Origin of the sequence: Brevibacterium linens ATCC 9172, assembly GCF_900169165.1 — a bacterium.
Lineage (GTDB): Bacteria > Actinomycetota > Actinomycetes > Actinomycetales > Brevibacteriaceae > Brevibacterium > Brevibacterium linens.
Window position 1 is genome coordinate 114775 of the sequence record NZ_FXYY01000002.1, and the last position, 221442, is coordinate 336216.

The window sequence follows — 221442 nt, forward strand, 5'->3', positions numbered from 1 at the left end:
TGGCAGAGCTCCGATCGCCGCCCGGATCGTGTCCTCCCGGCCCAGCGCGTCGACGGTCACGGCCGCCCCGTCGGGATCGGTCGACGCGAACTGCGCGACCACCTCGGCGCTCAGTTCCTCCGGACTGAGATCGCGAGCGTTGACGGTCCGTGCGGCACCGAACTCACGGGCGGACTCCAAGGCCGCATCGCTGACGTCGACGGCCACGACCCTCGCCCCGAGGGCACGGGCGATCATGATCGCAGACAGTCCCACTCCGCCGCAGCCGAACACGGCGACCGTCTCGTCCGCGGCAAGGCGAGCCCGCACGCGCAGACCATGGAAGGCCGTGGCGAATCGGCACCCGAGACCGACCACCGCCGCGGCCGGCAGATCCTCGGGTACGGCCACGAGGTTCGCATCGGCATTGTGGATGACGACTCGATCCGCCCACGACCCGAAATGCGTGAATCCCGGCTGCGTCTGATCGGGGCACACCTGTGCATTGCCCGAAATGCACCACCGGCAGCTTCCGCACCCGCACACAAAAGGAACGGTGACACGTTGGCCGGCGCGGAAATGCTCCACGCCGACCCCCGCCGAGGCGACCCGACCCACCAGCTCATGCCCGGGTACGTGGGGGAGAGTGATCGTCGAATCGTGGCCGGCCCACGCGTGATGATCGCTGCGGCACACCCCGGTGGCTTCGACGTCGATGACGACGCCCGCATCGGGGGCCGTGGGCGCGGGAATGTCCGTGAGATTGGGACGGACAGAGAACTGATCGAAGACGATGGCACGCATACCGCCGATCATAGGCTCGCCGGTGCCGCGACCGCGAAGACGTCCACGAAACGGCGCGGCCGCAGCGACTGGTCAGCGCAGCAGGCTCGGCGCAGCCGCAGCGTCTAGCCAGCGCAGCCCCCAGGCGACTCAGCGCGGATGAACTCCGGCGACCGCCAGAGCATCGAGCAGCCGAGCCCGCAGCTGCTGAGCCCTGGCTGAAAACGCGCGTTGCCGCTCCATGTACTCGGCCTTGCCCGCGGCGGTCTCGATCGCGACGACCCCGTAGCCCCATCCGCGCAGGTCATAGGGGGAGGCCTCCATGTCCAGAGTGCGGATATCGAGAGCCAGATCGAAGCAGTCGACGACGAGGTCCGAATCAGCGACCGGTGAGATCTTCATCGCCCACTTGTACAGATCCATCCCCGCGTGCAGACACCCGGGCTGCTCGTTGCTGACCATGCCCTCACGGCTCGGCTGCAGGGTATTGAGCGGCCGGGCCGGTGCGGTGAAGAAGCGGAACGCATCATGATGCGAACACTGGATGCGATGGCCTTCGACCACGGCATCGGTCTCAGGTGGGCTGAGCCGCAGCGGCACCTGCTGATGACGACGCTGCTCCTCGCTGAGACGGTAGACCATCGCCCATTCGTGGATGCCGAAACACCCGAAATTCGCCTCCCGATTCAGCGTCGACGACAGCAGGGAGGCGATGAACTTCGCCCCATCCCCACGATCGGCCCGCCAGGACTCGAGGTCCACCTCGGCGAGATTCCGATCCTCGTCGATGAGGTACCAACGCCGGTCGAAATACCGGCGATCGGCCGCCTCGGCGAGTTCGACGCGCACCCCCGGTCCGGGATGCCACTTCTTCAGCTGCCCGACCTTGAACGGGTAATAGGTGAAGAGGAAATCCTCGACCGGATGGGACTCCTGCCGCATCCGCCTCTCGATATGGGCATCCGTGCGCTCGGCGATCCGATGTTCGTGCTCATCACGCAGCCCGCGCCAGATCTCGGCAGGAACGACACCGTCACCGAGGCGGCCCGCCGGTTCGTCGGTGCGCTCGGTCACCGCCGCGATCGGGGCCACCGCCGACGAGGCGGTCGCCGCCGCGATCGGGCTGGCAGTCATGGTCGTTGGCGCGGAAGTCACCGCACCATTGTCCCAGACGACGGTCGGGCCTGCATGCGCGTCGGGCCCGGCGATGAGTCGGTCAGCGGCCCGAGCGCTTCGTGCCCTTCGCCGCCGGAGCGTTCAGCGGGTCCTCCGGCCACGGGTGCTTCGGGTAGCGACCCCGGTTCTCGGCTCTGACATGGGCATACGCGTTCGCCCAGAACGATGCGAGATCGGTCGTCACGGCCAAGGGCCTGCGCGCCGGGGAGAGCAGATGCATGGTGACCGGCACCCTTCCGTCGCAGATGCGCGGCACTTCGGTCCAGCCGAAGCATTCCTGGAGCTTGACCGCGAGGATCGGGCTCGGGATCTCAGTGCGCTGGGATGCGGCCGCAGACTCGCCGTCCGCTCGGGATCCGTCGTCCGCACCGGAGACGGCCTCCGGCTCGATGAGATCGGGGTCCGGGTACTCGAGGCGGATCGCAGACCCGCTGGGCACTGTGATGTGGGTCGGGGCCAACTCATCGAGCCGGGCCGCCTCGGGCCACGGCAGCAGACCGCGCAGCGCGGAGACAAGATCGACCCGTGCAGGGTCGGAGCCCTTCGCGATCCGGTCGAGCACATCCGGACACCACTGATCGAGCGTGGCAGACAGGTGCCCCCACCTCACCTCCGGCCAGGGATCCCCGACGACCGCGCGGAGCAGACCGAGCCTGGCCCGCAGGTTCTCGAACGCCTCGGACGGCCGCGCGACCTCGCGGGCTCCTCGTTCGCGCACCGATGCGGCGATGGCACGGCGGGCCAGTTCCGGGCCGGCCTGGATAGGGGTGGACGTCAGTTCGATCCCGCCGAGGCGGCTGCGCCGAACCGCGCGGACCCTCCCGGACTCGAATGTCGCGGTTTCCTCCGTGTGCAGCAATCCGGCGCCGGCGAGTTCCGCGGTGTCGACGTCGATGGGCACGGCAGATCGGATGATCGCCCGCGAACCGGCCAGACCCACCTCGGCGATGGCCAGCCACTGACTGCCCTGCAGTGAGGAGTCACGCGGCAGGCTCGCCGCCGTGCCCGAAGCCAGCAGATAGTCGGAATCCGAAGCGCTGCGCAGCCGTGCGATCTGCAGCGGATGCGACAGCGCCGTGACGAGCCCGAGATCCTCGGGTGTCAAGGATGTGCCGGAATTGCCGCCGCCGTCTCCCGTGTCGCCGCCATCGCCGTCCGAGGCGAATCCGCGGGCGATCGACGCGAACCGTCTGCGGTCCTGAGCGAATCGGGCATCTCGGCTGCGCCGCAGTTGACGCATCAGAGCGGAGAGATCGGCGCCGGGAGCCCGCTGATCGGACTCGATGACGGCGATCGCCTCGGCCGCACGAACGGGATCGAGCAGCGCAGCCCCGTCGAGCAGACCGCGTGCCGCCCACACCGAGGCGGGAACCGCCGCGATCGCCTGCCCCGTCTCAGTCACGTGCAGAGCGCTCTCATCTGCCTCAACGGCACCCAAAGCCACAAGATTGTCGACCGCCTGCCGCTTGGGGCCGGCCGGCAGCGGATCAGGCAACAGGGCCTCGTCGCCGCCCCACGTGGCTAGGGCCAACACCGCGGAGGTGAGATCGGAGGTCGCGATTTCGGGTGGAGTGTGCTCGGGCAGGCTCGCCCAATCGGACTCTGACATGCAGCGATACGCAGCACCCGGTCCCTGCCGAGCGGCACGGCCGGAACGCTGCGTGCCCGAGGCCTTCGACTCGCGCATCGTCACCAGCCCGGACATGCGCCGCCGCGTATCCCAGCGCGGCCCCCGGGAGAGCCCGGAATCGACGACGATGCGCACTCCGTCGATCGTCAGCGCCGATTCCGCCACTGATGTCGAGACGATGACCCGCCGGTTCCGACCCGTGCCGGACGAGCCCGGATCGACCGGACGCAGGATCGCATCCTGCTCCTTCGCCGGAGTTCGGCCCGTGAGAGTGTGCACCTCGACCGCAGCGGAATCCGAACCACCACCTGCGCTCGCCTCCAGATCTGTGCCCGCCTCGGCCCCTGCGCTCGATCCCATACGACGCCGCACCCGGGAGGCCACCTCGTCGACCTCACGTGCCCCGGGAGCGAAGACGAGCACATCCCCGGCGGCGTTCTCCTCGAGCGCGCTCACCGTCACAGCCGCCAGATGATCAAGGAAATCCCAGGTCACACCCCTCGCATCGAGCGGCCGCTCCTTCGCCGGTGCCCACCGGACCTCCAAGGGATGAGTCTCGGCGGCCACCGACACCAGCGTCGCCGGTGCCTGCGGCCCGTCCCCGAGGCGCGCTGCCCACAGCCGCGCATCCAAGGTCGCAGACATGATGACCACAGCAAGGTCCTCACGCAGATCTGCCAACTCCCGGCACATCGCGAACGCGAGATCCGTATCCAACTGCCGCTCGTGCACCTCATCGAGGATCACTGCCGCGACGCCGGTCAGCTCCGGATCGCGCAGCAGCCGTGACAGGAGCACGCCCGTGGTGACGAATTCGATGCGCGTCGCAGTCGTTGTCCGCGACTCACCGCGGACGGTGAAACCCACCACCTCGCCGAGGCTGGTCCCCGTCAACGATGCGAGCCGCCTGGCCGCGGCGCGGGCAGCCATCCGCCGCGGTTGGGTGACGATGATGCGGCCCGGGAGTTCGGCACCAGCCGAACCTCCGGAGAACCGGGCCACGTGCTCGGCGATCATCGGCGGCACCACGGTCGTCTTACCGGTGCCGGGAGGAGCCTCCACGACCACTCGCGGGAAGGGGGCCGCCTCGGCGATGGCCAGGTCATCGATGAGCGCGGCGGCGGGCAATCCGGCCCCGATGCGGGCGAGATCGAAGGTGTGCGGGAGGTGCGGATCGGGCATGACACCAGTCTCTCAGCAGGGCGGTCGGGCCCGCACATGGGACGCCGACTGAGGATCTGCAGGGACCCGATCACGGTTCGAGGTGCACCGACGCGCGGAAGGCACCAGGCACTGACTAGACTGGGGCACATGCGTATCGCCAGATTTGTCCATCAGGACGAGCCCAAATATGGAGTCGTCGAAGGTGAAGTCCCGCCGATCACCGACGGCAGCTGGGACACGTCGGGTCTCGAACTCGCCGTTCTCGACTCCGACCCGTTCTTCTCTCCGGCCCAATCGACAGGCGAGAGGCTGAAGATCGACGATGTGCGTCTGGTCAGCCCCATCCTGCCGCGTTCGAAGGTCATCGGCGTCGGCCGCAACTTCGCCGACCATGCCGCCGAACTCGGCAACGAGGTGCCGGTGTCCCCCCTGACCTTCTTCAAACCCAACACCGCCGTCATCGGCCCCGGCGACCCCATCCGCCTGCCCGCCATCAGCGAATACGTGAGCTACGAGGCCGAACTCGCCGTCATCATCGGCCGGGTGGCCAAAGGCGTGAAGGCCGAGAACGCCAACGACTGCGTCCTCGGCTATACCGCCGGAAACGATGTCACCCTGCGCGACATCCAGAAGGCCGACAAACAGTGGTCACGGGCGAAGGGCTTCGACACCTCGTGCCCGCTGGGTCCGTGGATCGAAACCGAACTCGACGTCGACGACCTGAACATCCGCTCCTGGGTCGACGGAGACATCAAGCAGGACGGGACCACCGCCGACTTCATCTTCGACATCCCGACCCTCATCGAGCACCTGTCCGAGACGATCACCCTGCTGCCCGGCGATGTCATCCTCACCGGAACCCCGGCCGGCGTCGGCCAGATCGTGTCCGGCAACCGCGTCGACATCGCCATCGACGGGCTCGGCGTCCTGTCGAACCCGGTCATGGACGCCTGAGAGCACCACACCAGCAGCGCCACCGCGCACACCACAGACTCACACCCGAGAAGATCACGCAAAGGACAATCGTGAGCGTCACAGTTCGTTTCTGCCCATCACCCACCGGCACCCCGCACGTCGGCATGGTCCGCACGGCCCTGTTCAACTGGGCCTACGCCAAGCACACCGGCGGCAAGTTCGTCTTCCGCATCGAAGACACCGACGCGGCACGTGACTCCGAAGAGAGCTTCGGACAGGTCGTCGAAGCCCTCAAATGGCTGGGCCTGGACTGGGACGAAGGCATCGAGGTCGGCGGCGTCAACGGGCCCTACCGCCAGTCGCAGCGCGGCGAGATCTACGCCGACGTCATCGAGAAGCTCAAGGCCGGCGGCCACATCTACGAGTCGTATTCGACGAACGACGAAGTCGAAGCCCGTCACAAGGCAGCAGGCCGTGACGCGAAGCTCGGCTACGACGGCTACGACCGCGACCTCACCGACGAGCAGAAGGCCGCTTTCCGCGCCGAGGGCCGCGAACCGGTGTGGCGCGTGCGAATGCCCGATGAGGACATCACCTTCACCGACCTCGTCCGCGGCGACATCACCTTCAAGGCCGGCACCGTGCCCGACTTCGTCGTCGTCCGCGCGAACGGCCAGCCGCTGTACACCCTGGTCAACCCCGTCGACGACGCTCTCATGGGCATCACCCATGTGCTCCGCGGCGAGGACATCCTGTCCTCGACCCCGCGTCAGATCGCTCTCTACGAACACCTCAAGGCCATCGGTATCGCCGAGGCGACCCCGGAGTTCGGCCACCTGCCCTACGTCATGGGTGAGGGCAACAAGAAGCTGTCGAAGCGCGACCCCGAATCGAACCTGTTCCTCCACCGCGAGAACGGGTTCATCCCCGAGGGACTCATCAACTACCTCGGACTGCTCGGCTGGTCCATCGGACCCGACCGCGACATCTTCAGCGTCAAGGAATTCACCGAAGCATTCGACATTCACGATGTCCTGCCCAACCCGGCCCGCTTCGACGTGAAGAAGGCCACCGCCATCAACGCCGACCACATCCGCCTCCTCGATCCGGATGACTTCCGTGACCGTCTGGTGCCCTACCTCCAGGCCGCCGAGGTGCTCCCGGCATCCCCGACGGAGGCTCAGCTGGCCATCCTCGACAAGGCGGCTCCGCTCGTGCAGACCCGTATGAAGCTGCTCGGAGAAGCTCCCGACCTGCTCGCGTTCCTCTTCACCTCCGATGACGACCTCGTCATGGCCGAAGACGGATTGAAGACGCTCAAGGACACCGCCCCCGAGGTGCTCGCCGCCTCCATCGAGGTCCTCGAAGGGCTCGACGACTGGACGACAGCGAAGCTCGAAGAAGTGCTCTCAGCCAAGCTCGTCGACGAGATGGAGATCAAACCGCGCCTGGCCTACGGACCCCTGCGTGTGGCCGTGTCCGGCCGCAAGGTCTCCCCGCCGCTGTTCGAGTCGATGGAGATCCTCGGCAAGGACTCCTCCATGACACGCCTCAAGGCGCTCGCGGCGCAGCTGTGACCATGGTCGAGCAGAAGATCTGGACCCGCGGAGGACTGCACTTCCGTGACGTGACGGTCACCGTGCCCTTCGACCATTTCGGACGGGCGGGGGATGCCGCCTCGGCGGGGGAGAACGCCGTGCCGGCCGCCTCGGGGACGGTGAACCTGCCGGACACGATGGACGTGTTCGCCCGGATCATCGCCACCGAGGCGGACAGCCGGAAACCCTACCTCGTGTACCTGCAGGGCGGCCCCGGGGTGGAAGCCCCGCGCCCGGGCATCGCAGGCGGATCCAACGGCTGGGTGAAGCGGGCGCTCGAGGAGTTTCAGGTCGTCATGCTCGACCAGCGTGGCACCGGACGATCGAATCCGATCGGCTCTGTTGATGGGGCCATCACCGGACTGGAGACGGTGGGGGAGGACCCGGCCGCGATCGCCGAGGCGCTGTCGTTCTTCCGCGCCGATTCGATCGTCGAGGATGCGGAGATCCTGCGCGGTCACCTCGGGGCGGACACCTGGTCCCTGCTGGGGCAGTCCTTCGGCGGTTTCACGACTCTGCGCTATATCTCCGCGCATTCGAGTGCCCTTCACGAGGTGTATTTCACCGGCGGTCTGCCGGCGATCGGCCTTGATCCGGCGACCGTCTACGGTCGGACGTGGGAGGGGATGATCCGCAAGTCCGAGCAGCACTACGCAGCGTTCCCCGACGACCGTGAGAAGGTGCGCAGGCTCGTCGAGCTCGCATCCGTCGGGGATGGGCTCGCCCTGCCCGGGGGTGCGCGGGCGACGCCGGAGCGGATCCGTCTGCTCGGGCACTTCCTCGGCGCCTCGGATGGTCCGGAGAAGCTGCATTATCTGCTCGACCTCGACTTCTCTTCGGCAGTATTCCGGCATGACCTTGCCGCGTCTCTGCCGTTCTCGGGGCGCAATCCGCTCTATGCCGTCGTCCACGAATCCTGCTGGGCCGACGGCACGGTGACGAACTGGGCGGCCAGGCGGGCAATGCCCGATCCTGTCCGTGAGGACCCGACCCTGCTGGCCGGCGAACATGCCGGGCCGGAGTCGCTGCACGAGGATCCGGAGCTTGCTCCCTTCGCCGAGGTGGCCGACATCGTCGCCGCACGTCAGTGGCCTCGTCTCTACGATGTCGACGCTCTGCAGGCCGCCTCGGTGCGCGGTGCTGCGGCAGTCTACTTCGAGGATGCCTACGTGCCGGTGGAGTATTCGCTGGCCACGGCCGAGCACTTGTCCGGAGTGCAGCCGTGGGTGACGAACGAGTACGAACACAACGGTCTGCGCGCCGATGGATACCGAGTCCTCGACCGGCTCATCGGCCTCGCCCGCGGGTGAGGCTCGGGCCCGTCGGGGCAGGCAGACCGAGCCTGCGCGCGCGGGAATTCTGGGCCTGTCGGCAGGCCGGCCCCGATGCGCGTGGTGTGTTAAGAAGGTCACACCGAAAATGACCCTCTGAGATTTGTCCGGAGGCGGGGTGCTTGTGTAGAGTTATATCTCGTTGCTCAGGGAAATCTCCTCGGGGATGACCTTGAAAAGCATTGGGCTATGGTGTAATTGGCAGCACGAGTGATTCTGGTTCATTTAGTCTAGGTTCAAGTCCTGGTAGCCCAGCGGACACAGTCTGGATCAGTCCAGGAGTGTTGTTCTAGCCCCCGTCGTCTAGTGGCCTAGGACGCCGCCCTCTCAAGGCGGTAACGGCAGTTCGAATCTGCTCGGGGGTACGGTTGAGCCCCGCATCGATTTTCGGTGCGGGGCTCACTCTAATTCACAGGCGTTTTCCCGCGCCTGCATTGGGGACAACTGGGAACGGCACTGTCTGAGTCAGAAAGCACCTGTTTCGCACAGTGCTTTCTGACTCAGACAGTGCCGTAGTCGCCTCAGCGGCTGACTGAATCGGCGATGCGCTTCGTGTGCTCGGCCGTCTTGATGTTGGAGACGATGAGCTCGAGAACCAGACGGACGCCGATGACCCACAGCGCCGGAATGATCCAGCCGAAGATGATCGACAGGATCAGCGGCAGCACACTGAAGCTCGGTCCGCCGGTCATATATGCCGAGGCCGTACCTGCTGCGATTCCCGCGCTGATGCCGGCGATGATGGTCCCGAGGTAGGACAGGACCGCGACCACGATCGCGATGATGTAGATGAAGCCTGCCCACTTGACTGCGATGAAGTTGTCGAAGCGGATGTCGAACAGCGACTTGAAGAACCCGGTCTGCTGAGGCGCCGTCTGCGGAGCCTGACCATACGCCGGCTGACCGTGGGCGGGCTGACCGTAGGCCTGCTGCTGTGCCGCGTTCTGCGAGTAGGCGTCCTGCTGGTAGGGATCCTGCTGATAAGCGCCGGGCTGGGAATAACCGCCCTGCTGGTACTGCTGTCCCTGTGCCTGATAGGCATTGGGGTCGTAAGTTCCCTGCTGATAGGTGGGCTGGTCGGGCTGGAACTGTGCGTTCTGACCCTGTTGCGCTGCCTGATCGTCCTGGCCTGGCTGGTCGGGCTGGGCGTTCTCAGGCCGGTCTCCCGCGCCGGGGTTCTGGCCGTCGAGGTTCTGCTCAGACGAGCTGCTGTTCGGGTCGTTCGGGTTCTGCGGTGTCGACATGGTGTCCCTCTCGAGAATGGAACGCACCCAGGGCAGGGCACGCTCGCCTGATATCTGCCTGTCATCGCAACCTATCAGGATGCGCCGATCCGCGGCAGGGTGACTGTCATTCTGGGAGGAAAGTCGAAGCGCCGTCGGAGTCGGCAGAAGCACCGTCAGGAGCGGCCGAACCGTTGCCTGAGAGAGGCGAGCCCGAATCGGCAATCCTGTCGTCGACCCCGGTCAAAGCGATGCTCCACTCGACGGCAAGCTCGTCACCGGGAGCGATGACGTCGAAGTCCTCTCCGGCCTCGCCGGCGGCGAACGCATTCGGAGGGCACGTCATCGGCTCGATCGCAATCGCCCGACGAGCCAGATCCTCATCAAGGCCGTCGCCAGTGCACACCTGCCAGGTGCGGAAACCGGGACCCATCCCGACGACGACCTCGCGCAGATCGGCACCCTTCAGCCGTGCTCGAGACCACCCGTCGTCCCCGCGCCGAGGTGAGCCGTACGCATCATCGAGGATCGTTGCCCCGATCAGGCGCAGCGCCCGGAAGTCCTTGCACACCATGCACGCGGAATCATCGGAGACGTGATCGGCCGGAACTGCGGTGCCGTCATCGAAAGGGCGCACGGCGGTGGGAATGAGCCGCTCATTGGTCTCGAACCACTGCGCAGCGGGAATGACGAGCTGAGCCTCGTCGACAAGGGCACCGTCAACGGGGTCGGTTGTACCCGATGGGGCTGTGCCCGGGGAGAGCCACGGATGAAATCCGAAACCGAACGGTGCGGGAGCCGACCCCGTGTTCAGGGCACGGGCACGCATGCGCAGCTCCGCCTCGGCGAGTTCGACATCCACCCGCAAGCCGAACGCGAACGGATACCCCTCCGTCGGCTCCAGCGAGTATTCGAGACTGACCGTCGACTCGGTGCGCTCGACCACGGACCACTCGACATCGGCGACGAGACCATGCAGAGCAGTATCCCGCTCGGGCTCGGTGATCGGCAGCCGGTGGCTGTCGCCGGCGAAGTCGAAACGGCCGGCATCGATCCGATTCGGCCAGGGCGCGAGCACGGCCCCGTCGAAGGCGCTCATCGGCACCACGACCGGCCGATCGCCGACGCAGAAGCGAACCAGGCTCGCACCGATGGGGGAGATGACCGCCGCTGACTCGCCACAGGCGAGTTCGATGGTGGCGGTCATGGGTCTCCAAAGGGGCTCGAGTGCGGGGAGATGCGGTTGCAGATATTCTACGCCGACTACGCCCAACCGAACCGCCAGATGTTAGCATTATGATCGAAAATGATAACTTTTGGGAGGTCTGATGCCGGCGTCGCATCAAAGGGCGAACCTGTCCGACGGTCGTGAGATCCTGTTCTTCCAGGACCTCGACTCACCTGCACCGACGATCGCCGCTGACCCCCGGCCGCACGATTCGCGACCCGACAGCGGCACCCTGCGCTTCGACGTCCTCACCGGAGAATGGGTCGCCGTGGCCACTCACCGGCAGACCCGCACCCACCTGCCCGCCGCCGCCGAATGTCCGCTGTGCCCGTCGACGCCGGACCGTCCCACGGAGATCCCGGCCGGGGACTTCGACGTCGCCGTCTTCGAGAATCGCTTCCCGTCCCTCGGCCCCGACCTCGGTGATGTTCCGTCCCCTCAGAGCGTGGACACCGCTTTCGCCGAGGCGGCCGCCGCCTCCGCCGAAACCGTGACCTCTGCGCTGTCGGCACCCGGGTACGGCCGCTGCGAAGTCGTCGTCTTCTCCTCGGAGCACACCGGCTCCTTCGCAGGACTCGGCACCGCACGTGCCCGCACCGTCATCGACGCCTGGGCCGACAGGACCGCCGAACTCTCTGCCCTGCCGGGCATCGAGCAGGTCTTCATGTTCGAGAACCGCGGGGAGGAGATCGGGGTGACGATGAATCATCCGCACGGACAGATCTATGCTTACCCCTATGTCACCCCGCACACCGCGATCACCTCGGCGCGGGCGCATGACCACCTGCGCCGGACCGGGCGACCGCTGCTCGGCGATGTGCTCGCCTTCGAACGCGAGGCAGGGGAGCGGATGATCCTCGAGACCGATCACTTCTCCGCCTTCGTGCCCTTCGCGGCCCGGTGGCCGATCGAAGTCCACGTCGTTCCGCACCGCCAGGTGGGAAGCGTCGACGAGCTCGACGAGACCGAACGCGACGACCTGGCGCGCGTCTATCCGGAGGTGCTGAGACGCATCGACGGACTCTACCCGAGCCCCACACCGTATATTGCGGCCTGGCACCAGGCACTGGTCAACAGTGCCGACCGCCTGGCCGAATGGCTCCACCTCGAGATCACGAGCCCGCGGAGGGCGGAGAACAAGCTGAAGTTCCTCGCCGGTTCGGAGACCGCGATGGGCGCCTTCGTCGGCGACGTCTCCGCCGAGGAGACCGCAGCCAGGCTGCGTGCGGTGACCCCGGAACCCCTCGCCGAGGCGGCCGTACCCGTGAGTGCGAACGCGAGCACGGCTTCGGCGTTCGACCCGGAAGGCGATCGTTCATGACCACAGAGACCCCCGAGGCCGTATCCGCGCCGACCCCCGACCACCTCGCCGCGGAGTTCGAAGCCCTGTTCGGGTACCGGCCGCTCGGATCCTTCCGTGCACCCGGTCGGGTGAACGTCATCGGCGAACACACCGATTACAACTTGGGCTTCGTCCTGCCCATCGCCATCGACCGGGCCGTGTACGTCGCCATCGGCCGGCGACCCGCCAACGTCGCTGATGGGCGAGACGTGGACGTGGCAGGGCGGCGCGCCGAGGTAATAGAGGACACGGGAACCGTGGAGCCGCCTCGGCGCGGGGAGAGCATCCGCATCGTCTCCGACCATCGCGATGACACCGGGCAGCGCCTGTCCGGCCAGTTCACGGCCGCTGACCTCGCGCCCGGTACCCTGCCAGGCTGGCTGAGCCACGCCGCGGGCGTCGTCGATGAGATCGCCAAAACGACCGGCACGATCGTCGGCGGTGTCGACCTCTATATCGAGTCCACCGTGCCCGTCGGCGCCGGACTGTCGTCATCTCACGCCCTCGAAGTCGCGGTGCTCATCGCCCTCGACGAGGTGTACGGCCTCGGTCTCGATGACCGGGAGAAGGTCCTGCTGACACAGAGAGCAGAGAACGACTTCGTCGGTGCACCGACGGGAATCGTCGACCAGGCTGCTTCGATCATGACCGAGGCCGGGCATGCACTCTTCCTCGACTGCCGGGACCTCAGCGCCCGCCAGATTCCATTCGACCTCGACGCCGAGGGGCTGCGACTCCTCGTCATCGACTCGAAGGTCTCGCACTCGCACAGCGAAAGCGGGTACGGCGCCAGGCGGAGGACCTGTGAGGAATCCGCCGCGATCTTCGGCGTCGACAGCCTGCGGGAACTCCCCGACGACGTCGACCTGAGCGAACTGACCGAGGAGCAGCGCAAGCGCGTGCGCCACGTCATCTCCGAAAACGCGCGAGTCCGATCCACCGTCGAACTGCTCGAGGACAACGAGCGATCAACCGGCGACGAACATGACGCGCGCATCCGTGCCCTCGGCGACCTGCTGGTGGCCTCCCACGAATCTCTGCAGCACGACTACGAGGTCTCGTGCGTCGAACTCGACGTGGCGGTGGCCGCCTCGATGGGAGCCGGAGCGCTTGGGGCGCGAATGATCGGCGGCGGCTTCGGCGGTTCGGCGATCGCGCTCATCCACGCAGATCAGGTCGACATGGTCGGCGACGCCGTCACCGCAGCATTCGCCGACCACGGCTACCGGACGCCGGACATCTTCGCCGTCAGCGCGGGTCGCGGCGCTGCCCGTTTCGACTGAACCTGTTTCGACTGAGCCGCTGATTCGGCTGCGGCCGGGCATGCGCACAGCGTTGACCACCCGAACCTCCACGGTTCATGCTGGAACCTCAGATGAGGATGGACTCGGAGGGGCGGGGGAGCGGCATGGATATCTGCGACGTCAATGGGGTGAGCCTCGGCGTCGAGGAGTTCGGCGGGGCGGATGCGCCGCTGGTTCTCTGCCTCGGCGCTCCGACGATGCTGTCCTGGCCCGATGCTCTGTGCGTGCAGCTGGCTGCGCAGGGACGCCACGTCGTGCGCTGCGACCTCCGCGATGCCGGGACCTCGAGCCATGGTGACCTCGAATCACCGGACTACACTCTGCGAGACCTCGCCGCCGATGCCGCCGAACTCGCTCGAGCCTTCGACGGCCGACCCGCTCATCTGGCGGGAATCGGCATCAGTGGAATGGTCGCGCAGGTCGCGGCTCTCGACCATCCGGATGCGTTCTCGGCACTCACTCTCATCGGCACCCGACCGGTAGCACCCGGACCCGTCGACGATGACCTGCCGGATCATGATCAGGCCACCATGGGTTCGCTCTTCACCCGACCGCAGCCGGATTGGTCGGACGGCGACGAGGCGGCCGAGTTCATGGCCGAAGGAGCACGGATCCTCGGCGACGATCCCGCGGAGGCCCGCGACGTCGCGGCCCGCATCTGGGAACGGACGCAGGACTCGAATCCGGAGTCTCACCGGGCCGATCAGCTGGGGATGGTGTTCTCTCGCCTCGACTGCCGGCCACGCTGGCGAGAACGACTGCCACAGCTGCGGGTGCCGACGCTGGTCGTGCACGGTCGACGCGATCCTTTCTTTCCTGTCGGCAATGCAGAGGCGCTCGCCCGGGAAATTCCAGGTGCCCGACTCCTCGTCCTCGAGAACGGATCGAGGGCCGTGCCGGCCGCGGACGTCCCTGAGGTCGTCGCGGCGATGTCGCGACTCTGAGCGCGATGGCAGGACTCTGACCCGACCCCGCGCGGGCATAGGGAATCAGCCGACCCCGCGCGGACTCAGGGGATCAGTTCGTGTCGGGGGCTGCCTCGGTGCCGGTGTCCGTACTTTCGTCGGGTGTCTCGACGATCCGGAGCGGACGCAGCCGCGCCCAGATGAGGAAGACGGCCGCGGCGATGACGAGACCGATCCCGGTCCACAGGTTTGCATCGACCCCGCCGGTGCGCTCGGCTTCGTCGGGAGTGAAGCCAACGATTCCGGCGATCGTGAGGATAATGCCGAAGATCGCCAACAGCGCACCGATGAAGTTGCGGACGTCGAAGGCGCCTGCGGTCTTGGTCTGTACGTTGGAATTGCTCATGGGAATCACGGGCTCCTTCAGCCGAATGTCACGTTGAGGATGATGACGAGCACCAGGGCGACACCCGCGACGGGCACGGGGCGCTTCCAGAACGGCGCCTTCGGTTCGCCGAGGTCCTCGAAGTCGGACTTCGGGGTCTCCGAGTAGACGAGTCCGCGCAGCTCCGCGGCGGGCTTCGGCGTGGTGAACAGGGTGACGATCACGGACAGGACGATGTCGACGACGAACGCCGTGCTGGCAGCGAGGAATGCGGCACCCTGGCCGGGCAGGTCGAGGACTCCGGTCTCGGCGAGGATGAATACGAACACGGCCGAGAGTGTGCCGCCGACGAGGCCGACCCAACCGGCGGTCGCCGACATCCGCTTCCAGAACATACCGAGGATGAACGTGGCGAACAGCGGGGCGTTGAAGAAGCCGAACAGCGTCTGCAGGTAGTCCATGAGGTTGGAGAAGTTGCCTGCGATGAGAGCGGTGAAGATCGCGACGACGCAGGCGCCGATCGTCGCCCACCGGCCGATCTTCAGGTAGTAGTCGTCCTCGCGGTCCTTGACCACGTACTGCTGCCACAGGTCGTAGCTGAAGACGGTGTTGAATGCGGAGATGTTCGCGGCCATGCCGGCCATGAACGCGGCGAGCAGGCCGGCGATCGCCACACCGAGGAGGCCGTTGGGCAGGACTTCGCGCATGAGCAGCAGGAGCGCATCGTTGTACGTCACACCCGTCTGTTCGAGCGCGGTCGCCTCGTCGATGTTGGCCGAGACCTCCTTGAACTGCGTCATCTGCGGAACGAGGACCGCGGCGATCATGCCGGGGATGACGACGATGAAGGGGATGAGCATCTTCGGGAAGGCGCCGATGATCGGGGTCAGGCGCGCGGCGTTGATCGACTTCGAAGCCATGGCGCGCTGGACCTCGACGAAGTTCGTCGTCCAGTAGCCGAAGGACAGCACGAAGCCGAGGCCGAAGACGATGCCGACGACCGAGAGCACGGGGTTCGAGAAGCCGGAGAGCTGCTCGCCCGGCCAGCTGCTCAGCTGTTCGGCGCCGAGCATTCCGTCATTGCTCACCTTGTCGACGAGTCCGTCCCAACCTCCGACGCGGTTGAGTCCGATGAGGGTCAGCGGCAGGAGAGCTGCGACGATGACGAAGAACTGCAGCACCTCGTTGTAGATCGCCGCACTCAGCCCGCCGAGGGTGATGTAGGACAGGACGATGGCGGCGGCGACGATGAGCGTGATCCACAGCGGCCAGCCGAGCAGACGGTTGACGATCGTGCCCAGCAGGAACAGGTTGACACCGGCGATGAGCAGCTGTGCGACGGCGAAGGACAGCGCGTTGACGAGGTGAGCACCCGTGCCGAAGCGTCTGCGCATGAACTCCGGAACCGACCGGACCTTCGAACCGTAGTAGAAGGGCATCATCACGACACCGAGGAACAGCATCGCCGGGACCGCACCGATCCAGAAGTAGTGCATCGTCGGCATGCCGTACTGGGCGCCCGTGGCGGACATGCCCATGATCTCCACGGCGCCGAGGTTGGCCGAGACGAAAGCGAGACCCGTGACCCATGCAGGGAGGCTCCGTCCGGAGAGGAGGAACTCGATGCTCGAGGAGATCCCGCGTTTGGCGAACCACCCGATGCCGAGGACGAAGATGAAGTAGATCGCTATCAGCAGATAGTCGATCCACTGTGCGTCCAAGCGGATTGCTTCCAAGGTTCCTCCATATGCGTCAGTGCACGGTTTCAAAATGCGTCAATGCATGGATGCGTGTGGTGTGTGACACCCGAGTGGACACTTTAGAGGATTGTGAGCCTGATCGCTAGTGATCGAACCTGAACAGTTTTGATCGTTTGGTCGGCAGGTCAGACGACCTCGACCTCGACGCCTGCCTTGCGCAGGGCCGTGAGTTCGGATTCCGAGCTCTTCGAGTCGGTGATGAGCTGCTGGATCTGTTCGGTCGGGACGGTGAGCACCGATGCGCGGAGCCCGACCTTCGTGTGATCGACGAGGGCGGTGACGCGTCCCGCCCCGGCGGCCATCGCTCGGTCCGTGTCGGCGACGGGGAACGCCGGAGTCGACAGGCCGAAGTCCGCGGCCAGACCGTTGCCGGAGAGGAAGACGGTATCGGCGCGCAGACCGAGCAGCTGTGACACCGTGGCGCCGCCGACGAAGGCCCGAATGGAATGGCGCAGCAGACCGCCGACGACGATGACCTCGTTGTCGGGGGAGGAGACCATGGCCTCGGCGACGAGCAGGGAATTCGTCACCACGCGCAGACCTGAGCGCGTGACGAGCTCCTTGGCCAGCAGCTCGGTCGTCGTCCCGGGGCCGAGTGCGACGACATCGCCGTTGCGCACCTGCGCCGCAGCGGCGCGAGCGATCGCCGTCTTCTCGGCCAGCGCCTGCTCGAGCTTCTCCGCATAGCTCGACTCCCGCGCGCTCGATGCCAGCACGGCACCGCCGTGAGTGCGGACGAGCCTGCCCTCCTCGGCGAGCTGATCGAGGTCACGGCGGATGGTCACGGCCGAGGTGTCGAGCTTCTCCGACAGGGAGGTGATGGAGACGGCGCCGTCTCGCTCGATCGTGTCGACGATGATATTGCGTCTCTGAGCGGCGATCATGGGGCCATAGTACAGACAGCGGGCCCGGGAGAGGATTCTCCCGGGCCCGTAAGAGTGCGGCAGCGCTCAGCCGCGCACGAGTGCTTCGGTCAGCGCACGTGCGGCGTCGATGACCGACTTCGCATGCAGCCGACCGGGCTGGCGGGTGAGCCGGTCGACCGGTCCGGAGATCGAGACCGCGGCGACCACGCGGTTGCTCGGCCCGCGCACGGGAGCCGACACCGAGGCGACGCCGCGCTCACGTTCGGCGATCGACTGTGCCCAGCCTCGGCGGCGGACCCCGGAGAGCATGGTCGCGGAGAATCGGGCACCGCGCAGGCCCGTGTGCAGACGGTCCGGCTCCTCCCAGGCCAGCAGCACCTGAGCGGCCGAGCCGGCGCGCATCGACAGGGTCGCACCGATCGGCACGGAGTCGCGCAGACCCACGGGGCGCTCGGCCGCGGCCACGCACAGACGCAGATCGCCCTGGCGGCGGAAGAGCTGAGCGGACTCACCCGTCTGATCGCGCAGCTGGCCCAGAACGGGCCCGGCCGCGGCCAGCAGACGGTCCTCTCCGGCGGCCGAGGACAGCTCGGCCAGGCGCGGCCCGAGGACGAAGCGTCCCTGCAGGTCGCGACCGACGATGCGGTGGAATTCGAGGGCAACAGCCAGGCGGTGGGCGGTGGGGCGTGCCAGTCCGGTCAGCGTCACCAATTCGGCGAGAGAGGCGGGTCCGGCCTCAAGTGCGGAGAGAACCATTGCGGCCTTGTCGATGACCCCGACGCCGCTACCATTGCTTGTCATAGGCACCATTGTGCGCGTCTCAGTGGGCGAGATGCAAGTTCGCATTGCGATACGGCCGAGTAGATTTCGAATACGCACTCACTCCAGTGCACACATCGCAGTTCATCGACGCGGTCGTACCTCGGCCCGTCAGGTCTACATCGGGTGCAGAGATCCCTGCACCGGCGGGAGGAACCATGCCACGCACATTGGCCGAGAAGGTCTGGGCCGATCACGTCGTCTCACTTGGTGTTGACGGTGCGCCGGACCTTATCTACATCGACCTCCACCTCGTCCACGAGGTGACCAGCCCGCAGGCCTTCGACGGACTCCGACTCGCCGGACGCCCCGTGCGCCGTCCCGACCTCACCATCGCCACCGAGGACCACAACACCCCGACGTGGGACATCGACAAGCCGATCGCCGAACCGACCTCGGCCACGCAGATCAACACCCTGCGCAAGAACGCTGAGGAATTCGGCATCCGCCTGCACAGCCTCGGCGACGCCGACCAGGGAATCGTCCACGTCGTGGGGCCGCAGCTGGGCCTGACCCAGCCGGGCACCACCGTCGTCTGCGGCGATTCGCACACCTCCACCCACGGAGCCTTCGGGGCGCTCGCCTTCGGCATCGGCACCTCCGAGGTCGAGCACGTCCTCGCCACCCAGACGCTCAGCCTCAAGCCCTTCAAGACGATGTCGATCACCGTCGACGGCGATCTGCCCGAGGGCTCGAGCGCCAAGGACATCATCCTCGCGATCATCGCGAAGATCGGCACCGGCGGGGGACAGGGCTACGTGCTCGAATACCGCGGTTCGGCCATCCGCCAGCTGTCGATGGAAGCCCGGATGACGATCTGCAACATGTCGATCGAAGCCGGCGCCCGCGCCGGAATGGTCGCCCCCGATGAGACGACCTTCGACTACGTCAAGGGCCGACCGCATGCCCCCGAGGGTGAAGACTGGGACGCGGCCGTCGAGTACTGGAAGACCCTCTACACCGACGAAGGCGCGGAATTCGACGCCGAGGTGGTCCTCAAGGCCGAAGACATCGAACCGTTCGTCACGTGGGGCACGAACCCCGGCCAGGGTCTGCCGCTGTCGGCAAGCGTACCCAGTCCCGACGACTTCGCCGACGAGAACGACAAGGCAGCCGCGGCCAATGCGCTGGCCTATATGGGGCTGACCCCGGGCACGCCGCTGCGCGAGATCGAAGTCGACACCGTCTTCCTCGGCTCGTGCACGAACTCCCGGATCGAAGACCTCCGGGCCGCCGCCGAGGTGGTCCGCGGACGCAAGAAGGCCGACAACGTCCGCTTCATGGTCGTCCCCGGCTCCGCGAAGGTCCGCCTCCAGGCCGAAGACGAGGGCCTCGACGTCATCTTCAAGGACTTCGGCGGCGAATGGCGCTTCGCCGGCTGCTCGATGTGTCTGGGCATGAACCCCGACCAGCTGGCCGACGGCGAACGCTGCGCCTCGACCTCGAACCGCAACTTCGAAGGCCGCCAGGGCAAGGGCGGACGCACCCATCTCGTCTCCCCGCTCGTGGCCGCGGCCACCGCCGTGCGCGGCACCCTGTCCTCTCCGGGTGATGTCGCCGACCTGCCGCGGGACGCCGAACCCGTGGAATGGGCCGACGACCGCCTGTCCCTGACCCTGACACCCGTCTCGGCGAACGACTGACAAAGGAGGACGAGCCATGGAAGCGTTCACCACCCACACCGGCATCGGCGTTCCTCTGCGCCGATCCAATATCGACACCGACCAGATCATCCCCGCGAAGTTCCTCAAACGCGTCACTCGCACCGGATTCGAAGACGCCCTGTTCTACCGCTGGCGGACCAGTGACGACTTCGTCCTCAACGACCCGAACTTCGCGTCCGGCTCCGTCCTCGTCGCCGGCCCCGACTTCGGCACCGGATCCTCCCGCGAGCACGCCGTCTGGGCGCTCAAGGACTATGGCTTCCGCGTCGTCCTGTCCTCCCGTTTCGGCGACATCTTCCGGGGCAACTCCGGCAAGGAGGGCCTGCTGGCCGCCCAGCTGGAACAGGCCGATATCGAGCTCATCTGGAAGATCCTCGAGAATCATCCCGGCACCCCGATCACCGTGGATCTGAACGAGAAGACCGTGACATGCGACACCGTCACCGTGTCCTTCCAGATCGACGACTACACGCGCTGGCGCCTGCTCGAAGGCCACGACGACATCAGCCTCACCCTGGCCAAGGAAGACGAGATCGTCGCCTACGAATCCTCCCGCTTCGCCTTCAAGCCCACGACCCTGCCCGCCAAGGTCTGAGACTCGCCGAGGCGGGCCACCGCCGCCATCGGACCCCCACCGAGGCGGCCCGCCGTCACGGTCGGGCGCGACCTCGGGGCCGGCTTAGGCGAATCGGTGGGACACCGTCGGCTGGGTTAGTCTAGGACGGTGCCCGCCGCAATCGTGGGGCACCGTCTCCGGGTGGGAGCCCGCCCGGATCCGATCATCGGAATCAGGGAGGAACATGCTCGAAGTACGTGGGGGAAACCCGCTGGACGGCACCGTCCGCGTCCGCGGCGCCAAGAACCTGGTGCCCAAGGCGATGGTGGCCTCTCTGCTCGGCGAGACCCCATCCGTGCTGCGCGGCGTGCCCCAGATCCGCGACGTCGAGATCGTCACCGGACTCCTCGAACTCCACGGAGTCCGCGTCACCTCGGGGCCCGACGGCGACCAGCCCGACGGTGAACTCCACCTCGACCCGGCCGAAGTGGCCCAGGGCTCGATCGTCGACATCGACGCCCACGCCGGTTCCTCACGCATCCCGATCCTCTTCTGCGGACCTCTCCTGCACAGCCTCGGTCAGGCGTTCATCCCCGACCTCGGCGGCTGCCATATCGGCGACCGCCCCATCAACTTCCATCTCGATGTGCTCCGCAAGTTCGGAGCCGTGGTCGACAAGACCCCCGGCGGCATCATGCTCAAGGCACACAGCCGCCTGCAGGGAACGAAGGTCGAACTGCCCTACCCCTCCGTCGGAGCCACCGAACAGGTGCTGCTGACCGCGGTGCGCGCCGAAGGCGTGACCGAGCTGCGGGGTGCGGCCATCGAACCCGAGATCATGGATCTCATCGCGCTGCTGCAGAAGATGGGCGCGATCATCACCGTCGACACCGAGCGTGTGGTGCGCATCGAAGGCGTCGACACCCTCCGTGGGTTCACCCACCGCGCCCTGCCCGACCGCAACGAGACCGCGTCCTGGGCCTCGGCGGCACTCGCCACCGGCGGAGACATCTTCGTCGCAGGCGCCAGCCAGCCGGAGCTCATCACCTTCCTCAACGTCTTCCGCAAGATCGGCGGCGAATTCGAGGTGCAGGAGAACGGCATCCGCTTCCGCCATCCCGGCGGCAAACTCCGATCCTTCGCGCTGGAGACCGACGTCCACCCCAGCTTCATGACCGACTGGCAGCAGCCGCTGGTCGTCGCGATGACTCAGGCCGAGGGGCTGTCGATCATCCATGAGACCGTGTACGAGAACCGGTTCGGCTTCACCGACGCCCTGCGTGATATGGGTGCGCAGATCCAGCTCTACCGCGAATGCCTCGGCGGCACCCCCTGCCGCTTCGGGAGGCGGAACTACCAGCACTCGGCCGTGATCTCGGGGCCCACCGACCTCAGGGGCACCCGCATCGACGTCCCCGATCTGCGCGGCGGCTTCAGCCACCTCATCGCCGCTCTGGCCGCCCGGGGCGCGAGCGAAGTCCACGGCATCGAACTCATCAACCGCGGCTACGAGAACTTCCTCGACAAGCTCATCGGACTCGGCGCCGAGGTGTCCGCATGAGGGCTGAACCCTCGCCCCGGGCCGCCCACGAGCCGAAGCCCCTCGTCGCGTTCGACCCCGCCTCGGTGCGCTCGCAGAACCGGGCGGGCACCGTCGCCGCCACGGCGGCCTTCGGGCTCATGCGCACGGCCACGAGGATGAGCGTGCGGGGGACCGAGCACCTGCCGCCGGCCGGCACGGGCATCATCGTCGCCGCCTACCATGCCAACCATCTCGACCCGATCCTCGTGGGACTGGCGCTCAAGCGCCACGGACGGATGCCGCACTTCCTCGCGAAGTCGACACTGTTCACAGGTGCCCTGGGCGTCATCCTCAAGCGCATCGGGCAGATCCCGGTGCTGCGTGCCTCGGCGCAGGCCGGGGACTCCCTGGCATATGCGAAACAGGCCCTGGCCAACGGTCAGACCGTCGTCATCTATCCCGAGGGCACCTTGACGAAGGACCCGCAGCTGTGGCCGCAGCACTTCAAGACCGGCACCGCTCGGCTGGCGCTCGAGACCGGAGCCCCGATCGTCCCCGTCGCCCATTGGGGACTGGACACGGTCTACCCGCGCGGGCAGAAGAAGGTCCGCTTCCGTCCCTTCAGCCACGACTCGGTCGTCGCCTTCGGTCCCGCCATCGACTATTCGGATCTGTGGGATCGCCGGGATGAGAAGAAGACGATGGGAGACCTCTCCCAACGAGTGAAGAACACCGTGGCGGCGATGGTGGCCGAACTGTCCGAACGCGAACTGCCGCAGCGTTTCACAGCTAAGGAGTCTGGCGAATGAGCGTCGACAAGATCACCGTCCTCGGAGCCGGATCGTGGGGAACCACCTACGCCGCGGTCATCGCCGACGCCGGTTTCCCCGTCACCCTGTGGGCTCGCCGCCCCGAGGTCGCCGCGGAGATCAACTCCATGCACACCAATGAGCGCTATCTGGGCGAACGGGTTCTGCCCGAGGGGCTGAGCGCCACTGCTGACGGCATCGCCGCCGTCACCGATGCCGAGGTCATCGTCCTCGCCGTCCCCGCCCAGACCCTGCGGGAGAACCTCACCCGCTGGAAGCCGCACCTGCGTGAGGGTGTGAAGCTCGTGAGCCTGATGAAGGGCATCGAGGTCGACACCGGAAAGCGCATGTCCGAGGTCATCGCCGAGGTCGCCGAGGTCGCCGAATCCCAGATCGCCGTCGTCTCGGGTCCGAACCTCGCCCGTGAGATCGCCGACCGGCAGCCCACCGCCACCGTCGTCGCCTCCTCCGACATCACCACCGCCGAGGTGGTCGCGGAGATCAGCGCGAACGCGTACTTCCGGCCGTATACGAACACCGATGTCGTCGGCGTCGAGATCGGCGGTGCGATCAAGAACATCATCGCCCTGTCCGTGGGCATCGCCGACGGGCAGAAGCTCGGCGACAACTCGAAGGCCTCGATCATCACCCGCGGTCTCGCCGAAACCTCTCGCCTGGCTGCGGCCATGGGCGCCGAGGCGCACACTCTGTCCGGGCTCGCCGGACTCGGCGACCTCGTGGCCACCTGCGCCTCTCCCCTGTCACGCAACCGCACCTTCGGGCGCCACCTCGGTGAGGGGATGAGCCTCGAGGACGTCATCGCCCACACCTCACAGACAGCCGAGGGTGTGAAATCCGCCCCCGCCGTCCTCGCCCTGGGCCGACGCAACGGCGTCGACCTGCCCATCACCGAGGCGGTCTGCGCAGTGCTGAACGGACAGCTGCAGGTTGACGAACTCGCCGGATTGCTGTTGTCTCGGAAACGTAAGCACGAAGGACCGCCAGCCTGAGGCGAAGCCCGTCTCAGGCCGATCGCTGGACAATTAGGAGCACCCATGAGCGCCAACTCACCGTTCTTCAACCTTCCCGAACTTCCGACCTTCACGCTGACCAGCACCGACATCGACGACGGTGGAGTGCTCAGCGGCCCCCAGCTCTCCGGCGCCATGGGCGTGCCCGGCGGTGAGGACGTCTCCCCGCAGCTGTCGTGGTCCGGTTTCCCGGCAGAGACCAAGGCCTTCGCCGTGACCTGCTATGACCCCGACGCTCCGACGGGGTCGGGCTTCTGGCACTGGGTCGTCACGGACCTCGACGCCTCGGTGACGAGCCTGGAGGCCAATGCCGGCGATCCGGCCGCCGACCTCCTGCCCGGCGGAGCCGTGACCCTGCGCAACGATGCCGGCGAACCCCGCTTCGTCGGTGCCGCCCCGCCGCAGGGCCACGGACCGCACCGTTACTTCTTCATCGTCACCGCTCTGGCCGAACCGCTGGGCATCGACGAATCCGCGTCACCTGCCTTCGCCGGCTTCAACATGTTCTTCAAGGGCATCGGCCGCGCGTGGCTGGAATGCACGTTCGAGGTCAAGTGAGCTAGAGTCTTTCAGTCCGCGCACACCTGACCCGCTGTGCGCACCCCGTGCCCGGTCCCAGTGCGCGGGAGTACCAGTTCAAAGGAAACTCATGGCAGACAACGATCACCGGCCCCGTGTCGCAATCCTCTTCGGAGGCCGTTCGAGTGAGCACTCCGTCAGCTGCGTCACCGCGGCCGGAGTGATCGGTGCCATCGACTCCCAGGCCTTCGACGTCCTGCCGATCGGCATCACGAAGACCGGCGTGTGGCGGGTCGTCGACGACTGGGCGAGCATGCGCTTCGATCCCGACGCCATGCCCGAAGTCACGGACAACGGCACCGAGGTGATCCCTCCGGTCTCCGCCGACGGGGCGCCTCTGCTGCACCGGGATGCCGAGGGCACCTGCACCGAACTGGGTGCGGTCGACGTGTTCTTCCCGCTCCTGCACGGACGCTTCGGTGAGGACGGAACCCTGCAGGGACTGTTCGAACTCAGCGACACCGCATTCGTCGGCTCCGGAGTGTTCTCCTCCGCCGCGAGCATGGACAAACACTTCACGAAGTCGCTCATGGCTCAGGCCGGAATCCCGACCTGCCCGTGGGAACTCGTGACCGAGACGATGTGGGCCGCAGACCGCGCCGAGGCGGAGAACCGAGTGGCCGGGCTCGGCCTGCCCGTCTTCGTCAAACCCGCCCGCGCCGGATCGTCCATGGGAGTCAGCCGGGTCGCCGAAGCCGCCGACCTCGAAGCCGCCCTGCTCGGTGCGTTCGAACACGACTCCAAGGTCATCGTCGAACCCGAGGTCAGCGGCCGTGAGGTCGAATGCGCCGTGCTCGGTTCCCTCCATGACACGGACCTGCGCGTGTCCGCACCGGGCGAGATCCGCGTGAGCGGAGATCATTCCTTCTACGACTTCGACGCCAAGTACCTCGACCTCGCCGCCGCCGAGGTCACCTGTCCGGCCGACCTCGACGAGACGGTGACGGCCCGGGTTCAGGATCTGGCCGCCTCGGTATTCCGCCTCTTCGACTGCACCGGACTCGCCCGCGTCGACACGTTCGTCACGGACACCGGAGACGTCGTCATCAACGAACTCAACACCCTGCCCGGGTTCACCCCCACCTCGGCGTACCCGTTCATGTGGGCGCAGTCGGGACTCGACTACTCCGAACTCATCGGCGAACTCATCTCGATCGCCCTGATCGACCACTCCCGCGCGAAGTGAGACGGGGCGCCATATGCGGCGCAATCGCGTCCGCGGCGGGCGGGCTCTAGTCGGTGATGTCCTCCGCGCCGACGCATTCGTGCTCCGGCGGGATCTTCGACAGTGTCGGTGAGATCGCGGCGAGCACATCGTTGCCGGACTCGGCCTTGCGGTTGACGAGCACCTCGACCGCCGGTGTGCGACCGTAGCTGGTGAACCTCCACGTCGAATCGTCGTCGTCCACCGGTTTCGAGATCCAGTCGACCCCGGACACGCTCACGCACTGATCGGTCGTCGGGCCGGGAGGAGTGACTCCGCAGCGCAGCACCGCGACATTGGGATCTCCCCACGCCTTCGTGCCCTGCGAGGAGGTCGTGCGAGCCTTCTCACCCGAGATCTCATCGGGCAGGGTGAGCATGATGTCGGCACACTTCGGATTCGCCGCGTCCTCGGCGGGTTCGACGATGACGGTCCGCGAACACCCGGTGACTGCCAGACTGGTGAGCACCGTGGCCAGCGCGACGACGGTGAGAGAACGGCGACGGTGCGCGGGCCGGGCGCTGCGGCGCGTCGAAGCAGAGCGAGATCTCATAGGACTACCGTATCGCCCGATAACCTGGAGCCATGACCCGACTGTCCGAACTTGGCGAATCACACATCATCTCCCGCGTGCTCACCCGCAATCCCAGCAGCGCACAGGTGATCGTCGGACCCGGAGACGATGCGGCCGTGACCGCACCGGACGGTCAGCTCGTCTCGACGGCGGACATGCTCGTGGAGAACGAGGACTTCACCCGTGTGTGGTTGGACTGGGGGCAGCTCGGAGTCAAGGCAGCGGCCCAGAACCTCGCCGACGTCTGCGCCATGGGCGCGACCCCGCACGGACTGCTCGTGTCCCTGGCCGTTCCCGATGACACGGACATCGCCTGCCTCGAAGCCCTGTACTCCGGTCTCATCGACGAAGCGGCACGAGCGGGGACGGCTTTGGACTGCACCGTGCCGATCATCGGCGGGGACCTGTCCTCGTCGCGCCTCATCGTCATCGCCATCACCGCGCTCGGGACGGTGGAGAAGGGCCACGAGATCCTGCGCTCCGGTGCCCAGCCCGGAGACGCGCTCTTTCTGGCCGGGACCGTCGGGCGAGCGGCCGCCGGCCTCGACCTGCTCTTCGCCGGAGCGCGACGCGACACCGTCGGACCTGAGCTGCGCTCCCTCATCGAGACCCAACTGGCGCCACGGCCCGACTACGGAGCACTGGCCACGATCGGCGCCTCGGCGATGATCGACGTCTCCGACGGACTCAGCCTCGACCTCGCCCGGGTGGCGACCGCCTCGGGGGTGGGAATCGACCTCGAGTCGACCCTGCTCCGCGAGCTCATCGACCCGCTGCTGCCGGCGGCAGAATTCGTGCTCGAGGCCCGAGAGGCGAGTGGGACAGGCGATGCGAACGGTACGACCTGTACGGCCACGACGGCGGAGGACCTGGCACTGTCCTGGGTCCTCGACGGGGGAGAAGACCACGGCTTCGCCGCGTCGGCGCCGTCGCGTCAGGACCCTGGAGTAGGCTGGCGGAGAATCGGAGCGATCCGCACCGGAGACGATGTCAGCCTCGACGGCACCCCCGTGCCGGCGAGCGGTTTCAGCCATTTCGGGAAGTGACATGAGCAACGCCATCAGCCTCAACGGTCGTCTGGCCGCGCGCTGGGCCCGCCGCGCGGTCGACCGGCTGCGCAAGGAGCGCACCGAGATCGACGAGCTCAACGTCTTCCCCGTCCCCGACGGCGACACGGGCACGAACATGTACCACACTCTGCGGGCCGCCTACCTCGCCGTCGAAGAGCTCACCGGCCCCGTCACCCTCCCACAGGTCGTCGCGGCACTGGCCGCCGGAGCCGGACGCGGCGCCCGCGGCAACTCCGGACTCATCCTCGCCGTCGCCCTGCAGGGAGTCGCCGATGCCCTGGCCGGAGTCACCGTCGCCACCGCCGACGCCATGGCCACCGCCCTGGAGACCGCCTCCGACCGGGCCCGGGCCGCCGTCGCCCGCCCCGTCGACGGCACCATGCTCACCGTGCTCGACGCCATGGCCACCGAGGCACGCGAGCACGCCGACGACGGAGCCCAGCTGATCGACGTCATCGCGGCCGTGCGGGAACGCTCCCGGTCGGCCCTGCGGGAGACCACCGGACAGCTCACCGTGCTGCGCGAGGCCGAGGTCGTCGACGCCGGATCGACGGGAATCGTCGAACTCTTCGACCTCCTCTACGCCACCGTCACCGGTCGGACACCGCAGGATTCGATGCTCGCCGAGGTGGCCCGCCCACCGAAGATCATCCACGAAGCCACCGCGGATGAACTCGAGATCGTCGCCATCCTCGCTGATACCCCCACGGACTCGCTCGCCGAGGATCTCGACCGCCTCGGCGGGACCTCGATCGTCATCAACGCGGCCAAGGTCCACGTCCACGTCGCCGACGAGACGACCGCCGCGACGGTCATCGACCGCCTCGGCGAATATGGGATCGCCCGGCTCGATATGGAAGACCTGCGGATGCACGAGCAGGAAGGGGAGACGAAGCTCATCGCCCTGGTCAAGGGCACGGGGCTCCTCATGCACACTGCGCTCAACGGGGCCACGGCGCTGACTCCGGAGGTGGGGGACCTGTTCGAGACGATGTCCGAACTCATCGCCGCCGAGGACCGGGAGGTCATCGTCATCCCCAGCTCCACCTCGGCGCTGAAGTCCCTGACCGGGCTGGGCGCGCATGTCGTGCGCTCCCGCAACGTCGGCACCCTGCTCTCGGCCCTGGCCGTCTACGATCCCTTCGCTCCGGCGGGGGAGATCTTCGCGGATATGACCGAAGCCGCCGCGGGCACCAGAGTGGGCACGATCTATTCGGCCGATCAGCTCGCCTCCGACCCGCCGACCGGGATGCTGCCGGCCGTTGCCGAGGACGAAGGATCGACTGCGGTCGGCGTTCCGGGTGCTGGCGCGGGTGGGGGCACGGCTGTGGCGGCTCATCCGGCGCAGTTCTACCGGGTGTTCATCGAAGGCCGCGCGAAGACCCAGAGCACGGAGCTGCGGACCTTGGTCGAGAAGCTCGCCGATCGGCTGCTCGGGGCCGGTGGAGAGCTGCTCACCGTCGTTTACGGACCCGACTGCGCACCCGAGGTGCTCGACCATCTGCGGGACTGGATCCAGAAGTCACATGAGACCGTCCACTTCCAGGACATCGATGCCAGAGACTCCGGGGTGCTCGTGATCATGGGGGTCGAATGAGGACCCGGCTCGAAGACAACTTCCGGCCGGCCGATCGGAAGAACCTGGCCCAGCGCGGGGTGCATTCGGTCACCGACCTCTTCCGCTTCTTCCCTCGGCGCTACCTCGTGCCGGGGGAGCACACGGAGCTCGGAGATCTGCCGCTCGGTGAGACTGCGATCATCCAGGCCGAAGTCATCAAGGTCGACACGCGGCGGATGAAGCAGCGGAAAGGCACGATCACCGAAGTCATCGTCCATGACGGAACACAGTCGATGAAGATTGCGTTCTTCAACCAGCACTGGTTGGGGAAGGCGCTGAAGCCGGGACTGACCGTTGTCTTCGGCGGCAAGGTGGAATCGTTCCGCGGGCAGCTGACCTTGGCGTCTCCGGTGTGGCTCAACCGCACCGAGGATGATCATGAGTGGACTCCCGAGGATCTCAACTCGCCGTTCCCGATCTACCCTGCCGTGAAGAAGATCGCGCAGTCCCGGCTGTGGAGTTCGATCAAGACCCTGCTCACCGTCGCCGGGCCCGAGGAGTTCGAGGATCCGCTGCCGAAAGGACTGCGGGACGCTCATGAGCTGCCGGATCTGCGCACAGCTCTCGAGGACATGCATCGGCCGCGGACGATCGAGGACGTCGAACGGGCCCGGCTGCGGTGGAAGTGGGAAGAAGCTCTCGCCCTGCAGACTGAGTTCGCCGCCCGCAAGGCGAAGCTGGCTGACGAGAAGGCGACACCGCTGCTGACCCAAGGCGCGAAGAGCCGCCGCTTCGATGCAGACCTGCCCTTCACTCTCACCGCATCCCAGGTCAGGGTCGGTGAGGAGATCGCTGAGGACATGGCTGCGGACCGGCCGATGCACCGGCTCCTCCACGGTGATGTCGGTTCCGGTAAGACGCTTGTGGCGCTGCGGGCCATGCTCACCGCCGTCGACTCGGGTGCCCAGGCCGCCATGCTCGCCCCCACCGAGGTGCTCGCCACTCAGCATTTCCATTCGATTCAGACCTTCCTCGACGAGCAGATGGCACTGTCTCCGCTGCTGTCCGATGATGATCAGGTGACAGTGGCGCTGATGACCGGGTCGATGCCGGCGAAGGAGCGTCGCGAACTCGCCCTCGACCTCGTCGCCGGCAACATCGACATCGTCGTCGGCACGCATGCGCTGCTGTCGGAGTCGACGATGTTCTCCGACCTCGGCCTCATCGTCGTCGACGAACAGCACCGGTTCGGTGTCGAGCAGCGGGAAGCGCTGCGGGCCAAGGGTGGGGACACGACGCCGCACACTCTCGTGATGTCGGCGACGCCGATCCCGCGCACCGTGGCGATGACGGTCTTCGCCGACCTCGATATCTCGACCTTGAAGGAGATGCCGGCCGGGCCGAAGGACATCGCCACTCATGTGGTGCCGATCGTCGACCAGCCTGCCTGGTACGTCCGGGTGCGTCAGCTCATGCGGCAGACCGCCGAGGATGGGAAGGGAGTCTTCGTCGTCTTCCCGCGAATCGAACCGACGGACATCGAAGATCCGGAGTCCGGGGACGTCGTCGGACAGAAGCAGGGCATCGAAGACATCTCACGGAAGCTGTCTGAGACCCCGGAACTGGCTGGTCTGACGTTCGGTCTGCTGCACGGTCGGATGTCGACGGCGGAGAAGGACCGGGTGCTTGCGGACTTCGTCGGAGGCGATATCGACATCCTCGTCTCGACGACGGTCATCGAGGTCGGCGTCGACGTGGCGCGGGCGACGATGATGGTCATCATCGAAGCCGAGAACTTCGGTGTCGCACAGCTGCACCAGCTGCGCGGACGCGTCGGCCGTGACGGCAGCTCCGCCCTGTGCTTCCTGCTCACCGAGATGAGTGCTGAGGACGAGAGCTATGGGCGACTGCAGGCGGTGGCCGACACGCTCGACGGATTCGCCCTGGCCGAATACGACCTCGACTCCCGGGGCGAAGGCGATGTGCTCAGCGGCTCCCAATGGGGCGGATCCTCGCTGCGGCACCTTTCGATCCTCCGCGACTCCGAGATCGTGGCCGAAGCGAAGACGATCGCCGAACAGATCGTCGCCATCGACCCCACCCTCGAGGCGGTGCCCGCGCTCAAGGCGTTCATCAGGCGCGTCCTGCCCGAGGACGACGCGCACTTCATCGAGGCAGGCTGAGGAGGCAGACATGAGAATCATCGCCGGAGCACACAAGGGCGCCAGACTCACCTCCCCGTCGGGGGCGAACACCCGACCGACGTCCGACCGGGTCAAGGAGTCCCTGTTCTCCATGCTCGACGGCTACGGGGTGGTGCCGGCCGCGAACGTCCTCGACCTCTTCGCCGGTTCCGGCGGGCTGGGCTTCGAAGCGATGTCGAGGGGTGCCGCACAGGTCGACTTCGTCGATTCCTCGCTCGCTTCGATCCGCTCGCTGCAGGCCAATGCGGACAAGCTCGGCCTCGATCACTCCGCGACAGTCCACGCCGGGGACGTGCTCCAATTCCTCGCCGGACTGCCCGGACCGGAGAATCCGGAGTCGCGGGTCTTCGACCTCGTGTTCATGGACCCGCCCTACCCGTTGGGGGAGGACGCTGTCACGCAGACCCTCAGGCGACTGCGCACACACCTTGATATGGAGTCCATCGTCGTCGTCGAACGTGCCGCGCGCTCGCCGGAGCCGACGATGCCCGACGGGCTCGAAGTCTTCCGCGCGAAGACGTTCGGCGAGACCGCGATCCATTTCGTCCAGCTCGCCGGAGAGGCGGACGACGCGGCAGCTGCGGCGGACTAGAGCACGCTGGGGATCAGAGCACGCTCGAGAGGAACTTGCGGGTGCGTTCGTGCTGCGGGTTGTTGAAGATCTGATCCGGCGGACCCTCTTCGAGCACCTGACCGCCGTCGAACATCATCACCCGGTGTGAGACGTCGCGGGCGAACTGCATCTCGTGGGTGACCAGCAGCATCGTGATATCCGTGGTCTCGGCGATATCGCGCAGCACTTCGAGCACGTCGCCGACGAGTTCCGGATCGAGCGCCGAGGTGACCTCGTCGAGGAGGAGGATCTCCGGGTTCATCGCCAGGGCCCGGGCGATCGCCACACGCTGCTGCTGACCGCCGGAGAGGCGAGTCGGGTGCGCCCCGGCTTTGTCGGCGAGGCCCACGCGTTCGAGCAGCTCCTTGGCTTCCTTGGTCGCGTCGGCCTTGGACTTGCCGAGCACGTGCACGGGGGCTTCGATGATGTTCTCGAGCACGGTCATGTTCGGGAACAGGTTGAACTGCTGGAAGACCATGCCGATGCGCGTGGTCATCTCGCGGGTGCGCTTCTTCGGCAGCTCGACCCGCTTGCCGTCGCGCTCTTCGAACGTCAGCGGCTGACCGTCGACGAAGATGTAGCCGCCGGTGAGCTCTTCGAGGGTCATCACCAGCCGCAGGATCGTCGTCTTGCCCGATCCGCTGGGTCCGATGAGGGTGACGCGCTCGCCGGGAGCCACCGTGAAGTTGAGGTTCTTGAGCACCGTGGTCGGCCCGAAGCTCTTCTCCACGTCAGTGAACTCGATCGCCGGTGTGCCGGTGTCGGTCGGTGTGGCTGGGGTGTTCTCAGTAGGTGGCAAGACGTCGATCCAATCTCTGAATGAGCAGTGAGGTCGGGTAGCTGGCGGCGAGGAAGATGATGCCGGCCAGCGTGAAGGCTTCCGTATAGGCGAAGGTCGAACCGCCGAATTCCTTCGCGGCCGTGACGAGCTCGACGACGGAGATCGCGAACAGGAACGGTGTGTCCTTGAACATCGCGACCGCGTAGTTGCCCAACGACGGGATCGTCGCCCGCAGCGCCTGCGGGAGCACGATCGCGGTGAACGTGCGCACCGGCGGCAGCGACAGGGCGGTGGCCGCTTCGAACTGTCCCGGCGGTACGGCATCGATCCCGGCTCGGTAGCTTTCGGACATGTAGGTCGAATAGTGGATGCCGATGACGATGAAGCCGACGACGAGAGCCGGGATGTCGACGAGACCCGGAATGTCCGAGAACCCGAAGTAGACGAACAGCAGCTGGACGACCAGCGGGGTGTTGCGGATGAACGCGACGATGAGACGGACGAGCCAGTTGATCCACCGCGGCAGTCCGCGGATGGCGACGGCGAGGATGAGTCCGAGGATCGCGGCGATGACGGTGCCGACGACGGTGGCGATGAGCGTGTTGACGAACCCACGCAGCAGGATCGGCAGTGCTTCGGCGGCGAATTCCCAGTTCCAGATCACAGGGTGCCTCCCTTCGCACGTGCGGCATCGGACCGGGCCGCACGCCGGGCGTCGCGGCGATCGGTCCGTGAGTTCGAGCGCCTGCGACCCAGCGCAGCTGTGGCCCTGCGTTCGAGGAAGTTCATGAATTCCTGGAGCAGCCAGGCCAGCACGAAGTAGATGAGGAGACCGATCGAGAAGGCGAACATCGTGTCACCGGTCGACTGGCGCAGCTGGCCGACCTTATCGGTGAGGTCGGAGAGAGTGATGAAGGAGACGACCGCCGTGCCCTTGAGAAGTTGGATGAGCAAGGTCGCGATCGAAGGGATCATGAGCGCCCAGGCCTGCGGGAAGATCACACGGATCATCCGGCGGGTGGGGGAGAGGCTGAGCGCGATCGCGGCCTCCCACTGCCCGGGGGCCACGGTCTTGATCGAGGACCGGACCACCTCGGCGGAATAGGCTCCGTAGTTGAGCGCCAGCGCGCCGATGCCACAGGCCATGGGGTCGAGGTCGGCGCCGAGGAGCGGCAGCACGTAGAACAGCCAGAACAGCTGGACGAGCAATGAGGTGCCGCGGAAGAATTCGACGATGATGCGCGCCGGGATGCGCAGCCAGGCACTCGGCGAGGTCATCGTCAGACCCAGGATGAGGGCGATGAGCACGGCCCCGATGCTGCCGAGAACCGTGAGGATGATGGTTGTCTGAACTCCCTCCCACAGCTGTGGGAGGAAGTTCAGCAACGTCGAGATGTTGTCGTTCATAGTGCTGGAGTTGGCGCCGACTCAGGAGTCAGCGGTGGGAAGTTCGCCCTTGCACAGCTGATCGGTCGTGATCGAACCGTCGGGGCGCTCCTCGGCCGTGAAGCCGTAGTCGCCGACGGCGTCGAGGTAGGCGTCCTCGTCGGAGATGATCTTGTCCAGACCCTTGTTCCACTCGTCGCGGAGTTCCTCGTCATCGGTGCGGAAGACCGTGGCGCCGGCACCGACCTGCGGGACACCGTCGATCTCCTGGACGAAGGATTCGCTGACTTCGACACCGGCATCGGCGTTGTTCTTCGCCATCCAGTTGAGCGAGATGGCGGTCAGCGCAAAGACGTCGGCGCGACCGGTGGTCACGGCGTCCATACCGTCCTGCGGGGTGCCGACCTGCTGGGTCTCGATGCCGAGGTCTTTCGCATAGTCGGATTCGATGGCACCGGTCATGGTGGCGAGCTTGACGCCCTTGTCCTTGACGTCGTCGAGGTTCTTCATGCCGTCGAGCTTGCCCTCCTTGGTCATGAGGGCAGTCGTGTACATGAACTCGGGATCGCCGAAGGCGGCCTGCTCGCAGCGGTCGGGCAGGATCGACATGCCGGCGGAGATCGCGTCGAAGCGATCGGCATTGAGGCCGGGGATGAGAGATCCGAATTCGGTGTTGACGCCTTCGACGTCGTCGACGCCGAGCTCCTTGAACACGGCCTTGGCCAGGGAGACGGAAGCTCCCTGGAGCTCACCGCCCTCTTCGAAGCTGTACGGGGCCTCACCGGCGAAGCCGACGGTGATCTTTCCGTCGTCGATGGCCTTCTGGAGAGTCGACTTGTCCGAGTCGCTTCCGCCGCAGGCACCCAGTGTGAGCGTCAGCGCGAGGATCGAAGTCGCGGCGGCCAGTCCTTTGAGTTTCATATGCTGTTCCTTCCTTGAACGTCGACACATCGAGGTGACGTGCGTCTCTTGGACAGTATTCAATACTCATGTTGTCCGAATGTCACACTGTCTGACAATGTTATATGATCGTGACCGTGACGAATCCTCCTACTTCCGAGCTGCCGGTGCTGCGCAAAGTGGTCCGGGCGTCGACGATCGACCTCATCGTCGACCAGATCCGCAACGCCATCTACTCCGGGTCACTCGAGCCCGGTCAGTCGATCAGCGAAGTGCGCACGGCCGAGCTGCTCGGGGTGTCGCGGCCGTCCCTGCGGGAGGCCCTGCAGCGTCTCATCAGCGAAGGCGTGATGACGCATGCTCCCGGACGAGGTGTGCATGTGAGACGGATGCGCACCGCCGATATCGACGACATCTACGCCGTGCGCGAGGCGATCGAGTCGCAGGCGGTCAAGCTCGTCGTCAGGCAGGGTCGGTCCACGTCACGGATCGGCACGGCGCTGCGAGAGCTCGAGCACGCCATCGAGGACAACGTCGCGCGTACGATCGGCGACGCCGACCTCAACTTCCACCATTCGATCGTCGCGTCCTCCGGATCAGCGCGGCTGACCGACCTCATGAAGGTCTCGATGGTCCACACCCGACTGCTGTCGCTGTCCGATAAGCGCGGCTACGAGGTCCGGTGCGATCTCATCGACAGCCACCGCGAACTCGCCGAGGCGGTCGCCGCCGGTGACGAGCCCCGTTCCCTGGCCATCGTCGCGCGGATCATGGCCGAGGCCGCCTCCCGACTGCACGGATCCGATGACGGTTTCGACGCCCAAGTCGTCAGGGGCCACGACGATGAGACGCCCGCCGGCGACCAGTGGCTGCAGCTGCGCGAGCGGCCGAACGATACGATGAGGGCATGAAGGTCGTCTGCCCCGGTTCCTATGACCCGATCACCATGGGTCATCTCGATATCATCGCTCGCAGCTCTCGGATGTTCGAAGAGGTCGTCGTGGCGGTCGTCCACAATCCCTCGAAGTCCGGTCGCTTCGACCCGGAGGTCCGCGCGGACCTCATCCGTCGATCCCTGACCGAGGACGAACGCACTCGGGGCACACAGAACATCACGATCGACCTCGTCTCCGGGGGCCTCCTCGTCGACTACTGCACGAGAATCGGCGCCCCCGCCGTCGTCAAGGGCCTGCGCTCGGGCACCGACTTCGCCTACGAACTGCCGATGGCGCTGATGAACAAGCATCTGTCCGAACTCGAGACGATCTTCGTCCCCGGTGATCCGAAGTTCGAACACGTCTCCTCCTCACTCATCAAGGAAGTCCACGGAGGCGGCGGGGACATCGAAGGCCTCGTCCCCACCTCGGTGCTCGACGCCCTGCGGGGAGACATCCCCGGCGACGGCGCTCGCTGAGGGATGGGCGCGGCGACTCCAGCCAACCGGGCGTGGTTTCCCGGTCTCGTCATCCATACCGTGCTCGCGCACGCCACCTACAACGGCGTCCGCGTCCTCATCTCCTACCGCACCCTCGAACTCGGCGGAACGGGGTTCGTCCTCGGCCTGATGACGGCCGTGTACTCGCTCGTCCCTCTGCTCACCGCTCTCCTCATCGGCCGCCTCGTCGACCGCGGGTACGCCACCGCGGTGCTGTGGACGGGCACCGTGCTGTCCGTCCTGCCCGTCGCGCTCGCGGCCATGGCACCCAACCTCGGTGTGCTGCTGGTCGCCACGATGAGCCTCGGCGTCGGACAGCTGCTGACCACGGTCGCCTCCCAAGCACTCATCCCGCAGAGCTTCCCGGCGGCCCAGATGACATCGAAGTTCGGCCACCTCACCCTCGGCGTCTCGATCGGGCAGACCATCGGACTGCCTCTGGCGGGAATGGTCGCCGATGCCACCTCGGGGGACACCGCGATCACGAACGCCCTGTGGTTCATGACCGCGGTCTCCGCGCTCACCCTCATCGCCGCCGTGATCGTCATGCTCCGCGGCAGGACTCCGCACGTCTCCCGAGCCGAGGCGGCCGAAGGGACGCAGACGCCGTGGGCGCTCCTGTCGATCAGGGGGATGAAACCGGCGATCTTCGCGTCCATGGCCACGCTCGCCGCCGTCGACCTGATGACCGCCTACCTGCCGCTCATCGGGCAGCAGAACGGACTGTCCGTGACCACGGTGACCTGGCTGCTCGCCCTGCGCACCCTGGCCTCGGTGGTCTCACGGCTCTTCATCGGAAGCCTCACGGCCAGGCGGCGGGACCTGTCTCTGCTGTGGACCGCCTCGGCGATGGCCGGCATCAGCGTCGTCCTCATCCCCGTGTTCAGCCAACCGTGGATGCTCGGGCTGCTGCTCGCGGTCGCGGGATTCTGCTTCGGACTCACCCAGCCGCTGACCATGTCGTGGGTGTCCGCGCTGGCCGATGCGAAGAATCGGGCTGCGGTGCTCTCGATCCGCTTGGCGGGCAACCGACTCAGCCAGGTCGCCATCCCATCGGCCGCCTCGGCGCTGACGATCGTCGCCGGCTCCGGGGTCGTGTTCACGATGTCCGGAGCGCTGCTCCTCATCGCCGGGGCAGTGACCTGGCGCAATCATCACGAACGATGGTGACGAGGAACACCTGCACGGCCGATGAGCACCGATTGGTAATGACCGCTGACAATGATTAGAATGGTGAGTCGCGTGTGAACGCAGGAGCGACATCCTCAAACGCACCAGGAGGACAGGGCATGAAGAACAGATCTGAATTCGTCTATGATCTCAGATCCATGGGACTGCTCGGTCATCCGGGTGAGTGGGAACGGGTGAACACCACCTTGTCGGCTCCAGCGGATCTCAAGATCGAAGTGATCGGGGTTGGTCAAGGTTCACCACTGACGCTCGAGCTGATGTTCGAGAGTGTGTCGGAGGGGATCTACGTGTCGGGCACAGTCTCGGCGACGGCCCGCGGCGAAGACGCGAGGACGCTCGAACCCATCGAGCTGCCTATAGATGTGGACATCCAGGAGATGTACGTCTATGAGCAGGCCGAAGGGGACGAGGACTCCTACGTCATCGACCGGGATCAGCTCGACCTCGAGCCCGCGATCAGAGACGCCGTCGTGATGGCTCTGCCGTTCAATCCCTCGCGGGATGAGAGCGAGGAGTTCAGCTACACCCTGGGGGAGGACCTCGAGGTGGACGAGGACGAATCCGAATCGCCGTTCGCATCATTGAAGAATCTGTTGGAAGAGAAGAAAGAGAGCTAGACGTGGCTGTTCCGAAGCGTAAATTGTCGCGCAGCAACACCCGCCACCGTCGTTCGCAGTGGAAGGCCAAGGCTCCGAACCTGGTCAAGACTGTGGAGAACGGTCGCGTTGTGTACTCGCGCCCCCACCAGGCCAAGGTCGTCGAAGACGCAGCCGGCACCCCGCTGTACCTCGAGTACAAGGGCCGCAAGGTCGCTGACGTCTGAGACTGTGGACACAGACACCACAGCAGCACTGAAGAAGAGTCTCGGGATCGATATTGATCCCGAGACTTTTCGTCTCGCGCTCACGCACCGCTCCTTCGCCTTCGAGGCCGGTGGCATCCCCACCAACGAGCGCCTCGAGTTCCTCGGCGACTCCGTTCTCGGCCTCGTCGCCACCGAATCGCTGTTCTACGACAACCCCGACCTGCCCGAAGGCCAGCTGGCCAAAATGCGTTCGGCCGTCGTCAACACGCGCGCCCTCGCCTCGATCGCCCGCCGCCACGGCATCGGCGAGCACATTCTGCTGGGCAAGGGTGAGGAGCTGACCGGAGGCCGGAACAAGGACTCGATCCTCGCCGACACGGTCGAAGCGCTCATCGGCGCGACCTTCGTCTCCCGCGGACGCGAAGAGGCCTTCGCCTTCGTCCACCGCCTCATCGACGGCATGCTCGACGACGCGGTCAACCTCGGCGCGGGGATGGATTTCAAGACCACCCTGCAGGAAGCGGCCGCCGACCTCGACCTCGGTGCCGTGAGCTACGAGATCACCTCGGCCGGGCCCGACCATGCGATGGTGTTCACCGCCACCGCGATGCTCGGGGCGAACAACTGGGGCGCCGGCGACGGTTCGTCGAAGAAGGCCGCCGAAGCCGCGGCCGCCGAGGTGGCTGTCAAAGCCATCCGCACCATCTACCCGGACTACCGGCGCTGAGCCTCACCGTGGTCTCTTTGTGCGCTCACGGGCGCATGCCTGATCGAATCGAGGGTCACTGATGCCTGAGCTTCCCGAAGTCGAAAGTGTCCGTCGCGGCGTCGACGAATGGACGGCCGGGACCACGATCACCGGCGCCGAGGTGGCCGACCCCCGAATTCTGGGCACGACGTCCCAGCGGCGCATCGATCCGTCCGCGGTCTCCGGGTTCGCTTCGGCTGTGACCGGGGCACACATCCTCAAGGCCGAACGGCGCGGGAAGTTCATGTGGCTGAGCCTGGGGGAGGCGACTGCGCCTTCCTCGGAGACGGCGGGCCGGGACTCGGGGGCCTGCTCGCCGCTGACGCCCGAGCTCGGCATCCTCGTGCATCTGGGCATGAGCGGACAGCTGCGCATCCATTCGCCCGGCGAGGAGCTCCACCGGCACACGCGTGCGGTCCTGCGCCTCGACAGCGACCGCGAACTGCGCTTCGTCGACCAACGGATCTTCGGCCATATGGGCGTCCAACCCCTCGTCCACGGGTACGGGCGACTCGTCCCCGCCTCGGCGATCCATATCGCCCCCGATCCGCTCGAACCCGCGTTCGATCCGGAACGGGTCGTGGCGGAGCTTGCGAAGAAGCGCACGGCGATCAAGGCCGCGCTGCTCGACCAGACGCTGGTCAGCGGAATCGGAAACATCTACGCCGATGAGGCGCTGTTCCGGGCGGGAGTCCACCCCCTGGCAGTGCCGGCGCGGACACGGAAGAACCGCCTGACCGCGGTCATCGAATCCGCGACGACAGTGATGAGCGACGCCCTGGCCGTGGGCGGGACGAGCTTCGATGCTCTCTACGTCAACGTCAACGGCGAATCCGGCTACTTCGATCGCGCCCTGCTCGTCTACGGGCGCGGGGGACAGGAATGCGTGCGCTGCGGGACCGAGATCGTCAAGATCACCGTCGGCGGACGCGGAACCCACTACTGCCCCGTGTGCCAGAAGGTCCCGCGGTACCGGTAGGCGGGATGCCCCTCACCGCTGCTCGTATTTCCTCGCGTTCGTCGCGCTTCCTCCTGTCAGCACTCCATCAGTCACCGGCAACGGCTGTCTGCACCGGTGCAGCGCGCTGACATGACGCTCCGGGTGTGCGATGCCTGCGATCAGCGGCCGGGGAGATCGGACTGCTGGGACATTCGTGCCAGATAAGCCTTGTGGCCGTCGATGAGGGCTCTCTGCGCCTCGCCGTGGTCGGGCGGGGTGAGCATGTTCGCGGGGTTCGTCGGAGACAACCACAGCGAGTCGACCTCGACGATCCGACCGTTCCTGAGACGCGCGGCCGCCGCCAGCCGCGGGCGTGAACCCGGGGCGGGGATGAGAATGCGGTCGAGATCCCGCCAGGCGATCCGATGAGGTCTGCCGGTGAAGCCGCACCAGATGAACTCCTCAGGAGTGATCTCCAACCGGGCGCGTGAACCCATGTGGAAATTCACCCACGCGCCGATGAGCAGGATGACCGGGCCGAAGAGGAAGATGAGGGCCACGGGGTCGCCGACGACGGCGATGACGATGAGGGTGATGAACGCGAGTATCGCCATGACGACCAGCATCCATCCGACGAACTTCGAGATGTTCCCCTCGCGTCTGATAACCGTATTCATCCGATCAGGTTCTGCCTCTCCGAAGGCCCCGTCGGTGACGACGGGGCCTTTTATGCTCCCCCGGCTGGGCTCGAACCAGCGACCCTTCGATTAACAGTCGAATGCTCTGCCAACTGAGCTACGGAGGAAAACGGCGCAGTCGCCTGCGCACGAGGAGAAACTCTACCAAAAGATTCCGGATCTCGCCGCAGCCTGCCGATATGCTGGGTGCCAATATGCATCTCAAAAGCCTGACACTGCGGGGATTCAAGTCCTTCGCCTCGGCGACGACCCTTCGATTCGAGCCGGGAATCACCTGCGTCGTCGGCCCCAACGGCTCGGGCAAGTCCAACGTCGTCGACGCCCTGTCCTGGGTGATGGGCGAGCAGGGTGCGAAGAATCTGCGCGGCGGAAAGATGGACGACGTCATCTTCGCCGGAACCTCGAAACGTCAGGCTCTGGGCCGCGCCGAGGTGACCCTGACCATCGACAACACCGACGGAGCCATCCCCGTCGACTACACCGAAGTGACCATCTCGCGGACCCTGTTCCGCACCGGCGGATCCGAATACGCCGTCAACGGTGCCCCGGCGAGGCTGCTCGACATCCAAGAGCTGCTCAACGACTCCGGCCTGGGCAAGGAGATGCACGTCATCGTCGGTCAGGGCCGCCTCGACGCGATCCTCCATGCCGACCCGCTGGAGCGCCGCAGCTTCATCGAAGAGGCCGCCGGGGTGCTCAAGCACCGACGTCGTAAGGACAAAGCGGTCCGCAAACTCACCGGACTGCAGACGAACCTCGACCGGCTCACCGATCTGCGCACCGAACTCAACCGGCAGTTAGGGCCCTTGGGACGGCAGGCCGAAGCCGCAGCGAAGGCCGCGACCGTGCAGGCGACGCTGCGTGACGCCACCGCCAGACTGCTCGCTGACGATGCTGTGCGGATGCAGTCTTCCCTGGCCTCGACGAGCGAGGGCGAAGACCACAGCGACCGCATCGCCGAACTCGACCATCGACGCACTCGCACCGAGGCGCGCCTGGCGGAGATCGAAGCTCGGCTGTCCGAACTCGACTCCGAACTCGACGTCCAACGCACCGCGGAATCGCGGACACAGACGCAGATCGTGCGCGCCCAGGGACTGAGCCGCCGGGCCGAGGACAAACGCTCCCACCTGCTGTCGGAAGTCACTAGCTTGGGGCAGAGGGAAGCGAAGTCACCCGAAGAGCTGCGCGCCCAAGCCGAACGCAACCGCTCCGAACTCACAGAGGCCGAAGAGGCCGTGGCCGAGAAGACGAACGCACTCGAGGCCAGCCAGCAGCGGAAAGAAGAGCTCACCCAGGCTCTGCGCACCGCCGAAGACGAGGTCAGGGCCGCACAGATCGCCATCACCGAAGCGGTGAAGAACCGGTCGGCGCTGCAGTCGAAGCAGACGCAGGCGGCCGAGCGGATCACCGACCTCAAGTCCCGGATCGAAGCCAACCGCGCAGAGATCGACACCGTCACCGCCCGCATCGCCGAACGTGAGAGGGAACTCGAAGCGGCCGAGACCGGTGTCGAGGACGTCGAAGCCGGTGAGACCGAACTCGACTCCGCCTACGAGGCGGCGCAGGAGAGCCTCGAGAAGCTGGAGACCGAACGCACTGAGCTGCAGGAACAGCGGGCGAAGGTCGCGTCCGAATTGTCCTCGGCGAAGGCCCGTGCGGAAGCCCTGGCCTTGGGCACCGCCCTGGAGGCCGACCTCGAAGACATCGTCAACGCGAACTTGCCGGGAGTGCACACGGCCGTGACCGAACGGCTGAGCGTCGACCACGGATTCGAGATGGCCGCGGCAGCGGCCCTGTCGACGACGGTCTCCGGTGTCATCGTCGATGACAGCGCAGCGGCGCTGGCAGTGCTCGACCACCTCGGCGAGGACACGAACGTGTCACTGACGATCCCCGCCGGAGTCGAACCAGCAGCAGGGAAGGGCGGTGGGACCACCCTTGACGCACTGCCGACCCTGCCCGCGCTGCCTGCGGTGGAAGGCCTGCGATGGCTCTCCGATGTCGTCGACAGCGACGTCCCCGAACTGCGTGCTCTGCTGGCCCGGGCGCTGCACGGTGTCGTCTGCGTCCCCGATGCGCGCACCGGAATCGAACTGACCGCGGCCCGGCCCGAACTCACCGCTGTCACCGTCCACGGTGAAGTGCTCACCGCGACCCGCATCAGCCGGGCCCGCACCGCCTCGGGCACACGGCTGGCCTCACAGACCGCGCTCGAGGACACCCATTCCCTCATCGCCGAACTCGACGACCGGGCGAGGAAGCTCGACGCCTCCTTGAGGGAACTCGAACCGCGCCTGACCGCAGCACGTGATGAATCAGCCGCAGCCCTCGACGCTCTTCACTCCTCGGATGCGAAGATCATGGCCGCGGCCGAGGAGGTCTCGCGCATCACCGGTGATATCGGTGTGGCCCGCACTCGCCTGCAGCGCGCGCAGGACAACGCCACCGAACTCGAATCCCGCCTGGCAGCCGCAGAACGCGACTCCCAATCGGCCGCGGCGGCACTGGCGTCCGCGGCCGAGGTCGACGAAGTCGTCGACACCGCGGCCCGGGACGAGCTCAGCGCCCAGGTCGCCCAGGCCGCCGACGACCTCGTCGAAGCCCGTATCAGCCACCGATCGGCCGCCGACCGGGCCCGGTTCCTCAGCGACCGGGTCGACTCCCTCCTGCGAGCGGCGAAGGCCGAAGAGGCGGCGCGGGAGCAGACGCAGCGCGCGATCGCGAAGAAGAAGCGCGCGGCCGCCTCGGTGCAGCTCATCGCCGAGACGGCGGCCGACGCCGCGGAGCTGGCCACCTCCACGGTGGCCGAACTCGGTGAGGCGATCCAGGTCCTCGTCGACGAACGCGGCGGTCTGCGCGAAGAGAAGGGCCGCCTCGGCGAGGAATTGGGGTCGACGCGAACCCAGCTGCAGAAGCTCAAGGACGCCGCCGCCGAGGCGGAACTGGCGAAGGAGCGATTCAGGCTGAAGCTCGAGGAGATCGCACACCGGTCGGAAGAGGAGACGGGGTTGGGCATCGACCGTCTCATCGACGAATTCGGGCCGCATCTGCCCGTCCCGTCATTCGATGAGGACGTCGAGGATCGTCCGTATGTGCGCGCCGAGGTGGAGAAGCGGCAGAAGCAGGCGGCTTCGCAGCTCAAACGCATCGGCACGGTCAATCCGCTTGCGCTCGAGGAGTACGAGGCGCTGAAGGAACGGCATCAGTTCCTCGAGAAGCAGATCGCGGACATCGAATCCTCGCGCAAGGACCTCATGCAGCTCGTCGAGGAGGTCGACCGGCACGTCGAACGCGTCTTCGCCGACGCCTATGCGGATACGGCGCGGGAGTTCGAGGACATCTTCTCCCGCCTCTTCCCCGGTGGTGAGGGCGCACTGAGCCTGACCGATCCGAACGATATGCTCACCACCGGCGTCGACGTCCACGCCCGCCCGGCCGGCAAGAAGGTCAAACGCCTGTCTCTGCTCTCCGGCGGCGAGCGGTCGCTGGTCGCCGTGGCCATGCTGGTAGCGATCTTCAAGGCCCGGCCGAGTCCGTTCTACGTCATGGACGAGGTCGAAGCGGCCCTCGACGATCTCAACCTCTCGCGCCTGCTCACGGTGTTCAAGGAGCTCCAGGACTCCTCGCAGCTCATCGTCATCACCCACCAGAAGCGGACCATGGAGATCGCCGATGCCCTCTACGGAGTGACGATGCACGGCGATGGGGTGTCGAAGGTCATATCGCAGCGGATTCCGTGAACCACGGCACTCGGTCTGCCCGCCGCGCCCGAGGTGACGGGCCCGCGGTGAGGACACAAGGCCGTTTGACGGTGACGTCCAGGACAGTCCCAGCGAATTTTGCAACTGCCGTATGGCGGGCGAGCACAATTGTCGTCGCCGGGGACTATAGACTTGGGCCGAGACACAGGTAATCGAAGAACGTGAGGAGCGAGACGTCCATGGCCGAGGCTGCTGTGCTGCGAGGTGGCTCGAGGGCATGAATTCGGTACTCGTCGTCATCGTCGGACTGGCGATCTCCTTCGCTCTGGCACTCGTCGTCGTCCTCCTCGTGGCTCTGCCCGGCCTGCGCGCCGAAGGACGCCTGCGATACTCCTCCGACGTGCAGCGCTTCCGCCTGCCGCCCGAGTGGACCGGCTACGACGACGAAGTCCACGAGTTCTTCGGCCACGACGACGGCACCTCGCACCTGGCGACGAGGGAGCAGGCGGCAGTGACCGCGATCCGCGACCACTCCTACGTGCTCCGGCCACAGCCCAGGCGCCATGCGGCCCCCTCGCTCATCACGGTGCGCCCGCGCACCCGCCACTGGAAGATCCCCGAGTCGGGAACCGGGTGGAAGACCACCGCCGGGCTGCTCTTCGGCAGCCGGGGGTCCTGACCTTCGCACCCACGGTCTCGAGCGGTCGAGACCCACGACAACGACGACCGCGCCGACTGATTCCGGCGCGCTCAACGACACACAGACACCACCGGAAGAATCCGGGAACTCGAGTGCCGACGGCTCGGACGGCGGCGCTCAAAGGAGGACGGAAGAACCATGGATCAGCCGATCATCTTGCTCATCGTCGCGGCGATCGTGTTCGCTCTCGTCGTCGCGCTGGGCATCTCGCTGCGCGTCAACGCCCGGAAGAAAGGGCCGGATGAGCGGCGCGGCATCGATGCGGAGGTCACCGGTGAACTGAGCATCGATGACGTCGCCGAGGCGGTCGAGAAGGACAGAGCCGAAACGCGCGGATCCGAGGTTCCCACCGAACCGGCCAGCCGCCTCGTCCGACTGCGGCAGCGCCTGGCGAAGTCGAACTCCGGGCTCGGCCGCGGGCTGCTCAACCTCCTCTCACGCGACAACCTCGATGAGTCCGCCTGGGAGGAGATCGAGGACACGCTCATCCTCGCCGATGTCGGCGTCGAACCGACGACCGAACTCGTCGACCGCCTGCGCGAGCGCGTCAAGGTGCTCGGCACCCGGGACCCCGAAGAGGTCCGCGGACTGCTGCGCGAAGAGCTCATCACGCTCGTCGACCCGACGATGGACCGGTCGCTGGCCGATGCCGGCACGGGCGACGACCCCTCCGTCATCCTCGTGGTCGGGGTCAACGGCGCGGGGAAGACGACGACGGTGGGCAAGATCGCCCGTGTGCTCGTCGCCGAGGACAAGTCCGTGCTGCTCGGAGCCGCGGACACCTTCCGTGCCGCCGCAGCCGAACAGCTGGCCACATGGGGCGAACGCGTCGGCGTCGAAACCGTCCGCAAGGACGAAGGGGCCGACCCCGCCTCGGTGGCATACTCAGCCGTCGAGAAGGGGCAGGCCGACGGCACCGACGTCGTCCTCATCGACACCGCCGGGCGGCTGCAGAACAAACGCGGACTCATGGATGAGCTCGGCAAGGTCAAGCGGGTGGCCACACGCCCGCTGGGGGAGGGCCACGAGATCGACGAAGTGCTGCTCGTCCTCGACGCGACCACCGGACAGAACGGCATGCAGCAGGCGAAGGTCTTCGCCGAGGCGGTCGACATCACCGGAATCGTGCTCACCAAGCTCGACGGCACCGCGAAGGGCGGAATCGTCGTCGCCGTCCAGCGTGAGCTCGGCGTGCCGGTCAAGCTCATCGGACTCGGCGAAGGCGCCGACGACCTCGCACCATTCACTGCCGAAGGATTCGTCGACGCACTGCTCGACTGAGGGCTGATTGAACGCTCAGCAGTCCCGACGGCATTGTCGCGCAACTGTTCCCGCACATTCTTCGAGCCTGGTCTCACCCGCATATTCGCAGGGTGAGACCAGGCTTGTCACATTCCGGAAACATTGACGACTCACCACTGTGACATGCGTCATGCAGACTGTGTCTGCCCGGTTCGTTTCGGAACCGGCCGAGACACGAAAGAGACGAAAGAGACGACATGGAACTCGATGCAGTGAATGTATGGATGATGGTCGCCGCGGGGTTGGTGCTGCTCATGACCCCCGGGGTGGCGTTCTTCTACGGAGGAATGACGCGGATCACCTCGGCGATCAATATGATGATGATGGTCTTCTCCGCGATGGCCGTCGGTGGACTCGTCTGGGTCCTCTTCGGCTACGGACTGAGCTCCGGTGACTCGATCGCCGGAATCGTCGGCAACCCGCTGTCCGAACTCGGACTCACCGGCTCGGTCGCGAACGACCCGGCCTCGCTGATCTCCATCGGCTACGGTTCGACGTTCGCGATGATCGCGATCGCCCTCATCGCCGGCGCGGTCGCCGACCGGGCGAAGTTCTCCACCTGGCTGGTCTTCTCCGCCGCGTGGGTGACCCTCGTGTACTGCCCCCTGGCGTTCATGGTCTGGGGAGACGGACTGCTCAGCGAATCCGGCGCGATCGGCAGTCTGTTCGGGCCGGCCATCGACTTCGCCGGAGGCACGGTCGTCCACATCAATGCCGGCATCTCCGCCCTGGTGCTCGTCGTCGTCATGGGTCGTCGCGCCCGCTTCTCGACCCCGCACAAGCCGCACAACATCCCGATCACCGTGCTCGGGGCTGCGCTGCTGTGGTTCGGCTGGTTCGGGTTCAACGGCGGTGCCGCCACCACCATCGAACAGGGCGGACTCATCTGGATCAACACGCTGGCAGCACCTGCCGCTGGCATGATCACCTGGATCATGATCGAACGCCTGCGCGCCTCGCGACCGAGCAGCATCGGCAGCGTCTCGGGAGCTATCGCCGGCCTCGTCGCGATCACCCCGGCGTGTGCGAACGTCGATCCCTATGCGGCCATCCTCATCGGAATCGCGGCAGGCGCCGGTGCGATCTTCGCCGTCGAAGCGAAGAACCGTCTGCGCTATGACGATGCGCTCGATGTCGTGGCCGTCCACCTCGTCGCCGGAATCATCGGCACCGTGATGATCGGGTTCTTCGCCTTCCCGAACGAAGACGGACCGGCCGGCCTCTTCTACGGAGGCGGACTCGAACTCCTCGTTGCACAGGTGCTCGCCTGTCTCGTGGCCATCGTCTTCGCGGGTCTCGTCACGCTGGCCATCTCGCTGGTGCTGCGTTCGACGATGGGGCTGCGGATCGACCCGCGGGAGGAACTCGAGGGAATCGACACCTTCGAACACGCCGAGCAGGCCTACTCGTTCCGGTGACCCCAACAGACGCCCGTCCAGGCGGCCGGTGGGTCTCGCCGGCCGCGTGAACGGGGGAGAGTGCGACGTCGTGCTCATTGATCGCCTCGGCAGGGTGGAAGCAGACCACCTCGCCGAGGCGATCGGCCGTTCCGCTTGCAGGTGAAGCATTTGTGCCGCCTCGGCGTTCGGCAATTGACGAATACTGGAAGGCCAGCGCCACCTCGGCGAGGGTTCACGGGGCATTGTCAGCACTCTTGGTTTCAGCCCGGCACGGGTGACTTGCTAGTCTAGAGAGTCGACCAAACCATCGTGAAGAAGGCTTGTACGTGTTTAACTCTCTGTCCGACAGGCTCACCGCGACTTTCAAGAATCTGCGCGGGAAGGGCCGGCTGTCCGAAGCCGACGTCGATGCCACCATCCGTGAGATCAGACGTGCCCTGCTCGACGCCGACGTCGCACTGCCTGTCGTGCGTGCCTTCACCGGCCGGATCCGCGAACGCGCCCTGTCCGAGGAGGTCTCGGCAGCGCTCAACCCCGGCCAGCAGGTCGTCAAGATCGTCAACGACGAACTCGTCGGCATCCTCGGCGGGCAGACCCGTCGCCTCAACTTCGCCAAGCGTCCGCCGACGGTCATCATGCTCGCCGGCCTCCAGGGTGCCGGTAAGACCACCCTGGCCGGCAAACTCGCCCACTGGCTGAAGTCCGAGGGCCACCGTCCCATGCTCGTCGCCGCCGACCTGCAGCGGCCCAACGCCGTCAACCAGCTCCAGATCGTCGGCGAACGTGCCGGTGCCGTGGTCTATGCCCCGGAGCCGGGCAACGGCGTGGGCGATCCGATCCAGGTCGCTACCGACTCGATCGAGGTCGCGAAGTCCAAACTCCACGACGTCGTCATCGTCGATACGGCCGGCCGCCTCGGCATCGACGAGGAGCTCATGGCCCAGGCCGCGGACATCCGCAGCGCGGTCAACCCCGACGAAGTCCTCTTCGTCATCGACGCGATGATCGGTCAGGACGCGGTGAAGACCGCCGAGGCGTTCCTCGACGGCGTCGACTTCACCGGCGTCGTGCTCTCGAAGCTCGACGGTGACTCACGCGGTGGTGCCGCGCTGTCCGTCGCCGAGGTGACCGGAAAGCCGATCATGTTCGCCTCGACCGGCGAATCGATGAAGGACTTCGAGCAGTTCCATCCGGACCGAATGGCCGACCGGATCCTCGACATGGGCGACATCATGACGCTCATCGAGCAGGCCGAGAAGAACTTCGACGAAAAAGAGACCGAGAAGCTCAAGAAGAAGGTCGAGTCCGGCGAGGACTTCGACCTCAACGACTTCCTCACGCAGATGGCGGGCCTGAAGAAGATGGGCTCGATGAAGAAGATGCTGGGCATGATGCCCGGCATGAGCCAGTACAAGGATCAGCTGGCGAACTTCGACGAGCGTGAGGTCGACCGGGTCGAAGCGATTGTGAGATCGATGACACCGCAGGAGCGCACCAACCCGAAGATCCTCAACGGCTCCCGTCGTGCCCGCATCGCCAAGGGCGCCGGCACCACGGTCACCGCGGTCAACCAGCTCATGGAGCGCTTCACGCAGGCGCAGAAGATGATGCGGTCGATGACCCGTGGCGGCGGCGGAATGCCCGGAATGCCCGGTGGCGGCGGTATGCCGCAGATGCCCGGAATGGGCGGAATGCCTGGTGCCGCGGGTGGAAAGAAGAAGAAACCCGCGGGGAAGAAGAAGGGCCGCAAGGGCGGTCAGTCGGGCAACCCGGCCAAGCGTGCGCAGGAGGCGCAGGCGCTGGCCGATAAGAAGGCGGGCAAGACCCAGGATCCGGTCGGTTCGGCCTTCGGCGGTGTCGACCTCGGCGCCGATGAGGAATTCGACCCGGCGAACCTGCCCAAGGGCTTCGGGGGAATCTTCCCAGGTGGCAAGAAGTAGAGGCTTCTGGCACAATTGACTCTTGTACTTTTGCTCTCGGTCCGGGCCCTCTCATCCGCGCCGAAGTGATAGTCCGAGCCGCGGCTTCCAGCAGATCAACCCCACGATTCTTCTGGTACAGCTGTGCACACAGAACACAAAAGGAGACACCACTAAAGTGGCAGTCAAAATTCGTCTGACCCGCATGGGCAAGATCCGTGCACCCTTCTACCGCGTCGTCGTCGCTGATTCGAAGACTCGTCGTGACGGTAAGGCCATCGAGCAGATCGGCATCTACCACCCGACCCGTGAGCCTTCGGTCATCGAGATCGATTCCGAGCGCGCACAGTACTGGCTGTCGGTCGGCGCACAGCCGAGCGACCAGGTCAAGGCTCTGCTCAAGCTCACCGGTGACTGGCAGAAGTTCAAGGGCGAAGGTGAAGCGGTCAACACCGTGAAGCCGCAGCCGGAGAAGGAAGCCTACGTGGCCCCCAACGCCGAATCGGTGATCAAGGAAGCCATCACGCAGAAGGGCGGCAAGTCCGCTGACGCTGCCGAGGCTCCGGCCGAGGAAGCTGCCGAAGCCGCACCTGAGGCCGCTGAAGAAAGCGCTGAAGCCTGAGATGTTGCCTGATTCGCTCGAGCATCTGGTCCGCGGAATCGTCGATCATCCCGACGACGTCTCCGTTCGTTCGCGTTCGTCGCAGCGCGGCACGACCCTCGAGGTCCGGGTTCACCCCGACGACCTCGGCCGGGTCATCGGCCGTGCAGGCAGGACCGCCAAGGCCCTGCGCACCGTGATGAACTCGCTGGCCGGCCGTGAGTCGGTGCGAGTGGACCTCATCGAGGCGTAATTCCGACATCCGAGAGGGGATGCAGTGCAGATGCGCTGCATCCCCTCTCGTGCATTCATCCGCCGGTCGCCGACTACACTGGTGCCAGAGCACGGCGGTCCGTCGGCTGACCGCAAGAGAAGTCATCCGGACGCATGATCGGCCGGACAGGCAGTGACAGCACACTTCGAGGAGCAGTATGGACACGGTGATCGCCCGGCTGGGCAAGCCGCACGGAATCAAAGGCGAATTCACCGTCGAGGTGCGCACCGACCGACCCGAGGAACGGCTCAACCCCGGTGAGACCTTCGCCACCGATCCCGATATCGGAGTGCTGACGCTGAAGTCGGCGAGGTGGCACCGCGACCGCCTGCTCCTGGCCTTCGACGAGGTCCCCGATCGCAATCGTGCCGAGGAGATCCGCAATACCCTCATCCTCGCCGAGGCGGACGACGACGAGGACGAAGCCGATGCCTGGTACCTCGACGACCTCATCGGACTCCAGGTCTATGAGAACGACGCCCTCGTCGGCGAGATCGTCGACGTCACCAACGGCACCGCCCAGGACCTGCTCCATATGAAGCACGCGGACGGACACGTTGTGCTCATTCCCTTTGTCACCGAGATCGTGCCCGACGTCGACATCGACTCCGGCCGCGTCAGCGTCACCCCGCCCGCCGGCCTCTTCGACGCCGAATGAGCGAACCGTCCCCGATGACCGACAGCGACACCCCCGCCGAAGCGACTGGATCCGACCCTGTGACCCAGGGTGGGGCCTCCGCCGAGGCGGTCGGACCGCAGATGTCGATCGACGTCGTCTCGATCTTCCCCGAGTATCTTGCCGGTCTGCAGCTCTCGCTCATCGGCAAGGCCGTCGACCGCGGTCAGCTGAGCCTGGACGTCCACGACCTGCGGGACTTCACCTTCGACCGGCACAACACCGTCGATGACTCGCCCTACGGTGGGGGAGCGGGCATGGTCATGAAGGCCGAACCCTGGGCCCTGGCTCTCGAGCACATCCTGGCAGGTCGCAGCAGTGCGGAGGGCGAAGGCCCGGAAAGTGCTCAGAGTGCGGGTCCTGCAGCCGGAGGTAAGCCGACGCTCATCGTGCCCAGCCCTGCCGGGCAGGTGTTCGATCAGCGCATCGCCGAGGACCTCGCCGCCCGCGACCACCTCGTCTTCGCCTGCGGACGCTACGAAGGCATCGACCAGCGCGTCATCGATTGGGCGGGCGAGCACTTCGATCTGCTGCCCATGAGCATCGGCGACTACGTGCTCAACGGCGGCGAAGTCGCCTCGATGGTGATGATCGAAGCCGTCAGCCGCCTCATCCCCGGCGTCATCGGCAACCCCAAGTCGCTGACCGAGGAGAGCCACGAAGACGGACTGCTCGAATACCCGATCTACACGAAGCCGGCGAACTGGCGCGGACGTGACGTGCCCGAGATCCTGCTCAGCGGCAACCATGCCGCGATCGCCCGGTGGCGACGTGACCGACGTCTCGAACGCACCGCAGAAGTCAGACCGGATCTGCTCGAGAGACTCGATGACCTGAGCAAGGACGACCTCGCGGCGCTTCAGCGGTTTGAGTCTGAGCGCTCAACCGTGACAGAATAGAGCGTCGCGTTTGTTGGCACTCACCTGCTTCAGGGGGATGAGTGCCCAAGGTGGCTCGCCGCAGAGATTCGGCGGGTCGACGGGGAGAGATCCCGACAGACGATCCAGCTACCGGTTCACCGGTCCGATATGCGTGTCCTCGACCTGAAGCAGAGGCCACAGGAGAAACCACAATGCAGAAGCTCGATGTTGTAGATGCAGCCTCGCTGAAGTCTGACGTTCCCGAATTCCGCCCGGGCGACACCCTCAACGTTCACGTCAAGGTGATCGAAGGTTCGCGCTCGCGTATCCAGGTCTTCAAGGGAATCGTCATCCGTCGCCAGGGCGACGGCGTTCGCGAGACCTTCACCGTTCGTAAGATCAGCTTCGGCGTCGGTGTGGAGCGTACCTTCCCGGTGCACTCGCCCAACGTCGACAAGATCGAGGTCCTCACCCGCGGTGCAGTGCGCCGTGCGAAGCTGTACTACCTGCGCGAACTGCGCGGCAAGGCTGCTCGCATCCGCGAAAAGGCCTGATTTGCCCGGCACTGTGGGCGATGATCACACGGTGCCGATCAGACATGAAGACGCGACCTTCGGGTCGCGTCTTCTGTCTTCGGCACGGTTCTGGAAGACGATTGCGGCGATTGTCGTCGTCATCATCGTCCTCGGCGGATCGATCCGCGGGCTCGTCATCCAGCGCTTCACCATTCCGAGTGCTTCGATGGAGCCGACGCTCAAGGTCGACGACTCGATCACGGTGTGGCGTCCGGACGCGCTGCGCGGAGACCTCCAACGCGGAGACATCGTCGTCTTCGACGGTCGCGGATCGTTCGTCGACGATGCGCTGCCCACCCCTCTGCAGAAGATCGGCTCCTGGGTCGGCCTCGGCCCCCGGGACGTCTACTACGTCAAGCGCGTCATCGCCGTCGGCGGTGACAGCCTCGAATGCTGCGACGCGAAGGGGCGTCTGCTGCTCAACGGCAAACCACTGCGCGAAGACTATGCCCCCACTCCCGCCTCGGCGGTGGAATTCTCCGTCGAAGTCCCCGACGGCACCATGTGGGTGATGGGCGACAATCGCAATGAATCCGCCGATTCCCGGTCGCTGCTGGGACGGCCCGGTGGGGGATTCATCCCCACCGATCGGGTCATCGGCCCCGTGATCGGGCACGGCTCCTCGATCGACTGAGCGCCGCCTCGGTGAGGGCGGGTCCAAAGTGCAAATGCAGTGATTTCGATCGGTGCGTATGATTTTCGAACCCGCGGGAGCTGACACGCGGTGCTCATGCTCCCGTCCCGACCTCTCACACGCGAGGTCGGGGGCCCGCCTCGGTGAGGGGAATTCGGCGTCATCTGAGCCTTGCGCGGACGGCTGAGCGTTCACACTCAACTGCACTGCGGCTGGGAGTGAGGCTCCGGTCGTGCTGATACGCTCGGTTCAGTCCACAGCCGCAGTGCTGGTCCGAACCGCCGCAGTCCTGGTCCGATGTGAAAGCGAACGAATGACAAGCGAATCCGAAGCGTCCCCGCCACCCGCCTCGAAACGGTTCGCGCGCGGGCTGCTGGAGACCCTGGCGATCATCGTCATCGCCCTGCTCATCTCGACGGCGCTGAAGACGTGGGTCGTCCGCGCGTTCTACATCCCGTCGGAATCGATGATGACCACCCTCCAGGTCGATGACCGGGTCCTCGTCAACCAGCTGGCGCACCGCTTCGGACCCGCCGACCGCGGCGACATCATCGTCTTCGACGACCCCGACCATTGGCTCTCGGCGGCCGAGACCGCCGAGTACACTCCCAACCCGGTCCTCGAATTCATCGGCTTGGCCCCCTCGGACGCGGGCAATCAGCTGATCAAACGCGTCATCGGCGTCGGCGGTGACACGATCAAGTGCTGCGACGCCGAAGGACGCCTGCTGGTCAACGGCGAACCGATCGACGAAACCTACCTCGATGCGGGCACCGCCCCCTCGGAGGTCGAATTCGAAGTCACCGTGCCCGAGGGCCACTACTGGGTGATGGGCGACAACCGCAGCAACTCCGCCGATTCCCGCTACCACATGGACACCGACCCCTATGTGGCCGAAGACGACGTGGTCGGCACCGTGTTCCTCATCAACTGGCCGTTCAAACACTTCAGCTGGGTCTCGACCCCCGACGAGGTCTTCGCGGACGTGCCGGACACCGCCGAGGGAATCACCGGGAACTGATGGCCGCACGTGGACTGACCGACCTCAGCGTCGAACGCGGACTGCTCAGCGAGGGATTCGATTTCGTCATCGGCGTCGACGAGGTGGGCCGCGGCGCTCTGGCCGGGCCCGTCGGTGTCGGTGTCGCCCTGTTCGATCTGCGCGCCCTCACCGCCGCCGAGGTACCCGCCGGCATCCATGACTCGAAGCAGCTGAGCGCGCAGTCGAGGCAGGAGGCCACCGAGCGAGTGCGATCGTGGGCGACCGCCGCGGCGGTGGGGTCGACGACTCCTGCCGAACTCGACGAGGTGGGGATGACGATGGCCCTCAACCTCGCCGGACGCCGCGCCATGATCTCGATGCTCAGCGATTGGGCGGACCCGCGTTCCGAGGGTCATTGTTCGATCGGTTCCGAACAGAACGGTTCGGGCGGTTCCGACCAGAACGGTTCGGGCGGTGTCGATGTCGATGGCAGAGCCGCCTCGGTGGGCGAATTCCCCGACCGGACGATGGTGCTCCTCGACGGCCGCCACGATTGGCTCTCGGCCCCACTCACCCTCGATTGCCTGGGGATATTCGGAGACTGCGCCGACCTCGAACTGCCGCCGGTGCGCACCGTGATCAAGGGCGACGGCTCGGTACCGGCGATCGCGGCGGCAAGCATTGTGGCGAAAGTGGCACGCGACGAGACGATGATCGCCCTCGCCGAGGCTCATCCGCACTATGGTTGGGAATCGAACGTGGGATACGGGACGGTGAAGCACCGACAGGGCATCGCCGAACTCGGCCCCAGCATCCACCACCGGAGAAGCTTCCGCCTGAGCGCGGACTCAAGAGCGAAGGAGGGCCTGTCATGAGTGCCGATGATCTTGACGACTACGAAGCGCAACTCGAGCTCGCGCTGTACAAGGAATACCGGGACGTCGTCGGTCTCTTCGCCTATGTCGTCGAGACCGAGCGTCGGTTCTACCTCGCCAACCATGTCGACCTCAAGGCCCACAACGACGCCGGCGACGTGTACTTCGAACTCACCCTGCGCGACGCCTGGGTGTGGGACAGCTACCGGTCGGCCCGGTTCATCAAGACCGTGCACGTGCTGACGTTCAAGGACGTCAACATCGAGGAGATCGCGAAGTCCGATCTCGAACCGCCGACGGCGATCCGCGGCTGAGGCGGCCTCCTCGCATCATCGTCGGCAGCTGGGCTCGACCACTCGCGCGCCGATCGCTGTGGACGCGGCTCTGACTTGACCGTCGTGGGCCTGTGGATGGTCGGGCACCGTCCACAGGCTCTTCTTCTGCACTTCCGCAGAGCCATGGCGTCGTGGTCATCTGACGGACATGGGACGGATACGAACACCCGGTCGGACACGAGCGTCGAAGAGCACCCGGACCGTGAAGGGCCGGCGTAAGCAGGCGCTCGGCAGCAGGGGAGAGGACCTCGCGGTCGCGTTCTTGGAGGACGCCGGTCTGGTCGTTCTCGAACGCAACTTCCGGTGCGCACGAGGAGAGCTCGACATCATCGCCCGCGACGGTGACACTGCGGTCTTCGTCGAGGTCAAGACACGGCGCACCGCACTGCTGGGATCACCGCTGGAAGCCGTGACCCGAACCAAGCTCGCCCGCATCCGCACACTGGCAGGGATCTGGCTGAGCGGGCAGGACGAATATTTTCCGGCCACGCGCATCGATGCGCTCGGAATCATCATGGAACCGCGCGTCCAGTACTTCCACTGCCCGAACATCCAGGTCGACTCATGAGTGAGGAGACCCCGGGACAGGAGGAACCGTCGGTCGAGCAGGCCGAGCCGGACGAACCGCGCGAGCCGGCAGAACCGCGCGATCCGGACGAGCGGGCCGTAGCCGACGATGTCGGACCCGCCGCCTCGGCGCACATCATCGGACGGGCCTCCGCCGTGGCACTGTGGGGGCTGACCGGGAAGATCGTGTCGATCGAAGCCGGCGTCAGCGCCGGACTGCCCGGAATCGACATCGTCGGACTGCCGGATGCCTCGGTGAGCGAATCGCGCAAACGACTTCGGGCAGCCCTGGCCTACCTCGGAGAACCCGTCGCCACAGAACACCTGACAATCAATCTCACCCCTGGAACAGTGCCGAAGATCGGCACCGGATTCGACCTCGGCATCGCCGTCGCCGTGCTCAGAGCACTGTCCCTGATCACCACCGAGGACACCGGCAGCGTCATCCACTGCGGTGAGATCGGACTCGACGGCAGAATCCGTCCCGTCACCGGGGTGCTCCCGTCCCTGCACACAGCGCTGCAGGCCGGTTTCGACCGGTTCGTCGTCCCCATCGGCAATGCCGACGAGGCACGGCTCATCGGACGCGCCAGAGTCCTCCCGGTCGCCTCTCTGGCCGAGGTGGTCAATGCCTATGGCGGATCGATGGCCGTACCTGCACTGCCGGCGGTCCTCGACATGGACCGACCCGTCCCCGTGGCCCCGGAACTCCACGATCTCTGCGAAGTCCAAGGACAGGCCGAAGGGCGATTCGGCCTCGAGGTCGCCGCCGCGGGCGGCCACAACCTGCTCATGCGCGGCACACCCGGAGCGGGCAAGACCCTGCTCGCCCAGTGCCTGCCCGGAATCCTGCCGCCGCTGAGCGACGATGAAGCCGTCGAGGTCGCCGCCGTCCGCTCGCTGCGCGGGGAACTCGACGGCAGCGACGGACTCGACCACCGGCCCCCGTTCGAAGCACCCCACCACCGCAGCACCGCCTCGGCGCTCATCGGCGGACGCCGACCCGGAACGGTCGGAGTGCTCAGCCGCGCCCACCGCGGGGTGCTGTTCATGGACGAAGCTCCCGAATTCTCCCGCGACGTCCTCGAAGCCCTGCGGCAGCCGATGGAATCCCGTCGCGTCCACATCCACCGGGCGTGGGGATCGATGGTGCTTCCGGCGTCATTCCAGCTCATCATGGCCGCGAACCCCTGCCCCTGCGGGGTCGGGATGGCCGGGGTCGGTGCGGACTGTCGATGCACACCGTTGGACAAACGCCGCTATCGCAATCGGCTGTCGGGGCCGCTGCTCGACCGAGTCGACCTGCAGCTCGAACTCTTTCCCGTCTCCCCGGCTGACCTCCGCCTCGGCGGGGATCAGGAGACGAGCGCCACAGTGGCGGCCCGCGTGCTGGACGCGCGGAACCGGCAGGCCGAACGCTTCGCCGACTGCGACTGGAGGCTCAACGCCGAAGCGCCCGGAGCCTGGCTTCGTGACCACTTCGCACTCACACCGGCAGACCTGTCCGACCTCGATCGGGCGCTCGACACAGGCCGGATCACCATGCGCGGCTACGACAGGGTGCTGCGCGTCGCCACCACTCTGGCCGATCTGGCCGGGAAACCCGGGCCCGATCCCGACACGATGAGAACGGCGCTCGCCCTGAGGACACAGGAGTCATGACCGTGAACACTGATGAGGACGTCCGCGCAGCCATCGCCTCACTGCTGCGCATCGGCGAGCCCGGCGACGGTCTGCTCAAACGGCTCGTCGACGGGATCGGCCCGGTCGCCGCCCGAGGGATCATCATGGCCGTCGGCCGCGGTGAGACCACGGCTCACGAAGCCGTCCACGGTCTGACAGTCACCGGCACCGAGGCAGCCGAACACGGGCAGATGGCCGAGGCCATCGACCGGTGGGCGGTGCGAGCCGGGGATGCCGAGACGAGAGGGAACGATCTGGACAGCATCGCGAGAATCGGCGGCCGACTGGTCATTCCCGATGATGACGAGTGGCCCCGAATGCTCGACGACCTCGGTCCCGCAGCACCCTTGGGTCTGTGGGTGCGGGGAGCTGCCTCCCTGAGCACCGTCCTGACTCGAGCCGTTGCCGTGGTCGGTGCCAGAGCAGCCAGCAGCTACGGAACCAAATGTGCCTCTGACCTTGCGTGGGATCTTGCCGCTCGCGGAATCACCGTCGTGTCCGGCGGTGCGTTCGGCATCGACGCAGCCGCCCACCGTGCCGCCATCGCCAGGGAAGCGCCGACGGTGGCATTCATGGCCGGGGGAGTCGACCGCTTCTATCCGGCGGCGAACGCCGACCTGTTCGAACAGATCCTCGCCACCGGCGCCATCGTGTCCGAGACCGCACCGGGAATGACGCCGATGCGCCACCGATTCCTGCTGCGCAACCGACTCATCGCCGGCTCGTCGCAGGTCAGCGTCATCGTCGAAGCCGGTTGGCGCAGCGGAGCACTCAACACCGCGCGGCATGCCCTCGAACTCTCCCGGCAGGTCGCGGCCTTCCCCGGATCTGTGTATTCGGCGTCGTCGACCGGGGCCCACAAGCTCGTGCGCGAGCACGAAGCAGAACTCGTCACCTGCAGCGACGATGTCATTGCACTCATGGACGACGAGACTCCCGCGCTCTTCGACGAGACTCCGTCGCTCTTCGACGCGACCGGGGCGGGTGCCGCCGCAGAGAACGGAGATCGTCCGCCGGCTCCCGACCCCCGTGAAGCGCTTGATGAGCGGGAGAGGATCTGCCTGAATGTGCTGACCGTATCGAAACCGCTCGATGTCGGGACCATCGCCTCGCGGGCAGGACTGACGATCGCAGATGCGCTCAATTCGCTGACCACTCTCGACCTGGCCGGACTGGCCGAACGCCGCGACACCGGGTGGGTGAAACTGCGCACGTCCCGCGGCTGAGCCCGACCATCCACGTATCCTGGGAACGTGAGCACATCATCGACCGTCGCCGAGGTGGTGACAGGCTATGCCGACCACCTGCGGTCTCGTGACGTCTCCGAGCACACCGCACGTGCCTACGTCGCCGACGTCTCCGACTTCCTCGACCACGCCGTGCACTCGACGAAGCTCCGGCGCGGGACCGAGGGAGGACGCGCGTCGACGACGTCCGGCGCACGCATCGATCTCGCCTCCGTCGAACTCGATGACCTGCGTTCCTGGCTCATCACCCTCGACGATGCCGGTGCCGCGAAATCGACAGTGGCTCGCAAGATCGCCGCCGTTCGCTCCTTCTTCGCCTACGGCGTGAGCAACCTGGGACTGTCGAACAACCCGGCCGCACGTCTGCGGACTCCGAAGAAGGACTCCCGGCTGCCCACGGTGCTCAAACCGCAGCAGGCCGCCGACCTCATCTCCGCTGCCGACGGCCAGCGAACCGGCGACACCGGCGCGGGACGAAGGCCAGCGGACGCCGCACAGGGCGGCACGGACACGAGCGATTCGGCGGCTGGCGGCGCCACGACGGGCGACACCGCACAGGGCGACGCGGACACGAGCGACCCGTACGACGCGGCCAAACGCATCCGCGATGCCGCGATCCTCGAAATGCTCTACGCCACCGCGATCCGCGTCTCCGAACTGACCGGACTCGACCGCAGCGACATCGACGACCGCGCATCGATGATCACCGTGCTCGGCAAAGGCAACAAAGAACGTCGCGTCCCGTTCGGCGCCCCGGCACGCAGAGCCCTCGACGACTGGCTCGCCACCCGTGAACTGTTCGCCGGTCCCCACAGCGGCGACGCACTGTTCCTCGGCGTCCGTGGGGGACGCATCGGTGCGCGACAGGTGCGCGAACTCGTTCACCGCTACGGCTCCGACGACCCCAGTGCTCCCGACATCGGACCGCACGGTCTGCGGCATTCGGCGGCCACGCACATGCTCGACCGCGGGGCCGACCTGCGACAGATCCAAGAGCTGCTCGGCCACTCCACGATGAGCAGCACGCAGATCTACACCCAGGTATCCATGCAACGTCTGCAGGACACCTACCGGCGAGCACACCCGCGGGCCTGAGACCCACCGCACTCGGCCGGCAGAGTCATAGCGGAAGCGTCGGTCCGACTGCGGCGTGCTACTTCCGAAATTCCCAGTGCCAGGGCTCGGGCAGCGATCCCGTCTGCCGTGCCCAGCCGGGATGGATCCACCCGAACTTCGGCGCATTCGCCCGCATCCACTGATGCTGTGCGGTGCCGAAGGAATTGATCCCGCCGCCGAGGTCGACCGCCAGTGCCCACCCATGGTTCGACGTTCCCGGAGTCGCCGCCATCCGCCCCTTCCGTCGTTTGAGGACCACCTGCGTGGCGTAGTCCCGGTAGGCGTCGGTGACTGAGATCGGGGCACCGAACCGAGCCTCGAACGCTGTCGAGAGCCGATCGAAAGCCGCTTGAGCATCGCAGCGCAGCATCTGCCCGGGAGCCGACTCCAACGCACACATCGCCGAGGCGGGAATCCGCCCATTGCGGTGACCACCCCACGCTCCGGCACCGGAGGCGGTCGAACCCCCACCTCCTCTCGGTTCTTTCGCAGGCTTCCGCGACAGCGGCAGCAGCGCCGACTTCTCCTGACCGAAGAACTTGCCCGGATCGACGTACCTCTTCTCGCTCGCGGCCGGCCATGCTCCGATATGCAAGCACGAACGCTGACAGTGGCCACCGCTGCCCACCGTGCCGATCTGCTCACCAGCTTTGAAATCTTCACCCTTGACCAACGACGATTCGGCCGGTTGGAACGTGAGAACGTGATCGGAATCGGTGAGAATGCTGACGGTCGCAGTCCCCGCGACCGTGCCGGCGAAGCGGATCGTCCCTCCCGTCGGTGCCCGCAGCGGCTCGCCGACGACAGCGAGCACGTCGATTCCGCGATGGCCGGTCAGCCACGGCTGATCCGGAGGGTCGAAGGCTGTGATGATCTCCATCGCCGGCACCGGTGTGAGCCAATTGGTCGGTGCACTCCTGTGCGGATCGTTGTGCGCAGAAATCGAGGCGGGTCCTGTGGCGGCGCTCGCCACCGGGGGAGTGCCCGTGAGCACAAGAGCCGCTGCGACGATTACGGCAAGAAGCAGTGACTGCGGTGAGCCGAGGCTTGAGCGTCTCGCCCGGAGGCGGAACAGCTGGCGGAGGCGGTCGAGCGCGATGTGAGGCATGGGAGCATGCAACCCCGTCGTGCACGGTCGTGTCACCCGCGAGGATCACCCCTGTGGACGGACCTTGTCCATCCACAAGGCGCCGACGTTCGAGTCGCACGCCAGTCCACAGGAAGCGGTGGTCGAGTGCACCGAGACCACTGTGATCCGGCTCCTCACGACGATCGGGACCGTGCGCTCCGGCGCTCGACTCGCCGAGCGATCCACACCCGTCGACGCACGAGTCGATGCGATGATCCGGATCGGTGGGCCGCCTCGGCGGGGGATCGATCGTGATTGGAAATGACTTGCCCAAACGGGATAGACTGAGACCAGCAGAAGCGTGTCTTCTGACTACGCGTATCCGAATTCTTCTCCTTCCCGTGGTGCAGGCAACCGTCAGGTGTGCCTGTGGGGCGGACGAACCGGGTACCAGGAATCAACCGAAAATGTCATCGACGCATCCTGTCGATCGAATCGACGTGGACCATTAAAGGTTCGCTGTGAGAACGATCGACGCGCGCGTGACGTAAAAGCACCCCGAGGGTGCACAGAAAGGAGGGCGTCGGCATGGCCGTCGTCACCATCCGCCAGCTGCTCGACAGCGGCGTACACTTTGGACACCAGACCCGTCGTTGGAACCCGAAGATGAAACGTTTCATCTTCACCGAACGCAACGGCATCTACATCATCGACCTGCAGAAGTCGCTGGGCTACATCGACAACGCCTTCGAGTTCGTCAAGGAGACCGTGGCCCACGGCGGCTCGATCCTCTTCGTCGGCACCAAGAAGCAGGCCCAGGAATCCATCGCTGAGCAGGCTCAGCGCGTGGGCCAGCCCTACGTCAACCAGCGTTGGCTCGGCGGTATGCTCACGAACTTCCAGACCATCTCGATGCGTCTGCGCCGGCTGAAGGAACTCGAAGAGATCGACTTCGACGACGTTGCAGGTTCCTCGCACACCAAGAAGGAACTGCTCATCCTGCGTCGCGAGAAGGACAAGCTCGAGAAGACCCTCGGCGGCATCCGCGACATGCAGCGCACCCCGTCGGCCGTCTGGATCGTCGACACCAAGAAGGAACACCTCGCGGTCGACGAAGCCAAGAAGCTGGGCATCCCGGTCATCGGCATCCTCGACACCAACTGCGACCCGGACGACGTCAACTACCCGATCCCGGGCAACGACGACGCCATCCGCTCGGTCTCGCTGCTGACCCGCGTGGTCGCCGACGCCGTGGCCGAGGGCCTCATCGCCCGCCACTCCTCGGACGACGCCAGCGGAGAGAAGAACGTCTCCGCCGTCGAGCCCATGCCCGAATGGGAGCGCGAGCTCCTCGAAGGCAAGACCGAAGAGAAGCCCGCCGAGGCTGCCGCTCCGGCTGCCGACGCCGCTGAGGCTGCTCCCGTGGCTGACGCCGAGAACGCTGAAGCTGCTCCTGCCGCTGAAGCTGCCGACTCCACCGAGTCGACCGAGTCCTGATTTCGTTTAACTCCACCATCCTGAGGAGAAAGAATGGCAAACTACACTGCCGCTGATATCAAGGCACTGCGCGAGAAGACCGGCGCCGGAATGATGGACGTCAAGAAGGCTCTCGACGAGGCCGACGGCGACCAGACGAAGGCCATGGAGGCCCTGCGCATCAAGGGCCTCAAGGGCGCCACCAAGCGCGAAGGCCGCTCGACCTCCGACGGTCTGGTCGCGACCTCCGTCGAAGGCGGAGTCGGCACCATGATCGAGCTCAACTCGGAGACCGACTTCGTGGCGAAGTCCGAACCGTTCGTCAAGCTCTCCGAAGAGGTCCTCGAACTGGCCGTGGCGAACAAGGCCGATTCGGCCGAAGCGCTGCTGGCCGCCGAGACCGACGGCAAGCCCGTCTCCCAGTTCATCACCGAATCCGGTGCCTCGCTGGGCGAGAAGGTCGAACTGCGTCGCGTGGGCCGCGTCGAAGGCTCCAAGATCGCCTCCTACCTGCACCGCACCAACAAGGACCTGCCCCCGCAGGTCGGCGTGCTGCTGGCATTCGAGGGTGACGACGAGACCGTGGCACACGATGTCGCCGTGCACATCGCCGCCATGGCTCCGAAGTACTTCTCCCGCGAAGACGTTCCCGCCGATCTCGTCGAGAACGAGCGTCGCATCGCCGAAGACACCGCGAAGAACGAAGGCAAGCCCGAACAGGCTCTGCCGAAGATCATCGAGGGTCGCGTCAACGGCTTCTTCAAGGAGAACTGCCTGCTCGACCAGGGATTCGCCAAGGATCCCAAGCAGTCCGTGGCCAAGGTGCTCGAGGCTGCCGGCGTCAAGGCCACCGGCTTCCTGCGCTTCCGCGTCGGAGCCTGATGCGCCACTGACCGTGAAGCAGACTGATCTCTGCTTCCAAGGTTCATCGAGTGAGTGAGAACTCACCGGCGAAGCGGGGTCGGACCAATCGGTCCGACCCCGTTTTTCGCTAGACTGACCCAGACGCCCGAACACAGGCACCCGAAGACAGACGCCCGCACACAGTGACGATCCCACCGGGTACAGACCTGCCCGCACGGAAGAAGGACTCCATGACAAGCACCCCTGTTCACGAATCCAGCTATGCCAGCCGAGCCCTCCGGACGCACCGCCGCCGCGTTCTGCTCAAGCTCTCCGGCGAGGTCTTCGGCGGCGGCAAGATCGGCGTCGATCCCGACGTCGTGGCCGCAGTTGCCCGCGAGGTCGCACCCACCACCGAGGATGTCGAGGTCAGCATCGTCGTCGGCGGCGGCAACTTCTTCCGCGGAGCCGAACTCTCACAGCGCGGCATGGACCGCACCCGCGCCGACTACATGGGCATGCTCGGCACCGTGATGAACTGTTTGGCCCTGCAGGACTTCCTCGAACAGGCGGGCGTCGACACCCGCGTGCAGACCGCGATCCCGATGTCGCAGGTCGCCGAATCCTATATTCCCCGCCGCGCCATGCGGCACATGGAGAAGAACCGCGTCGTCATCTTCGGCGCCGGCGCCGGACTCCCGTACTTCTCCACCGACACCGTCGCCGCTCAGCGTGCACTCGAGGTGCACGCCGATGAGGTCCTCATAGCCAAGAACGGTGTCGACGGCGTCTACACGGCCGACCCCAAGGTCGACCCGAACGCCGAGAAGATCGCCGAGATCAGCTACCAGGACGCCCTGCAGCGCGGTCTCAAGGTCGTCGACGCGACCGCCTTCAGCCTGTGCATGGACAACAAGCTGCCGATGCACGTCTTCGGGATGGAAGGCGAGGCCAACCTGCGCAAAGCCATCATCGGTGAGAAGATCGGCACGGTCGTCCACTGACGCACGCCCCGATCGAGGCGGCAGGCCGACTGGCATCAACGCAGGTGAGAACATTCCTGTGATCGTGCGGTGCGGCATTTTTCAGTGTTGACCCATAGAATGAACCCAAAGCTTTAAGAGATGGAAAGAGGCAACCGTGATTGAAGAGACACTGGCCGAAGCCAGAGAGAAGATGGACAAGGCCGTCGAATTCACGCAGGAGGACTTCGCGTCGATCCGCACCGGCCGCGCCAATCCCGCACTGTTCGCCGATATCGAGATCGACTACTACGGTGCACCGACGCCGCTGCAGCAGCTCGCCTCGTTCCAGACGCCCGAGGCTCGCACGATCCTCGTGACCCCCTACGACAAGGGCACGCTGACCGATATCGAGACCGCACTGCGCAACTCCGACATCGGCGCGAACCCTGCCAACGACGGCAACGTCATCCGCGTCGTCCTCCCGGACCTCACCGAGGAACGCCGCAAGGAGTACGTCAAGATCGTCAAGGGCAAGGCCGAAGACGGCAAGGTCTCCATCCGCAACATCCGCCGTCACGCCAAGGAGGCGCTCGAACGCATCAAGAAGGACGGCGAGGCCGGAGAGGACGAGGTCACTCGCAGCATCTCCGAGCTCGACGATCTGACGAAGAGCAAGGTGGACAACGTCGACAAGCTGCTTGCGCAGAAGGAAGCTGAGCTGCTCGAGGTCTGATGATCGCCGTGACTGGGTCCGACAGCCCCGCGACTGATCCGGCTCCCCTCGGGGAGCCGGATCAGTCAGGCGAGGCCGCGCGGGTTGAGACCCCTTTCCCCAAACGTCGAGACCTGCGCAATTCGGACAAGCCGTATTCGCCCGACGATCCGGAGTCGAATCCCACCGCCGAGGCGGCTGCCGCCGAAGCCGAACCGGAAGCGAAGGACTACGGCCGGGCCGGACGGAACCTGCCGGCCGCGATCGGCATGGGACTGCTCATCGGCGGCGTGGTTCTCGCGTCCCTGATCTTCCTGCCGATCTCCTTCCTCTTCATCGTCCTCGTCGGCATCGTCGCCGCCATGTGGGAGCTGGCGAACGCGCTGTCACGGTCCGGCTCCCTGGTCTCGCGCGTACCCACCATGGTGTCGGCCGCCTGCATGGTCGTCGCCACCTTCATCGGCGGCCGTGAAGCACTCTGGGTCACCTTCGCCGCCAGCGCCGGAGCAGTCATGCTCTTCACGATGGTCGAGCGCCGGAAGAATGCAGTCAAAGACGTCTCGCTCTCCCTCTTCGCTCTCACCTACGTCGGCCTCATGGCCTGCTTCATCGTCTACATCCTCACCCAGCCGGACGGCAACTTCTACGTCATCATCTTCCTCGCCTCCGTCGTCGCCTCCGACACCGGCGGCTACGTCTTCGGCGTGCTGTGGGGCAGACACCCCATCGCCCCGCGGATCTCTCCGAAGAAGTCCTGGGAGGGCTACCTCGGCTCCACGGTCTTCGCCGCAGCGGTCGCGACGGTCCTGGCGATCACGGTCGTCGGCGCTCCGTTCTGGACCGGGCTGGTCATCGGCGCGGTGATTCCCGCGTTCGCCACCCTCGGCGACTTCAGCGAATCGATGATCAAGCGCGACCTCGAACTCAAGGACATGGGCACCCTGCTGCCCGGCCACGGCGGTGTGATGGACCGCCTCGACTCGATCCTGCCGACAGCCCCCGTCGCGCTCGTCCTCTTCTCGGTCCTGCCCGGCTACCTCTGAGCTGATCGCCGAGGCGGCTGATCGTGCAGGCGTCCTCCGGCCCGCTGGGTTCGGCCCCGCCCGACATGGCGGCTGATCGACACCGCGCGAACCGAGCGTTCCGAGCCGACCGCCCGACGTGGCGGCTCGCACACGACAGGCGCGCGGCGAACATGAGACAATGGCCGTGTGAGTTCTCAAGCAGGCAGAAGGCAGACCAGGCCCGTCGTCGAACATGCCGACGGCACGACATCGAAGACCCCGATGCGCGATGGCCGTCCCCTTCTCAACTTCAAGTCCGCACGGGTCAAGCAGCCGCCTCAGCATCTGGCCGATATGACGATGGACGAACGAATCGCCGCGGTCACAGAGATGGGGCTGCCCGCCTTCCGGGCCAAGCAGATCTCCACCCACTACTTCAGCCACTACGTCACCGACACCGAGGCGATGACGGACCTGCCCAAGGACAAGCGGGCAGAGATCCAGGAACGGTTCTTCCCGCACCTGCTCACCGAGGTGCGCCGCCTGCGCACCGAGAACGGCGACACCATCAAATTCCTGTGGCGGCTCTTCGACGGCGCTCTCGTCGAATCCGTGCTCATGCGCTACCGCAACCGTGTCACCCTGTGCGTGTCCAGCCAGTGCGGCTGCGGAATGAACTGCCCGTTCTGCGCCACCGGCCAGCAGGGCCTGACCAGGAACATGTCCACGGCCGAGATCGTCGAGCAGGTCGTCCGGGCCAACCAGGTCATCGCCGCCGGTGAGCTCTCCGAGGCTCCGACGTCGGATATGCCCGGTGCCGGCGAGACCGCGCTCGGTGCGGAAGCCGACGATGACGATGCGGCGGGGGAGTCCGCGTTCGACCCGGAGGCGACGGCCGCCTCGGCGAAGGGACCCGAACGGGTCTCGAACATCGTGTTCATGGGCATGGGCGAACCCCTGGCCAACTACAAGCGCGTGATGAACGCGGTTCGCCGGTTCGTCGGACCGAGCCCCGAAGGGCTGGGCATGTCGGCCAGGCGGATCACGATCTCCACGGTCGGGCTCGTGCCCGGCATCAACAAACTCGCCGCCGAGGACATCCCCGTCACCTTCGCACTCAGCCTGCACGCCCCCGATGACGAGCTGCGCGATGAGATGATCCCGGTCAACACACGGTGGAAGGCCGACGAGGCCATCGACGCCGCCTATAACTACTACCAGGTGACCGGACGCCGGGTGAGCATCGAATACGCGCTCATCAAGGACATGAACGATCACGCCTGGCGTGCCGAACTGCTGGCGAAGAAACTCAACGCCCGCGGACGCGGCTGGGTCCACGTCAACCCGATCCCGCTCAACCCGACCCCGGGGTCGGTGTGGACTGCCTCCGAACCGGACGTCGCCGACGAATTCGTCCACCGCCTCATCGATCAGGGCATTCCGACGACGATCCGCGATACCCGCGGCTCCGATATCGACGGCGCCTGCGGACAGCTCGCCGCAGCCGACTGATCGATGCTCGGATCGGCACCCGCCGACCGCGGCCACGCAATTTCTGCGGCTTCCATCTATCATGGTGGAAACACCACAGCCACTCGCTTCTGGAGGAGACATGGCGGACACGACTTTCCCTCGAATGTCCGGATGGAAGAACGGATACGACCCCAAGCAGGTCGACAGCTTCTTCAAACGTGCACGTGAGTCCTTCGAACGGCCGACGCCGCAACCCGGCGACCTCGACTCCCGGGCGGTGCGCACGGTCGGCTTCGACCTCGTCCGCAAGGGCTATCACGTCGCCGTCGTCGATGCCGCGCTCGATCGTCTCGAAGACGCATTCGCCAAGCAGGCCCGCGACCGCCTCATCGCGCAGTCCGGTCAGGACGCCTGGGTCTCCGAACTCACCCGTGTGGCCGCGTCCCTGCGGGGACGCCTGGTCCGTGAGCCCGGGGAGCGCTTCGACAACCCGCCTCCCGGAGTCATCGGCTACGACATCACCCAGGTCGACGACATGTGCGACAAGGTCAATTCGTACTTCACGCAGGGCGTGGCGATGAGCGTCGACCAGGTCCGCCGCGTGCTGTTCAAGACCGCGAAAGGCAAGAAGGCGTACAACGAGGACCAGGTCGATGCGTTCATCGACCGTGTCGTCGAAGTGATGGCCTCCGTTGACTGATTTCCACTACTTCGCGGTTCCGACCGCGACCGATCCCGGCACGCTCAACCCGGTGTACGAACTCCTCGACTTCCCGATCGCCATGGGCCGGGCCGAGGACGTCGTGCTGACCGGTCCGGCACCGGAGAAACCGCTGGTCGACGGTCGTGAAGTCACCGATCCCCGCCTGATCAAGGCCCTGTCCGTTCCGGTCGAGCTCGACCGCGCCGAGGTGCTCGACCGCAGTTCGAAGCTCGCCGGAGTGCTGCGCGCCATGGGTGTCGTTCCCGAATCCGGAGCCCGGTTCACCTTCGCCGAGGATGTCCCGCCGCTGGCGCGGGCGCTCGGTGTTCTTGCCGCCGCCCGGATCGGGCTCGTCGTGGATCTGCGGGCAGGGGCTGCGTCTGACTCTGCTTCAGACCTGGTGGTTCTCCACGCCATCGAAGACACACCGATCGAACCGGGGCGTGCCTCCGTGCGGGTCACCCGGTCGCGCTTCGAAGGCGTCGGAGTCACGATCGGGTCTGAAACCGCGAACCTCGACCAGGCGATGCGCGACTCCCGCGTCGAATTCGCCGCCGTGGTGCCGCTCGACCCGCAGCGCACGCTGGTGCTCACCGACGACGGTGATCTTGAGGCGAGTTCGAGCCTCGACTGGTACCGCACCGAGGTCCTCTCTGCTTCCTGAGCCCCGGACGTCTGGGGGCTTCGACACCGATGATGGTGTCGACGATCCGGCCTCTGCGGACCCGCGGCCTGCGGACCCGCGGCCTGCTGATCTGCGTTCGGCTGAGACGGTGGCTGCCCTGCGCGCGGCCGGCTGTGTCTTCGCCGAAGACGAAGCGGCGATCCTCCTCGAGACAGCGACCGCGTCTGCTGTCGACTCGCCCACGGTCGACGGGCCCGCTGTCGACGGGTCTGCTGGCGACGGGTCTGCTGGCGCTCATGCTGCGCCGAGACTCGGTGAGCTGGTGGCTCGTCGCGTTGCCGGCGAACCCCTCGAGCAGATCGTCGGTTGGGTCGATTTTGCGGGCTTGCGATTGAACGTTGAGCCCGGAGTGTTCGTGCCGCGGCAGCGGACCGCTCTGCTCGCGACGCACGCGGTGTCCGCGGTTCAGCGGATGGTGGACTCACGAGGGAACAGGCCGGAGACCAACTCACGAAAGAACGGGGCAGAAGCAGAAGCCGGCGTCGCGGCAATGCGACCTGTTGTGCTCGAAGCGTTCTGCGGGGTCGGACCGGTCGCCTCGGCGGTGGCCGCGTCGGTGCCGGGGGTCGATATTCACCTCGGTGATGCGCAGGCGGAGGCTGTGGGTTGTGCGGTGGGGAATGCCGAAAGCTGTGTTCACACGGGGGAGTTCGGCCGGGCAGGCGAATCAGTGCCGGCACTGGAGGCCGGCACCACCGTGACGGGGCATGTCCTCGACTGCCTGCACGGACTGCCCGACTCACTGCACCAGTCGATCTCGGTGATCGCGGCGGTCCCGCCCTACGTTCCTGAAACTGCGGCCGATTTTCTGCCCCATGAGGCCCTCGACTTCGAGCCGAGCACCGCTCTGTTCGGCGGACACGACGGACTCGACCTCGTGCGCCGACTCATCACGGAGTCACTCGACTGGCTGGGCCCGGACGGTGTGCTGCTCATCGAGCTCGGGCGAGGTCAGGTCGCAGAGGCCACCGGGTTCGCCACCGAGCGGGGGCTGGCAGCCCGGAGCCACCTCGGCGAGGATGACCACACGGCCGTCCTCGAACTGCGCCGGGGCCACTGGAACTGACAACGGCCGGCTGCGTACCGACTGGCTCAAAGTGTCCGTGCAGTGCATTAGGGCCGGGCGCGGGCACTTTGAGCCAGTCGGTGGGTGGGTGCAGCCGGTACCCCGGCCCGCCCCTGGAGCTGAGGCTCAGTTCGCGAAGGCGTTGATTCCGGTCATCGTCCGACCCAGGGTCAGCTGATGCACCTCATGGGTGCCTTCGTAGGTGAGCACGGTCTCGAGGTTCACCGCGTGACGCAGCGGCGGGTACTCGCTTGTGATGCCCGACCCGCCGAACAGGGCGCGCAGGTCACGGCAGACGTTCATCGCGGTATCGACATTGACCATCTTGCCCAGGCTGATCTGCTCTGGACGGACACCCTTCTCCGAGTCCTTGAGCTTGCCCAGATGCGCGGCGAGCAGAGTGATCTGCGAATACTGGCCGAAAGCCTTCGCCAACTTCTGCTGCGTGATCTGGAACGAGGCCAGCGGACGATCGAACTGCACACGGGTCCCGGTGTACTCCAGCGCCGAGAGCAGGGCATCACGGGCCGCGCCGGTGACACCGAAGACGATTCCGTAGCGAGCCTCGGACAGGCAGGACAGGGGTCCCTTGAGTCCCTTGGCCTTCGGCAGCATCGCGTCCTCGGGCAGGCGGACGTTGTCGAGGACGATCTCACCCGTGATGGATGCGCGCAGCGAGATCTTGCGGTGGATCTCCGGGGTCTGCACACCCTCGGTGTTCGAGGGGACGACGAAGCCGCGGACGACGTTCTTGCCCAAGCCATCGACCTCCTCGGTCTTGGCCCACACGACCATGACGTCGGAGACCGGGGAGTTCGTGATCCACATCTTCGCGCCGTTGAGGATCCAGTCGGATCCGTCCTTCTTCGCGGTCGTCTTCATCCCCGACGGGTCGGAGCCGACATCGGGTTCGGTCAGACCGAAGCAGCCGATTGCCTTGCCGGCGGCCATCTTCGGCAGCCATTCTTCCTTCTGCGCTTCCGATCCCCAATGGTGGATGGCGAACATGGCCAGCGATCCCTGCACTGACACGAGCGACCGCAGACCGGAGTCGACGGCTTCGAGCTCCCGGCAGGCCAGTCCGTACTGAGTCGCCGTCGAACCGCCGCAGCCGTAGCCGTCGAGGTGCATGCCGAGCAGACCGAGCTCGCCGAGTCCTTCGGCCAGTTCGCGAGCGGGGATGGTGGCGTCGAGGAAGTAGTCGCCGATCTTCTCCCGGACGTTCTCGTCCAGCCACTTCTTCACGATCGATGCGAATTCGAGGTCATCGGGTTCGAAGACCGAATCCAGTCCAAGAATGTCGTCAGGGCTCAGCGTTGTGCTCATATCCATCTCTTTCGCCATTGATTCTTCTCACCCACTGTTTCACCGGAGCGCGGTGGACAACCGACGCATCCGAACCACAAGATCTCCGCGGCTCCCTGGGCGGAGATCGAAGCGACATACGAGAACGTGTCGAGTCATTTCCCAGAGAACTTTGGCATCATCGGTTGGCGTGAGTAAACGTGGTTTCATTGTAGTCGGCTCAACCGGTTCGGTCGGCACCCAGGCCCTTGACGTCCTTGCCGAACACCGGGACGAGCACATGATCGTCGGCTTGGTCGCCGGTTCCCAGCTCGACCTTCTGCTCGAGCAGGCCCTCGATTTCCACGTTCCCGTCATCGGGCTCGCCACTCCTCCTGCCGGCGGCGAGACCGAGGTGCGTGCGCGACTGACCGAGTTGGCTGCCGAGCGGGGGATCACCGATCCCGTCGACGCCATCCACCTCGGTGACGACGCCGCCGAGGCGGTCGCACGTTTGGCCGCGGACATGGTCCTCAACGCGATCACCGGTGCCGCCGGTCTCGGCGCGACCCTGGCCGCTCTCGAACGCGGCACGGATGTGGCCCTGGCGAACAAGGAATCCCTCATCATCGGCGGGTCCATCGTCCTCGACGCCGCTCGTGCCTCCGGGGCCCGGCTGGTGCCGGTTGACAGTGAGCACTCCGCGATCGCCCAGGCGCTGCGCGCCGGAACGCACGGTGAAGTCAGCAAACTCATCATCACCGCTTCGGGCGGACCGTTCCGCGGAATGACCCGCGATGCCCTGCGTCGGGTCACCCCCGCCCAGGCGCTCAACCATCCCACCTGGTCGATGGGGTCGATGATCACCATCAACTCGGCGACCCTGGTCAACAAGGGCCTCGAAGTCATCGAAGCCCACCTGCTCTTCGACATCGACTTCGACCACATCGAAGTCGTCGTCCAACCGCAGTCGCAGATCCATTCGATGGTCGAGTTCACCGATGCCTCGACGATCGCGCAGATCTCCCCACCGGATATGCGCCTGCCGATCTCCTATGCTCTGGGCACCCAGGACGACGGGACGACGAAGCGACTGACCTCGGGAGCCGTCCCGCACAATTGGGGCCAGCCCATGCACTGGTCGTTCGAACCGGTCAACCATCTCGCCTTTCCCGCGCTCGGCCTGGCCATCGACGCCGGTAAGAAAGGGCGCAGCTACCCCGCGGTGCTCAACGCCGCCAATGAGGAACTCGTCGCCGCGTTCATCGCCGGTGACATCGCCTTCACCGGAATCGATAAAGGTCTGGCCCGAGCCCTGGCCGCCCACGAACCTGCGGCCGAACACACGGTGGAGACCGTGCTGGCCGCCGACGGGTGGGCCAGGGACTTCGCTCGCGCCGACGTCGCCGAACAGAACGGGGGCCGCCGATGACCGTTGTGCTCTACATCGTCGGGATCATCCTGTTCCTCATCGGCATCTCGATCTCGATTGCGCTGCACGAACTCGGCCACCTCACTCCGGCGAAGAAGTTCGGGGTGAAAGTCACGCACTATATGGTCGGCTTCGGACCGACCCTGTTTTCCTTCCGCCGCGGTGAGACCGAATACGGCATCAAAGCCTTCCCCCTCGGCGGGTTCATCGCGATGCCGGGAATGTACCCGCCGGAAGAGGCCACGAAGTCCCGCCATGAGACAGCCGCCGCTGGACGGAAAGGCGGTGCCGCCGGCATCGTCGTCGACGGCGGGGTCGACGGAACGGCGGGCCGCCTCGGCGAACCGGACGGGGCGCCGGACTCAACGGACAACGAAACGTCGGGCCGGCTCGGCGGAGGGACGGAAGACGGCGACGCCGCACCGCTGCGTCGGGACCGGAAGAAACGGAAGGGGCGGCTGTTCGAAGATACGATGGCCGATGCCCGGGAGTTCTCGAATCAGGAGATCGAGCCGGGGGAGGAGCGCCGGACGTTCTATGCGCTCAGCGTGCCCAAACGGCTCGTCGTCATGTTCTCGGGTCCCTTGGTCAACCTCGTCCTGGGCATCCTCATCATGGCGATCTCGCTGCTGGGCATCGGTGTGATCACTCTGACGACGACCGTCCAGACCGTCGTCGAATGTGCGGTGCCCGCCTCCGAGGCGCAGCAGCGTCCTGCCTCGGAACAGAACACCTGCCGTGACGACGATCAGCTCACTCCCGCGTGGGAAGCCGGGATCAAACCGGGGGACGAGATCACCGCGATCGCCGGCGTCGAGACGAAGGACTGGGATCAGCTGTCCTCGGTCATCAAGGACCATGCCGGCGAACGCGTCGACGTCGACTTCATCCGCGACGGTCAGGCCCAGACGGTGACGGTGCCGATCATCGCCACCGAACGGCCGAAGGTCGACGACGCGGGCAGGGCCGTGCTCAACCCGGACGGGACCCCGCAGACCGAGACACAGGGATTCTTCGGCGTCGGACCGGTCCAGGAACGTCAGTCCCTGCCGCTCGATGAGTTCCCCGGCGCCGTGTGGGACCAGGTTTCAGGAGTCTTCCACGCGATCCTGACGCTGCCGGTCAAACTCGTCGACATCGGCGAGGTGGCCGTCGGCACGAAGGACCGCGATGCCGAGGGACTCGTCGGCATGGTCGGCGTCGGCCGCATCGCCGGCGAGATCGTGTCGACCGACCAGATCGACGTCGTCGACAAGGCGCAGATGGGGCTGGGCATGCTCGGCTCACTCAACATCTTCCTCTTCGCGTTCAACATGATCCCGCTGCTGCCCCTCGACGGCGGACACATCGCCGTGGGCCTCTACGAAGGTGCGCGCCGCCGCATCAACCGGTGGCGCGGGCGCGGGCTGGTCGGTCCCTTCGACACCGCGAAGCTGCTGCCGCTGACGTACGTGTGCATCGGACTGATGCTGTGCATGACGGCGCTGCTCGTCTACGTCGACCTCGTCAAACCCATCACCCTCGACGCGATCTTCAACTCCGGCGGGTAGGCCGGGCCGGGCCGGCGCGGGCTGTCGAACTCAGGAACTGAGGGTGATCGCCTGGACCTCGCCGAGGTGATTGAGCCCGACCGTGATCGTGGACTTCGCCTCGGCTGTGCCCGGCACCGTGACCACTCCGCGCAGTGGGGAGACCATCTCGAGGTCCGCCTCGGCGAAGGGACGGTCGAGCTGCTTCTCCGCCCGCCACCGGGCGAAGCTCTCCCGCCGCTCGTCACGGGGTTCGTCGAGGTCCACGTTCACCCCGAAGATCTCCTCGGCGACGGTGTCGTCGAAGTCATTGACGAGGTTGGCCGCGGCCATCACGGTGTCGATCTGGGCTCGGCCCGCAGAGTAGCAGGGCACCGGCGCCGAGGTGGTCCGCCGTTCCAGCCGTATGCCCTGTTGTCCCGTGGCCGCCGCCCACCCGAGGTCGAGCGCATCTTGGACCACACGCTGCGCCGGATAGTACGTGGTGTTGCCGAGGACGACGAGGCTCAGCCCCAGGTCGGGGAACCAGCGCATATGTGAGCCGTACCCGGGGTAGCCGCCGGAATGGCAGACGACTCGGCCGAAGCGCGTGTCCAGTCGAGTTTCGAGCCCGTGCCCGTAGCTGAGCGACTCCGCGTGATGGTCGCTCGTCTGGATCTCCATGGTCCGTCGTGGCTGCTGGTCGTCGGTCAGTATCCGTGACAGGGACCCGGGAGCGTAGGAGTCAATGCGTTCGAGGGCGTCGAGATGCGCGCCCATCCATGTGCCGATGTCGTTCACGGTGGAGATGATCCCGCCGATGGGGGAGAAGACCCCGGGCCCGGTGAGTTCGGCCGGGTGGAGGCCACCGCCCAGATCGACTCGGTGACCGGGCGCCAGGTCCGGGAAGTCGGTGTGGTCGAAACCCGTGTGCGTGAGCGTCAGGGGTCCGACGATCTCCGCGGCCACGAGTTCGGTGAACGGTCTGCCCGTGACCGCCTCGGCGACCATGCCGAGAAGCGCATAGCCGAGGTTCGAATACTCATAGCCGGTGTCGGCTGGGGCGCAGGCGATGGCGCCGCGGTGCAGCCAGTCGGTGAGCTCGGCCGGAGTCATCGCCTCCATCCTGTCGGCCCACGGGTCGTCCTTGGTGAAACCGGTGCTCATCGTCAGGGCCTGCCGGCAGGTGCGGTCGGCAATGGCCGTACCGGCCATTTCGGGGAGCAGGGCAGAGAAGGGAGCGTCGAGGTCGAGCGCGTCGGCGGCGAGGACCCCGATGGCCGCGGCGGTGAAGGACTTCGTCATCGAAGCGATCCGGTACGGAACGTCGGCGTTGACGGTTCGGGCAGGGTCGCCTCGGCGAAAGACTCCCCATGCCAGGGATCCACCCTGGTCGTCGAGCTGCTGTGCTGCGGCATCGAGAGCCGCAGACATCGCCTCGACATCGGGTTCGACGAATCCGGGTGTGCTCACAGGGCTGCTCCTTCGTGCCGATGGCAGGTCACCTTCACACTACCGTCAGCCGGTGACACGAAGGCGATTGCCGATTGCGCCCTGCGGACGGACAGCCCTGTGTCTGTGCGAGATCCTACAATGGTGATGGTTCGCACAATCCGGGTCCCGCATCGGCGCCGGCTCGGACATTGTGGCTGGTCACCAGCCTGACTGAAGGGATCCTTCGTGACATCGGTCAATCTCGGAATGCCCGCGCCACCGCCTCCCGTGCTCGCTCCGCGGAGGAAGACGAGGCAGATCAACGTCGGAAAAGTGGGGGTGGGGTCCGAATCCCCGGTGAGCGTGCAGTCGATGACGACGACGCAGACGACGGACATCAACGGCACCCTGCAGCAGATCGCCGAACTCACCGCCGCCGGCTGCGATATCGTGCGCGTGGCCTGCCCGACCGCCGACGACGCCGCAGCCCTGCCGATCATCGCCGGCAAATCCCAGATCCCCGTCATCGCCGACATCCACTTCCAACCCAAATACGTCTTCGCCGCCATCGACGCCGGCTGTGCGGGAGTGCGCGTCAACCCCGGCAACATCCGCAAGTTCGACGACCAAGTCAAGGAGATCTCGAAGGCCGCCGCCGAGGCGGGTGTGTCCATCCGCATCGGCGTCAACGCCGGCTCCCTCGACAAACGGCTGATGGACAGATACGGCAAGGCCACGCCCGAAGCGCTCGTGGAATCCGCCTTGTGGGAGGCGTCCCTGTTCGAAGAACACGGATTCTATGACTTCAAGATCTCCGTCAAACACCACGACCCGGTGATCATGGTCCGCGCCTACGAACTGCTCGCCGAGCGCGGCGATTGGCCGTTGCACCTCGGCGTCACCGAGGCGGGGCCGGCCTTCCAGGGCACGATCAAATCCGCCACCGCCTTCGGTCACCTGCTGGCCGAGGGGATCGGGGACACCATCCGCGTCTCCCTGTCGGCTCCTCCGGCCGAGGAGGTCAAGGTCGGCAACCAGATCCTCGAATCCCTCAACCTGCGGCCCCGGAAGCTCGAGATCGTCTCCTGTCCGTCCTGTGGGCGTGCGCAGGTCGACGTGTACACGCTCGCCGAACGCGTCACCGCCGGACTCGAAGGCATGGAGGTGCCGCTGCGGGTGGCCGTCATGGGCTGCGTGGTCAACGGCCCCGGTGAGGCCCGAGACGCCGACCTCGGTGTGGCCAGCGGCAACGGCAAAGGGCAGATCTTCGTCAAGGGTCAGGTCATCCGAACCGTGCCCGAATCCGAGATCGTCGAGACCCTCATCCACGAGGCCAACCGCATCGCCGAGGAGGCCGCGGGGCAGCCATCCGGTGCTGCGTCGGTGCCGCCTGAAGTCACCGTCGGGTAGGTGCGATACCTTGTGAGGACGAACAGATACATGGTCCACTCATCGGCCCATGCTGACGGCTGAGAAAGAGTTCAGGGGCACATGGCGCTGAGGATCGCACGACTGGAACATCAGCACACCCGGTGGCTGACGGACCTGCTTGCGCGCAATCCCTGTGAGAACGTCTACCTCATCTCCCTGCTCGAAGTCACAGGTACCGCCCGTCTGGGCTCTCCTGCCGGCACGCTGTACGGAATCTTCGACGGTGACCGGCCCGTCGCCGCCTACTGGGTGGGCGGCAACATCATCCCGGTCGCGGCGACTCCGGCGACGAACGAAGTGCTTGCCCGCAAGCTCAATGCCGACGGTCGTGTGTCCTGCTCGCTCATCGGCAACCGGTCGGTCATCCTCGACCTCCAGCAGCGACTCAATTGGGGGCGTCCGCGGGGAGTGCGCGAACGGCAGCCTCTGCTGGCCATCAGTTCCGACCCGCAGGTCACCCCCGACGAGCATGTGCATCGGGTGACCCTCGACGACCTGGGTGCGGTGTTTCCCGCCAGTGTGGACATGTTCACCAAAGAGGTCGGATTCTCACCGATCGAGGACGGCACCGCCGGGTACCTGTCGCGAGTGCGCGGGATCATCCGCGGCAAGAACTGCTATGCCCGGATCTCTGCGAGCCTGCCCCAAGGAGGCGCGGTGCCGAGGTGGCCGGCGAGGGAGCAGGACGAACAGGTGCTGTTCAAGGCCGATATCGGCATCCGCGCTCGCCGCATCGTCCAGGTCCAAGGGGTATGGGTCCATCCCGCAGCGCGCAATCAGGGGCTCGGGGCTGCGGGCATGGCCGCGGTCGTCCAGCGCACCCGCGACAAAGGCCATTCCACGGTGAGCCTGTATGCCAATGACTACAACGAGACGGCGCTGCGCATGTACGCCCGCGTCGGCTTCGAACAGGTCGGCACCTTCGCCACCGTCATGTACTGAGCGCTCGGACGTTCAGGTATTGGAAGATCTCACCGACCGCTCGAGTTGCCGTCGCTGTATCACGTTATGCGGTGAGCGGTCGGCGGCAACGTGAGCTCTCGGCGGGCAGGGGGCGTTATGCGGTGAGCGGTCGGCGGCAACGTGAGCTCTCGGCGAATCAGTCGCGGCGGTTGCGCGACCGGGGCTTGGCCAGATCGCCGAGGAACTTCTCCATCTCCCGGCGGTCCTTCTTCGTCGGACGCCCCAGCCCTTTGTCGCGTCGGGGCACGAAGCCGCGCAGCGCGGGATCGGGCGGGGGAGTGAGGTCCTCATAGCACTGTACGGCCACACTGGCCTGCATCCGGGTGGGGATGAACCCGGTGATCCTCCAGATGAACTCGGACCCGGCCTTGCGCACCCGCACCTCTTGGCCGATCGTCACTTTCTGCGCGGCCTTGACCCGCTGACCGTCGACCTGCACATGCCCGCCACGACACGCCTGAGTGGCGAGGTTGCGGGTCTTGAACATCCGCGTCGTCCACAGCCACACGTCGACGCGCATGTGCTTGGCCGCATCCCGGTTGATCTCGGTCATCAGCGATGACCGTCCGGAGAATTCGGGCCGGCAGGGCGGGTATCGGCAGTGTGCGTGCCCGATGAGTGCACGCCCGCATCGGCCCCATCGGGCGCCTGGATCCGGGTGTCGGCGCGCAGCGCCAGAGCCGAACGCCGGGTGAATGTCTGCGCCGGACGACCTCGTCCCTGGCTGACGGCCTCCCCGGTGGGATCGAGCAGAGGCAGCATGGTGCGACGGAACGTATCGGCCTGCAGGCTCTCCCCGGCGACGATCTCATGGAGTTCGCGCAGCTGCCGCAGCGAGAACTCCTGCTCCAGCAGCCCGAAGGGATCCGGGGTGCGCTCGTGAAAGGCCCGCAGGCGGTGCACGGCCACGCGCACGATCTCCTGATGTTCGGCACTGAGCTCACCGACATCGTGGACGGGCACGAGCTTCCGGCTGTGGACGGGGGAGTCCGGGTGATCGGAATCCGACTCCGCAGACTCAGGGTCGGCAGCCTCGGGGAGGGCTGCCTCGGTGGGGGACGTCTGGGCTCCCTCGGTCGCAGCATCCGGCACGGCCGCCTCGGTGGGATCGCCCTCCTCGGCGAGTCCGACATCGGAGGCGGAGAGTACGTCGAGATGGGCCACGGAGATCACCCAGCCGCGATCATCACGGTCGGGCTGGTCGAACACGTGCAACTGGACGGGGGCGCGGTCGACCAACCGGGCCTTCTCGCGCAGACAGCGGGCGACCGCCTCGGCGAGGCGTTCCTGCGGGCGCAGGATCGACCCGGGCAGCTGCCACACTCCGTCCCCGGGATGGGTCATGAGAACATGCAGGCCACGGCCGGGCACGGGGCAGAGGACCGCGGTGTCGACCGCGACCGAGGGCCGCGGGAACTGCGTGAGTTGGCTGGGATCAGGCATGCTCTTCGTATCGTTCGGACTCGTCTTCTCAGCGGGGACCGGGCGGGGGACAGGATGGCCCCGCCCGATGCCGGGCTTCGGTGCTGCAGTCCCCAGTCTAATTCTCTTCCCGCAGGTGACGAATCCGCACCCGCTCGGATTCCCTCCGGCTCGCCCGCGTGCGATAGTGTTCGATCTGAGTCTTGACAAGTTGAGGAGATTTACCCATGGCCCTGCGCATGTCGTCCCTGTTCGTGCGAACCCAGAAGGAGGACCCGGTCGGCGCCGAGGTGGCCAGCCACAAACTGCTGCACCGTGCCGGATACATCCGCAGGTCGGCACCGGGAATCTACACGTGGCTGCCGTTGGGCCTGGCCGTGCTGGGCAAGATCGAGGCCATCGTGCGCGAAGAGATGGCGCTCGCCGGCTCCCAGGAGGTCCACTTCCCGGGTCTTCTGCCCGCCGATCCGTACAAGAAGTCCGGCCGTTGGGAGGCCTTCGGACCTGACCTCTTCCATCTCAAGGACCGCCGCGAGAATGACTACATCCTCGCCCCCACCCATGAGGAGGTCTTCACCCTCCTGGTCAAGGATCTGTACTCCTCTTACAAAGACCTGCCGCTGTCGATCTACCAGATCCAGACGAAATACCGCGACGAGGCTCGCCCTCGGGCAGGACTGCTGCGCGGGCGCGAGTTCATCATGAAGGACGCCTACTCCTTCGACATCGACGACGCCGGACTCGACGCCTCCTACGAGGCCATGCGGGTGGCCTATCTGCGGGCCTTCGCCCGCCTCGGCCTGCCGTGCCTGCCGGTCAAGGCGACCCCGGGTGCCATGGGCGGCTCCGGAACAGAAGAATTCATCTACCCCTCCGAGGTTGGCGAGGACACGTTCGTGAAGTCGCCCGGCGGATATGCCGCGAACGTCGAGGCCGTGACCTCGATCGTGCCCGAGGCGATTCCCTACTCGCAGTCGCCGGCCGCCCATGTCGAAGACACCCCGGACACCCCGACGATCGAGACCCTCGTGGCCGCGGCGAACGCCTCGCACCCGCGCTCCGATCGCGAATGGACGGCCGCAGACACGCTGAAGAACGTCGTCTGCGCCGTCACCCACCCCGACGGCACCCGCGAGATCATCGTCATCGGCCTGCCCGGTGACCGCGAAGTCGACCTCGACCGGGCCGCCGGCACCGGAATGCTCGGCGACGGTGAGGTCGACCTCGAAGCCGCGACGCCTGAGGATCTCGCCGCCCACCCGGAGCTCGTCAAGGGCTACATCGGACCCGGCAACTCCCTCGATGCCCCGGTGCTCGGCATCGAATCGCCCTCGAAGATCCGCTACCTCCTCGACCCTCGCGTCGTCGATGGCACCCGCTGGATCACCGGCGCCAATGAGCCCGGCCGTCACGTCTTCGACCTCGTCGCCGGACGCGACTTCACCGCCGACGGCACCATCGAAGCCGCCCAGGTCGTCCTCGGCGATCCGGCACCGGACGGCTCCGGTCCGCTGGAACTGGCCCGGGGTGTCGAGATCGGTCAGATCTTCAAGCTCGGCCGCAAGTACTCCGAATCCCTCGACCTCAAGGTGCTCGACCAGAACGGCAAGGCGACCACCGTGACCATGGGTTCCTACGGCCTCGGCGTCACCCGTGTCATGGCCTGCATCGCCGAGGAGTACCATTCCGAGGACGGACTCCTGTGGCCGCAGCATCTGGCCCCGGCCGATGTGCACATCATCGTCGCCGGCAAGGGCGAGGAGATCGCCGCAGCCGCCGAGAAGATGACGACCGAACTCGAAGCCGACGGTGTCAGCGTCCTGCTCGATGACCGCAACAAGGTCTCGCCCGGGTTCAAGTTCGCCGATGCCGAGCTCATCGGCATCCCCACCGTCATCGTCGCCGGCCGCGGACTGGCCGACGGCGTCGTCGAGGTGCGTGACCGTCTGGCCGGGGAGAAGTCCGATCAGCCCGTCGCCGAGGTGGTCCCCGCCACCGTGGCACGGGTGCGTGAGGCGTACGCGAAGGCCGCAGCCGCAGCCGATGCGGCGGTCAGCGCCGACCGGAACGCCTGAGCCGCCTCGGTGTTCGACGCCCTCGCCGGAGGCATCGACGTCACCTGGACGATAGTCCTGTGGCTGCTCGCCGCGGGAGTCCTGGCCGGCTGGATCGATGCCGTCGTCGGCGGGGGCGGACTGATCCAGCTGCCCGCGCTGCTGCTCGTGCCGGGGATGAGCCCCGTCCAAGCGGTTGCGACGAACAAGGTCGGGTCGATTGCGGGCACGACCGCCTCGGCGATCACCTATCTGCGCACGATCACCCCGGACCGGTCGGCGACGATCCCGGCCGCGGCCTCGGCGTTCTTAGGCGCCGTGCTCGGGGCGAAGCTCGCGACCTTGGTGCCGGCTGAGGCGTTCACCCCGATCATCCTGGTCGCGCTCATCGGGGTCGGGATCTTCACGGTGCTCAACCCGAGCCTCGGGGCCGACGCCACCCTGCGGTTCGGGGAAACGTCGAAACGCCACCACGCGCTGTCGTGGCTGATCGGGTTCGTCATCGGCATCTACGACGGGGTGCTCGGACCGGGCACGGGATCGTTCCTCGTCATCGCCTTCGTCTCGATCATCGGATTCTCGTTTCTGCAGGCCTCGGCGACGGCGAAGGTCATCAACTGGGCAACGAACTTCGGAGCGCTCGTCTACTTCATCCCCGACGGTCAGGTCGTCTGGCTGCTGGGCGTGGTCGTGGCCATCGGCAACGTCACCGGTGGAATCTTCGGTGCCCGCACCGCGCTGGCGAGGGGCTCCGGGTTCGTCCGTGTCATCTTCGTCATCGTCGTCTCCGTGCTGATCCTCAAGCTCGGCTTCGACGTCATCGCCACCCTCATCCACTGATTACTACCTGACGGGGGCCCAGCAACCTCGCGCGAGGTTGCTGGGCCCCCGTCAGGTAGCAAGTGGGGTCAGCCGATGGGTTTGAGGGCGTGAGCGTTGACTCCGGCGACATCGGCGCCGGACAGGGCGCGGGCCACCCACAGGGAACGAGCCGCATCGGCCAGGCTCGAATTCGACCCACCGGAGGCTGCGCGCAGGTACCAGAACATGTTCGTGATCTCACGAGCCACGGTCGCGCCCATCCCGTACTGCGGATCGACCCCGGCACACAGCGCCAGGTCCGTGGCGAAGCCGCGCAGCCACGCCGCCTGCGCCTGCGGATGGTCCGAGGGGATCTCGGCCAGACGGTTCCACAGGATCGGGGCCAAGGTGTACGCGGTCGGACCGGCCAAGGGCTGCGGATCGATGGCCTTCCATGTCGAAATGCCCGTCGGGTCGGGGTTGCCGGCGAGAATGTTGTAGTAGTGCAGATCGGCATGGATGAGCCAGTTCTCATCCGACGAGGCCAGGGTCTGCATCCAGTTGCGGGCGAACGACAACAGCAGGGAATCGTGCGGACCCGCCTCCGACCACCCGGTCAGCAGCGCGGCATCGGCATCGAACGAGTTCAGCCACCCGGCCACGACATCCTGGACGCGCAGGAACTCCGAGGTCGCCGGAATCTCCAGGGACCGTTGCAGGGCACCCCAGATCGGTGGCACATCGGCCAGGGGCAGCACGGAGAGATTGTCCTTCGTGCGCAGCCGCTCCTGCAGAGTGACCCGGAAGCTGCGATCATCCCGAATGACCCGCACGGCCCCGTGCCCGTTCCACATCTTCAACGCGCGCAGCACCTGCGCATGCGCTGCCGTGTGCGCCGAGGTGGGAGCCGCGAACCGCAGCACCCCCTGATAGTTCTCCTGCGTGAGCACCGGAATCACCAAGGACTCGCAGCCGGCCCATGGGGCGCCGGGCACATCGTCGAAGCGCAGCTTCCACCGGTCGAGGAGCTCATTGGCCATATAGTCGAGCGCCGCAACCCACGAATCGGTGCGGTATTCGCCGATGATCTCGCGCGTCGCACGGTAGAGAACCGGTGGAACCTTCACTTCTGCACCTCCGCCTGCCCGGGTTCGTCATAGGTGAATCGCAGCGGCTGCGGGTCGGCGAAGACCGATCGGGTCCGGGCCGATTCCCACAGCCGCAGAATCGCCGAGGCGTCCGCCTCCAACCAGGGCAGAAGTGCCGACGCGATGCCGTCCTCGAGGGAGAGCGCGAGGTCCTTCGCGGAGTCCGCGTCCGTCGGGGTGGGGTCGAGCTTCCACGCCGAGGCGGCCGGATCGGCCGTGTGCTCACCGAGGCGTTCGAGCATCTCCCCGGACAGAGCACCCAGGGATTCGAGCCGAGCCAGCGCAGCCGTGCGTTCGCGTGACTTCGAGCCGAAGTTCACGGCGAGCCGCTCATAGCCGTACGCGGCCGCCCGGGACTGGTTGAGGATCGCGTTGTACATGTCTGCCTGCCCCGCGGTCTCCTCGCTTCCGGAGTCATTCGCTCCGGCATCCGCGTCGGCCTTGCCGGCGGCGCTGGGCGACGCCGTCGACTCAGCGCCGCGGTCCGAGCCGTCGAGCTCCTCACGCCCGGCACGGATGAGTTCGGCGGCGGTGGTGATGATCTCCGGCTTCTTCGCCCCGGCCACCAGGGCCAGCCCTGTGGCCACATCGGCCAGGACGGGAATGAGACCCGATCCCAGGGACGCCGAGGCCTCGAAGACGGCGCGGGAGGCCACCTCGGCGGCTTCGACGAAGGTCCGTTCATCCTCGGTCGGGGGTGCCTCGGTGGCGAACTCTGTCGGCGGATTCCACACCGGTCCGACCGCCGCAGCGAAAGCGGCGAGGTCCTCACCAGCGGTTTCGGGATCCCCTGTGCCGGGGGAGGCGGAGTCGAGGATGCGGGCCAGACGGTTGCGCAGCTGCTGGGTCGCATCCAGCGTGGGGATCTCCGGGTCCTGATCGAGTCGCAGACCGCAGGCGGTGAGCAGACCCACGCTCAGCCCGCCGACGCCGGCAGTCAACAGGCCGCGGCGACTGACGGGAAAACGCATACGGCAATCCTATCGGATGCCTCGTCACGGGCGGGGGAGACCCGATCGACACCCGAACCGGGACGAAGGCTTAACCTCGACGGCGGCTGTCGCTTAGGGTGGGTGAGAACACGGCGGTCGCACACGTGCACGGTACGCCGGCCCCCTCGCCCCGCCTCGGCGACGGGGACGCACAAGGATATGGAGGAGACATGGACGAAGACGTCGAGCGGATCAAGGGCCTGCTCGCCCCGCCCCTGCAGGAGGCGGGATTCCACCTCGAGACCGTCAAGGCGGTCGCGGCCGGTCCGCGGCGCACGCTCACCGTCGTCGTCGACCTCGACGAATCGAGCACCGATCCGATGTCGATGGAGAAGATCGCCGAATCGACGAAGATCGTCGGCGACGCCCTCGACGAGGTCGAGATCTTCCGGGACAAGCCCTACCAGCTCGAGGTCACGAGCCCTGGCGCCACCCGGAAGCTCGAGACCCCACGCCACTTCCGACGCGTCATCGGCCGGCGTCTGGAGATCACGACGAAGAAGGACACCTTCAAGCTCGACCTCGCCGAGGTGGGGGAGAGCTCGATCACGGGCACGGACCCCCAGCGCAAGGAATCGAAGACGGTCGACCTCGGTGAGATCCGCAAGGCTCAGGTGGAACTGAAGTTCCGCTGAGGCGAACCTCACGCTCGGACGGCAGTGAGATGGCCCCAGCACGGACAGAGTGCGGGCGCGGACTGGGATAGACTGTTACGCCTGCATAAGTGAACACAGACAATTCAATGCTCGGTTGAGCGAGAGAGGATTTAGACATGGACATCGACCTCAATGTTCTGCGCGTGATCGAACGAGAGCGTGAGATTCCACTGGAAACCCTCATCGAACTCATCGAACAGGCGCTCTTCCTCGCCTACCAGAAGACCGAAGGAGCCTGGCCCGACGCCCGCGCCGAACTCGACAAGTCCACCGGCGAGGTGCGCATCCTGGCCGTGGAGTTCGACAACGACGACAACCCGATCGGCGAATTCGACGACACCCCCACCGGCTTCGGCCGCATCGCCGCCCAGACCGCCCGACAGGTCATCCACCAGCGGTTGCGCGATGTCGAGGACGAGACCCTGCTCGGCACGTTCAAGGGACGCGAGGGCGAGATCGTCTCGGGCATCATCCAGCAGGGCCGGGACCCGCAGATGATTCAGGTCGACATCGGCGACGTCGAGGCGGTGCTGCCGCCGCACGAACAGGTCCCCGGCGAGACCTACGCCCACGGCACCAGACTGCGCGTCTACATCGCCGATGTGCACAAGGGCACGAAGGGCACCTCGGTCACCGTCTCCCGCACCCATCCGAACCTCGTGCGCCGACTCTTCGCCCATGAGGCCCCGGAGATCGCCGACGGCACCGTCGAGATCGTGTCTCTGGCCCGCGAGGCCGGCCACCGGACGAAACTCGCCGTGCGCGCCACGAAGCCGGGAGTCAACGCGAAGGGATCGTGCATCGGCGAGCTCGGCTCACGTGTGCGGGCGGTGATGAACGAACTCGGCCAGGAGAAGATCGACATCGTCGACTACTCCGACGACCCGGCGAAGTTCATCGCCCACGCGCTGTCCCCGGCCAAGGCCAAGAGCGTCGAGATCCTCGACGCCGCCGCGCAGGAATCCCGTGCCGTCGTCCCCATCGACCAGCTGTCCCTGGCCATCGGCAAGGAAGGGCAGAACGCCCGCCTGGCGGCCAAGCTCACCGGGTGGAAGATCGACATCGTCGCAGGCGAGTAGCCTGTCGCAGTGATTCGCACCACTGGCCCCCTTGGCGCGAGCGGGGGTGCTGGTGCTGTAGAATCATTCATTGTGAATGTTGGTGATGGACCCGTAAGGACGTGCATCGCCTGTAGGCAGAGGGCCGGTCGGGACGAGCTGACACGCTTCGTGTTCCGCCCCGACCAGCATCCCGCCGTCGTCCATGACGTGTCAGCGACACTGCCGGGACGTGGTGCGTGGGTGCATCCCGATGAGAAGTGCCTGAACAGGGCCCTGACCACTGCCGCCTTCGCTCGATCCTTTCGAACGAAGATCACCGCCTCGGACCTCCCGAGGCCGGACACCGAACCCAAAGAGAACGGGTAGCCGAATGGATGACAAGTTGTGAGTGTCGCACGATGACACCCAGACGGAATTCGAGAGAGCAGTGAAATGAGTACTGCTCGTCATTGATGAGGTTCTTTCCTGACCGGGAAAGAACCCGGACAGGAGAACTGTGGCAAAGCCCCGTGTCCATGAGCTCGCGAAAGAGCTCGGCACAACAAGTAAGAACGTCCTCGAAAAGCTCCAGGACATGGGCGAATTCGTTCGCTCCGCCTCTTCGACGCTCGAAGCGCCCGTCGTGCGCCGCGTGAAGGAGGCATTCGCCGATTCCGCTTCCGCCGACGGTGGGAAGTCGACCGGCGCGAAGAAGGCCGCCAAGCCGGCCGCGAAGCCCGGAGCCCCGAAGCCCGGTGCGAAGCCCGCACCCAAGCCCGCCGCGAAGTCGGCTGCGAAACCGGGTGCTGCCAAGCCCGGTGCTGCCAAGCCCGCCGGAGCGGCGACGTCGGCCCCCGCCGAGGATGCCGCCCCCGCTGCGAAGTCCGCGCCGAAGTCCGCGCCGAAGCCCGGCGCCAAGCCGGCCGCACCGAAGGCCGATCCGACCGAGGCTCCCGCAGCCAAGCCGGCTGCCTCCTCGACGCCGAAGCCCGGTGCCCCGAAGCCGTCTGCCGCGCCCAAGCCCGGCTCCCCGAAGCCCGGAGCACCCAAGCCGGGTGCGGCGAAGCCCGGCGGTCGCGGTGCCGGACGTCCCGGAAACAACCCCTTCGCCTCCTCGCAGGGAATGCCGAAGCCCGGCCGCGGACCCAAGCCCGGCGGTCGCTCCGGCGGTCAGGGTGGCCAGGGCGGTCAGGGAGGCCAGGGCGGACGCCCCGGCAACAACCCGTTCGCGCCCTCGCAGGGAATGCCGAAGCCCGGTCAGAAGCAGCGCTCCGGCGGTGACGAGACCTCCGGCGGCTCGCGTCCGGCACCTCGCCCGGGCGCACCTCGCCCGAACCCGTCGATGCTGAAGAACTCGGCACTGAACAAGCCCGCTCCCGGCCGCGGTCGCGGCGGCGGACGCGGAAATGCCCCCGGCGGTGCACCCGGTGCACCGGGCGGCGGTCCCGGCGGACCGCGTCGCGGACCCGGCGGCGGTCCCGGTGGTCGCGGTTCAGGTCGCGGTCGCGGAAGCACACAGGGTGCATTCGGCCGCGGCGGCGGTCCCCGTCAGAAGGGACGCAAGTCGAAGCGGGCGAAGCGCGCAGAGCTCGAGCAGATGCAGGCTCCGTCGGTCGGCGGCGTCACCGTTCCGCGCGGAGACGGCAACACTCCGCTTCGTCTGCGTCGCGGCTCCTCGCTGGCTGACTTCGCCGAGAAGATCAACACCGATCCGACGAACCTCGTGACCGTGCTCTTCCACCTCGGTGAGATGGCCACGATCACGCAGTCCCTCGACGAGGCGACCTTCGAGGTCCTCGGCGAAGAGCTCGGCTACAAGATCGAGATCGTCTCGCCCGAAGACGAAGACCGTGAGCTGCTGGAGACCTTCGACATCGACCTCGATGCCGAAGCCGCAGAAGAGGACGACGAGGACCTGCAGGCACGTCCGCCGGTCGTCACCGTCATGGGTCACGTCGACCACGGTAAGACCAAGCTGCTCGACGCGATCCGCTCGGCCAATGTCGCTTCTCGCGAAGCCGGCGGAATCACCCAGCACATCGGTGCCTACCAGGCCGAGGTCGAGCACGAGGGAGAAGATCGCAAGATCACCTTCCTCGACACCCCGGGTCACGAGGCGTTCACCGCCATGCGTGCCCGTGGTGCGAAGTCGACGGACCTCGCGATCCTCGTGGTCGCCGCCGACGACGGCGTCATGCCGCAGACGATCGAAGCTCTCAACCACGCTCAGGCGGCCGATGTGCCGATCGTCGTGGCCGTGAACAAGATCGACAAGGAAGGCGCCAACCCCGCCAAGGTCATGCAGCAGCTGACCGAATATAACCTCGTGGCCGAAGAATACGGCGGCGAGACCATGTTCGTGCCGATCTCCGCGCTCAAGCGCGAGGGCATCGACCAGCTGCTCGAATCCGTTCTGCTGACCACCGATGCGGCCCTTGACCTGCGGGCGAACCCCGACAAGTCCGCTCGCGGCATCGCGATCGAAGCCAAGCTCGACAAGGGCCGCGGTGCGGTTGCCACCGTCCTCGTCGAGTCCGGCACCCTGCGTCAGGGCGATGCCATTGTCTGCGGCACCGCCTACGGACGTGTGCGTGCGATGTTCGACGAGAACGGAAACGTCGTCGAGGAGGCCGGACCCTCCCGCCCCGTGCAGGTGCTCGGCCTGTCGTCCGTCCCGCGTGCCGGTGACTCGTTCATCTCCACCGATGACGACCGCACAGCCCGTCAGATCGCTGAGAAGCGTGACGCCATCGAGCGCAACGCCGCTCAGGCCCGCGGTCGCAAGCGCATCAGCCTCGAGGACTTCACGAAGGCTCTGGCTGAGGGCAAGGTCGACATGCTCAATCTCATCCTCAAGGGTGACGTCTCCGGTGCTGTCGAAGCGCTCGAGGATTCGCTGCTCAAGATCGATGTGGGCGACGACGTCGACCTGCGGATCATCCACCGCGGAGTCGGTGCGATCACGGAGAACGACATCAACCTGGCCACGGTCGACAATGCGATCGTCCTCGGCTTCAACGTCCGTCCGGAAGCGAAGGCTCGCGACCTGGCAGACCGCGAAGGCGTCGACGTCCGCTACTACTCGGTCATCTACCAGGCGATCGACGACATCGAGTCCTCGCTCAAGGGTATGCTCAAGCCCGAGTACGAAGAGGTCCAGACCGGTACGGCGGAGATCCGCGAGGTCTTCCGTTCCTCGAAGTTCGGCAACATCGCCGGCTCGATCGTCCGCGACGGCCTCATCAAGCGGAACTCGACCGCTCGCGTCACCCGCGACGGAATCGTCATCGGCGACAACGTCCACATCGAATCGCTGCGCCGGTTCAAGGACGATGCGACCGAGGTCCGCGAGGGCTACGAGTGCGGTATCGGACTCGGCAAGTTCAACGACCTGCGCGTCGGCGACATCATCGAGACCTTCGAGATGCAGGAGAAGCCGCGCGACTGATCGGTCGCACCGCGAGTCGCATCCGCCTGATCGGAGCGCAGCAGCGCACCCGAGGAGACGGATGGGACTGACACCATGAGTCGACGGCTCCGGTCGGCCCCCGGACGGGGGACCGACCGGAGCCGGTTCGATTCCACCGCTAATATAGGGCCGGAAGAGTTGTTCCGGCCCCGAACAGAAGGACACGCACCATGGCAGACTCGACACGGGCCCGCAAGATCGCCGACCAGATCAAGGTCATCGTCGCCAGCACCATCGAGCGCAAGCTCAAGGACCCCCGCCTCGGCTTCGTCACCGTCACCGATGTGCGCGTGACCGGCGATCTGCAGCACGCCACCATCTTCTACACCGTCTACGGCGACGACCAGGACCTCGTCGGCACCGGTCATGCCCTCGAATCGGCCAAGGGCTTCATCCGCTCCGAGGTCGGCAAGGGACTGACGATCCGTCTGACTCCGAGCCTCGAATTCATCGCCGATGCCGTCCCCGAGGCGGCCGCCCGTCTCGACGGTCTGCTCGCTCAGGCCGCCGCCGACGATGCCCGCGTGGCCGGGCTGGCCAAGAACGCGCAGCATGCAGGTGAATCCGACCCGTACAAGAAGACCGACGACGCCGACGAAGACTGATGGCCGCATCCGACCGGCCAGATCATCGCTCCTGGTCATCGGCGGAGAACGGCAGAACGGCGGCTGAGGGGCGGATTTGAGCTTCGTCACGTCGCGAAAAAAGTTCTCGTAACAGTTTTGTTATCTTTCCGAGATGTCGTAGACTTCTTGCGGTAACGAAATGATTACGACTCTGTTAAGGGAATTCTGCATTGGGTAAGCACTCCTCACCGAAGCCGTCGTTCGCGAAGCAGCTGATCCGGGATCTGACTCCCGGCAAGCGCCCCGCCGGACGACGCGCAGCGAATGCGCCGTCCTCGGCGACTTCCGTGCTGGCGACCGTCAAGCAGCGTCCAGTCGTCGCCGCGATCGCCGTTCCTGCAGCCGCGACCGCCGCCGTCGTCGGTTCGACCGTTGTCATGGGGCCGCCCGAGTCCGGCAACGTCACCACCGAAGCCGCCTCGACGACGACCCCCGAGGAGTCGACCACTTCCTCGACCGTGAGCCAGAAGGAGCTCGACGCCGAACGCAAGAAGGCCGGCGAAGAGTACCTGGAGAAGGTCAAGGACGACCCGAAGTACAAGAACAAGTCCTCGAAGACCGACCTCGAGGTCAAGGCCCCGCCGAAGCCCAAGCCAACCGCCGAATCCTCGGCCGCTGCGAAGACGAGCGACGATTCGTCCTCCGACGAGAAGTCGAGCGATGAGAAGTCCTCCGACGAGAAGTCGAGCGATGAGAAGTCCTCCGGCGGCGGCACCTCCTCGGACACCTCGGCTCCGGCCTGCAGCGTGTCGTCGTCGATCGAGTCCGGTCTGCTGCCGAACGCCGTCAACGGCTACCGTGCCGTCTGCGCGAAGTTCCCCGAGGTCAAGACCTTCGGCGGACGTCGTCCCGGCACCGGTTCGGACCACAACACCGGTGAAGCCGTCGACATCATGATCACGGGTGCCACCGGCGACCGCATCGCCGAATACCTCATCCAGAACCAGGGTGCTCTCAACGTCAAGTACGTCATCTGGGAACAGCGCATCTGGATGCCCGGACGGGGCTGGAAGGGCATGGAGGACCGCGGAGGCGCGACCGCCAACCACTTCGACCACGTGCACGTGTCCTTCAACTGATCGCCGAACCCAGTGAGCGATTCTTCCCCACAGGGCGTCCTCGTCTGCGACAAGCCGCAGGGACTGAGCTCCCACGGTGTGGTCTCCCGCATCCGCCGCTGGTTCGGGACGAAGAAGGTCGGCCACGCCGGCACTCTCGACCCGATGGCCACGGGCGTGCTCGTCCTCGGCCTCGGCCGCGGCACCAAGCTGCTCACCTATATCACCGGGGTCTCGAAGACCTATTTCGCCACCATCCGTCTGGGGTCGTCGACCCCGACCGATGATGCCGATTCCGAGCCCGATCGGTTCGCCGATCCGACCGATCTGGCACGTGTCGACACTTCTGCCATCGAGGCCGCCGTGGCCAAACTGCGCGGTCCCATCGACCAGGTGCCCAGTGCGGTCTCGGCGATCAAGGTCGACGGCAAGCGCTCCTACGCCCGTGTCCGTGCCGGCGAGGACGTCGAACTCAAGGCCCGCCGCGTCGAAGTCTCGGAGTTCCAGATCATCGACATCCGCTTCGCCGCCGTGGACGGACATATCGACGTCGATGTCGAAGTCGACTGCTCGTCGGGCACCTATGTGCGCGCCCTGGCCCGCGATATCGGCACCGACCTCGGCGTCTTCGGCCACCTCACCGCGCTCCGGAGGACGCGTGTCGGCGATTTCCATATCGACCAGGCCGAGATCCTGCCCGCGGACCTCGACGTCCCCGCGCCCACCCTCATCTCGCTCGCCGAGGCGGCCCGCACCCTCCTGCCCGTCGTCACCGTCGATACCGATCGGGCCCGCGCCCTCATGCAGGGCAAGACCGTTGCTGCTGGTGACTGGCATACCGACCCCGATGCCGACGACACGGGGAGCCGAGAGGTCGCCGTCGTCTGCGACGATGCCCTCGTCTCCGTGGCCGAGGTGCGTCGGAACGGCGGTCTGAAGTCGCTGACCGCCTTTGCCATCGACCTCGCCTGACGGGGCCAGCCCCACACTCGGAAACAATGAGTTCAGTTGTATTTGTCAAGTACAACTAAAACTCTTGTATCCGATGCAATCATCTGATCTACTTGTCCTATGTTCGTCTTGACCATCGACCAGCAGGACTCGCGCTCACACGCCGACGCCGTGCCCCGAATCCTCGAGGCGCTGGCGCCGATCGAGACGATCGTCCCCTTCGCCCGCACCATCGGGGACGAGGTCCAGGGGGTCCTCGACGACCCTGATGCCGTCGCCGAGGCGGTCCGCCGCGTCGGCGTCGACGCCGGCTGGCATATCGGCCTCGGCATCGGCGAGGTCGAACGACCGCTGCCCGAGTCGACCGCCGAGGGCAGGGGAGAGGCCTTCTACTCCGCCCGCCGGGCGGTCGAAGCGGCCAAATCCGCACCCGCCCACCTCGTCGTGAGTGCCGATCCGGACGGTGACCATCGTGGGCTGGCCGAGGCGGCCCTGCGGCTCCTGATCAGCACACTGACCGAGCTGCGCGGACACTCCCGCGGCTACGTCGGATACCGACTCGACCATCCGGACGCCACACAGGCCGAGATCGCCGCGGAATTCGACGTCTCTCAACAGGCGGTCTCCCGGGTGCTGGCGGCCGGTCCCGCCGAGATCATCGCCGGGGCCGAGCGTCTGGCCCGACATCATCTCGACCGGCTCCAACGAGCCCTATCGGAAGGAGACGCACATGTGGACTGACGTGCTCGTCGCCATCGCCGCCGCCATCATCGCGGCCCTCATCGGCTGGCCACTCGTCCCGCTTCTCCTCCGTCTGACCCATGCGGGCCCGGGCTCCAAGCCCGAACGCACAGGAGCCGAGGACCTCGAAGTCCTGCGCGGCGGACTGTGGATCGGCATCGTCGAACGCGCACTCATCGCCGGAGCGATCGTGCTCGGTCGCCCCGAACTCATGGCCGTGGTCATCGCGGTCAAAGGGCTCGGACGCTTCGCGGAGATCAAATCCTCGGCGGCCGCGGGGGAGCGGTTCATCATCGGCACCTTCGTCTCCATCGCCCTGGCCTCCCTCCTCGGCGTCATCGGCTGGGCGATCGTGGCCTGACCGGGGTCTCCCGGGTCTTCCCCGCCTCGGCGAGGTCCGGGTTAGGAGGCGGAAGATCTCTGCGATAATCTGAGTCGGTGCACGGAAGGAGCGAATGTCTGGTGGAGCTGTATCACGGACTCGGTGAGGTCGAGGTCGACGCTGTCGGCACCGTCGTCACCCTCGGCAACTTCGACGGCGTGCACCGCGGACACCAGACGGTCCTTGCCACCGTCGCCGCCCTGGCCAGGCAGGAGGGCCTGCGCTCGATCGCGATGACCTTCGACCCGCACCCGCGCACGGTCCACCGCCCCGACGACCCGACCGTGATGATCACCTCGACCCGGCAGCGCGCCGAGCTCATCGCCGCCACCGGAATCGACGGCCTGCTCATCCAGCCCTACGACCTCGACTTCGCCGCCCAGTCGGCCGAGGAGTTCGTGCGCAGATATTTCGTCGAAGCCCTGCACGCGAAGATCGTCGTCGTCGGCGACGATGTCCGCTTCGGGCGTGACAACGAAGGCACGATCGAGACTCTGCGCAGCCTCGGCGAGAAATTCGGCTTCCGGACCGAGACGATCGACGAGGTCGGGCGCGGGGGACGGTATTCGTCCTCCCGGATCCGGGAGCAGCTCACTGCCGGTGATGTCGCCGAGGCGGCCGATCAGCTCGGGCGCTACCACGCACTCCACGGCACCGTCGTCCACGGCGATGCCCGCGGACGCGACCTGGGATTCCCGACGGCGAACCTCTCGGACAATCCCGACGGACTCGTCCCCGCCGACGGCGTCTACGCCGGCTGGGCGACGTTCTCGGGTGAGGATCAGGCGTACCCGGCGGCGATCTCCGTGGGCACGAACCCGACCTTCCAGGGACAGGTCCGACGGGTCGAGGCGTACGTGCTCGACAAGGAGTTCGGCGAATTCGACGTCTACGACCGTGAGATGACTCTCGAATTCGTCTCGCGCATCCGCGGGCAGGTCGCGTTCACCGGGATGGACGACCTCATCGTGCAGATGCATGAGGATATCGCCGATGTGCGCGAGGTCCTGCACACCTGATAAGCTGATCTCTGCCGTTTTCACCGGCCGCGGTCCCATAGGGCAGAGACTTCAGGTCCCTGCGCCGCGCAACGACACGAAGGAGAACTCCATGGCTCTCGATACCGCTGTGAAGCAAGAGATCATCAAGGAATATGCAACTCATGAGGGCGACACCGGTTCTCCCGAGGTCCAGGTTGCACTGCTGACCCGCCGGATCACCGATCTGACCGAGCACTTCAAGGATCACAAGCACGACCACCACTCGCGTCGTGGCCTGCTGCTCCTCGTCGGCCAGCGTCGCCGCATGCTCAAGTACCTCGCGAAGGTCGACATCGAGCGTTACCGTTCGCTCATCAAGCGCCTCGGCCTGCGCCGCTGATTCGAGTCTGCTGATCAGCACCGTCTGATCGGACCGTCTCGAACTGTTCGGAAGCGTCCCACCTCTCGGTGGGGCGCTTTCGTGCTTCTGCGGTAGACTCATGCGTGGACGCACATGCCATGGACGTTTCGGTCTTCGGTAGTGGCCTCCGGAGGAACGCGCGCTGACACAGGCTTGCAGATGCAAGTGGCTGCCGGCACCGGTTCCGTGGGCCCCGATCGATGACCGGCGTGGATCCATGCATCGTCCACTGCCAATATCCCGCCGGAAGGGCGCGGGGCTTCGCACTGTGCAATGCAGGGCGCTGCCTCTTCGCGCCGAGGGGCCTCCCTCGAGCGTTGCAGGTCTTGCGATGACCGCCGCGCACCGGCACAAACTAGGAGACTACGTGGGACTCAATCCTGAATCCGCCGTTGCCCATATCGACAACGGCAGCTTCGGCAAACACACCATTCGCTTCGAAACCGGACGACTTGCCCAGCAGGCCGCCGGATCCGCCGTCGCCTACCTCGACGACGACACCATGCTGTTCTCGGCCACCTCGGCCGGAAAGAACCCCCGTGAGGGCTTCGACTTCTTCCCGCTGACAGTCGACGTCGAAGAGCGCATGTACGCCGCCGGCCGCATCCCCGGCTCGTTCTTCCGCCGTGAGGGACGCCCCTCCACCGATGCGATCCTCACCTGCCGCCTCATCGACCGTCCGCTGCGCCCCTCGTTCGTCAAGGGCCTGCGCAACGAGGTTCAGGTCGTCGTCACCGTGATGTCGGTCAATCCCGACCACATCTACGACGCTCTGGCCATCAACGCCGCTTCGATGTCGACCCAGCTCTCGGGTCTGCCGTTCTCCGGCCCCATCGGCGGTGTGCGCATCGCGCTCATCGACGGCCAGTGGGTCGCCTTCCCGAACCACTCGCAGCTTCAGGACGCCGTGTTCAACATGGTCGTCGCCGGTCGTGTTGTCGGTGACGACGTCGCCATCATGATGGTCGAGGCCGAAGCCACCGACAACGCCATCGACAAGATCAAGACCGGTGCGCAGGCCCCCACCGAGGAGGTCGTGTCCGAAGGTCTCGAAGCTGCGAAGCCGTTCATCGCAGAGCTCTGCCGCGCGCAGTCCGAGCTCGCCGATCGTGCCGCGAAGCCGACTGTCGAATTCCCCGTCTTCCGCGACTACGAGGACGACGTCTTCGAAGCGGTGAAGGAACTCGCCGAGGCGAAGCAGACCGAGAACTTCACGATCGCTGACAAGCAGGAGCGCGAAGCCGCCGGTGCCGCCCTCCTCGACGAGCTCTTCGAGAAGCTCGGAGAGCGCTTCGAAGGCCGTGAGAAGGAGATCGCGAACGCGCTCAACGGCCTGACCAAGCAGGTCGTGCGCAAGCGCATCCTCACCGAGCAGGTCCGCATCGACGGCCGTGGGCTCAAGGACATCCGTCCGCTCACCGCCGAGACGAACGTCATCCCGCGCGTGCACGGTTCGGCGATCTTCGAACGCGGCGAGACCCAGATCTTGGGTGTCACCACCCTGAATATGCTCAAGCTCGAGCAGACCATCGACTCGCTCTCACCCGAGACGTCGAAGCGCTACATGCACCACTACAACTTCCCGCCCTATTCGGTCGGTGAGACCGGCCGCGTGGGCAGCCCGAAGCGCCGCGAGATCGGCCACGGCGCTCTGGCCGAACGCGCCCTCGTGCCTGTTCTGCCCAAGCGTGAGGACTTCCCGTACGCGATCCGTGAGGTCTCCGAGGCCCTCGGTTCGAACGGTTCGACCTCGATGGGCTCGGTCTGTGCCTCGACGCTGGCTATGCTCTCGGCCGGTGTGCCGCTGCAGGCGCCCGTCGCCGGCATCGCCATGGGACTCGTCTCCGACGTCATCTCCACCGACCAAGGCGAGCAGACCGCCTACGCGGCTCTGACCGACATCCTCGGTGCCGAAGACGCCTTCGGCGATATGGACTTCAAGGTCGCCGGTACGCGTGACTTCATCACCGCGATCCAGCTCGACACCAAGCTCGACGGCCTTCCCGCCTCGGTGCTCGGTGCCGCTCTCAAGCAGGCCCGCGAAGCACGCATGGTCATCCTCGACGTCATCGCAGAGGCCATCGACGCCCCGGCCGAGATGGCACCGACGGCACCGCGGATCATCTCCGTGAACATCCCCGTCGACAAGATCGGTGAGGTCATCGGGCCCAAGGGCAAGATGATCAACCAGATCCAGGAGGACACCGGTGCGGACATCAGCATCGAAGACGACGGAACCGTCCTCATCGGTGCCACGGACGGACCGGCCGCCGAGGCCGCCCGTTCGATGATCAATGCGATCGCGAACCCGCAGGTTCCCGAGGTCGGCGAACGCTACCTGGGCACCGTGGTCAAGACGATGAGCTTCGGCGCATTCGTCTCACTGACCCCGGGCAAGGACGGCCTGCTGCACATCTCCGAGCTGCGCAAGCTCAACGACGGCAAGCGCGTCGAGGACGTCGAAGACGTCGTCGGTGTGGGCCAGAAGGTCCAGGTTGAGATCACGAAGATCGATGACCGCGGCAAGCTCTCGCTGGCTCCGGTCACCGACGAAGACGAGAAATCGGACGAAGAGGGATCAGACAACTGATACTGAGCAGTTCGCACACCGGGGAGGGCAGCCGAATCGATCGGTCTGTCCTCCCCGGTGGTTTGACGCTGACCACCGAACACATGCCGGGCCTGGCCTCGGAGACGATCGGGATCTGGGTCGCAGCCGGGTCCCGCGACGAATCCGCCGAGACCGCCGGGTCGACGCATTTCCTCGAACACATGCTGTTCAAGGGCACCGGGTCGAGGGATGCGAAGTCCATCGCCGCGGCCTTCGACCGCACCGGCGGGGATTCGAATGCGATCACCGCCAAGGAGCTCACCTGCTACTACTCCCGGTGCCTGGTGACCGACCTGCCGAACATCACCGGGCTGCTCGTCGACATGGTCTCGAACTCCCAGCTCGATACCGAGGAGTTCGAACGCGAGCGCGGAGTGATCATCGAAGAGCTCGCCATGTCCGCCGATGATCCCGGCGACGTCCTCTTCGACGACTTCGATTCCCTGGTCTTCGGTTCGCACTCCCTGGCCCGGCCCGTGGGTGCGACGAAGGATCAGATCCGCGTACTCGGCCATCACACGGTCATCGACCACTATCAGTCGACGTACATTCCGCCTCGTCTGGTCATCGCCGCCGCTGGCGGTGCGACCCATGAAGAGGTCCTCGCGATGGTTGAGGATGCCCTCGCCGAGGCGGGGCTCGGATCTCGTGCCGACGTCTGGTCGGGTGCGGGGAGCGTGGTTCACGGTGCGGACTCGGTGGGCACCGGCGACGCGGACGGCGGGGCCGCCTCGGTGGCGAAAGGCTCGCACCTCGGTGGGGCCGCCCGGGTGCGTCCGGAATTCCACTCCGGGAAGTCGCATACGGTCAAGGACATCGAACAGCTGGGCATCATGCTCGGCTGCGAAGGTCTGGAAGAAGGCCATGACGACCGGTTCATCTACTCGGTCATGCTCACGATGCTCGGCGGCGGAATGTCGTCGCGACTGTTCCAGAGCGTGCGCGAGGAGCGCGGACTGGCCTATGCCGTGAACTGTGTGGCCAGCCAGTTCACGGATACCGGCACCTTCGGCATCTATGCCGGCTGTACGGCCGAGAACGGTCAGGCCGTCGTCGACCTGGCCATGAGCGAATGGGACCGGTTGGCGCACGAGACGCCGAGCCAGTTCGAGCTCGACGAGATCGTGTCCCAGCTCTCAGGCTCGATGGTGCTCGGTCTCGAGTCCTCTGCGGCGCGGATGAACCGTCTCGCGCGGTCGGAGATCTTCGGGCTGCCGCTCGAATCGCCGATGGACCTCATCGAACGTGTCCGCTCGGTCACGGCCGAGGACGTCAGCGAGATGGCCGGGCGGCTGCTGTCGCGGCCCAAGGCTCTGGCGCTGGTCGGACCGGCAGCCGAGGTTGAGCTGCCCTGAGCGCGTTGCCGCGTGCAGGGCTTCGGCTCTCGGTCGCGTGATGCCCGTCAGCAGGAACGTAGAAGGGGTAGGCGAGATGGCGAGGAAGAACGCGGCGGTCCGTCGGGAGGAGATCCTGGCGGCCACGGTCGAGGAGATCGAGGCAACGGTTCTGCGCGGGCTGCGCGTCTCCGACGTCGCTGCCCGTCTGGGTGTGAGCGCCAGCCTCGTCATCTACCACTTCGAGACGAAGGAAGCCCTCGTGGCCGAAGCCTTCGACTTCGCCGGGCGGCAGGACATCGACCATGCCAGGGAACTGGCAGCTGGGGCTGCCTCGGCGAGGGGGAGTGCTTCGGCTCTCCAGCGATTGCGGGACGTCGTCCGCTGGTACCTGCCCCGCGGGTCCTCGCGCAGCTGGAAGATCTGGATCGACGGCTGGTCGGCCGGACTCGTCGACGACGCTCTGCGGTCGACGTTCGCCGCTCTCGACCAGGAGTGGAAGTCGATCCTCGTGGGCCTCATGGACGAGGCCATCGCGGCAGGCGAATGCTCGGCCCCGGACGGCGGCACCGAGGCGTGTGCGACCCGGGTACTGGCCTTCCTCGACGGTCTGGCGATCCAGGTGATGGTCAATTCGCAGGCCGTCGACACTGAGGCGCTGAGCGCCTGGGTCGACGACTTCCTCCGCCGCGAACTCGGGTGAGTACGCCCCTTGACGTGGTGGGCATCGCGCCGTCAGACTTGAGTCGTACACGTTACTGAATAGCGATTCAGTAAGGCTTGGACGTCATCTGCTCCCGACTCTCCTGGAGGCCCCATGTTCATGGACATCACCTGGCAGGACTCTGTCACCGGCGCGGCAGGCTATGTCGTCATCGACACCCTCGTGCGCGGCACCGCGTCGGGCGGACTGCGTATGCGCAAGGGCTGCTCGCTCGACGAGGTGCGCGGACTCGCCCAGGGGATGACCCGCAAGGAAGCCATCCACCTCCGCGAGGGCCGACGCTATGTGCCCGTCGGCGGTGCCAAGGGCGGCATCGACTTCGACCCCCGCGCACCCGGAGCCAGGGACGTCCTCGAACGCTTCCTCGTCGACATCAATCCGATCATGCACGCCTACTGGGCTCTCGGCGAAGACCTCGGTGTCCGCCAGGACGACATCGACGAGATCCTCGACCGCCGCGCACTCGGCTCAGGACTGTCCGCCGTCGACAAGCTCGTCGACGATCCGGCCGCCGTCGAAGCCCGCGCGGACAAGGCGTTCTCCACCATCGTCGACGGCCTCGCCCAGGACGAACTCGTCGGCGGCCTCGGCGTAGCCACCTCGGTGCTTGCCGCCCTGCACGACGCCGGCCGCGCCCCCGGTGAATCCACAGCCGTCATCCAAGGATTCGGCTCCATGGGCGGAGCCACCGCCCGCTACCTCGCCGAGGCGGGACTGCGCATCGTCGGCATCGCCGATGCCGACGGATTCGTCACCAACCCCGCGGGACTCGACGTCGAAGCGCTGCTGATCACCCGCGACCAGTTCGGCGGCATCGATCGCGCAGCACTGCGCCCCGAGGACCACGTCGGCGATCGTGACGACTGGCTCGCCGCCGACGCCGACGTCCTGATCCCCGCTGCCGTGAGCTACTCGATCACGCCGGACAACTGCGACCGCATCACCGCCTCACTCATCGTCGAGGCCGCGAACATGCCCGTCCTGCCCGCAGCCGAAGAAACGCTGCAGACCCGCGGCGTCACCGTCATCCCGGACTTCCTCGCGAACTCAGCGACAAACGCCTGGTGGTGGTGGGTGACCTTCGGCGACGTCGACGGCAGTTGGGACGACAGCCGCACCATCGTCACCACCACCCTGCGCGACCTCACCGCCGAAGTCCTCACCGCCGCCCGCGACCAGGGCATCAGCCCCCGGGCGGCAGCGCAGGCGAAGGTCGATGCGAACCTCGCCGCGCTCCACGCGGCCTCTGCCGAAAACACCGCCGCCCCCGCCTCGGCGCCGGAGCGCTAGCGACATGGACGCGTTCTTCGATCCCGGCAGCGTCGCCGTCCTCGGAGCCTCGAACGATTCCAGCAAATGGGGTTTCTGGCTCGCGGCCGGAGCCCTGCGCGGATCCGAGCGCCGCCGCGTCTACCTCATCAACGCCACAGCCGCCTCGATCCAGGGCCGGCCGACGTACGCTCGCCTCAGCGACCTGCCGGAGACCCCGGAGCTGCTCGTCATCTCCGTGCCCGGCCCGACCGTCGCGGCAGTCGTCGCCGAAGCACTCGAGAACGGAGTGCGCGCCTTCCTCATCATCTCCGCCCGCGTCCCCGACGCCGACGCATTGGCTGCCACGATCCGTCAAGCCGGCGGCCGCCTCATCGGCCCGAACTCCTTAGGGCTCGTCGACTCACACGCTGATCTGCTCCTGGCCTGGGGCAATTTCACCCCCGGAAGTCTCGCCGTGGTCACCCAGAGCGGACAGCTCGGCACGGAGATCGCCACCCTCGCGGCCCGCAGCGGACTCGGCATCTCCCGGTTCGCGTCGATCGGCGGCCAATCCGACGTCCGCGCCGCCGAAGTGCTCACCACCCTCGTCGACGACCCCGCCACCGCTCAGGTCGCGCTCTACCTCGAATCCTTCACCGGCGGCGCCGCCCTCGTCTCCGCCCTCAAAGCCCTGCGCGCCGCCGGGAAGCCGACGATGATCCTGACCACCGGAGCCTCCAATGCAGGAGCGCGACTGGCACGATCCCACACCGGGTCGATGACCACGGCCATGGACACCATCGACGCCGCCTGCCGGGCCGCCGGCTCCATTCGCCTGACCACCCCCGGCCAGCTCGTCGAACTCGCCGGATTCTTCGCCTCGGCCTGGCTGCCGAACGGCCCGCGCATCGGTGTGCTCTCCGACTCCGGCGGGCAGGGAGCGATCGCCGCCGACACCGCCGAGAGCTGGGGTCTCAATGTCACCGAACTGACACCGACCACGCGACAACGTGCCGCCGGAATCCTCACCGACGCCGACCACATCGACAACCCCATCGACCTCGACGGCGCAGGAGAGAAGAACCTCGACGTCTACGCGGACCTCGCCGAGGTGCTGCTGACCGATACGGACATCGACGCCGTCGTCCTGTCCGGATACTTCGGCTGCTACGGCGAGGACGTCCCCGACCTCATCGACCGGGAACTGGCCGTCGTCGACCGGTTGGGTGACCTCGTCGCCGAGGCGAAGAAACCCGTCATCGTCCACTCGATGAGCGCATCCTCGCCGGCCGTCACCCGCCTCTGGGAGCTCGGCGTCCCCGTCTGCACCTCCATCGAAGCGGCCATGCGCGTGCTCGCCCGCGCCGACTTCTACGCCGCCCATTCGGGCCGGCTCACCGAACCACTCGAACTCACCGGCCCCGTCACCCCGTGGGGCACCGGATACGCCGCCGCCCGAGCGGTGATCGAGGACGCGGGGATTCCCGTCCCTGCCGCTGTCACCGTGGGCAGCGTGGGCCCGGGGGAGACCCGCGCACCCACCGAGGCGGTCCCGGAATCCGGACTCAATCCACCGTTCGCGCTCAAGGCCGGATGGCCTGCTCACAAGACCGAGGTCGGGGGCATCGCACTGGGGTTGAACGACCTCCACGCGGTCGAAACGGCGTATGCGGACATGGTGGGCCGCCTCGGCGATGGTGAGTACATCCTCGAGGAGATGGACACACGTGACCATGTCGTCGAGATCCTCGTCGGGGGTCGGCAGGACGAGAACTTCGGGCCGCTCGTCATCGTCGCCGCCGGCGGGACGGAGACCGAACTCTTCGCCGATACGTGGCTCGAACTCGCCCCCGTCACCCACACCGAAGCCCTCGACATGATCGCGCGGCTGAGCTGCTCGCGGCTGCTCACCGGATGGCGGGGCAGGCCCGCCGCAGACATCGACGCCCTGGCCGAGGTCATCGTCGCGGTGTCCCGACTGGTGGCCGGGAACAACGCCATCGCCGAAATCGAGATCAACCCGGTGCGAGTCGCCCCGGACGGCGCCCTGGCTGTCGACGCACTCGTCGTGACAACGGACTACCCGCCAGCGGAGAACGTGTCAGCAGGGAATGTGTCAGCAGAGAACCCGAACAGCGAGGACTGAGAATGGACCAGACGACCACCACCGGCGGGGCACATCTGGCTCGCGCACTCTAGGCCGAAGGGATCACCCGTGTCTTCGGGATCCCCGGCACCCATAACCTCGAGATCTTCGCGCAGCTGAGTGCCGCCGGAATCGCCATCGTCTCACCCCGCCACGAACAGGGCGCGGGCTATATGGCCGACGGCGCCGCCCGCGTCACCGGTGAGGTGCAGGTCGTCGTCACGACCACCGGACCGGCCGCGCTCAATGCGCTCACCGCCCTGCTGCAGTCCTTCACCGACTCCGTACCCGTCCTCCTCATCACGCCGGGCATGCCGCTGACCCACCCCGGCCGCGGCAACGGGCTCCTCCATGAGGTTCGCGATCAGTCCGCGGCTCTCTCAGCCGTCCTCACCGAGGTCATGCGGGTCACGAGTCCCGGCGAGGTGTCGCTGGCGGTGGGGCAGACACTGTCGGCGATGCGTTCGGGGCGGACCCGTCCGGCCGCAATCGAGATCCCGCTCGATCTCATCGAAGCCGCCGGCCCCGGAACACGCCACCCGTCCGTGACCCGGGCACTGCCGGCTCCGGTGCCCTCAGCGATCGATGCCGCCGCCGAGGCGATCGCCGGTTCGACGCGACCGCTCATCATCGCCGGCGCCGGAGCTCACGGAGCAGGAGAGGAGGTCGCAGCGTTGGCGGAGACGCTCGGAGCGGGAATCGTCCTGTCGTCGAATGCGAAGGGACTCGTCGACGACCGCGCCGAGACCACCATCGGCGCCATCGGGGTCCTCGAACTGCTCCCCGAGCTCACGGGCGATGCCGATGCGGTCATCGCGATCGGCACCGAACTGGCCCCCAGCGACTTCTGGCCCGACCCCCTGCCGCTGCCCGACACCGTCGTGCGCATCGACATCGACGAGGTGCAGATGCTCACGAACGCTGACGTCAGCCATCCGATCCTCGCCGCCGCGAAGGACGCGACAGCCGCCCTGAACGAGCGGATGTCCGTGCAGCGGACGGAGTCCGCGACCATCGCCGCACGGGACTGGACGGGCGGCTGGAAGGCAAGGGCCGCCTCGGCGATGGAATCCGACGGTCGACCCTGGGCCGATCTCTCGACGGCACTCACCGCGTTCGCGGAGACCGACGACTCGCCGCTCATCGTCGCGGCGGACTCGACGATGGCCTGCTACTACGGGGCGCAGACCGGGTGGAAGGCCCGCCCCGGTGACCGGTTCCTCTACCCGGCAGGGGCGGGCACGCTCGGCTTCGGTCTGCCCGCCGGAATCGGTGCGAAACTCGCGGCTCCGCAGGCCAGAGTGGTCGCGGTCGAAGGCGACGGGGGAGCGATGTTCACGATCGCCGAACTCGCCGCAGCCGTCCAGGCAGGCGTGCGGATGAGCCTCATCATCGTCGACAACGGCGGGTACGGGGAGATCCTCAACGAGATGGACGACCGCGGGGACACCCCGTCCGGGGTGAAGCTGACCGGACCGGACTTCCCGGCGCTGGCGCAGGCGATGGGGGCACGCGGGGTCCATGTCGACGGGGCAGATGCGCTGCTGGCCGCTCTCACCGAGGCGGAAGCAGCAAATGGTCCGACACTCATCCACATCACCGAGGATTCCCGGGCCGGAGCGGACATGCTCGACTGACTGGGGACGAGGGACGTCGGTCGGGCGCAATGGGGCGCCCGACCTCCACTGACAATGCGAAGGAGAACCGATGAACTACACACCGTGGCCGCTGACCGATGAACAGCACGACATCCTCGACCTCGTGCGCGGATTCGCTCACGACACGATCCGACCGGCCGGTCGCCGCGTCGACGAAGCCGACACCGAATCGCCCGTCGACATCTTCACCGCAGCCGCGAAGCTCGGGATCACCGACTTCATGATCCCCGAGGAATTCGGCGGCGGCGGATTCACCGATGTCTTCACCCAATGCCTCGTCCAGGAACAGCTGTGCTTCGGGGATCCGGGCATCGGGAACTTCGTGTGCTCGAACGGCTTCTTCGCCGACCCGATCCTCGCATTGGGCACGCCGGAGCAGAAAGAGGAGTGGCTGCGACCTCTCACGGGGCCGGAGCCGAAGATCACGGCGCTGGCGACGACGGAACCCGGCTCCGGATCGGATTCGGCGTCGATCATCACCCGGGCGGATGCCGTCGACGGCGGGTACGTGCTCAACGGGCAGAAGGCCTGGATCTCGAACGCGGGGCTCGCCGACTTCTACGTCGTCTTCGCCAAAACCGACTCCTCGCAGCGTTCGCGCGGGATCAGCGCATTCCTGCTGCCGCGGGAGACCGAGGGGATGGAGTTCGGGGCGCCGATGAAGAAGATGGGACAGCGGGCCATCGTGTGTCGGGAGATCTTCCTCTCCGACGCCTTCGTGTCCACTTCGGGCCGCCTCGGCGAGGAAGGGCAGGGGTTCTACGGACTCATGCGCACCTTCGACATCTCACGGGTGGTGCTCGGGGCTGCGGCGCTCGGCACGGCACGGGCGGCCTTCGAATATGCGCGTGACTATGCGCGAGAGCGCACACAGTTCGGGACGAGGATCATCGATCATCAGGCCGTGGCGTTCCGGCTGGCGGATATGTCCTCGCGGATCGACGCCGCGTGGCTGCAGGTGCTCAACGCGGCGCGGATGCTCGACGCCGGTGACGCCGTGGGCCGGGAGAAGACGACGGCCGCGGCGGCCATGGCGAAGCTGAACGCCTCGGAGACGGCGATGTTCTGCACCTGGGCGGCCGTGCAGACCCTCGGCGGATGGGGGTATTCGCGAGAGCATCCCGTCGAGCAGTGGATGCGCGATGCCAAGCTCGAGGAGATCGAGGAGGGCACCTCGGACATCATGCGGCTGCTCATCTCACGCAACCTCGGGTGAAACCGTCACCGGCACGCAGGTGGCGGTGGCAGGTTGACGTCGGGGCCGCCTCGGTGAGGGGGTCAGCCTTTCCGGAACGGCGTCGAGATGTCACCTCGCGTCATATGGAATAGGTTGCCGAATCCCCTTGTTGTCCGAGATGAGACCCTGGGATAGGGTCGAAATGAAGCCACCGATGTGGTGGTCATCAAATCTGATCAGGAGGAATCTCATGGCTGAGCAGTACACACTTCCGGAACTGCCCTACGACTACTCCGCTCTTGAGCCGCACATCTCGGCTCGCATCATGGAGCTGCACCACGACAAGCACCACGCCACCTACGTCAAGGGCGCCAACACCGCCGCCCAGCAGCTGGCCGAAGCCCGCGAGTCCGGCAACCTCGCGAATGTGCCGAAGCTGACCCGCGACCTCGCGTTCAACTTGGGCGGTCACGTCAACCACTCGATCTTCTGGAACAACATGTCCCCGGACGGTGGAGACAAGCCGGTCGGTGAACTCGCCGCAGCCATCGACGACCAGTTCGGTTCGTTCGACAAGTTCCGCGAGCACTTCACCACCGCGGCCACCACGATCCAGGGCTCCGGCTGGGCCGTCCTCGTCTACGACCAGCTCGGCGGGAACCTCTTCATTGAGCAGCTCAAGGACCAGCAGTCCGACATCCAGCTCGGGGGCACCCCGGTTCTGCAGCTCGACATGTGGGAGCACGCCTTCTACCTCGACTACCAGAACGTCAAGCCCGACTACGTCAAGGCTTGGTGGAACATCGTCAACTGGGCCGACGCCGGCGCACGTTTCGACCGTGCAGTCGCTCAGACCAAGGGCCTCCTCCTCGGCTGAGACCCCAATTGCTACCTGACGGCGGCTCAGCAACCTCGCGCGAGGTTGCTGAGCCGCCGTCACGTAGTAACAAGAGTGTTCGGAGGGTCACTGGATGTGAAGAGAACTGCCGAGGGTCGCTAGACTGACTGGCGGAGATCGTTCCGGTCGTCTCGCCTCGTCCCGACCGGCGCTTCTCACAGGGATCGTCACACAAGGAGTCACAGCATATGAGCATTCGCGTAGCCGTCATCGGAGCCAAGGGTCGGATGGGATCCCACGCCGTCGATGCGATCAACGACGCCGAAGGACTCGAACTCGTCGCAGCCCTGGGCAGCAGCGATTCGCTGGAGACCCTGATCGAGAAGAACATCGACGTCGCCGTCGAACTGACCGTGCCCAAATCCACCGAGGACAATGTCACCTTCCTCGTCGAGAACGGCATCGACACCGTCGTCGGTACCACCGGCTGGGATAACGACCGTCTGGCCCGCCTCGAAGCCACACTCAAGGACCACCCGAAGACCGCTGTGCTCATCGCCCCGAATTTCTCGATCGGTGCCGTCCTGGCCATGCGCTTCGCCGAACTCGCGGCTCCCTACTTCGACTCGGCCGAAGTCGTCGAAATCCACCACACCCGCAAACTCGACGCCCCGTCGGGCACAGCGAACCACACGGCCCAGCGCATCGCCGCAGCCCGCAACGCCGCCGGACTGCCGGCCGTTCCCGACTCCACCGAATCCGATCCGCAGGGTGCACGCGGCGCCGTCATCGACGGAATCCACGTCCACGCCATCCGTCAGCAGGGCATGAACGCCCACGAAGAGATACTCTTCGGCTCCGACGGCGAAGCCCTGACCATCCGCACGGACTCACACTCCACCTCGGCGTTCATGCCCGGCATCGTCACCGCCGTGCGGTCCATCGCCGATTACACCGGGCTCATCCACGGCCTCGAGAACATGCTCGACCTCTGATGTCGAAGGCCAAGATCGGGGCGATCATCGTCTCCGTCGTCCTCGTCTTCTACTTCGTCCTCATGGGACAGCGGGCGTTGATCCTCGTGCGCGAACCCGCGATGATCCCCACGATCATGGGCATCGCCCTGTTCGTTCTGCCCGTCATCGGCGCCTGGACGCTCATCGTCGAACTCGTCTTCGGTGCCCGTACGGAGAAGCTCGCGCGCATCCTCGGCGATGAAGGCGGACTGCCCGTCGACGACCTGCCCAGGACACCGGGCGGGAAGATCATCCGCGAGGCCGCCGACAAGGAATTCGTGAAGTACCAGGCCGAAGCCGAGGCCGCACCCGAGGACTGGCGGTCCTGGTTCCGGCTCTCGTGTGCCTACGATGCCAGCGGCGACCGCAAACGAGCGCGCGCCACGATGCGCAAATCGATCAGCCTTTTCCGGGACGGTCAGAAGCAGGGCGCTTAGGTCCCGGCGACGCCACCCTGATGATGCCCGCGATTCCGCCTTCCAACGGGCCGCGGGCGCTGACAAATGCTTTCCACAGCAGAGGCAGCAGCACGAATGTGAGTGCGTGGATGACGAACTCGAGAGTCTGCTCGTCCGTCGTTGCGGGCTCCTCCATCGGATTGCCGACGATCTGAGATCTCGTGATCTCCAACAGCACGACGTGCGCCGAATACACGCTCAACGGCATCGATCCCGGTGCCGACAGCGGTGCAAGCACCCACGAGCGGCGACCCAACAGCAGCGCCGCAGCCTGGCAGGCGGCGATCGTCATCACCGCGGTGCCGCCTGTGGAGAGCAGATCGAACGGCGTCCCCGAATGCGGTCCCGCGATCGCCAGCCACCACCACGACGTCGCCGGAGTGACCCCGTAGCTGCCGGTGAACAGGGCCGCCGTGAGATCCGTGCCCCACATCTGCGAAACCTCCACGAGCGCGGCATCACCGCCGTAGACATTGAGCAGAATCCACGAGGCACCGCGACCGGCGACGAAGAGTCCGAGTCCGGCCGTGAACAGCGCGCGCAGGTGCCGGCCGATGTCGAGCTTCGCCACGGCCATGCCGAGCAGAATGTATGACAGCCACTGCAGCACCGGGTAATAGCCGGTGAGGAACAGGTCGGTGAGCATCGTCCCCGGCGTTGCCAGGTCGAAGAAGCCCATCGGCAGGTAGCTCGGTTCGAGGAGGAATGTCGAACGCACCCACATCGACACGATCGGGGAGACGACCATCCAGACTCCGGCGATCGCGAACAGCGCACCGGCCCGCAGACGCAGGAAGAACAGCGCAAGTGCGAACATGATCCCGTAGTTGACGAGGATGACCGCCAAGAGGCTCGAGATCGACCCGAGGCACAGCCCGATGAGGACGATGGCCGCCGCCCTGATGAGCACGCTCGGCGCCGCATCGCGCAAGCGGCCCGATTCCGCCATCCGTGACCGGGTCGAGAGCACCAGAGAGCAGCCGGCGAGGACGGCGAACAGCGCCGAGGCGCGCCCGGCGAAGATCGCTGCCCAGGTCGGCATCCCCGTCTCGTCGCCGAGCGCGAAGATGTGCGTGACCATCATCGCCAAGAGAGCGATCCCGCGGGCGACATCGAGTCCGATGAGGCGACCGTCGGGGCTGAGCCGCCGGGCAACCCTCGCCGAGGTGGCCGTGGAGTCTGCGTCGTGCGCTCGGTGAGGTTCCGCCGGGTGAGAGCTCATGGAACGATTCTCACACGACTTCACATCTGCTCGCCTGCCCTTGTCCGCTCCCGGGGTATCTTTATGCCATGACCTTCAACCCGAACGCCGATATCAGCGGCAACAGGACGAGCAGACGCGGTCGCAGCACCGCGATCGTCGGGGGTGGCGGCGTGGGCATCGTCGGCTTGCTCGTCTTCCTCATCGGACCGCTGCTCGGCGTTGATGTCACCGGGCTGATGGGCGGAATCACCCCGGAAGGCGGTGGCAACCAGAACCAGTCGAGCGGGGCCAGCATGTCCCAGTGCGATACGGGCGAGGACGCGAATACGAACATCGACTGCCGCATGGCCGGAGCACAGGTCGTCCTCGATGACTACTGGGCCCAGCAAGTGGACGGCTACGAACCGCCGGCGATGACACTGGTCGACGGTCAGACCTCGACGGCCTGCGGAACCGCTTCGAACCAGGTCGGGCCGTTCTACTGTCCGGCCGATCAGGGCGTCTACATCGATCCGAGCTTCTTCGACATTCTGCGCCAGCAGTTCGGTGCCTCGGCCGATGAGCTCGCCCAGCTCTATATCGTCGGGCACGAATGGGGTCACCACATCCAGAACATCACCGGCGTGATGAGCGAGCACCCGAACAACGGCACCGGACCTGAGAGCAACGGCGTGCGCACCGAACTCCAAGCCGACTGCTACGCCGGTGCCTGGCTCGGCAAGATCACCACACTCACCGACGACAACGGCACTGCGTACCTCGAAGAGCCCACGAAGGAACAGCTCGACGATGCCCTCAATGCGGCCTTCGTCGTCGGCGACGATCACATCCAAGAGCAGTCCGGATTCGTCAACCCGGAATCCTTCACCCACGGGTCGAGCGAACAGCGCCAGAAATGGTTCACCACCGGATACAACGAGGGGCTGAACAGCTGCGACACCTTCGCGGTGTCGGGCAGCGAGCTCTGACAGACCGATTCGTTCGGCGGCAGGGGCGCCGCCCTTTCGGCGATGGGCAGCAGGGGGCCAACCCTTGCCGCCGTTAGTCATACGGTGATATGAATAACTGAGGCAGCCCCAACGAGGGGCAGCCACCCAGCACCTCACGACGAACTGATCAAGGATGATCATGTCTCAGCTGTTCCCCCACCTCTTCGAACCCATCACGATCGGCTCGACGACGATCCGCAACCGCATCGTCTCCTCCGGCCATGACACCGTCCTCGACGATCACGGCCACATCGGCGACGACCTCGTCGCCTACCATGAGGCCCGTGCGCAGGGCGGAGCCGGACTCATCGTGCTCCAGGTCTCCGGCGTCCACGAAACCGCCCGATACACCAGCCACGTGCTCATGGCCACCGACGAATCCTCCGTCCCCGGATACCGGGCCGTCGCCGAGGCGGTCCACCGCCACGGAGCCACGATCGTCGCCCAGCTCTTCCACCCCGGCCGCGAAGTCATGGACGGCGAGCGCGGAATGGCACCCCGGGCCAAGGCCCCGAGCGATGAACCGCAGGAACGCTTCAAAGTCGTCCCCGAAGCGCTGACCACCGCTGAGGTCAGAGACATCATCGCCGGCTACGGGCATGCAGCGAAGCGCATCGTCGAATCCGGAATCGACGGCGTCGAGATCGTCGCCAGCCACGGCTACCTGCCCATCCAGTTCTTCAACCCCGCCGTCAACACCCGCACCGACGAGTACGGCGGCTGCCCGGAGAATCGTCGCCGGTTCCTCGCCGAGGTGGCCCAGACCGTCCGCGCCGCCGTCGGACCCGATGTCGTCGTCGGCGTGCGGGTCTCCGGTGAGGAGAAGACCGAGGACGGGCTCGTCGCCGCTGAGATCCTCGACCTCATCGACCACCTCGACTCCCTGACCGCCGACGACACCGACGGCGTCGCCGACGTGGCCGACGCCGCCAACGGCGTCGACTGCCTCGACTACTTCTCCATCACGGCTGGCGATTCCTCCACCCTGCAGGGTGCCGTCCACATCGTTCCCTCGATGCAGATCGACCCCGGATACGCGACGAACCTGTCCGAGCAGGTCAAGAAGATCACCGACAAGACCGTCATGGTCGCCGGCCGCATCAACCAACCCCACGAAGCCGAAACCGCGATCGCCGAAGGCCGCACCGACATGGCGATCATGACCCGCGCGATGATCTGCGACCCGGAGATCGCGAACAAATCTGCAGCCGATAACGTCGACGAGATCCGCGCCTGCATCGGCTGCAACCAAGCCTGCATCGGCCACTTCCAACAGGGTGTGCCGATCTCGTGCATCCAATACCCCGAATCCGGTCGGGAACTGACCTTCCTGCCCCGACCGACGGTGCGCACCAGACGCAAGGTCCTCGTCATCGGCGGGGGACCGGCCGGACTCAAGGCCGCAGCGGTCGCCGCCGAACAGGGCGACGACGTCGTTCTGTGCGAGAAGGAGCCCCACCTCGGCGGGGCGGTTCAATTGGCGCAGGAACTGCCGTACCGGTCCGAGTTCGGGGGAGCGGCGACGAACCTGACCGCCGAGGCGGCCCGCGCCGGCGTTGACATCCGCACCTCCGCACCGGCCACCCAGAACCTCATCACCGAGGTGGCCCCCGACCATGTCATCATCGCCACCGGTGCCGAACAGCGCATGCCCGCCCTCGAGATCGCCGACGACGCGTTCGTCATCGGCGCCCGCGACTATCTGCGGGAGTCCCCGGACCTGCCGGTCGGGCGCGTGCTCGTCACAGACTGGAAGGGCGACTGGATCGGACTCGGCATCGCCCTGCGCCTGGCCGAAGCCGGACGCCAGGTGACTCTGGCGACCGCGGCGAACTTCGCCGGTGCCGCGATCCAGCAGTACACCCGCACCCTGCTCGTGTCCCAAGCACTGCGGACCGGCCGGGTGCAATTCGTCAACGACGCCCGCCTCGTCGGCGTCGATACCGACACCGGGTACCTGCAATCCACACTCTGCGAGGTCGTCCACGAGGTCGACGGCGTCGCCGCGACGATCGTGTCGGCGGCACCGCGATCGGTGCCGGTCGACCTCGACGTCGGGGCCGCCTCGGTGACGGTGATCGGCGACGCCCTGGCCCCGCGCACGGTCGAGGAGGCCGTGTACGAAGGTCTGACCGCGGCGACCGATCTGGCCGAACGACGAGAATCGGTCAGGGCATGAGCCCGCGCCCGGCTCAGCCGCCCGAGCAGGCCGAGGCGAAGAAGTTCGCGATCATCCAGGCGACCCTCGACGCCATCGTCGCCAAAGGTCCCGCCGCGGTCCGACTCGGGGACGTGGCGAAAGCAGTCGGCATGTCCATCGGCACCGTGCAGTACTACTTCGAGTCCCGGGACGACCTGCTCGCCCAGGCGTTCTCCTTCCATACCGCGACGGTGCTGCTGCACCTCGAAGAGATGGCGAAGCCGGGCGATGACCCGCGCGGTCGGATGGCTCGCTATCGCCTGCACGATGCGTTCGCTGCCGTCCATGGGGTGGGCATGCACGAGCAGCGGTCGCGGATCTGGCTCGAACTCGTCACCGCCGCGCGCACGGACGAAGGCCTGCAGAACTGTGTCGATGCCGTGTTCGCCGGATGGCGGAGACTGTTCCGGACGATCGTCGACGAAGGGCTGAAGAGGCACGAATTCGAGCTCTTCCAGCTCTCCGCCGCCGAGGTGGTCGACACGTTCGTCGCCATCATCGACGGTTTCGACCTGGCCACCGTCGCCGGTCACGGTCCCGATCCGTCCACGATGACGCGGATCCTCATCGAGACCGCGGACCGCCTGCTCGAAGGGTAGGGGCACCGTACCCGAGCGACGGATACTGCGACCGGCTCACAGCCTGGCGATCGTCTCCACGTCTTCGCCGAACTCCCGGGCTGTCTCCTCGGACACCGTCGCTCGCGTCGCCCGCAGAGCCTCGAGGTAGTCATCGGTGGAGAGCACATCCGACCGAGAGGAGATATCGACGTGCTGCTGTCGCAGCGACGACGCCAGAGCTTCCTGCGAAGCACGCCGGGCCGCATACTCGATATCGGCCGGGGTCAGACCGTCACTGGCATTGACGAGCACCTCGAGATCGACACCGGCGATCGTGTGCTCGGGAATGTAGCGCGACCAGATCGCCTCCCTGGCGGTGGCATCCGGCAAACCGATGGGGATGACGTAGTCGAAGCGCCCGTGCCGCAGGAACGCCGCATCGAGGGCGCGGACGAAGTTCGTCGCACAGATGAGCAGCCGGCCCTCCCGATCTCGAAACTGACCGACCTGCTTGAGCAGCTCATTCGTCACACCCTGCGTCGGCGACGGCGGCTCACCCCCGCGCTTCGACGCGATCTCCTCGACCTCATCGATGAACACGACAGCATGCTCGAGCTCGTTGATCTGCTCGAACGTCGTGCGCAGACCCGCCGCCACACCACCGGGCTCGCCGGACAGACGCGACGGAAACACCTCGACGAACGGCCAATCCAACCGCGACGCCACGGCCTTCGCAAACGTCGTCTTCCCCGTCCCCGGCGGACCGAAGAGCATCACCGCACGAGGCGGCACCACCCCGAAATGATCGGCGAGATCCGGTTCGGCCAAGGGCACGACGAGGCGGTCCTCGAGCGTGTCCTTCTCCTCCTGCATCCCGCTCACCCCATCCCAGAGGTGACGCGGCAGGATCCGTCCGCCCACCGTTTTGAGCCGGTCGAGTTCACGACGTTGGACGGGCAGGTGCCGTTCGACGTACTTCAGCCCGGACCGGGTCTCGAACCCGTTGGCCACCAGACCATCGCAGGCCGACGTCCCTGCGGGAATGAGCATCGACAGCTTTCCCAAGCCCAGCGGCATGAGACGGCGTTCGAGCGCATCGAGCAGCCCCGCCTCGGCGCGGGTGCCCTGCTCCGGATCGGCACGCACCGCCTCGAGGACATGGAAGAACACGAGCACCCCCTGACCGTGGGCGGCGCGGCCGACGGCGGCACCGACGATCTCCTCATCGCGGACGGCCACGACGGCCTGATTGCGCTGGCAGGCGGCCAGCACCTCGGAGAGCGGATAGAGCGGGGGAGCGGTTGCAGATTCCGGGACGGCGGCTTCGAAGAGACGGATGATTCCGTCGAGGTCATCATCATGGAAATCGCGGATGCGGGTGCGGGTCATCGAAAACTCCTGAGTTTCGGTGGCAGGCAGGGCACAAGCGTAGACGATCGGACGGACACGAGTGTGATCCGTCTCTCACTGTGACCGCATGAGCGCCGCATCCGAGGCGAACGACACCCGCAACGCGGGTGAACCACTGCACTGATGAGACGACGTGGGCGGTATCCTTGGGTCTATGGCGATTCTCGGTGATCAGGCAGCAGCGACTGCCATTGACGCGTTCGGTTCCGTCGGCACTGCAATGGTGACTCCATTCAAGCGCGACGGCAGCATCGACTATGCGTCCGTGGAGAAGGTGGCGAACCACCTCGTCGAGCTCGGCAACGACATGCTCGTCGTCTCCGGCACCACCGGCGAATCACCGACGACGACCGACGATGAGAAGGTCGAACTCATCCGCGTCGTCCGCGGAGTCATCGGCAAGCGGGCGAAGATCGTCGCCGGCACCGGCAACAACGTCACCGCACACACCATCGACCTCTCCCGCCGCTCGGCCGATGCCGGAGCCGACGGGATCCTGCTCGTCACCCCGTACTACTCGAAGCCGACCCAGCCGGCGATCGAAGCCCATATGCGCGCGGCCGCCGACTCCACCGACCTGCCGGTCATGCTCTACGACATCCCCGGCCGCGCCGGTGCCCCGATCATCACGGACACCCTGCTGCGACTCTCGGACCACCCGAACATCCTCGCGGTCAAGGACGCCAAGGGCGACCTCTTCGCCTCCTCGTTCGTCATGAACAACTCCTCGCTCGTGTACTACTCCGGCGAGGACGCGCTCAACCTGCCGCTGCTGTCCCTGGGCGCACTCGGACTCGTGTCCGTGGCCGGGCACGTCTGCTCGGACCGGTTCGCCGCGATGGTCTCCGCAGTGGCGAACAACGACCTGGACACCGCACGCACCCTCTCCCGCGACACCGCGGACGTGGTGGATGCGCTCATGAACCACATGCCGGGAGTGATCTCGGCGAAGGCCGCTCTGCAGGCCCAAGGAATACTCGACAACCGCGACGTGCGTATGCCGCTGCTCCCAGCTGATGAGGATCAGATGGCGTTCGTCGCCGCCCAATTGACCAGGAGTGGTTACCTCAGTGAATAATGCATTGACCCAAGAACTGTCCCTCCCGCCGAAGATGGACAGAGAAGCCGTCCGCATCGTCGCGCTCGGCGGACTCGGCGAAGTCGGCCGCAACATGACCGTCTTCGAATACCACGGCAAACTCCTCATCGTCGACTGCGGTGTGCTCTTCCCCGAAGAGGACCAGCCCGGCGTCGACCTCATCCTCCCCGATTTCTCCTACCTCGACGACCGCCTCGATGACATCATCGGCCTCGTGCTCACCCACGGCCACGAAGACCACATCGGGGCCGTTCCCTACCTGCTGCGCCGCAAGGGCGACATCCCGATCCTCGGTTCGCAGCTGACGATCGCGCTCATCGAAGCCAAGCTCAAAGAGCACCGCATCAAACCCATCACCCGTGTGGTGGCCGAAGACGATGTCGACCAGCTGGGTCCCTTCGACCTCGAGTTCGTCGCCGTCAACCACTCGATCCCCGACGCCCTGGCCGTGTTCATCCGCACCGGCGCCGGCAACATCCTGCACACCGGCGACTTCAAGATGGATCAGTTGCCGCTCGACGGCCGCATCACCGACCTGCGCGCCTTCGCCCGCCTCGGCGAAGAGGGCGTCGACCTGTTCATGACGGACTCGACGAACGCCGAGGTCCCCGGCTTCACCGCGCTGGAGAAGGACATCGGGCCCGTGCTCGAAAACCTCTTCGGCACCGCCGAGCGCCGCATCATCGTCGCCTCGTTCTCCTCCCACGTCCACCGCGTGCAGCAGGTGCTCAACGCCGCCACCGCCCACGGCCGCAAGGTGGCCCTCGTCGGCCGCTCCATGGTGCGCAACATGAAGATCGCCGAAGACCTCGGCTACCTCAACGTGCCGGCCGGAACGCTCATCGACATCAAGAAGGTCGACGACTACCCCGAGGACCAGATCGTCCTCATGTGCACCGGTTCCCAGGGTGAGCCGATGGCCGCCCTGTCGCGGATGGCCAACCGCAATCACCGCGTCGACGTCGGCGACGGCGACACCGTCATCCTCGCCTCCTCGCTCATCCCCGGCAACGAGAACTCCGTGTTCAAGGTCATCAACGGCCTGATGAAGCTCGGCGCCCGCGTCATCTCGAAGGCCGATGCGAAGATCCACGTGTCCGGCCACGCCTCCGGCGGCGAGCTGCTCTACTGCTACAACATCGTCAAACCCCGCGGCGTCATGCCCGTCCACGGCGAATGGCGTCACCTGCTGGCCAACGCCCGCCACGCCGAGGCGACCGGAGTCGACCCGAACAACATCGTCCTGGCCGATGACGGCTGGGTCGTCGACCTCAAGGACGGTCACGCCGAGGTCGTCGGCGCCGTCGACTGCAACTACGTCTTCGTCGACGGTTCGTCGGTCGGTGAGATCACCGAGGCGGACCTCAAGGACCGCTTGGTCCTGTCCGGCGAGGGGTTCGTGACGATCTTCATGGCCGTGAACTCGCAGACGAAGTCGCTCATCGCCGGACCCGAGATCCACGCCCGCGGTGTGGCCGAGTCCGATGACGTCTTCGACTCGATCATCCCGAAGGTGCAGAAGGCCGTCGAGGATGCCTTGCGTGACGGCACCACCGATCAGTACCAGCTCCAGCAGGTGGTGCGCCGCACCACCGGCCGCTGGGTGTCGTCGAAGCTGCGCCGCAAGCCGATGATCGTCCCCATGGTCGTCATCGTCTGAGACCCGGTCTTCGAGCGGCTCCGTCGTTGAGCGGCTCCGTCGGCGGGCGGCTGCGCCGACGAACCCACGAACGCCCGCAGGTGCCTGACGGTCCTGCGGGCGTTGTCGCGTTCCGGACGAATCGCCTTCTGATCGGCACATCGCGTTTGAACCCGATGCCTGGATCAGAAGGCGATGACTCCTGTGCCAAAAGGCGATGACACGGCGCGGGAACGATTCGCGCGGACGGCAGCGTCAGGTGCGAGGGACGATCCGCGCGGACGGCAGCGTCAGGTGCGGGGACGATCCGCGCGGACGGCACAGTCAGGCGCGGGCGGCAACGTCAGGTGCGCGTGGTGGGCTCCGGATCGTCGTCGGCCGTGCCTTCGCTGCCGCCGGCCGCCGCCCCGACGCCGACCTCGGCAAGCGGCTTGCCCGGGGAGCGGCGGATCATCACCACGACCACGGCGAGGCCGATGATGATCGCGGTGAGGACGACGGTGCCCGCATTGAAGCCCAGACCGTTGAGGCCGATGAACGCCAGCGCGCCCGCGGTCAGCGAATAGACGAGCATCGGGATCGACGTCCGCCGGATGAGCTCGCCTTCCCGACCGATGAGGCCCACCGTCGCCGAGGCGGCCACGACGTTGTGGACGGCCACCATATTTCCAGCAGCGCCACCGACCGCCTGAGCCGCGACCACGGTCTCGGGGCTGGCCGCACCGATCGCGGTGCCGGTGGAGAACTGGAACTGCGAGAACATGACGTTCGAAACCGTGTTCGACCCTGCCACGAATGCACCCAGCGCACCGGCGAACGGGGCGAACAGCGGCCAGGCGTCGCCCACGGAGCTGGCGGCCGCCTCGGCGAGGGTGACCGGCATCGAATCCAGGCCGGCACCGTTGTAGTCGGCGCCGGAGTTGATGAACACGCGCACCAGCGGCAGGGAACACAGCAGAGCAACGGCAGCGCCGGCGATCTGCGAACCGGCGATCTGCCAGGAGCCTGCGATCTGCTTACTCGTCATCCGGTGGATGAAGTACGTCAGCCCGCAGGCGAGGACGAAGATCGCCCCCGGCGACCACAGCAGATCCATATTCTGGCTGATCGGGGTGCCGAAGATGTTATCGATCTTGATCACGGCCGGACCGGTGAGGAACTCCTTGATCGCGGGCACATTGCGCGTGATGAGCAGCAGGGCGACGACGATGAGATAGGGCGACCAGGCGCGGGCCAGCGACATCTTCTTCGTCAGCTGCGCCTTCTCCTTGTTCGGGTCGACGGTGCCCATCCAGGTCGCCGGCCATGTCTCACGCGGAGCGAAGTCCCAGGTCTTCTTCGGCATGAGGAAGCCCATCCGGGAGGTCGTCACGACGATGGCCAGACCGATGAGTCCGCCGAGCAGCGACGGGAACTCGGGTCCGAGCACATTGGCCACGATGAGGTAGGGCACGATCATCGCCACAGCCGCATAGATCGCGAACGGGGCGATGGCCAGACCGTCGGCGAAGCGCCGATTGGCACCGAAGAACCCGGTCATCATGCACGACAGCAGCAGCGGGATGAGAATGCCGCAGCAGGCGTGGATGAGCGCGACCTGAGCGGCGGTGTGAGCGACGAACTCGGCCTGGCCGAGGCCGAGCTGACCGGCGCGCTCGGCGACATCGGCCGACATCGAGCCGTCCTCCTGAGACAGGCCGGTACCGATGCCCACGACCATCGGGGTGCCCACGGCGCCGAAGCTCACCGGAGTCGACTGGATGATGAGACCGGCGAGGACCGCGGCGATCGCGGGAAAGCCGAGGGCCAGCAAGAGCGGGGCGACCACGGCCGCCGGAGTGCCGAAGCCGGCGGCACCCTCGATGAAGGAGCCGAAGAGCCAGGCGATGATGATGACCTGCACGCGCCGGTCCGGGGAGATCGCGATGAACCCGGAGCGGATCGTCTCGATCGCTCCGGACCGGGTGACCGTGGCCAGCAGCAGAAGCGCGCCGAAGACGATCCACAGCAGTCCGATCGCGACGAGGAGGCCCTGGACGACCGATGCGCCGATCGTCACCCACTCGATCTGCCAGGCGAAGTTCGCCACGAGCGCGGCAGCGATCAGTCCGATCGGCATGGCGTATTTCGCAGGCCACCGGAATCCGATGAGAAGGATTCCGGCCAAGAGAATGGGGGAGAGGGCCAAGAGAGCTGCAACAGCGAGGTTGTCCACTTTTCAGTCCGATCCGCGGCGTCGTTGCCGCCTCGGCGAGTCCACGAGAAATGTCCTTCTCATCCTCTCCGGCCCCTTGGGCGGTGTCAACGAACACACCGTCTCGAATGCAGGATAGGGTTTGACGAGACGTACATCACCTCATATTCTTTCGTTGTGTGAACAAACATTTTCACAATGTGAAAGTTTCGCGGTCAAAACCCCGTTGACCAGCGAAGAAATCGCATCACCAGATGTGGATAAGGACGCAGCACCGATGTGCTGACTAAGGAGAACCATCGATGACCGCTCATATCGAAAACCTGGACATCCCCGCCGGGATGGAGATCACCGGTGAGCTGCCGGACGGGGCTGAGAAGGTCCTCACGTCCAAGGCGCTTGAGCTCATCGTCGATCTGCACCGGAAGTTCAACGGCGACCGTCTCGAGCGCCTCGAGGCTCGCAAGAAGCGCCAAGCCGAGATCGCCGCAGGCAAGGACCTCGACTTCCTCGAAGAGACCGCTGAGATCCGCAATGATCCGTCCTGGCAGGTCGCCCCTCCGGCACCCGGTCTCGAAGACCGCCGCGTCGAGGTCACCGGCCCCACCTACAAGAAGATGACGATCAACGCGCTCAACTCCGGCGCGAAGGTGTGGCTGGCCGACCAGGAAGACGCGAACACCCCGCAATGGGATTCGGTCGTCCAGGGCCAGATCAACCTGCTCGACTCGCTCAACCGCGAAATCGACTTCACCTCGCCCGAGGGAAAGGAATACAAGCTCGCCCCTGACGAGGAGCTGCCGACCATCGTCGTGCGCCCCCGCGGCTGGCACATGCCCGAGAAGCACATCCTCATCGACGGTGAGGAGACCTCCGGTTCGCTCGTCGACTTCGCCCTCTACTTCGCCACCGCCGGCCAGATCCAGATCAAGAAGGACCGCGGCCCCTACTTCTACCTCGCGAAGATGGAGTCCCACCTCGAGGCCCGCCTGTGGAACCAGGTCTTCGAGCACGCCGAAGATGCCTTCGGCCTGTCCCGCGGCACCATCCGGGCCACCGTGCTCATCGAGACCTACCCCGCGGCCTTCGAGATGGAGGAGATCCTCTACGAACTGCGCGAGCACTCGGCCGGCCTCAACGCCGGACGCTGGGACTACATCTTCTCCGTCATCAAGTACTACCGCTCCCGCGGCTCCGACTTCCTGCTGCCGGATCGTTCGGACGTGACTATGACGGTGCCGTTCATGCGCGCCTACACCGAACTGCTCGTGCGCACCTGCCACAAGCGCGGTGCGCATGCCATCGGCGGAATGTCCGCATTCGTTCCCTCGAAGGACGAAGCCGCGAACAAGGCCGCTTTCGACAAGGTGCGCGAGGACAAGTCGCGTGAGGCCTCCAACGGCTTCGACGGCTCCTGGGTCGCTCACCCCGGAATGGTCGCCCTGTGCAAGGAGGTCTTCACCGAGACCCTCGGCGACAAGCCCAACCAGATCGACAACAAGCGCGAAGACGTCAATGTCACCGCCGCCGATCTGCTCGACGTGAAGTCGACCCCGGGTGCGATGACCGAGGCCGGCCTGCGCACCAACGTGTCCGTCGGCATCCAGTACCTGCGCGCCTGGCTCGAAGGCAACGGCGCGGTCGCCATCAACGGACTCATGGAGGACGCCGCGACCGCCGAGATCTCCCGCTCCCAGGTGTGGCAGTGGCTGGACGCCGGAATCACCCTGGACTCCGGTGAGAAGGTGACCAACGAGCTCGTCGAGCGCATCGTCGCCGAGGAGGTCGCCAAGCTGCCCGGTGACGACGCAGGCTGGAAGGACGCCACCGACACCTTCGTCTCGGTCGCCCTCGATCCCGAGTACGTCGACTTCCTCACCCTGCCGGCGTACGCCCGCATGCCGTGATCCGTACGTCGTGATCTGCGCGTCGTGAGCGACTCCGGCCGCACCGCGCGCCCTGACCAGGGCATGCAGGTACGCGGTCGGTGACGACGCCGAACGCCTCCGAAATCTGTGCCTCGCGCACCGATTTCGGAGGCGTTCTTCGTTAAGCTCGACATACACACGCACGCAGCGCAGCGCCCGAGACAGCAGGAACGGAAGATGCGGATGAGCCTGACCACAGACGAACTGCCCCGACTGGCCAGTCCCAGCAGCATCGCCGAACTCTCCGAGCTCATGGCCCGCGCCCACGCCGAGAACCGTACCGTCGCTGTGTTCGGCGGTGGCACCGCCTTCGACGATCATCCGCCCGCGTCCACTCCGGGCCTGCTCATCGACCTGACCTCGATCGCCGAGGTGGCCGACCATTTCAACGCCGGCGATGCCGTCCGCGCCGGAGCCGGAACCCGGATCAGCGCGCTCAACAGGTCCGCGGCCCCATCGGGACGGGAGATCCTCGCCGACCTTCCCCCAGACCGCATCGACGCCGGCGCCACCCTCGGCGGAATGATCGCCACCGCGGCCACCGGGCCGCGCCAACTGCGCCGGCCGCGGCTGGCTGAGACAGTCCTGTCCGTGACGACTGTCGCCGCCGACGGGACCATCGCCCGCACAGCCCACGGCCTCCATCCGGATCTGGGCCGTCGCGCTCTGCCGCGCCTCATCACCGGATCCTGGGGGACCCGGGCGATCATCGCCCAAGCCGAGATCCGTCTGACCGAGCGACCCGAAACGCAGAGATTCGTGTGGATTCCCGGCACCGAGGCGGCCTGCGACCTTCTGACCGCCCGTCGCGTTCCCGACGCGGTCGTCATCGAACGCCCAGCCGGTTCGCCGGCGGCGACAGTAGTTCTCATCGAAGGGGAGACCGACGCAGTCGAGGAGGAGGTGGGCAACCTCGTCGATCGTGTTCCCGGCGCGACTCCGTGCGCCGAGCCGGAATGGTGGGGTCGCAGAGCGCGGCTGGCCGCGACCATCGAGCTGTCGGTGGCACCGAGCTTCATTCCGACCCTCATCGATGCCGTCGACCGGCTGGAGACGACGATCGGCTATCCGCTGCAGCTGCGCGGCAGCGCGACAGGGTCCTTCGAACTGGGCGTCGGCGCCCCGGATTCCGAACCCGGAGTGGCCACGCGCGTGGTCCTCGAACATCTGCGCAGCTTCGGACTGCACTTCATCGCCGCCCGGCTCATCCATGCGCCCGCATCGGTCTGGGATGAGGTCGACGCGTGGGGCCCGCAGCCGGGCCGGCAGGGTCTGGTAGAGCTCAAGTCGCTCGTCGATCAGCGCGGAATCCTCGCCCCGGGCCGCGGAATCGCCGGGGTCTAGCGCCGCGCGACTGACGCGTCACGACTGGCGCCGCGTACCGGGCCGCGACCTGTCCCGCGCTTCTACTTCACCAACAGCACCGGGCACTCGGCTTCGAGGATGACCTGCTGCGTACTCGACCCGAGCAGCAGCTTCACGATGGGTGAGCGGCGCTTCGTGCTCATGACGATCATCGCCGCGTCGTGCTCCTCGGCCAGGCCGAGGATCTGCTCGGCCGGATCGGGACCGGCACGGTGGACGGCATACTCGAGTCCCGCCTCGGCGAGGGCCGTGCCCAACTTCGTGCACTCGGCCAGAGGAGAGGTCGACGGCGCGGTCGTCGTATCCGTGCCGAACACGACGGCCTGCACCGCTGCGTTCTCACGGCGGGCCGCGGCGATCGCCTGTTCGAGCACTTCGTCCGAGGAATCGGGGCGCAGCGCCAGGACCACGGTGCGCGAGGCCGAGCCGATGCCCGGTGACGCGGTGACCTGCCGAGACGGAACGGGGAAGCGGGGCTGTGAGGTCGAGTAGAGATCAGTCATCTGGGGCCTCCGCTCAGCCGATTCCGATGACGCCGACGGCCACACCGACTGCGAGCATGACGAGGGCGACGATGAGCGCCCGCCACAGCACCTTCTTGTGGTGATCGCCGAGCTCGACGCCGGACAGCGACACGAGCAGCAGGATCGCGGGCACCAGCGGTGACTGCATGTGCACGGGCTGGCCGGTGATCGAGGCGCGGGCCATGTCGGCTGCGGAGATGCCGAAGTGGGAGGCCGTCTCGGCGAGCACGGGCAGGATGCCGAAGTAGAAGGCGTCATTGCTCATGAAGAACGTCATCGGGATCGACAGCAGACCGGTGATGACGGCCATGTAGGGGCCCATTGCGTTCGGGATGACGTCGACGAGCCATGCGGCCATCGCGTCGACCATTCCGGTGCCGGACATGACGCCGGTGAGCACGCCTGCGGCCATGACCATGGCCACGACGGAGATGATCGCAGTCGCGTGGGAGGCGAGTTCCTCCTGCTGGTCCTTCATCTTCGGGAAGTTGACGATGAGTGCGATGACGGTGCCGATCATGAACAGGTACGGCAGCGGCAGGATGTCGATGATGAGCAGGACCATCACGGCCACGGTCAGGGCCAGGTTGAACCAGAACAGCTGCGGCCGCAGGGTTGCGCGGTTGGGATCGAGTGCGGTGTTCGTCAGGCCCGAACCAGTTTCGGCGGATCCGTCTGTGTCGCTTCCGGAGGCGGGTCCTGCCTCGGTGGTGGTGCCATCGTTCGCCGAGGCGGTCGACCCGAATCCGTGTCCGTGTCCACCCGTGGTCGCACCGTTCCCGGTGCCCGCGGACGAACCCGCGGTCGTGCTGGCTCCGGCCACGGCGCCGACGAGGTCCCTGCGACGGTTCGACCCGCGGTCGGAGGCCCAGGCGACGCCGTTCTTGGCCAGGCGGCGGCGTTCGGAGATGCCGAGCACATAGGTGAAGACGAAGCACACGAGCAGGCCGGCCACCAGGGAGGGGACCATGGGGACGAAGATCTCGTTGGCGTCGATCTGCAGCGCCGAGGAGGCTCGGGCCGTCGGTCCGCCCCATGGAACGATGTTGAGGGTGCCGTTGATGAGACCGGCCACGCAGGTGAGCACCACGGGCGACATCTCGAGACGCTGGTAGATCGGCAGCATGGCCGCGGTGACGACGATGAACGTCGTCGATCCGTCACCGTCGAGGGACACGGCACCGGTGAGCAGCGCAGTGCCGAGGACGACCTTGACGGGGTCGTTGCCGGCGACCTTGAGGATGAACTCGACGAGCTTGTCGAAGAGGCCGACGTCGATCATGATGCCGAAGTAGATGATGGCGAAGAGCAGCAGCGCTGCCGTCGACGACATCGAGGCGATCGCGTCCATGACCATCTCACCGATGCCCAGACCGGCCCCGGCGAAGAGGCCGAAGATGGTGGGCACGAGGATGAGTGCGAGGATCGGCGAGAGTCGTTTGGTCATGATCAGTGTCATGAAGACGGCGATCATGGCGAAACCGAGAATGACAAGCACGAGCTTCTCCTTCGAAGGCGAATGTGAGGCTCGAAACACCGTAGGGCCCAGATCACGGGCTCCGCGCGTTTGTGTGCGCTGATGACTTTTAGATCGTTGCGTGCCTTTTGCGCATTGCGCTCAAACGCGGCTACGCTGAGCGCGTGCCCCGGCCCCATCGTTCGTTCTCCCGTCGTGTGCTGATCTCTCAGCTCGCGCTCGTCATCGTGATCCTTACCCTGATCACCGGCGTGTTCGCGTGGATGGGAGCGCGCACCGTCACCGAGGTGACCGAGACGAAGGCGCTGTCCACTGCCCGCACGCTGGCGATCGATCCGGACGTCCGTGCCGCTGCCACGCAGGCTTCGGCCGAACACGCCGCTGAGCCCGATGAGCAGCTCGTGACCTCGATGCTGAAGATCACCGATGATCTGCGCGACCGGTCGGGCATCAGCTTCGCCGTCATCACCGACGACCGCGGCATCCGACTCACCCACCCCGACCGGTCGAAGATCGGGCACAAGGTCTCGACATCGCCGGATGAGGCGCTGGCCGGTCGCGAGAACGTCTCCCACGAATCCGGAACTCTGGGCGAGACGGTGCGGGCGAAGGTCCCGATCTATTCGACCGAGGACGGAGAAACTGTCGTCGGTGAGGTCTCGGTGGGCATCTTCGCCTCCGTGCTCGATGCCGATGTCCGCCGCGAACTCATCCTGCTCGGCACTGTGGCCGTGTTCGCCCTGGCGCTCGGCGGAGTCGTGTCGGTCATGCTCGGGCGCCGGCTGCGCAGGGAGACGCTCGGCGTCGGACCCGAAGAGCTCGCCGAGATGGCCCGTGATCAAGGGGCCGTGCTCCACGGCCTCGACGACGGAGTGCTCGGGTTCGACACGAACGGGAAACTCACCCTGAGCAATTCGAATGCGAAGGAGCTGCTCGGGGCCGCCTCGGTGAAGCACGTCGACCATGCGAACGGCACGGTGGACGCGAACGGGGCAGCCGCCTCGGCGGGGGATTCCGACCGCGAACTGGCCGCCGTCTCCGACGAGGAACTCGTCAATGTCCCCGACGAGGTCACCGCGCTCATGGCCGATGCGCCCGCGGACGGGGCGCTACGGCGGAGGATCACGATCAACGACCGGATCCTGTTGGCCACGGCCGTGCGGGTGCAGCGCGATGGGGTCTCCGTCGGCGGGGTCGTGACCGTCCGAGACGAGACGCAGATGCTGACGATGGCCCGCCAGCTCGAATCCGTCACCGCGATGGCCAGGGCATTGCGCACTCAACGTCACGAGTTCGCCAACCGGCTGCACACTGTGCTCGGCCTCGTCGACACGGGCGCGACGGACGAAGCCCACACCTATCTGTCCTCCCTTTTGGGCACCGGACCGATCACGACCCCCGTCGAGGACATCGACCTCATCTCCGACCCGTACCTGCGGGCCGTCCTCGAAGCGAAGGGGACGACCGCCGCTGAAGCGGGAGTGACCCTGGCCGTGACACCGGACTCCCTTGCCGTGGGCGCGGTCCGCGACCCGGAAGCGGTCACGCTCATCCTCGGCAACCTCATCGACAACGCCGTGCGCGCGGCCGTGGCGGGGCAACGGTACGCCGGGGACGGGGGCCGGGTCGAAGTGGAAGTGCTCAGCTCCGGGACGGAACTGCACGCGGTCGTCACGGACACCGGCGACGGGATCGACGACGAGGTGGCGGGACGGATCTTCGACGAGGGATTCACAACCTCGACGGCCGCCTCGGCGCCGGATTTCGGGATCGGACTGACCACGGGCACCGGCACCGGGGACGGTCACGGACTCGGCATCGGCCTCGCGCTCTGCCGCCGGGTCGCGCAGAAGGGCGGGGGAGAGGTGTGGCTCATCGACGGACACGATCCGGACCTCGGCGGGGCGAGCTTCGGCGTACGCCTGCCCGATGCGCTCGACGATCCTGACGGCGCGGGTGACGCCGGCGACGACGGCGATGCGGTCGCTGACGGTGCGGGCGACGTGACAGCGGCAGGCTGCGCGGGCGGCGCGGGCGCTGACGGCGCGGGCGATGTGACGGTCGCCGACGACGATTTCCCAACTGGTGAGGAGAGATGATGGTCAACGTTCTCGTGCTCGATGACGACTTCTTCGTCGGGCAGATCCATGCCCGCTATGTCGACGAGGTGCCCGGCTTCACGGCGCTCGAACCCGTCCGCGACCTGAAGACAGCGCGCGAGATCATCGCCGAGCACGACGTCGACCTGCTTCTCGTCGACTATGTGCTGCCCGAGGGCACCGGTGTCGACCTCATCCGCGAGACCGATATCGATGCGATCATGCTCTCGGCGGTCACGGATCCGCAGGTGGTCCGCTCGTCGCTGCGGGCCGGCGCGATGACGTACATCGTCAAGCCCTTCGCAGCCGAGGTGCTGCAGAACTTCCTGCGCCGCTACGCGAGGTTCCTCCGCTATTGGGAGCGGGAGAAGGTCGGTCAGGCCGACCTCGAGCGGCAGCTGCGCAACCTCCACGATGCCGCGGCCGTCGGCGGAACCGGGGCGAGCCCGGCGGGATCGTCGACGACGACGCGGATCCTCGCCGCACTCGAGGAGGCGAGCGGTCCGATGACGGCACTCGAGGTCGCCGAGGCGGTCGGTGCCTCCCGTGCCACCGCGCAGCGGCATCTGGCGAAGCTCGCCGAAGCGCGCACGATCACGGTGTCCCTGCAGTACGGGTCGACAGGCCGGCCCGAGCACCTCTACGCGACCCGCTGAGGTGGGGCACATCTCGCTGACAACTTGGTGAACCTGCAACAGCCTGGTGCAGGGACCGAGCTGATGCACGTTCACCAAGCTGTCGATTCGCAACGCTCCTTCGCCATCACTCTCGATCGGCGGTTGCGCTGCTGCCGAGCAGATCGAGTTCGCGGGGGAGTGCGCGCATCCGCACGAGCGGGGAGGCGAGTACCGGCAGTGAGCCGAGCAGCGCACAGGCCGCCAAAATCCACATCGTCGTCGTCACCCCGAGCCAGTCGCCGAGGATGCCGGCGAGGAAAGCGCCGAGCGGCATCGGCCCCCATACGAGGAAGCGGATCGAGGCATTCATGCGGCCCAGCAGCGGCTTCGGGCACAGGCGCTGGCGGAAGCTCACCTGCGCAATGTTGTAGACGACGACCGCCCAGGTCGCAAGGAACCAGCTGATCAGCAGGGTCGGCAGTGCCGGCAGGACGGTGGCGAGCGGGACACCGAGGAAGCAGAGGCCGCCGGTCAGCGCGGACAGGGCGATGCTCGTTCCTTCGCCGAGGATCTTCTGCGCCCATGCGGCAGAGAGCGCACCGAGGATGCCGCCGGCCGAGGCGACGGACATGATGATGCCGAGCTCGACCTGGTGCAGTCCCAGCGTGGTGAGGGCGTACAGCACGAAGAGAGCGAAGATGCCCGACGACGCGAAGTTCGTCAGACCTGTGCAGGCAGTGATCCGGCGCAGCAGCGGGTGGCCGATGACGAAACCGAGTCCCTCGCGGATCTCGGCGACGAAGCCGGCCCGCACCTCGGCCGGCCGTGGGGTTTCGCGGTGTCGGATGAGCCCGACGAGGATGCTGGAGAGTCCCATGCAGATGCTCGTCAGTCCCACGGTGAGCGGGGCGCCGATCGCGGTGACCAGTCCGGAGGCAAGCGTAGGGCCGGCGACTCCGGCAGTCTGCTGGCTGGCTTGGAGCTTGCCGTTGCCGTCGGAGATCGCATCGCTGTCGACGAGCTCGGGCAGATAGGACTGATTGGCGATGTCGAAGAAGACACTGACGATTCCGACTCCGGCCGCGACGAAGTAGAGCTGGACCATGCTCAGGGCGCCGACCATCCAGGTCAGCGGGATGGTCAGGAGGATGGCGGCGCGGATGATGTCGCCGGAGACGATGACAAGTCTCTTCGGCAGACGGTCGACCCAGGCCCCGGCGGGCAAGCTGATGAGCAGGAAAGCCGCGGATTCCAGGGTTGCGAGCACTCCCATTTCGAAGGCGTCGGCGTGGAGGAGCTGCACGGCGATGAGAGGGAGGGCGAAGAGGACGAGCTCGGATCCGAACACGGAGACCGTGTCGCCTGCCCATAACTTCATGAAGTCACGGTGTCTCCACAGTGAGACGTGTTTCGGCCGTAGTGGTGAAGCGGGACCGTGTTGCTGTTGTGGTTCGCTCGATGGCGGTTGGTCGGATGTGGCCATGGCTCTTCCTCGAGACGGCGGGCGGAGGATCAGTGATTGAGCGTCAGTGATTGAGGGTTGTCAATCAGTAATGCTCCACGAGCGATTGAGGGAAGTCAATCACTCGACGGGATTGATTGACTTCTCCCGATCACTCGCTAGCGTTGAGGCATGAGCGATGACACACCCGCCGCGGCCTCCCTCGCCCGAGCAGTCGAGCGCCGGGACGCCACCGAGGCCGAGGCCAAAACGCTGGCCTCGAGTATTCGCATCCGAATCCTGCGGCTGTGCCTGGACGAAGCCCTGAGCAATCGTGAGATCGCCGAGGCGACCGGCCTCAATCCCGCGACCTCGCTCCACCACGTGCGGATGCTCGCCGACACCGGCTTCCTCGAGGCTCAGGAGGCGCGGAGGGGCAGGCGCGGGTCCCGAGAGATCCCGTACCTCGCCACGGGCAAGAGCTGGTTCCTCAACACCGGTGACATGACGACCGAGATGCTCGAGGCCTTCACCGCCGAGTTCACCGCCGCACCCTATGAGGAGCGGACGATGGGGCGGATGGCCGCGATGCTCACGGCGGATGAGGTCGAGGAATTCCGGTCGCGGATCGATGAGCTGTTCGAAGAGTTCCGCAGTCGGCGCAAGAAGGACGGCGCCACTCAGTGGGGTCTGTTCATCGCCATGCATCCGAGCGATTCGCATGCCCGCTAACGGCGCTCGGAATCCCGCTGATGACGCCGGGGACAGCTATGTCGACGCGCGCTGTGCGGCCGTCTATGACATCTTCGAAGGGCCAGAACGGGACGACCTCGACGTCTACGCGGCGATGGTCGAGGAGTTCGGGGCCGCCTCGGTGGTGGATGTGGGATGCGGAACGGGTACGTTCGCCACGATGCTCGCCGGTCGGGGAGTGGAGGTCGTGGGCGTCGATCCCTCGGCGTTGGCGTTGGACGTGGCGCAGTCGAAACCCCATGCCGGCAAGGTGACGTGGGTCTACGGGATCGCAGCGGACCTGCCTCCGCTGCAGGCCGGCATGGCTTTCATGACAGCCAACGTGGCGCAGGCGATTCTCGGAGATGAAGCCTGGGCGGAGACGTTGACGGCGATCCGCCGGAGACTGTCGCCGGGCGGACTCCTCGTCTTCGAATCACGCGACCCCGAGAGGCAGGCGTGGCTGGAATGGACGAAAGAGTACACCTATTCGACGGCCGAGGTCGGCGGTGTGGGTACGGTCAAGTCGTGGGTGGAATTCGACGCCGCGCACGGCGCGTTCGTCGATTTCGTTGGAATGTTGGTCTTCGAACGTGACGGCCGTCGCGTCGAACAGAGGAGCCGCCTGCAGTTTCGTGACCGTGCTGAGCTGACGAAGTCACTGGAGGACGCCGGATTCGTCGTCGATGAGATCCGTGACGCCCCGGACAGACCGGGCCGCGAGTTCGTCTTCATCGCTCGCAAGAGCCAGCTTACCTATCAGCGGAATGTCGACGCGGACCAGCCGTGCTGATTCTGCCGCGCTGGGCAGGTTAAGTGTGCGCAGATTGCCAAAATCCGGCGGTGGAAAACGTGCAATCTGAGCCCACTTATCTCGCTCAACGCCGTGCTCAGTTCTAGTTCGCCGCCATTTCTGCCTTCTTGAGCGCCGTCGGGAGAAGATCTTCGGTCAGGTAGTCGCTGACACCGTTCATGGCTTCCTCGTCGATGGCGGGGCTGGTTTCGCCTTCGAACGCCATCTGATGAACTGTCAGCAACTCACCGGCCCAGGAGACGTAGCACTCTGACATCGCGATCTTCCCTTGGCCCAAGAAAGTTCCGTTGTAGGCCGCAGTGCAGAAGCCTTCGCCCTTGTTGCCTTTGGGTTCGAAGACGTCGACCGACTCGGCAGGCTCAGCGTTGATCGACTCCTGGCAGTCGTTGACAGTCTTGCGGAGTTCTTTGAGCAGCGGTTTCGAGCCATTCTCAAGTCTGGACAATGAGGTCATGATGTATGAACCGCCATTGTCGCCGGACTGATCAAAGGTTCGGGCGGCAGAGACTCCGTCCAATTCTGATGAGTGAGCTGCCATGGCGCCGACGATGCATTCTGACTGTGAGGAAGCGGCATCGGCAGAGCTGTCGTCGGAGTCAAACGGATTGACTGACTGCTCTTCCTTCTCTCCGAACTTGACGTCGTCACCGACAGTGAAGCCACTGGGCAGGTCCTCCAGTGAGAGGATTCTGTCGCTGTATTCGTCGCCGCTCAGAGCCGCGCGTTCGTCGGCTTCCTGAGATTCGACAGCTGCTGGATCAGGGGAGGCCTCATCCTGTTTCTGGCCTTGCCCAGCCTGATCACCGGATCCGCCAGAGCAGGCAGACAGCGTGAATGCGCAGGCCACAGCCATGATTCCGATCGTGAAGCGTTTCAACAAATTGCCCTTTCGTGAGCGGCGTTTCAGCAGGAGCCTACAATATCCGTTGTCTTTTTGATCGTTTCAGTCCAGTTTGTGGCGGACTCGCCCTTCCTCCCTTCTGGAGCGCTAGACGCAGACGGTCGATTCCAGCCCGCGGAGAGATTCAGCCGTGACGCAAAACGGATCGCGGCAGAGCATCGTCGCCGAGAAACGGGTGAAGCGTCGAGAAACGCATGTGCACACCCGTTTTTCGACACGCAGCCCGTTTTTCGGCGAGATAGGCATTCACTCCGCATGGTGTCGAATGCAGCACTTCCAGCCTGCAGGCCGGCACTCCGCTGCCTTGCGCAACCTTCTCGCCAACACCCCAGGTGACCTCGCCAACACCCCAGGTGACGTCGAAATCTGTCGGACTCGCCTCGGCTGCCGAAGCCCCTGCCGACCGCCGCGCCACACGCCGAAACCTGCGGATTTGCTGGGCAGGAGCCAGGTATCGTCCTAAGATGAGAGACATGGCGACCAGAACGACTTCCCCCGCTTCTGGTTCCGGGAAACGCACAGCGCGCAAAAACGCTGGTCGGTCCGGTCAAGCGGGGACCGAAGAACCCGGGACAAACGTTGTCACCGGTGCATGGAGGGGAGTGGCCCACATGGCCGGAAACCGTGCGCGAAAGACTCTCAGCGACGAACCGACCGATCAATCACCGACGAAGCGGGACGGCACAGCCTTCTTCCTCATCGGACTCTCGATCATCATCGCCGCCTTCGAATGGTGGAACATCCCCGGCGCGATGAGCGACGCCGTCCGCGGAATCGTCGAAGGCACCTTCGGCCGAGTGGCACTCGCCCTGCCGGTGGTCTTCACCTGCTATGCGATCCGCCTGTTCCTGCGCGGCGACGACAACCGCGGCAACAACCGCATCCTCATCGGGATGATCTTCGGTCTGCTCGCCGCCTCGGGGCTGGCCCATATCGCCGCCGGCAACCCGACCTTCACGAACTCTCGCGAAGCCATGGCCAACGGGGGAGGCGCGCTCGGATTCGTCGTGTCCTCGCCGCTGGTCATCGCGACGACCGTCTACGTCGCCGTGCCGCTGCTCGTCCTCCTCGGGCTGTTCTCCCTGCTCGTGGTCACCGCAACACCGGTGCGCGCGATTCCCCGCCGACTCACCGACCTGTACTACCGACTCACCGGCGGTGCCCGACCCGCAGCCGACGCCGAGGCGGCCGAGACCAAACAGTCCGACCTCGTTGCCGAGAACGGCCGCACCTCCGACCTCAAACCCGTCATGGGCGCCAAGCGCCGCAGTCGCAAGAAGAAGACCGAGATCCCGGATGCCGACTCGGATGCCGCCGCCGACGACACCGCCACGAAGGCCTACGACAAGGCGTACATCCACGAGAACGACGTCAGCGACGAAGAGGCCGACACCACCCGGATCGAGACCAGCCCGGAGCCGAAGCTCAAGCCCGGCCAGCGCCGCCCCACCAAGGCCGAACGCGAGATGGCCGAGCTGAAGAAGACCATCGGGATGGACGACGATGCCGCGAACCAGGCGAAGAAGTCCGAGCCGGCTGCCGCCTCGGCGCCGGTGCCGATCACGAACGCACCCGCACCTCCGCCCACGGAGCAGCTGCCCGAACGCGTCGAGCAGCTCACCCTGGCCGGCGACGTCACCTACACCCTGCCCGCCTCCGACAACCTCCAACCCGGACCTCCCGCCAAGGAACGCTCCGAGGCCAACGACCGTGTCGTCGAAGCCCTGCGCGATGTGCTCGAGCAGTTCAAGATCGACGCCGAGGTCACCGGCTTCTCCCGCGGACCGACGGTCACCCGCTACGAGGTGGAGCTCGGCGCCGGCACGAAGGTCGAGAAGGTCACGGCACTATCGAAGAACATCGCCTACGCCGTGGCCAGCGCCGATGTGCGCATCCTCTCGCCGATCCCCGGCAAGAAGGCCATCGGCATCGAGATCCCGAACACCGACCGCGAGAATGTCGCCCTCGGCGACGTGCTGCGCTCGAAGGCCGCCCGCAAGACCGACCACCCCATGGTCATGGGCGTGGGCAAGGACGTCGAAGGCGGATTCGTCGTCGCCGATCTGTCGAAGATGCCCCACCTGCTCGTCGCCGGTGCCACCGGTGCCGGTAAGTCGAGCTTCGTCAACTCCATGATCACCTCGATCATGATGCGCGCGACCCCCGACGAGGTCCGCATGATCCTCGTCGACCCCAAGCGCGTCGAGCTGACGATCTACGAAGGCATCCCGCACCTGATCACCCCGATCATCACGAATCCGAAGAAGGCCGCCGAGGCACTCGAATGGGTCGTGCGCGAAATGGACGCCCGCTACGACGACCTCGCGCACTACGGCTTCAAACACGTCAAGGAGTTCAACAAAGCCGTTCGCGAAGGTCGGATCCACCCGCCCGCCGGCTCCGAGCGCGTCCTCCAGCCCTACCCGTACCTGCTGGTCGTCGTCGACGAGCTCGCCGACCTCATGATGGTCGCCCCGCGCGACGTCGAAGCCTCGATCCAGCGCATCACGCAGCTGGCCCGTGCCGCCGGCATCCACCTGATCCTCGCCACGCAGCGACCCAGCGTCGACGTCGTAACCGGCCTCATCAAGGCCAATGTGCCCTCACGTCTGGCGTTCGCGACCTCATCGCTGGCCGACTCGCGAGTCGTGCTCGACCAGCCCGGCGCGGAGAAGCTCATCGGACAGGGTGACGCGCTGTTCCTGCCGATGGGTGCGGCCAAACCGATGCGCGTCCAGGGAGCCTGGGTCAACGAGTCCGAGATCGAGAAGGTCGTCGAGCACGTCAAGAGCCAGCTGACCCCGAACTACCGCGAAGACGTGGCCGTCGAAGCACCGAAGAAGCAGATCGACGAGGACATCGGAGACGACCTCGAACTGTTGCTCCAGGCGATCGAACAGGTCGTGACCACGCAGTTCGGATCGACCTCGATGCTCCAGCGCAAGCTGCGCGTCGGCTTCGCCAAGGCCGGTCGCCTCATGGACCTCATGGAGTCCCGCGGCATCGTCGGACCCTCCGAGGGATCGAAGGCCCGCGATGTGCTCGTGCGCCCCGACGATCTGCCCGGCACCCTGGCCATCATCAAGGGCGAGACCCCGCCCGACGGTGATTCGTCCGGCGCGGCGGCCGACGCCCCGACCGACGGGGGCCAGGGCCACGGCCAGTCCGGATCCGGGCACGCGTCGGCGGCCGGGGACTACGACGAGGAGTTCGACGACGACTACGGGAACACCTCCCACGGCTCGGCGTCGTCCAGCTCAGCATCGTCCGACCGATACGCGAACGGAGTCGGCCATGCCGGCGACCTCACCGTCGGCGACGTCGACCCGGAGACCGGGCTCGAGGTCGTCGAAGCTGCAGGAGAGGACGCCTGGCAGCTCACCGGCCGCTGATCCGATCCGAACCCCACCCCTCGCCGAGGCGGCTCACCGTTGCGACGGTGCGCCGCCTCGGCGATTGTCGTCGTGAATCTCATGGTTGGAATGATCTGCTCAGCTCACTCCGATAGGCTGGATGCGTGAACGATCGAATCGAGGCCGGAGCCTCCCAGCAGCCCGCAGCGGAACCGAGTCCGTGGAACATTCCGAACGCACTCACGGTGCTGCGCATCATCATGGTGCCCCTGTTCCTCGTGCTCCTGCTGACCGACGGCGGCAGCGATGTGACCCTGCGCTGGTGGGCGCTCGTCGTGTTCCTGCTGGCCATGTTCACCGACTTCGTCGACGGCTACCTGGCCAGGCGGAACAACCTCATCACGAACTTCGGCAAGATCGCCGATCCCATCGCTGACAAATCGCTCATGGCAGCCGCGCTCATCGGTCTGGCGATCATCGCCGAACTGCCCTGGTGGGTGCCCGTGATCATCCTCGTGCGCGAATTCGGCATCACCGTGCTGCGGTTCTTCATGATCCGCATCGCCGTTATGCCCGCCTCGCGCGGGGGCAAGATCAAGACCGTGCTGCAGACGGCGGCGATCGGGCTGTTCCTGGTGGTCTTCCCGCTCTCGGACGTGGCGCCCTCCGTCGTCTCCGACATCCTCCTCGTCGTCGCCTGGGTCATCATGGCCGCGGCCATCGTCGTCACCATCGTCACCGGCGTCGACTATTGCGTGCAGGCGGCGAAGCTGTACAAGGACGCGAAGAACGGCAAGAATGCGCCGAGCGGCGGGGATGGGCCGAGCGCCGGGGACACGCAGACCGGCGGGGACACACAGCGTGGCTGAGTCCGAGCTGACGGCGACCGCGCGTCGCATCATCTCCACCTGCTCTCAGCTGGGGATCTCACTGGCGTCGGCGGAATCGCTGACCGGGGGACGCTTCGTCGCCTCGCTCGTCGACGTGCCGGGCGCGTCGGCCGTGGTGCGCGGGGGACTGGTCACCTACGCCACCGACCTCAAGGCGAGCCTGGCCGGAGTGAATGCCGACCACCTCGAGGAGACCGGACCGATCGACCCGGTCGTCGCCGCGCAGATGGCCGTCGGCACGGCCGTGCAGTGCGTCGCCGACATCGGGATCTCCTGCACCGGGGTCGCCGGTCCCGATCCGCAGGACGACAAGCCCGTCGGACTCGTCTACACCGCGATCGCCTTCGGCGGGAAGGCGAAGGTCTTCGAACACGAGTTCACCGGTGACCGCGACGCCATCCGCAGTCAGACGGTACAGGCGATGGCGGTCAACCTCGACGAATTCGTGCGCGAACTCGCCTTCGGGCCGGAAGCCGGGCAGGGGACAGCCGATCGTGAGTCGGTCGCGGAATAACGCCGACCGCTGTGGGGTTGACCGGGTGATGACCATCGGACGAAAATTCTCCAAAGTCTTCGAATGGACTGGCAATACCATCCGCTCGGGGCACCAGGTTGGTGCTGTGTCACGGCCAGGTTGTAAGGTTGTTGGAACTACATTGACGGGACGCGCTGACAAAGGGAGGGCCGCGTTATGTTACTGAGAGTCGAAATCGGCGACGCACTACGTTCCGCCCGCCGTCGTCAAGGACGCACCCTTCGCGATGTCTCGACCGGGGCCAGCGTTTCGCTGGGCTACCTCAGTGAGATCGAGCGCGGACAGAAGGAAGCCTCTTCGGAGCTGCTGTCGGCGATCTGTGAAGCACTCGATCTGCCGCTGTCGGCACTGCTGTCGTCCGTGTCCGATCGCTTCGCTCTCGAAGAGGGCGTGCAGATCCCCGACACCATTCCGCAGGAGCTCTCGGACAAGATCCTCGGTCACCCCGAGGGATACTCTTCTCCGCGCCTGGCTGCCAAGCCCTGATGCGGCATACGCTCTACTGGATCCTCATGAACGAGGAGTTCGGTGAGGCTCGCGCCGCCTCCCTGCACACCGACCTCACGCTGAGCTCATTGGGTTCACGAACCGCGGAGCAGGCATTCGAAGCCGGTGTCGAACCTCGCGATATCTGGATCGCCGTGTGCGACTCCATGGGCGTTCCCGAATCCCGACGCCTGGGCAAGGAGAAGCCGCGCTCGACTCCGTTCTGATTTCTCGAAGGTGCGCGAAACCTTCTCTGTCGGCGTGATGTCGGCCGAGTGTAGACTGACCGCATGAATCAGGCCGTCCCGTTCATCACCTTCCAGCCCAGCCGCGGCCAGAGCGCCGCCGAAGCCATGGCCACCTATGTCGAGCTCTTCGCCGACGGGCGAGTGATCCTCGACAATCGCTACGGTGCCGAGGGGCCGGGTGCCGAGGGCACGGTCATCATGTCCGAGATCGAGATCGCCGGCCAGAGACTGCGGTTGAGCGACAGCTTCGTCGCCCACGAGTGGGACATCACCCCTGGTGTCTCGCTCATGGTCGACTGCGAATCGGCCGAGGAGCTCGAACGCCTCTTCACCGCACTGAGCGCGCAGGGGACTGTGTTCATGCCGCTCGACGACTACGGGTTCGGACCGTTCGGGTGGGTGGGCGACCGTTTCGGTCTCACCTGGCAGCTGGGCCTGGCGTCGGCCTAGATTCCGCGGAGACACGCGACACACCCGAATATATAGAACACCTGTTCCCATGTGGGTTATCCTGGTGAGGAATCACGGGACCTGTGACCATGAGTGGCTGGTTATCCACGGGGGAATCGCTTCCTCTGTCGTTATGTCAGTGCCATCTTCTAGCCTTGGTCTCAAAGGAAAAGCAACGAAGAGGAGACGTCATGGCACGTACACCCAAGAACCTTCAGGTTCCCACCGGCGGCGACAAGTCGAAGGCGCTCGAAGCCGCAATGGGCCAGATCGATCGCAACTACGGCAAGGGCGCGATCATGCGCCTCGGCGACGGTGTGCGTGAGCCCATCGCCTCCATCCCGACCGGTTCTGTCGCTCTCGACATCGCTCTGGGCATCGGCGGTCTGCCGCGCGGTCGCGTCGTCGAGATCTACGGTCCGGAATCCTCCGGTAAGACCACCGTGGCTCTCCACGCCGTGGCGAATGCACAGAAGGCCGGCGGAATCGCCGGGTTCATCGATGCTGAGCACGCACTGGACCCCGAGTATGCGAAGAAGCTCGGCGTCGACACCGATCAGCTCCTCGTCTCCCAGCCGGACACCGGTGAGCAGGCTCTCGAGATCGCCGATATGCTCATCCGCTCCGGTGCGCTGGACATCATCGTCATCGACTCCGTTGCAGCCCTGGTGCCCAAGGCCGAGATCGAAGGCGAGATGGGAGACAGCCACGTCGGTCTGCAGGCTCGTCTGATGTCGCAGGCTCTGCGTAAGATCACCGGTGCCCTGGCCCAGTCGAAGACCACCGCGATCTTCATCAACCAGCTGCGTGAGAAGGTCGGCGTCTTCTTCGGTTCCCCGGAGACCACCTCGGGCGGTAAGGCCCTGAAGTTCTACGCCTCCGTGCGCATCGACGTCCGCCGCATCGAGACCCTCAAGGAAGGTCAGGACGCGGTCGGCAACCGAACCCGTGCGAAGATCGTGAAGAACAAGGTCGCTCCGCCGTTCAAGCAGGCCGAGTTCGACATTCTCTACGGCCACGGCATCTCCCGCGAAGGCAGCCTCATCGATATGGGAGTCGACAACGGCATCGTGCGCAAGTCCGGTTCCTGGTTCACCTACGACGGCGATCAGCTGGGTCAGGGCAAGGAGAACGTCCGCAACTTCCTCCGCGACAACCCCGGCCTGGCCGAAGAGATCGAGCTGAAGATCAAACACAAGTTGGGTCTCATCCAGGTCGACGAACCCGAGGACGGCGCCGAGGCGGCCGGAGAAGCTCAGACGGATGACGTCGAAGTCTCCTGACGCCTCGTCGACTGACGACGAGTACAGCGGCCACGGGCCCTCCGCAGCGACCGATACGGTCGGTGCGGGGGACTTCGGCCGGAACGACTCGTCTCAGACCGAGACGCTCTCGCAGCTGCGCAGCGCGATCTCGGAGATCGACCAACGTCATGCCGAAGGGGAGGCCGGATTCTTCGCCGGTCTCTCCGGCCTCGACGACGGTGATGTCGACGGCGGCAACGGTCGTACCGGCAGCCGAAAGAGTTCCGGGTCGCGTTCCAGTGCTGGCTCGGGAAAACGGTCGGGGAAATCTGCACGAGCGGCATCGAAGGCCGGCACGACAGCCGGTTCGAAGCGCAAGAAGAACTCGAGCGGCTGGAAACGACAGCAGCAGGAACCGGACAACGGGTGGGTCGAGGGCGGTACCGACTCGACTCCGGATTTCATCGACGTTCCTGATTTCCTTGCCGCCGAGAATGATGGTCCAGATTTCCTTGATGACAGCGACGGCCCACCCGATTTCGCTGCCGGTTCCGGGCTGAGCTTCGATGACGACGAGGACGAGGCGCCCGACTTCGATGCGGACTACGCCCAGGCGAAGAAGACGGCCATGAACATGCTCGCCATGCGCGATCACTCCAGCGATGAACTGCGCAAGAAGCTGCTCAAACGCGACCTCATGCCCGAAGCGATCGATGTCCTCATCGAAAAATTGCAGAACTCGCGGCTGCTCAACGACGAAGAGTTCGCGCACCGGTTCGCACGGGCACAGCGAGAGAACCGGAAACTCTCCCGGTCCGTGCTCAAACGCGAACTGAGCAAGAAGGGCATCAGCCCCGAACTGGCCGCCGAGGCAGTCGCCGACATCGACGGCGAGGAAGAGCTCGCCCGCGAAGTCGCCGAGAAGAAGGCCGCCTCCACACGGCGCCTCGACTATGCGGTGCGGGAGCGTCGGATCCTCGGCATGCTCGCCCGCCGCGGCTTCCCCTCGGCGATCTGCATCAAGGTCACACGAGACGTGCTCGCCGACGACTGAAACGGCACCCGGGGAACAGCTAGAATAGGTGCGCCATGACTGAACTGATTGAATCCCCGACGACATCCGGCACCACCCCTCGCAGCTACGAGGTCAAGACCTACGGATGTCAGATGAACGTGCACGACTCCGAGCGTCTGTCCGGACTGCTCGACGACGCCGGCTACGTTCAGGCGAACACCGACGGCCAGGCCGACGTCGTCGTCTTCAACACCTGCGCCGTCCGCGAAAACGCCGACAATCGCCTCTACGGCAACCTCGGCCAGCTCGCGAAGGTCAAGGAGAACCATCCCGGTCTCCAGATCGCCGTCGGCGGATGCATGGCACAGAAGGATCGCGACACGATCGTGAAGAAGGCCCCCTGGGTCGACGTGGTCTTCGGCACCCACAACATGGGTTCCCTGCCGGCTCTGCTCGAACGCGCCCGCCACAACGAGGAAGCGCAAGTCGAGATCCTCGAAAGCCTCGACGTCTTCCCCTCCACGCTGCCCAGCCGGCGCGAATCCCAGCACTCCGGGTGGGTGTCGATCTCGGTCGGCTGCAACAACACCTGCACCTTCTGCATCGTGCCCAGCCTGCGCGGCAAAGAGAAAGATCGCCGTCCCGGCGACATCCTCGCCGAAGTCGAAGCACTCGTCGCCGACGGAGTCGTCGAAGTCACCCTGCTCGGCCAGAACGTCAACTCCTACGGTGCCGAATTCCGCGACAAGGGCGCATTTGCGAAACTGCTGCGCGCCGTCGGCAACGTCGACGGGATCGAACGGGTCCGCTTCACCAGCCCGCACCCGGCGGCCTTCTCCGACGATGTCATCGACGCAATGGCAGAGACCCCGACCGTCATGCCGCAGCTGCACATGCCGCTGCAGTCCGGTTCGGACACGATCCTCAAATCCATGCGGCGGTCCTACCGGACCAAGCGGTTCATGAACATCCTCGATACCGTGCGCGAACGCATCCCGCATGCGGCCATCACCACCGACATCATCGTCGGTTTCCCGGGAGAGACCGAAGAGGACTTCCAGGGCACGATGGACATCGTCCGCCGTGCCCGGTTCTCCCAGGCCTTCACCTTCCAGTACTCTATCCGCCCCGGCACACCCGCGGCCACGATGGACAACCAGGTGCCGAAGGACGTCGTTCAGGAACGATTCGAACGCCTCACCGCACTCCAGGACGAGATCGCCTGGGACGAGAACAAAGCCCAGATCGGCCGCGAGGTCGAGGTGCTCGTGACCAAGCTGCCCCACGCCGATTCCCCCAGACTGAGCGGTCGGGCCGAAGACAATCGCCTCGTCCACGTGGGAATCCCCGAGGGTGCACAGATGCCGCGGCCCGGTGACTTCGTCACCGCCACCGTCACCGAGGCGAAGCCCTACTTCCTCCTCGCCGATTCCGGATTCTCCGTGCGCCCGTCCCGCGCCGGTGATGCTTACGACCGGGCACAGGCCGACAGCTGCGGTGCACCGAGCCCCGGCCAGGGCTCGGCCGGCGCGACGAACCTCGGCATGCCGACCATCCGCACCCGCGGCTGAGATGGGCGCCTTCGCCGTCATCCCGGCAGCCCCCGTGCTGCTCGAGAACATCGACCACAGCGAAACCACTCGCATGGTCGAACTGCGGACCGCGTTCCACAACACCGTGAGGTCGCAGTCCGATTGGGCGCTGCCCATCGAGACGCTGCCGCCCGTGGCCGGGCTCGGCGGTTGGGGGATCGACCGTGGAGTCGATACTCGCACGGGTCGATTTCTGGCCGGATCCGACTGGGTCGATGCCGTTGCGTCCCTGACGACGGACGAACGCAGACTCGCCGAGGCGGCCGACCCGGCCATCATCGTCGCGATCCTTCACGCTCACGCCGCCGACGTCGGCATCGGCCCGCTCGGATCGAGCGAGAATCTTCTGCTGCCCATCGACCTCTCGGGTGCCGCGACAGAGGACGCGCCCTTGGCCCCGATCGACGGTGCCGAGGACTTCGATCGTGCTGTCGTGGAGACACTCACCTCCGGGCCCACGATCGACACCGCAAGACTGGTCGAAATCTGTGTACGAGCGGAGACCATGGCCGCGAATCTCAGCGTGCTAGCCGCAGGAATCCGCCACCTCGTCGACCACGGTGCTCGGGTGTCGACGCTGGAGCCGGTCATCGACGAACGTGTCCACGAAGTGCGGACACTCTGCGGAACCGGAAGCTGGGGGTGATCGCCGATGGCTGAGGACAACGCGCCGATCATCACCATCGTCGGAGCCACTGCCACCGGGAAATCGGATCTGGCGCTGGATCTGGCGGGCCGCCTCGGCGGGGAGATCATCAACACGGATTCGATGCAGTTCTATCGCGGGATGGACATCGGCACGGCGAAGCTGCCGGTCGATGAGCGGCGGGGGATCGCGCACCATCTCATCGACATCCTCGACGTCACCGAAGAGGCGAACGTTCAGGACTTTCAGGCGCGTGCGCGGGCGGCGATCGCGGACATCCGGGGGCGCGGACTGCGGCCGATCCTCGTCGGCGGGTCCGGGCTCTACGTGCGTGCTGCGGTCGACCATATGGAGTTCCCGGGCACCGACCCTCAGCTGCGGGCCCGCCTCGAGGCCGAGGTCGCCGTCGACCGGTGGGCGCTGCATCAGAAGCTGCGCGAACTCGACCCGAAAGCGGCCGAGAAGATCACCGTCAACGACCAGCGACGCATCGTTCGAGCCCTCGAGGTCATCGAACTCACGGGCCGTGCCTTCAGCGCTCAGCTGCCGGACTATCAGGAGATCGAACCGACCATCCATCTGGGCCTGAGCGTGGACCGGGCCATTCTGCATGAGCGGATTGCGACACGGGTCGACCTCATGTGGGATCACGGATGGGTCGATGAAGTGATTCGGCTCCTCGACGCCGGACTGGCCGAAGGCAAGACGGCGTCGCGCGCCATCGGGTACGCACAGATCCAACGCCACCTGTCCGGAGAGCTCACCGCCGCCGAGGCGAAGGATGAGACGACGATCCGCACCCGGCAGTTCGCACGCCGGCAGGACACCTGGTTCCGTCGTGATCCGCGCATCCACTGGATCGACGGCAGTGCCGCCGACGCCGAGCAGAACCTGGCGGCCGCCCTCGACGTGCTGGGCGGGCACTGACGACATAGCGGCCGAGCCCGACATGGCGGCCGCGCTCGACGTGCTGAACGGGCACTGAAGACCTGAACCGACCGTCCCCGATAGGATGGAGCCATGAGCACTCCGGATACCCCGTTCGCCGCCTGGACCGATGTCACCTTCGTCAAGGGACACGGCACCCAGAACGACTTCGTTCTGCTCTCCGACGACGACAGCAGGCTGGAGATGCATCCCGAAGCCGTGGCCACGCTCGCCGACCGGCGGGCCGGACTCGGCGCCGACGGCATCATCCGCATCGTCCGCTCCGCCGCCAGCGGCATCCCGGGAGCCGCCGAACAGGCCGACGCCGGTGCCGAATGGTTCATGGACTACTACAACAGCGACGGCAGCCTCTCCGAGATGTGCGGCAACGGCGTACGCGTCTTCGCCCACGCACTCGTGACCAGCGGCCGCGTCTCCGCCGAGGCCCGCGACATCCTCGTGGGCACCCGCGACGGAATCAAAACCGTGCGCACCACCCTCAACCCGGCCCTCGGCGTCCAGACCGGAGACGACGTCGTCGACACCGGCACGCCCGGACCCGGATCCGCCAGCGACGCCTGGTACACGATCGACATGGGCGAATGGTCACTCGACCCGTCGAGCAGCGTGCTCGTGACCACCGGCGGCATCGAGGTCGCCCGCCCCGGACTGCGCGTGTCCACCGGCAATCCGCACACCGTCGTCGCCCTGGCCGAGAACTCCGAACTCGCCGCCGCCGACCTGCGTGATGCCCCCGTCCTCGACCCCGTGCCCGCACAGGGCTCGAATGTCGAATACATCGTCATGGAGCCCGCCCGATCCGATGTGGCCGGGGGAGAAGGCGCCCTGCGCATGCGCGTGTTCGAACGCGGCGTCGGCGAGACCCGCTCCTGCGGAACCGGTGCCTGCGCGGCCGCGATCGCAGCCCACCACTGGGCCGGCGAGAAGTCACCTCTGCAGTGGAGAGTCGACGTGCCCGGCGGTCAGCTGCGCATCGAGATCGAACCTAATGCCGAAGGCACGAGCGGACGCGTCAGCCTCGCCGGACCCGCGGTCCTCGTCGCCGGCGGCACGATCAGCTGAGCTCAGCCGCGCTCGACCGTGAGCACGCGGAAGCCCTTCGACGATCCCGTGCGCACGACCTCGAAGCCGTCACCGAGCATCCCGGCGATCCACTTCTGCAGGGAATCGGCACCGAGGTTCTTCGACACGACGAGATCGGCGCGACCGCCCGGGGCCAGACGCGGCAGCCACGTCTCCAGGAGTTCGTGCAGTGCGTCCTTGCCGATGCGGATCGGGGGATTCGACCGGATCGCGGCGAACTGCAGGTCGGTGGGAACATCGGCGGCGGTGACGGTGTTGATCGTATCGAGACCCAGCCTGCGCGCATTCGCCGCGGTGGTCTCCAGGGACCGGGAGTTGACGTCGAGCGCCCACACTCGCACAGCCACCTCGGCGTCCTGGGCGTCCAAAGCCGTGTGCAGGGCGACCGGACCCCACCCGCAGCCGAGGTCGAGGATATCGCCGGCAGGCGGCTGAGGCAGATGCCGCAGCAGCACAGCCGTGCCGAGGTCGAGGCGAGTGGGCGAGAACGTGCCGGATACGGTTTCGACGGTGACGGCGCGGCCGGCCAGATCGAGGTTGAGTTCCCGCGACTTGGCCTCGCTGCTCGGCGATTCGGTGAAATAGTGCTCTGACACCGTTTCAGTGTAGACGGCTGTGGGAGAATTGATGGACACCACCGTCGGTGCGCACCGGTACGACCGGTGCAAGGCATGACGACGTCGGCACGAGAAGTCCCGTGCGGACGGCAGAGAACAAAGGAATGAATGACGTCTGAAGACAATGAGCGTCGCAACGCGATGCTCGACCGTGTGCTCTCCCGAGGCGCCCAAGCCCTCGACGATCACGACACCACCCCCGAGGACGACCAGTTCGACCTCGCCGAGCGCGCCGCGCTCACCCGCGTGGCCGGACTGTCGACCGAACTCGAAGACATCACCGAGGTCGAATACCGTCAGGTCCGCCTCGAACGCGTCGTCCTCGCCGGCATCTGGAACACCACCCAGGCCGAAGCCGAGAACTCGATCCGCGAACTCGCCGCACTGGCCGAAACCGCCGGTTCCGACGTCCTCGACGCGCTCATCCAGCGCCGCGACAAGCCGGATCCCGGCACCTTCCTCGGCAAGGGCAAGGCCGCCGAGCTCGCCGAGGTCGTCGCCTCCGTCGGCGCCGACACCGTGATCATCGACTCCGAACTCGCCCCCAGCCAGCGGCGCGGACTCGAGGACGTCATCAAGGTCAAGGTCGTCGACCGCGTCGCGCTCATCCTCGACATCTTCGCCCAGCACGCGAAATCCCGCGAAGGCAAGGCCCAAGTCGAACTCGCCCAACTCGAATACCTCCTGCCGCGTCTGCGCGGTTGGGGTGAGTCGTTGTCCCGGCAGGCCGGTGGTCGTGTCGCCGGCGGTGCCGGAATCGGCTCCCGCGGACCCGGTGAGACGAAGATCGAACTCGACCGTCGCCGCATCCGTGCGCGCATGTCGAAGCTGCGCCGGGAGATCAACGCCATGGCGCCGTCTCGAGAGACGAAGCGGAAGAACCGCGCCCGCCATCATGTGCCGTCCGTCGCGATCGTCGGGTACACGAACGCGGGCAAGTCCTCCCTGCTCAATCTGCTCACCGACGCCGAGGTGATGGTGCAGAACGCCCTGTTCGCCACCCTCGATCCGACCGTTCGGCAGGCCAAGACCGCCGACGGCATCGTCTTCACCTACACCGACACCGTCGGGTTCGTCCGCAACCTGCCCCACCAGCTCGTCGAAGCCTTCCGTTCGACCCTGGAGGAGGCCGCCGGTTCGGATCTGCTCCTCCACGTCGTCGATGCCTCCCACCCGGATCCGCACGGTCAGATCCAGGCCGTGCGCAATGTACTGGGGGACGTGGAGACCGGGGACATCCCCGAACTCCTCGTGTTCAACAAGGCCGATATCGCCGAGGAGGCCGTGATCACCGGCCTGCGCGCGGAGTACCCCGACGCCCAGTTCGTCTCCGCCGTATCGAAGGAAGGGATCGACGACCTCATCGAGGCCATCGAGAACCGCCTTCCCGTCCCGGATATCGACATGACCGTGCTCATTCCCTATGAACGCGGTGACCTCGTGTCGAAGATCTACGCCCTCGGCACGGTCGAACACGAATCGCACGGCACGGAGGGCACCAGCCTGCAGGCGAAGGTGCCGACCGAACTCGTCGACGAACTGCGCGAATTCCAACGTCCGGACCTGGTCATCGACGAGTGAAAGCAGTCGAGAACCTCCTCGAATCCGCTGTCGGCGCCATCGGCGGATCGCCACGCGAGGGTCAGCAGGAGATGGCGCAGGCGGTCGCCTCGTCGCTGGACAAAGGAATCCATCTGCTCGTGCAGGCGGGAACCGGTACCGGCAAATCGCTGGCCTACCTGGTGCCTGCCGCCGAGTACGTCACCCGTACCGGCGGGAAGGTCGTCGTGTCCACGGCGACCCTGGCCCTGCAGACGCAGATCATCCACCGCGACCTGCCCCGGCTGTTCAAGGCCGTGAAGAAGGACCTCGACCCGCTGCCCCGAGCGGCACTGCTCAAGGGGCGGCGGAACTATGTGTGCAAGCACAAGCTCGCCGGCGGATACCCGGACGAGGGTGAGGGCATGCTCTTCGACCTGGGGGCCGACGCCGAGGCGGGACGCAAACCCACCGAACGCTCGGGCCTGGGGGAGGAGATCCAGCGGATCCGCACCTGGGAGAAGACCACCGACACCGGCGACCGTGACGACCTCCTGCCCGGTGTCAGCGATCGCGCCTGGTCACAGGTGTCCGTCAACGCCTTCGACTGCCTCGGATCGAACTGCCCGCTGTTCACCGAATGCTTCGCCGAAATCGCCCGGAACAAAGCCGCCGAAGCCGATATCGTCGTGACGAACCATGCGCTGCTGGCCATCGACGCCTTCGGGGAATCGAACGTGCTGCCCGAACACGATGTCATCATCATCGACGAGGCCCACGAGCTCAAGGACCGGGTGACCAGCGCCCTGTCGGGGCAGATCAACACGAGCATGCTCTCGGCGGCGACGAGTTCCGTGCGCAAACACACCACTGTCCAGGACGGGGTCGTCTCGCTGCTCGACTCCGCCGCGGCGGCACTCGAACGCGCCCAGACCTCGGTGCCCGAGGGACTCATCCTGCATATGAGCGAGGCGCTCGGACTGGCCCTGACGCAGATCCGCGACTCCGCCCGCCAGATCATCAACGACATCGGCGGCAAGACCGAAGACGCCGATGCCGGACGGCAGATGGCCAAGGCGCGCTGTCAGGAGATCTTCGAACTCGCCGAACGCTTCTGCGACCCGGGTAAGAACGACGTCATCTGGCTCTCCCGGTCGACGTTCAGAGAGAAGGAGACGACGAACCTCGTCGTCGCACCCTTGAGTGTGGCCGGCACCATGCGCAACGGGATCTTCGAAGAATCGACGGTCGTGGCCACCTCGGCGACGTTGTCCCTGGGAGGGAACTTCGACGCGGTGGCCGCTTCGTTGGGACTCTTCGGACCCGACGCCCCGAAGTGGGACAGCCTCGACGTCGGATCACCCTTCGACTACGGCAAGCAGGGCATCCTCTATGTCGCCTCCCACCTGCCCAAACCCGGACGCAGCGGGCTGAGCGAGGAAGCGCTCACTGAACTCGAAGAACTCGTCGAATCCTCGAACGGCGGGGCACTGGGACTGTTCTCCTCGCGGGCGGCGGCCAATGCGGCGGCCGAACACCTGCGGACGAAGTTCGACTTCCCGATCCTGCTCCAAGGCGACGACGGACTGCCGGCCCTGGTCTCCCAGTTCACGGCCGACGATCAGACCTGCCTGTTCGGAACCATGTCTCTGTGGCAGGGAGTCGATGTGCCGGGACGGACGAACCGCCTGGTGATCATCGACCGTCTGCCGTTCCCGCGCCCCGACGACCCGCTCATGCAGGCGCGGGCACGCGATGCCGACCAGCGTGGAGTCAACGGCTTCATGGCAGTATCGGCCACGCATGCCGCCCTGCGGCTGGCGCAGGGGGCAGGTCGCCTCATCCGCTCGACCGGTGACAGGGGAGTGGTGGCCGTGCTCGACTCGCGGCTGCGCTCGGCCCGGTACGCCGGGTTCCTCGTCAATTCGATGCCGAGGATGTGGCCGACGACGAACTCCGTTCTCGTCCGCACAAGCCTGGCCAGACTGGCCGAAGCTGACGAGAAGTGAGGCAGACGGTGCTGAGCTCCGCCGGATGACGCAGAAGCGCCCGCGACCCACCGTGGTCGCGGGCGCTTCTCAGTTCGAAGGCGGGGCGGAGGCTCAGAGGCGGCGGATGACGGCGACGACGAGCCCCATGATCTGCGCGTAGGTGCCGTCGATGGGTTCGTAGTTCTCGTTCTGCGGCATCAGCCACTGCTGACCGGCTTTGCGTTTGAGCGTCTTCACCGTGGCTTCGCCGTCGAGGAGGGCTGCGACGATCTGACCGTTGTCGGCGGTGTGCTGCTTGCGCACGACCACCCAGTCGTCGTGGCAGATGGCGGCCTCGATCATCGAATCGCCGACGACCTTGAGCAGGAACATCTCACCGGAGCCGACGACCTGGGTCGGCAGGGAGAAGACATCGTCGACCTCCTGCTCGGCCAGGATCGGGCCGCCGGCGGCGATGCGTCCGACGACCGGGACCTGCACGGTGTTGTTGGCCAGCTCCTCGTACTTCGCGCGTTCGGCCTCTTCCTCTTCGAACGGATTGACCACCTCGATGGCACGCGGGCGCTTCGGGTCGCGCCGGACATAGCCGAGGCGTTCGAGCTGGGAGAGCTGGTGGGCGACGCTGGAGAGGGACGCCAGTCCGGCGGCCTTGCCGATCTCGCGCATGCTCGGCGGGTAGCCGTTGGCCACGACGGCGCGTTCGATGGTCTCGAGAACGAGACGCTGGCGGGGAGTGAGGCGGAAATCGCCCTCACCGGATGACCCCTCTGGGATCTGGACCACGTCGTCATCGCTGCGAGCGGCAGCGATCTCGGTGGCAACATCTTCGTTGCGAGGCCTGCCTCTGCCTCGTTTGTTCTGAACCACTGCTCGTTCCCCTTCGTTCTATTCCCTGCCGCTGAACGCCGTGATCTCCGCTTCGAAGATTCTCGTGTCAGTGCCGACTGAGATGGTTCTGACAGATCAATCAACAACGCTGGTTCCCTCTCATTGTCGCATAGATGTTCGAGTTGGACTGGACATTTGTTCGATTGGCATGTTGAATAGAACAGACGTTCTACCGATTACTGGTGGAATCGTACGAATGAAAGAGGTAATGCGATGTCTGCACAGAACACCGAGCTGCGCCTGACCACTCGTGGACGCCAGGCTGTGCGCCTTCTCCGGACCCTGCTCGTCGCTCTCGTCGTCATCGGCGGAGCGGTCCTCCTCGCCACCCAGTCGTTCTCGGCCGCCGCCGTCGCCGAATCGGAGACGGAGAGCATCGGCATCGACGCCGAGGCGGTCGTCGTCGGTGAAGGCGAATCGCTGTGGACCGTGGCGACGAGTCTCGGCATCGACCGCGACACCCGTGATGTCGTGGCCGACATCGTCGAGATCAACCACCTGGACACCCCGACCGTTCACCCCGGCCAGACCCTCGACGTCCCCGTCCGCTGAGGTCGAGACCGGCTCGACCGGCAGGGCGCCGACCCGACTGACAGCGCGCCGACCCGTCCGCTCGGATGAGCCGACCGGCGCACCTCGATGCCCGACCCGCCGCCCGGGCGGCGGGGGCCTCTCGGTAGAATGGTCGCCGTGGGAAACATCGACTCTCTGCCAGTGCGCTCCGACCTCGTCGGCCAAAAGCCCTACGGGGCTCCGCACCTCAATGTGCCGGTCCAGCTCAACGTCAACGAGAACGCCTATCCGCTGCCGGACGTCGTTATCGACAGCATGCGATCTGCCGTCGATGACCATTTCGCGGGACTCAACCGTTATCCCGATCGCGAATTCACCGCACTGCGCGAACATCTCGTCACCTACTTGGACGGTGTGAACGAACGTGCCGGAGACACCGTCGACCTCGACCCCTCCATGATCTGGGCCGCCAACGGGTCGAACGAAGTGCTCAGCCATATCGTCCAGGCCTTCGGCGGACCGGGCCGCACCGTCCTCGGGTTCACTCCCTCCTATTCGATGCACCCGCTCATCACCACGGGCACCGGAGCCGAATGGCAGCACGTCGAACGCAAGGACGATTTCACTCTCGATGCCGAGACGGTCGCCGCCGAAGTGGCGCGGGCGAATCCGGACATCGTCTTCCTGTGCACCCCGAACAATCCGACCGGCACCTCGATCGGCCTCGACGTCATCGAAGCCGCCTACGACAACTGCGCAGGAATCGTCATCGTCGACGAGGCATATGCGGAATTCTCCCGCCCCGCCAAGTCCTCGGCGATGACTCTGCTCGACGGCCGGCCCCGCCTCGTCGTCTCCCGGACCATGAGCAAGGCCTTCGCCTGTGCCGGCCTGCGCTTGGGCTACGCCATCGCCGCCCCCGAGCTCATCGACGTCCTCCGCCTCGTCCGCCTGCCCTACCACCTGTCCGAGGTCACTCAGGTGCTCGCCTGCACGGCACTCGAACACGCGGAGCTGCTGCTGGGCAACGTCGACCGACTCATCGACTCGCGCAACCGCATGTCGAGCCACCTCGCCGAGGCGGGTTTCACCGTCCACGACAGCGATTCGAACTTCGTCCTCTTCGGTAACATCGACTCACCGGCCGAGCTGTGGCAGAAGCTGCTCGATCGCGGAATCCTCATCCGCGATATCGGCATCACCGGCCACGCCCGCGTCAACGCCGGCACCGAGGCAGAGACCGAAGCCTTTCTGACCGCCATCGACGAGATCCTCGCCGACGATCCTGACCTCTTCGCGGACCGTCCGCAGTCTCCGACCCCGTCACCAGCCGCCCCGACGAAAGGCACTCCATGAGGCAGGCCCAGAACTCACGCACCACCTCCGAGTCCACGGTGTCCGTGTCCGTCAACCTCGACGGCACCGGTACCTCGACCATCTCCACGAGCGTGCCGTTCTTCGACCATATGCTCACCGCCTTGTCGAAGCACTCGATGATCGACCTCGACATCACCGCCACCGGCGACACCCACATCGACGTCCACCACACCGTCGAAGACACCTCCATCGTCCTCGGCCAGACCATTCGCGAAGCACTCGGCGACAAGGTCGGCATCCGCCGCTACGGCTTCGCCGCCGTGCCGCTGGACGAAGCACTGGCCCAGTGCGTCGTCGACGTCTCCGGTCGTCCCTACTTCGTCCACGAAGGCGAACCCGAAGGCCAGCAGTACCACCTCATCGGTGGTCACTTCACCGGTTCGATGACCTCCCACTCGCTGGAATCGATCGCCTTCAACGGCGGACTGACCGTCCACCTCGACCTGGTTCGCGGCCGCGACCCGCACCACATCGTCGAAGCCGAATTCAAGGCCTTCGCCCGCGCGCTGCGGCAGGCCGTCGAGACCGACCCGCGGAGCAACTCCGTTCCCAGCACCAAGGGAGTCCTGTGAGCACGACCGTCATCGTGACCCCTTTCGGGGTCGCCCAGCAGCTGGCCGCCGCCTGCGTGCTGTCGAACATCTCCGGCACCATCGTGCCGATCGGTGAGTTCAGCGGCATCGTCCTCGCCGACACCGATGTCGAAGCCGGCAACGAGGCGGCCGCGGCGATCTCGAAGCTCGCCGGCAAACATGAGGTCCTCCTCCTCGTGCGCAGCGAAGAGCAGATCGACGCCGGCCACTTCCGCCACGGCGCCCGAGAATCCGATGTGCCGGCCGGACTGGCACTGAAGAACCTCCCCGATGTCCTCGAAGGGCTGCTGCTCGAAACCGTTGCCGCAGACGACGTCGAAGGCAGCATCAGAACCGATTCGATGACGAAGCTGCAGGCCAGTGCGGCCACGATGAGCCCGGGACGGGCAGCCATGGCGCGCACGGCACTGCTGTGGATCATCGCCGCCGTCCTCGCCGGACTCGTCACCGCCTTCGGCATTGCGCTCGCGCTGGGCGGGAACACCATCGCCTGGGTCGTCGCCGTGCTCGGCGTCATCGTCCTCGGGTTCTCCCTGTGGAGGATCTGGTCAGTGCTGAGCAAGGGGGCGAAGCGATGAGGACAGTCGCCGTCCTCGACTACGGAGCCGGCAATGTCCGCTCCGCCGTGCGTGCAGTCGCCGCGGCCGGTGCCGAGGTCACGCTCACGGCCGACCGCGATGTCATCAACGACTCCGACGGACTGCTGGTCCCCGGGGTCGGCGCGTTTTCGGCCGTGATGGCCGGACTGGACAACGTCGGGGGAGTCGACCTCATCCGTGCCCGCCACGAACAGGGCCGACCGCTGCTCGGCATCTGCGTCGGCCTCCAGGTGTTCTTCTCCCGCGGTGAGGAACACGGCGTGAAGACCGACGGCATCGGCCTGTGGCCCGGCGCCGTCACCGGCCTCGAAGCCCCGGTCATCCCGCATATGGGTTGGTCGAAGGTCAGTGCACCTGCAGACTCGGCCATGTTCGCGGGCGTCGGGGACGAACGCTTCTACTTCGTCCACTCCTATGCCGCGACCGAGCCGCCGCCGAATGCGACGGTGACGACCGCCCGTCACGGCAGCGACTTCATCGCCGCTGTCGAGGACGGCACCACCTGGGCCGCACAGTTCCATCCCGAGAAGTCCGCCGAGGCGGGCGCCAGGCTGCTGCGCAACTGGCTCGCCTCGTTCGCCGCCGACAGCAGCCCCGACGGCGGTTTCGTCAGCACCAGCGATTCCGGCAGCATCGGCAGCACCCCCACAGACCCACTCAGCTCCTGACCGAGCACACCGACTATGGTTGCCTCAAACCCCGTGGCGCCCTGGCAGAAAGGTCACAATGACAGACAGTTCGAACAAGCTGGTCCTCCTCCCCGCCGTCGACGTCGCCGACGGCAAGGCCGTCCGCCTCGTCCAGGGCGAAGCCGGAACCGAAACCGACTACGGTTCACCCATCGACGCCGCCCAGGACTTCGAGAGCCGCGGCGCCGAATGGATCCACCTCGTCGACCTCGACGCCGCCTTCGGACGCGGATCGAACTCGGATCTGCTCAACCAGGTCGTCAAGGCCGTGGGGATCAAGGTCGAACTCTCCGGTGGAATCCGTGACACCGAAAGCCTCGAACGCGCACTCGACACCGGGGCCGAGCGCGTCAACATCGGCACTGCCGCCCTGGAGAACCCCGACTGGACCGCGGAGATGATTTCGCGCTTCGGCGATCAGGTCGCCATCGGCCTCGACGTGCGCGGAACCACCCTGGCCGCCCGCGGCTGGACGAAGGAAGGCGGAGACCTCTACGAAGTCCTGAACACCCTCGAAGCCGCCGGCTGCTCCCGCTACGTCGTCACCGATGTGCGCAAGGACGGCACCCTGCAGGGTCCCAATGTCGACCTGCTCAAGGACCTCGCGCAGAAGACCGATTCTCCGATCGTCGCCTCCGGCGGAGTCTCGAGCCTCGATGACCTGCGTGCCCTCCGTGAGCTCGTGCCCTTCGGCGTCGACTCCGCGATCGTGGGCAAGGCACTCTATGCCGGCAAGTTCACCCTGGAAGAAGCCCTCGACGTCGCAGGACGGTGAGCCGGTGAGCACGCACTCGCACGAGCCGCGCCGGCCGGACGAGCCGGGCCACTCGCCCGAGCCTCACGAGCCCCGGTCCGCCGCATCTGCCGACCAAGCAGGTGACGCCCAGGCCCCGACGGATTCCGCCGGTCAGGCGTGGGCGGGCCGGGACCTCAAACCCAACCCGTTCTCCGGTGACACCGGGCTGGCCGATGCGGCCCTGCTGGAGGCCATGACCCAGGTCGCTCAGGCACCCCTGGATCCTGCCGCACACCAGCAGGTCGTCCGGGCTCTGTCCGGGACCAGGCTCTACGCCCCGATCGTGCCGATGGCTCTCGACCAGGAGGTCGGGGAGAACGGGCTGATGGCCGACAACTCCTCGGAGATGGCGATGGTCCGCCTCCAAGCCGAGGACGGACGCGAGTGCACCCCGGGATTCTCCGGAATCCCACCATTGACGGCGTGGCATTCGGACGCCCGTCCCGTGCCGATCGAATCCGAGCGGCTCGTCCTCGGGGCGATCGAGGCCGAATCCCAGCTCGTCGTCCTCGACCCGGGTGCCGAGTCCTCATTTCTGCTGCGCCGTCCGGCGATGTTCGCGTTCGTGCAGTCCCAGCCCTGGACTCCGTCCTGGGCCGACGCCGAGGTGGCCGGGCGTCTGCGTGCCATCGCCGAGTCCTTCCCCTGGCTGGCTCGGATCGGTGTGAGTCCCGGCAGCAACAGCGTTCACCTCGGTGGGCCGGAGCTCGGCATCACGCTCGGCGTCGAGTCCGAGGTGGCCCCGGAGGAAGTGCGCCGGTTCCAGGAGGCCGTCGCCGGTGACGAGGACCTCGTCGCGAAGATCGATTCCCTGGCCATCCGCCTCGTCGAAGTCTGAGCGTTCCGGGCGTGTCAGATCGGCAAGGCCCCTATGCTTATGACCCATGAGCGAAATCCGTGACCTCAGTCACTCGACCGCGCCGGACGACAGCTACCTCGACGAGATGGCCCGGCAGACCCGGGCCCGGGCCGAGCAGGCCGCCGAGTGGGCCTCCGACTTCACCGGCGCCCCGGAGACGAGCCGGTCCGTCGTCGCCGAGGGCCTCGACGCTGCGGAAGGCGACCTCAGGGGTCTGCTCCACGCCATCCATGACATGGCAGAGACCGCCTTCGAGGAGTTCGATTCGGTCGCAGCGATCGCCTCGGTGCTCGAGAAACACGGAATCGACGTCGAGACGGCCTCTTCGGAGTGGAGACCACTCTGCGGGCGACGACGGGATCCGGACACGGGCGCACGATCGCGATCCTCGCCGAATACGACGCCCTGCCCGAGATCGGGCACGCGTGCGGGCACAACATCATCGCCACCGTCGGAGTCGGTGCCTTCCTCGCCCTCCACGCCCTGTACGAGAGGGACCCCGCAGCCGTGCCGGGCACCGTCGTGCTGCTGGGCACCCCGGCCGAGGAAGGGCATTCGGGCAAGGAGGTCATGGCCCGGGCCGGTGCCTTCGACGGCATCGAGGCGGCCATCATGGTCCACGGCTACGGGTATGACTGCGCCGACCAGGTATGGCTGGGACGTCGCCTGCTCAAGGTCACGTACTCAGGGGTCGCCGCTCACGCCTCGGCGCAGCCCTTCATGGGACGCAACGCCCTCGACGCGTCGAACCTCTTCTACCAGGGACTCGGTCTGCTGCGGCAGCAGATGCCGCCGATCTCCCGCCTGCACGCGGTCATCACCGACGGCGGAACGAGACCGTCGATCATCACCGAATCCGCGACCGTGCAGTGCTACGTCCGCTCGAAGTTCCCCGAAACGCTCAAAGAGCTCTCCGACCGAGTCGAGGACGCGGCGAAAGGTGCCGCACTCATGACCGGAACCGGCGTCAGGGTCGACTGGGACGACCACCCGCCCTCGCTGCCCGTGCGCACGAACCTGGCGCTGACCGCCCGTTGGGCCGAACACGAACAGACCCGCGGGCGCCAGCCGCTGCCCGCCGGCGTCCTCGACGAATCGATCGCCGCGTCCACGGACTTCGGCAACGTGTCCTACCGGATTCCCGGCATCCATCCGCTCATCAAGACCGCCGACGCCGAAGTGGCCCTGCACACCCGTGAATTCGCCGCAGCCGCGAAGACCCCTGCCGCCGAATCCGCGGCACTCGACGGCGCCTACGGTCTCGCGTGCACGGCTTTGGACTTCCTCGCCGACGATGCCCTTGCCGCTGCGGTGACCGACGAATTCGCCCGCGATGGGGGAGCGATCGACGTCGAGCACTTCTTCGACTGAGATCGCCACCTCCACACCCAGCCCCTCGCCTCCGAGAAGAAGGACCGCTCATGTCAACGACGACAGATGGGAAGGTCGGTTTCGGCCAGCGCACGCTGGACTGGATCGAACGCATCGGAAACAAGCTGCCCGAACCGTTCACGCTGTTCCTCGGGCTCTTCATCATCACCGGCCTCGTGTCCACCGCCATGGCCATGGCCGATGTCACCGTGGCCATCCCCGGCGGCGATGAGACCATCGCGATCAAGGGACTGTTCACGGGGGAGGGCCTGTCGTGGCTGACCACGACGATGGGCGACAACTACATCGGCTTCCCGCCCCTGGCCACGGTGCTGCCGATCCTGCTCGCAGTCGGTGTGGCCGAGAAGTCGGGGATGCTCGCCGCGGCCGTGCGGATCGCCTTCGGCAAGAGTCCGAAATGGCTGCTGCCCTACGCCGTCGGCTTCGTCGGAGTGGTCGGGTCGATCATGGCCGACTCGGCGTTCGTCATCATTCCGCCTCTGGCCGCGCTTGTGTTCAAAGCGGCAGGACGGCATCCGATGGCCGGCCTCATCGGCGGGTTCGCCGCCACCGGCGCCGGCTATTCGACGTCGATCGTCCCCACGAGCCTCGACGCACTATTCGCCGGGATCACCACCTCGGTGATGGAGACCCTGCCGAACACCGACTACACCGCGGTCAACCCGGTCTCGAACTACTATTTCAACATCGCCTCGTCGATCGTTCTGGCCGTCATCGCCGGCTTCATCATCGATCGGCTCATCGAACCGAACATGGTGCGCAAGGGAGTGCCCCGCGAATACGCGAACGCTTCGGGGAGCGGCCTGGCCCGCGAATACCAAGCACCCGACAGCCCCTACGGGGACGCCTCGGCGACGTCAGATGATTCCGGCGAGGACGATGCCACCGAGATCAAGGCCGAACTCGAGCCGGAGGAGAAACGCGGACTGATCTGGTCGCTCGTGGCGGCACTGCTGCTGACCGCGGTGATCCTGTTCTCCGTACTCATCCCGAACTCACCATGGCGGAACGAGGACGGCGGCTTCCTCCCGGAGTCTCCGCTGCTGTCGTCGATCGTGTTCATCGTCTTCGCCTACTTCATGCTCATGGGCGTCGTCTACGGCTTCGTCGTGCGCACCGTCCGGTCGATGAATGACCTGGTGAGGATGATGAGTCAATCGATCATCGACATGATGTCCTTCCTCATCCTCGCGTTCATCCTCGGCCAGTTCATCGCCCTGTTCAACTGGACCGGCATCGGTTCGTGGATCGCCGTCGCGGGAGCGTCGGGGCTCGAAGCGATCGGTCTGACCGGGTTCGCCGCGGTCATCGGCTTCATGCTCCTGGCCAGTGTGCTCAACCTGTTCATCATCTCCGGCTCGTCAATGTGGACGCTCATGGCAGCCGTGTTCGTCCCGCTGTTCTCCCTGCTCGGCTACGAACCTGCGTTCATCCAGGCCGGGTTCCGCGTCGGTGACTCGGCCACTCAGGTCATCACCCCGCTCAATCCGTACATGATCGTCCTCCTCGGCCTCGTCCGCCGCTATGAGCCGAATGCTGGGCTGGGCACGGTGATCTCGCGTATGTTCCCGTTCGTCATCCCGTTCTGGCTGGCCTGGGCCGTGCTGCTGGGCATCTGGTTCGTCTTCGACCTGCCGCTGGGACCGGGCAACGGAATCCACCTCGGAGGCTGATCATGGTGAGTCGAATTGGGGATCTCGTAGTCAAATCCCGAAACCCAGATCGGCTGAGCCGATTCTGGTGCGAAGCGCTGGGGTACGAAGTTGTTGCCACGGATGAAACTGGGATCGCAATATCAGGGGCACCGAATGCTCCGACCATTCTCTTCGAGCGTTCGAACGATTCATTTGGGGACAGTGTTCTGCATCTCGACCTTTGTCCTACTGACCGCAGCCAGGCGGACGAGCTGGAACGACTTGTGGCGTTGGGGGCGACGAAGACTGACGTCGTGCCGTCAGGAAGCTGGCACGTCCTCGCTGACCCTGAAGGCCACAAGTTCTGTCTCATGGCCAAGCGCATCCCAGCGGAGCCGGAAGACTTCCACGATTGAGAAATAGTCCTACCTGACACAGTGCTCGTACGCAATGATGTCACCGCCGTCTCCGCGTGACCCGGCTCAGAGCATCTGCCGCACACCTTCGCGCCAGTCGGTCGTTCCGACCTTCTGTGCCAAGTCGCTGGAGGCGATGACGCAGGGTTCGTACCAGATCGGTGCCAACTGGTTGAGCTCGTAGAAGGAGCGTTCGAACGCACCGACGGCGCGGGTCGCCCAGCGTGGGACCGAGAGCGGACGTTTGTGCTTCTGCTCAAGAGTGTCCGCGGTGAAGTCGGCGATCTCGGTCAGGGTCGGATTCGATGCCGGTGCGATCCGCAGTTGATGCGTCCCCGCGGGGACGGACTTCAGATCCTCTGCCGCCTGGATCATTGCGGCAGCGTGGTCGGCGATGAGGGTGATGCCGTGAGGGACGTCGGTGCGTGCCGGCACCATCGCCCGGCGCCCGGCGGAAATCGGTTCGGTGATGCACATCCGCACGACCGATGACCACTTCTCTGCGGTTCGGCCGAGCAGATCACCGGCGATGACGCTGGCTGCCGTTGCCGAATGAGCGGCACGGGCTTCGATGAGCCGCTGTCGGATTCGTCCCTTTTCCTCGAACGGGGTGAACGGGGAGGATTCGGTGATCGGGGAGTCGAAGCCGGCGAAGGCATAGACCGATTCCGGGAAGACCACGGGAATGTCGAGTTCAGCCGCGATGTCGAGGACCGCGGCGTCGAGTCGGGGGAGGAGCCGCTCCCATTTCCGACTGTCGTAGGGTGCATGTGCGCAGGCGAAGATCACATCGACGCCGGCGGCGGCCTCGGCTAACTGCGCGCGGTCGCTGGCATCGGCTTTGACATGAGTGGGAGCGCTGACTGTCGTCATCCCAGTCATTGACGACATTTCCGATGGGGCGGTCGCGTTGGTCGCGTCGGCCGAGGTGCTGGATGGACCTCTTCCGGAGCGGGTGGCGATGCGGACATCTGTGCCCGACGCTATGAGCTGAGCCGCGATCTCCGAACCGATCTGACCATTGCCGATGACGAGTGCTGTTTTCATGACGGATCCCTTCCGATGCCTCCGAACTATAAGCGAGAGCAGTGCTCTCTCGAATCAGCGTAGGCCTCGACGGTCGGCAATTCAAGAGCAATGCTCACTGTTGTCATCAATGCTCTCGAAAAGTAGGGTGAAGCCATGACTGAGACTCCGCGGCAGCGCGCCCGCATTGAGACGGAAGCGCAGATCACGGCCATCGGCAATCGCATGATCGATGACGACGGCGTCGACGGGTTGTCACTGCGGGCGATCGCTCGTGAGCTCGGAGTCGTCTCCAGTGCGGTCTACCGCTACGTGAAGAGCCGCGATGAACTGCTGACGATCCTCATCCGCGATGCCTACACCCAGATCGCCGACGCTGTCGACGAAGCCATGGAGGGGGAGCGGAGCGTGGAGGTTCTCGCCGTGAGGATGCTCGAGTGGTCTCGCGCCTACCCGAATCGGTGGGCGCTCATCTACGGCACTCCGATCGTCGGTTATGAAGCTCCCCGAGAGGAGACCGTGGTGCCGGGGACTCGAATCATGGTGACGCTCGCGGAGCTGATCGCGGCAACTCAGAACGACACCGAGGTGGCAACTGAGAGCGGTGCGAAAGCGAGCGGATCAGCGGCGAAGAATTCACGGGCCAATAGAGAGCAGCGAGGGATGGAGGCCGCGCTGCAGCCTCTGCGGGACGGGCTTGCGGAACTCGGTCTCGACTATGACGATCACGTGATTTTGGAGACCATCACGATCTGGGTTGCTGTGATCGGGCTGATCAACGGTCTGCGGTTCGGCCAGTTCGGGCCGGGATTCGACCACGTCGAAGACGATCTCATGTCCGAGGTGATCGGCCGTCTCGGAGCGTGAATCGGTGAACGTCTGCGGGCAAGGACACGGCCGCCTCGGCGAATGAGAATACGACAACGGCCCCCGATCGTCGATCGAGGGCCGCGGCCTGAACGGTCAGCGGGGGAGCGTCAGCGGACGGGGCCGGTGAACTTCTCTCCGGGGCCTTCGCCGGGGGCGTCGGGAATCTCCGAGGCCTCGCGGAAGGCCAGCTGCAGGCTGCGGAGTCCATCGCGCAGCGGGCGGGCGTGGTGGTCGCCGATCACGGTGGCGGCGCCGGTGACGAAGCCGGCCAGCGCGGTGATCAGCTTGCGGGCCTCATCGAGGTCCTGGAGGTCGGCGCCGTGGCCTTCGGCGGTGTCCTCGGCCAGGCCGCACTTGACGGCGGCGGCGGACATGAGGTGGACGGCGCTGGAGGTGATGACCTCGACGGCGGGGACCTCGGCGATGTCGCGCGTAACGTCGGCGATCGCCTCGGCGGGAACAGATTCTTCAGAACTCATGCCATAAGCTTGACATATAAATCAACGTGGCGATCACACCAGGGCCTCGATGTGCGAAGAGTCATGAAGCGTAGTACACTGGTAGCTGGTGCGAAGCGGAGTCTGTCTCCCACCTTGATCGCGAAGAGCGATCGGGTCCAAAGATCTGTCCTTCGGGCATTGTCCGAATGAGTGCAGATCGAGGTGTATTCACCGAACGTACGTCTACCGTACTGCTCGTGTGTGCAGGCTCCCTTGGCATGTGTCAACGGGAGCCTTTTTCGTTGCCACGACCACATTTGAGCAAAAAGGAGTGAACACATCAGCGAGACGCGCATCAATGACCGGATTCGGGTTCCCGAGGTCCGGTTGGTCGGACCCAATGGTGAACAGGTCGGTATCGTTGCCATTCGCAAGGCACTCGATCTCGCCGGCGAAGCTGGCCTCGACCTCGTCGAGGTAGCCCCGCAGGCGAAGCCACCCGTAGCCAAGCTCATGGACTACGGAAAATTCAAATATGAATCTGCCCAGAAGGCCAGAGAAGCCCGGAAGAACCAGGCGAACACTGCGCTTAAGGAGATCCGCTTCCGTCTCAAGATTGACGAACACGATTACGAGACGAAGAAGGGCCACGTCACCCGCTTCCTCGAAGGCGGCGACAAGGTCAAGGTCATGATCATGTTCCGCGGACGTGAGCAGTCCCGGCCCGAGATGGGCATCAAGCTGCTCAACCGCTTGGCCGAAGATGTGTCCGACCTCGGCTCCGTCGAATCCTCACCGCGAGTCGACGGACGCAACATGGTGATGGTTATCGCCCCGCACAAGTCAAAGTCTGACGCCAAGGCGGAAGCCCGGAAGGCATCAGCTGATGCCAAGGGCAAGTCCGCTGAGGTGAAGTCCCGTCGCGATCGGGTCGCTGCCGAGAAGAACTCAGCTCGCCCGGACGCGTGAGAAATTAAGTACGTCGCGTTCCAGGCCCGTCCTGGACTGTGCGTGTGAAGTAGTTGCAGGCGGTCGACGTCGGCAACGAATTGCAAAGGAGAACGGCACTATGCCGAAGCAGAAGACGAACAGCAGCGCCAAGAAGCGCATGCGCGTGACTGGCAGTGGCAAGATCATGCGTGAAGGCGTGAACAACCAGCACAAGTTCGAGGGCAAGACCTCGGCTCGTAAGCGCCGCGTGTCCACCGACCAGGTCATCACCGGTGGCGACCGCGCCAAGGCCCGCAAGCTTCTGGGCAAGCTCAAGGGCAGGTGAGACCCCTTTCGGGTCTTCGCTTTCCGGCAGCAGCCGGGAACTCCCACGGGCAGTCGACATCGGCTGTCTCAGCTTGAACCAGAGTCCGGCACCGCCGGTAGATACGAACTTTTCAAAGGAGTAACACGTGGCACGTGTGAAGAGAGCGGTCAACGCTCACAAGAAGCGCCGGGTCATCCTCGACCGGGCAAGCGGCTACCGGGGACAGCGCTCGCGCCTGTACCGCAAGGCCAAAGAACAGGTCATCCACTCGCTGGTCTACAGCTACCGTGACCGTCGCAAGCGCAAGGGCGACTTCCGTCGTCTCTGGATCCAGCGCATCAACGCCGGCGCCCGCGCCAACGGCATGACCTACAACCGTTTCATCCAGGGCCTCAAGGCCGCTGGAGTCGAGGTCGACCGTCGCATGCTCGCCGAGCTCGCCGTGAACGACTCGGCCACCTTCGCGCACCTGGTCAAGGTCGCCAAGGATGCTCTTCCTGCTGACGTCAACGCAGCGAAGACCGACGCCGCCTGAGCAGCGTCAACTCAAGACTCCGGTCACCAAGTGACTGACCGATCGCCTCGGTGATCGACGACGGCCCCGAACTGCAGGTTCGGGGCCGTCGGTCTTTCTGCCAGGACCTGCCTGGTCCCCAGATTCCCTCCTGTCTCCTCAGGCCCCGCTTCTTCCACTTCAGCACTCAACGGATCGAGAACACGGTTTCATGAAACTCCCTGACGTCATCTCCTCACCTCAGTCGAAGCGGATCAAGAACGCCGCGAAGCTGCTCAAACGCCGCGACCGCAAGGCCACGGGGCAGTTCCTCGTCGAGGGTCCGCAGGCCGTGCGGGAGGCACTGGCGCGCAAGGGCTCCGTCGTCGAGCTGTTCATCACCGAGGAGGCCGCCGAGGAGCATTCCTCGTTCGTCTCCGCGGCGAAGCACGGTCGCATGCAGTGCAGCATCGTCACCGGTGAGGTGCTCACCGAGCTCGCATCAACCGTGAACTCCCAAGGGGTCGTGGCCGTGTGCAAGGCTCTCGACGTGGATCTGACCTCGGTGCTCGACAAGGAAGCTCAGCTCGTTGTCGTTCTGTCGCAGGTGCGTGATCCGGGCAACGCCGGCACGATCATCCGACTGGCCGATGCTGCGGGCGCCGATGCCGTGGTGCTGACGTCGTCGTCGGTGGATGTCTATAACGACAAGGTCGTGCGGTCGACCGCCGGTTCGCTCTTCCACATTCCCGTCGTCACCGGAGTCGGCCTGTCCGAGGTGACCGAACTGGCCCGTGCCCGTGGGCTGCAGGTGCTCGCCGCCGACGCCAATGACGAAGCCCACGATCTTCACCACCCGTGGGACACCGGGCTGGATCTCACCGCACGGACCGCCTGGGTCTTCGGCAATGAAGCGTGGGGGATGAGCGCCGAGGATTTGTCGTTGTGTGATGCGTCTGTCGCTGTTCCGATCTATGGTTCGGCCGAAAGCCTCAACCTCGGCACCGCTGCCGGGGTGTGCATTTACGAGAGTGCTCGGAACCAGCGGATGTGAGGGGCTAGGCGGGCTGCGGACTCGGGCAGGTCTGTCAAGAGGCGGACCTGCCCCGGCCGAGACCGGGGCAGGCAACGGAAGGGAGGACCTTGATCTTGCGACCTTCGGCCTCCGAGTGCAGTCTACCCATTTTCCATCGTCAGGTAGCGTCTGGATCGGAGTCGACGTGGTGCCTGAGAATTGCGGCCGACATCCTTCTGCGACTGGTTTCTGTCACCTCGTCGGCCTCAGGCAGCCAGTGCACCAGAAGATCGGCGAGGTCGGACGGTATGTCGAGTTGCTCTGCTTCTGCGGCGCTCCAGCAGATGTCTGCGAGTGCTAGTCCGAATTCTCCGGTGGAGGCTGCGAGTTCGCCCAGCCCGGTATCGACACCGTGAGACTTGAGCAGAGCCAAGAACGGCCAGTAGAGCTCCTCACCGTCACCGACGATCGGCTTCCCTGCCGACGGGCTGTGAAGCTTGACGCGAGCGAGGTTGTAGGCGAAATCGAGGTAGTCATCGTACGCCCGCCAGCCGCGCCAAGCGCCGAGCGTGTCGATGATGTCGCCAGGGACGGCCAGACGCTTGTCGGCGACGATGCCGACGAGCCGCCGGATCCGAGCTTCGATGTCGGGTTCGTCAGTGGCGGCTGCTGCGTCACTGCTCTCGAGCAGGTGGCTGAGCGAGGTGGCAAGCTCATCGTCCGTCATCATTGCGCTCCCCGTCCGGTCTTTTCGATCGCCTGTGCCCAGTTCGAGTGATGCTCCTGCGCGTACCGATTTTCAGGAAGCAGAGGCCAAGAGCTGGCTGGCTCTTTGGTAGGAAACGCCCAGGGTCTCACCGATGTCCCGCACAGTCATTCCCAATTTGCGCAGCTCCTCGGCAGCCTGACGTGACTCGGACGCTGCCTGACTATTAGCGGTGGCAACGATTTCTCTCAGTCTGGCTGCCTCTTGCAGATGCTCTTGGGCGGCGCTGGGAACGATTGGAACAACTGTGACTTCAACTGCCGTTTCGGGAACATCGGCAACGAAAGCGATAGCTTCCGGCATGATCTTCTTGGCTTCCGCGAGTGATTTGGATTGTGACAGTGCTCCGGGGACTTCACGGCACTGCAATGACCACCAGGATCCGTTGCGGGTTGCTTCGACTGTGTATGTCACTTCCGCCACCATCCTTTCCCGAGTTCCTTCGCGTACTGATCAAAGAATTTTCGTGCAGTGACATCGTCGATTTCACTGTGCCGACCGAGCGTGGATCGGGTCTGTCCGACCGTGACACCTGTGTGGTTGGTGAGTTCGGTCAACGAAAAATCTTTCCCGGCTGCTTTGGCTGCTTGTTTGAGCTTCTTGAGAACAGCCGTCCGCTTCATTTCTTAAGTCTAGTGCAGGTTAGACAGGGGCGTCTAGAGCGATCTAGACATCTGGCTCGTTGAAATGAAACTGCTCCGGTGGGGTTTTGTCTGCGTCTACTGTTGGATGAAATGCCGTGTCCGTAGGAGCCGTTAGGGTGGCACTATGGCCACCGAATCTCCGCGCCCACCGAAGCTCAGCCTCGACGATCTGGTTCAGGGCTTCCTCGGTGATATCGGTCCCGAGGAATTCCTCGAAGGGATGGAGTTCAGCGACCTCAACCTCGCCGAGGCGGACGCCACCCAAGCGACGTTCCTCGACTGTCGAATGACGAACGTGAACTTCGGCGACGCCGAAGCTCCGATCGACCTCACCGGGGCCAGGATCTCCGGAACGGAGATCATGGACTGCCGTGCCGACACCTGGAGCATGCCCCGCGGAAACCTTTTGCACACAGCGATCTCTGGAACGCGGATCGGTGCCGGCGTTGTCTATGACAGCGTGTGGGAGAAAGTGCGATTCACCAACTGCCGCATCTCCTACCTCAACCTGCGGGAGTCGAAGCTCACCGACGTCGAGTTCCGCGACTGCAAGATCGACGAGATCGACCTCGACCGAGCTAAGGCCAGCCGGGTCGCATTCCCGGGAAGCAGCGTCGGCGTCTTCCAATGCGAAGGCGTCACCCTCGGCAACGTCGACATCCGGGGCTTGGAACCGCACAAGATCTCCGGAGCCCACTCTCTGCGCGGAGCGACCATCGACGACACTCAGCTCATGCTCTTCGCTGAACTCTTCGCCTCGGAACTCGGAATCACCGTGGAGTGAGCACGGGAGTTTCCTAGCGGAGTAGCAAGGTCTCTGACCTGGTGAGACACCTATTGCGCAGATCACACTTCGGTGAAAGACTCACAGCATCGCGGCATTCGCCCGCAGCGAATCCGCGTTCTCACTTTCGACTCGACGGAGGATTCGCAAGATGGCCAAAGAGATTTTCGTATCGCTCGGCATCGACATCGATGCAGTGTCAGGTTGGCTCGGTTCCTACGGCGGGGAAGACTCTCCCTCGGACATTCAGCGGGGCATCTTCGCCGGCGAAATCGGAGTTCCCAGGTTGCTGAAGATGCTCAAACGCCGCGATCTCAAGGCAAGCTGGTTCATCCCCGGTCATTCGCTCGAGACCTTCCCTGACCAATGCAAGATGGTGCACGACGACGGACATGAGATCGGCGCCCACGGCTATAGCCACGAGAACCCCGTCGCAATGACGAACCGTCAGGAAGACATCGTCATGGAGAAGTCCGTCGAGCTCATCACGAACCTCACCGGCAGCCAGCCGCGTGGCTACGTCGCCCCGTGGTGGGAGCTGAGCGCATACACTCCAGAGCTGCTCAAGAAGTTCGGTTTCGAATACGACCACAGCCAGAGCCACAAGGATTTCGTGCCGTACTACTCCATCGCCGGCGACGAATGGACGCCGATCGACTATTCGCAGTCGCCGGAACGTGGATGAAGCCGCTCAAACACGGCAAGGAGATCGACCTCGTCGAGATCGCCGCGAACTGGTACGTCGACGACCTGCCACCGATGCTGTTCGTGAAGAGCAGCCCGAACAGCCACGGGTTCGTCGATCCGCGCGATATCGAGACCCTGTGGCGCGACCAGTTCGACTGGGTCTACCGCGAACTCGACTATGCGATCTTCCCGATCACGATCCACCCGGACGTGTCCGGCCGTCCGCAGGTGCTGCTCATGCTCGAACGTCTGCTGGACTACATCGGCGGGCACGACGGTGTGAAGATCGTGACCATGGGCGAGATCGCCGATGACTTCCGGGCACGCTATCCGTTCGAATCACCTGAACGCCCGCCGGCGTACTGATAACACTGGTCAGTAAACGGCGTCCGTCGTCGATACCTCCGTGAAGCGGGCAGATGGCCCCGTGAATACTCATGGAAAGAAGGTCGGGATGAGAGTTGCCGGAGTCGACCTCGCAGCCGAGGCAGACCGCACTGGCCTCGCCATACTCAACGTTGGCGAGCGGGAATCCCTCAACGCGCGAATGACAATTGACGAACTTCTTCTTGGCGCCGACGATGACGCGATCCGGGACACAATTGTTCAGGCAGGTCGGACAGGTATTGACGTGCCTCTTGGCTGGCCACAGAGATTCGTCGAGTTCGTGTCCGACCACGCCAGTGGACATCTGTCCGCGCCGGTGACCACCGACCGCGAATGGCGACGGGGGCTGGCGCTGAGGGAGACTGACCGGTCCGTCCAACGCTGCACCGGTGTCTGGCCATTGAGCGTAGCTACCGAGCGGATTGCTTATGCGGCAATGCGCTGGGCCGGTATTGAGGCACACCTGAGGGCAGAGGGCGTCTCAGCCGCTCGAGACGGGTCAGGTGTCGTCTATGAGGTCTATCCTGCGGCAGCGCTGAAAGCGTGGGGCCTGCAACATCGTGGTTACAAAGGACAGAAGAACTCTGAAGTCCGGCACCAGTTGGTTGACGACCTGTCCGCGAAATTTCCCAACTTGGAGTGGAATGGGCACAGAGACTTCTGCGTCGCCGATGACAATGCGCTGGACGCAGTGCTCGCCGCCATCATCGCACTGGAAGCCTATCTGGGCAGATGCGAGCCGGCTCCCACTGAATTGAAGTCGAGTGCGCGAAGAGAAGGGTGGATCTGGGTTCCTCGAAATGACTGACCTGGCTAGTCTTCGTTCGCTAAACCCCTCGGGACTGTCCAGAGCAGTGAATCGATCGGTCGATCCCGGAGGACGGCTTTGGTGATCTCGCCGAGAGATCCCCACGCACACATCGCGGAGACCCCCAGCAGAATCGTGAAGATGCGTGACCGTATCAATTGACCTACTGGCCGATCAGGGTCGGAAGTACCAAAAATCAGCACCTCACCGCTTCCCCAACTCATCGATGAGCACGCGCTTGTTCTCCGAATAGTCGATGGGCACGACGACAACGTGCACGCCACCGACAGAGAACGCATCCTCCAGGGCATCGCTGATGCTGTCGACATCATCGACGCGGGTGCCGGTGGCCCCATACGACTCCGCGTACTTGACGAAGTCGGGGTTGCCGTAGGTCAGCCCGAAGTCGGGGAATCCGTCCGCGGCCTGCTTCCAGCGGATCATGCCGTAGGCGTTGTCCTCGAGGATGACCACGACGAGGTCCAGCCCGAGCCTGACAGCGGTCTCCAATTCCTGGCTGTTCATCATGAACCCGCCATCACCGACCACCGCCATGACGCGACGCTCCGGGTAGGTCAACTTCGCCCCGATCGCCGAGGGCAGCCCGGCGCCCATCGTCGCCAGAGCATTGTCGAGCAGCAGAGTGTTCGCCCTGGTCGTGCGGTAATTGCGGGCGAACCAGATCTTGTACATCCCATTGTCCAGGGCCACGATCCCATCGGTCGGCACGACGTCGCGGACTTCCTGGACGATCCGCTGCGGGATGAACCGATCCTCATCGGCTCCCTCGTGGATCTTGATGAGGATCTCATCGCGCATCGGCAGGAGCGCCTCGGCGGTGGGCACGGGAGACCCGAGCACCTCGGCGAGCTTATCCAGGGACGGGCCCAGGTCACCGATGACCTCGAACTGCGGGAAATACACCTGCTCGACGATGGCGGGACGGTACCCGATGTGCACGACGGTCGGCCCGGTCTCATCCATCGTGAACGGCGGTTTCTCGGTCGTATCGTGACCGATGGTGACGATGACGTCGGCCGCATCGATCGCGTCGTGGACATAGTCACCGGACGTCAGGGCCGCCGTGCCCATGTACAGATCCGACGACCCCGACACTGATCCCTTGCCCATCTGCGTGGTGACGTAGGGGATGCGCCTCTCGGCGACGAAACGCGACAGCGCCTCACTGCACGACGCCCGGGACGCATCCGCACCGAGCATAAGCAGCGGGTTCTTCGCCTCCTTGATGACGTTCGCGGCGTTCGCAATCGCCGTGTCCCCGGCGACGGGCCGACTGTTCGTATGCGGTTCGATGAGCTCGAACCCGTCGACCGGCATCCCTGCGATGTCCTCGGGCAGTTCGAGGTGCACCGGTCCCGGACGCTCGGCCTGAGCGGCGCGGAACGCCTCCCGGACCATCGTCGGGATCATCGCCGCCGAGGTGATCTGCTTGCTCACCTTCGTCAGCGGTTCCATCGTCGCCACCGTGTTGACCATCTGGAACGCCGCCTGCTCGGCCGTGCGGATGCCCTTCTGGCCGGTGATCATGATGACCGGCATCCCGCCGAGGTGGGCGTACGCGGCCCCGGTCGCCAGGTTGAGCGCGCCGGGCCCCAAAGTCGTGAGCACGACCCCGGGCTTGCCGGTCAGCCGACCGTAGGTGGCGGCCATGAACGCGGCCGCCTGCTCATGCCGGGTGAGGATGAGTTCGATCGATGAGTTCCGCAGGGAGTCGACGAAGTCGAGGTTCTCCTCGCCGGGAAGGCCGAAGATCCGCTCGACGCCTTCGTTCTCCAGGGCTCTGACCATGACATCTGATGCACGTTGTGTCGTCATGTGCCCGACCCTACGCCTCACGCGGCTCGATCCCTATGACCAGCCCCACACCACCGACGCCGAGGCGGCCCACCCACCCAGCTGACGTGCGCAACCGCACGGCCGCCTCGGCGCCCACCGAGGCGGCCCACCCACCCAGCGGACCCGACCTGGGCCCAGCCGGGGGAGACGATAGACTGGCAGGCGAAGAGAAACGACGTCCCCTCAGCTGCGGGCAAGTACGGACAAAAGGACATTGATGACAGACCAACTCGACCCCTTGGACGAGTCGGCCGTGAAGCAGGCCGTCGACGCGGCACTCAAGGCTTTCGCGGATGCGACGACGCTCGACGAGCTCAAGCAGGCGAAGATCGACCACACCGGCGACAAAGCCCCGCTGGCGCTCGCCAACCGAGCCATCGGCTCACTCGACAAGGCCGATAAGGCCGCCGCCGGAAAGATCGTCGGCAAGTCCAGGGGAGTGGTCAAGCAGGCCCACGACGCACGTCTGGCCGAGCTTGAAGCCGAACGCGATGCGGCCGTCCTCATCGAAGAGGCCATCGACGTTACCCTGCCCACCGATCGTCGCCGCCTCGGCGCTCGCCACCCGTTGAGCCTCATCCAGGAACAGGCCGCCGACTACTTCGTCGGCCTCGGCTGGGAGATCGCCGAAGGCCCCGAGATCGAATCTGAATGGCTGAACTTCGACGCGCTCAACTTCGGACCCGACCATCCGGCCCGCCAGATGCAGGACACGTTCTTCGTCGACCCACCTGAGGCCGGCCTCGTCCTGCGCACCCACACCTCACCGGTGCAGTCACGTTCCCTGCTGCAGCGCGGCGTGCCGCTCTACGTCGTGTGCCCGGGCAAGACCTTCCGCACCGATGAGCTCGACGCCACCCATACCCCGGTCTTCCACCAGATCGAAGGCATCGCCATCGACAAGGGCCTGACCATGGCCAACCTGCAGGGCACCCTCGACGGATTCGCCCGCGAGATGTTCGGGCCTGAGTCGAAGACCCGTCTGCGCCCGAGCTTCTTCCCGTTCACCGAACCGAGCGCGGAGATGGACTTCTGGTTCCCCAACAAGGTCGGCGGTCCCGGCTGGATCGAATGGGGCGGCTGCGGAATGGTCCACCCCAACGTGCTGCGCGCCGCCGGCATCGACCCCGACGTCTACCAGGGCTTCGCCTTCGGCATGGGCATCGAACGCACCCTGATGCTGCGTGAGGGAATCAACGATATGCACGATATGGTCGAAGGCGATGTGCGCTTCTCGGCCCGTTTCGGAATGAAGGCTTGATATGCGCGTCCCACTGAACTGGCTGGCCGACTATGTCGATCTCCCAGCCGAGACCGACCCCCATGCCCTCGCTGCCGAATTCGCGGCCATCGGACTCGAGGAGGAGGACTTCTTCGGCCCCGAGATCACCGGCCCCCTCGTCGTCGGCCGGGTCCTCGAACTCGTCAAGGAAGAGCACTCGAACGGCAAGACCGTCAACTGGTGCCGCGTCGACGTCGGCCCCGAACACAACGAGGATCTCGACGATCCGAAGGACCCGCAGCCCGGTCCCGAGGTGCCCAGCCGCGGCATCATCTGCGGTGCGCACAACTTCGTGCCCGGCGACCTCATCGTCGCCTGCCTGCCCGGAGCCGTCCTGCCCGGTGACTTCGCCATCGCTGCGCGGAAGACCTACGGTCACAAGTCCGACGGCATGATCTGCTCGGCCAAGGAACTCGGCCTCGGCGAGGATCATTCCGGCATCATCGTGCTCTCCGATCTCGGGCTGACCGGCGAGCCCGGCGACGATGCGATCGCGCTGCTCGGTCTCGACCAGGTCACCCTCGACGTCAACGTCACCCCCGACCGCGGCTACCAGCTGTCGATGCGCGGCATCGGACGCGAATACGCGCAGATGAAGGGCCAGACCTTCACCGATATCGGATCCGCCGAGGTAACCCCCACCAACGCTGCCACCGACGATGGATTCCCGGTGACGGTTGAGGACGACAACCCCATCAACGAGGTGGCCGGCTGCGACCAGTTCACCGCACTTCAGGTCACCGGGCTGAATCCGGCTGCGAAGACTCCGTTCTGGATGCAGCGTCGCCTGCAGCAGGCCGGCATGCGCCCGATCAGCCTGACTGTCGATGTCACGAACTACGTCATGCTCGAACTCGGCCAGCCTCTGCACGCCTACGACACTTCGCTGCTCGGCGACGAGATCGTCGTGCGCCGTGCGAGTGCGGGGGAGAAGTTCACGGCTCTCGACGATGTCGAGCGCACGCTCGATCCCGAGGATCTGCTCATCACCGACCGCGGTTCTGGTGCGACTGGCAAGGGTGGAAAGATCATCGGTCTGGCCGGCGTCATGGGCGGCGCCGACGTCGAGGTCAACGACCAGACGACCGACGTCGTCATCGAGGCCGCTCACTTCGACCCGATCTCGATTGCCCGCACCTCACGCCGCCACAAGCTGTCGTCGGAGGCCTCGCGTCGCTTCGAACGCGGCGTCGACCCGTGGCTCGGACCCGTGGCGGCTCGTCGCTGCGCGGACCTGCTCGTCGAACTCGGCGGCGGAACGCTCAGCCCAGCGACCACACAGATCGGGCAGGCTCCCGAGGCAACCGTCATCGAACTCCCGGTCGAGCGCGTAGCCGCATTGGTCGGTGTTGAGTACACAACCGCCGAGGTGACCTCACTGCTCGAGGGCATCGGCGCAACTGTGTCGACTAAGGACGATGAGGCGGTGTCGGTGACCGTGCCCAGCTGGCGCACCGACATCACCGACGACGTCGACCTCATCGAGGAAGTCGCCCGCACCGGCGGCTACGACCGGATTCCGTCCGTTCAGCCCGCCGCTCGGGCAGGCAACGGTCTGACGGTGGCGCAGAAGACGCGTCGCCGGATCTCGAATCTGCTGGCGGCCGACGGGTTCACCGAGGTGCTGTCCTACCCGTTTACGAACGATAAACGGGATGACCAGCTGCGGCTCGAGGCCGATGACGTGCGCCGCAAGCACGTGCGCCTGGCCAACCCGATGTCCGAAGACCTGCCGCTCATGCGCACCAACCTGCTCTCGACGCTCGTCGACCTCGTGGTCCGCAACCAGGGCCGCGGGGCGAAGGACGTCGCGCTGTTCGAAGCGGGACTGGTGTCCACCTCGGCGGGTCTGCCTGAAGGTCCCGGACCGCGTCACCTGCCCGGATACCACCCGAGCGATGCCGAGCTTGAAAAGATCTACGCATCGGTGCCGCACCAGCCCTACCACTACGCGGGCATCATCTCCGGAAACGCCGAAATGCCCGGTGTCTGGGGCAAGGGCCGCAAGGCCGAGGCCACCGACGTCATCGACACCGTGCGCCGGATCGCATCTGTCAACGGACTCGAGGTCACCGTCGAGGCCGACCAGATCGCCCCGTGGCATCCCGGTCGCGTGGCGAAGTTCGTTCTTGCCGACGGTCAGTTGCTCGGCCATGCAGGTGAGCTGCACCCGAAGGTGTGCGAGAACCTCGGTCTGCCCGCGAGGACCGTCTCCTTCGAGATTGACCTCGATGCACTGCTGGCTCAGGATGACCTGCGCGCCTGGGATGGTGCGCTGTCGACCTACCCGGTGTCGCGTCAGGATGTCGCCCTCATCGTCGATGCCGAGCTGCCGACGCAGACTCTGGCCGCGACGTTGCGCGAAGGTGCCGGGGAGGAGCTCGAACTGCTCGAGACTTTCGACCTCTACACCGGCGACCAGCTGCCCGAGGGCAAGAAGTCGCTGGCGTTCCGCCTGACCTTCCGCGCCCCGGACCGAACGCTCAAAGCCGATGAGGCCTCGGCGATGCGTGAAGCGGCGACGAAGTTGGCCGCCGAACGTCACGGCGCCGAAGTCCGCAGCTGAGAACAGTGCGTCACAGAGCCCGGTCAACCGTTAGAGTGGTTCGACCGGGCTCTGCCGTAACTGCTCACTGCCTCGCGGCAGCGAGCACGCGAGCAACCGAACGCGCGGGCGTGAGCACCTGTTCCGCGCACCTGGACAACTGACCACCCGCACCCGACCAACACCGAGGAGTCCCGATCATGTCCGAGAAGCTGCCCTACGGCACCAACACGCCCACGACCGATGGGTCCTCAGAAGTAACCGCGGTTCCGTCTGAGACGATTGCGCTCATCACCGGTGGTGCCCGCGGAATCGGACGCCACCTGTCGGAAGCATTCGCTGGTGCCGGTTATGACGTGATCGTGACGGCGACCTCGGCGGAGAAGGCGGAAGCTGCGGCAGATGAGATCGCTGAGGCGACCGGGGGAACGGTGACCGGTGTCGGTCTGCGCACTGATGACATCACTGTGGTGAACCAGCTGCGTGACTCTGTCGCTGAACTCGAGAAGTCGACGGGCAAGCGGCTACAGGTGCTCATCAATAATGCGGGGCGCATCGAGTCGACCGAGGGGCCACTGTGGGACGCTGATCCGGAGAGCCTCAAGGGCGTCGTCGACGCGAACGTGCTCGGCGTCGCGCTCATGATCAACGTCTTTGCGCCCATATTGATGGCGGGCGCCCAGGCGACCGGCCGTCTCAGCCGCATCATCGACCTCAACTCGGGGTCGGGAGCGAAGGGCACGCCGGCGTATGCCGTGTATTCGGCGTCGAAGGCGTCACTGTTCCGCCTCGCCGATTCGGTCGTGCACTTCGGACACGAGAAGGGGCTGCGGATCTTCGAGATGGCACCCGGTGTCGTTGAGACCGCCATGACGAAGTCGATGCCCGTGCATGATTTCCGTCAGGGCGATGATTGGACCTCAACCGAGCAGGTCACCGATCTGGCTGTGGCTTTGGCCTCGGGGACATTGGACGCGTTCACTGGACGGTACATCCGCGCCGGTGCGGATTCGGAGGAGTCGCTCATCGCCGAGGCTGCTGGCGGACTGCCTGACTCAGTCCGTCGGCTCGTGCTGGGCTGAGATCGTTCCGGTTGAGCCATTAGCTGCGGTGAAGTCGTTGCGAACTCGGCTCATCGACAACGCCTATTCGTTCACGCTCAACCTCTTCCACCTCCTTGTCGCGGCGAAAAGAGGCGCGCCGACTCTTGTGCCCATTGGCTCGGCTGAGTTCGAGGCCAACGCCTTAGGCTAATTTGATAACGTCGTCATCTCCTGGGGCCGGTAACTCTAGAGAAGCGGGCGAATTTGGTATCTGTGCCGAGAAGATTAAAAGTTCTCTGATCTCCGTAGAGGATGTGTGCCTCGGTCGCTAAGGGTTTTCGCATGTGCAAGAAGAAGGCGGTGGCGCGCGCGATAGTTCTGACGTAGAACTCTGCCGATGCAGGGAAGCGGTTATTGGCCACACTGTAAATTGCAATAGTAAAGCCCTTAGGCCAGTAATCAATAATTTTGCGAAATTATACTCAGTTTCGATTGACGCCTGTTGTCAAGGCTTAATTCCCTACAGGTCGGCTCATTTGTGTTATTTTAACTATAGTCCCGGTAAATCCAAACTTGTCAGACGACGCGATGTGATATCTCACCCGAGTTTGAACGCTTGTCTAAATAGGCTAAAGACAGCTCTATTCAAATGGGTTCATAGCCGGATATCGCTTCTAACCTCGATTCAATAGACGAATGCCCGATGCGCGATCCCCTTTGTTGCTTTGAGAAGGCTCAAAAGTGCACAGGTCGCCCTCCGTTAAGAACTCCCAATCTGATCGGTCGAGGAACTGAGAGATATGAAAGAAGTATTTTCCTGTAGGACATTGGAAAAACCCGTATCCTTTGTCCTCAAACAAGGCAACTACAGACCCGAGGGTTCTTGTAGAAAACTCTTGGTCTGACTGCAACACACCTGAAAGTCGGGAACTAAAAATGCGCGATTGTTTGGCAGGATAGCCAATGCCTTTTTCCGCCAAATCTTCAGACAAATTATGCAGCTGCAATATGCGGTCGACTGTTTCGTCAGTGAATACGCGTGAATCTAGGTGCTCCAAAAGGTCCACTCCTGATTCGAGGACAGCAACCGCCTCATCATAATCCTCGATTGCTATCTTTTCATTAATGGCTGCGGCGACTGCTCGAAGTGCAAGGGTGGTGGCCGCGCGTTGATGACTTATATGAGCGATGTCACTCTTAGCGAGTTCAGATGAAACGACGATGGTAGAGTCGTAATCCTTGAGGCAGAAGTGTGCCCATGCGATTTGCCCCGATATATCGGAATCCGCAGATGTGGCTCTAGATGCTCCTTGAAGCAATTCTAGAGCTCTATGAGGTTCACCTGCGACGTTCAATAGAGAGTCTCCGAAATGAAAGAGGACCGCAGCATTCTCAGGAGCTAGTTCGACGGCACGTTCGTATGCCGCTAGAGCCCCAGACAGGTCTTGAGCCAAGCTTCTAACGAGCCCCTCTACGCGCCATCCTTCGAAATATCCCGGTGCAAGTTTCTGCGCTTCGGTGCAAAGAGCAAGAGCTGCGTCGGTATCATTTGAAATATCGGTGATCGCACGGCGCAGGAGGCCAGCGGCGTGGTAGTCTCCTGCGTTTCGGACATAAACGCTAGTAGGCGCTAACGGCGAGGTAGTGATTTCCGCAGATACCTCAATTCCCAAATTGCGTAGTTCTTCGTTTCTCTGGAAAAAGAGGTTGCGCACGGAGGCTTCGGCTGGATGATGTTTCTCTAGATACTGCCGAGAAAAATCTGACAGCTCGTAGGCCGTGTCTAGGCTATATCCACTAGTTTGGCTAGTCATTGCAGTGAAGTTGGTCGTGATCAGTTCGAGTAGAGATCGTTGAATTTCATCCGCTGTAAAGTCATTGAGGTATGCTAGCTCGGCCTGGTTCTTCGGTCCTTGCAATACTTGCATTGAACGAAGAGTCGCTCTCGCATTATCTGACAGGTACTCATAGACATTAGACATGCAATAGTCCAGGAGTAGTTCGTTGTTTCCTAGCAACTCTTCCGGCCTGTAGCCCGCCTGAACTCCTGCGACAAACCATCTAATATAAGCTGGATGGCCTTGCATGCTGTTTGCAAGTCGCTCTATATCGTCTTGTCTCAGCGCCTTTAGTTGTTTAACGTCTCGGATTCGAGCCAAAGCATTGAGCAGTCGCGCCGATTCATATGGTTCCAATGGAGACAGCTGAACCGGATTTTCGATTCCAAGACCGATACGGCTAGTTACAATCACTTTACTGCCTATGGGTAGTTCCAGCAGGAACGATCGAAGCCGATTGTCAAGGACTGTTTCTAAATTGTCTAGGATCAGGAGAACTCTGAAATTCTCCATATATTCGAGCACTTCATCAACGGGGTTTGGAATGTATTCAACGCCAGATAGCTCTTTCGCCGCCGATCCAATTAGCCCTAGCGAGGTCTCAATGGCTCCATTAATGCGTTGAATCTCGTTTGGAGTCAAGACCGTTGCCTTTGCGGTTACCCAAACAAATGCGTCAAATTGTTGTTTCGGATCGTCGAGTAGATCATAAGCGGCTTTCAGCGCGATGGAGGTTTTTCCAATGCCTCCATCTCCGAGAATCGATACCACCGGGTATGCGCCTTTGATGGCCTTTTTAATTCTTCTAAGCTCGCCTTGTCTTCCGAAGAACCCGGTTTCATCGAAGTCTGGGACTGGTAGATTGTGCTGGGGTACGTTATCGGGATCTGCTGGAAGACTGATTGTAAGTCCCAAGACGAATGAAGGATCGTTTTCGAGTCGGTCTAGAATCGATTGTACTTCTGGCCAATCGCTGGAGTTGTGCCGAATTAAACATTTTGCTGCATCGATAAGGGTTGACGCATCGTCGATTTCCATAGGTCGATTATGTGCGACTCGATTGCGAATCGCGACTATGTATTGAAAGTACGGCTTTATATTGCTTAGGCCTTGAGCGGTGTTTTGCGAAAGCTGATTCATATTACTTTGTAGAATCTCGTAGCTCTCGGCAAAATCGAGAAATGATAGAAGTGAAGACAGGTTCTTTGCTCGTGTAGTCCCCTCTTTCGCCATCCTGTCGGTGGATTTCTTTATCTGCTCTGCAGAGATTAGGTCTTCCATGTCTAGATGGCCGAGTTCGATAAGAATCTTATCTCTAATATCAAGTTCGATGGCCGCAATCATCGCAAAACAAGTTAGTCGGGTTGCACTGTGGCTCATCTTTGGCCGCCTATCGTTCGAATGGGTCCTACTTCGTCGTTGGGAGTCACAATACCCGATCGCTATCGAACCGTAGTCGATCTTGAAACGCGCAGCGTCGGCGTAAGCCGCGGAGTTCGGGACCGTAGTTCTCTTTGGGTCCAATGAGGGTGTTTGGGCGAGGAAGCTGGACTCGTGTAGGCACGGACGTTTCGTCGATTCCAGATGGGGGATTTCGACTAACTGGCTCGCTTGAGGACCACTTTCTGATCCTCAGTATGTCTAACGGGGTCTCGTGTAGTAGAGGGGTGTGCCGACTCTCGTCGTGTACTCGAGGTCGCTGTTTCAATGTTTCGACCATCTGGCTAGGTGCGCCGGGATGGTCAGGTTAAGGCTCCCAGATACTCGGTACGTCACCTGACATTTTCTGGTCTCTTATGATGGAGTCGATTCCCGACGTCAACTCCTGCGCTGTCGATAGCTGCGCCTCGCCCCGATAGTTGCTGGTCGATCGCTCGAGCTGGCTGCATAGACGTCTGGTGTATTGACGGTCGTTTGTCCGCGCGGAATTGGATGGATATAAATCCTTTCCCGTATATCTGGTCGTTGGTCTGCTGGCACGCGCCGCCGGCCTTGGGTCGGCTATCCTTCTGCTGGATTCGTCGGCCGTCGGATCTAGAGTTCGGCACCATGAAGACGACTTGGGCGACCTTGGGTAGCTGAGTCCCCATTGGGCATGAACTACTATCCTGGTGCACGTGGTCGGCCCCGTTCACGGCTAGCCCAGTTGTGGACAGAGCCACGGTCTTGAATGTAATGCATTAGTTTGAGTATTTTGGCTCTGCCTTTTCGCAGGCTGAGATTGTGTGAGATTTGGTCAGAGTGGCGGTGAGGTGAAAGGGCCTGGGATTGTATGCCGAATTTTATTGGAGTTTCCCGGTTGTTTGGCGTACTGGCGGGAGAGTACCGGCTTCCATCCAAGTCTTTGATTGATTTGTGGGAGGGGAAGACCGTGGTTCGTACGTTGCTCATCGACAATGACGATTCGTTCACGCTCAACCTTTTCCACCTCCTCGCCGAGGTGAACGGATGTGCGCCGACGCTTGTGCCCAATGATTGGACCGAGTTCGAGCTGAGCGTGCTCGACGATTTCGACAATGTCGTCATCTCCCCGGGGCCGGGAACCCCGGAGAGGCCAGCCGACTTCGGTATCTGCGCCGAAGTGATCGAACATTCCCCGATTCCGGTACTCGGCGTGTGCCTCGGACATCAGGGGATTGCTCACGTGCACGGGGGAGGCGTTGCCCACGCGCCGGAGCCTCGACACGGTCGAGTCTCAGCGATCCGGCATACCGAGACCGAACTGTTCGCCGGGATCCCCTCGCAGTTCTCAGCGGTGCGGTATCACTCGCTCGCAGTGACCGACCTCCCTGCGTGTGTGGAGGCGACCGCGTGGTCCGAAGACGGAGTCATCCAGGCGCTGAGGCATCGGTCCCGACCGCAATGGGGAGTCCAGTTCCACCCGGAATCGATCGCCTCCGAGGAGGCACGGACTCTGCTGCGGAACTTCGCCGAGCTGACTGTGGCGTGGAACAGGCGGGACCGGAGGAAAAATGGCCTGCCGGCTGGCGAGGATCGGGCAGGGACGGATGTCGACTGCGATCGCGACGTCCCCGCGGGGACGTTTGCGGCGCTGGTTCGGTCGCACACGACCGTCGGTCCTGATGCTGGGCACCACTACATTCTCGACACCGATGTTCTCCCTCAGACTTTCACCGACGAACGTCTCTTCGCCGAGCTCTTCGGTGACGAACCTGAGGCCGTTTGGCTCGACGGAAATTTACCTGGCAATGACTCGTCCCGGTTCTCGATCATGGGTGCGCCGTCCGGTCCGCTGAGCAGAGTAGCGACTGGCTCTGTGCCGGAAGGGGTAGTCGAAGTGCGTTCGGCCGGTGACGAGTCAGAGAATGTGACTGAGTCGTCCGGATTCTTTGACTGGCTCGAAGCCGAACTCGCAAGCGCGACCGTTGCGGTGACCGGCGAAAGAACAGAAGCGCAAGGCATCAAATCCACTTTTCCCGGCTTGAGCGCCTTAAGCCACGATCTGCCATTCGATTTCCGCCTTGGGTGGGTCGGTTATCTCGGCTACGAGCTCAAGGCCGAGGTCGGCTCGCCGAACCAGCACGAATCCGACCTGCCTGACGCCGTCATGATGTTCCTTGATCGCGCATTGGTCATCGACCACGTCACCAAGAGCATTCACCTTCTGGCACTGCGTCATGACGACGACCCAACTGGCCACATAGCAAACCAGGACTGGTTTGACCACACACGCGCACGGATCGCATCGGTCCCCGCCGAGGAAATCAGTGGTACTGACCAACGGCGGGCCACCTCGTCGAAGGCAGACACCTCAACCCCAGCGGAACGTCGCAATCCAATCCTCGTGGCACGGCACAGTCGGCGCGAATACCTCGACCTCATCGACCAAGTGCAAAAGAAGATCACCGATGGCGAGACCTACGAAGTCTGCCTGACGAACATGCTCGAGGGTGCCGCCGACCCGCACGAGACACCGCTGGATATGTATCTGCGGCTGCGCGAGGACAACCCGACGCCGTTCGGGGCGTTCATCCGCACGCGCGAGGCGGCGATTCTCAGCACGTCGCCGGAACGGTTTCTGCGTATCGGCGCCGATGGTCGGGTCGAGTCGAGGCCGATCAAGGGCACTCGCCCCAGGGGCGCGAACTGGTCCGAGGACGAGGCAATCAAGGCTGAGCTGGCCGCCTCGATGAAGGACCGGTCGGAGAATCTCATGATTGTCGATCTCGTTCGGCACGATCTCGGGCGTACGGCCAGTTTGGGGTCGGTGCAGGTGGACACGCTGTTCGGGATCGAGTCGTATGCGACGGTGCATCAGTTGGTCTCGACGGTGAGTGCACGCTTGGCCGAGGATGCTAGCCCGGTGGCGTGTGTGCGGGCGGCGTTCCCACCAGGGTCGATGACTGGGGCGCCGAAGCTGCGGACGATGACGACCATCGAAGAGCTCGAGGCCGGCCCGCGCGGGGTGTACAGCGGAGCAGTCGGGTATTTCTCGCTCGGCGGTGCCGTCGATCTCAGCGTCGTCATCCGCACGCTCGTCGTTCAGGGTGAGACTCTGAGTTACGGGGTCGGCGGAGCGATCGTTGCGCTCTCGGATTCCGAGGAGGAGTACGAGGAGACAGTGGTGAAGGCGGCTCCGGTGCTGAGGCTGCTCGGTGGAGTGGAGCTCCCCGGCGAGGTTGTCGTTCATGCGAACGACCCGTCCGAACTGAGGACACATATCCATTCGACTGAGCAGATAGGCGATGTTGACGCCCACACCATGATCCCCGCCGAGGAGGCCGGACCGACCGATACCGCTGTGGCTGAATACTCGGGTGGAGTTGAGCGATGAACGTGTGGCTGTGGAATCAACAGGATCACCGTTTCGAGGAGCCTACGACGGACTTCAGCTCATCGAAGCTGATGGCCGCCGATTCGTGGCTTGTTGAAGACGGGCGGGTACGAGCGTTCGACCTCCATCGGACACGGTTCGGTGATGCTGCTGCGCAGGTGGGGATGGGTGATGCGATCACCGACGATTTTTGGGCGGCAGTGGTCGAGAAGATCCCGGCGAAGGGGGAGTGGTTCCCGCGCGTAGATGTCCTCGATGTTTCTCCTGACGCCGAACGTGAGTTGGCATTCCGGTTGCGACCAGCACCGACTCGGACGCAGGAGTTGAAGGTTCTCATCCCGCCATATTCCGACCCGCGAATCACTCCGAATCGGAAAGGCCCGGACATCGCATTGCTTGAGCGTGTGCGGACGGAAGCACGTGAGCAGTATGGCTGTGACGAGGTATTGCTCATCGATGGGGACGGGTACGTCATCGAGGGAGCAACGACGAGCCTGCTGTGGTGGGACGAAGAGACCCTCTGCGCACCGGATCCGGAGTTGGGAGCGCTGCCGGGAGTCACCTCGGCGGTGATCCTTGAGGAAGCTCGCGCTCGGTCGGTTCCGATCGAGTTGCGGCGAGTGCGGCCCGAGGAGCTTATCGACCACGAAGCATGGCTCGTCAACGCGCTCCACGGGATTCGGCGAGTGAGTGAACTCGTTGACGGGAGTGACCTTCACGACAGCGTGCAGCGCGGCGATGAGCCGAATCAGATTTGGGCTGGGCATAGAGGCGGACCCCATGCGGATGCGGTCCGGCTCGGCCGTTGGCGTGAATGGTTGGAAACGATTAGGGTCGCTCCGGGCATGTGAAGGCTCCGGGCGATGTAGTTGGTCAGGTTGCGGAACCCGAGTGCGGAGCCGCGCAGGTGTTCGAGCCGTCCGTTGAGCGCCTCGGTCGGCCCGTCGCTGGTGCCGGGTCGTTCGAAGTAGGCGAGCACGTCAGCGGCTCGCTTCTTCAGGGTCCGGTCCAGGGTGTTGATGTCGGTGAGCACCTTGGGGACGCCGGTGCTGAGGTCGGTGATCAGCTTCTCCATGAGTAGGAACATCCGTTGTCGGGAGACCTCGACGTCTATCTGCGGACCGACGTGCCCGGCCGACCTACACCGTCATCTGAGAAGACCCCTGAAACGTCTTCGACGACGGGACCGGCGAGGAGGAGGGCGCGGTGAGCTAAAGGAATGGAGCTTGCTCGGCTTGGACGCCGCCGCAAGCTCCGGTGAAACGATCGGTACTGGTCGGTCCTCGTCGGTCACCACCGGTTGGCAGCGTCCCCCATTCTCGGCGTTTGCGCAGGTCAGCGGCTCGTTCGCCCAGCGGACGCATCAAGCGATAGACGCAAAGCCGACGTGATTAGGTCGTCGGTTCGATTCCGACAGGCGGCTCCGGCGAAAAGCCCCTGACCTGCGGAAACGCAGGGCAGGGGCTTTTCTGTTCTGGTGGTCGAGCGATGCGCTGGCCTCACGGCTCTGCCCGACACCGACGTCGCTCTCCTCTGCGACGGACCCCTCGCCGGCTGAGCGCTCGCGGCCGCCATCCTGTCCCTGTGCCGATAGGCCTCACACCGCTCGGCAACGCAGCATGGCGTTGCGTCGCGACCTGGCGACGGGCTCGGCGGGGCGCGATCGTCTCGTGCGTTGGCGGACTACGGGAGCTTGGAGGCGAGGACGTCGGCAGCCAGGATCTCGGGTGCTGCGCTGAGGAGGTGCTGGTTGGCCATCAGGGCTGCGACGATGGCGCCGTTGGCGTGGGCGTCGCGAGCGGCCTCGTCGGGGAATGCATCGAAGATCCAGAAGGTGTCGGCGTCGGTCCTGACCGCGAACCAGACAATCGTTCCTACTTCTTCGTTGGCGAGTGCGACAGCGCCGGCGAGCAGATCGGCGACCGCGTCGTGCTGTCCATCGGCCGCGACGATCTTGGCGACGAAGGCATACGGAAGTGATGCGGGTGTTGACATGAGGGACTCTCCTTGAAGTCGTGGTTCTTCGTGTGACGAGTTCAGCTTATGACGAGCGAGGGCCGGTGGGTAGTGGCGTATACGGCAGTATTGCTATTGTTTACGTCATGCGTATTGGACTGATCGCGATTGACGGCTGCTTCGGTTCGGCTATCGCGTCGATCATCGACATCGTGCGGGTGGCCGACGGAGCCCGCGGCGATGTCGACCCGCGGATCGACCCGATCGAACTCGCCATCCTCGGACCGAAACGGCGAGTGGCCACGACGGCATCGATGACCCTGTCGGTGGACCACCCGCTGTCGGAGTCCGCAGAGTTCGACGTGGTCGTCGTCCCTGCGCTTGGAACCCTTACGGCCGCCGCTACCAATGACGCCCTCCAGAGCCGAGATGCTCGTTCGGTCATCGCCTCGCTCGGGCGCCTCGACGAGGCGACCACCCGGATCGCCGCGGCGTGCACCGGCGTGTTCGCTGTCGCCGAGACCGGACGGATGCATCATCGGCGGGCGACGACCAGCTGGTTCCTGGGGCCGGAGTTCCTGAAGCGCTATCCGACCGTCGCCCTCGATCTCGACACCATGGTCGTGGTCGACGGGAACCTCGTCACCGCCGGCGCAGCGTTCGCCCACATCGACCTCGCGCTCTCACTCGTGCGATCGATCAGCCCCGACCTGGCCCAACACGTCGCCAAGCTCCTCATCATCGACGAGCGCCCGTCGCAGGCGGCCTTCGTCGCCTACGAACATCTCCGGCACGAGGACCCGATCGTCGTCGAGTTCGAACGCTTCGTGCGCGCTCGCCTGGACGAACCGTTCAACGTCGCCTTCGTCGCGCAGTCGCTCGGCACCAGCCGGCGCACACTCGAACGACGAGTCCGTGCGGCGCTCAACCTCACTCCGCTCGGCTTCGTCCAACGGCTTCGCATCGAACGAGCTCGGCACCTCTCAGCAACCACGGACCTCACCTCCGCCGAGATCGCGCTACGGGTCGGCTACGCGAACGCCGAGACTCTGCGCTCCCTCCTGCGTAGGGAGCGACGCCGTTCTTGACCTATCGCCATGCCTGTAGCCGGTGTGCTAGTGCTCGACTGGAACCACCTCTCAGCACGTCGCGTCGACGCTCCTGCGTCGCCCCTGGACGACCAACTCGACACGCCCGCAGCACAGGCCATGTGACGTGTCCCGGCTTCCCGAACGGTCGGGGTTGGGTGGCTGTGGTGTTGCTGCGTTCTCGTCGAGAGGATCAGCAGACTCGATCAGAGTCGATTGGGATAAGACGCGAAGGCGGTCAGGTCAGGGCGGCCGAAGCAGGCCGGCGGGGTAGCGTCGGACTCTCCATTTGAAGGCGCACGGTTCTTGACCGGATGCGTTTTGGCTCGTGGCGATCACCGTTCCGATCGTCGCAGTCTCCGATGTTCAATGCCGAATGGTTACAGGCTCGTCCGCCATCATCCACTCAACAATCGCCGCCACATGCGCATCGACTGAGTCGATGGCTGGCAGGGGAGCGGTCTCCGGTGGGACCAACAGGCCGATCTCCGTGCATGACAGCGCCACCGCGTCAGCGCCGCGGGCCTTGAAGTCGTTCATGATCTCGACGTAGCGTGCCCGCGAAGCATCCGTGAAGACTCCCTGCGTGAGTTCGTCGAAAATGATCTGATCGACCTCGAGGCACGTCTCCTCATCGGGAACGAGCGTCCGGATTCCCTGCTCCTCGAGTCGTCCCGTGTAGAAGTCATCGAGCATCGTCCACTTCGTGCCCAGAACCGCCAGCGTCGAATAGTCCTGACGCTTCGCCACTGTCGCGATCGAATCGACCATGTGAATGAGAGGCGCATCGACTGAGGCTTCGATCGCCGGGGCGCACTTATGCATGAGATTGGTGGCAATCGCGACAGCTTCGGCGCCGCCATCGACTAAACGCTGCGCCGTCGCCGTCAGGGATGCATCATTACCTGCCCAATCGTTGGCCTCCTGCAGCTCCCGGATGTCCGCGAAGTCGCACGAGTCGAGGAGGATCTGCGCGGAATGATGACCGCCGAGCTTTTTGGCCACGGCATCGTTGATCTTCGTGTAGTACTCGATGCTCGAATGCCAGCTCATTCCACCCAGCAGACCGATCCTGCGCATACTCCCACTCCTCAAATCAGCACTTAAGTCACGACGATTACTTCCAGTGTGGTGCGCATCATCCACCTCCGGTAGACCCAGTTCCCTCTGCTCTGACATAAGCTGGACTTATGTCTACTGTCTTCGAACAGGCTCTCGACCTCGGCGAGCCCAAACGCCTCCTGATCTTCGGCGCCATCGCCGAATCCGGCAGCATCGGTGCCGCAGCCCGCGAACTCGGCTGGTCCCAACCAGCACTGTCCCAACACATGAATGCGCTCGAGAAAGACCTCAACGTCACCCTCTTCGATCGCACCCCACGCGGCATTCGGCTTACCACTGCCGGCCAACTCGCTCGCATTCGCGCCAACGAGGTGGCCGCCTCGGTGACGGGATTGCGCAGTGACCTTGCGAAAGCCTTCGGCCTCGGCGGACGCAATGTCCGGCTCGCCGGATTCCCCAGCTTCGTCATCGGCCCATTGGCCGCAGCACTCGGCAGGCTGGAAGCAAACGCGGGCACACAGGCTGACTCGCCGCTTCACCATTCGTACGAAGTCTCCGAGGCCGAACCGCCCGAAGCACTGCGGATGCTCGACGATGGCGACATCGACATCGCCTTCCTCTTCCATCACGAAGACGAAACCCCGCCCGAGCTCTCCGGACACATGACCGTCGACCTCGGCGCCGACCACCTCGACCTGCTTGTGCCTGAACGCTGGAACCGTGCCGGGCAGATCCAACACCTCAACGATGTTGCCGAACTGCCGTGGATCATGGGATGCGTGCGGTGCCGATCCACCGCCGAACGCCTCTGCCGCACTGCCGGCTTCGAACCCCGAACCCGGCACATCACCGACAACCCCGCCGCCATCCAATCGCTCGTCTCCAACGGGCTCGGCGTCGCGCTGCTGCCTCGCAGCGCCCGCCGCTACTCCCAGATCCCCGGCATCGACCCGATCGCCCTGGAAGAAGCCGGCACCCGTCGAGTCTCCGCGCTGATCCCCGACGGTTTGGCTGACGCTTCCGAGGTGCTTGACCTGATCGATGCGCTGCGAGCCGCCGATATCGCCGTCGGTGGGACAGGCGCGCCAACCGGCGCCGATGCAGCAGAAGCCGCTATCGGTGCAACCGCCGCCGGCACCGCGACCGACCGTTACAGTGACTCCTGATGAGCACGTTCACCAAAGTCCTCGATAGGTGGCTGACGGTCACCACGGCCGTGGCAATCATCGTGATGATGCTCCACATCGTCTCCCACGCCCTGGCCCGATCGATCTTCCACGCCCCGATCTACGGCACCAACGAGATCGTCGAATACTGGTACCTGCCGATCGTTGCGCTCCTCGGCATCCCCGCCGCCCAGCTGCAGAAGGAACACATCACCGTGACCATGGCCATCGAGCGGGCAAAACCCGCCACCGCTACGGTATTCACGGTCTTCGCGTGCCTCCTCGGCACACTCGTGTCGATCGCTTTCGCCTGGTTTGGGCTGAGCAAGGCACTGGAAAACACGGCTATCGGATCGACCGCCGATGTCTCCGACGTCATCACCTGGCCCGTGTACTACCTCGTGCCGGTCGTGTTCGTGCTCCTCGCTGTGCTTTACATCCTCGACGCCTTCGCGATCCTCCGCCGCCGCACCGAAGCAGGCGAGCAGGAGTGAACGCGAAAACCGACCTCACCGGCGCACCCCTGCCCCCAGAAGACTCAAACAGCGCGAACATCATCGGCACGACCACCCAGAAACCCACCACAGCACTCTTCCCACGCGGATCCCGCCGCGAACGCCCCGGCACACTGGCCCTGACCATCGGGTTCGGGCTCGTCGCCGTCTGCCTCGCAGGCCTCTTCACCAGCCCATCTGCGGCCATCGGCGGAGCCTGGTGCATCGGAATGATGCTCGTCCTCCTCTTCCTGTCCGTCCCGGTGGCCATCGCCTTGTCCGTACCATCGATCATCGGCGTCTACGCCGTGTCCGGCATCCCGGCGACGATGAACATCCTCTCCACCGCCCCATTCAGTGCCGTCTCTGACTGGTCGATGAGCGTGCTGCCGATGTTCATCTTCATGGGCATGCTGCTCACCCAATCGGGACTGTCCGGCAAGGTCTACCGGGTCGCCGACCACTGGTTCAGCTGGCTGCCCGGCGGCATCGGCATCGGCACCACCTTCGCCGGTGCCGGGCTGTCGGCAGTCACCGGTTCGACCATCGGCATGACCTACGCGCTCGGCCGCGCAGGCATTCCCGAAATGCTCAAAGCCGGCTACGACCGCCGCATGGCCGTGGGAACCGTCATGGTCTCCGGAATGACCGGCAACCTCATTCCACCCTCGATCCTCATGGTCGTCTACGCCGGCATCGCCTCTGTGCCCGTCGGCCCCGCCCTCATGGCCGGTGCCCTGCCCGGAATCGTGCTCGCCGTCTGCTTTGCTGCCTTCATCTTCGCCCTCGGCGTCGTCGCCCCGAAACTCGTCGGCCGCGGTCAAAGCGCCCAGAATCCAACGAACACCACGGACACCACCCGCCCAACAACAACCTGGCGTGACCGCTTCACCTCCCTGACCAGCGTGTGGGGTTTCGCGATCATCCTCGTCGTTCTCTTCGGCGGCATGTTCTCCGGCATCTTCACCCCCACCGAGGCCGGAGCCGCCGCCGCACTCTGCTCACTCCTGCTGTGCCTGTGGGAGAAGCGAGACGACGGGCCGTGGCGGAAGGTCGCGGATTCGGCCATGGATACGGTGGCGGCCACCTCGGCGATCTTCTTCATCATGATCGGCGCGACCATGCTCACCAGCCTGCTCGCCATAACCGGACTCGCCCCCATCCTCACCGGCCTCATCACTGACCTCGGGCTCTCGCGGATCGGATTCCTGCTCGTCCTCATCGTCCTCTACATCGTCATGGGCATGTTCTTCGACACCCTGTCGATGATGCTGCTGACCATCCCGATCCTCCTGCCCACCCTCGAGACGATGGGCGTGAGCCCGCTGTGGTTCGGGGTCTTCGTCGTCCTCCTCGGCGAGTTCGCCATGGTCACCCCGCCGGTCGGCATCATCCCCTACATCGTCCACTCGATCGCGAAGAACTCCGAGGTCAACCTCGGTGCCACGGTCACGCTGCGCGACATCTTCATCTCTCTGCTGTGGTTCCTGCCCGTCGGTGTCATCTTCCTCATCCTCATGGTCGCCGTGCCCGGAATGACCGAATGGCTGCCCGACCTCATCAGCCGCACGAGCGGGGGAATGCCCGGATAATCCTCGCCGAGGTGGCCCTGCCCACCCGTGCACTGTGTCGTTCGGGTGGCTGCCGCAGGGTGTGAGCGGACTCATGGTTAGGGTGACCTCATTCAGGCATATGATTGGAGGGAATTCTCAGCCTTCGTTCAAAGGAGTCCCATGAAGCGCATCCGCACGGCAGCACGCCCCGCCAAGGCCATTGCGGCGGTCGCATCGCTGGCACTGTTGGCCGGATGCGCAGGATCCGTCGGCGGTGAGGGATCAGGTTCGGGCGACTCCGCGGGGAAGGGCTTCGCCTATGAGGCTTCCCAGGATGAAATCGATGCGGCTCTGGCCGACCTTGACCCGGTGACGATCAAGTTCCAGCCGTCGTCGATGTCGGAGAAGTCGATCCTCGCGCCGAACGGACTCGACGTGAAGAAGGCCATCGAGGAACGCTCGGATGGCAAGATCACCGTCGACATCGTGTGGGGCCAGGCTATCGCCAGCTACGCCGACGTCGATGACGCCCTGGCCGATGGACGAGTCGACCTCGCATTCACCCTCCCGTCGTACACCCCGGCCGAGTACCCCGCCTTCGACGCGATCGGCACGGCCATGTCGACCCTGCCGTCCTCGCCGGTGGCCAGTGATCTGGCGGCGAACGCGGCCGGTGTGCAGGCAGCATGGGAGACGCCCGAAGTGCTTGAAGAATTCGAGAAGAAGAACCTCGTCCCGCTCATTCCGATGCTCGCCGCGGGTGGGTATTCGACGATGTGCTCGAAGCCGATGACGTGGCTCGATGACTGGAAGGGCAAGCAGGTGCGTGTCGGTTCGGCCGCGGCGGGCAAGCAGATGACCGATCTGGGTGCGACTCCGGTGTCGTTGTCATTCCCGGAGACCTATGAGGCGCTGCAGCGCGGAACCGTTGATTGCGATCTCGGTCAGCTGGCACCGAACGTCGAGGCCGGCACCTTCGAGGTCGCCCCGAACATCGGTGTGGCCTCGGACGCGGGCATTGCCCGTTCGGCGGGTGCGATCACGGCGGGCAAGAAGTATGCGGAGCTGCCGGTGGCCTACCAGCAGGTCATCTTCGACTCGATGTCGACGACATTCTCCACGATGATGGAGGTCGTTATCGGTGCGAAGGCGCAGGCTGTCGAGCAGGCGAAGGACAACGACGGTTCAGTTCAGCCGTTTGACGATGACGTGCAGAAGCAGATGGCGAAGTACGCGAAGACGCTGTCGGACAAGACCGCTGAGAAGGCTGGCGTTGACGGCGCGCCGAAGACGCTGGGCACCGCTGGAACCGAATGGGCAAAGTCCGTGTCCGAGCTCGGTTACGACGACAAGGGTGACTTCGCCTCACTCGACGAGTGGTACCCGGAGGACGCCTCGTACGACAAGCTCGGCGACGAGCTGTTTGAGAAGGTCATGGCCGAGCACCGGCCGGAGTGATCCGGGACGCTAGTTGCTGTCATTTCGATGAGAATCTCGGTTGGGCTGGAGTTTATTGAACTCTCGGCTCAAATTCCGAGCGGTTCAATCTTTCAATACTCCAGCTATTAGAATCGTACAGACAGTTTGAAAGGCTCAAGCTGTTCGCAAGCTGAAGCTGATTACTGTGCGAGGAGTCCTCGCTGAAAAGTGACTCTATTCGTTTAGGTACCAGGCCGTGGTCTCCAGAGTATCCACGCCAATAAAGTTCCTCAGTAATCGATCCTTCCTTCTTGGCAAAATTACATATTTATTGTCATTTTTGTCGTGCTTGACTAGGTGTTTAACTGTTTTTACGCTACCGTATTTGAGTTTCGAGTATATTAGCCCGCGAATCTGATCGCGTACCGTCGACGCGTGCATCAAAAACGTAACGGTGGCTATGCACGCGATAAGTAGGATGGCGGCAGAGATCAGAGTGGTTGCCGTTTGCGACCAGTTCCAGATCGCGCCGAGCGCAATTGCGCCAGCGACTAGAGCAAACGTAGCTGCGAGAACCGTGAGGGCGACCGCGAAAGATGGCAGCAGTCCTGAAGGGAGCAGTATCCGCGGTAGCCTCTGCTTAAGCATGTTTCTCGCGCTTAAATTAAGTAACGTGACAACTTCTGAAAGATCGGAGTCTTCGTTGCCATTGGCATTACGGCTAGACTCGGCCATTTCGCTTAACTTGATTTGAGCTTCTAATTCGGAGACAAGAGAGGAGAGTTTTTCTTCGTGTCTGGTTGGCTTGAAGTAGTCGAGCCCTTTTGACACGAGTACTGAAAAAGCACTGGACCCTAATATGGCTAATAGTATTGTGCTGAAGCTCATTGTCCTCCTATCGTGATGCTCCCGAGCTGATCAGTTTGACTGCCCCGTCCACGGATTCACTAGCCGGACTCCAGCAAGCGCTTCGAAATGTTTGGTGTTTCGCGTTGCGACAGTCATCTGATGCGCAACTGCGATTGAAGCAATGAGGGCATCATCGAGAGGCGCATGCTCGGGTACGCGGAATGAGCCCAGTGCGCGGGCGGCAGGCAGATCGAAAGGGAGAATGCGTCCCGCGAATCCGGGGAGGAGCATTTCCTCGAACCACATTCGCAAGATCTTGCCTTGCTGCGAATCTGTGCGTTCTTTCGCCGTCACACCACGTTCGATCTCGGAAATGCTCAGGGCCGATACAAACTGGGCTTGCGCGGGCACCGAACTCGACCAGGATTCGACCTCCGGATTTCGACCGCGCACTCGCAGAGCCGACAGGACGTTCGTATCGAGAAGGAAGTTCATAGCTCTGCGCTGCGGGCTTTCAGACCGAGGCGTTTCGGCTCGAACTCGAAGTGCGTGTCCGTAGGCATTGAGATGAGATCAACGAGTGTCGGCTCCTCTGCCGCAATGCCGACCGCAAGGGCTTCCCTGGCTTCTGCCTCGATGCTCGAATGATGTGCAGCCGCCCGTCTTCGCAGTATGGCTTTGGTGCCCTCCGGCAGATTGCGAATCAAAATCTGTTCCACGACGCCTCCTCCTGATATCAACTCAATGATATCGTTTACAGTGCTTGGTGAGAAGAGGTTCTTCCAATCCACCGCAAACTCTCAATCGCACACACTCCCTGATCAACTAGGCTGGTGACGGCGCCAGACCACAGCGTGCCGGCCACGGCAATCCACGCCCCACGGGGTCGCAGGACCACAGACGAGTGAAAGGTGACAAGCGGGTGACGATCCTCTACACCATCGGACTGGGCGTCCTCAGCGCGCTCATCGTCGGATTCCTCGTCCGGCGGATGATGCTCACCGGCACCGGAGCCGCCCGCAACACCATCGTCTCCCTCATCATGGGCCTCTCCATCTGGCCCATCACCCTCCAGGCCTACAAGCTGCTCGGCATCTCCGAATCCGACCAATACCCAAACCTGTCGATGAGCTTCCCGGCGATCATGGTCTTCCTGCTGCTCTTCGCCTGGTTCATCGTCATCCAGATGTTCGTCCTGCTGGCGATCGAACTCATCATGCCCTCGGGCACCCTGAGCTCACTGATCCGCAACGCACCGAAGATCCCCACCTGGTACCGCCGCGTCAACCGCCTGGCCCAGATCCAGTCGATCCTCATCAAATTCGGCCTCTCCCGCTACCTTCGACCGCGAATCCCCACTCTGCGCGTTTCCCTCCGCGAGATCGCCGCCACTACCCGTGACGCCCTGGCCGCCTCGGGGGTCACGTTCATCAAGCTCGGCCAGTTCATCGCCACCCGCGGAGACATGATCCCGCACGAATTCGTCGAGGAGTTCTCAACCCTCCAAGCCGGGGTCAAGCCCGTTCCGTTCGCAGAGGTGAAAGATCAGCTTGAAGCCAGATGGGGCCGTCCCGTCGCCGAGGTGTTTGCCGAGTTCGATGAGAGACCCTTCGCTGGTGCCTCCGTCGCCCAGGTCCACCGAGCCGTGACCTGGGAAGGTCGCGTGGTCGCGGTGAAGGTGCAGCGGCCGAAGATCCGCAAACAGGTCCGAGCCGACTGCGATATCGTCCTCACCCTCGCCGACCGTCTCGATCGCACCACCGACTGGGCGAAGAAGATCGGCATCGCGAAACTCGCCCGCAGCTTCGTCGATTCCTTGCAGGGCGAGCTCGACTACCGCGGCGAGCTCGCCCAGATCGAGGCTCTCCGTCTCGCCGACGAGACCGGCCGGTCGACGACGAAGACCGAGTCTGTCGTCCATATTCCGCACGTGTACAAGGAGCTGTCCGGCGAGTTCGTCATCGTCATGGACCTCGTCGAAGGTGTCCCGCTGTCCCACGGCGACGAGGTGGTCGACCAGCTTTCCGACATCGCGCGCAGAGAGATCGCCCAGGACCTCTTCCTCATGGTCGTCCGCCAGGTGCTCGGAAAGGGCATCTTCCACGCCGACCTCCACCCCGGAAACATCGTCGTCTCAAGCGCCGGCCGTGCCGGCCTCGTCGACTTCGGCGCCGTCGGCCGCATCGACAAACGCGACCGCCGAGCCATCGCACTGCTGCTCATGGCCTTCGACTCGCAAAACTCGCAGGCCGCGACCGCGGCCATCCTCGAACTGCTCGGCACACCGAGCGAGGTGAACCTGCGGGAGCTGCAGCGTGAAATCGGGCAGATCATGCTCAAGTATGGCGATGGCGCCCCTGGCTCGACCTCAGCTGCGTTGTTCGGTGAGCTCATCGACTTCGTGGTCGATTTCGGTTTCCCGATGCCGGCTTCAGTTGCGACGGCGTTCCGTGCCATCAGCACCCTCGAAGGGTCAATCACTCGCCTCGTGCCGGAGCTCAACCTGCTGGCGCTCGTGACTCAGCACGGCAAGACACTGCTGCGTGAGGTCGGGGGACTGGGAGTCGACCGACACGAGATGACGCTCTACGCGGCAGCGACCGCGCCCCAGATCGCCGAGCTGCCCGGGCAGATCTCGCGCATCGCCGGTCACCTGCAGGACGGCACGCTCGACGTCGGCACGAGCGGGCTGAACATTGCGACGATCAAGAATCTGCTGGTCTCCACGGTTGAACAGTTCATTCAGGTCATCGTCTCAACTGCACTCATCCTCGGCGGGGTGATCCTCATGGCCGCGGACTTCGGACCTCCTCTTGCTCCAGATCTCAAACTCTTCACGTACTTCGGCGCCTGGATGTTACTTGCTGGTAGTGTGATTGCGGCGTTGGTTCTCGCGCCAGCGCTCAGGCAGCGGATGACATGGGAAGGGTTGGGGTAGACCAAGTGGCGGAGCCAGTGGAGACGACGCGAATCAGCGATACCGCACTCATCTTCGAAGGCGGTGGGATGCGGGCTTCGCTCACCAGCGCCATGGCAGTCGTCTTGCTCAACGAAGGCCTGTTGTTTGACTGGGTCGCTGGAATCAGTGCCGGAGCGTCCACTGCAGTGAACTACCTATCCGAGGACAAATGGAGAGTGCGTCGATCGTTCGTCGAGTTCGCCAAGGAAGAAGAATTCGGCGGGTGGCGCTACTTCGCTCGCGGCAAAGGGATGTTCCATGGCGAGTACATCTACCAACGAGCGGGTGCCCCCGACGAAGCATTGCCGTTCGATTGGGACACCTATGAGGCGAGCACCGGCGACATGCGGGTCATCGCATTTGATGCGGTGACCGGCGAGGAGGCGGTGTGGTCGAAGAAGGACACCCCGAACATCGACGATTTGATGATCAGAGTGCAGGCGTCATCGACGATGCCGATTGTCATGCCGCCGGTGCATCTCGATGGGCACGTGTACGTCGACGGCGCGATGGGGCAGGACGGCGGCATCGCGTTGAGCCAGGCACAGCGTGAGGGCTTCGAGAAGTTCGTCATCGTGCTGACCCAGGAGCGCTCATACAGTAAAGTTGCGCAGCGGTTCCCAGCGGTCTACCGGGGAATATTCCGCAGGTATCCGGCTTTGGCCGACGCACTGCTGACCCGTTGGAAGCGGTACAACGAAACCCGCGAACGTATCTTTGCCCTCGAGGAGGAAGGCAAAGCGCACGTCTTCGCTCCCGACCGCATGCCCGTCGACAACAGCACCCGCGACCTCTCGCGATTGGCTGCAGCCCACCGGATGGGGCTGTCCCAGGCCCGACGTGAGTTGCCGGTCATCCGAGAGTTCCTCGGGGCACAGAGCGCGGTGTAGGCACCTGAGCATCACCACCGTCCGTGGAACTCTTCAGTTTTTCCAAAGATGTGCTCCTTCCGATATTCGCACCCGGCCAGGGGCCAGACTGTGCCGGAGGAAAGGCCGAGGACAAATTCTTCGCGGTTGCCGACGAGCCTCTTGTCGTGGACTTCTCGAGACGGTAGGTGCCTTCGTTGGCGCAAACGCACTCGCTGACGCTCAGGCAGTTGTCCTTGCAGGTGTATCGGAAGCGTCGACTGTTCCACGGAACGAGGACGCCCATCGATGACGTTGGAAACTGTCCGCCAAGACATGCGACCGATTGCCTCCCGGATCAATCCCTCTGGTCATGCGTGCTCTTCGACACCCATCGCCGAGTCCGGACGGCCCAATGAGTCGAACGCCGTAACGCAGTGCGAGGGACGTCTTCGCGGCGCCGACAATAAAGTCTCGGTCCGCTGAGTGGGCGTGTACACGGGCTGAATCCTGGCCAGAAGGCTCGAGATCCGATCACTACGCTGAGATGGGCACTCGGTGCGAGATCATAGTGTTGTGAACTCTTTCGAAACCTCATCGTGGAGCTTGACCTCACGAGACTTCGACTCTCTCGCTGCCGGGGCAGCGCTCCTCGGTTCGGGAGGCGGCGGCGATGGTCGAATCGGCCAAAATCTTCTGAGCAGCCTCCCGCCGGAAACCAGCATTGCAGTGGTGCGGGCCGACAAACTCCCAGACGACGCCAGTGTCGTTCATGTCGGCACGGTCGGTGCACCGGACGTCGTCAGCGAACGTCTGCTCGATCCTGCCGACTTTGCTCAAGCGGCCGAGACGGTCGCTGACCTGGTGGGGCGCGATGTCGATGCAATCGGGTGCGTTGAAGTCGGTGGACTCAATGCACTCATCAGTGTGCTGGTGTCCGCGCATATCGGCGTGCCCATAGTCGACGGCGATCTTATGGGCCGAGCGTTCCCGCGAATCCACATGACTTTGTTGTCAGCACATGGGCGAAGGAGCACCCCCTTGTCCTTGGTGAGTCCCAGTAGGGATGTCGCAGTCCTCAAAGACGGGTCGCCTCGGCGGCTCGAGGCGATGCTGTCGGCCATTGTGAGTTCGATGGGAGGAGCAGCCGCGCTGGCCGTCTATCCCGTATTCGCGGCGGAGCTCCGGCAGATCGGAATGGGGCCAAGCTTGAGTCACTGTTTGGATATCGGCCGAGCATTCCGAAGAAATATGCACTGTAAGACCACTGAGCTGATTGAGGTCATCGGCGGTCAGCTTGTTGCTGAAGGAGTCGTTGAGGAGGTGCGCAATGGGAACCTCAGCTCTCTGACAGTTGTCAATGATCTGCGACGAAGTACGGCGAGAATCGACTTCATCGATGAGTTTCTTGCAGTTACTGTCGATGGTGCGCCGGCTGCGAGCACTCCGGAGATCATTATCGTTGTCGACCGGACGACGAACCGCCCATTGAGATGCGACGAGGTGACTCGGGGACTGTCGGTGGTGGTGGCGACACTGCCGAGTATCCATGAGTGGCCCGAGGACGCGTTGTCGTTGGTTGGTCCCGCAGCCTTCGGCATGGACGTAGGAGAGGGCTGAGACATGGTCGAAACAGCGAAGGTCCGGGACCTGTTGTCCTATCCTGTGCTGAATGGTGTTCGAGTGGTTGCCGGTGAGGCAGGACTCGATGATGAGATGAGCGATGTCGTTTGGTTCGCCGGGGACCTGGGCGCTGCGGACCGTGCGGTATTGGTCTGCGCTCGCGCAATCAGCGTACCTTCGTACAAGCTCGACTCCGTGGTCCGGAAAGCCCACGGTGCCGGCGCCTCCGGACTTCTTATCCTCGCCGACGAGCAGCCGCCGCTCCTATCGACGGTCCGATTGGCCGACCGTTTGAGATTCCCGATCATGCAGACGAGGGAGGCGGACCCGGCGGTGGTGGTGCCGGAGTTGATCACGATGGCCCGGGCTCCTCTGTTGGTCGAGTCTGCGACTGCGGTGAAACTAACGCGACAACTGAGTTCACGGCGCACGGGGGAAGAAATCCTCTCAGCAGCGAATTCGGTGCTGCAGACGGACCTGGGCCTGGTCACCCCCGATGGGGCGAACATCCTCGGTGCGCATTTGATCCCCGACGATGCTCTGCACCTCGACCGGTCCGTCACCCAACGGGGCCGGAACACGCTGATACATCCCGTGCTCGACCCGGAGGATAACCGCCCGGCAGCCTGGCTGATTGCTCCTTTCAGCCAGTCATCGTCTGCGCGACTGAAGATCCTCGAGCTTGGACTGATGATCGTCGAACCGTTCCTTCGTTCGTGGCTGTTGACTCAACGGGCGAAGGCCGAGAGGAGTCAGGTGATCCGTGCTCAGCTGTTCTCTGAGATCGTGGCGGCCAGAGACACGATCAGCCGCGACTACGTCGAATCGGCTCTGTCTCTCGGCTGGCGCCTGCAGGACTGGCACACCGGCCTGCATATCCGGGCAGGAGACCAGATTGACGAATCGCAGTCGGCGACGAATCAACTGCGCAGCGAGCTGGCGCACCGGGGAATCACTGTCACCGCCAGTATCCCGCGCGGAGACGGCCACGTGATGTGGGTGACGACAGCGACTGAGCCGAGCGCCGACGATGGTCGCCAATTGCTGGGCAACCTGCGGCAGGCGGTGCTGCAGTTGGACAGCCGAGATGACGTCATCGCTGGAATCGGGCGACCGCGCAGAGGCCCAGGGGGCCTCTCTGACACTGTCCACGAGGCGCGGGACGCATGCGACTTGGCAGCCAGCCATAGTTTTCGTCCGGCAGTCGAACACGTCGACGAGTTGGGCGTTGCACGTCTCCTCGCCACATGGCAGCGCTCGGAAGTCACTCGAGCTTTCGCCGAGTCCGCGCTCGCCCCGCTCGTGGACGCACCGCACCTGATGAGAACATTTCAGACCTATCTGGAAAGCGGGGGTTCGACGGCCACGACAGCAAGTGTCCTGGGTATTCATCGCAACACCGTGGCCACTCGAATGCAACAGATCCGATCACGATTGGATACGGACCTCGATGAACCCAGCCAACGCTTGGCTTTTCAGCTCGCATGTCGCGCCCTTATGAGCTGAACTCGGAGCGATTGAGCTGATGGAGCGGAGCAGAGCACGCTGATCAAAGAACCAGACATTCCAGCGGCATGATATTGGGCACTGTGCACTGCCGCAGCGGCGTAGGAGGGCAATCTGCACCTAGCTCGGGTGGGCACGTGAGCCTAGCGTGATGAAAGGAACACGCAAACAAGCAAAGGAGAAACCATGCATATTCGAGTAATCGTTCCTCTCATCGGCAATAGCCTGCTGGACCACGTCATCGAGGAAGCTCAAATCTGGGTGGGGACCGAGACCACTGTCGACGCGGTATCGCTGACGCGAGGGACAGCCAGCATCGAATCCGAGTACGACGAGGCACTTGCCGCACCCGGAATCCTGGACCGCATCGCAGAGGCCAAGGCCGATGGAGTCGACGGAGTCTTCATCAGCTGCTTCGGCGATCCTGGCGTCCACGCGGCCCGAGAGGTCATTGACGTCCCGGTGGTGGGCGGATACGAACCGGCCATGCTCACCGCGATGAGCCTCGGCGAGAAGATCGGCATCGTCACGGTGCTGCCGAACGTCCTACCTATGCTGCACAGCCTCTCCCGCCGATACGGCATCGACAATCGCGTCGGTGCCATTCGCGTCATTGACCTGCCGGTGCTCGGTCTGGAGGATCGACAGGCGATGGTCGATCGTCTCTACGAGCAGTCACTCGCCGCCGTCGAATCGGATGGTGCCGATGTGTTAGTCCTCGGCTGCACGGGGATGCTGGGAGTAGCCCGGGACCTGATGGACAAACTTGCAGAAGCCGGCCACAAGTTCCAGTGGTCGACCCCACCGGTGCCGCGATCACGTGGCTTGAGGGCAATCACAGGCTGGGTGTCTTCCCGAGTCGAAGCACCTACATGACGCCACCGGAGAAAGAACGCTCGATTTGATCACCGGTCAGCTGGTGAATTACATCCTCCCACCCCACGTCCGCAAGGGGCACAGCATCACTGCTGATCATCAGAAAGAAAAACAGCTATGTCAAAGACAGCACCCCGGGATGCCGACGACTACTCGTTGAGCAGAGTCCCACGGTCCGCCCGCTACCACTGGTTCCTCATCGCGGTGCAGCGCTTCGGTCAGTTGTCCGCACTGTCACAGTTTCTCATCGGTGCCACACTCGGTTTCGGAATGTCATTCTGGAACGCATTCCTTGCCTTCACCTTCGGCGCTGTCATCCTGGAAGTGGTGACGATCTTCACCGGAATCATCGGCATGAAGCAGGGAATGAGCACCTCGGTGGTCACCCGGTGGACGGGATTCGGGACTGTGGGATCCGCAATCATCGGTCTTGCCATCGGCATCAGCGCCGTCGGCTGGTTCGGTATACAATCGGGGGTCTCTGCCGACGGCCTCGCCCTCATCATGCCCTTCCTTCCGAGCTGGGCCTGGTCGCTGATCTTCGGAATCCTCATCACCCTCGTTGTCGTGCGAGGCATCGGATCGATGCAGTGGATAGCGAATATCACGGTACCGATCTTCATGGTCCTCGTCGGATGGGCGGTGATCTCCGAACTGAGCTCTCATGCGATCTCCGATATGATCGCCGCCGCTCCGGCCGGAGAGCCGATCAGCCTCGTCGCCGGCACCACCATCGTGGCAGGCAGCTTCATGGTCGGCGCTGTCATCTGCCCTGACATGAGCCGGTTCAATCGCACCATCGGCGACGTCGTCAAACAGACTATCCTCGGATTCACTCTCGGCGAGTATGTCATCGGAATGTCCGGAGTTCTGCTCGCTCACGCCCTCAAAACCGCTGATATCACACAGATCATCATCTCCTCCGTCGGGTGGGTCGGCGTGCTCATCATTGTTCTAGGCACCTTCAAGATCAACGACTGGAACCTCTACAGCTCCGGCCTAGGCGTCGTGAACTTCATCGACACTGTTTTCGGACGGAAGATGAATCGCGCGGTTGTGACTGGAATCCTCGGCGTAGCCGGATCACTTCTGGCTGCTGCCGGCATTCTCGGCAAGCTTGTTGGGTTCCTGACTATCCTCGGAGTCGCCTTCCCACCGATCGCCGGGATCATGATCGCCGAGTACTTCTTTGTGAAGAAGTGGCGGAACGATCTCGAATCGACCAAGGGGGACGAGTTCCCTGCCGCAGCACCGCGATTTGTTCCGGTCACACTGATCATCTGGGCTGCAGCGTCGATCGGAGCGTACTTTGTGAATTGGGGGATTCCGTCGATCAATGCGGTGGCATCAGCTTTCCTCCTGTACCTCGCCCTAGGCAAATTGGGTCTCATCCGCGGCTACGGAACCCAACTGAACAACTCATCCGAGAACAAAGACACCAGCACACACCACTTGGAAGGTCAGGTATGAGAATCGGAATCGACGTCGGTGGAACGAACACCGATGCTGCGGCTCTGGACGGCACGACCGTTCTAGCAAGCGTCAAACAGACGACTAGTGAAGATGTGACGACCGGCATCGTGCAAGCACTGCGGTCGTTGAGCGCACAGCATGCTTTCGGCCCCGGTGAAGTCGAAGCGATCATGCTCGGCACCACACACTTCATCAATGCGCTCATCGAAGGCCGAGATCTGGCGCCCACTGCGGCGCTGCGCCTGGGGCTGCCCGCCACTGCATCATTGCCACCCATGGTGGGCTGGCCAGAGCGCCTGACGACCGCAACTCGCGGACAGTCGTATCTTGCCCATGGCGGGCACGAGTTTGATGGGCAGGAGATATCGCCTCTGCAGCCCGACGAGATTCGCCGGATCGCTCATAATATGGCAGCTGCGGGAGCTCGCTCTATTGCGATCTCCTCGGTGTTCTCGCCGATCAACGGCGAATTCGAGGAGAGCGCGGCAGAAATCATCCGCGCTGAACTGGGGGCGGACGTCGTGCTGTCTCTGTCGCACGAGATCGGACGTGTCGGTCTGCTCGAGCGGGAGAACGCGACGATCATCAACGCCGCGCTTCGAGAATTGGCCGACAGGATCATCGGGAGACTCGTCGAGGTGATTCAGGCCGAAGGATACGTCTGCCCGCTCTTCCTCAGCCAGAACGACGGAACATTGATGGACGTCGAGTACGCTCGGAAGTATCCGGTCGCAACGTTCGCCTCGGGCCCCACGAACTCGATGAGAGGCGCAGCGATCACATCGGGCTTGGAAACATGTGCAGTCGTCGACGTCGGCGGCACTACCTCGGACGTCGGGGTCCTCACCAACGGCTTTCCCCGCGAAGCGACCACAGTCGTCGACGTGGCGGGAGTGCGCACCAATTTCCGTATGCCTGATGTCCTGTCCATGGGAATCGGCGGCGGCTCGATCGTCGGCGATGGAACCATCGGTCCGGCCTCCGTCGGCTACCGTCTCACCTCCGAGGCGCTCGTCTTCGGCGGGTCCACCCTGACGGCAACCGACATCGCAGTAGCAGCTGGTTTCGTCGACCTGGGGGACACCTCTGCGGTGGCTCATCTGGATCGCGGGATGGTCAATGCCATGGTTGATCAGATCGGAACCCGAGTCGCGGACACTGTGGAGCGCATGCGCACGTCCTCGGCTCCTCTGCCGGTCGTGGCAGTCGGCGGCGGCTCGGTCATTTTGCCGAAGGTGCTGCCGGGCCTCGGCGAGATCCACCTGCCGCAGAACTCCGGAGTTGCCAACGCAATCGGAGCTGCGATCGCACAGGTCAGCGGCGAGGTCGACAGAGTCTATTCTCTGGCGACGCGAAGCCGTTCATCGGTTATCGATGAGGCGAAAGCTGAAGCGACGGAGAAGGCGATCGCGGCCGGTGCGTCGGCGGAGAACGTCGAGGTTGTCGAGTTCGATGAGTTCCCGATTCCGTATCTGCCGGGAAATGCGACGCGGATACGAGCCAAGGCAGTAGGAGATCTCGGTATCAAGGAGATGGCACGATGAGCATGACCGGAACTGACACAGTGAGCCCACAGACCCGCCAGATCCTGCCGGAGGACTGCCCGGACTTCGCAGCCGGCGCGGCAATCCTCGGCACCGGTGGTGGAGGCGACCCGCACATCGGCATGCTCATGGCTCAAGCCGCTTTGGACAAGCATGGTCCGGCCGACTTGGTGAAGCTCGAGGATGTTCCCGATGATGCCGTCGTCATTCCCGTCGCGATGATGGGAGCCCCGACCGTGATGGTCGAGAAGCTCGCATCGGCTGAGCAGTTCGTCGAATCGATTCGAGCCATCGCTAAGTACCTCGGTGTTGAGCCTACTCACATCGCCTGCATGGAAGCCGGCGGGGTCAACTCGATGATCCCGATGGCTGCGGCCGCTGAGCTCGGGCTGCCGCTGATCGACGCCGATGGCATGGGGAGAGCGTTCCCTGAACTCCAGATGGTGCTGGCAACCTTGAGCGGAGTCCAGGCCGCGCCGATGTCGATCAGTGACGAGAAGGGCAATACGATCGTCCTGGAAACTGTGAGCAACAAGTGGGCCGAGCGTTTGGCGCGTACAGCCACTGTGGAAATGGGATGTTCGACGATCGTCAGTCTCTACGCAATGACTGGCGAACAGGTGAAGGGTGCATTTGTGCCCGGAACGTTGAGCCTGTGCCGAGAACTCGGCGAGTGCATCTCCTATTCCCGCCATCATGCGGGTTCAGCGAAGGATGCTGTCATCGCACGCCTCGGGGCAGTGCAGATCGCCGAGGGCAAGATCAGTGACGTCGAACGCCGGACCACATCGGGATTCGCCCGTGGGAGAGCCGAATTGAGGACGGCGGATGGGCCTGTCGAGATTGAATTCCAGAACGAGAACCTTCTCGTTCGCCGAGGTGACGAGGTAGTGGCGACGACACCTGACCTGATCATCGGGCTCGACACCGATACCGGAGAGGCAATGACGACGGAGCAGCTGCGCTTCGGAACTCGTATCAGTCTCATTGTCGCGCCTGCCGATGAGCGCTGGCATTCAGAAGGCGGCCTGGAACTGGCCGGTCCTCGCTACTTCGGATACGACACCGATCCGGTCCGACCGATTGAGTTCACTCAGTCATGATTTGATTGCGCTGCTCGAAATGAAACGAATTCATCCTCGTTGTCTCTGGAACTTCGCCTGGCTAAGCGCCAGTCCACGACGGTGATTCGAAAGCGCGGGGCAGGTCGCCGACAGGCAGGAGCAGGCACTCTGCACTGCGGCGACCGCCCCGCATTTCGCGGGGCCTCTATTGAAAGCTCTTCGGCATCGCTTCGGGTTCTACCCCTGCCGGAACCCCAACTTCACCGAGATCTCCTTCGCTGCCGCCTTCATCACCGGCACCAACGCCTGCATCCGATCCTTCGGCATGAACGGGCGTGTCGCCGACAGTGAAATGCCGGCGACGATGTCGCCACTGCCGTCCCGAACCGGAGCAGCCACACACCGGATCCCCGGCTCATTCTCCTCGAGATCGAGCGAGGCTCCGTCGCGGGTGTAGCCCTGCATCCGCTTGACGAATGCATCCACCGCAGCGGAGTCCGCACCAGGGTTCTCTGCAACGAACAAACGCTCCCACCGGTCATCCTGTCCCAGCAGCAGCGCCTTGCCGACACCGGTGCGCGTCATCGGCATCCGATGGCCGATCTGTGAACGCATCTCGGCCCCGCGGGTACCCGGGATCTTATGGAGATAGAGCACCGACTCACCATCCTCGACCGAGAGATGGATTGTGTCCTGAGTTCGTTCAGCCAACGCCTCCAAGCTCTCCCTGGCCACCACCGGCAGCGGATCCTGATTGAGCGCGGTGAAACCATACTCGATCAGCGTCGGCCCGAGCCGAAACTCTCCCGGCGACCCATGTCGCAGATAGCCCATCTGCACCAACAGTTGGATCATCCTGTGCGCACTCGACCGACCGATGCCAGTCGATTCGACAATCGACTTCAGAGTCGTCGAGCCATGAGCCACGGCGCTGACGATCTGTAACCCCCTGGCCAGGGTCTGAGTGCCCTGCGGAATGGCTGCGCCAGCAACGGTTCCAGAATCCTCGATCATCACCCCAGTATGTCATCTATCCCACATATAGGGACATTAGTGGCGCATGATGGAACGCGTGCCCATAGTGGCTCTTATGGCAAAACTGGCACCACCCGCGGCCCCGCAGATGATCGGGCTCGACTGGGGGACGAGCTCGCTGAGAGCCTTCCTCATCGGCAGCGATGGACAAGTCCTCGCAGAACGCAATGGTTCCGACGGCATCATGGCCGTCAGCTCCGACACCACAGACCTCCGCGGCGACTTCTCCCGGATCGCTGATGCCGCGGTTGGCGACTGGCTCACCACCTACGGCCCCCTGCCGATGCTCGCCTGCGGAATGATCGGCTCAACACAAGGCGTCGCCGAGGCAGGCTACCTCGAATTGCCCACCGACCTCAGCGACATGGGCGGGGAACTGACGACGGTCGAACTGACGACCGGTGACCTCCACATCGTCCCCGGCCTGCAGAAAGCTCCGACCGAGGCGACTCCTCCCGACGTCATCCGTGGGGAAGAGACCCAACTGCTCGGCCTCCTGGGCGAAGAAGAGAACGAACCCAGCATGGTGATCCTGCCCGGCACCCACACCAAGTGGGTGAGCTGCCAAGGACAACGCGTCACCGACTTCACCACCTCGATGAGCGGAGAGCTCTTTGGCCTGCTCAGCACCTCATCAATCCTCAGCCGCCTCGCCAAACCCACCGCCGGCTTCCACTCCGAGGCCTTCGACTGGGGACTGAACGTCGGAGGAGACAACCCCGCCGCATTGACGTCCTCAATCTTCTCCGCCCGAACCTGGGCTCTCGACGGGCGTCTGCGTGCCGAAGAAGTCAACGACTACCTCTCGGGAATGCTCATCGGCGCCGAGGTGGCCCACCAGCTCACCGTGGTTGCCGAGTCGAGCGCCCCCGTCATCGTCTGCGGAACCACAGATCTGACAAAGCGCTACACCCGCGCACTGCACCGAGCAGGCCGAGAGACGATCAACGCGAATCCGCGCGCTGCGGCCACCGGTCTCTTCCGCATCGCCGAACAATCCGGCCTCGTCCCGACCAAGGAGTATTCCCATGTCTGACACTGTTCCCTCCGGCCTCATCGCCATTCTCCGCGGTGTCCGCCCCGACGAAGTCCTCGACATCGCCGAGGGCATCGTCGCCGCCGGGTTCTCTGCCATCGAGGTTCCGCTCAACTCGCCCGACCCCCTCGACTCGATCGCCGCGCTGGCCGAACGGTTCGGCAACGACCTGGAGATCGGTGCCGGCACCGTGCTCACCGCCGACCAGGTCCGCGACTGCAAGCGAGCCGGTGCCCGCATCATCGTCGCACCCGACACAGATGCTGAAGTCATCCGAACCGCGCTCGGGATGGGCCTCACCCCCTACCCGGGAGCCGCGACACCGACCGAGGCGTTCGCAGCCATCAAGGCCGGTGCCACCAAGGTCAAACTCTTCCCCTCCTCGGCGATGGGGATCAGCGGAATGAAGGCCTGGAGCGAGGTGCTGCCTGTTGGCACCGAACTCTTCCCCGTCGGGGGAGTAGGAGCCGACAACGCCGCCGAATGGCGAAAGGCTGGCGCAGCCGGCCTCGGCCTCGGTTCTTCCCTCTATCGCCGAGGCGACCGCCCCGATGACGTACGCGTGCGAGCCGAGGCGATCGCCTCGGCGTGGGTGCACACCAACTGAACACCGCTCCATCACCGTCAACACCTGAACGAAAGGCCAGACCAATGAAGATCACGTCGATGACGACGTACACAGTGCCGCCTCGGTGGCTGTTCCTCAAGATCGAAACCGATGAAGGAATCGTGGGATGGGGCGAACCCATCATCGAAGGCAAGGCAGCCACCGTGGCCGCCGCCGTTGATGAGCTCTCCGACCTGCTCATCGGCGAGGATCCGGCGAACATCGAGGACCTGTGGACGATCATGTACCGCGGTGGCTTCTACCGCGGTGGCCCCATCCTCATGAGTGCGATCTCCGGAATCGATCAGGCGCTATGGGACATCAAGGGCAAGGTACTCGGTCAGCCTGTGCATCAGCTGCTCGGCGGGAAGGTGCGGGATCGAATCCGCACGTACTCGTGGATCGGCGGAGACCGTCCAGGCGACACCGCGGCAGCCGCACTCGAGACGAAGAACCGCGGCTTCACCGCCGTGAAGATGAACGCCACCGAGGAAATGCAGTTCATCGACTCCTTTACCAAGGTCGACCAGGTCATCGAGAACGTCCAGGCGATCCGGGAGGCCACCGGCGACGATTTTGGCATCGGTGTCGACTTCCATGGTCGCGTGCACAAGCCGATGGCCAAGGTCCTCATCAAAGAACTCGAACCCTACCGGCTGCTCTTCATCGAAGAACCGGTGCTCTCCGAACACTTCGGCTCACTGCGCGACGTCATGGCGAACACACCGACACCGATCGCGCTGGGGGAGAGACTCTTCTCTCGGTGGGACTTCCGTGAGGTGATCGCCTCCGGTGCCGTCGACATCATCCAGCCGGATGTCTCCCACGCCGGCGGCATCACAGAGACGCGGAAGATTGCGATGATGGCCGAAGCCTACGATGTGGCACTCGCACTGCACTGCCCGCTGGGGCCGATCGCACTCGCCTCCTGCCTGCAGGTCGATGCCGGCAGCTACAACGCCTTCATTCAAGAACAGAGCCTAGGCATCCACTACAACACGAGCAACGACCTGCTCGACTACGTCACCGACCCGTCAGTGTTCAACTACGACGACGGCATGATCGACATCCCGTCCGGACCGGGTCTCGGCATCGAGGTCAACGAAGAGTACGTCATCGAGCGCTCCGCAGAAGGACACCGGTGGCGCAACCCGACCTGGCGCCACACCGACGGCTCCTTCGCGGAGTGGTGAGGAGAGACCAATGACAAAGCTCGACCACCTCACGGTCACCAAACCGACCCGAATCCGCTACATCATCGCGGTTCTGCTCTTCATCACCGTCGTCATCAACTACATGGACAGGGCAAACCTGTCCATTGCGATGCCGGCATTGTCTCAGGAATTCGATCTGACGACCGGGCAGCAGGGTATCTTGCTCTCGGCGTTCGGGTGGACTTATGCTGCGATGCAGTTGCCCGGCGGGTGGCTCGTCGACCGAGTCCGGCCGCGAGTCCTCTACGCGTCTTGCCTCGTGCTGTGGTCGCTCGCTACGTTGTTCATGGGAATGTCCGGCGGCTTCATCGCTCTCATCATTCTGCGGCTCATGGTCGGCGGGTTCGAGGCGCCCGCGTATCCGATCAACAACAAGGTCGCGACCGCGTGGTTCCCGGAGCGTGAACGCGGGCGAGTCATCGCTTTCTATACCTCGGGTCAGTTCATCGGACTGGCGCTGCTCACCCCTGTGCTGTCGTGGCTGCAGACGGTGCTCACCTGGCACTGGGTGTTCATTCTCACCGGTGTTGTCGGCATCATCTGGGCGGCGATCTGGTGGTTCGTCTACCGTGAGCCGCGCGATAAGGCCGGCGTAAACCAGGCCGAGGTCAACCTCATCGCCTCCGGCGGGGGACTTGTCGACGTCGAAAGCGGCGTGAAGAAGGCAGCGAAGCCGAAGCTCAAGTGGTCCGACGTCAAGGTCGTGCTGACGCGGCGGAAGCTGTGGGGCATCTACCTGGGCCAATTCTGTCTGACGTCGACACTGTGGTTCTTCCTCACATGGTTCCCGACCTACCTCGTCGACTACCGGGGAATGGACTACATCGAATCTGGCTTCATGGCATCGTTGCCGTTCATCGCCGCCCTCGTTGGTGTCCTGCTCTCCGGATGGGTTTCCGACCTCATGGTCAAGAGGGGCCTGTCGCTGGGTACGGCGCGGAAACTGCCGATCATCATCGGCCTGGCGATGACAGTGTTCATGCTCGGCGCGAATTACACGGACTCCTCGGCTTGGGTCATCGTCTTCATGTCGATCGCGTTCTTCGGCAATGGGTTCGCTTCGATCACCTGGTCGCTGGTGTCTGCGCTTGCACCTGAGCGACTGTTGGGTCTGACAGGAGGCATGTTCAACTTCATCGACAACCTCTCGTCGATTGCAACACCGATCGTCATCGGCTTCCTCGTCACCGACATCGACTTCGCCCCGGCGTTCGTCTACATGGCCGCAGTCACCATTGCCGGTGTGCTGTCTTACGTGTTCCTCGTCGGGAAGGTTGAACGCGTCGAGGAGTAGGTATTACTCCAGACTCCGGGCGATCCGACGGTTGCGGGCTTCAATAAACTCATTGTTCGCCTGCAGATAGTCGATGAGATCGCCCGGAGTCTTCGGCACAGCCGGGGTGGAGAAATCATCAAATCGATGTAGAAACCTGATCTGCGAAGTCTGGCTGTCCCAGAGGTCATCGAGGAGGAAGAACTCGACGTACTCCGGGAAGCTCGAGAACAGTTCGAAGAAGTCGGCGTATCTCTGCAGCGCGGTTGCCAAAGGGCTCGCTTCACCGAGATAGTGACGACGGATGCATTCGAGAGTGAGGTCGAAGCGGTCCGCGATGCGCGGGTGGAACCCCCTTGCACCATTGATTGTGGAAGCGCCATCAATGCGATTGCCGGGAAAGATGATCGCGCTGCCGATCGTATAGCCGAGATCAGGCGGCAACGATTCAGACGGAATCTCTTTCAAAACCTTGGCGGCGCGGCCCTTCAGCCGTGTCGTGATCGCATCACTGGACAGAGCGAATCGCCCGAGACTTGACTCGTGGAGAAGATAGGCGTTCTCACCTTGAGTCAGTGTGAAGGTATGACCTGTGGGCAGTTGCTTGCTCCAGAGCCTCCGGTGATATTCGCGCAGTGTGGGGCTCAGCAGATCAGCGTCTTTTCCCGGAGGAGTGTCGGTGCGGAAATCGAATCCGACGTCAATCGTAGTTTCCATATCTGAGCGACCAGCCTCCAAATCGGTTACCGGGTCAGTGAGAACGGCGTCAAGTCTATCGGGAACTCGGCCTGATCGTCTGATTCGTCCCAGGTCAATGTGCGCACTTTTCGCCTGAGGAGGAACGTAGTGAACCAAAGAGCCGCAAATGATTGCTGACGGCTGGTACCGCTGCCCCTCGGAGACGAGCCTTCAGCCTTTGTCCACACTATTTGTCACACTCAGCCGGTTGTGGGTCCTCTGCTCCGGTCTGGAGCGTCGAATGGCTGGTCAGAGTTGCCGTCGTCGAACTCTTCGGTGCAGGCAAGCTGACCTCAGCGAAGAATGAGTGGGCCTCGAACTTTTCCTTGAGCTTCTCAAGTGATTTCTTCTCCAATTGACGGATGCGCTCACGTGTCACCGCGAATCGGTTGCCAATGGCATCTAGGGTTTGAGGTGGTTCGCCATTCCACCCGAATCGACGACGAATGATCTCCGCTTCACGTGCAGGCAGACTGTCGACGACGGAGTTGACGGTCTCCAGCAGCTCCCCATCCACGATCTTCGTCTCAGGGTCGTCAGTGAATACGTCCGGATCGGCAATGCGGTCGTCGAACGACATCAGGCTCTCGGCATAGTGTCCGTCCCACTGGAGTTCGAGGTAACCCTCCAGAGAGACCGGCTGCATCCGGAGTGCCTGCTCGACTTTCGAATGATCATGGTCGCAAGCGGCACGGGACTCATCATCCCGCATGCAATTCCAGAATTCTGAAGCCTTCTCAAAGAGGTGGATTGGGAGGCGAATTGTCTTGGCAGTGTCCCCGATCCCGCGGTCAATTCCTTGACGAATCCACCAGGTAGCGTAGGTGGAGAACTTGTTGCCCTTGGTGTAGTCGAATTTCTGGACCGCTCGGACAAGACCCAGATTGCCTTCTTGGATGAGATCAAGGAGGTCGAGTTTGCTGCGGTTGAACCTTTTGGCAATCGACACGACCAACCTCAGATTGGACGTCACCATCTCCTCATAGGCGGCGGCTCCGTCGGCCTTAACCCACTCGAGTGCCCTGCGTTCACGCCTGGTCTGATATTGCCCAAGGCTGAGCACGTGCTTCGCGTACATGCCAGCTTCGATACGTTTGGCGACTTCGACTTCCTCAGCGGCGCTGAGCAGCGGATATTGGCCGATCTGTTTGAGGTAGACACCGAGGAGGTCGTCAGTATCTGTGACACTGCGCAGAAGCTCCTGAGGTTCGTCGTCGTCCGCGTCCTTGACGAGGACAATCTTCTTCGATGCGGGCTGCTCATCTGCGCCGCTCTGATCGGGGAGGTCCTCGGCGAGCAGAGGTGGTGGAACGAAATTCTCGACCGTCGGACCGACGGGCGGGGACGGCTCTGACGCAGAGCGGCTACCGGGAGCTTCCGGCGGCGCAATCGGTGCTTCAGGCACCAGGCCCCTCAAGAATTTCCGCAGCTCGCGTATCTGCGTTTCGGTGAAATCCGCAATCCGTCGGGCGGACGGGACAACTGCTCCGAACTGTTGATCGCGATTTCTAGTCTCGTCTTCAATCGTGTTGATCGCATACAGAACGACAAATCGTCCGTGTCGTCCGTCGTCCTTGCGTCGGATGATACGCCCAAGACGCTGAATGGTCTGGCGAGGCTGCTTGCTGCCGGAGAGCACAACTGCAAGATCCGAATCGGGGACATCGATGCCCTCGTCGAGGATGCGCGGAGCACACAGAACCTTCGCGAAACCGTTGGCGAACTGCTGCATGGCCCCGCGACGCTCGTGCGGCTTCGACGCCGACGACACAGCCTTGGTCTCAATTCCCGCTCGCTGAAGCACATGCGCGGCCTGGCTCGATGAATCGACTGTCTGCGAGAAGATGAGACTTCCCTTGGACTCGGCGATCACAGGCGCGATTCCCTCGAGGATCTTCATCTTGTTCTTCGCGTTGGTGAGCACCTGCTGTCGCTTCACGACCGCGTCCAGATACTTCCGGGCCATGAACACAATCGGAGAAGGATCATTCTTCTTCTTGGCGAGCGTTTGGATGGCGACCATGAATTGGTCGAACGAAGCCTCCTGAAGATTCAGCTTGTTCTTCAGGGACATGCCGAGTTTGCTGATCGCTGAGCTTGCGATCTGATATTCGCCGCGTTCTGAGTCGGTCAAACCGATTCCGACAAACGCAATGTCGAATTCGGCGATCACGCCGTCGCGTAGGGCGCGCTCGTACCACATCTGAAAGACGACGCCACCGAAATAGGGGTCGAGAACGGCTGTATTCGCTTTGTCCGGCCTCTGATAGGTCGCGGTCAGACCGAGACGGTAGCGGAAGTCGGACCGCAGAGCCTTCGAAAATGACCTCGCTGCGTACCGGTGGCACTCGTCTGCAATGAGCAGACCGTCCGAATGCTCTTTCAGCAGCTCCGCTCGAGTCGCCGAATTGATGATGGCCACGAGAATGTCGCAAGCGCCGAGGGAATCTCGCCGCCCGTTCCCGAGCGTACCGACATCTGCCTGGGGCAGGGTCTCCATCAGACGGCGTTGCCATTGTGACTGCAATTCCGCAGTCGGGACCAGAACAAGCACTTTGATGCCCTGGCGGAACGCCTCAAACGCCGCGGTGATGCCGATCATCGTCTTGCCCGCCCCGGTCACGGCTTCGACGACACCTCGGCACTCTGACTGATGCCATGCGTCGAGGGCTTCCGCCTGCCAGGTCCACAGATGCGGATTGACTTCACTGCTGGGCCGGGAAGACACGATTCTGACGAAGTGGTCCTCGGTCCGAGGCGCCCGTACAACTGCATCGACTGACCCCACTGCGGGACCCGCGAGGTTCTCAGCAGCCACGGCGGCGCTGGGGTCATCGGAACTGCGGGCAGGGCTGATCAACGTACGGACAGGAGCCGGGTGAACAGAACGAGAAGTCATCGTTGTCTCCTTTGTGAAGTGCTCGAAACAACAGTAGACGTCGGTACTGACATAGGGTTTCCGGCTGCGACGTCTCGGCACGTGGAGGAGCCCATCTGCTCCAATTCGGCTGTTGATCGCAGCCGCCGGGTCCGCTTCCGCCTGCGTCTGAGGACGTTTCAAACTATTTGAGGAGGCTCAGCTCTCTCGCGCTGATAGACAGTCCCGGCAGATCGTGGAGGTGGACTTTCTGCCGAGCCCGGCAGCCCTTATTGCGGATACGCTATAGTGTTGCTATGTCGAGAGCCAGTGCGATGATCCGTCGGGCCCGCGTAGACGCGGGTCTGACCCAATCTGTGCTGGCGGAACGATCAGGGGTCGCGCAAAGCGTCATCAGCTCGTACGAAAAAGGGCGACGTGAGCCATCAGCCTCAGCATTGGACGTCCTGCTGACGGCGGCGGGATTCCGTCTCGTGGTTGAACCCGAACCGGAATCACTGCACAAGGTCCGAACCCACTCCGCCGAGCTCATCGCGAAGCTCGCCGAACTCGGAGGCCACAATATCTCCGTGTTCGGCAGCGTGGCGCGTGGCGATGATCGACCCGACAGTGACGTGGATCTGCTCATTGACATCGACGATTCGGTCGGCCTCTTCAAGCTGATGAAGATGCGCTCTGTCGCGGAGCGCATCCTGGGGAGAGAAGTCGACCTCATTCCCCGCAACGGGCTCAAGGCTTCAGTGTCAGAAACGGCGCTGCTCGATGAGGTTCCGCTGTGACACGTGACCCGAAGTTGCGGCTGCTCGACATGCTTTCCGCCTGTGAGGCCATCACAAGCTATCTGCAACGTGTTGGTTCGGACGAAGACATGATGTTTGACGCGATCAGAGTCCGACTGATCGAAATCGGCGAAGCAGCGAAAGACGTGCCTCAGTCTGTGTTCGCCGGCGAGCCTTCGATTCCGTGGGCTGAAATTATCCGAATGCGCGATTCGCTAGCGCATCGATACTTCGACACATCAAGGACGATCATCTGGGTGACAGCCCGAGACGACATCCCCGAACTGGAAGCAGCCGTTCGCAGGATCGTCGCACAGTACAGCATTAGCTGACGCCGAGGCAGTACGGTACACCGTATCCGTTGCGTCTGCGAAGGTCAGGTTGGTGTGCGTCTGAATCTGTCTCCTGCTGTGGGATCTTCTCGGCAGCGACTGTTGTAGTCTGAGGGCGATGCGGCAGACGCGTATCGAGGATGAGAGAAGGGTGCAACGTGGCCAAATATACGGTGCGGCAGGAACAGGTCGATACGCTGCTCAGCTGGGTCAAAAGTGGGCAGATCGCGATCCCGGAGCTGCAGCGTCCGTTCGTATGGTCGTCAACCAAAGTCAGAGATCTGCTCGACTCCCTCTACAACGGGTACCCTGTCGGCTACCTCATCACCTGGCAGAGCCAGGATGTCGGATTGAAAGACGGTTCGACTTCTGGGTTCAAACAGATCCTCATCGATGGCCAACAGCGCATTACGGCAATGACCGCTGCCCTCGTCGGCCATGAAGTCGTCGATAAGAACTATGCGAAGAAGCGAATCAAGATCGCGTTCAATCCCCAGACCGAGAAGTTCGAGACGCTGACTCCGTTCCTCGACCGTGATGACGCATGGGTCTCGGACATCGCGGAATTTATGAGTTCATCGGCAACGACATTCGGCTCGATCAACCACTACCTTTCGCGGAATCCCGAGGCAGACGAAACGTCAGTGGTGAAGGCGTTTGAGAAGCTGGCCGGCATTCACAATTCCCAGGTCGGCATCATCACGCTGGCTGACGACCTCGATATCAACACGGTCACAGAGATCTTCATTCGCATTAATTCGAAAGGGGTGACACTCTCAGGCGCTGACTTCGCGATGAGCAAGATCTCCAGCCACGGCGAATTCGGGTCCAATCTGCGGAAGCTGATCGACTATTTCTGCCACTTGGCCAAACACCCCCACGCCTACACTGAGATCGCGCAGAACGATCAGACATTTGCCGAATCTGGCTATTTGGACAAGATTGCCTGGCTCCGCAATGACACGTCGGACCTGTACGACCCGGACTATACCGATGTCATTCGAGTTGCCGGACTGCGCGGCTTTGGCCGGGGCCGGATGTCGTCCTTGGTCAGCTTGCTGTCGGGCCGTGACTTCGACACGCGGACCTTCAGCGACGAACTTGGCCGGCGGTCGTTCGAAACACTTGAGAAAGTGCTCCTCGAAATCGTCAACCAGTACAGCTATCAGCAGTTTCTGCTCACCATCAAATCGTCTGGCTTCACCGTTGCGAAGATGATCAGCTCCAAGAACGCCCTCAACTTCGCCTACGCGCTGTTTATCCAGTTGAAGGCCGGAGGCACCTTGACCGACGGAGAGGTCAAGTCGATCGTTCGACGATGGTTCGTCATGTCGATGCTCACTGGAAGGTACTCGGGGTCGTTCGAAACCCGCTTCGAAGCAGACATCCGCAAGATCGCAGAGACGGGCGCCGTTGCTCTCTTGGACGAGATCGAACGGGGACAACTCACCGATGGATTCTGGAATGTGGAGCTGCCGTCGAACATGATCACCACGAGCACCCGCAGCCCCTACTTCAACACGTTCAGAGCCGCACAGATCCACAAGAACGCCAAAGGCTTCCTGTCCAAGCACATCACCGTGCGCCAGATGACCGAGGAAAGTGGAGACATCCACCATCTGGTCCCGAAGAACTACCTCGTCAGATCTGGAATCACAGACCGAAATCAGTACAACCAGATCGCGAACTTCGCGATCACCGAAACGCCTGTGAACATCGCTATTCAAGATTCTGAACCAGCGTCGTACATCGAACGAGTCGACCAACAGATCCAGTCGGGGAACCTGACTCTCGGCGAAATCGCCACTGAAACTGAACTCGAAGCGTCGTTCGCAGAGAACGCGGTCCCTCAGTCTCTTCGAACCACCTCCGCTGAGAACTATTCGCATTTCCTCAACGAGCGTCGGGCGCTGATGTCACAGTACATCCGGGATTACTACTTCGCTCTGTGAAGAAACTGCAATGAGCCGTGGATGGGCTGAGGGAAGGACCACACATGCGCATCGTCTTCGGATGGAACCTCGATCGGGCACCGTGGTCGACCGATACGACGGGAACGACAGTCGTCACAGGCCCGCTCGGCTTGCTCGGCATCCTCCAGACTCGATTGGGCACGACCCGACCCACCATCGACCGCCCCATTCGCATCGCTCAATACCGGTCGTTGCTGGCACAAGCTGACCATCCTTGGTATCGCCGGTCGTTCGCTAACGACCCCTGGAACACCGCCCACCATCTGCTCGAGCTGCGCGACGACGCGATCGAGGCTGGTTGGAAACCGGCCAATGACGGCCAGGATTACTCCGCAGACCCTCGACTCGACGCCTTGGCTACAGTCGAAAGTCTCGTCGTGATCGGTCCGCCACATGACACCGCCGCAACGCTTGCGCCCGGTCGTGCAGACGACGTGCGCGAATCTCTCGAGTTGCTCCGGCTATACGGAGCTAGTTGGCCGCTCGGAATCGATTCGATCGAACTGCGTGACAAGAGGGATACTCTCCCGCAGGTGTGGCAGGACATCCTCGGCGCGGTAGAAGCTGCAGGCGTGACCGTCACGGAGTCCGCAGCACCAACGGAAACGCCGCAACTCACCATCGTGCGCGGCCCCGATACCTGGTCCACCGCCGAGGCGGCCGCCCGGTACCTCGCAAATGTGAACGACCGAGAGCGCATCTGCATCATCGCCGGCGATGCCACCGCTGTCCTCGACCAACAGCTGGCACGACGACAGGCGCCGACGCTCGGAATCGCCGACTCCAACGCGGCAAATCCGTCCGCACAGATACTCCCTGTTTTCCTCGGCGCTGTCTTGCCCCCGACCGATATCCGTAGAGTCGCCGAGTTCCTGCATCTCTCGTTCGGCACAAATTACGCAACTTCCCCCGCCACGTCGCTCGTTCCGCAGGGAGTGTCGTCGGTGCTCCTGCAAGCCTTCACCCAAGAACCGGGTATCTCCAACGATCCTGAGTCCGCGTGGATGCGCGCTCTCGACCAGTTGAAGAGCCGAACAGCCGAGAATTCCGAAATCGCCACCCGAGCGTGGGAAACCGCGCAAGCACTTGACGGTTTCCTGCGTACCAGGCCGCCAGCGATCGACTCAGAAGAGCTCGACCTCGCCTCCCTCAACCCCGCATTGGACTGGTTGGCTACACGCCTGCGCAGACTGAACGGCAACCGCACCGCTGACACAGCACAGGACGACACCACCGCATTGATCGCCGAGGCGGCCACCCACCTCGCGTCCTTCCGCGCCGCAATCACCCGGCTCGGTACGAATTCCATCCGAGTCCGCGAGCTCTTCGACATCGCAGAATCCAGTGCACCGACTGCGACCCGTTCCGACGCCCACGCCCAAGCCGCCGACTGGACGGTCGTCACCAGCCCCGCAGAAGTCCCGGAAGACACGGACACCGTCGTCTGGTGGTGTTCACAGCGCTCAGCCACCTCGGCGAACGAGACCTGGGACTCAGCCGAATTCGACGCATTGGCGCAGTCAGAAGTCCGGATCTCCACCTCAACCGAGAAGGAACGACTGAGGCAAGCCGCCGAACTCGATGGTCTCCGCACCGCTGTAAACCTCACCTGCTTCTGCCCCGAGACCAGCCGAGGCGAACCGGTGACCCTCCACCCAGTGCTCGCTCGACTGGCAGAAGACATCGCCGCTGCAGATGGCGACCGCTTTCCAAACGCATCGGTCGACACAGTGCTCTCCGATCCGATGATCGCTCTTTCCGTCGCGGATCTCATCACAGACGAGACATGGCAACTGAATGACGTCGCCATTCCGACGTCGACGGCCAGCCTCGAAGAGTTCACCGCCCCGAACAGAATCTCGCGCGTACTCGAAGGCGACTTCCGCCACCTCCTGCCCGAGACCCTGTCCTTCAGCCAGATCGACCAGTTGCTCTCCGACCCGTTGGGCTGGACACTCGAACGCGGCCTCGGCCTCAGCCGCGGGTTCACTTTCGACATCCCCACAGACAACCGCATGATCGGCAACTTGGTTCACGCCGTAGTCGAACACCTCATGCAGACGAACGACACCGACACCTCGCTGACCACCCCCGCCGACATCGCTAAGACCTTCGACCGGCTCGTCCCACGGTTCGCTTCCGAGCTGCTCCTGCCGGGGCAATTGGCACGCAATAACACGATCAGATCCACAGCAATGGCATCGTTGGTCCACCTGTTCACCACGCTCAGGGACCGTGGCATCACGATCGTCGGTGCTGAAACCGGCTTCGACCACGACTGGGTACTGACCGTCGCCGGCGAAGAACTCACCGTTCAGCTGCGAGGACAACGCGACCTCGAAGGCGCTTTCGACGACAGACGACCCGCAATCATCGACCTCAAATGGGCGAACTATGAGAAGCGCTATCGGACGATGATCGATGACGGCGAAGCCGTCCAGTTGAGCGTCTACTCTCACACCATCGACTCCCCGACTGGCGCCAACCCACTCACCTCGTACTTCATGCTCAAACAAGGACGATTCATCTCAACCGACTCCGGTCTCGACGAGAACTACAACGGGGGAGCGGCCGACATCTTCGACGAGGACGGCAACGGGCTCGGTGGCGATCCCGCAGGACTATGGCCGCTCATCCAAGCCTCGATCGAGCACACACTCTCGGCCATCGCCACCGGCCGCTTCGATTCCCTGAACGCAGACGTCCATGCGGAATTCGGCGTCAACCCCCAAGCGAAGAACACACAGGTCGACAAAGCGCTCAAGACCATCAAAACGGATGAGCTGGATGAGGGCCGTCTCTTTGTGGCCAAGAACCAGTCGTACAGCAACTTCAACCTCATCTACGGCATCGCGGGGGACCACTCATGAGCGTTCACGTCATCACCGCCTCGGCGGGCTCGGGAAAGACCTACCGACTGACGGAAGTGCTCTCCGAACGACTGTCGCAGACAACAGACGACGGCCAACCCGTCCTTCGCGCAAGCGAAGTCATCGCCACCACCTTCACCGTCCGCGCCGCGGCCGACCTCGTCGAAAAGACGCAGAAGCGACTCCTCGATGACGGGAACATCACCGCCGCCGAGGAGATCAGCACCGCACTCATCGGCACCATCAACTCGATGTCCGGTCGCCTCGTCACTGAATACGCCATCGACGCGGGGTTCTCACCAGAGCTGCGTGTGCTCGACGAACAGGAACAGGCGATCGTCTTCACCACGGCCGTCGACGCGGTTGTTGCCGAAGCTGAAGCCACTCACCGCGATCTGCTCGTCCGCACCGGTCATAACGGCAGTCCCGCTGATTCGAACTCGTTCGGCCACGGACCCGTTGTCTGGTCGGACCTGGTCAGATCCGTCGCCGAGGCGGCCCGGGCGAACCACCTCGGCGAGGCCGAACTGCGAGCATCGGCACGCGTTTCGGCTGAGCTCTTCCTCTCAGCTCTTCCTGCCGCTGGGGGAGACGGACGGCAGAAGTGGCGTGACAGGTTGGCCGGCGACATCGAGCAGCTGCGCGACGCGCTGCGAGTCTTCCAGAACGGCGAGGAACCTCCGTCTGAGAGACCGAAGGTGACGAAGACCAACGAAGGCAACGTCGAAGGCAGCCTCGTGACCTTGGACCGTTTCCTCAGTGGACTCGAGAACGGCGCCGAGGAGGCTGTTCCGTTCGCGCGGGTCCCGTGGTCGACATGGGCGAAGGTGGCAGAGCGGAAGTACACGGCCGTGCCAGGTGGGAAGGCGCCCGGAGCAGTGCCCAAACAGGTTCTCGATGAGTCGAGCGCTCGCCTCGTGTCTGAAGAGCTCCTCGCCAACAGTGCCTTCCACTCTGACATCGAGGCACTGATCACCCTCGTCATTGACACAGCGATCGCGTCACTGTCGGCTTATGAGGAACATAAGAACACTCTCGGGGTGATGGATTTCGTCGACCAGGAGGTTCGCGCCCTTGACCTGCTGCGCACGAACGAACGAGTCAGGGCATCGATCGCCTCTCGCTACCGACTGCTTGCCGTCGATGAGTTCCAAGACTCGTCTCCCATCCAACTGGCGATCTTTATGGAGCTCGCCGACCTCGTCGACGAAGTCATCTGGGTGGGCGACCGCAAACAGGCTATCTACGGCTTCCGCGGGGCGGACCCCGAGCTGATGAACGATGTCTTTTCGGCACTCATCGACGGAAAGACAGAACTGGGCAAGGCCACTTCGGAGAACCTCGGCGCGTCCTGGCGCTCGACCGAACCGGCTCTCGAACTGTCGAATACTCTCTTCAGCTCGGTCTTCGCCGACCAGAAGGAAGACGAGGTTGTGCTGAGCATCCCGCCACAGCGTGAACACCTGCGCCACATCGGCAGCCGCGAACTCTGGGTACCGACCACGACAGCCGGCGGAACTCGATCCGCGGACACGCGGATGGGTAAAGCCATTGCCACGGGAGTTGAAGACTTTCTGCAACGCTCGCCTCAATTGTCCGACGGCGAAGTCAAACAGGGTGATATCGCTGTCCTCGTTCGCACGAACTCTCAAGTCTCCCGGGTCGTCTCTGAACTTCGCGAACGCGGCATCCGCGCAGTGGGGTCGACCAGCGATCTGCTTTCAACCAGGGAAGGACAGTTCGTTGCCGCCGGTTTGGCCGCGGTCGTCGACCGGGACGACGCTGTGGCGCTCGCCGAACTCGTCACTCTCATGCCCGACCACGGCAGCCACGACACATGGTTCGAAAATGCGGCACGGATCGTCGACAAGAAAGAACGGCGTGACCAGCCTCGGACGTGGTGGGATGATCCGGCGCTGGCTGCCCTGTCGGAACTGGCGCTCAATGCCGCTCATCACTCACCGGTCGACCTGCTGCTGAGCATCATCGATGCCCTCGACCTGCCGCAGCGGATCAAATCGTGGACAACACCGGAGAACCGTCTGGCAACGCTTGATTCCCTGTGCCAGATCGCCGGTGAATATGCGGACGCTGCGGAACAGACGCGTTCGCCGGTCACTCCAGCAGGCCTGCTCGATCACCTCACCGAGGCGGCCGGATCCTATGAGCAGACGACGGCCCATGACGCCGTGCTCGTGACGACGATGCACCAGTCGAAGGGTCTGCAGTGGCCAGTTGTCATTGTCGGTGTACCGGTAGATAAGGACTATGGGCACAGAGAGATCACCGTGGAGAAGGCATCTGTCTTCGACGCGCGGTACCCCTTGGCGAATCGTGCTCTGCGCTTCCTGCCTCGCGTGCTCAAAGACTATGAGCCGTTGAAGGACCGGTTGGGGCGTCTGGATGCGGTCAGTCGTGCAGGCCAGGCAGAAAAGGATGAGACGGCACGGCTTCTCTATGTTGCGCTTACTCGGGCTGAGACGCACAGCATTGTGGCGTTCGGGGATCCCAAGGGGGCGGACAATGTTCTCAATAGGTCTGTCGCTGAGGGTCTGGTCGAATGGGAGCAGCCGACAATCACTGATCGATCAGTGAGCGCGGTCGACGAGAACGGAATCCTGCGCATCGCCGACCGGCGCAGCGACGAAAGAAGGGCTACAACCGAGTTGCCGATTCGGATCAGTGCCCTCCCGATCGACATCGAAGACGGCCCAACGGCTGATTCGACTGGTTTACCTCGATCGTTCTACGCTCGCTCAGACACTCCAGTCCGCAGCACGACTCCCGTTGAAACCACGTTGCCGGCCCGGTTCACCGCGAGCAGTGTGCCGTCCAACGGGGTCGAAGCAGAGGTGGAGATCCTCGCCGAACTGGGGGAGCCGCTGGTGGCCAAAGGCGGAAAGGACTGGGATCGCGTCGGTGACGCCGTACACGCCTACCTGGGATTGCCTCTCTCGACGCTGACCGCTGAGCTGAAGCGCACAGCTGCCGAGCGGATCCTCTCACGTTGGGATTCTGACAGTGTGCTGAATGCGGATGTGCTCATCGAAGTCGGTAAACGCTGGACCGAATGGGTGGAGACGACGTACCCCGGCGCCGAGGTGGCCACCGAGTCCCCGATCGCGTGGCGCAACGATGATGCGCAGGTGATGGAAGGATGGATCGACGCGCGAATTCTGCTGCCAACTGGCGAGCACATCCTCGTCGACCACAAGTCGTATCCCGGAACCGACCCGGTGGGTCATATCCGCGAGAAGTACCTCGGGCAGATGGCCACCTACCGTCAGGCCTTGCAGAAGACCGACGGCACCGCCCCCAAACAGGTGCTCATCCACCTGCCCCTGCTGGGAGCAGTTGCCGAGGTGCGTCTAACTGACTGACTGGCGCCTACGAGGTGAGGAGTTTCCGAACTTCCATGGCGGTGGGCAGAATATCCCGCTTGTTCGCGTTGTAGATCTTCATGAGATTGACGGGTTCTGCATTTGGGCGATGGAGAGTTCCGTCGATTTGGAGAAGGCCGAGGCACTTTCCGTCGCGCAGCACGCCCCAGAAATCATATCGAGGAACGTTGGCCTTCCAGCCCAGTGGGCGGGATTGGCGAAGCGCAATCTGAGCCGACTCGATCCCCTCAAAATAGGGACGTTCGCTATCACTGTACATTCCACTGGAGTCGAGCTTTCCATTTCGGATGTCCCAGTACTCTGCCTCGTTCAGCGCGAAGAGCAACAGGTGGTAGATAGCTCTGCAGGTAAGCGTCTTGGATGTGGTTACAGGGGTTTGAGAAGGTGGCCGCAAACCAGCGGCATCTTCAAGGAATCTCGGAATCCGACGTCGGTCTTCCTGCTCGAGCTCGGTAGACCACTCGACTGGGTGGCGGATGTCCCATCGGGTCGAATCGAACCAGGACGGTGTCGCCGAGTGGATGTGGATGCGCCCGTTACGATTCAGATCGATGTCCAGCTTCGCAGAACCCTCGTTGCTGAGGACAGATAGGCAGTCATACAGACCTCCTCCGGGGTGGGTCTCGATCAGTTCAAGTTCCGGATGGCGGCGAATCAGCTCCGACGCAACCCACCACGACTGCAGGAACACCATTCGTTCTCGTACGTTCATCGAGAGGATCCGTCCTTATTGGTACAGGTGACTGTGGGAAACGTCGGCACGCGCCGGCAACGGATAATCTACCCGTGTTTCAATCGACGATCTCCCAATCACCATCGGTATAAAGGTCGCGGCATGATTCGGAGTCGTCGATGTCGAGCTTGGGATAGATATATGGACGAAGCCGATCCAAATTCAGTGTGCCATCGGCCTCAGAGAGTGCATCAGAGAACGCGATACCTGACTTCAGTATCGGCGACAGCAGAAGCTCATCATCTCCAAGGACGGGCCCGTCCTCGGAGAATGTGCTTTTGAGCCAACGGCCATCATGCCGAGCGTAGACGTTGCCGAGCTGGCTGAAGTAGAAGATGCCCTGTACCGGAATGCCAGGACACATTCGAAATCCAAACCGAATTTTGACCGCCGCTTCGTCTCCAGCTCCGCCATGACCACCCGCGCTCCGTCCGTGAAACTGTCAATCACGACGCCCTCAGGAGCTGCAGCCCGATAGTCATCGATCGTGGCCGTCGACAGTGTGAGGATTGTCAGGCTGTCGTCTTCGAATCCGAAGAACCAGATGATCGATCCGTCATCGCTGGCGCGCATGCTCATGCCGTCGCTCATCACCGTTCGGCCCAGCTCGGATCCGTCCTGGAAGATCAGATGACGGCCGACTTGCTCGAGACGATAACCCCACGTCCACTGTGGAGACCTAGGGCGTGTCTGATAAATGCTGTAACCAGGCGATGACGCCGTTGAGAACTACAGCGGCTCGGTAGACGATGCCGAGTTTGTCATAACGAGTGGCCAGTCCTCGCCACTGCTTCAAACGGGCGTATCCACGCTCGATCACGTTGCGGCCCTTGTACTTGAT

Annotated in this window: 196 protein-coding genes, 3 tRNA genes and 4 pseudogenes (1 of these 203 only partly in view); 151 read left to right on the top strand and 52 right to left on the bottom strand. The window is 64.6% G+C overall.

Features of this window, described 5'->3' with window-relative positions:
* The 3 genes from BLIN9172_RS02055 to hrpB all read right to left on the bottom strand — a co-directional run.
* On the bottom strand, positions 1 to 783 hold the 5' portion of the coding sequence (locus BLIN9172_RS02055; RefSeq protein WP_101553787.1) for a zinc-binding dehydrogenase. Its footprint begins 273 nt before the window's first position; only the first 783 of its 1056 coding nucleotides appear in the window; the start codon lies at positions 781 to 783; its stop codon lies beyond the left edge, outside the window.
* A gap of 129 nt (positions 784 to 912) precedes the next feature.
* Positions 913 to 1896 carry a 3-methyladenine DNA glycosylase gene (locus tag BLIN9172_RS02060; protein WP_240811921.1) on the bottom strand — a complete coding sequence of 328 codons (984 nt, stop codon included), beginning with the start codon at positions 1894 to 1896 and terminating at the stop codon, positions 913 to 915.
* A gap of 82 nt (positions 1897 to 1978) precedes the next feature.
* Positions 1979 to 4750, bottom strand: a complete 2772-nt coding sequence (hrpB, locus tag BLIN9172_RS02065) for an ATP-dependent helicase HrpB (protein WP_101553637.1) — start codon at positions 4748 to 4750, stop codon at positions 1979 to 1981.
* Positions 4751 to 4879: 129 nt separating this feature from the next.
* Here hrpB and BLIN9172_RS02070 point away from each other — a divergent pair, with 129 nt between their 5' ends.
* The 5 genes from BLIN9172_RS02070 to BLIN9172_RS02090 all read left to right on the top strand — a co-directional run bounded on the left by BLIN9172_RS02070 (position 4880) and on the right by BLIN9172_RS02090 (position 8941).
* A complete protein-coding gene (locus BLIN9172_RS02070) occupies positions 4880 to 5686 on the top strand; it encodes a fumarylacetoacetate hydrolase family protein (RefSeq protein WP_101553638.1) in 807 nt (268 codons plus the stop codon).
* Positions 5687 to 5757: 71 nt separating this feature from the next.
* The gene (gltX, locus tag BLIN9172_RS02075) at positions 5758 to 7224 is read left to right on the top strand and encodes a glutamate--tRNA ligase (RefSeq protein WP_101553639.1); all 1467 of its coding nucleotides are present in this window, start codon (positions 5758 to 5760) and stop codon (positions 7222 to 7224) included.
* Between the two features lie 2 nt (positions 7225 to 7226).
* Positions 7227 to 8555 (top strand): alpha/beta fold hydrolase, encoded by a 1329-nt coding sequence (locus tag BLIN9172_RS02080; RefSeq protein WP_101553640.1) that lies wholly within the window; start codon positions 7227 to 7229, stop codon positions 8553 to 8555.
* A 204-nt stretch (positions 8556 to 8759) separates the two neighbouring features.
* A tRNA-Gln gene (locus BLIN9172_RS02085) sits at positions 8760 to 8831 on the top strand.
* Positions 8832 to 8868: 37 nt separating this feature from the next.
* Positions 8869 to 8941 (top strand) — tRNA-Glu (locus BLIN9172_RS02090).
* Positions 8942 to 9097: 156 nt separating this feature from the next.
* On the opposite strand, the gene BLIN9172_RS02095 is transcribed toward BLIN9172_RS02090, so the two are convergent.
* Together BLIN9172_RS02095 and BLIN9172_RS02100 are read right to left on the bottom strand one after the other, a co-directional pair.
* A complete protein-coding gene (locus BLIN9172_RS02095; RefSeq protein WP_145997914.1) occupies positions 9098 to 9820 on the bottom strand; it encodes a DUF4282 domain-containing protein in 723 nt (240 codons plus the stop codon).
* Positions 9821 to 9926: 106 nt separating this feature from the next.
* A complete protein-coding gene (locus BLIN9172_RS02100; protein WP_101553642.1) occupies positions 9927 to 11006 on the bottom strand; it encodes an aldose 1-epimerase family protein in 1080 nt (359 codons plus the stop codon).
* A gap of 121 nt (positions 11007 to 11127) precedes the next feature.
* Here BLIN9172_RS02100 and galT point away from each other — a divergent pair, with 121 nt between their 5' ends.
* The 3 genes from galT (at position 11128) to BLIN9172_RS02115 (ending at position 14617) form a co-directional block, all read left to right on the top strand.
* A complete protein-coding gene (galT, locus tag BLIN9172_RS02105; RefSeq protein WP_101553789.1) occupies positions 11128 to 12348 on the top strand; it encodes a galactose-1-phosphate uridylyltransferase in 1221 nt (406 codons plus the stop codon).
* The gene (gene galK, locus BLIN9172_RS02110; RefSeq protein ID WP_101553643.1) at positions 12345 to 13652 is read left to right on the top strand and encodes a galactokinase; all 1308 of its coding nucleotides are present in this window, start codon (positions 12345 to 12347) and stop codon (positions 13650 to 13652) included. The genes galT and galK overlap by 4 nt, the downstream gene beginning before the upstream one ends.
* A 125-nt stretch (positions 13653 to 13777) precedes the next feature.
* Positions 13778 to 14617, top strand: a complete 840-nt coding sequence (locus BLIN9172_RS02115; protein ID WP_101553644.1) for an alpha/beta fold hydrolase — start codon at positions 13778 to 13780, stop codon at positions 14615 to 14617.
* A gap of 73 nt (positions 14618 to 14690) precedes the next feature.
* On the opposite strand, the gene BLIN9172_RS02120 is transcribed toward BLIN9172_RS02115, so the two are convergent.
* The 4 genes from BLIN9172_RS02120 to BLIN9172_RS02135 all read right to left on the bottom strand — a co-directional run bounded on the left by BLIN9172_RS02120 (position 14691) and on the right by BLIN9172_RS02135 (position 18390).
* On the bottom strand, positions 14691 to 14984 hold the full coding sequence (locus BLIN9172_RS02120; protein ID WP_101553645.1) for a hypothetical protein: 294 nt from the start codon (positions 14982 to 14984) through the stop codon (positions 14691 to 14693).
* A 17-nt stretch (positions 14985 to 15001) separates the two neighbouring features.
* Positions 15002 to 16699 (bottom strand): sodium:solute symporter family protein, encoded by a 1698-nt coding sequence (locus BLIN9172_RS02125; protein ID WP_101553646.1) that lies wholly within the window; start codon positions 16697 to 16699, stop codon positions 15002 to 15004.
* A 149-nt stretch (positions 16700 to 16848) separates the two neighbouring features.
* A complete protein-coding gene (locus tag BLIN9172_RS02130; RefSeq protein ID WP_101553647.1) occupies positions 16849 to 17607 on the bottom strand; it encodes a DeoR/GlpR family DNA-binding transcription regulator in 759 nt (252 codons plus the stop codon).
* Between the two features lie 66 nt (positions 17608 to 17673).
* Positions 17674 to 18390: an IclR family transcriptional regulator gene (locus tag BLIN9172_RS02135; protein WP_025777351.1), complete on the bottom strand. Its 717-nt coding sequence runs from the start codon at positions 18388 to 18390 to the stop codon at positions 17674 to 17676.
* Positions 18391 to 18566: 176 nt separating this feature from the next.
* Here BLIN9172_RS02135 and leuC point away from each other — a divergent pair, with 176 nt between their 5' ends.
* The 7 genes from leuC (at position 18567) to BLIN9172_RS02170 (ending at position 25755) form a co-directional block, all read left to right on the top strand.
* Positions 18567 to 20051 carry a 3-isopropylmalate dehydratase large subunit gene (leuC, locus tag BLIN9172_RS02140; RefSeq protein ID WP_101553648.1) on the top strand — a complete coding sequence of 495 codons (1485 nt, stop codon included), beginning with the start codon at positions 18567 to 18569 and terminating at the stop codon, positions 20049 to 20051.
* Positions 20052 to 20067: 16 nt separating this feature from the next.
* Positions 20068 to 20667 (top strand): 3-isopropylmalate dehydratase small subunit, encoded by a 600-nt coding sequence (leuD, locus tag BLIN9172_RS02145; RefSeq protein WP_025777349.1) that lies wholly within the window; start codon positions 20068 to 20070, stop codon positions 20665 to 20667.
* Positions 20668 to 20872: 205 nt separating this feature from the next.
* Complete coding sequence (gene murA / locus BLIN9172_RS02150) at positions 20873 to 22189, top strand: UDP-N-acetylglucosamine 1-carboxyvinyltransferase (RefSeq protein WP_101553649.1); 1317 nt, start codon at positions 20873 to 20875, stop codon at positions 22187 to 22189.
* Positions 22186 to 22959, top strand: coding sequence for a lysophospholipid acyltransferase family protein (locus BLIN9172_RS02155; protein WP_025777347.1), 774 nt, complete (start codon positions 22186 to 22188; stop codon positions 22957 to 22959). The genes murA and BLIN9172_RS02155 overlap by 4 nt, the downstream gene beginning before the upstream one ends.
* Positions 22956 to 23969: an NAD(P)H-dependent glycerol-3-phosphate dehydrogenase gene (locus BLIN9172_RS02160; protein ID WP_101553650.1), complete on the top strand. Its 1014-nt coding sequence runs from the start codon at positions 22956 to 22958 to the stop codon at positions 23967 to 23969. The genes BLIN9172_RS02155 and BLIN9172_RS02160 overlap by 4 nt, the downstream gene beginning before the upstream one ends.
* A 45-nt stretch (positions 23970 to 24014) precedes the next feature.
* On the top strand, positions 24015 to 24548 hold the full coding sequence (locus BLIN9172_RS02165) for a YbhB/YbcL family Raf kinase inhibitor-like protein (RefSeq protein ID WP_025777345.1): 534 nt from the start codon (positions 24015 to 24017) through the stop codon (positions 24546 to 24548).
* 91 nt (positions 24549 to 24639) lie between these two features.
* On the top strand, positions 24640 to 25755 hold the full coding sequence (locus tag BLIN9172_RS02170; RefSeq protein ID WP_101553651.1) for a D-alanine--D-alanine ligase family protein: 1116 nt from the start codon (positions 24640 to 24642) through the stop codon (positions 25753 to 25755).
* Between the two features lie 46 nt (positions 25756 to 25801).
* Here the strand turns inward: BLIN9172_RS02170 and BLIN9172_RS02175 are convergent, their stop codons facing one another.
* Positions 25802 to 26326: a DUF3515 domain-containing protein gene (locus tag BLIN9172_RS02175; RefSeq protein WP_025777343.1), complete on the bottom strand. Its 525-nt coding sequence runs from the start codon at positions 26324 to 26326 to the stop codon at positions 25802 to 25804.
* 32 nt (positions 26327 to 26358) lie between these two features.
* Between BLIN9172_RS02175 and thiL the strand changes: the two genes are divergently transcribed.
* The 4 genes from thiL to rsmD are packed head-to-tail and all read left to right on the top strand — an operon-like array spanning position 26359 to position 31771.
* Positions 26359 to 27393: a thiamine-phosphate kinase gene (gene thiL / locus BLIN9172_RS02180; protein ID WP_101553652.1), complete on the top strand. Its 1035-nt coding sequence runs from the start codon at positions 26359 to 26361 to the stop codon at positions 27391 to 27393.
* Position 27394: 1 nt separating this feature from the next.
* Positions 27395 to 29014: a DAK2 domain-containing protein gene (locus tag BLIN9172_RS02185; protein ID WP_101553653.1), complete on the top strand. Its 1620-nt coding sequence runs from the start codon at positions 27395 to 27397 to the stop codon at positions 29012 to 29014.
* Positions 29011 to 31158 (top strand): ATP-dependent DNA helicase RecG, encoded by a 2148-nt coding sequence (locus tag BLIN9172_RS02190; protein ID WP_101553654.1) that lies wholly within the window; start codon positions 29011 to 29013, stop codon positions 31156 to 31158. The genes BLIN9172_RS02185 and BLIN9172_RS02190 overlap by 4 nt, the downstream gene beginning before the upstream one ends.
* Before the next feature lie 10 nt (positions 31159 to 31168).
* Complete coding sequence (rsmD, locus tag BLIN9172_RS02195) at positions 31169 to 31771, top strand: 16S rRNA (guanine(966)-N(2))-methyltransferase RsmD (RefSeq protein WP_101553655.1); 603 nt, start codon at positions 31169 to 31171, stop codon at positions 31769 to 31771.
* Between the two features lie 13 nt (positions 31772 to 31784).
* Here the strand turns inward: rsmD and ehuA are convergent, their stop codons facing one another.
* From ehuA to ehuB, 4 genes are read right to left on the bottom strand one after another with little or no spacing between them, the layout of a single operon-like run.
* A complete protein-coding gene (ehuA, locus tag BLIN9172_RS02200) occupies positions 31785 to 32591 on the bottom strand; it encodes an ectoine/hydroxyectoine ABC transporter ATP-binding protein EhuA (protein WP_051505038.1) in 807 nt (268 codons plus the stop codon).
* The gene (ehuD, locus tag BLIN9172_RS02205) at positions 32578 to 33237 is read right to left on the bottom strand and encodes an ectoine/hydroxyectoine ABC transporter permease subunit EhuD (protein WP_025777337.1); all 660 of its coding nucleotides are present in this window, start codon (positions 33235 to 33237) and stop codon (positions 32578 to 32580) included. Before ehuD ends, ehuA begins: the two co-directional genes overlap by 14 nt.
* Positions 33234 to 33980: an ectoine/hydroxyectoine ABC transporter permease subunit EhuC gene (ehuC, locus tag BLIN9172_RS02210; RefSeq protein WP_101553656.1), complete on the bottom strand. Its 747-nt coding sequence runs from the start codon at positions 33978 to 33980 to the stop codon at positions 33234 to 33236. The genes ehuD and ehuC overlap by 4 nt, the downstream gene beginning before the upstream one ends.
* Positions 33981 to 34001: 21 nt before the next feature.
* Positions 34002 to 34880, bottom strand: coding sequence for an ectoine/hydroxyectoine ABC transporter substrate-binding protein EhuB (ehuB, locus tag BLIN9172_RS02215; protein WP_101553657.1), 879 nt, complete (start codon positions 34878 to 34880; stop codon positions 34002 to 34004).
* Positions 34881 to 34996: 116 nt separating this feature from the next.
* On the opposite strand from ehuB, the gene BLIN9172_RS02220 reads away from it, so the two are divergent.
* From BLIN9172_RS02220 to mutM, 7 genes are all read left to right on the top strand, one after another.
* A complete protein-coding gene (locus BLIN9172_RS02220) occupies positions 34997 to 35770 on the top strand; it encodes a GntR family transcriptional regulator (protein WP_101553790.1) in 774 nt (257 codons plus the stop codon).
* A complete protein-coding gene (gene coaD / locus BLIN9172_RS02225; RefSeq protein WP_101553658.1) occupies positions 35767 to 36273 on the top strand; it encodes a pantetheine-phosphate adenylyltransferase in 507 nt (168 codons plus the stop codon). The genes BLIN9172_RS02220 and coaD overlap by 4 nt, the downstream gene beginning before the upstream one ends.
* A gap of 3 nt (positions 36274 to 36276) precedes the next feature.
* Complete coding sequence (locus tag BLIN9172_RS02230; RefSeq protein WP_101553659.1) at positions 36277 to 37464, top strand: MFS transporter; 1188 nt, start codon at positions 36277 to 36279, stop codon at positions 37462 to 37464.
* 74 nt (positions 37465 to 37538) lie between these two features.
* On the top strand, positions 37539 to 38102 hold the full coding sequence (locus BLIN9172_RS02235; protein WP_231488408.1) for a YceD family protein: 564 nt from the start codon (positions 37539 to 37541) through the stop codon (positions 38100 to 38102).
* 2 nt (positions 38103 to 38104) lie between these two features.
* Positions 38105 to 38308, top strand: a complete 204-nt coding sequence (gene rpmF, locus BLIN9172_RS02240) for a 50S ribosomal protein L32 (RefSeq protein WP_025777330.1) — start codon at positions 38105 to 38107, stop codon at positions 38306 to 38308.
* A gap of 4 nt (positions 38309 to 38312) precedes the next feature.
* The gene (gene rnc / locus BLIN9172_RS02245) at positions 38313 to 39017 is read left to right on the top strand and encodes a ribonuclease III (RefSeq protein ID WP_025777329.1); all 705 of its coding nucleotides are present in this window, start codon (positions 38313 to 38315) and stop codon (positions 39015 to 39017) included.
* 61 nt (positions 39018 to 39078) lie between these two features.
* Positions 39079 to 40017: a bifunctional DNA-formamidopyrimidine glycosylase/DNA-(apurinic or apyrimidinic site) lyase gene (mutM, locus tag BLIN9172_RS02250; protein ID WP_101553660.1), complete on the top strand. Its 939-nt coding sequence runs from the start codon at positions 39079 to 39081 to the stop codon at positions 40015 to 40017.
* A gap of 140 nt (positions 40018 to 40157) precedes the next feature.
* Here mutM and BLIN9172_RS02255 read toward each other — a convergent pair whose 3' ends face one another.
* Positions 40158 to 40655, bottom strand: coding sequence for a hypothetical protein (locus BLIN9172_RS02255; RefSeq protein WP_101553661.1), 498 nt, complete (start codon positions 40653 to 40655; stop codon positions 40158 to 40160).
* A 55-nt stretch (positions 40656 to 40710) separates the two neighbouring features.
* Positions 40711 to 40783: transfer RNA gene (locus BLIN9172_RS02260), tRNA-Asn, on the bottom strand.
* 72 nt (positions 40784 to 40855) lie between these two features.
* Between BLIN9172_RS02260 and smc the strand changes: the two genes are divergently transcribed.
* The 18 genes from smc (at position 40856) to BLIN9172_RS02350 (ending at position 60105) form a co-directional block, all read left to right on the top strand.
* Positions 40856 to 44419, top strand: a complete 3564-nt coding sequence (gene smc / locus BLIN9172_RS02265) for a chromosome segregation protein SMC (RefSeq protein ID WP_170286849.1) — start codon at positions 40856 to 40858, stop codon at positions 44417 to 44419.
* Positions 44420 to 44657: 238 nt separating this feature from the next.
* Positions 44658 to 45059 (top strand): hypothetical protein, encoded by a 402-nt coding sequence (locus tag BLIN9172_RS02270; RefSeq protein WP_025777325.1) that lies wholly within the window; start codon positions 44658 to 44660, stop codon positions 45057 to 45059.
* 159 nt (positions 45060 to 45218) lie between these two features.
* Positions 45219 to 46361, top strand: a complete 1143-nt coding sequence (gene ftsY, locus BLIN9172_RS02275) for a signal recognition particle-docking protein FtsY (protein ID WP_101553663.1) — start codon at positions 45219 to 45221, stop codon at positions 46359 to 46361.
* A 218-nt stretch (positions 46362 to 46579) separates the two neighbouring features.
* On the top strand, positions 46580 to 47800 hold the full coding sequence (locus BLIN9172_RS02280) for an ammonium transporter (protein ID WP_025777323.1): 1221 nt from the start codon (positions 46580 to 46582) through the stop codon (positions 47798 to 47800).
* Positions 47801 to 48108: 308 nt separating this feature from the next.
* On the top strand, positions 48109 to 49722 hold the full coding sequence (gene ffh / locus BLIN9172_RS02285; RefSeq protein WP_101553791.1) for a signal recognition particle protein: 1614 nt from the start codon (positions 48109 to 48111) through the stop codon (positions 49720 to 49722).
* A 157-nt stretch (positions 49723 to 49879) separates the two neighbouring features.
* The gene (rpsP, locus tag BLIN9172_RS02290) at positions 49880 to 50323 is read left to right on the top strand and encodes a 30S ribosomal protein S16 (protein ID WP_025777321.1); all 444 of its coding nucleotides are present in this window, start codon (positions 49880 to 49882) and stop codon (positions 50321 to 50323) included.
* Between the two features lies 1 nt (position 50324).
* Positions 50325 to 50555, top strand: coding sequence for an RNA-binding protein (locus BLIN9172_RS02295; RefSeq protein ID WP_025777320.1), 231 nt, complete (start codon positions 50325 to 50327; stop codon positions 50553 to 50555).
* A gap of 178 nt (positions 50556 to 50733) precedes the next feature.
* Positions 50734 to 51234: a ribosome maturation factor RimM gene (gene rimM, locus BLIN9172_RS02300; RefSeq protein WP_101553664.1), complete on the top strand. Its 501-nt coding sequence runs from the start codon at positions 50734 to 50736 to the stop codon at positions 51232 to 51234.
* Between the two features lie 101 nt (positions 51235 to 51335).
* Positions 51336 to 52151: a tRNA (guanosine(37)-N1)-methyltransferase TrmD gene (gene trmD / locus BLIN9172_RS02305; RefSeq protein WP_101553792.1), complete on the top strand. Its 816-nt coding sequence runs from the start codon at positions 51336 to 51338 to the stop codon at positions 52149 to 52151.
* Positions 52152 to 52324: 173 nt separating this feature from the next.
* Positions 52325 to 52666 carry a 50S ribosomal protein L19 gene (rplS, locus tag BLIN9172_RS02310; protein ID WP_025777317.1) on the top strand — a complete coding sequence of 114 codons (342 nt, stop codon included), beginning with the start codon at positions 52325 to 52327 and terminating at the stop codon, positions 52664 to 52666.
* 31 nt (positions 52667 to 52697) lie between these two features.
* Entirely contained in the window at positions 52698 to 53321 is a 624-nt protein-coding gene (lepB, locus tag BLIN9172_RS02315) for a signal peptidase I (RefSeq protein WP_101553665.1), read from the top strand.
* Positions 53322 to 53634: 313 nt separating this feature from the next.
* Positions 53635 to 54342 carry a signal peptidase I gene (gene lepB, locus BLIN9172_RS02320; protein ID WP_101553666.1) on the top strand — a complete coding sequence of 236 codons (708 nt, stop codon included), beginning with the start codon at positions 53635 to 53637 and terminating at the stop codon, positions 54340 to 54342.
* On the top strand, positions 54342 to 55178 hold the full coding sequence (gene rnhB, locus BLIN9172_RS02325) for a ribonuclease HII (RefSeq protein ID WP_101553667.1): 837 nt from the start codon (positions 54342 to 54344) through the stop codon (positions 55176 to 55178). The genes lepB (BLIN9172_RS02320) and rnhB overlap by 1 nt, the downstream gene beginning before the upstream one ends.
* Positions 55175 to 55492, top strand: a complete 318-nt coding sequence (locus tag BLIN9172_RS02330) for a DUF2469 domain-containing protein (protein ID WP_025777313.1) — start codon at positions 55175 to 55177, stop codon at positions 55490 to 55492. The genes rnhB and BLIN9172_RS02330 overlap by 4 nt, the downstream gene beginning before the upstream one ends.
* Positions 55493 to 55661: 169 nt before the next feature.
* Positions 55662 to 56081, top strand: coding sequence for a YraN family protein (locus BLIN9172_RS02335; protein ID WP_101553668.1), 420 nt, complete (start codon positions 55662 to 55664; stop codon positions 56079 to 56081).
* Positions 56078 to 57742 (top strand): YifB family Mg chelatase-like AAA ATPase, encoded by a 1665-nt coding sequence (locus BLIN9172_RS02340; RefSeq protein ID WP_101553669.1) that lies wholly within the window; start codon positions 56078 to 56080, stop codon positions 57740 to 57742. Before BLIN9172_RS02335 ends, BLIN9172_RS02340 begins: the two co-directional genes overlap by 4 nt.
* Entirely contained in the window at positions 57739 to 58989 is a 1251-nt protein-coding gene (dprA, locus tag BLIN9172_RS02345) for a DNA-processing protein DprA (protein ID WP_101553670.1), read from the top strand. The genes BLIN9172_RS02340 and dprA overlap by 4 nt, the downstream gene beginning before the upstream one ends.
* A 27-nt stretch (positions 58990 to 59016) precedes the next feature.
* The gene (locus BLIN9172_RS02350) at positions 59017 to 60105 is read left to right on the top strand and encodes a tyrosine recombinase XerC (protein WP_101553671.1); all 1089 of its coding nucleotides are present in this window, start codon (positions 59017 to 59019) and stop codon (positions 60103 to 60105) included.
* Positions 60106 to 60163: 58 nt separating this feature from the next.
* Here the strand turns inward: BLIN9172_RS02350 and BLIN9172_RS02355 are convergent, their stop codons facing one another.
* Positions 60164 to 61234 carry a D-alanyl-D-alanine carboxypeptidase family protein gene (locus BLIN9172_RS02355; protein WP_101553672.1) on the bottom strand — a complete coding sequence of 357 codons (1071 nt, stop codon included), beginning with the start codon at positions 61232 to 61234 and terminating at the stop codon, positions 60164 to 60166.
* A gap of 549 nt (positions 61235 to 61783) precedes the next feature.
* Here BLIN9172_RS02355 and rpsB point away from each other — a divergent pair.
* From rpsB to BLIN9172_RS02405, 9 genes are all read left to right on the top strand, one after another.
* Positions 61784 to 62692 carry a 30S ribosomal protein S2 gene (rpsB, locus tag BLIN9172_RS02365; protein ID WP_101553674.1) on the top strand — a complete coding sequence of 303 codons (909 nt, stop codon included), beginning with the start codon at positions 61784 to 61786 and terminating at the stop codon, positions 62690 to 62692.
* 33 nt (positions 62693 to 62725) lie between these two features.
* Positions 62726 to 63553, top strand: coding sequence for a translation elongation factor Ts (tsf, locus tag BLIN9172_RS02370; RefSeq protein ID WP_101553675.1), 828 nt, complete (start codon positions 62726 to 62728; stop codon positions 63551 to 63553).
* Between the two features lie 212 nt (positions 63554 to 63765).
* Positions 63766 to 64518, top strand: coding sequence for a UMP kinase (gene pyrH / locus BLIN9172_RS02375; protein WP_025777304.1), 753 nt, complete (start codon positions 63766 to 63768; stop codon positions 64516 to 64518).
* A 136-nt stretch (positions 64519 to 64654) separates the two neighbouring features.
* Positions 64655 to 65212, top strand: a complete 558-nt coding sequence (frr, locus tag BLIN9172_RS02380) for a ribosome recycling factor (protein WP_025777303.1) — start codon at positions 64655 to 64657, stop codon at positions 65210 to 65212.
* Complete coding sequence (locus BLIN9172_RS02385) at positions 65212 to 66234, top strand: phosphatidate cytidylyltransferase (RefSeq protein WP_101553676.1); 1023 nt, start codon at positions 65212 to 65214, stop codon at positions 66232 to 66234. Before frr ends, BLIN9172_RS02385 begins: the two co-directional genes overlap by 1 nt.
* A 243-nt stretch (positions 66235 to 66477) precedes the next feature.
* A complete protein-coding gene (gene rlmN / locus BLIN9172_RS02390) occupies positions 66478 to 67707 on the top strand; it encodes a 23S rRNA (adenine(2503)-C(2))-methyltransferase RlmN (RefSeq protein ID WP_025777301.1) in 1230 nt (409 codons plus the stop codon).
* Positions 67708 to 67807: 100 nt separating this feature from the next.
* Positions 67808 to 68368, top strand: coding sequence for a DivIVA domain-containing protein (locus tag BLIN9172_RS02395; RefSeq protein WP_025777300.1), 561 nt, complete (start codon positions 67808 to 67810; stop codon positions 68366 to 68368).
* Complete coding sequence (locus BLIN9172_RS02400; RefSeq protein ID WP_101553677.1) at positions 68361 to 69035, top strand: hypothetical protein; 675 nt, start codon at positions 68361 to 68363, stop codon at positions 69033 to 69035. The genes BLIN9172_RS02395 and BLIN9172_RS02400 overlap by 8 nt, the downstream gene beginning before the upstream one ends.
* 109 nt (positions 69036 to 69144) lie before the next feature.
* Complete coding sequence (locus BLIN9172_RS02405; RefSeq protein WP_205751015.1) at positions 69145 to 70122, top strand: N5-glutamine methyltransferase family protein; 978 nt, start codon at positions 69145 to 69147, stop codon at positions 70120 to 70122.
* Between the two features lie 126 nt (positions 70123 to 70248).
* On the opposite strand, the gene BLIN9172_RS02410 is transcribed toward BLIN9172_RS02405, so the two are convergent.
* On the bottom strand, positions 70249 to 71448 hold the full coding sequence (locus BLIN9172_RS02410; protein WP_025777297.1) for an acyl-CoA dehydrogenase family protein: 1200 nt from the start codon (positions 71446 to 71448) through the stop codon (positions 70249 to 70251).
* 169 nt (positions 71449 to 71617) lie between these two features.
* Here BLIN9172_RS02410 and dxr point away from each other — a divergent pair, with 169 nt between their 5' ends.
* A complete protein-coding gene (dxr, locus tag BLIN9172_RS02415) occupies positions 71618 to 72838 on the top strand; it encodes a 1-deoxy-D-xylulose-5-phosphate reductoisomerase (RefSeq protein ID WP_101553678.1) in 1221 nt (406 codons plus the stop codon).
* Complete coding sequence (locus tag BLIN9172_RS02420; protein WP_101553679.1) at positions 72835 to 74388, top strand: M50 family metallopeptidase; 1554 nt, start codon at positions 72835 to 72837, stop codon at positions 74386 to 74388. Before dxr ends, BLIN9172_RS02420 begins: the two co-directional genes overlap by 4 nt.
* Before the next feature lie 30 nt (positions 74389 to 74418).
* Here the strand turns inward: BLIN9172_RS02420 and BLIN9172_RS02425 are convergent, their stop codons facing one another.
* Entirely contained in the window at positions 74419 to 75819 is a 1401-nt protein-coding gene (locus BLIN9172_RS02425; protein WP_101553680.1) for a serine hydrolase domain-containing protein, read from the bottom strand.
* Positions 75820 to 76026: 207 nt separating this feature from the next.
* On the opposite strand from BLIN9172_RS02425, the gene ispG reads away from it, so the two are divergent.
* Positions 76027 to 77190 (top strand): flavodoxin-dependent (E)-4-hydroxy-3-methylbut-2-enyl-diphosphate synthase, encoded by a 1164-nt coding sequence (ispG, locus tag BLIN9172_RS02430; RefSeq protein ID WP_101553681.1) that lies wholly within the window; start codon positions 76027 to 76029, stop codon positions 77188 to 77190.
* An 81-nt stretch (positions 77191 to 77271) separates the two neighbouring features.
* The gene (locus BLIN9172_RS02435; RefSeq protein WP_101553682.1) at positions 77272 to 78153 is read left to right on the top strand and encodes a GNAT family N-acetyltransferase; all 882 of its coding nucleotides are present in this window, start codon (positions 77272 to 77274) and stop codon (positions 78151 to 78153) included.
* A 157-nt stretch (positions 78154 to 78310) separates the two neighbouring features.
* Here the strand turns inward: BLIN9172_RS02435 and BLIN9172_RS02440 are convergent, their stop codons facing one another.
* Both BLIN9172_RS02440 and BLIN9172_RS02445 read right to left on the bottom strand, forming a co-directional pair.
* Positions 78311 to 78727: an RNA-binding S4 domain-containing protein gene (locus BLIN9172_RS02440; protein WP_025777291.1), complete on the bottom strand. Its 417-nt coding sequence runs from the start codon at positions 78725 to 78727 to the stop codon at positions 78311 to 78313.
* Positions 78727 to 79617 carry an NUDIX hydrolase gene (locus tag BLIN9172_RS02445; RefSeq protein WP_240811922.1) on the bottom strand — a complete coding sequence of 297 codons (891 nt, stop codon included), beginning with the start codon at positions 79615 to 79617 and terminating at the stop codon, positions 78727 to 78729. The genes BLIN9172_RS02440 and BLIN9172_RS02445 overlap by 1 nt, the downstream gene beginning before the upstream one ends.
* 206 nt (positions 79618 to 79823) lie before the next feature.
* On the opposite strand from BLIN9172_RS02445, the gene BLIN9172_RS02450 reads away from it, so the two are divergent.
* Both BLIN9172_RS02450 and BLIN9172_RS02455 read left to right on the top strand, forming a co-directional pair.
* Complete coding sequence (locus tag BLIN9172_RS02450; RefSeq protein WP_101553683.1) at positions 79824 to 81671, top strand: proline--tRNA ligase; 1848 nt, start codon at positions 79824 to 79826, stop codon at positions 81669 to 81671.
* Positions 81672 to 81680: 9 nt separating this feature from the next.
* Positions 81681 to 82490 (top strand): TSUP family transporter, encoded by an 810-nt coding sequence (locus BLIN9172_RS02455; RefSeq protein ID WP_101553684.1) that lies wholly within the window; start codon positions 81681 to 81683, stop codon positions 82488 to 82490.
* Between the two features lie 68 nt (positions 82491 to 82558).
* Here BLIN9172_RS02455 and BLIN9172_RS02460 read toward each other — a convergent pair whose 3' ends face one another.
* Both BLIN9172_RS02460 and BLIN9172_RS02465 read right to left on the bottom strand, forming a co-directional pair.
* A complete protein-coding gene (locus BLIN9172_RS02460; RefSeq protein ID WP_101553685.1) occupies positions 82559 to 83578 on the bottom strand; it encodes an aminoglycoside phosphotransferase family protein in 1020 nt (339 codons plus the stop codon).
* On the bottom strand, positions 83575 to 84570 hold the full coding sequence (locus tag BLIN9172_RS02465; protein ID WP_101553686.1) for a hypothetical protein: 996 nt from the start codon (positions 84568 to 84570) through the stop codon (positions 83575 to 83577). Before BLIN9172_RS02465 ends, BLIN9172_RS02460 begins: the two co-directional genes overlap by 4 nt.
* A 191-nt stretch (positions 84571 to 84761) precedes the next feature.
* Between BLIN9172_RS02465 and rimP the strand changes: the two genes are divergently transcribed.
* The 21 genes from rimP to BLIN9172_RS02570 all read left to right on the top strand — a co-directional run bounded on the left by rimP (position 84762) and on the right by BLIN9172_RS02570 (position 108107).
* Positions 84762 to 85226 carry a ribosome maturation factor RimP gene (gene rimP / locus BLIN9172_RS02470; protein WP_101553687.1) on the top strand — a complete coding sequence of 155 codons (465 nt, stop codon included), beginning with the start codon at positions 84762 to 84764 and terminating at the stop codon, positions 85224 to 85226.
* A gap of 137 nt (positions 85227 to 85363) precedes the next feature.
* A complete protein-coding gene (nusA, locus tag BLIN9172_RS02475) occupies positions 85364 to 86326 on the top strand; it encodes a transcription termination factor NusA (RefSeq protein WP_101553688.1) in 963 nt (320 codons plus the stop codon).
* 72 nt (positions 86327 to 86398) lie between these two features.
* A complete protein-coding gene (locus BLIN9172_RS02480) occupies positions 86399 to 86674 on the top strand; it encodes a YlxR family protein (protein WP_101553794.1) in 276 nt (91 codons plus the stop codon).
* Between the two features lie 130 nt (positions 86675 to 86804).
* Positions 86805 to 89735 carry a translation initiation factor IF-2 gene (infB, locus tag BLIN9172_RS02485; RefSeq protein WP_101553689.1) on the top strand — a complete coding sequence of 977 codons (2931 nt, stop codon included), beginning with the start codon at positions 86805 to 86807 and terminating at the stop codon, positions 89733 to 89735.
* A gap of 191 nt (positions 89736 to 89926) precedes the next feature.
* Positions 89927 to 90361: a 30S ribosome-binding factor RbfA gene (gene rbfA / locus BLIN9172_RS02490; protein ID WP_025777281.1), complete on the top strand. Its 435-nt coding sequence runs from the start codon at positions 89927 to 89929 to the stop codon at positions 90359 to 90361.
* A 191-nt stretch (positions 90362 to 90552) separates the two neighbouring features.
* Positions 90553 to 91461 (top strand): VldE C-terminal domain-containing protein, encoded by a 909-nt coding sequence (locus tag BLIN9172_RS02495; protein WP_101553690.1) that lies wholly within the window; start codon positions 90553 to 90555, stop codon positions 91459 to 91461.
* Positions 91462 to 91473: 12 nt separating this feature from the next.
* On the top strand, positions 91474 to 92412 hold the full coding sequence (truB, locus tag BLIN9172_RS02500; protein WP_101553691.1) for a tRNA pseudouridine(55) synthase TruB: 939 nt from the start codon (positions 91474 to 91476) through the stop codon (positions 92410 to 92412).
* A gap of 99 nt (positions 92413 to 92511) precedes the next feature.
* Positions 92512 to 93132, top strand: coding sequence for a hypothetical protein (locus BLIN9172_RS02505; protein ID WP_101553692.1), 621 nt, complete (start codon positions 92512 to 92514; stop codon positions 93130 to 93132).
* A complete protein-coding gene (locus BLIN9172_RS02510) occupies positions 93122 to 93493 on the top strand; it encodes a hypothetical protein (RefSeq protein ID WP_101553693.1) in 372 nt (123 codons plus the stop codon). The genes BLIN9172_RS02505 and BLIN9172_RS02510 overlap by 11 nt, the downstream gene beginning before the upstream one ends.
* A 101-nt stretch (positions 93494 to 93594) precedes the next feature.
* Entirely contained in the window at positions 93595 to 94533 is a 939-nt protein-coding gene (locus BLIN9172_RS02515) for a bifunctional riboflavin kinase/FAD synthetase (RefSeq protein WP_101553694.1), read from the top strand.
* 91 nt (positions 94534 to 94624) lie between these two features.
* Positions 94625 to 94894 (top strand): 30S ribosomal protein S15, encoded by a 270-nt coding sequence (rpsO, locus tag BLIN9172_RS02520; RefSeq protein WP_039210907.1) that lies wholly within the window; start codon positions 94625 to 94627, stop codon positions 94892 to 94894.
* A gap of 388 nt (positions 94895 to 95282) precedes the next feature.
* On the top strand, positions 95283 to 97505 hold the full coding sequence (locus BLIN9172_RS02525; protein WP_101553695.1) for a polyribonucleotide nucleotidyltransferase: 2223 nt from the start codon (positions 95283 to 95285) through the stop codon (positions 97503 to 97505).
* A gap of 62 nt (positions 97506 to 97567) precedes the next feature.
* Complete coding sequence (locus tag BLIN9172_RS02530; RefSeq protein ID WP_240811924.1) at positions 97568 to 98881, top strand: M16 family metallopeptidase; 1314 nt, start codon at positions 97568 to 97570, stop codon at positions 98879 to 98881.
* A gap of 76 nt (positions 98882 to 98957) precedes the next feature.
* Positions 98958 to 99563, top strand: coding sequence for a TetR/AcrR family transcriptional regulator (locus BLIN9172_RS02535; RefSeq protein WP_101553696.1), 606 nt, complete (start codon positions 98958 to 98960; stop codon positions 99561 to 99563).
* A 114-nt stretch (positions 99564 to 99677) separates the two neighbouring features.
* Positions 99678 to 100874 carry a Glu/Leu/Phe/Val dehydrogenase dimerization domain-containing protein gene (locus tag BLIN9172_RS02540; protein ID WP_101553697.1) on the top strand — a complete coding sequence of 399 codons (1197 nt, stop codon included), beginning with the start codon at positions 99678 to 99680 and terminating at the stop codon, positions 100872 to 100874.
* A 4-nt stretch (positions 100875 to 100878) separates the two neighbouring features.
* The gene (locus BLIN9172_RS02545; RefSeq protein ID WP_101553698.1) at positions 100879 to 102981 is read left to right on the top strand and encodes an acetate--CoA ligase family protein; all 2103 of its coding nucleotides are present in this window, start codon (positions 100879 to 100881) and stop codon (positions 102979 to 102981) included.
* Between the two features lie 62 nt (positions 102982 to 103043).
* Positions 103044 to 104618 (top strand): thiamine pyrophosphate-dependent enzyme, encoded by a 1575-nt coding sequence (locus BLIN9172_RS02550; protein WP_257904148.1) that lies wholly within the window; start codon positions 103044 to 103046, stop codon positions 104616 to 104618.
* 70 nt (positions 104619 to 104688) lie between these two features.
* A complete protein-coding gene (locus BLIN9172_RS02555; RefSeq protein WP_101553699.1) occupies positions 104689 to 105855 on the top strand; it encodes an acyl-CoA dehydrogenase family protein in 1167 nt (388 codons plus the stop codon).
* A gap of 211 nt (positions 105856 to 106066) precedes the next feature.
* A complete protein-coding gene (locus tag BLIN9172_RS02560) occupies positions 106067 to 106693 on the top strand; it encodes a superoxide dismutase (protein WP_101553700.1) in 627 nt (208 codons plus the stop codon).
* 209 nt (positions 106694 to 106902) lie between these two features.
* Entirely contained in the window at positions 106903 to 107649 is a 747-nt protein-coding gene (gene dapB, locus BLIN9172_RS02565) for a 4-hydroxy-tetrahydrodipicolinate reductase (RefSeq protein ID WP_101553701.1), read from the top strand.
* A complete protein-coding gene (locus tag BLIN9172_RS02570; RefSeq protein WP_101553702.1) occupies positions 107649 to 108107 on the top strand; it encodes a tetratricopeptide repeat protein in 459 nt (152 codons plus the stop codon). Before dapB ends, BLIN9172_RS02570 begins: the two co-directional genes overlap by 1 nt.
* Here BLIN9172_RS02570 and BLIN9172_RS02575 read toward each other — a convergent pair.
* Positions 108070 to 109350, bottom strand: coding sequence for a heparan-alpha-glucosaminide N-acetyltransferase domain-containing protein (locus BLIN9172_RS02575; protein ID WP_101553703.1), 1281 nt, complete (start codon positions 109348 to 109350; stop codon positions 108070 to 108072). The genes BLIN9172_RS02570 and BLIN9172_RS02575 overlap by 38 nt on opposite strands.
* A gap of 68 nt (positions 109351 to 109418) precedes the next feature.
* On the opposite strand from BLIN9172_RS02575, the gene ypfJ reads away from it, so the two are divergent.
* The 3 genes from ypfJ (at position 109419) to BLIN9172_RS02590 (ending at position 113120) form a co-directional block, all read left to right on the top strand.
* Positions 109419 to 110300 (top strand): KPN_02809 family neutral zinc metallopeptidase, encoded by an 882-nt coding sequence (ypfJ, locus tag BLIN9172_RS02580; RefSeq protein ID WP_101553704.1) that lies wholly within the window; start codon positions 109419 to 109421, stop codon positions 110298 to 110300.
* Between the two features lie 160 nt (positions 110301 to 110460).
* The gene (locus BLIN9172_RS02585) at positions 110461 to 112500 is read left to right on the top strand and encodes an oxidoreductase (RefSeq protein ID WP_101553796.1); all 2040 of its coding nucleotides are present in this window, start codon (positions 110461 to 110463) and stop codon (positions 112498 to 112500) included.
* A complete protein-coding gene (locus BLIN9172_RS02590) occupies positions 112497 to 113120 on the top strand; it encodes a TetR/AcrR family transcriptional regulator (protein ID WP_101553705.1) in 624 nt (207 codons plus the stop codon). The genes BLIN9172_RS02585 and BLIN9172_RS02590 overlap by 4 nt, the downstream gene beginning before the upstream one ends.
* Positions 113121 to 113156: 36 nt before the next feature.
* On the opposite strand, the gene BLIN9172_RS02595 is transcribed toward BLIN9172_RS02590, so the two are convergent.
* Positions 113157 to 114470, bottom strand: a complete 1314-nt coding sequence (locus tag BLIN9172_RS02595; protein ID WP_101553706.1) for an ATP-binding protein — start codon at positions 114468 to 114470, stop codon at positions 113157 to 113159.
* Positions 114471 to 114645: 175 nt separating this feature from the next.
* On the opposite strand from BLIN9172_RS02595, the gene dapA reads away from it, so the two are divergent.
* Together dapA and BLIN9172_RS02605 are read left to right on the top strand one after the other, a co-directional pair.
* Positions 114646 to 115569, top strand: coding sequence for a 4-hydroxy-tetrahydrodipicolinate synthase (gene dapA, locus BLIN9172_RS02600; protein WP_101553707.1), 924 nt, complete (start codon positions 114646 to 114648; stop codon positions 115567 to 115569).
* A gap of 34 nt (positions 115570 to 115603) precedes the next feature.
* Positions 115604 to 117250, top strand: a complete 1647-nt coding sequence (locus BLIN9172_RS02605; protein WP_101553797.1) for a ribonuclease J — start codon at positions 115604 to 115606, stop codon at positions 117248 to 117250.
* A gap of 322 nt (positions 117251 to 117572) precedes the next feature.
* On the opposite strand, the gene BLIN9172_RS02610 is transcribed toward BLIN9172_RS02605, so the two are convergent.
* Positions 117573 to 119444: an L-lactate permease gene (locus BLIN9172_RS02610; protein ID WP_101553708.1), complete on the bottom strand. Its 1872-nt coding sequence runs from the start codon at positions 119442 to 119444 to the stop codon at positions 117573 to 117575.
* 281 nt (positions 119445 to 119725) lie between these two features.
* On the opposite strand from BLIN9172_RS02610, the gene aceB reads away from it, so the two are divergent.
* Both aceB and BLIN9172_RS02620 read left to right on the top strand, forming a co-directional pair.
* Positions 119726 to 121330 (top strand): malate synthase A, encoded by a 1605-nt coding sequence (aceB, locus tag BLIN9172_RS02615; protein WP_101553709.1) that lies wholly within the window; start codon positions 119726 to 119728, stop codon positions 121328 to 121330.
* A 204-nt stretch (positions 121331 to 121534) separates the two neighbouring features.
* Positions 121535 to 122695, top strand: coding sequence for an FAD-binding oxidoreductase (locus BLIN9172_RS02620; RefSeq protein WP_170286850.1), 1161 nt, complete (start codon positions 121535 to 121537; stop codon positions 122693 to 122695).
* A gap of 62 nt (positions 122696 to 122757) precedes the next feature.
* Here BLIN9172_RS02620 and BLIN9172_RS02625 read toward each other — a convergent pair whose 3' ends face one another.
* Together BLIN9172_RS02625 and BLIN9172_RS02630 are read right to left on the bottom strand one after the other, a co-directional pair.
* Complete coding sequence (locus tag BLIN9172_RS02625; RefSeq protein ID WP_101553711.1) at positions 122758 to 123219, bottom strand: universal stress protein; 462 nt, start codon at positions 123217 to 123219, stop codon at positions 122758 to 122760.
* 13 nt (positions 123220 to 123232) lie between these two features.
* Positions 123233 to 124738, bottom strand: a complete 1506-nt coding sequence (locus BLIN9172_RS02630; protein WP_101553712.1) for a CitMHS family transporter — start codon at positions 124736 to 124738, stop codon at positions 123233 to 123235.
* A gap of 143 nt (positions 124739 to 124881) precedes the next feature.
* On the opposite strand from BLIN9172_RS02630, the gene BLIN9172_RS02635 reads away from it, so the two are divergent.
* Positions 124882 to 126816, top strand: coding sequence for an ATP-binding protein (locus BLIN9172_RS02635; protein WP_101553798.1), 1935 nt, complete (start codon positions 124882 to 124884; stop codon positions 126814 to 126816).
* Complete coding sequence (locus BLIN9172_RS02640; protein WP_240811925.1) at positions 126813 to 127472, top strand: response regulator; 660 nt, start codon at positions 126813 to 126815, stop codon at positions 127470 to 127472. Before BLIN9172_RS02635 ends, BLIN9172_RS02640 begins: the two co-directional genes overlap by 4 nt.
* Before the next feature lie 106 nt (positions 127473 to 127578).
* Here the strand turns inward: BLIN9172_RS02640 and BLIN9172_RS02645 are convergent, their stop codons facing one another.
* Positions 127579 to 128916: an MFS transporter gene (locus tag BLIN9172_RS02645; RefSeq protein WP_164742811.1), complete on the bottom strand. Its 1338-nt coding sequence runs from the start codon at positions 128914 to 128916 to the stop codon at positions 127579 to 127581.
* A 150-nt stretch (positions 128917 to 129066) separates the two neighbouring features.
* Between BLIN9172_RS02645 and BLIN9172_RS02650 the strand changes: the two genes are divergently transcribed.
* Positions 129067 to 129606, top strand: a complete 540-nt coding sequence (locus tag BLIN9172_RS02650) for an ArsR/SmtB family transcription factor (RefSeq protein ID WP_101553715.1) — start codon at positions 129067 to 129069, stop codon at positions 129604 to 129606.
* On the top strand, positions 129596 to 130399 hold the full coding sequence (locus BLIN9172_RS02655) for a class I SAM-dependent methyltransferase (RefSeq protein WP_101553716.1): 804 nt from the start codon (positions 129596 to 129598) through the stop codon (positions 130397 to 130399). Before BLIN9172_RS02650 ends, BLIN9172_RS02655 begins: the two co-directional genes overlap by 11 nt.
* Before the next feature lie 103 nt (positions 130400 to 130502).
* On the opposite strand, the gene BLIN9172_RS02660 is transcribed toward BLIN9172_RS02655, so the two are convergent.
* Positions 130503 to 131297, bottom strand: coding sequence for a hypothetical protein (locus tag BLIN9172_RS02660; protein ID WP_101553717.1), 795 nt, complete (start codon positions 131295 to 131297; stop codon positions 130503 to 130505).
* Between the two features lie 635 nt (positions 131298 to 131932).
* Here BLIN9172_RS02660 and BLIN9172_RS02665 point away from each other — a divergent pair.
* From BLIN9172_RS02665 to dapF, 12 genes are all read left to right on the top strand, one after another.
* On the top strand, positions 131933 to 134713 hold the full coding sequence (locus tag BLIN9172_RS02665) for an FtsK/SpoIIIE family DNA translocase (protein WP_308297930.1): 2781 nt from the start codon (positions 131933 to 131935) through the stop codon (positions 134711 to 134713).
* A 125-nt stretch (positions 134714 to 134838) separates the two neighbouring features.
* Positions 134839 to 135543: a CDP-diacylglycerol--glycerol-3-phosphate 3-phosphatidyltransferase gene (gene pgsA, locus BLIN9172_RS02670; RefSeq protein ID WP_101553719.1), complete on the top strand. Its 705-nt coding sequence runs from the start codon at positions 134839 to 134841 to the stop codon at positions 135541 to 135543.
* Complete coding sequence (locus tag BLIN9172_RS02675; RefSeq protein WP_240811926.1) at positions 135536 to 136078, top strand: CinA family protein; 543 nt, start codon at positions 135536 to 135538, stop codon at positions 136076 to 136078. Before pgsA ends, BLIN9172_RS02675 begins: the two co-directional genes overlap by 8 nt.
* A gap of 177 nt (positions 136079 to 136255) precedes the next feature.
* The gene (locus BLIN9172_RS02680; protein WP_062244061.1) at positions 136256 to 136585 is read left to right on the top strand and encodes a helix-turn-helix domain-containing protein; all 330 of its coding nucleotides are present in this window, start codon (positions 136256 to 136258) and stop codon (positions 136583 to 136585) included.
* Positions 136585 to 136812 carry a DUF3046 domain-containing protein gene (locus tag BLIN9172_RS02685; protein WP_101553721.1) on the top strand — a complete coding sequence of 76 codons (228 nt, stop codon included), beginning with the start codon at positions 136585 to 136587 and terminating at the stop codon, positions 136810 to 136812. Before BLIN9172_RS02680 ends, BLIN9172_RS02685 begins: the two co-directional genes overlap by 1 nt.
* Positions 136813 to 136875: 63 nt before the next feature.
* Entirely contained in the window at positions 136876 to 137283 is a 408-nt protein-coding gene (locus BLIN9172_RS02690; RefSeq protein WP_101553722.1) for a VOC family protein, read from the top strand.
* A gap of 191 nt (positions 137284 to 137474) precedes the next feature.
* The gene (gene recA, locus BLIN9172_RS02695; RefSeq protein WP_025779746.1) at positions 137475 to 138566 is read left to right on the top strand and encodes a recombinase RecA; all 1092 of its coding nucleotides are present in this window, start codon (positions 137475 to 137477) and stop codon (positions 138564 to 138566) included.
* Entirely contained in the window at positions 138547 to 139581 is a 1035-nt protein-coding gene (locus BLIN9172_RS18415; protein ID WP_240811927.1) for a regulatory protein RecX, read from the top strand. The genes recA and BLIN9172_RS18415 overlap by 20 nt, the downstream gene beginning before the upstream one ends.
* 35 nt (positions 139582 to 139616) lie before the next feature.
* Complete coding sequence (miaB, locus tag BLIN9172_RS02705; RefSeq protein ID WP_101553723.1) at positions 139617 to 141113, top strand: tRNA (N6-isopentenyl adenosine(37)-C2)-methylthiotransferase MiaB; 1497 nt, start codon at positions 139617 to 139619, stop codon at positions 141111 to 141113.
* A 1-nt stretch (position 141114) separates the two neighbouring features.
* Positions 141115 to 141780, top strand: a complete 666-nt coding sequence (locus BLIN9172_RS02710; RefSeq protein ID WP_101553724.1) for a hypothetical protein — start codon at positions 141115 to 141117, stop codon at positions 141778 to 141780.
* A 6-nt stretch (positions 141781 to 141786) separates the two neighbouring features.
* Positions 141787 to 142707 (top strand): tRNA (adenosine(37)-N6)-dimethylallyltransferase MiaA, encoded by a 921-nt coding sequence (gene miaA, locus BLIN9172_RS02715; protein ID WP_101553725.1) that lies wholly within the window; start codon positions 141787 to 141789, stop codon positions 142705 to 142707.
* Between the two features lie 93 nt (positions 142708 to 142800).
* The gene (gene dapF / locus BLIN9172_RS02720; protein ID WP_025779753.1) at positions 142801 to 143790 is read left to right on the top strand and encodes a diaminopimelate epimerase; all 990 of its coding nucleotides are present in this window, start codon (positions 142801 to 142803) and stop codon (positions 143788 to 143790) included.
* Positions 143791 to 143792: 2 nt separating this feature from the next.
* Here dapF and BLIN9172_RS02725 read toward each other — a convergent pair whose 3' ends face one another.
* A complete protein-coding gene (locus BLIN9172_RS02725) occupies positions 143793 to 144407 on the bottom strand; it encodes a class I SAM-dependent methyltransferase (RefSeq protein ID WP_101553800.1) in 615 nt (204 codons plus the stop codon).
* A gap of 129 nt (positions 144408 to 144536) precedes the next feature.
* Between BLIN9172_RS02725 and hflX the strand changes: the two genes are divergently transcribed.
* Complete coding sequence (gene hflX / locus BLIN9172_RS02730) at positions 144537 to 146009, top strand: GTPase HflX (protein ID WP_101553726.1); 1473 nt, start codon at positions 144537 to 144539, stop codon at positions 146007 to 146009.
* Positions 146006 to 147976 carry an ATP-dependent DNA helicase gene (locus BLIN9172_RS02735; protein WP_101553727.1) on the top strand — a complete coding sequence of 657 codons (1971 nt, stop codon included), beginning with the start codon at positions 146006 to 146008 and terminating at the stop codon, positions 147974 to 147976. The genes hflX and BLIN9172_RS02735 overlap by 4 nt, the downstream gene beginning before the upstream one ends.
* A 93-nt stretch (positions 147977 to 148069) precedes the next feature.
* Here the strand turns inward: BLIN9172_RS02735 and lexA are convergent, their stop codons facing one another.
* On the bottom strand, positions 148070 to 148825 hold the full coding sequence (lexA, locus tag BLIN9172_RS02740) for a transcriptional repressor LexA (protein ID WP_025779759.1): 756 nt from the start codon (positions 148823 to 148825) through the stop codon (positions 148070 to 148072).
* Positions 148826 to 149059: 234 nt separating this feature from the next.
* On the opposite strand from lexA, the gene BLIN9172_RS02745 reads away from it, so the two are divergent.
* From BLIN9172_RS02745 to BLIN9172_RS02775, 7 genes are all read left to right on the top strand, one after another.
* Positions 149060 to 149398 (top strand): LysM peptidoglycan-binding domain-containing protein, encoded by a 339-nt coding sequence (locus BLIN9172_RS02745; RefSeq protein ID WP_025779760.1) that lies wholly within the window; start codon positions 149060 to 149062, stop codon positions 149396 to 149398.
* A gap of 138 nt (positions 149399 to 149536) precedes the next feature.
* Positions 149537 to 150715 carry a histidinol-phosphate transaminase gene (locus BLIN9172_RS02750; RefSeq protein ID WP_240811928.1) on the top strand — a complete coding sequence of 393 codons (1179 nt, stop codon included), beginning with the start codon at positions 149537 to 149539 and terminating at the stop codon, positions 150713 to 150715.
* Positions 150712 to 151308 (top strand): imidazoleglycerol-phosphate dehydratase HisB, encoded by a 597-nt coding sequence (gene hisB, locus BLIN9172_RS02755; RefSeq protein ID WP_101553729.1) that lies wholly within the window; start codon positions 150712 to 150714, stop codon positions 151306 to 151308. Before BLIN9172_RS02750 ends, hisB begins: the two co-directional genes overlap by 4 nt.
* The gene (locus BLIN9172_RS02760; protein WP_025779765.1) at positions 151305 to 151907 is read left to right on the top strand and encodes a hypothetical protein; all 603 of its coding nucleotides are present in this window, start codon (positions 151305 to 151307) and stop codon (positions 151905 to 151907) included. Before hisB ends, BLIN9172_RS02760 begins: the two co-directional genes overlap by 4 nt.
* A complete protein-coding gene (gene hisH / locus BLIN9172_RS02765; RefSeq protein ID WP_101553730.1) occupies positions 151904 to 152596 on the top strand; it encodes an imidazole glycerol phosphate synthase subunit HisH in 693 nt (230 codons plus the stop codon). The genes BLIN9172_RS02760 and hisH overlap by 4 nt, the downstream gene beginning before the upstream one ends.
* A gap of 58 nt (positions 152597 to 152654) precedes the next feature.
* Positions 152655 to 153392 carry a bifunctional 1-(5-phosphoribosyl)-5-((5-phosphoribosylamino)methylideneamino)imidazole-4-carboxamide isomerase/phosphoribosylanthranilate isomerase PriA gene (gene priA / locus BLIN9172_RS02770; RefSeq protein WP_101553731.1) on the top strand — a complete coding sequence of 246 codons (738 nt, stop codon included), beginning with the start codon at positions 152655 to 152657 and terminating at the stop codon, positions 153390 to 153392.
* Positions 153343 to 154251: an SseB family protein gene (locus BLIN9172_RS02775; RefSeq protein WP_101553732.1), complete on the top strand. Its 909-nt coding sequence runs from the start codon at positions 153343 to 153345 to the stop codon at positions 154249 to 154251. The genes priA and BLIN9172_RS02775 overlap by 50 nt, the downstream gene beginning before the upstream one ends.
* A gap of 37 nt (positions 154252 to 154288) precedes the next feature.
* On the opposite strand, the gene BLIN9172_RS18420 is transcribed toward BLIN9172_RS02775, so the two are convergent.
* Positions 154289 to 154495, bottom strand: coding sequence for a hypothetical protein (locus BLIN9172_RS18420; RefSeq protein WP_257904151.1), 207 nt, complete (start codon positions 154493 to 154495; stop codon positions 154289 to 154291).
* A 107-nt stretch (positions 154496 to 154602) separates the two neighbouring features.
* On the opposite strand from BLIN9172_RS18420, the gene BLIN9172_RS02780 reads away from it, so the two are divergent.
* Genes BLIN9172_RS02780 through BLIN9172_RS02790 form a run of 3 tightly spaced genes read left to right on the top strand, consistent with a single transcriptional unit; the run spans position 154603 to position 157714 of the window.
* Entirely contained in the window at positions 154603 to 155643 is a 1041-nt protein-coding gene (locus BLIN9172_RS02780) for an amidohydrolase (protein WP_373270449.1), read from the top strand.
* Positions 155644 to 155693: 50 nt separating this feature from the next.
* Positions 155694 to 157337, top strand: coding sequence for an AbgT family transporter (locus BLIN9172_RS02785; protein WP_062244090.1), 1644 nt, complete (start codon positions 155694 to 155696; stop codon positions 157335 to 157337).
* Between the two features lie 2 nt (positions 157338 to 157339).
* A complete protein-coding gene (locus BLIN9172_RS02790) occupies positions 157340 to 157714 on the top strand; it encodes a VOC family protein (RefSeq protein ID WP_101553733.1) in 375 nt (124 codons plus the stop codon).
* A 66-nt stretch (positions 157715 to 157780) separates the two neighbouring features.
* Here the strand turns inward: BLIN9172_RS02790 and BLIN9172_RS02795 are convergent, their stop codons facing one another.
* Positions 157781 to 158761 carry an NAD-dependent epimerase/dehydratase family protein gene (locus tag BLIN9172_RS02795; protein ID WP_101553734.1) on the bottom strand — a complete coding sequence of 327 codons (981 nt, stop codon included), beginning with the start codon at positions 158759 to 158761 and terminating at the stop codon, positions 157781 to 157783.
* A 135-nt stretch (positions 158762 to 158896) separates the two neighbouring features.
* Here BLIN9172_RS02795 and BLIN9172_RS02800 point away from each other — a divergent pair, with 135 nt between their 5' ends.
* Positions 158897 to 159607, top strand: a complete 711-nt coding sequence (locus tag BLIN9172_RS02800) for a TetR/AcrR family transcriptional regulator (protein WP_101553735.1) — start codon at positions 158897 to 158899, stop codon at positions 159605 to 159607.
* 110 nt (positions 159608 to 159717) lie between these two features.
* Here BLIN9172_RS02800 and BLIN9172_RS02805 read toward each other — a convergent pair whose 3' ends face one another.
* A complete protein-coding gene (locus tag BLIN9172_RS02805; protein WP_025779781.1) occupies positions 159718 to 160089 on the bottom strand; it encodes a DUF1844 domain-containing protein in 372 nt (123 codons plus the stop codon).
* A 348-nt stretch (positions 160090 to 160437) separates the two neighbouring features.
* Between BLIN9172_RS02805 and infC the strand changes: the two genes are divergently transcribed.
* The 4 genes from infC (at position 160438) to BLIN9172_RS02825 (ending at position 162855) form a co-directional block, all read left to right on the top strand.
* Positions 160438 to 161019 (top strand): translation initiation factor IF-3, encoded by a 582-nt coding sequence (infC, locus tag BLIN9172_RS02810; RefSeq protein ID WP_062244102.1) that lies wholly within the window; start codon positions 160438 to 160440, stop codon positions 161017 to 161019.
* A gap of 100 nt (positions 161020 to 161119) precedes the next feature.
* Positions 161120 to 161326 carry a 50S ribosomal protein L35 gene (gene rpmI, locus BLIN9172_RS02815; RefSeq protein ID WP_101553737.1) on the top strand — a complete coding sequence of 69 codons (207 nt, stop codon included), beginning with the start codon at positions 161120 to 161122 and terminating at the stop codon, positions 161324 to 161326.
* Between the two features lie 127 nt (positions 161327 to 161453).
* Positions 161454 to 161843, top strand: a complete 390-nt coding sequence (rplT, locus tag BLIN9172_RS02820; RefSeq protein ID WP_025779787.1) for a 50S ribosomal protein L20 — start codon at positions 161454 to 161456, stop codon at positions 161841 to 161843.
* Positions 161844 to 162033: 190 nt separating this feature from the next.
* Positions 162034 to 162855: a TrmH family RNA methyltransferase gene (locus tag BLIN9172_RS02825; protein ID WP_101553738.1), complete on the top strand. Its 822-nt coding sequence runs from the start codon at positions 162034 to 162036 to the stop codon at positions 162853 to 162855.
* A gap of 139 nt (positions 162856 to 162994) precedes the next feature.
* On the opposite strand, the gene BLIN9172_RS02830 is transcribed toward BLIN9172_RS02825, so the two are convergent.
* From BLIN9172_RS02830 to BLIN9172_RS02840, 3 genes are all read right to left on the bottom strand, one after another.
* Entirely contained in the window at positions 162995 to 163546 is a 552-nt protein-coding gene (locus BLIN9172_RS02830) for a hypothetical protein (RefSeq protein WP_101553739.1), read from the bottom strand.
* A 69-nt stretch (positions 163547 to 163615) separates the two neighbouring features.
* Complete coding sequence (locus BLIN9172_RS02835; protein ID WP_145997915.1) at positions 163616 to 163996, bottom strand: transcriptional regulator; 381 nt, start codon at positions 163994 to 163996, stop codon at positions 163616 to 163618.
* Entirely contained in the window at positions 163993 to 164205 is a 213-nt protein-coding gene (locus BLIN9172_RS02840) for a ribonuclease PH (protein WP_101553741.1), read from the bottom strand. Before BLIN9172_RS02840 ends, BLIN9172_RS02835 begins: the two co-directional genes overlap by 4 nt.
* Positions 164206 to 164350: 145 nt before the next feature.
* On the opposite strand from BLIN9172_RS02840, the gene BLIN9172_RS02845 reads away from it, so the two are divergent.
* The 3 genes and pseudogenes from BLIN9172_RS02845 to BLIN9172_RS02855 all read left to right on the top strand — a co-directional run bounded on the left by BLIN9172_RS02845 (position 164351) and on the right by BLIN9172_RS02855 (position 166892).
* Complete coding sequence (locus BLIN9172_RS02845; protein ID WP_101553742.1) at positions 164351 to 165010, top strand: pentapeptide repeat-containing protein; 660 nt, start codon at positions 164351 to 164353, stop codon at positions 165008 to 165010.
* Positions 165011 to 165161: 151 nt separating this feature from the next.
* Positions 165162 to 166063: pseudogene (locus BLIN9172_RS02850) on the top strand (polysaccharide deacetylase family protein).
* Between the two features lie 88 nt (positions 166064 to 166151).
* Positions 166152 to 166892 carry a DUF429 domain-containing protein gene (locus BLIN9172_RS02855; protein WP_101553743.1) on the top strand — a complete coding sequence of 247 codons (741 nt, stop codon included), beginning with the start codon at positions 166152 to 166154 and terminating at the stop codon, positions 166890 to 166892.
* A 204-nt stretch (positions 166893 to 167096) separates the two neighbouring features.
* Here the strand turns inward: BLIN9172_RS02855 and BLIN9172_RS02860 are convergent, their stop codons facing one another.
* The gene (locus BLIN9172_RS02860; RefSeq protein ID WP_101553744.1) at positions 167097 to 168728 is read right to left on the bottom strand and encodes an acetolactate synthase large subunit; all 1632 of its coding nucleotides are present in this window, start codon (positions 168726 to 168728) and stop codon (positions 167097 to 167099) included.
* A 238-nt stretch (positions 168729 to 168966) separates the two neighbouring features.
* Here BLIN9172_RS02860 and BLIN9172_RS02865 point away from each other — a divergent pair, with 238 nt between their 5' ends.
* The 3 genes from BLIN9172_RS02865 to BLIN9172_RS02875 all read left to right on the top strand — a co-directional run bounded on the left by BLIN9172_RS02865 (position 168967) and on the right by BLIN9172_RS02875 (position 173658).
* Complete coding sequence (locus tag BLIN9172_RS02865; RefSeq protein WP_101553745.1) at positions 168967 to 170010, top strand: phenylalanine--tRNA ligase subunit alpha; 1044 nt, start codon at positions 168967 to 168969, stop codon at positions 170008 to 170010.
* Position 170011: 1 nt separating this feature from the next.
* A complete protein-coding gene (gene pheT, locus BLIN9172_RS02870) occupies positions 170012 to 172597 on the top strand; it encodes a phenylalanine--tRNA ligase subunit beta (RefSeq protein ID WP_101553746.1) in 2586 nt (861 codons plus the stop codon).
* Between the two features lie 179 nt (positions 172598 to 172776).
* Positions 172777 to 173658 (top strand): SDR family NAD(P)-dependent oxidoreductase, encoded by an 882-nt coding sequence (locus tag BLIN9172_RS02875; protein ID WP_101553747.1) that lies wholly within the window; start codon positions 172777 to 172779, stop codon positions 173656 to 173658.
* Positions 173659 to 174293: 635 nt separating this feature from the next.
* Here BLIN9172_RS02875 and BLIN9172_RS02880 read toward each other — a convergent pair.
* Positions 174294 to 176837, bottom strand: coding sequence for an NB-ARC domain-containing protein (locus BLIN9172_RS02880; protein ID WP_205751016.1), 2544 nt, complete (start codon positions 176835 to 176837; stop codon positions 174294 to 174296).
* Positions 176838 to 177828: 991 nt separating this feature from the next.
* On the opposite strand from BLIN9172_RS02880, the gene pabB reads away from it, so the two are divergent.
* Entirely contained in the window at positions 177829 to 180252 is a 2424-nt protein-coding gene (pabB, locus tag BLIN9172_RS02885) for an aminodeoxychorismate synthase component I (protein WP_240811929.1), read from the top strand.
* A complete protein-coding gene (locus BLIN9172_RS02890) occupies positions 180249 to 181103 on the top strand; it encodes an aminotransferase class IV (protein ID WP_101553749.1) in 855 nt (284 codons plus the stop codon). Before pabB ends, BLIN9172_RS02890 begins: the two co-directional genes overlap by 4 nt.
* Here BLIN9172_RS02890 and BLIN9172_RS02895 read toward each other — a convergent pair.
* A pseudogene (locus tag BLIN9172_RS02895) lies at positions 181001 to 181330 on the bottom strand (transposase); the annotation flags it as partial. The gene BLIN9172_RS02890 and the pseudogene BLIN9172_RS02895 sit on opposite strands and share 103 nt — an antisense overlap.
* A 605-nt stretch (positions 181331 to 181935) precedes the next feature.
* The gene (locus BLIN9172_RS02900; protein WP_062861908.1) at positions 181936 to 182247 is read right to left on the bottom strand and encodes a putative quinol monooxygenase; all 312 of its coding nucleotides are present in this window, start codon (positions 182245 to 182247) and stop codon (positions 181936 to 181938) included.
* Between the two features lie 107 nt (positions 182248 to 182354).
* Here BLIN9172_RS02900 and BLIN9172_RS02905 point away from each other — a divergent pair, with 107 nt between their 5' ends.
* Positions 182355 to 183296, top strand: coding sequence for a GlxA family transcriptional regulator (locus tag BLIN9172_RS02905; protein WP_096145798.1), 942 nt, complete (start codon positions 182355 to 182357; stop codon positions 183294 to 183296).
* A gap of 366 nt (positions 183297 to 183662) precedes the next feature.
* On the opposite strand, the gene BLIN9172_RS02910 is transcribed toward BLIN9172_RS02905, so the two are convergent.
* Positions 183663 to 184376, bottom strand: coding sequence for an aspartate/glutamate racemase family protein (locus tag BLIN9172_RS02910; protein ID WP_101553750.1), 714 nt, complete (start codon positions 184374 to 184376; stop codon positions 183663 to 183665).
* Between the two features lie 110 nt (positions 184377 to 184486).
* On the opposite strand from BLIN9172_RS02910, the gene BLIN9172_RS02915 reads away from it, so the two are divergent.
* The 4 genes from BLIN9172_RS02915 to dctP all read left to right on the top strand — a co-directional run bounded on the left by BLIN9172_RS02915 (position 184487) and on the right by dctP (position 189029).
* Positions 184487 to 185524 (top strand): LysR family transcriptional regulator, encoded by a 1038-nt coding sequence (locus tag BLIN9172_RS02915; RefSeq protein ID WP_101553751.1) that lies wholly within the window; start codon positions 184487 to 184489, stop codon positions 185522 to 185524.
* On the top strand, positions 185524 to 186018 hold the full coding sequence (locus tag BLIN9172_RS02920) for a TRAP transporter small permease (RefSeq protein ID WP_101553752.1): 495 nt from the start codon (positions 185524 to 185526) through the stop codon (positions 186016 to 186018). The genes BLIN9172_RS02915 and BLIN9172_RS02920 overlap by 1 nt, the downstream gene beginning before the upstream one ends.
* Complete coding sequence (locus BLIN9172_RS02925; protein ID WP_101553753.1) at positions 186015 to 187610, top strand: TRAP transporter large permease; 1596 nt, start codon at positions 186015 to 186017, stop codon at positions 187608 to 187610. The genes BLIN9172_RS02920 and BLIN9172_RS02925 overlap by 4 nt, the downstream gene beginning before the upstream one ends.
* A gap of 141 nt (positions 187611 to 187751) precedes the next feature.
* Complete coding sequence (gene dctP, locus BLIN9172_RS02930; protein WP_101553754.1) at positions 187752 to 189029, top strand: TRAP transporter substrate-binding protein DctP; 1278 nt, start codon at positions 187752 to 187754, stop codon at positions 189027 to 189029.
* A gap of 195 nt (positions 189030 to 189224) precedes the next feature.
* Here the strand turns inward: dctP and BLIN9172_RS02935 are convergent, their stop codons facing one another.
* Genes BLIN9172_RS02935 through BLIN9172_RS02945 form a run of 3 tightly spaced genes read right to left on the bottom strand, consistent with a single transcriptional unit; the run spans position 189225 to position 190630 of the window.
* Positions 189225 to 189878: a hypothetical protein gene (locus BLIN9172_RS02935; RefSeq protein WP_101553755.1), complete on the bottom strand. Its 654-nt coding sequence runs from the start codon at positions 189876 to 189878 to the stop codon at positions 189225 to 189227.
* 30 nt (positions 189879 to 189908) lie between these two features.
* Positions 189909 to 190334, bottom strand: coding sequence for a type II toxin-antitoxin system VapC family toxin (locus BLIN9172_RS02940; RefSeq protein WP_069600377.1), 426 nt, complete (start codon positions 190332 to 190334; stop codon positions 189909 to 189911).
* Positions 190331 to 190630: a FitA-like ribbon-helix-helix domain-containing protein gene (locus BLIN9172_RS02945; protein WP_205683410.1), complete on the bottom strand. Its 300-nt coding sequence runs from the start codon at positions 190628 to 190630 to the stop codon at positions 190331 to 190333. Before BLIN9172_RS02945 ends, BLIN9172_RS02940 begins: the two co-directional genes overlap by 4 nt.
* A gap of 113 nt (positions 190631 to 190743) precedes the next feature.
* Between BLIN9172_RS02945 and BLIN9172_RS02950 the strand changes: the two genes are divergently transcribed.
* The 8 genes from BLIN9172_RS02950 (at position 190744) to BLIN9172_RS02985 (ending at position 201771) form a co-directional block, all read left to right on the top strand.
* Positions 190744 to 192777 (top strand): ABC1 kinase family protein, encoded by a 2034-nt coding sequence (locus BLIN9172_RS02950; RefSeq protein ID WP_240811930.1) that lies wholly within the window; start codon positions 190744 to 190746, stop codon positions 192775 to 192777.
* A 17-nt stretch (positions 192778 to 192794) separates the two neighbouring features.
* Positions 192795 to 193688 carry a patatin-like phospholipase family protein gene (locus BLIN9172_RS02955; protein ID WP_308297931.1) on the top strand — a complete coding sequence of 298 codons (894 nt, stop codon included), beginning with the start codon at positions 192795 to 192797 and terminating at the stop codon, positions 193686 to 193688.
* Positions 193689 to 194222: 534 nt separating this feature from the next.
* Entirely contained in the window at positions 194223 to 195266 is a 1044-nt protein-coding gene (locus BLIN9172_RS02960) for an S-methyl thiohydantoin desulfurase family protein (RefSeq protein ID WP_170286851.1), read from the top strand.
* Between the two features lie 282 nt (positions 195267 to 195548).
* Positions 195549 to 196775 (top strand): PucR family transcriptional regulator, encoded by a 1227-nt coding sequence (locus tag BLIN9172_RS02965; RefSeq protein ID WP_170286852.1) that lies wholly within the window; start codon positions 195549 to 195551, stop codon positions 196773 to 196775.
* 186 nt (positions 196776 to 196961) lie between these two features.
* Entirely contained in the window at positions 196962 to 197651 is a 690-nt protein-coding gene (locus tag BLIN9172_RS02970; protein ID WP_205751017.1) for an aspartate/glutamate racemase family protein, read from the top strand.
* 117 nt (positions 197652 to 197768) lie between these two features.
* Positions 197769 to 199121: a purine-cytosine permease family protein gene (locus BLIN9172_RS02975; RefSeq protein ID WP_101553758.1), complete on the top strand. Its 1353-nt coding sequence runs from the start codon at positions 197769 to 197771 to the stop codon at positions 199119 to 199121.
* Entirely contained in the window at positions 199118 to 200668 is a 1551-nt protein-coding gene (locus BLIN9172_RS02980; protein ID WP_101553759.1) for a hydantoinase/oxoprolinase N-terminal domain-containing protein, read from the top strand. Before BLIN9172_RS02975 ends, BLIN9172_RS02980 begins: the two co-directional genes overlap by 4 nt.
* Positions 200669 to 200670: 2 nt before the next feature.
* Positions 200671 to 201771, top strand: coding sequence for an S-methyl thiohydantoin desulfurase family protein (locus BLIN9172_RS02985; RefSeq protein WP_101553804.1), 1101 nt, complete (start codon positions 200671 to 200673; stop codon positions 201769 to 201771).
* Positions 201772 to 201969: 198 nt separating this feature from the next.
* Here BLIN9172_RS02985 and BLIN9172_RS02990 read toward each other — a convergent pair whose 3' ends face one another.
* Complete coding sequence (locus BLIN9172_RS02990; protein ID WP_101553760.1) at positions 201970 to 202746, bottom strand: IclR family transcriptional regulator; 777 nt, start codon at positions 202744 to 202746, stop codon at positions 201970 to 201972.
* Between the two features lie 76 nt (positions 202747 to 202822).
* Here BLIN9172_RS02990 and BLIN9172_RS02995 point away from each other — a divergent pair, with 76 nt between their 5' ends.
* The 4 genes from BLIN9172_RS02995 to BLIN9172_RS03010 are packed head-to-tail and all read left to right on the top strand — an operon-like array spanning position 202823 to position 206918.
* On the top strand, positions 202823 to 203803 hold the full coding sequence (locus BLIN9172_RS02995; protein ID WP_170286853.1) for a 2-dehydro-3-deoxygalactonokinase: 981 nt from the start codon (positions 202823 to 202825) through the stop codon (positions 203801 to 203803).
* A complete protein-coding gene (locus BLIN9172_RS03000; RefSeq protein ID WP_101553762.1) occupies positions 203796 to 204410 on the top strand; it encodes a 2-dehydro-3-deoxy-6-phosphogalactonate aldolase in 615 nt (204 codons plus the stop codon). Before BLIN9172_RS02995 ends, BLIN9172_RS03000 begins: the two co-directional genes overlap by 8 nt.
* On the top strand, positions 204392 to 205603 hold the full coding sequence (gene dgoD / locus BLIN9172_RS03005) for a galactonate dehydratase (protein WP_308297932.1): 1212 nt from the start codon (positions 204392 to 204394) through the stop codon (positions 205601 to 205603). Before BLIN9172_RS03000 ends, dgoD begins: the two co-directional genes overlap by 19 nt.
* Before the next feature lie 10 nt (positions 205604 to 205613).
* The gene (locus BLIN9172_RS03010) at positions 205614 to 206918 is read left to right on the top strand and encodes an MFS transporter (protein ID WP_101553764.1); all 1305 of its coding nucleotides are present in this window, start codon (positions 205614 to 205616) and stop codon (positions 206916 to 206918) included.
* A gap of 3 nt (positions 206919 to 206921) precedes the next feature.
* Here BLIN9172_RS03010 and BLIN9172_RS03015 read toward each other — a convergent pair whose 3' ends face one another.
* Together BLIN9172_RS03015 and BLIN9172_RS03020 are read right to left on the bottom strand one after the other, a co-directional pair.
* Positions 206922 to 207614, bottom strand: a complete 693-nt coding sequence (locus tag BLIN9172_RS03015) for a DUF6994 family protein (RefSeq protein ID WP_101553765.1) — start codon at positions 207612 to 207614, stop codon at positions 206922 to 206924.
* 208 nt (positions 207615 to 207822) lie between these two features.
* Positions 207823 to 210534 (bottom strand): sigma-70 family RNA polymerase sigma factor, encoded by a 2712-nt coding sequence (locus tag BLIN9172_RS03020; protein ID WP_101553766.1) that lies wholly within the window; start codon positions 210532 to 210534, stop codon positions 207823 to 207825.
* 293 nt (positions 210535 to 210827) lie between these two features.
* Here BLIN9172_RS03020 and BLIN9172_RS18795 point away from each other — a divergent pair.
* From BLIN9172_RS18795 to BLIN9172_RS03045, 6 genes and pseudogenes are all read left to right on the top strand, one after another.
* Positions 210828 to 210968, top strand: a pseudogene (locus BLIN9172_RS18795) (helix-turn-helix domain-containing protein); the annotation flags it as partial.
* An 18-nt stretch (positions 210969 to 210986) separates the two neighbouring features.
* Positions 210987 to 211292 (top strand): nucleotidyltransferase family protein, encoded by a 306-nt coding sequence (locus tag BLIN9172_RS18425; protein ID WP_240811931.1) that lies wholly within the window; start codon positions 210987 to 210989, stop codon positions 211290 to 211292.
* Positions 211289 to 211624, top strand: a complete 336-nt coding sequence (locus BLIN9172_RS03030; protein ID WP_101553768.1) for a HepT-like ribonuclease domain-containing protein — start codon at positions 211289 to 211291, stop codon at positions 211622 to 211624. Before BLIN9172_RS18425 ends, BLIN9172_RS03030 begins: the two co-directional genes overlap by 4 nt.
* Before the next feature lie 158 nt (positions 211625 to 211782).
* Positions 211783 to 213576: a GmrSD restriction endonuclease domain-containing protein gene (locus BLIN9172_RS03035; RefSeq protein WP_101553769.1), complete on the top strand. Its 1794-nt coding sequence runs from the start codon at positions 211783 to 211785 to the stop codon at positions 213574 to 213576.
* Between the two features lie 44 nt (positions 213577 to 213620).
* Positions 213621 to 216467, top strand: coding sequence for a PD-(D/E)XK nuclease family protein (locus tag BLIN9172_RS03040; protein WP_101553770.1), 2847 nt, complete (start codon positions 213621 to 213623; stop codon positions 216465 to 216467).
* On the top strand, positions 216464 to 219847 hold the full coding sequence (locus BLIN9172_RS03045) for a UvrD-helicase domain-containing protein (protein WP_101553771.1): 3384 nt from the start codon (positions 216464 to 216466) through the stop codon (positions 219845 to 219847). The genes BLIN9172_RS03040 and BLIN9172_RS03045 overlap by 4 nt, the downstream gene beginning before the upstream one ends.
* A 7-nt stretch (positions 219848 to 219854) precedes the next feature.
* Here BLIN9172_RS03045 and BLIN9172_RS03050 read toward each other — a convergent pair whose 3' ends face one another.
* The 3 genes and pseudogenes from BLIN9172_RS03050 to BLIN9172_RS03060 form a co-directional block, all read right to left on the bottom strand.
* Positions 219855 to 220580 (bottom strand): TY-Chap2 family putative peptide chaperone, encoded by a 726-nt coding sequence (locus BLIN9172_RS03050; protein WP_145997916.1) that lies wholly within the window; start codon positions 220578 to 220580, stop codon positions 219855 to 219857.
* Between the two features lie 79 nt (positions 220581 to 220659).
* Positions 220660 to 220965: a hypothetical protein gene (locus tag BLIN9172_RS03055; RefSeq protein WP_101553773.1), complete on the bottom strand. Its 306-nt coding sequence runs from the start codon at positions 220963 to 220965 to the stop codon at positions 220660 to 220662.
* A 315-nt stretch (positions 220966 to 221280) separates the two neighbouring features.
* Positions 221281 to 221442, bottom strand: a pseudogene (locus BLIN9172_RS03060) (IS5/IS1182 family transposase); the annotation flags it as partial.

What these genes read in the sequence shown, in the direction of transcription:
- BLIN9172_RS02465 (WP_101553686.1), bottom strand. Translation starts at nt 84,570, where the DNA reads ATGCGTTTTCCCGTCAGTCGCCGCGGCCTGTTGACTGCCGGCGTCGGC.
- BLIN9172_RS02080 (WP_101553640.1), top strand. Translation starts at nt 7,227, where the DNA reads ATGGTCGAGCAGAAGATCTGGACCCGCGGAGGACTGCACTTCCGTGAC.
- rlmN (WP_025777301.1), top strand. Translation starts at nt 66,478, where the DNA reads ATGCGCGATGGCCGTCCCCTTCTCAACTTCAAGTCCGCACGGGTCAAG.
- BLIN9172_RS02155 (WP_025777347.1), top strand. Translation starts at nt 22,186, where the DNA reads ATGAGGGCTGAACCCTCGCCCCGGGCCGCCCACGAGCCGAAGCCCCTC.
- coaD (WP_101553658.1), top strand. Translation starts at nt 35,767, where the DNA reads ATGAAGGTCGTCTGCCCCGGTTCCTATGACCCGATCACCATGGGTCAT.
- BLIN9172_RS02865 (WP_101553745.1), top strand. Translation starts at nt 168,967, where the DNA reads ATGACAGACCAACTCGACCCCTTGGACGAGTCGGCCGTGAAGCAGGCC.
- BLIN9172_RS02985 (WP_101553804.1), top strand. Translation starts at nt 200,671, where the DNA reads ATGACCGGAACTGACACAGTGAGCCCACAGACCCGCCAGATCCTGCCG.
- mutM (WP_101553660.1), top strand. Translation starts at nt 39,079, where the DNA reads ATGCCTGAGCTTCCCGAAGTCGAAAGTGTCCGTCGCGGCGTCGACGAA.
- thiL (WP_101553652.1), top strand. Translation starts at nt 26,359, where the DNA reads ATGACCCGACTGTCCGAACTTGGCGAATCACACATCATCTCCCGCGTG.
- BLIN9172_RS02640 (WP_240811925.1), top strand. Translation starts at nt 126,813, where the DNA reads ATGATGGTCAACGTTCTCGTGCTCGATGACGACTTCTTCGTCGGGCAG.
- BLIN9172_RS02230 (WP_101553659.1), top strand. Translation starts at nt 36,277, where the DNA reads ATGGGCGCGGCGACTCCAGCCAACCGGGCGTGGTTTCCCGGTCTCGTC.
- BLIN9172_RS02795 (WP_101553734.1), bottom strand. Translation starts at nt 158,761, where the DNA reads ATGAAAACAGCACTCGTCATCGGCAATGGTCAGATCGGTTCGGAGATC.
- BLIN9172_RS02860 (WP_101553744.1), bottom strand. Translation starts at nt 168,728, where the DNA reads ATGACGACACAACGTGCATCAGATGTCATGGTCAGAGCCCTGGAGAAC.
- BLIN9172_RS02620 (WP_170286850.1), top strand. Translation starts at nt 121,535, where the DNA reads ATGAGCCTGACCACAGACGAACTGCCCCGACTGGCCAGTCCCAGCAGC.
- BLIN9172_RS03040 (WP_101553770.1), top strand. Translation starts at nt 213,621, where the DNA reads ATGCGCATCGTCTTCGGATGGAACCTCGATCGGGCACCGTGGTCGACC.
- BLIN9172_RS02900 (WP_062861908.1), bottom strand. Translation starts at nt 182,247, where the DNA reads ATGTCAACACCCGCATCACTTCCGTATGCCTTCGTCGCCAAGATCGTC.
- BLIN9172_RS02890 (WP_101553749.1), top strand. Translation starts at nt 180,249, where the DNA reads ATGAACGTGTGGCTGTGGAATCAACAGGATCACCGTTTCGAGGAGCCT.
- rbfA (WP_025777281.1), top strand. Translation starts at nt 89,927, where the DNA reads ATGGCAGACTCGACACGGGCCCGCAAGATCGCCGACCAGATCAAGGTC.
- dapA (WP_101553707.1), top strand. Translation starts at nt 114,646, where the DNA reads ATGGCGATTCTCGGTGATCAGGCAGCAGCGACTGCCATTGACGCGTTC.
- ftsY (WP_101553663.1), top strand. Translation starts at nt 45,219, where the DNA reads ATGGATCAGCCGATCATCTTGCTCATCGTCGCGGCGATCGTGTTCGCT.
- BLIN9172_RS02830 (WP_101553739.1), bottom strand. Translation starts at nt 163,546, where the DNA reads ATGATGACGGACGATGAGCTTGCCACCTCGCTCAGCCACCTGCTCGAG.
- BLIN9172_RS02605 (WP_101553797.1), top strand. Translation starts at nt 115,604, where the DNA reads ATGGACAGAGAAGCCGTCCGCATCGTCGCGCTCGGCGGACTCGGCGAA.
- BLIN9172_RS02510 (WP_101553693.1), top strand. Translation starts at nt 93,122, where the DNA reads ATGTGGACTGACGTGCTCGTCGCCATCGCCGCCGCCATCATCGCGGCC.
- BLIN9172_RS02880 (WP_205751016.1), bottom strand. Translation starts at nt 176,837, where the DNA reads ATGAGCCACAGTGCAACCCGACTAACTTGTTTTGCGATGATTGCGGCC.
- BLIN9172_RS02190 (WP_101553654.1), top strand. Translation starts at nt 29,011, where the DNA reads ATGAGGACCCGGCTCGAAGACAACTTCCGGCCGGCCGATCGGAAGAAC.
- BLIN9172_RS02175 (WP_025777343.1), bottom strand. Translation starts at nt 26,326, where the DNA reads ATGAGATCTCGCTCTGCTTCGACGCGCCGCAGCGCCCGGCCCGCGCAC.
- BLIN9172_RS02825 (WP_101553738.1), top strand. Translation starts at nt 162,034, where the DNA reads ATGAAACTCCCTGACGTCATCTCCTCACCTCAGTCGAAGCGGATCAAG.
- dapF (WP_025779753.1), top strand. Translation starts at nt 142,801, where the DNA reads ATGAGCACTCCGGATACCCCGTTCGCCGCCTGGACCGATGTCACCTTC.
- BLIN9172_RS02115 (WP_101553644.1), top strand. Translation starts at nt 13,778, where the DNA reads ATGGATATCTGCGACGTCAATGGGGTGAGCCTCGGCGTCGAGGAGTTC.
- BLIN9172_RS03015 (WP_101553765.1), bottom strand. Translation starts at nt 207,614, where the DNA reads ATGGAAACTACGATTGACGTCGGATTCGATTTCCGCACCGACACTCCT.
- BLIN9172_RS02560 (WP_101553700.1), top strand. Translation starts at nt 106,067, where the DNA reads ATGGCTGAGCAGTACACACTTCCGGAACTGCCCTACGACTACTCCGCT.
- rnhB (WP_101553667.1), top strand. Translation starts at nt 54,342, where the DNA reads ATGGCCGCACGTGGACTGACCGACCTCAGCGTCGAACGCGGACTGCTC.
- BLIN9172_RS02855 (WP_101553743.1), top strand. Translation starts at nt 166,152, where the DNA reads ATGAGAGTTGCCGGAGTCGACCTCGCAGCCGAGGCAGACCGCACTGGC.
- dctP (WP_101553754.1), top strand. Translation starts at nt 187,752, where the DNA reads ATGAAGCGCATCCGCACGGCAGCACGCCCCGCCAAGGCCATTGCGGCG.
- BLIN9172_RS02555 (WP_101553699.1), top strand. Translation starts at nt 104,689, where the DNA reads ATGAACTACACACCGTGGCCGCTGACCGATGAACAGCACGACATCCTC.
- BLIN9172_RS02590 (WP_101553705.1), top strand. Translation starts at nt 112,497, where the DNA reads ATGAGCCCGCGCCCGGCTCAGCCGCCCGAGCAGGCCGAGGCGAAGAAG.
- BLIN9172_RS02160 (WP_101553650.1), top strand. Translation starts at nt 22,956, where the DNA reads ATGAGCGTCGACAAGATCACCGTCCTCGGAGCCGGATCGTGGGGAACC.
- aceB (WP_101553709.1), top strand. Translation starts at nt 119,726, where the DNA reads ATGACCGCTCATATCGAAAACCTGGACATCCCCGCCGGGATGGAGATC.
- BLIN9172_RS02785 (WP_062244090.1), top strand. Translation starts at nt 155,694, where the DNA reads ATGTCAACGACGACAGATGGGAAGGTCGGTTTCGGCCAGCGCACGCTG.
- BLIN9172_RS02905 (WP_096145798.1), top strand. Translation starts at nt 182,355, where the DNA reads ATGCGTATTGGACTGATCGCGATTGACGGCTGCTTCGGTTCGGCTATC.
- miaA (WP_101553725.1), top strand. Translation starts at nt 141,787, where the DNA reads ATGGCTGAGGACAACGCGCCGATCATCACCATCGTCGGAGCCACTGCC.
- recA (WP_025779746.1), top strand. Translation starts at nt 137,475, where the DNA reads ATGGCACGTACACCCAAGAACCTTCAGGTTCCCACCGGCGGCGACAAG.
- BLIN9172_RS02165 (WP_025777345.1), top strand. Translation starts at nt 24,015, where the DNA reads ATGAGCGCCAACTCACCGTTCTTCAACCTTCCCGAACTTCCGACCTTC.
- BLIN9172_RS02970 (WP_205751017.1), top strand. Translation starts at nt 196,962, where the DNA reads ATGCATATTCGAGTAATCGTTCCTCTCATCGGCAATAGCCTGCTGGAC.
- priA (WP_101553731.1), top strand. Translation starts at nt 152,655, where the DNA reads ATGACAGACAGTTCGAACAAGCTGGTCCTCCTCCCCGCCGTCGACGTC.
- BLIN9172_RS02450 (WP_101553683.1), top strand. Translation starts at nt 79,824, where the DNA reads ATGGCCCTGCGCATGTCGTCCCTGTTCGTGCGAACCCAGAAGGAGGAC.
- BLIN9172_RS02185 (WP_101553653.1), top strand. Translation starts at nt 27,395, where the DNA reads ATGAGCAACGCCATCAGCCTCAACGGTCGTCTGGCCGCGCGCTGGGCC.
- smc (WP_170286849.1), top strand. Translation starts at nt 40,856, where the DNA reads ATGCTGGGTGCCAATATGCATCTCAAAAGCCTGACACTGCGGGGATTC.
- rimM (WP_101553664.1), top strand. Translation starts at nt 50,734, where the DNA reads ATGGACACGGTGATCGCCCGGCTGGGCAAGCCGCACGGAATCAAAGGC.
- BLIN9172_RS02355 (WP_101553672.1), bottom strand. Translation starts at nt 61,234, where the DNA reads ATGCCTCACATCGCGCTCGACCGCCTCCGCCAGCTGTTCCGCCTCCGG.
- BLIN9172_RS18415 (WP_240811927.1), top strand. Translation starts at nt 138,547, where the DNA reads ATGACGTCGAAGTCTCCTGACGCCTCGTCGACTGACGACGAGTACAGC.
- BLIN9172_RS02920 (WP_101553752.1), top strand. Translation starts at nt 185,524, where the DNA reads ATGAGCACGTTCACCAAAGTCCTCGATAGGTGGCTGACGGTCACCACG.
- BLIN9172_RS02915 (WP_101553751.1), top strand. Translation starts at nt 184,487, where the DNA reads ATGTCTACTGTCTTCGAACAGGCTCTCGACCTCGGCGAGCCCAAACGC.
- rimP (WP_101553687.1), top strand. Translation starts at nt 84,762, where the DNA reads ATGGACGAAGACGTCGAGCGGATCAAGGGCCTGCTCGCCCCGCCCCTG.
- BLIN9172_RS02535 (WP_101553696.1), top strand. Translation starts at nt 98,958, where the DNA reads ATGGCGAGGAAGAACGCGGCGGTCCGTCGGGAGGAGATCCTGGCGGCC.
- BLIN9172_RS02775 (WP_101553732.1), top strand. Translation starts at nt 153,343, where the DNA reads ATGCCGGCAAGTTCACCCTGGAAGAAGCCCTCGACGTCGCAGGACGGT.
- murA (WP_101553649.1), top strand. Translation starts at nt 20,873, where the DNA reads ATGCTCGAAGTACGTGGGGGAAACCCGCTGGACGGCACCGTCCGCGTC.
- BLIN9172_RS02435 (WP_101553682.1), top strand. Translation starts at nt 77,272, where the DNA reads ATGGCGCTGAGGATCGCACGACTGGAACATCAGCACACCCGGTGGCTG.
- galT (WP_101553789.1), top strand. Translation starts at nt 11,128, where the DNA reads ATGCCGGCGTCGCATCAAAGGGCGAACCTGTCCGACGGTCGTGAGATC.
- BLIN9172_RS02060 (WP_240811921.1), bottom strand. Translation starts at nt 1,896, where the DNA reads ATGACTGCCAGCCCGATCGCGGCGGCGACCGCCTCGTCGGCGGTGGCC.
- BLIN9172_RS02270 (WP_025777325.1), top strand. Translation starts at nt 44,658, where the DNA reads ATGAATTCGGTACTCGTCGTCATCGTCGGACTGGCGATCTCCTTCGCT.
- BLIN9172_RS02505 (WP_101553692.1), top strand. Translation starts at nt 92,512, where the DNA reads ATGTTCGTCTTGACCATCGACCAGCAGGACTCGCGCTCACACGCCGAC.
- ehuC (WP_101553656.1), bottom strand. Translation starts at nt 33,980, where the DNA reads ATGAACGACAACATCTCGACGTTGCTGAACTTCCTCCCACAGCTGTGG.
- BLIN9172_RS02805 (WP_025779781.1), bottom strand. Translation starts at nt 160,089, where the DNA reads ATGAGTTCTGAAGAATCTGTTCCCGCCGAGGCGATCGCCGACGTTACG.
- hisH (WP_101553730.1), top strand. Translation starts at nt 151,904, where the DNA reads ATGAGGACAGTCGCCGTCCTCGACTACGGAGCCGGCAATGTCCGCTCC.
- BLIN9172_RS02395 (WP_025777300.1), top strand. Translation starts at nt 67,808, where the DNA reads ATGGCGGACACGACTTTCCCTCGAATGTCCGGATGGAAGAACGGATAC.
- BLIN9172_RS02800 (WP_101553735.1), top strand. Translation starts at nt 158,897, where the DNA reads ATGACTGAGACTCCGCGGCAGCGCGCCCGCATTGAGACGGAAGCGCAG.
- BLIN9172_RS02625 (WP_101553711.1), bottom strand. Translation starts at nt 123,219, where the DNA reads ATGACTGATCTCTACTCGACCTCACAGCCCCGCTTCCCCGTTCCGTCT.
- BLIN9172_RS03045 (WP_101553771.1), top strand. Translation starts at nt 216,464, where the DNA reads ATGAGCGTTCACGTCATCACCGCCTCGGCGGGCTCGGGAAAGACCTAC.
- pheT (WP_101553746.1), top strand. Translation starts at nt 170,012, where the DNA reads ATGCGCGTCCCACTGAACTGGCTGGCCGACTATGTCGATCTCCCAGCC.
- nusA (WP_101553688.1), top strand. Translation starts at nt 85,364, where the DNA reads ATGGACATCGACCTCAATGTTCTGCGCGTGATCGAACGAGAGCGTGAG.
- hrpB (WP_101553637.1), bottom strand. Translation starts at nt 4,750, where the DNA reads ATGCCCGATCCGCACCTCCCGCACACCTTCGATCTCGCCCGCATCGGG.
- BLIN9172_RS02645 (WP_164742811.1), bottom strand. Translation starts at nt 128,916, where the DNA reads ATGGCCACATCCGACCAACCGCCATCGAGCGAACCACAACAGCAACAC.
- lepB (WP_101553666.1), top strand. Translation starts at nt 53,635, where the DNA reads ATGACAAGCGAATCCGAAGCGTCCCCGCCACCCGCCTCGAAACGGTTC.
- BLIN9172_RS02280 (WP_025777323.1), top strand. Translation starts at nt 46,580, where the DNA reads ATGGAACTCGATGCAGTGAATGTATGGATGATGGTCGCCGCGGGGTTG.
- BLIN9172_RS02975 (WP_101553758.1), top strand. Translation starts at nt 197,769, where the DNA reads ATGTCAAAGACAGCACCCCGGGATGCCGACGACTACTCGTTGAGCAGA.
- BLIN9172_RS02385 (WP_101553676.1), top strand. Translation starts at nt 65,212, where the DNA reads ATGATCGCCGTGACTGGGTCCGACAGCCCCGCGACTGATCCGGCTCCC.
- BLIN9172_RS03010 (WP_101553764.1), top strand. Translation starts at nt 205,614, where the DNA reads ATGACAAAGCTCGACCACCTCACGGTCACCAAACCGACCCGAATCCGC.
- BLIN9172_RS02710 (WP_101553724.1), top strand. Translation starts at nt 141,115, where the DNA reads ATGGGCGCCTTCGCCGTCATCCCGGCAGCCCCCGTGCTGCTCGAGAAC.
- BLIN9172_RS02420 (WP_101553679.1), top strand. Translation starts at nt 72,835, where the DNA reads ATGACCGTTGTGCTCTACATCGTCGGGATCATCCTGTTCCTCATCGGC.
- hisB (WP_101553729.1), top strand. Translation starts at nt 150,712, where the DNA reads ATGAGGCAGGCCCAGAACTCACGCACCACCTCCGAGTCCACGGTGTCC.
- BLIN9172_RS02980 (WP_101553759.1), top strand. Translation starts at nt 199,118, where the DNA reads ATGAGAATCGGAATCGACGTCGGTGGAACGAACACCGATGCTGCGGCT.
- leuD (WP_025777349.1), top strand. Translation starts at nt 20,068, where the DNA reads ATGGAAGCGTTCACCACCCACACCGGCATCGGCGTTCCTCTGCGCCGA.
- hflX (WP_101553726.1), top strand. Translation starts at nt 144,537, where the DNA reads ATGACGTCTGAAGACAATGAGCGTCGCAACGCGATGCTCGACCGTGTG.
- BLIN9172_RS02790 (WP_101553733.1), top strand. Translation starts at nt 157,340, where the DNA reads ATGGTGAGTCGAATTGGGGATCTCGTAGTCAAATCCCGAAACCCAGAT.
- rpmI (WP_101553737.1), top strand. Translation starts at nt 161,120, where the DNA reads ATGCCGAAGCAGAAGACGAACAGCAGCGCCAAGAAGCGCATGCGCGTG.
- BLIN9172_RS02135 (WP_025777351.1), bottom strand. Translation starts at nt 18,390, where the DNA reads ATGACAAGCAATGGTAGCGGCGTCGGGGTCATCGACAAGGCCGCAATG.
- BLIN9172_RS02440 (WP_025777291.1), bottom strand. Translation starts at nt 78,727, where the DNA reads ATGACCGAGATCAACCGGGATGCGGCCAAGCACATGCGCGTCGACGTG.
- pyrH (WP_025777304.1), top strand. Translation starts at nt 63,766, where the DNA reads ATGACAAGCACCCCTGTTCACGAATCCAGCTATGCCAGCCGAGCCCTC.
- BLIN9172_RS02070 (WP_101553638.1), top strand. Translation starts at nt 4,880, where the DNA reads ATGCGTATCGCCAGATTTGTCCATCAGGACGAGCCCAAATATGGAGTC.
- miaB (WP_101553723.1), top strand. Translation starts at nt 139,617, where the DNA reads ATGACTGAACTGATTGAATCCCCGACGACATCCGGCACCACCCCTCGC.
- BLIN9172_RS02335 (WP_101553668.1), top strand. Translation starts at nt 55,662, where the DNA reads ATGGGACGGATACGAACACCCGGTCGGACACGAGCGTCGAAGAGCACC.
- rpsO (WP_039210907.1), top strand. Translation starts at nt 94,625, where the DNA reads ATGGCTCTCGATACCGCTGTGAAGCAAGAGATCATCAAGGAATATGCA.
- BLIN9172_RS03050 (WP_145997916.1), bottom strand. Translation starts at nt 220,580, where the DNA reads ATGAACGTACGAGAACGAATGGTGTTCCTGCAGTCGTGGTGGGTTGCG.
- BLIN9172_RS02680 (WP_062244061.1), top strand. Translation starts at nt 136,256, where the DNA reads ATGTTACTGAGAGTCGAAATCGGCGACGCACTACGTTCCGCCCGCCGT.
- BLIN9172_RS02575 (WP_101553703.1), bottom strand. Translation starts at nt 109,350, where the DNA reads ATGAGCTCTCACCCGGCGGAACCTCACCGAGCGCACGACGCAGACTCC.
- BLIN9172_RS02095 (WP_145997914.1), bottom strand. Translation starts at nt 9,820, where the DNA reads ATGTCGACACCGCAGAACCCGAACGACCCGAACAGCAGCTCGTCTGAG.
- tsf (WP_101553675.1), top strand. Translation starts at nt 62,726, where the DNA reads ATGGCAAACTACACTGCCGCTGATATCAAGGCACTGCGCGAGAAGACC.
- BLIN9172_RS03055 (WP_101553773.1), bottom strand. Translation starts at nt 220,965, where the DNA reads ATGTGTCCTGGCATTCCGGTACAGGGCATCTTCTACTTCAGCCAGCTC.
- BLIN9172_RS02595 (WP_101553706.1), bottom strand. Translation starts at nt 114,470, where the DNA reads ATGACCCGCACCCGCATCCGCGATTTCCATGATGATGACCTCGACGGA.
- BLIN9172_RS02120 (WP_101553645.1), bottom strand. Translation starts at nt 14,984, where the DNA reads ATGAGCAATTCCAACGTACAGACCAAGACCGCAGGCGCCTTCGACGTC.
- BLIN9172_RS02685 (WP_101553721.1), top strand. Translation starts at nt 136,585, where the DNA reads ATGCGGCATACGCTCTACTGGATCCTCATGAACGAGGAGTTCGGTGAG.
- BLIN9172_RS02340 (WP_101553669.1), top strand. Translation starts at nt 56,078, where the DNA reads ATGAGTGAGGAGACCCCGGGACAGGAGGAACCGTCGGTCGAGCAGGCC.
- galK (WP_101553643.1), top strand. Translation starts at nt 12,345, where the DNA reads ATGACCACAGAGACCCCCGAGGCCGTATCCGCGCCGACCCCCGACCAC.
- BLIN9172_RS02295 (WP_025777320.1), top strand. Translation starts at nt 50,325, where the DNA reads ATGTTGCCTGATTCGCTCGAGCATCTGGTCCGCGGAATCGTCGATCAT.
- BLIN9172_RS02540 (WP_101553697.1), top strand. Translation starts at nt 99,678, where the DNA reads ATGTTCATGGACATCACCTGGCAGGACTCTGTCACCGGCGCGGCAGGC.
- BLIN9172_RS02910 (WP_101553750.1), bottom strand. Translation starts at nt 184,376, where the DNA reads ATGCGCAGGATCGGTCTGCTGGGTGGAATGAGCTGGCATTCGAGCATC.
- BLIN9172_RS02545 (WP_101553698.1), top strand. Translation starts at nt 100,879, where the DNA reads ATGGACGCGTTCTTCGATCCCGGCAGCGTCGCCGTCCTCGGAGCCTCG.
- BLIN9172_RS02745 (WP_025779760.1), top strand. Translation starts at nt 149,060, where the DNA reads ATGTCTGCACAGAACACCGAGCTGCGCCTGACCACTCGTGGACGCCAG.
- BLIN9172_RS02650 (WP_101553715.1), top strand. Translation starts at nt 129,067, where the DNA reads ATGAGCGATGACACACCCGCCGCGGCCTCCCTCGCCCGAGCAGTCGAG.
- BLIN9172_RS02935 (WP_101553755.1), bottom strand. Translation starts at nt 189,878, where the DNA reads ATGAGCTTCAGCACAATACTATTAGCCATATTAGGGTCCAGTGCTTTT.
- rpsB (WP_101553674.1), top strand. Translation starts at nt 61,784, where the DNA reads ATGGCCGTCGTCACCATCCGCCAGCTGCTCGACAGCGGCGTACACTTT.
- BLIN9172_RS02940 (WP_069600377.1), bottom strand. Translation starts at nt 190,334, where the DNA reads ATGAACTTCCTTCTCGATACGAACGTCCTGTCGGCTCTGCGAGTGCGC.
- rsmD (WP_101553655.1), top strand. Translation starts at nt 31,169, where the DNA reads ATGAGAATCATCGCCGGAGCACACAAGGGCGCCAGACTCACCTCCCCG.
- BLIN9172_RS02410 (WP_025777297.1), bottom strand. Translation starts at nt 71,448, where the DNA reads ATGAGCACAACGCTGAGCCCTGACGACATTCTTGGACTGGATTCGGTC.
- ehuB (WP_101553657.1), bottom strand. Translation starts at nt 34,880, where the DNA reads ATGAAACTCAAAGGACTGGCCGCCGCGACTTCGATCCTCGCGCTGACG.
- ypfJ (WP_101553704.1), top strand. Translation starts at nt 109,419, where the DNA reads ATGACCTTCAACCCGAACGCCGATATCAGCGGCAACAGGACGAGCAGA.
- BLIN9172_RS02875 (WP_101553747.1), top strand. Translation starts at nt 172,777, where the DNA reads ATGTCCGAGAAGCTGCCCTACGGCACCAACACGCCCACGACCGATGGG.
- BLIN9172_RS02585 (WP_101553796.1), top strand. Translation starts at nt 110,461, where the DNA reads ATGTCTCAGCTGTTCCCCCACCTCTTCGAACCCATCACGATCGGCTCG.
- leuC (WP_101553648.1), top strand. Translation starts at nt 18,567, where the DNA reads ATGCCACGCACATTGGCCGAGAAGGTCTGGGCCGATCACGTCGTCTCA.
- dapB (WP_101553701.1), top strand. Translation starts at nt 106,903, where the DNA reads ATGAGCATTCGCGTAGCCGTCATCGGAGCCAAGGGTCGGATGGGATCC.
- BLIN9172_RS02255 (WP_101553661.1), bottom strand. Translation starts at nt 40,655, where the DNA reads ATGAATACGGTTATCAGACGCGAGGGGAACATCTCGAAGTTCGTCGGA.
- BLIN9172_RS02170 (WP_101553651.1), top strand. Translation starts at nt 24,640, where the DNA reads ATGGCAGACAACGATCACCGGCCCCGTGTCGCAATCCTCTTCGGAGGC.
- rplS (WP_025777317.1), top strand. Translation starts at nt 52,325, where the DNA reads ATGCAGAAGCTCGATGTTGTAGATGCAGCCTCGCTGAAGTCTGACGTT.
- BLIN9172_RS02330 (WP_025777313.1), top strand. Translation starts at nt 55,175, where the DNA reads ATGAGTGCCGATGATCTTGACGACTACGAAGCGCAACTCGAGCTCGCG.
- BLIN9172_RS02990 (WP_101553760.1), bottom strand. Translation starts at nt 202,746, where the DNA reads ATGATCGAGGATTCTGGAACCGTTGCTGGCGCAGCCATTCCGCAGGGC.
- BLIN9172_RS02690 (WP_101553722.1), top strand. Translation starts at nt 136,876, where the DNA reads ATGAATCAGGCCGTCCCGTTCATCACCTTCCAGCCCAGCCGCGGCCAG.
- BLIN9172_RS02840 (WP_101553741.1), bottom strand. Translation starts at nt 164,205, where the DNA reads ATGAAGCGGACGGCTGTTCTCAAGAAGCTCAAACAAGCAGCCAAAGCA.
- BLIN9172_RS02100 (WP_101553642.1), bottom strand. Translation starts at nt 11,006, where the DNA reads ATGACCGCCACCATCGAACTCGCCTGTGGCGAGTCAGCGGCGGTCATC.
- BLIN9172_RS02570 (WP_101553702.1), top strand. Translation starts at nt 107,649, where the DNA reads ATGTCGAAGGCCAAGATCGGGGCGATCATCGTCTCCGTCGTCCTCGTC.
- BLIN9172_RS03020 (WP_101553766.1), bottom strand. Translation starts at nt 210,534, where the DNA reads ATGACTTCTCGTTCTGTTCACCCGGCTCCTGTCCGTACGTTGATCAGC.
- BLIN9172_RS02665 (WP_308297930.1), top strand. Translation starts at nt 131,933, where the DNA reads ATGGCCGGAAACCGTGCGCGAAAGACTCTCAGCGACGAACCGACCGAT.
- dprA (WP_101553670.1), top strand. Translation starts at nt 57,739, where the DNA reads ATGACCGTGAACACTGATGAGGACGTCCGCGCAGCCATCGCCTCACTG.
- BLIN9172_RS02655 (WP_101553716.1), top strand. Translation starts at nt 129,596, where the DNA reads ATGCCCGCTAACGGCGCTCGGAATCCCGCTGATGACGCCGGGGACAGC.
- BLIN9172_RS02445 (WP_240811922.1), bottom strand. Translation starts at nt 79,617, where the DNA reads ATGCCTGATCCCAGCCAACTCACGCAGTTCCCGCGGCCCTCGGTCGCG.
- BLIN9172_RS03000 (WP_101553762.1), top strand. Translation starts at nt 203,796, where the DNA reads ATGTCTGACACTGTTCCCTCCGGCCTCATCGCCATTCTCCGCGGTGTC.
- BLIN9172_RS02130 (WP_101553647.1), bottom strand. Translation starts at nt 17,607, where the DNA reads ATGATCGCCGCTCAGAGACGCAATATCATCGTCGACACGATCGAGCGA.
- BLIN9172_RS02995 (WP_170286853.1), top strand. Translation starts at nt 202,823, where the DNA reads ATGGCAAAACTGGCACCACCCGCGGCCCCGCAGATGATCGGGCTCGAC.
- trmD (WP_101553792.1), top strand. Translation starts at nt 51,336, where the DNA reads ATGTCGATCGACGTCGTCTCGATCTTCCCCGAGTATCTTGCCGGTCTG.
- BLIN9172_RS02845 (WP_101553742.1), top strand. Translation starts at nt 164,351, where the DNA reads ATGGCCACCGAATCTCCGCGCCCACCGAAGCTCAGCCTCGACGATCTG.